The sequence below is a fragment of the Shouchella sp. JSM 1781072 genome (genome assembly GCF_041949915.1).
Taxonomy (GTDB): Bacteria; Bacillota; Bacilli; order Bacillales; family Bacillaceae_D; genus Shouchella.
In genome coordinates, this window is record NZ_JBHFQE010000001.1 from 1551268 (window position 1) to 1732866 (window position 181599).

Consider the following 181599-nt stretch of genomic DNA (forward strand, 5'->3'; position numbering starts at 1 on the left):
GCAGCTTTGTTTGCGTACTTTGTGTCAAGACTTCAAGACACGGCTAACGGTGGGTCAGTCTTAGAGGAAATGGCTTGGGTTCCATCTTTAGACATTAACTTCGATGCATATCTTGATGGGCTGGGCCTGCTGTTTGCCTTGTTAATAACAGGTATAGGTGTTTTGGTTGTCCTTTATTCCATTTTCTACCTTGATAAAACAAAAGAACAGCTTGCTAATTTTTACGTGTATCTTCTCATGTTTATGGGGGCCATGCTTGGTATTGTCTTATCGGACAATCTAATGGTGCTTTATATTTTTTGGGAAATTACGAGTCTTTCTTCAGCGTTACTAATTAGTTATTGGTTTACAAACAAAGGTTCGATTTTTGGTGCTAGAAAGTCTATGCTGATTACCGTATTTGGTGGCTTTGCGATGATGGCCGGCTTTATTCTTCTTTATATGGAGACAGGTACATTTAGTATTCAAGCATTAATTGATCAACGCGATATTATTATGGCAAGTCCATACTTCATCCCCGCTATGATCTTAGTCTTACTAGGTGCATTCACAAAATCAGCACAATTCCCATTTCACTTTTGGTTACCAGATGCAATGGAAGCCCCTACTCCTGTTAGTGCATATCTCCACTCTGCCACAATGGTTAAAGCAGGAATTTACTTAGTTGCACGGATGACACCTATATTTGCAGGTGCACCTGAGTGGTTTTGGATAATTGTCATAACTGGACTGGTGACGTTAACCTGGGGTTCGATCTCCGCGGTTCGACAAAAAGATTTAAAAGGCATTCTTGCGTTTTCAACGATTAGCCAATTAGGACTTCTCATGATTTTATTAGGACTTGGGTCCGCATCTTTTACAGGAGATACAATTGATGAAAACCTCGTGTACTCTGCTGCAATTTTCACCGCAGTTCTTCACTTATTTAATCACGCAACCTTTAAAGGTAGCTTGTTTATGGCTGTTGGGATCATTGACCATGAATCAGGTACGAGAAACATCGAGAAACTTGGTGGTCTAATGACTATCATGCCTGTAACGTTTACGATCTCGCTAGTGGGACTAGCCTCAATGGCAGGAATTCCACCGTTTAATGGCTTTATTAGTAAAGAGATGTTTTTCACTGAGCTTCTACAAATAACGTCGATGAATTTTTCTGGTGTTGAAACGTGGGGATTTGTCATCTTAGTAGTTGCTTGGATTGCAAGTATCTTTACATTTTTATACTGCGCCATTTTATTCTTTAAAACGTTCTTTGGTAAATTTGAGAAAGCAAACTTTTCAAAAGACGTACACGAAGCACCTCTTGGCATGCTTATTAGCCCTGTTATATTAGGTGGCCTTGTGATCGTTCTAGGATTATTTCCAAATTTATTAATTCCTACAGTGATTGAGCCAGCCGTTGCCAGCATTTTGCCACATTTGCCAGCTGATCAGCTAGCTTTAGACTTAAGTCTATGGCATGGAGTGAATACTGAATTGCTTATGTCACTCGGAGTTATTGGGTTTGGTGCAACGCTTTATATGACCTACCCAAAATGGAAAAAACTTTCGATTATGCAACAGGATCGTGATCCGTTTAACAGCGTTTATGACAAAACACTTTCCGGTCTTTCAACTGGATCCGAATGGATAACGAATGTGCAAATGACAGGACGGCTAAAAGATTATTTCACTTACATGCTCCTGTTTATTGTCTCCATTCTCACTTATAGCTTTGTTCGGTCAGATAGTTTCACCTTATCCTTTACACCAACTGAAGAAGCCCCTGTATTCGTATACGGAATTATCTTCTTACTTGTTATCAGTACGCTTTCTCTTTTCTTTATAAAAGAACGAGTGAAACTAATTATTACCGTTGGTGTTGTTGGTTTTTTAATGGCCCTACTCTTTGCGGTATTTAGTGCACAAGATTTGGCTATGACACAGCTACTCATCGAAACCGTGACCGTTGTTTTATTGCTTCTAGCATTCAGACATTTACCAGAAGTCACGCAAGAAACTGGCTCAAGGGTTCGAAAATCATTACATGTGGTGCTTTCAGTTGGGGTTGGCTTACTCGTTTTCTTAATTGGTACAGCATCTTTTGCATTACGAAACGATGCGAATTTCACACCAATAGCTGAATACTTTATCGAGAATTCTTACGATAAAGCAGGCGGAGAAAACATGGTTAACGTTATTCTTGTTGACTTCCGTGGACTTGATACCATTTTAGAAGTACTCGTCCTTGCCATCGTAGCCCTAGCGATTCTTATGATGGTGAAATTACGATTTAAAGGAGGCGAAGACGTGTGAAGTATTCAAAATCCCATGACGTCATGCAACGGATTTTAATTACCATTACCATTTATTTTCTCGTTGCGTTTTCCTTCTATTTGTTTTTTGCTGGACATAACAACCCTGGTGGCGGTTTTATTGGGGGACTAATGACAGCAAGTGCGTTTATTTTAATTTATGTCATTTTTGACAGACGGGTAGCAAACCGAATCATCCGCTTTTCATACCCTGGAATTTTGGCAACAGGCTTGTTCGTTTCCCTTTTTGTTGGTTTAATTGGTCCGGTGTTTGGCGATGCAATGTTCACTCAATACTTTGATTACTTTGACCTCCCCTTCTTTGGGGAAGTTGAGTTAACAACCGCGGTCCCGTTTGATTTTGGCATCTACCTCGTCGTTGTAGGTATGGCAATGGCGGCAACAGTAACAATTGCGGAGGATGAATAACTATGGAACTTTTAATGTTTATTGCCATCGGCGTTCTTTTTGCAGTTGGAACCTACTTTATCCTTTGCAGAAGTTTACTAAAGGTTATTATCGGCATCATGCTTATTTCACATGGCGCTCATATGCTTCTCTTAACAATGGCTGGTTTAAGACAAGGTGTACCACCACTTGTCGATATTTCAGGTAGCGAGGCAACAGATCCTTTGCCACAGGCCATGATTCTGACGGCGATTGTTATTAGTTTTGGTATTACAGCATTTCTTGTTGTTCTTGCCTATCGAACCTATAAAGTCAACAAAACGGAAGATCTTGATAAGTTGAGGGGTTCTGAAGATGAATAATATTGTGATGCTGCCGATTATTGTCCCTTTTATAATGGGAACGTTGTTAATTTTATTAGCGAAGAAACACCTTCTTCAACGAGTGATTAGCTCGATTACAGCTATTTCGCTCGTTGGGATATCTTTGTACATTGCTTGGCTTGTTTATACAGATGGTCCACTTTCCATTGGATTAGGTGGCTGGGAGGCTCCATTTGGAATCGCCATTGTTGCGGACAATTTAGCAGCCTTCATGGTCGTATTAACAAGTATTGTAGGCGCAACCTGCTTATTCTTTGCCTTTACAACCATTGATAAGAGAAGAGAACGCTATTTCTTTTATCCGTTATTCTTTTTCTTACTAACTGGTGTAAATGGCGCGTTCTTAACTGGAGACTTATTTAACCTATTTGTCTTCTTTGAAGTCATGCTACTCGCTTCTTATGCTTTAATGGTAACAGGGAGCACGAAGTTTCAACTTAGAGAAACGTTTAAATATGCCGTTATTAACGCATTTTCATCTATGTTGTTTCTTGTCGCAATTGCTTATGTTTATGGCGTTTTAGGAACGGTAAATTTCGCACATATGGCAGAGCGTGTAGCGGAAGTGGAACAAACTGGCGCACTTCAAGTGATCGCCGTTCTTCTTTTCTTAGTTTTTGCTACAAAAGGAGCCCTATTCCCGCTTTACTTCTGGTTGCCACATTCTTATGTCGGCCCTCCAACAGCCGTTACAGCTTTATTTGGTGGACTGCTTACAAAAGTAGGCGTGTACTGTATTATCCGGATGTATACACTTGTCTTTACATTCGATGTTGGCTTCACCCACCAAACGATTATGTTAGTCCTTGGTGGTTTAACGATGTTGCTCGGCGTATTAGGCGCCGTCGCACAATTTGATTACAAACGAATTTTATCGTTTCATATCATTAGTCAGATTGGCTATATGATTATGGGAATTGGCTTAAATACGGCCCTCGCACTCGCAGGAGCTGTTTACTTCCTGGCCCATAACATGATTGTTAAAACCGGCCTAATCTTAATGTCAGGAGCGACTCAAAAGGTTACAGGAACAACGGATCTTAAGAAGATGGGTGGCTTATTGAAAACACACCCTACCCTTGCGTGGTCGTTTTTAATACTTGGTTTATCCATCGCTGGAATTCCTCCGCTTAGTGGCTTTTTCGGTAAATTCCCGTTAATTGTAGCTGCTGCAGAAGAATCAAGTTATTTCTTAGTCTTTCTTTCACTATTTGTTGGGATGCTGACGCTGTTTTCCATGATTAAGATTTTCATGAATGTCTACTGGGGTGCACCACAGCATACGAAAGAACAAGCGAATACATCGATCGCACCAACATTATTAGCCATTTCACCACTTGTTCTTTTAACGATTATTCTAGGTATTTTTGCAGAACCATTTTTTGCATATACAGAAATAATTGCGAATGAACTTCTTGATCCAGCAGTATATATCGAATCGGTTCTGAAGGAGTAGATACAGTATGGCTTTTCAATTACTAATTAACGTCGTTCTTGCCATTGTTTGGATGCTGTTTCAGAATAGCTTCACCATCGTCGATTTTGTCGTAGGGTATACGATTGGTTTTTTCGTTGTTCTTGTACTGATTCGGTTTAAAGGATACGAATTTTACTTTGCTCGCGTATGGTCACTTATTAAATTAATGTTGATCTTCATGAAAGAGCTAGCCATCGCAAATGTGAGTGTAATGAAAACGGCATTAAGTCCGAAAATGGACGTTGCACCGGGAATCGTCGCGGTCCCTACTCGACTGGAAACAGAAACAGAAAAAACGATGTTCGCTGTCATGATGACATTGACACCAGGAACACTATCGATTGAATTCTCACTAGATTCCAATGTTATTTTTGTTCATGCACTAGATGCGCGTAATAGAGACGAAATCATCCATTCCGTTCAGAATACATTTGAACGTGGAATACTGGAGGTGACACGGAGATAATGTTTGAAACAATCCTCTCCTGGCTCTTATTAATAAAATGTGGAGCAGCTTTATTGTGCATCATCCGTGTTTTTATTGGGCCAACACATTCAGATCGAATCGCCGCTCTTGATACACTAGGTTTAATGTTAATTGGCTTTGTTGGGATTTTAATGATTCTTCAAGATACAATGGCTTATACAGAAGTTGTGCTTGTCGTTGCAATCCTTGCATTTATTGGCTCTGTTGCGCTTGCCAAGTTTCTAGAAAGGGGGAATTTATTTGACCGCGACTGAATGGATCATCATCATTTTGTTATCTGTAGGAACGTTTTTTAGTCTCTCTGCGGGTATAGGTCTCATTCGCTTTCCGGATGTCTATTCTCGCCTTCATGCAACTGGAAAAAATGCAACAGCTAGCGTTATTTTAATCATGACGTCAACATTTGTTTATTTTCTGTATGAACATAATCTGTTTATCGGCAAATTACTCCTCACGATTTTATTCGTCTTTTTAACGACTCCTGTTGCGGCACTACTGATTTCTAGATCCGCTTACCGAATAGGAATCCCTATGTCGAAAAAGTCGGTGAGAGACGAAATGAAGCCCTATTATGATAATGAGAAAGCATCACCTGCAAAAAATGAATAGTACAGCGTAGAGTAACGGACATAAATTATGATTTATGTCCGTTTTTTTATAAACATCGGCTCAGTTCGATAAAAAAAGCTTCATGAATGAAGGAAACTCACTCATAAAGCTTAAAGAACATTTGTTTTTACGAGAGGTTGGCTACTTTTTGCTTGCAAAGTACCAATCTTTTCGCCTACTTTTACATTTTTATCATGCAACGCTAGTGAAAATACATCTTTCTCAAACAATAAAATAACCGTAGAACCAAACGAAAAATAACCGACTTCTTCACCCTTCTCCCATAAACTCCCTGCTTTTGTTCGAACAATCGAGTTAATGTTCATTGCGCCTACTTCAATCATCGCACATTGAATGGTACCTTGATACAAGTCGTTGACAATTCGATAATTGTGCGAAAGAGGTTTTCTTCCATACTTCAATCCAGGCTCATTCACCGGGTAGGAGCGGCTTCCTAACGTTTTAGATGCAGACAGGCGACAATTCAAAGGACTGTGAATTCGATGATAGTCACTTGGGCTTAGGTAGAGAATGACATACGTACCGCCCTCAAATTTCTCCGCTTGATCTTTAGACTGCAGCATATCTTCTAAGCGATAGTGTTGCCCCTTCACAATAAATGTGGCATCTTGTTTAATTTCTCCTGTCTCTTCACATCTTCCATCAACTGGTGAAACAACACTCTTTTCTTCTTGATTAATAGGTCGATTTTTCATTTCAATTTGTCTCGTAAAAAACGAATGTAAACTTCCATGCTCTTTATATGGCAACAATGCTTCTTCATGATTAATCTTATAAGTTTTAATAAACATTGGAATAAACGGCTTACTAAGCTTTGATTTCGTAAATTGTTTTAACAGTTTTGAGCTCCATTGACGATTTGTTAGTTCTATACTCATTTGAAAAAATTTCCTTTTCATCTCATCACCTTTAATGCTTTTTGCATCATTGCCCGCTTTTTTATGGTATACTTTGGTATTATAGCACGTAAATAAACTCGAAAAGAGGTGAAATGTACGTGTTCTTATTAAATCAATTAGTCTCGACTCGAAAAAAAATTAAAGGTCAAATTGCGAATGGATTAACGCTTATTAATTTAGGCCTTGGGATAACCGCAATTATGTTTATTTTACAAGGAAGTATTTGGTACGGATTTTTATTTATCGCTCTTGCAGCTTTATTTGATCGCTTTGATGGAATGGTAGCTAGGCGATTAAAAATTGAGTCAGAACTCGGAAAGCAACTTGATTCCTTAAGTGACCTCGTATCATTTGGTGTGGCCCCTGCTCTACTAGTCCAACAAGCCACATTAATGCCGTTAAGTTTTGTAGGCGGACTTGCCGTTGTTCTCTTTATTTTATGTGGTGCTTTAAGACTTGCACGCTTTAACATTACAGATTCTCCTAATGAATTTATTGGATTACCAATTACAGGCGCAGGGTGTATCTTGGCCTTTTCAACACTTTTTAATGATCAATTACCCGAAACATTTTTTGTTATTTTTATGATTTGTTTATCTGGTTTAATGATTAGCAACATTAGGGTAAAGAAAGTGTAACGCCTCATTTCAACATGAATCGTCAAAAATTGATTCATAAGTCTATTTTTATTGCTTAACTGGCTAAAATTACTGCTTTTAGCTTGACAGTAGCAGGATTCATGAGTAAATTAAGGGCAGGCAGTAACGTCTGCCCGCTTTAAAAGCGGATTTTAAGTATACATATTATTCTCGTGTAAAAGAATAATACGTTATTCTATGTAAAGAAAAGGAGTTTTTACAGATGAACAAAACAGATCTGATTAATGCAGTTTCCGAGCAAGCAGAAATCTCTAAAAAGGACGCGTCAAAAGCAGTTGACGCTGTATTTGAAGGTATTACTGATTCTCTAGTAAACGGAGGGAAAGTTCAACTTGTTGGATTTGGTAGCTTCGAAGTTAGAGAGCGTTCAGCAAGAAAAGGACGCAACCCGCAAACAGGAGAAGAAATCGAAATTCCAGCAACTAAAAACCCTGCGTTCAAGCCTGGTAAGCAATTAAAAGACGCAGTCAACTCATAAGATTTGCACAAACTGTATAAAATAAATTCCACTAGGGGTGCATGAATGCTGAGAAAAGGGAAACCTTTAACTCTTCAACCTGATCTAGGTAAAACTAGCGTAGGGAAGTGGAAAGCAATGACTATTGCTCAAAAAACGGCCGCCTCTTTCTGTGCGGTCGTTTTTTTGTTGAAAGGATGATTATATAATGGAATCAATTCGTCGTGCACTCACAATAGCTGGTACAGACCCAACAGGTGGAGCGGGAATCCAAGCTGATATTAAAACGTTTCAAGAACTAGAGGTTTATGGCATGTCCGTCTTAACATCCATCGTGGCACAAAACACAACGGGTGTCAGAGGCATTCATCACCTTCCAATTGAAATGATTGAATTGCAGTTAGATGCAGTGCTGGACGACATTTATCCTCATGCCATTAAAACAGGCATGATTGCGCAAAAAGACATGATGGCTCTTTTAAGTCATAAACTCGATAAACTTACGAACGTTCCATACATTTGTGATCCAGTCATGATGGCTAAGAATGGCGATGCCCTACTTGAAAAAGATGTACGATCGTTTTTGCGAGATACACTCGTTCCTCTAGCCACTATCGCTACACCAAATATTGCGGAAGCAGAAGACTTAATTGAAATGAAAATCGAATCCGTTGATGATATGAAAAAAGCAGCTAAACGAATTGTTCATGAACTTGGCGCGACGTACACAGTTGTCAAAGGTGGCAGCCTCCAAGGAGATGCTATAGACGTATTCTATAGTGCAGATGATGGCTATCATACTCTTGACGCACCACGAACGGATACAAACCATACACACGGTACAGGATGTACGTTTTCTGCCGCGATTAGCGCAGAATTAGCAAAAGGTGTTCCTGTTTTTGCTGCTGTGCAAAAAGCAAAGCACTATACATCGGCTGCCATCGCACATTCATTAAATATCGGACATGGGTATGGGCCAACAAATCACTGGGCACATCGCCTTCACTCCAATTCAACCCCCCTTTAAAACACCTTTAATAAGTAGAAAAAAGCCTACCACTTGTTTCGGTAAGCCTTTTTCTACCATTATGCGATTCTTACAATTCTTAGTGCTGCACCTTGACCATCTACTAATACAGCAGCGCCTAATAATCCAAATAATTCTAGCTCAATTATATCACCAGCCGCCAAATCTGCTACAACATTTCCTGGAATATTTGTAACAGCTACACCTGGAGATACTTCCGAAGAAGCAAGTGGTGTACCGTTAACAGTAAGTCGTAACCCTAGCAACAGTCCAGCTGTCAGATTCACATTATAAGAAATACTATACGTTCCCGCAGTGTCAATTGTAAATCCATCTCCTGTTGCCGTTATTCCAGCCGCTAACTGATTATCAGGAACTGGAACCGTCGTACCGCCAAGAACAACTGCAATTGTTGATCCGCCATTCGTACCAAATGCATACGTAGACGTTAGCGCTTCTCCTGTAGGGCTTGCTGGACCGGTTGGACCCGTCGGACCTGCTGGGCCAGTTACACCAAGACTAGGAAGGACTAATTCAAAATCAGCTGACTCACCTGGTGTTCCTGTTGGAGCGTCTACTAAGACGCGATAAACAGAACCTTCAAATGATACCAATTCACCTGCAGTTAATGCTGGAGCGGTAGCAGGATCAAAAAGCGTAACACCATCAAGTCCAACACCTGTTACCCCTGTTGGACCTGCTGGGCCAGTTGGACCGGTTGCTCCATCTAATCCTGTTGGACCAATTGGACCGGTTGGGCCCGTGATTCCGTCTAATCCTGTTGGACCTGCTGGGCCAGTTGGACCGGTTGCTCCGTCTAATCCTGTTGGACCTGTTGGGCCAGTTGGACCGGTTGCTCCGTCTAATCCTGTTGGACCTGTTGGGCCAGTTGGACCGGTTGCTCCATCTAATCCTGTTGGACCTGCTGGGCCAGTTGGACCGGTTGCTCCGTCTAATCCTGTTGGACCTGCTGGGCCGGTTGGACCAGTTGCTCCGTCTAATCCTGTTGGACCTGCTGGGCCAGTTGGACCTGTAATTCCTGTAATTCCTGTCGCTCCTCCATCACCAATGATGAGTTCATATTCAGGTGATGTTCCTGGAACACCTGCAGGTGCGTTGACTAGCACTCGATAGACGCTTCCGTTAAATGAGGTAAACTGACCTGCTACTAAACTAGGTCGTACCAGTTCATTAAATGGAATAATATCATCTAGTCCAATACCTGTAGCACCAGGCGATCCTGTTGGACCTGGCGGGCCGGTTGGGCCGGTAATAGCCGTAATCCCTGTTCCTCCACCTGGGGGACCTGTTGGACCCGTCGGACCTGCTGGACCGGTTGGACCGGTTGGACCTGCGTCAGGTAGAAAACTTCCTCCATTACGAGGAGTTCTTGAAAAACGTTGAATGTTATCGCAATTAAAATAATCCATTTTATAGCTCCTCCTATTTTATTGCTGTATATGAACAGCTTATAAATCGTATGCTCGATGCACATACTTTGATTGTGTGGACGACATGCATAGAGCTGAAAGGAGTAACCCAATTTTCGTGGTGCATGATTTTTTTTTTAAGCAAATAACCCTACATGAATCCAACTTCCTTTCACAACGGCTAATTTTACAATCGGCAACGATCTTAAAAATGTTCGTAGTAATATAAAAATTGGTGAGCGAAAATGCGAAGGAGTGAGAATGAGTCTAGTTTCTGTACTTGTAGAAAAATTGTCCGCTATTCTAAATGAATGATCGTCTTTTTTGAAGCCCTTACCAGTGATGACCTTCATTTCTAAGCATGTCGACCACTACAAAACCAACCTGCCATTCACAAAATAATACGTCTTTTCATTTTTTTGTATAGAATCTCTATTAAAATTAGACATACAAGCAATTGATCTTTATAATCTGCTTATGCCCATTTAATACATATTTAGGTAAGGAGACATTTCATTGGAGAATAAACCTGTCGGTAAACTGACAAATGTTTTTTATTGGACACTGGGAATTTTAATCATCTTTGTTGCAATTGGTATTATTTTTCCTTCTCAGCTCGAATCTGTAACCGCAACAGTCCGAAATTTTATCGCTGATGTTTTTGGTTGGTACTATTTGATTGTCGTTACGATCTTTTTATTAGTTTGTTTGTTTTTTGTTGTAAGTCCTTTTGGAAAACTGCGCTTAGGAAAAGAAGATGATCGGCCTGAGTACGGCTATTTAACTTGGTTCGCCTTTTTGTTTAGTGCTGGTCTCGGAGTTGGACTATTGTTTTTCGGTGCAGCGGAACCAATTGCCCATTATGCAATTGAAGCACCTACAGCAGATGAAAACACAGGTCAAGCGGCATTAGAATCGCTAAAATATGTCTTCTTGCATTGGGGATTTCATGGTTGGGCAATTTATGCGATTGTAGCAATCTGCCTCGCTTATTTTAACTTTCGAAAAGATATGCCAGGCTTAATAAGTGCCACTCTTTCTCCGCTCATTAACCCTAAAGGATTTTGGGGACAGATGATTGATGTTATTGCCATCGTTGCGACTTTATCAGGAATTGCAACAACATTAGGCTTTGGTGCTGCACAAATGAACGGCGGGATTTCGTTTTTAACAGAGTTCCCAAACAGTTTTGGTTTGCAGCTCGTCATAATTATCGTTATCACTGTATTGTTTTTAATTTCTGCGAGTACCGGTTTAGATAAGGGAATTCGAATATTAAGTAGCATGAATATGGTTTTAGTTATGCTTATGTTATTATTCTTTATGATTTTCGGTGCTTCCCTTTACTCACTCAATTTGTTTACAAATACGCTCGGGCAGTACATACAATCGTTACCTGAGTTAAGTTTTAATATTGCGCCAAATAGCTCTGAGCATCGTGAATGGATTAACGCCTGGACACTTTTCTATTGGGCATGGTGGATGGCTTGGTCTCCATATGTCGGCACGTTTATTGCTCGTGTATCACGAGGGCGAACGTTAAGAGAGTTTGTGATTGGTGTTTTACTCGTTCCTCCTATCGTAGGCTTTGTCTGGTTCTCATTTTTAGGGGGCACAGCAATCTCGATTGAATCACAAGGATTAGCTGCGATTTCATCCTTAGCAGAGGAAGAAGCCCTTTTCGGTGTTTTAGAAACGATGCCGTTTAGTACCATTTCTTCTTATATAACGATTTTCTTAATTGCTGTCTTTTTTATTACTTCTGCCGATTCGGCAACTCATGTTTTAGGAAGCCAGTCTACTAACGGCTCCCTCAATCCGCCAACGAAAATTAAGATTCTGTGGGGCATTCTGATGTCAACAACGGCAGCAGTATTGCTATACAGTGGCGGTTTACAAGGATTACAAAATACAATGATTGTCGTTGCATTTCCTTTTTCGATTATTATGTTGCTAATGGTCATTTCCCTATTTAAGGCGTTGAGACATGAACATTTGAAAAAGGAAGTCAATCAGAGACGCTTACTACGAGAAATTGCTGAACTACGCCAGTTCAAAAGTAAGCAAGAACGTGCGGAAAAAAAGCGGTTAAAAGAAGAACGGAAACAGAAGAAAAATGAAGAACGCCCAAAGAAATTAAATGAGAAAAAAGCGAGAAAGAAAACATACAAAACAAATAAACCACCAAAAGAAGATTAAAAAAAGCTTGTTGTCTAAATAGACAACAAGCTTTTTATCTATATTGCTCCATATACTTCCCTAAATGAATGATCATAGCCCCCATTCGTTCCTTTTCAGGAAAGACAACTCTTATAACGCCGGACTCGGTTAGTGCTTCTGCGGTTACTTTGCCAACTGCCGTTGCGATAACATCCGTTTCAAAACAGCTCTTTAAATCCTCTTCACGCCCATGTTTCTTCGCATATTTAAACAGCGCTTTCACTTGTAAAGCAGAAGTAAAACAAATTGCATGATAGACTTTCTTAACCATTAGCTCATTTAAAAGATGATCCACTACGCTACCGTCAGGCGCATAATGGTGATACGGCAACCAGGTTGTAAGTATTGCCCCTTTTCTTTCAAAAAATGCTTCCATTTCTGGTGAAGCAATTCCATACAGTTGAACAATCACTTTTTGGTCGTTGAAATCGATAAAATCTAGTTTATGTAGTAAGCCCTTTGTTGTACCATCCTCTGACGCAACCTCATAAGGAATTTGTTCTTTCTTCAAAGCGGCGATGGCTTTATACCCTCTTACAGCTATGCGTGCTTGTCTCAACTTATCTATAAAAGCTTCTTTAACACCTAACTGCTCAGCATGAGTTAAAAAGGTTTGCAGTCCAATTCCAGTAGTGAAGACAAACCAATCATGATGAGTGTGCAAACTGCTAAGTATCATCTCCTTGATAATCGCTTCATCCTCCGTTACTGTTCCTTGCATCGATCGAACCTCGCTCGTCCCCCCTTGTTTTCTTATTAATTCCTGCATTTCCTCTACTTTACGAGAAGCTGTTAAAGCGATATGACAATGAGATAATAACTCCATTGACTTTCCCCCCACCCATTTATTTGTCTAAAAATCATCGCATCATTGTTTCATTGTTCCAAAAAAAGATTCACTCATCCAACCTACCAAATTTAAACGCAGGAAGCAATTGTGACTCTTCCTTATTAGCAGATGCTTCACTTGAGTCGTGTATTTTTTATGTACAGACACAAACATGCCTAAGGCTGCATAGGTATATGGAGGAGGTGAACATATGTCGGGAATTTTAGCCGCCATTTCTTTTTTTATGAAAGAAGTCGTCGTTTTTGTATCTTATGTTAAAAACAATGCTTTTCCTCAACCTTTGAACAAAGATGATGAAAAAAAATACTTACAACTTGCTGCTCAAGGAGATCAAGACGCAAGAAACCTTCTAATCGAGCATAATTTACGACTCGTCGCTCATATCGTCAAGAAATTTGAAAATACACGGGAAGATTCAGAAGACCTTATTTCCATTGGGACGATTGGCTTAATTAAAGCAATTGAAAGCTACTCTGATGGTAAAGGCACAAAATTAGCTACGTACGCGGCGCGATGTATAGAAAACGAGATTCTCATGCACTTAAGAGCTCTTAAGAAAGTGAAAAAAGATGTATCCCTTCACGATCCAATTGGTACCGATAAGGAAGGAAATGAAATTAGTCTTATCGATATTTTACAAGAAGATGCTGACGATATCGTCGACATTTTACAAGCTGAGATGGAAAAAAAGCAGATCTATGAGTACATTCATGTTCTTGATGAGCGTGAAAAGGAAGTGGTCATTGGCCGGTTCGGCTTAAATATGGAAGAAGAGCGGACCCAGCGAGAAATAGCAAAAGAACTAAACATTTCACGAAGTTATGTATCACGGATTGAGAAACGCGCATTAATGAAGCTGTTTCATGAATTTTATAAGCACAGTCGTGGCAAAGGGAATTAAATTTCCTTTGTCTTTTTTGAATTTATTCAGTGAAGCGAGTTGCCACCTAATAACTAAAACCGAATTACTCGATTTACCCTTTTAAAATGAGTATACTAAGAGATGTACAAGTATTGAAAGGAGTTTCTAGAAATGAAGTTTATCGACAATGCCAATATTACCGATCCACGAATTAATTTAGCCATTGAGGAATGGGCCTTAAAAAACCTCGATGCCAATGAAACGTACCTACTGTTTTATATTAATGAACCCTCGATTATTATCGGGAAAAATCAAAATACATTTGAAGAAATCAATCTCGATTATGTGAACGACAACAATCTTCACGTCGTTCGTCGTCTCTCTGGCGGTGGTGCCGTTTATCATGATTTAGGAAATTTGAATTTTAGCTTTATAACAAAAGATGACGGTGATTCCTTTCATAATTTCAAAAAGTTCACAGAGCCTGTTGTACAAGCGTTAAAACAACTTGGTGTTGATGCTGAGCTAAGTGGACGTAATGATCTTCAAGTTGGGGAAAGAAAAATTTCCGGCAATGCTCAATTTACTACAAAAGGGAGAATGTTTTCCCACGGGACCTTAATGCTTCAATCTGAAATTGAAAATGTAGTCTCTGCTCTTCGCGTTAAGGATGAAAAAATAAAATCAAAAGGCATTAAATCCATTCGTAGCCGTGTCGCAAACATAGCTGAATTTCTTGAACATCCTGTTACAATGGACGAGTTCAAAAAGCTGCTAATTCAACATATTTTTGACACAGAAGACGAAGTACCTGAGCATAAGCTAACAGAAGCTGAGTGGAAAGAAATTGATGCTTTATCAGCGGAGCGCTATCGTAATTGGGATTGGAACTATGGAAAGTCTCCTTCTTTCGATATACAGCGATCTAAGCGATTCCCAATCGGCACGATTGATTTACGCTTGAACGTAAAAAAAGGCGTCATTAGCGACTGTAAAATCTTTGGTGATTTCTTTGGGGTTGCGGATGTTAGTAGTTTAGAAGCGAAATTGATCGGAAAACGTTATGATGCTACTGAACTAAGTAACGTTCTTGATGCTGACGATTTAAAAGCGTATTTTGGATCAATTAGTAAAGATGAATTCCTCTCATTAATCTACTAAAAAAATGGCGACCATGATCATCATGGTCGCCCGATTGGGGAGAGAGACAAGAAAGAACAATTAGAAAGCAAGGGTTATATCCTTTCCTTACTTCATACTATAAGGCATGTTCCTTTTCGTTTCAGTAAGATTGTAATATGATCTAACAGTATTTTTAATGGAGGCGTTTATACGTGAATTTAGAGGAAATTAAACAAAAGCTGCACACGCCAAATAGCAGAAAAGTAGCTCGAGATGCGGCGGTTTTACTGCCTCTTGTGTCAATAAATAGCGAGATTCATGTTCTATTTCAAGTTCGTGCCCTTACGTTAAACGCTCAACCTGGTGAAACTTGTTTTCCAGGTGGGAGAATTGACCAGAGTGACGAAAATCCGCAAGAGGCGGCTCTCAGAGAATTCTATGAAGAATTTGGCATACCTGAAAAAGATGTGAACGTCCTTGCTCCTATGAGTAAGATTGAGTCGCCAAGGCGCGGGCTTATTCATCCTTTTATTGCGTACGTACACTCGATTGATCACATCCAGCCAAATAAAGATGAAGTTGAGGACTGGTTTACGATTCCTGTTTCCTATTTGCTTTCCCACGAACCTGAAGTGGGCTATGTCGATGTGACCATCTCGCCTGGCGCAAATTTTCCAATCGATCGAATTGCAAATCCACGTGCTTATCGCGAAAAACAATACAGCACTGCCGAATATTTTTATCGCTATGAGAACCATATGGTTTGGGGTCTAACCGCACGCATTTTGCAGGAGTTTATTAGTCACATGAAACGATAAAAACGACCTTCCTCCAAGTTGGTAAGGCCGTTTTTTTATTACTCATTATTTAATCGTTGCAACTTCACATTGGCTAACCAAGATAAGCCATAACAACAGCTTGAAGAAAGCAAGCATACGCCTAAAATAATCGCAAGAGGAACCGATGTTTCTACACGATGTGGCTCGGGAAGCCATAAACCAATGGTTAAAAAGAAACCAATTCCTAAAAAGACGAGACAAAAGGCATGATAGTCTTTTTGCGCATATTGAAGTTTATCTTTTTGATCCACACCGTTTCCCCCTTTTTGTTTATCATACCAGATAAGCAAAAGAAACGATCGTCAAAATCATTCCCTCCATTGGCAAGAACTGTTAACTTAACGCATCGATCATAAACAGAACTTGTTTAGCAGAGTTCACAGCTGATTTCTCCAAGAAGGTATCGTATGACATTTTTGCATCTTGCCCAGCCACATCGGATAACGCACGAATAATCACAAAAGGCGTTTGATATTGATGGCACACTTGAGCAATGGCAGCCGCTTCCATTTCTGCACAAAAGGCTGTAGGAAATAGCGCTTTAACTGCATTCACTCTTTCTTCGTCATCCATAAAAGAATCGCCTGTTACAACTAATCCCTCTTCCGAATGAAACCCAACTTTTTCAGCTGCTTTTTTAGCCACCGCGATTAGCGCTGGGTCTGGTAAATAAGCGGGCACCATACCTGGAACTTGACCATGTTCATAACCAAAAACAGTTGCATCAACATCATGATGGCGCACTTCTGTTGAAATCACTAAGTCTCCTACAGACATTGAAGCGTTCAATCCGCCAGCAACACCTGTATTAATGACATAATCAGGCTGATAACGATCGTTTAATAGAGACGTCGCTAGAGCCGCATTCACTTTACCAATGCCACATTTTGTTAAAATGACGTTTGTCCCATTTATGATGCCGTCTGTAAATTCACAGTTCGCGACAACGGTTACGGTAGCTTGCATCATTTGTTTACGTAAATGCTCAACCTCTTCTTCCATTGCACCAATAATTCCGATTTTCATTCTGTTCATCCTTTCTACAACAAATAGCTTCCTCAACTAGTATACACATTGCATCAGCGTGTTTCATTAAAAATGTATGCACATAACAAAAAAACCTAGCGACGTCAGTAACGATGCGCCACTAGGCTTTCACAATTATTAGGTTGGATTGTTTTCAAATTGCTCAACCGATTCAATTTGCCACCCTTGTTCTGGTTCTTCTACCCACTGCAATCGAACTTGGTGATAGAGCCCTGTACCCTTATCGAGTAGCGTGACGACAGCACTTGATGTCGAACCACCGTTTCCAATCCAAATTGTGTCGCTGGTACTGCTAGTCAAGCCGGTTGCATTGAAAGCAGCTTGTTCCATTTCATTCCAGTTTTGACCACCGAAGTTATTTGGTGTTGGATTTGTTTGTTCAGTTGGTAATACATCTCCAACATTTTCGGCTTGTTCACTTTCATCTTCTTCAGTTGCCTCATCATCTTCTGTAGCGTCATCTTCCTCTGTGCCCTCTTCTTCATTGGCACTATCTGCTGTTTCATTTTCATCTTCTTCTGGATTTGCTTCTTCGTCGTTGCTTTCATCGCTTGTGTCTGAGTCTGGCTCTACACTTTCACTGCTCTCTTCAGTAGCAGTCTCAGGTTGATTCATCATATTAAACACTAGTGTGCCTCCAAAAAAGAGGATAAGGACGACAACAATGGTAATCGCAACATTCAGTATGCGGTTTTTGCGTTTATCTTTTCGGTTTTCATAACGTTGTCCCATGGCTCTACATTCCTCCTAACTCTAACTCCATTATAGCTCGTTCTTATTAAACCGCAACATGAATCATACATCAAGTGAAAAAAGTCTCCTTCTAGACACAAAAAGGAGACTTTTTTACTATTAGCGAATTTCTAGAATTTCAACTTCCATTTCGCCCGCTGGTGTATTAACCGTGACTTTGTCCTTCACCGTTTTACCAATTAAACTTTGTGCCATAGGTGAGTCGTTCGAGATCCTTCCTTCAATTGGATCTGATTCAGCAGAGCCTACAATCGTATACTCTTCTTCATCGCCATCTGGTAATTCAATCAGGCGAACAGTCTTTCCTAATGAAACGACATTACTATCTGTTTTTTCATTTTCGATCATAACAGCATTACGAATCATTTTTTCTAGTTGTGCAATGCGGCCTTCAACAAATGCTTGATCTTCTTTGGCTGAATCGTACTCAGAGTTCTCGGATAAATCTCCAAAACTACGTGCCACTTTTATACGCTCTACCACTTCTTTTCGGCGTGTTGTAATTAAATGTTGTAGCTCATCTTCTAGTTTCTTTTTTCCCTCTTCTGTCATATAATGCTTTTTCTCTTCTGCCATTGTTTGTTCACTCCTCATAGTTAATAAAAGATAACGTTATTGAATCGGGTCTTGTTTCTGTTGTATGACGGTTCTAATTTTTGTCGCCATTAAATCAATCGCGACTTTGTTTTCCCCACCTTCAGGAATAATGACATCCGCATAACGCTTTGTTGGTTCAATGAACTGCAAATGCATAGGTCGTACAACAGTTGTGTACTGATCAATGACTGATTCAATGGTACGACCTCTCTCTTTTGTATCGCGCAAAAGTCGTCTCATGATTCGAATGTCCGCATCTGTGTCTACGAATACTTTTATATCCATCATGCTACGCAAGCGTTCATCTTCAAGGATCAAAATTCCTTCCAGAATAATAACGTCTTTCGGCTCAATTTTCACTACTTCTTGCGCACGGGTATGCTGAGCATAATCATAAGAAGGTTTAAAAATTGGTGAACGATCCACAAGCTGCATCAAGTGGGCATAAAGCAACTCATTGTCAAACGCAAATGGATGATCATAGTTGGTTTGGAGACGTTCCTCAAACTCTAAATGATCTTGGTTTTTATAGTAAGCGTCTTGTTCGATTAACACAATGGACGATTGGTTAAATTGACTAAAAATTTCTTTGGCAACGGTCGTTTTCCCAGACCCTGTTCCACCAGCTACCCCAATAATAACGGGCCTATTTTGATTGAGTGTCATGTTCTTCCCTCTTTATTCTCGTACTACATGCTATGCCGTCCCCGACTGGTACAATAGACGTATGAAAATTCGGATGATGGCTAAGCCATTCATTGTATCGTTTTATTTTCTCAACTAGCTTTTGAATTCGCTTTGGTTCCTTCGTAATGTCTGCTCTTGCTACGAGACCTCTGAATAAAATATTATCACTAATCATTACCCCATCTTCACTCAAAAAAGGCTCATATTGCTCAAAAAACAATTGATATTTTCCTTTTGCTGCATCAATAAACATGCTATCAAACGAACCATGCTTAGAAACAAGGTCCACTGCATGCTCTGCATCAACTAGATAAGGAATAATTCGCTCTGTTAAATTAGCTCGTTCAATAAACCTTTTTGCCTGTTCATAGCGATACTCATCACGCTCCAGCGTCACAATCGTCGTAGAGGGAAGCGCTTCCGCTAATCGAATAGCAGAATATCCAATCGCGGTGCCGATTTCAAGTATTTGCTTCGGCTGCTTAACACGTAAGATAGCAAGCATTGTATTTAAAGACAGTCCATCCATAATCGGTACGTGCTCACGTATCGCTAGTTGTTCCATTTCTAGTAATAGTGAATGTTTTGGAGGGGCTAATGATTCTACATATGCGCTAATTTCTTCATTTATCATTTAATTTCATAACATCCTTTTATGAAAAAAGCATGGGAGCAAGATACTCCCTATGCTCACTTTATTCAGTATCTTCAACTGCTTCTTGCCATTCATGACGATACGTATCTCTCGCTTCCAAGTGATCATCATAGTCTTCATTATAAATAATCTCGCCGTTATAACGAGCATAGAAATAAAGATAATCTGTACTATTTGGATCCGCTGAAGCAACAAGTGATTCTTCACGAACCGTAGAAATTGGACCTGGCGGCAAACCTGTATGCTGATACGTGTTATAAGGTGAATCTACCTCTAAATCATCATAAGTGGTCATATAAATATGTTCCCCTTGCGCGTAGGCAACCGTAGGATCTACTTGTAGCATCATACCTTCATTTAAGCGATTATGCAAGACTCCAGCAATTGTAAAACGATCTTCTCTTTCTCGAGCTTCACGTTCGACAATGGAACCCATCGTTAAGAGTTCATGAAATGTATAGTCACTCCCATTCACGATCCCTTGTCGTTGATCATACACAACCTGCATTTGATCAAGCATCGTTCGAACAACTTTTTCAATACTGGGCTGTTCTTCTTCAAACTGATAGCTTGCTGGAAAAAGATAGCCTTCTAATGGATGATGAATATCTTCATCCAGTATTTCGTCTGTTAGCATCTCGTACTCATCGATTAACGATTGGACAAACGCTTCATCATCAATAAAGGCAAAAATATCATCTTGGCTTTCTCCGGTAAATTCACTTAACCGTTCCGTAAGTGTGTTTAACGTTAACCCTTCCGGAATCACAATGGTAGAAGCAGCCTCCGCGACAACGTGACCGTCTTTTAATTCCTCAATAATTTCATCTGTATCCATCGCTGTATGTAGCGAATATGTTCCAGCTTGAAACCCTGATTCGTTTTTGTATCTTGTATAGTAGCGGAAGAACGTTGCGTTGCGGATAACCCCTTCATCCTCAAGAATCTCTGCAATTTGTGAAGTCGATGTATTCACTGGTATGTTCACATCAATTTCACGACCTTCATCTTCTGAGTCAACAGGCTTAAGCGCATTCGCAACATACGTATATCCGCCTATTATAACGGCAATCAGAACGACAAAAAAAGCCGATAAGCTAATTAAGACAATTTTCCGAACTGTCTTTGCTTGCGATGCACGTTCTTGATATTCGTCATTTGCGTTATGGTTCTTATCTTTTGCCATTAATTGCCTCCTCACCTGTCCCATTATACAATAAGTGCTTTATTTGTTGTATAAAAAAATGGGCAATGTTCAGCATAACATACATAGTAACCCGTGCAGATCATTGCACGGGTTATCAGCCATTTACTCTTCTTCTTCTTCTTCAGTAAATGTATTTAGCATTTCTTCGATCATTTCCCATTCTTCATCTGTTTCAACTGGGAAAAAAGCAATATCATTTTCTTCGTCTTCACGATCTTCGTAGCGGAAAGCAAAGACTTCAATTTCATCCTCATCTTCCTCTTCTTCTCCGACAGGTACTAATACCATATATGATTTATTTGTTTCATCTACACTAAAACGAAAGAGTTCGTCAAATAAATGCTCTGTACCTTCTTCGTCTGGAATAACAAAACGCTCTTTTTCTTCTTGTGCCATTCTAAATCCCTACCTTTTTAATTTAAATGCGAGCGACGATCCAAATAGCCTTGCAAGATTAAACTTGCAGCCATTTGATCAATCACTTTTTTTCGCTTCTTACGGCTTACGTCAGCATCAACTAAAACACGCTCTGCCGCCATTGTTGTTAAACGTTCATCCCAAAGATCAATCTTTATTGAGACATGTTGTGATAGTTGTTCAACAAACTGTTCGCTTCGTTCTCCACTAGCGCCAATTGTGCCGTCCATATTTTTAGGATAGCCAACAACAACTGTTTCCACCGCATGATCTTCTATTAAAGAAGTAATTTGCTTAAAATCGTCTACTTCGTTCGTCTCGCTTCTTCGTATCGTTTTTAAACCTTGGGCTGTCCAACCAAAGGCATCGCTAATCGCTACGCCTATCGTTTTTGTGCCAACATCGAGTCCAAGTATTTTCATTTGATCGCTTTTCCTTGCTCCTTAAGATAAGACTTTACTAATGTCTCGATTAGCTCATCTCGTTCAAGTTTACGAATTAACGTACGCGCATCTTTGTGTCGCGGAATATATGCTGGATCACCAGATAAGAGGTACCCGACAATTTGGTTAATTGGATTATAGCCTTTTTCCTCTAGTGCATCATAAACAGATAAGAGCACCTCTCGCACATCTTTATCAAAGGAGTCGTCATTAAAGTTAAACTGCATTGTATTATCCATTGAACTCAATTGCTCTCACCCCTTTTAATTATTCATAGAAGGTTTTATTAAAAACGTTAACGCCTTTATTGTACAACAGATTGGTTCAATTAGGAAATTAAATTCACATGTTCCGTTACATATGCAAGAGCTTCGTTCAATTTTGCTGGATCTTTCCCTCCTGCTTGGGCCATATCAGGGCGACCGCCACCACCGCCACCGGTGCGACTCGCCACTTCCTTAATAAGCTTTCCAGCGTGTAACCCTTCGTTCATCGCTAATTTTGTTACGCCCGCTACAAAAGATAGTTTATCTCCTGTTTTTGCACCTAAAACAATCACTGCTTTTTGATCTTCTTTTTTCAGTGAGTCAACCATCGCGCGAAGAGATTCCATATCTTTTGCTTGTACAGCTTCTGCTAGAACTTGAATACCATTTACATCTACAGCCTTATCCATCAGTTGACCAGCTTCTTTTTGCGCTAGTTTAGCTGTTAATGATTCATTTTCTCGATTTGCTTCACGAAGTTCTTGCTGAAGTGTTTCAATTCGTGCAGGCACATCTCGCAGTTGCTTTACTTTTAAATGTTCTTGTGATTGAGATAGAAGCGCAAGTTGATTGTTAATAAACTCATACGCGCCTTTTGACGTTACCGCTTCAATTCGGCGAACGCCGGCACCAATACCAGATTCACTCATAATCTTAAACAGTCCGATTTCGGCTGAATTACTCACATGGATACCACCACATAGCTCAAGACTGTAATCACCAATCTGAACAACACGGACTTCATCACCATATTTTTCACCAAAGAGGGCCATTGCACCCATTTCTTTCGCTTGCGCCAATGATTTTAACGAGATCTCGACAGGAAGTGCTTGCCAAATTTTTTCATTCACAAGCTGCTCAATTTGAACGAGTTCGTTCGGTGTTACTTGTCCAAAGTGTGAGAAATCAAAGCGAAGCCGTTCACGATTTACAAGTGAGCCTGCTTGATTAACGTGTTCTCCTAAAACATCTTTTAACGCTTGGTGAAGAAGGTGCGTTGCTGTATGATTTTTTACGATGTCTAGACGTTCACGCACTTCAATTCTTGCTTGAACTTGATCGCCTACTTGTAACGTCCCTGATTCAATTTCAACCGTATGCAGGTGTTGACCATTAGGAGCTTTTTTCACATCTTGAACACGCCCTTGACCGTTTTCGGTATAAATCACCCCTTGATCGGCAACTTGTCCACCACTTTCAGCGTAGAACGGTGTTTCCGCAAGAATAATGGAAACCGTATCCCCTTCTTTAGCCTGATCAACAGAATCTTTTTCTTTTACAATGACGCTAATGGTTGCACTTGTTTCTGTATGCTCATAGCCAACAAACATACTTGGCGTTTTTAAATCACCGAATATGTCTTCTTGCACACCCATAGAAGCTGTTTCTTGTCTAGCTGCGCGAGCACGATTTCGTTGAGCTTCCATCTCTTTTTCAAATTCTTCCCGGTGGATCGTTAAGCCTTCTTCTTCTACATATTCTTCCGTCAAATCAACCGGAAAGCCATATGTATCATAAAGACGAAACACATCTGAACCAGCGATTACTTGCTCATTGTTTGCTTTTGCTTTTTTCATGATGTCGTTTAAAATCGTTAAGCCTTCATGTAGCGTCTCATGAAAACGTTCTTCTTCTGTGCGAATCACTCGCTGAATAAAGTCTTTTTTCTGGGTAACCTCTGGGTAAAAGTCTTCCATTATCTGACCGACAACAGGAACGAGATTAAACATAAATGGCTTTTCAATCCCAATCGTTTTCGCAAATCGCACTGCTCGTCTTAATAAACGACGTAAGACATATCCTCTTCCTTCATTTGAAGGAAGCGCCCCATCTCCAATGGCAAATGCAACTGTGCGGATATGGTCAACAACGACTTTGAAGGCTGTATCTGCCGCTTCATTTCCCGTATTGTACGTTGCATTAGCAAGTTTTTCCGTTTCTTTTATGATTGGTAAAAAGAGATCTGTATCAAAATTTGTTTTTGCATCTTGAATAACGGATACCATCCGCTCTAAGCCCATTCCTGTATCAATATTTTTCTTTGGAAGGGGCGTATAGGTGTCGTCTGCGTTGTGATTAAATTGAGAGAAAACCAAGTTCCAAATTTCTAAATAACGTTCATTCTCGCCACCTGGATACAATTCAGGGTCCTTAGGATCATTGCCATAATCAGGACCACGATCATAGAAGATTTCAGAGTTTGGACCACTCGGCCCTTCTCCGATGTCCCAGAAATTCCCTTCTAAACGAATAATGCGTTCTTCCGGTACGCCCACTTTTTCAATCCATAAATCGTACGCTTCATGATCCTCTGGATGGACCGTAACAGATAGCTTTTCTTCATCAAAGCCAATCCATTTTTCGCTTGTTAGAAACTCCCAGCTCCATACAATCGCATCTTCTTTAAAATATTCGCCAATTGAAAAATTCCCAAGCATTTCAAAAAATGTGTGGTGACGAGCCGTTTTCCCAACGATTTCAATATCATTTGTCCGAATCGATTTTTGCGCAATGACAATCCGAGGATTATCCGGGATCACACGACCATCAAAGTATTTTTTTAACGTTGCCACGCCACTGTTAATCCATAATAAACTTGGATCTTCAAACGGGACTAGAGATGCACTTGGCTCAACAGAATGGCCTTTCTCTTTAAAGAAATCAATAAACATTTGTCGAACTTCAGCCGATGTTAAGTGCTTCATTAGACTCATCCTCCTTATGTATAGAAAACAAATAAAAAAACCCCTTCCCAATAAAGGGACGAGATTGTCTTTTTCACGCGGTACCACCCTTAATTATAACAAACGTAACTGTTATCACTTAAGCCCCTTAACGCAGGATACGGCGATTAGCTCGCTACTCCAGAATAGCATTCCGCATCTCTTCGTTAATGCTTTTCTCAGCCTAGAAAGCATCTCTCTAAAAACGGGCTTATGCGTACTCGTTCTTTCATTGTATTTCATCATGTACATATACGTTTCTTTATTCACGAAAATTATAGCGCGCAAGCCTTTAAAAGTCAATTCATCTCCACTTCACCTTTAAGGTAATTTCGGATATGAAGGATGGTTACTTTCGCAATCGCTGTAATGGGTACAGCGACTAAAAGTCCTATGACGCCCCCTACTTCAACCCCGACTAATAGAGCTAAAATAATCAAGATCGGATGCAAGTGAACCGTTTTGCCAACAATTAAAGGTGATAACACATTGCCTTCGATTTGTTGAATCACGAAGATACTAATTACGGTAAACAAAGCTAGTTGAGGCGAATCAAGTAAGGCTGAACCTACAGCCGGCACCGCGCCAATGAATGCGCCAAAATATGGGATTAAATCGGTCGCACCAATAAACAATCCTAACAGTAGCGCATAAGGAACACCTAAAATCCAAAGTGCAATGGTCGCTAGTCCACCAACACAAACCGCGACGAGCAACTGCCCTCGCAAATATGAGCCAAATGTTTTATCGACATCTTTAAGGTAAAGCCGCACCTTTTCGCGGCTTTTTTTGGGTGTGATGTAAAAACCGACACGCTGCAAAAGCGCAAAATCTTTTAATAAGTAAAAAACAAGAAACGGTACAACAACCCATAAAATGCTCATTTGAATGACTTTAACAATTACACTTTCTACTTGATCCAAACTTGACTCAACAAACTGTTCCATCTTTGAAGACCAGTCCGTAACATGATCTTGCAACGGATCTGGTAACCGTTCTGTTTGTTCTTGAAATTCAAATACCATCCCTTTTATAGAGGCCAAATGTTCTGGCAACACTTGAACAGCTTCTTGAACTTGTCGTGACATAATCGGGATGCCGATAAATAATAAGGTAGTCATCATAACAAGAAAGACTAAAAACAATAATACCGTAGCCAACGTTCGATTAACGCCCAAGTGAACAGCTTTCTCAACTACAGGGTGTAATAAATAAGCGAGCAATATCGCAACAAGTATGGGCCAAATCAACGGTTGAATGATTTGAAATAGCGGAGCCAGATGACTGAGCGCATACAAAAGCAATAAAACAAACACTAATATGACGAGCCATTTTGACCACTTCACTAAATCCGTTATGTACATCTCTCGCTTCATCTTTTATCACACCCCTTTGAATAGCGTGTGCAAATAATCCGAAATTAACCAAAAAAAACATGGATGTCGTTCATCCATGTTAACGTTGCGCATGTTGGCGTTTTCCACAGCCTTCGAAGGTGAAGATATTAATGAAACATCTTCTTTACTTTTTTCTTTGTTTTTTTCCACGTTTTCGCGTTCATTATTTTTTTATCGGCTTCCATAAGCGGTTCAAAGAAATTGTAGACTTTCTTTTTGGTTTTTTTGTCATTCATTGTTGAGTACCAAGCAGCTCCAAGACCAATCACCATTAATGGTGCAATGGATTTACGCATGATCGATTCACCTCGATTCTTTATAAATCTATTCGTCTTTCTTCTTCTTCAAACAAATCATCAAGTGAGCTTAATGATCCATCTTCCTCTACTTGGTGAAGCATTAATGTTCCTTTAACGAGACTCATTTCAATGAAGCAATTCCAGCAATAATACTGGTTGGTTCCAATTTTTCCTATGTCTTTTAAATTACAATTTGGACAATGCAAGATAGGTGCCTCCTCTACAGAGACAAGATCGCCCTTTCCTTACAAAGAAGAAGATCGTGGCCCTTCACCACTTTGCGTCCTTCTTTAATGTCGGATAACCAGCCATCTGTCACTTCGTACCCTACGATGGTGCCCACTTCCATAGAAAAATATACATCTTCTGCCAAACCAAGCATTTCGCCTTCAGTAGATAACAAAGGTTTACCTCTAAATTTTTTTCGACTTGTCCAAATTGGATCATAGTGTTTGTGTTCTTCTAGAAGCTTCTCTACTTTTGAAATGTCTTGTACCATGATCGCCTGCTCACCGATATGCTGAATCGACTCAAATGGCAGAAATCCATGATGATGTAAAAGTGCGTGGTTTTTTTTCACCATAAACCCAACCATTCGACCGTTCTTCATGTATCCATCACTAATTTGACCGATTTCATAACCAGTCTCTACGGACACAAGCGGGAGTCCAATCATTGCCTGCATCGTTCGCAAAAGCTGCACCACCTCTCCGAACAGTTATAATGTATGTATATCCCACTATCCTATCCGCGGAGATGGTTACCAGCTAGTGCATGCGTTCCTGCAGACGTTCTTTTAACTTCGATTGTCGACCATCATTATGCTTATGAATCGCGTGTTCAAATGTTTTTAAATCCCCACATAAAAGTAAAAACTGCTTTGCTCTTGTAATGCCTGTATAAAGTAAATTTCTTCTTAACATGCGTTGATAATTCCCTACAACTGGCATAACAACGATTGGAAATTCACTACCTTGCGCTTTGTGAATCGATGAACAATATGCATGTGTTAACTGGCCAAAATCTTTTTTCTCATAGACCACTTCTAAACCGTCAAAAGACACAACAAGCTGATCCTTTTTCTCTGTCGTCTCTTTTGCATAAAGGATTGCGACAATCTCTCCTCTGTCCCCATTAAACACATTTTCTTCCGTGTTATTAACGAGCTGAAGCACCATATCTCCTTTTCGAAAAATAACGTCTCCAAATGGAATTTCACGACGTTCTTCTTTTGCAGGATTAAATAACGTCTGAAGCATCGTATTTAGTTCAATAATTCCAGCACCACCACGGTAGATCGGTGCTAAAACCTGTATTTCTCGAGAGCTATATCCTTTGTTTACTGCATTTTCGCAAATTTGCCAAACAGCTTGCTTTACTTGGTTCGTATGACAAGAAAAAAATCGCAAGTCAGGCTTTTTGGCTGTAAGATCGTTAGGAAGATGGCCATCTTTCATGGAATGAGCTAGCTCAATGATGGAGGATCCTTCCGCTTGTCGATAAATTTCATTCAGTTGAACAGTCGGGATGACGTTTGCATCCAGTAAGTCTTTTAACACTTGACCAGGTCCTACAGATGGCAATTGGTTTTCATCTCCAACGAGAATAACTTGCATGCCTTTAGGAATCGCTTTAAACAGCTGATTGGCCACCCACGCGTCCACCATTGACATTTCATCGACTATCAAAAGTTCGCCTTCTAATTGATCGTGGTCGCCTTTTTCAAAACCCGTGGCATTTCCTTTCCAACCAAGCAAACTGTGAATCGTACCAGCAGGTAACTCAGTCGCTTCTGCCATACGCTTAGCGGCGCGACCAGTTGGAGCAGCCAACTTAAGCGGAGCCGTACGCGCATCTTTGTCTGCACCTGTTTGTTGATCGAGATTCACTCCATGCAAGCGGGCATAGGCTCCCACAATTCCTTTTATAACAGTCGTTTTCCCTGTACCCGGACCACCTGTTAACAGCATAATAGGTGAATGTAAAGCGGTCTCAATCGCTTCTTTTTGCAAAACAGAATACGTTACGTTGTGATCTTCTTCCAGCTGTCCTAACGTTTTTTCCATATCAGCTTGTGTGAACTCTGATTTCAGTTCATACGATTTGATCCTCATTATATTTTGCGCAATACCACGCTCTGCATAAAAAAGTGACTTCATATAAACTCGATCTTGTTCTGTAATAACAAAGCCTTCTTCATCCATTTGAATGAGACCCTCGTGAACAGCTTCAGGGCTAACAGGGTCATTTGGAGTTGTTAACAGCTTACTTACTTCTTCAACAAATGGGGCATGATATAAATATAGATGCCCGTCTTGAACACTTAGTTCATTTATAAGATAGAGGATACCCGCTCGTATTCTTTCCGGGTGGTCGCCTTTTAAACCAATGGCTGCTCCTAATTGGTCTGCGCGTCTGAAACCTACACCTTCTACATCTTTAATGAGTAAATATGGATTGGTTCGAATAATATCTAAAGCTTGAAGCTTGTAGGCACGGTAAACATTCATGGATAACTCTGTTCCAAATCCATATTGCGACAATTGGATAATGACTTGTTCTGCACCTTGATGTTCAAGTAAGCGTTGATGCAGAATTTCAGCGTGGTCTTTTTTCAGCTTAGGCACTTGCTCTAAAACGTTACGATCGTTAATAATTAATGAGATTGCCCGCTCCCCTAGTTGATTTACAATTGACTCTGCCGTCTTTACACCAATCCCAGGAAAACGATCACTTGATAAAAATTTAATAATACCATTTTTCGTTTTCGGCATTTCTCTTTTAAATGTTTCCACTTTATATTGTGTGCCAAATCGAGGGTGTTCAGTAACTTGACCGAAGAATGAATACGTTTCTTCTAACTCCAGCTCTGGTAAATGTCCGACAATGGTTGTTTTTTTCGCTTCAATTTGTTCATTTGTCTTCTCAATTTTCACCGTTGCTACGGTATAGTCGTTTTCTTCATTTCGAAACAAGACATGAGTGACTTGTCCTTTCATGTATCTTTCGGTTTCTTCAACATCCATAAACGCACACTCACCCTCTGTTTAATGCATCTTCAATGACTCGTTTTGCATTTCCCGCTAATAAGTGATCTTCTTGATTGTTAAGCGCTAAATCAAAACATTTTAGTGCTTCATCAATCGCTTCATTTGAAACATAAATCACACCTAAATTATAATACGCATCGGCATGTGTAGCATCTTGCTTAATCACGTCAATAAATAATTGTTGTGCCGCCTCTAGTTGCTCTTGTTGCGCCAAACAAAGTCCGTATTGAAAAGCAATCTCAACGTCTTCTTTGTTTAATTCATGGGCATAGCTTAAGTTCGCCTGTGCGTGGGCAAATGATTGAAGCTGATAGTGGCTCATGCCTAGCATATAGAATAGATCTGCATCATGTAACCCCTTTTGTTGAGCCGTTAAAAACCATTCAATTGCTTTTTGAAATTGATCTTCTTGATATGCAAGAACACCTAACCCGTAGTATGGGGCACTTGAATCTGGATCAAGTTCGATTGCACGCTCATTAAATAAAATCGCGCGGTCACGATCTCCCAAAATACTAAGCAAGTTCGCCATATTGATATAGCCTTCTGGCTCTGATGGGTTGCTTTCAATGTAACCAGAGAATACTTTCGCTGCGTCCTCATAATTCGATTCTTTCATTAAGCTAATACCTGTTTTTAAATCCATATTATAACCTCCTAGAAAAAAGGAAAACGCCTTTAGACGTTTTCCCGTATGACTTCATCAATTGTACCCCCACCAAGGCAACGGTCTTGATCATATAAAACGACCGCTTGTCCAGGTGTAACCGCTCGTTGTTTTTCATGAAATTGAATTTCTGCTCGGCCATTTTCTTTTGGCGTAACAGTAACCAACTGATCGTCTTGTCGATAGCGGAATTTTGCTTTACACGTAAACGCAGAATCAAACGGTTGATTAAGTATCCAGTTCATTCCTTCAGCTTTCAAACCTGAAGAATAAAGCCCTTCATGATGAAACCCTTGTCCAACAATAAGCACGTTTCGCTCTAAATCTTTATCAACAACAAACCAAGGCTCTCCTGCACCACCAATGCCAAGACCTTGTCTTTGACCTAGTGTATAATACATTAGCCCATCATGATTTCCTTTCACTTCTCCGTCAACGGTTTCCATTTTTCCCGGTTGAGCTGGAATAAAGGTTTGAAGAAATTCTTTAAAGTCACGTTCCCCGATAAAACAAATGCCCGTACTGTCTTTTTTCTTAGCCGTAGCAAGTCCAGCTTCTTCCGCTTTCTTCCGCACTTCCGCTTTCTGCATATGACCAAGTGGAAACATTACTTTTGACAACTGCTTTTGACTTAACGCATTTAAAAAATACGTTTGGTCTTTGTTTGTATCTACACCTTTTATCAGTTGATATTCATCATCTTTATAAAGGATTTGCGCGTAATGTCCCGTTGCAACATAGTCTGCGCCTAACGAAACAGCATGGTTTAAAAATGCTTTAAACTTAATTTCCTTGTTGCACATTACATCAGGATTTGGTGTTCGACCGGACTTGTACTCATCTAAAAAGTACGTGAACACTTTGTCCCAATATTCTTTTTCAAAATTCACCGAGTAATAAGGGATACCGAGTTGTTCTGCAACACGCTCCACATCCTCATAATCTTCTGTTGCCGAGCAAAAGCCCGAGTCATTCGTATCATCCCAATTTTTCATAAAGATTCCGATGACATCATAGCCCTGCTCTTTTAATACAAGTGCCGTTACAGAAGAATCAACGCCACCTGACATGCCAACGACAACGCGGGTCTCTTCTGGTTTTTTCATACATTTCCCTCACTATCTATTCTATTCAATAAATTGCTCACGTTTTTGCTCTGCTAGAACAATCCGAGCGATTTCTTTAAAAGCTTCAGTAGTCTCTGATTCTACGTTGGTGAAACCAAAGCTAAATCGAATGGCCTCTGACACTCTCCGACTCTCAACACCATACATGGCTTCAATAACATGTGATGGGACGAGGGTTCCAGCTGTGCAAGCTGATCCACCTGAGGCCACAATTCCAATTAAGTCCAGTTTCATTAAAAGCGTCTCTGTCTTTACACCTTTAAAACTAACGTTAAGAATATGTGGTAGACCATCATCTGATCCATTTATAACATACTCTACACCATGCACATCCATGATTTCTATAAAAGTGTCTCGGAAATATTTGTATTTCTTCCGATTTTCCGACCGCTGCTCATTTGCCAGTTCCATTGCTTTGGCAAACCCGACAATTCCTGCGACATTCTCCGTACCAGCACGGCGTTTTCTTTCTTGTTCTCCTCCATAGGTTAAAGGAGCAATCGTCACATTTTTAGATACAAATAAACAACCTACTCCTTTTGGTCCATTTACTTTATGGCTAGCTAACGAAAACAGGTCCACACCTAGGTTCGCGCAATCAATGGTTTCTAACCCTGCAGCTTGGACGGCGTCCGTGTGAAAAGCAGCTTGATGGTTTTGCAGAAGAGCTCCAATTTCTTTAATTGGTTGCAACGTGCCTACCTCATTATTTCCATACATAATGGAAACCAAGATCGTTTCATCCGTTAACGCTGATCGAACCGCTTCCGTCGAAACTTTACCGGCTTGGTCTACATCAAGATAGGTAACAGAAAACCCTTCTGCTTCTAATTGTTTAACGGTATGCAAAACGGCATGGTGCTCTATTTTCGAAGTAATAAGATGCGTGCCCTTAAAACGATTTGCGCGAGCATAGCCCATTAGTGCGAGGTTATTTGCTTCTGTGCCTCCACTCGTAAAAATAAATTCGTCTGCAGACGCATGAAATTGCATAGCTAAGCGCTCTCTAGCACTTCTAAGCGCGGCTTTTGCCCTACGTCCATACCGATGAGTGCTAGAAGGGTTTCCATACACTTCTGTAAAATAAGGAATCATCGCATCAAGCACGTGGGGATGAACTGATGATGTCGCTGCATGGTCAAAATAATGTTCGTTCATTTCCTTCACCTTTTCTTAAATGTAGAACATGTAATAGTCCTGTTCGCCTTCTTCTTTAAAATTCGCTAAATCCGCTAATGTCGTTGTATCCAAAACACCCTTTACAGCGTCTCTAATTTTTATCCAAAGATCACGCTTTGCAGGTTCTTCATCATCTAACACTTCTACTGGACTAATTGGTCCCTCTAAAACACGAATTATATCGCCAGCTGTGATTTCTTCTGGCTGCTTGGCTAATTTATACCCACCATAAGCACCGCGGACACTTTTAACAAGCGTCGCATTCCGAAGTGGCGCAATGAGTTGCTCTAAATAATGTTCAGAAAGATTATATTCCTGCGCAATGGACTTTAACGAAGTCGGACCTTCGCCTTCTTTTTTTGCGAGTGCCATCATAATTGTTAGTCCATAACGCCCTTTTGTCGATATTTTCATAATGAATAGCTCCTTTAATTCGTATCCTATCTCGTTCCTATTTTTTAACCGTTCATATCTACGTCTTCCTTCGTTATTATAGCATGATTTCCTATTTGATTAATAGGACAAGTCCTTTCCTATTTGCTCTGGAAATCACACATACGCTACACTATGAAAAGACAAACATCATTCAGGAGGTTATGTATGAAAAAAAAACCACTAGCTTTTCGAATGAGGCCAACATCCATTGATGAAGTAATCGGTCAAGAGCGTTTACTTGGTCAAGGAAAGCTACTTAGACGGATGGTTGAAGCGGATCAATTGTCTTCCATGGTCTTATATGGTCCTCCCGGAACTGGAAAAACGTCCATTGCTAGCGCAATTGCTGGATCGAGTGGACAACATTATCGCATTCTTAACGCTACAGTTCATAATAAGAAAGATATGGAAACCGTTGTTGCTGAAGCAAAAATGTACGGTTCACTTATCTTAATTCTTGACGAAGTTCATCGCCTCGATAAAGCCAAACAAGACTTCTTACTCCCTCATTTAGAAAGTGGACTGATTCTTTTAATTGGTGCAACGACGGCAAACCCGTATCACTCCATTAATCCTGCCATTCGTAGTCGCTGTCATATTTTTGAATTGGAGCAACTTGCACCAGCTGAAATTGAACAAGCCCTTTACCGTGCGTTAGAAGATAAAGAAAATGGGTTAGGTGAAGAAGAGATCGAGATTGATTCAAAAGCGATTGCACACTTGTCACTTGCATGTGGAGGAGATGTTCGTTCAGGCTTAAACGCCCTCGAACTTGCGGTTCTATCTACCGCTAAAGACGAAAAAGGAATTCGTCATATAAAACTTGAAACTGCAGAACAGAGCATCCAGAAAAAAAGTATTCAACATGATAAAGATGGAGACGGGCATTACGATGTTTTATCGGCGTTTCAAAAATCAATCCGAGGCAGCGACGTTCACGCTAGTCTTCACTACCTTGCACGTTTACTTGAAGCTGGGGACTTAATAAGCATCAACCGGAGACTTCTAGTCATTGCTTATGAAGATATCGGACTTGCCAACCCGCAAGCAGGCTCCAGAACGCTAACTGCTATTGAGGCTGCGGAACGCATCGGCTTACCTGAAGCAAGAATCCCGCTGGCAAATGCAGTAGTCGAACTCGCCCTTTCACCTAAAAGCAACAGTGCGTATAAAGGAATCGACGCGGCTCTGGCTGCTATTCGTGAAGGAGGCAATGCCACCATTCCATTACATCTAAAAGACGCTCATTATCAAGGTGCCAAAAACCTTGGTCGCGGTACAGAATATAAGTATCCGCATGATTATGAAGGTGGATGGGTGAAGCAACAATATTTACCTGATGCTTTTAAAGCTCATTCTTATTATGAACCAAATCGTGACAACAAATTTGAAAATGCCCTTGCTTCTCTTTACGATAAGCGTAAATAACCGTCTGTTGAATCTGCTAGAATCTTTTTCTCTCTTGTTTATTACTAGCCTAGTATAAAAAAAGCCCTGCATGGCTAAAGTAATAGCAAAGACATTAGGCAGGAGTTGAAAAGATGAAAGTGAGACAAGATGCATGGTCGCATGAAGATGACGTTTTATTAGCCGATACCGTGCTTAATCATATAAAAGAAGGCAGCACTCAATTAAAAGCATTCGATGAAGTAGGAGATGCTCTAAATCGAACATCAGCAGCATGCGGCTTTCGGTGGAATGCAGTCGTACGCCAAAAACATTTACGTACAATTGAAGAAGCAAAACGTGAGCGGAAAATGCGCAAACGAATGGTATCGACTCAATTTTTTCCAAGCTATCAAAAGCCTGTTCAATCTAAAGTTGAACCTGTTTTTTCATACGTTGACGAAGATGAAGAAGCTGAACCATCGATTGAAGCGATTATTTCCCAATTAAAAAAATTTGACTCCAACGCTTCTTCTGCATTAAAAGAAGAAAATGCGGCGTTACGTCAACAACTTCAGCTTGCAAAAGCTCAAATAGCAGAGATGGAAAAGCAACTTTCCCGTAATAAACAGGAACATAGTATGATTGAAGAAGACTATCAATCCCTCATTTCCATTATGAATCGCGCACGAAGAATGGCGATTTTAGAAGAAGATGCTGAAGAACACCCTATGTTTCGAATGGAATCAAACGGAAACCTTGAAAAAATTGATTAACACAAAAAACGGATTCGGAAACCTCCGAGATCCGTTTTTTTGTTCACCTACTATTATTTCCAGTCAAGTCCACACTTCTGTATAAAAATCACGATGCACTGCTTTTATCATTTGATTAGACATGTCTAAAAGGGGTCATCTTTTCTCCAAAAATGGGAACGTTCAATTGAATTTTTCGGACTGTCACTTTTCACGCTGGAGTCGCCATCAGCGATAACAAATATGACATGGGAGAAAAATAAGATTTACATACACCTTAATTCCATGCAATATATTTCCTAGTAGAACTAAGCCAGCTTTAACGTTACGCAAATAGGCTTAGTCTTGGCGATTGATTTCAATCCCATCCAGCAGTTTTGTAATCACATGTCCAGCCATAATTAAACCAGACACAGATGGAACAAACGCATTCGAAGATGGTGGAAGCTTTGCTTTACGAATTTTCCCTTGTTCCGCACTTTCTGGAACGATTTCTTGACGAATATCCTCACGAATTTGAATCGGTTTTTCATCAGAAAAGACAACCGTAACACCTTTATGAATTCCATCTTTTCTTAATCGAGTCCGAATCACTTTTGCAATTGGATCGTAGCTTGTTTTAGAGATATCTTCAATACGAAGACGGGTTGGATCTAGTTTATTTGCAACACCCATACTTGAGATTAACGGAATATTTCTATTTCGACACTCTTTAATTAAGTGGATTTTATATGAAATTGTATCACTTGCGTCAATCACAAAATCTAATTTATGAGAAAAGAAATCTTCATATGTCTCTTCTGTATAAAACATTTTAAGCGCAACCACTTCGCATTCTGGATTAATGTCTTTTATTCTCTCCGCCATTAAATCGACTTTAGGCTGGCCAACGGTTGATAGCAACGCGTGGATTTGCCTATTTACATTTGTAATATCAACGTCATCTTTATCAACAAGGACGATTTTACCGACTCCCGAGCGGGCAAGTGCTTCTGCTGAGAATGAGCCTACCCCACCAATACCTAGTACTGCAACTGTACTTCCTTTTAATCGATCTAATCCGTCATGACCAATGGCCAGTTCATTTCTTGAAAACTGGTGTAACACGTTCATCAAACTCCTTTATCCATTGCATTTTGCTGATGTGATCATATCATACTCTCTTCTAAAAGCACACTACAAAAAGCATTTCCTTTTCAGAAAATGCTTCGTGTCATCCCGATCTTGCCGTAGGAAGTCGATGCTTTGAACCTGCCAGGCAGGTGGGTGCTTTGTACCATTTATTTTAAGTCCTCAGCTACCGAGGCATGTAAGCAAAACAGCAACAGCAAGCTCCCTTTTTTAAAGTGTTGGCTCAAAGAATAAAGCCCTTACGAACAGATCAGGATATGTGATTACCGTTATCATATCAGGTTTTTCATTAATAGGCAATCATTTTTCAAAAAATTGCGACTTAAGGCATATACTTGTTGTTTGTCTTTTAAATACCCAACATTTTTTACACGCAAACCTTGCATATTAATCGAGTTTTCACGAAAAATATGGTACATTCTCTTTAAAAGGAGGCAACGATGATGAGCGCCATTGTAATACAGCGATGCATTGAAGTAACGCAGGAAATTGCTATACTAGAAAAAAGAGTCGTTGAAAGTTCCTTCGAATTAGCTTTGTATAGCGATCGCATTGAAACAAGTACGGATCACTTTCCACTTGATAGTGTCTTTGATATCTCGTATCGATTTCCGAGCGATACGCCACATTCATTAGGATTTTTATACTTACACACTAGTAAAGGCGTAACGACGTACAAAATTAAAACGTCTCCAGAGACTTTTATTAAAGAATTCAAAAAACTCGTTCCTGAAACGAAATACCATTTATAATTTGCTTTCCACTGTTGTAAGTTCTTGGTCTACTTCTGTCAGCAGTGGGAATGTAAAGAATGGCGTTACTGATGAAAGCGGAGTCACAATAAACACTTTTCCTCCTTCTATGTCTTTTTCCTTCCACACTTTTGTTTTCTCTAAATAAGGTTCCACTTCACCAAGCTGTTCATTTTTACAAAACCATACTTCTTGCGCTGTTAATTTTTCCGATATGCCTTCCTCGATTTTCGTTAAACGATACGTAAAACGAGGCAATACGTCTCGCTGTTGTTCATGAAAAATAAAATCTTCTACGACGCTGTTTGCTGTTGTTTCTTTTCCGGCACCGGGGCCAGCAAAAATAAGTCGCTCCATATCTTTCCCTTCAAGAGTAACAGCATTTAAAACGCCACGAATTGGTGCTAAAGAATGTTCTTGATCAATTAAAACAGGCTTGACGAACCCTTTTAGGGACGTTGAATCTACTTCTAATTTCGCAATTAATTTAAAGGATAAGCGTAGCGCTTTTGCGGCTTGAATGTGCCATTGATCAATATGACTAATGCCAACACGTTCAATCTCATTTGGCGAAATCCATTGATCATAACATTGTCTTGCCAATAAACAGAGCTTATAAACAGCATCCCACCCTTCAACATCAGAAGTAGGATCCTCTTCTGCATAACCTAATGATTGAGCTTGTTCCAACGCATCTTCATAGGTTCTTCCTTCGCCCATTTTTGTGAGAATATAATTACTTGTCCCGTTGAGGATACCTGCAATCGACTGGATATTCGTTGTAAGTAACACACTTTTGAAAACATTCACGATAGGGATCGCCCCACATACTGCCGCATCCCAACCGTAGTAAGCACCGTGATCATAAGCAAGTTGCTCAAGCTCTTCTCCATGTAGCGCTACAAGCTTTTTGTTAGCCGAAATAACAGAGGTGCCTTGCTTTAATAATGATTCCGTAAATGCTTTCGGAAGATCTGTTCCGTTTATTGCTTCAAATACAAGATCGTATCGCTCCTGTTCAAAAAAAGACTCCCATGATGATGTAAGAAGATTTCGGTGAACGTCCTCATGTTTCTTCACATCTTTGACTAAAATACGAATGATTTCGAATTTTCCTCCGATAATGGTTTCAATCTGTTCTCTTGAACGAATTAACCGTTCATAAACACCACTTCCAACCGTTCCGTATCCAATTAGGCCAATTTTCATCTCTGTCACCCTCTCGTCTATTGAAAGAAGCCCCTATTCTTGGATAAGAAAAGGGGCTTTTTGCCTTTGCTTATCTCTCAGAACCATCGTTCTGCTGAATGTAGCACCTTGACCTTAAATAGGTTGGTTGCCGGGCTTCATCGGGTCAGTCCCTCCGCCACTCTCGATAAGATAGTATGTTTTTTTCATTTGATCGTATCCGTAATTATAGAGGGATGCGTTTCTTCTGTCAACCACGCTTCCCGAGAACAGACAGGTTTAAATCAATTAACTGTTCCACACTGACTGCACCTGGTGCATGTGTCATTAAATCACTAGCACTTGCCGTTTTCGGAAAGGCAATGACTTCTCGTAAATTTGTTTTTTGTGCTAGTAACATGACAATCCTGTCTAAGCCTAGCGCAATTCCACCATGTGGAGGTGTACCATATTCAAATGCTTCAAGCAAAAAGCCAAACTCTTCATTCGCTTGTTCTTTTGTAAATCCAAGCGTCTGGAACATTTTTTCTTGTAGCTCACGCTCATAAATCCGTTGAGAGCCGCCACCAAGCTCATAGCCGTTCAAGACGAGGTCATAAGCTTCTGCTCGCACATCATCAGGATTCGATTCAAGTAGATGTTCATCTTCTTTTTTCGGACGTGTGAATGGGTGGTGTAGGGCTACATAACGTCTTGCCTGCTCATCGTACTCAACGAGTGGAAAGTCAACAACCCAAAGGAAATTGAATTTACTTGTATCAATTAGATCGAAATCTTTTCCGAATTTTAAACGTAGTGCACCTAATGAATCAAAGACAATTTGTTTCTTATCTGCACCAAAGAACAACAAGTCACCTGGTTTTGCTTGCATGCTTTCAAGCAACGCTTCTGTTTGTTCAGGATTGAAGAATTTTGCAATTGGTCCTTTTAACCCTTCTTCTTCAACCTTTAGCCACGCTAAACCTTTTGCACCATATGGCTTAACAAAATCGGTAAGTGCATCAATCTCTTTACGAGAAAGTTTATTTGCACCTCCACTAAGGTTGATTCCTTTTACAATCCCGTTTGAATCAATTGCCTGTCTAAATACTTTAAACTCCGTATCTGCTAAAACCGTTGTCAAATCAACAAGTTCCATTCCAAAACGGGTGTCAGGTTTATCAGAGCCATAGCGATTCATCGCATCTTCATATGTCATCCGCTCAAAGGACCCTTCAAATTCAAGACCGTGGGTTTCAAGCATCAACTTCTTCATTAGAGTTTCCGTCATACCAAGAATATCTTCTGTTTCAAGAAAACTTGCTTCAATATCAATTTGTGTAAACTCAGGCTGGCGGTCTGCTCGTAAATCTTCATCTCTAAAACATCGCACAATCTGAAAATATTTTTCAAAACCAGATACCATCAGCAATTGTTTAAAAATTTGCGGTGATTGCGGAAGGGCATAAAATTCACCATGATGCACACGGCTTGGCACTAAGTAGTCCCTTGCTCCTTCAGGTGTACTTTTTGTTAACATCGGTGTTTCAATTTCTAAAAATCCATCTTCATCAAGAAAGTCACGAACGGTTTTCGTTACTTTATGTCTTAATTTAAATGCTTCTTGCATGTCAGGACGACGCAAGTCTAAGTAACGATATTTCAAGCGAACATCTTCAGAAGCATCCGTATTTGCTTCAATTTGAAACGGAAGTGGTTTTGAAGCATTTAACAGCTCGAATGAATGAACATGAATTTCAATTTCGCCTGTTGTAATTTTCTTATTAACCGCTTTTTCATCACGTTCAACAACAATTCCTTTAACAGAAATCATATATTCATTTCGTACACGGTCCGCTATTTTTAACGCTTCTTCGTTTATGTCTGGACTACATACAACTTGAATAACACCTGAACGGTCCCGGACATCTAAGAAAATGACTTGTCCTAAATCTCTTCTTCGTTGAACCCAGCCAACTAAACTTACCTCTTCCCCTGTCTGATGCTTGGAAAGATCTCCACAATGATGCGTTCGTTTACTCACAATCCTGCTCCTCCTTTAATACTCTCTCTTAATTCGACTGCAACAGAATGAAGGGAGACGGTTTTTTGTTCGCCTGAATCCATATGGCGAATAACCGCCTGTTCATTCGCCAGCTCATCTTCACCAATAATAATTGTGCATGTTGCGCCGTTTCGATCTGCCGTTTTAAATTGAGCTTTCATTTTCTTCCCCATATAATCTTTGTCAACACGATACCCATCTTTACGCAATTCATGCAGAAGCACAGCTGCTCGTTGGTTCGCTTCTTCTCCTAAAGCAACAATATAGGCGTCCAGCTGTGGCCGTTCAGGTAACGCAACACCTTCCGCTTTCATCGCTAAAATAAAACGCTCAATACTGAAGGCAAAGCCAATCCCAGGCGTTTCCGGCCCACCAAATTCTTGGACAAGACCGTTGTAGCGTCCACCTCCACATAACGTTGTGATGGCTCCAAAACCTGGTGCTGTACTCATCAATTCAAACGCCGTATGGTTATAATAATCCAAGCCTCTTACTAACGTCGCATCGACTTCATAAGAAATGCCTAGTTGATCTAACGTTTGTTTCAGATTTTCAAAATATGTCCTAGATTCTTCGTTTAGAAAATCTAAAATGGCAGGAGCTGTCTCCATTAACAGGTGTTCGCGATCTTTTTTGCAATCAAGAATACGTAATGGGTTTTTATCCAGCCGCGTTTGGCAATCAGAGCAGAATTCATTTATTGATGGTGCAAAATGATCAATCAATGCTTGACGGTGACGATCACGACTTTCCTTGTCCCCTAATGAATTAATAACAAGCTTCAAGTTGACTAAGCCAAGTCGATTGCAAATATCAATTAATAGTGCGAGTACTTCTGCATCTAAATGGGGATTCGCACTTCCTAATGCTTCTACCCCGAACTGAACAAATTGCCGCATTCTACCTGCCTGCGGACGTTCATAACGAAACATCGGTCCAGTATAAAATAATTTCGTTAGCGCATTCGCTTCTCCATAAAGCTTATGTTCAACGTAAGAACGCACAACGGATGCGGTCCCCTCAGGTCGTAAAGTTAGACTTCGATCGCCTCGATCTTTAAACGTATACATCTCTTTTTGGACGATATCCGTTGTATCTCCTACACCTCTTGTAAAGACTTCTGTATGTTCAAAAATTGGCGTTCGAATCTCTTCGAAGTGATAGGATTGACATACGTCTTTCGCAACTTTTTCAATATGTTGCCAAACAACTGCATCTTCAGGTAATATGTCTTGCGTTCCTCTTGGTAAACGAATGGACATCAGCTTTCTCTCCTTTTTAAAACAAAAAAACTCTCGCCTCAGATGAATAATCATCTGGGACGAGAGTTGAACCCGTGGTGCCACCCAAATTTGAGACTGCGTCTCCTCTTTGATCTGTTAACGCCAGCTACGTTTCTCCCTACTTTTGTGTTCAGAAGAAAATCCTCAAAGGTGTTCATTCGCTTCGGTAGATGAGGCTACTCCCAGCCAATGGCAGCCTTCTCTTTGCATCTATACTCCTCAACTACTATTCCTCGTCAATGGTTCATTTTGCCGTTTTTAATTAGTTGCTTCTTACTATACGAAATGATTGCACACACGTCAATAGTTAATTTCGCGAGAGCGCTTTCTTAATAAAAATAATATCATTAGGCGCTGTGCCGCATTCTAACCTTGAAAAAATGGTATTCGCATCATTTAATTGGATTCGATCAATTGAGTCCTGTAGCGCTTTTTGGTGCTCTTGTTTCCCATGGACACGCATTGGCAATCGCTCCTATAATCGACTTCTCTATAGGATAGCCAACCTTAACGATTTATAAACCTTTATTTAGCAAAAAGCTTGTTTTTGGGGGAACTTTTATTAGCTCACTTACTCGCTTTGTAAATATGTTCAATAACATCAGTTACTTTTTGCGCTTCTTTCGCTTTCACAAGCGGGTCTTCTTTACCTAAACAAGCTTGAACAAAGTTTTGCGCTTGAGCAAACCCTTCATCGCTTTCCCCTGCTACCCAATCTGCATGAGTGGTTGTCATCATTCCAGCAGATGCTTTATTAACCGATAAAGGAAACACATTTATTCCACCAGCCGTTCCTGAAATGCTTATGGCTTCTTTATCACTTGGAATATTTGCTGCCCAAGAAGTTTCAAAAAGCATCGTTGCCCCATTTTTAAACGTTATATACGCAGTAGCGTGATCCTCGACATTAATTGTTGTAGCATCATAAATGCCCCACTCATTTACTTGATCTTCATGACGACTAATCATTTCGTACGTTTGCCCCGTGACACGTTCAATTTCTGGAAAATCGACGAGCCAAAGTGCCAAATCTAGAAGATGGCAGCCATAATCCATTAAACATCCGCCACCTTGGAGTTCTTTGTTCGTAAACACACCCCAACCAGGAACTTTTCTACGTCGCATGCCTTCTACACGAATGACAAGGGGATCACCAATCTCACCAGCCTGAATCAGCTTTTTAGCAGCAAGGGCTTCTTTTTTAAATCGATAATGGTAGCCAATTTGCAAAATTTTGTTCGCTTTTTTAGCTGCACGCTCCATTTCTTCCGCCTCTGAGCTTGTAATCGCCATTGGTTTCTCACAAAAAACATGCTTTCCTGCATCAAGCGCGCGAACGACCGATTCATGGTGAAATTTATTGGGTGTACAAATAATGACTGCATCTACATTTTCATGTAGCTCGTGCTCAGTATTCGCGATAAACGGAATTGAAAACGTAGCTGCCACTTCAGTTGCTCGTACTTGGTTGACATCAAAAACACCATAAATTTCAACGTCTGTCAGTTTCTGTAGAGCTGGAATATGTCGATTAGTCGCTATTCCACCTACACCTATAATTCCAACTTTCATATGCTTACTCCGACTGCCCTGGAACAGGCTCTAACGATTGAGCATTTCCGTAAGTTGGATAGGAACGCTTTGTAGGAGCTGCCCACTTCACTGCATTTTTTATAACTGTTTGCACATTTTTGTTTTCGTAAGTTGGGAACGTCTCATGTCCTGGTCGGAAATAAAAGATCTTACCGTTGCCTCGACTAAACGTACACCCGCTACGGAATACCTCCCCGCCCTGGAACCAGCTCATAAAGACCACTTCATCAGGATTTGGAATATCAAAATGTTCTCCATACATTTCTTCTTTTTCTAATTCAAAATATTCATCAATACCATCAGCTATCGGATGACTTGGACTAACAACCCATAGTCTTTCTTTTTCGTCCGCTTCACGCCATTTTAAATCGCAGCTCGTTCCCATCAACGTTTTAAAGATTTTGGAAAAGTGACCTGAGTGAAGGACAATTAAACCCATCCCTTCTAACACACGTTTTTGTACGCGAGCCACTACCTCATCACTTACTTCATCATGCGCAATATGTCCCCACCAAAGCAGCACATCTGTTTCGTCAAGTACTTCTTGCGTTAACCCGTGTTCATTTTCATCTAAAGTAGCTGTTTTTACAGAATGATCATCCGATAAGAATGATGCAATCGCTCCATGAATGCCATCAGGATAGAGGTTTGCTACTTTTTCGTTTTGTTTTTCATGGCGAAATTCATTCCAAATCGTTACGTTTGTCATCGTCGTCTCTCCTCTTTTTTATGTAGACTCTCTTATTTGCAAAGGTGCTTGTAAGTAAACAGTATACGCTTGCATTTCAGCTGGATTTGCAAGGACACTCATCATCATTTCCATCGTCGTTTTCCCCATTTCAAATGTAGGTTGATGAATGGTTGTTAATTGCGGCTCCAGTAAAGTGGCTGCAGGTTGGTTATCAAAACCGACGATTGCTAAGTCGCTAGGAATACCAATGTTGAGACGTTTTGCTTCGGCGATCATGCCAGCGGCAATTTCGTCACTACCCGTAATTACTGCATCAGGTCGTTTATCTAGACGAAGGATATCTTGCAAGATTCGTTTTCCATCTTCAACAGAGTGACCTGAAAAACGCCAATCTGAGTGAACCAATTTTCCAGCCTTCTTCATCGTCTCAACATACCCCATATATCGATCCTCGGCTAACGGAGAGTGAATTCCTTCTGGCATCCGACTGACATCATAGACATTGCAGTAAGCAATGGACGAGTAGCCTTTTTCAAGCAAATGTTCTGTGATCGTCACCATGGCCTCTTTTTGGTTAATCGTTACGTTAGGTGCTCCTGTAAGGTATCTGGGGTACTCATTACATAATACAATCGGTCCGAACTGCAAGTAGGGCTGAATGGTCTCCCATTCGTTTACAATTGATGCAAGAATGACACCATCTACTTGTTTTGTACGGAGCAATTCTAAAAAGTGAAGTTCTTGATCTGCTCTTCCTCTCGTATTACATAAAATCATTCGATAAGAATGAGCAGCGGCTACTTCATCCATGGCATCAACAATGGCACTAAAAAAAGGGTTAACGATCCTTGATACAAGGACTGCAATCGTCTTTGTTTCTGTTCCACGCAAACGCTGTGCTGATGAATTAGGGCTATACCCTAGTTCTGTAATTGCCGCTTGTACAGCTTTTCGTTTCTTCTCATCAACATATGGATGATCATTTAAGACACGAGAAACAGTCGACCTTGATACCCCCGCTTTTAATGCCACATCTTTAATTGTTGGCATCATTCGATCTCCTTTTTATGAAATCGATCTCATAAATCTATTTTACCGAAATTCATTTGAAAGTCAACCTATAATTAAAACGGTTTCATTTCCTTGTAATTTCTTACGATTGAGAATCGGAGCTCTATATCAACATCATTAACGCCAAAAAAGACATAAAGGGTAGTCTTTATGTCTTCTCTCCTACTAACATGAATCGAAATAAAGCGAGGCGCAAGCGTACTACTCGTTTCCCTCATTGCACATGCCTACTCATTCATGAAAGTGACTTACTTATGATGGATTTTCAATGATTAACGTGACAGGCCCGTCGTTTAATAGTTGAACATTCATATGTTCCCCGAATTGACCGGTTGCAACGTGCAGCCCAGCGTCTCGTAGCTGTTCATTAAACTGATTGTAGATCGTTTCTGCTTGATCAGGTTTCGCCGCTGCCATAAAGTTCGGCCTACGTCCTTTTTTAGTTTCGCCATAAAGCGTAAATTGAGAAACGGATAAAATCGCTCCGCCCACGTCTTTAACAGAGAGGTTCATTTTCCCTTCCTCATTACTGAAAATACGCAAGTTGGCAATTTTATCAACACAGTAAGAAATATCTTTTTCTTGATCTTCATGCGTCACACCTACAAGCAAAAGAAGACCATGATCAATTGAACCGACCATGTCTTCATTCACAGTAACGGAGGCATGCTTGACTCTTTGTAGCACAATACGCATGTCTCTCACCTCAATCTAATGCGTGACTCTTCGTACAGAGTAAATATCTTTTAATTGTTTAATACGCTCGACAATTTTCTGCAAATGTTGTTTGTTTGTGATGGAGATACTCATTTCAACTGTTGCAATCTTATGCTTATGATCCGATCGACCAGAAACTGAGTTAATTTGCGTTCTTGTTTCGGTCATCGTGTGCAGCACTTCATTTAAAAAGCCATTGCGATCAAATGCTGTAATTTCAATATCGACATTGTACGACTTAGAGGAATGGCGATCCCCTTCCCATTCAACTTCTAACAATCGTGAGCTAGAACTCTCGTCATTAACGACGTTTGGACAGTCGGTGCGATGAATCGAAACCCCTCGGCCTTTTGTAATATAGCCAACAATATCATCGCCAGGAACAGGCGTACAGCAACGAGCTAAACGAATGAGCAAGTTATCGACACCTTTTACAAGCACGCCAATTGAATTTGATTTTTTCTTCATCGTAAACGATTGAATGTCATTTAAAGCATCGTCTAACGATTGATTGTCTTGTTCTTGCTCTTTCGCTTTGCGCTGTTTTTCCGTCATGCGGTTAACGATTTGTTTCGGGCTAATCCCACCGTAGCCAACCGCTGCGTACATGTCTTCGTCACCTGCAAAACTAAATTTCGTTGTCGCTTCTGTTAAATTTTCATGAGTAAGAATAACCTTTGGATCAAAATCCAATGCTTTAATTTCTTTCTCGATTAATTCTTTCCCTTTAGCAACATTTTCTTCACGTTTTTCTTTTTTAAACCATTGCTTAATTTTATTTTTTGCATGGGAAGATTTCGTTAACTTTAGCCAATCTTGACTCGGTCCATAAGAGTGCTTTGAAGTCATCACTTCAACGATGTCGCCTGTTTTCAATTCATGATCAAGCGGAACCATTTTGCTATTTACCTTTGCACCAATACAACGATTTCCGATTTCACTATGAATCCGATATGCAAAATCAAGCGGGACGGACCCTCGAGGTAGCTCCACGACATCGCCTTTTGGTGTGAATACAAAGACCATGTCTGAAAACAAATCCATTTTCATTGATTCCATAAATTCTTGTGCATCATTTGTATCTGTCTGAGATTCAATGACATCTCTTAGCCAGCTAAGCTTGTCCTCAAACGAATATCGCTTGCTTGATAACGTTTTGCCTTCTTTGTAAGCCCAATGAGCCGCTACACCATATTCAGCTACACGATGCATGTCGTCCGTACGAATTTGCACCTCAAGAGGATCTCCATTAGGCCCTACTACTGTTGTATGCAAAGATTGATACATATTTGCTTTTGGCATGGCAATATAATCTTTAAAACGACCTGGCATTGGACGCCAGCACGTATGAATAATACCTAGAACGGCATAGCAATCTTTAATATTTTTAACAATAATTCGAACTGCTAATAAATCATAGATCTCATTAAATTGCTTTTTTTGGATGACCATTTTTCGATAAATGCTATAAATATGTTTTGGTCGACCAGACAATTCTGCGCTCACGTTCACATCTTCAAGCTGATCATTAATTGTTTCAATTACATCAGACAAGTAGTTTTCGCGCTCAGCCCGCTTACGTTTCATTAAATTTACAATGCGATAGTACTGTTGTGGATCTAAGTAGCGCAATGCCGTATCTTCTAGTTCCCATTTAATTGTAGAAATCCCTAGACGATGCGCTAAAGGTGCAAAAATCTCAAGCGTTTCGTTAGAGGTCACTCGCTGCTTATGAGGCGGCATAAATTTAAGTGTCCGCATATTGTGAAGGCGGTCAGCCAATTTTATTAGAAGTACACGAATGTCTTTCGCCATCGCCATTAACATTTTCCGATGATTTTCGGCTTGCTGTTCTTCTTTTGATTTATACTTAAATTTCTTTAGCTTTGTCACACCGTCTACGAGCATCGCTACTTCTTTATTAAAGTGTTCTTGTAACTCTTCCACAGTTGCGTCTGTATCTTCAACAACATCATGAAGAAATGCTGCTGCAATGGTGTTTGGGTCAAGCTCTAATCCGACAATAATATCCGCAACTTGGACAGGATGAAGAATATAGGGCTCACCAGATTTACGATACTGTCCACTGTGGGCTTGCTCAGCGAACGTATATGCTTTCGTCAAAAAATCAATATCATCTGGTTGCAAATAGGCGCTTGCTTTTTCTAGCACCTGATCGATCGTCATGGAATCACCTTACTCATTCGACAAGTTTTCTTTCTATTATCCTTTACTCCAACACTCTTGTAAAGAGGCGTTCACTTTTCGCTTTCGAAAAAAACGGCTGTATCGTGAACAGCCGCTTCCAATCTTCATTATTCGTACGTTGTTAATGAGAAAATATCGTACGTTTCTAACTTTTTTCTTCCATCAATGTAAGCGAGTTCTATAAGAAAAGCAAGGCCAACAACTTCTCCACCAAGTTGCTCCACTAGTTTTGTCGTTGCTTCAATGGTTCCACCAGTTGCGAGCAGATCGTCTGTGATCACAACACGTTGACCTGGTTGGATACTATCTTTGTGAATGGTCAAGCAATCTTTTCCATATTCTAAGCCGTAATCACATTCAATTACTTCTCGAGGAAGCTTTCCTTTTTTTCGAACTGGTACAAAACCAAGCTCTAGCTCTGTAGCAACCGGACAGCCAACTACAAACCCTCTCGCTTCTGGTCCAACAATAACATCTGCTTGTTGTTTTTTCGCATATTCTGTAAGCTCCATAATTGCTTTTTTATAAGCAGGGCCATTCTGCATTAAAGTCGTAATATCTTTAAAGCGAATCCCTTCTTGCGGCCAATCCTCAACAATTGTAATATGCTTTTTATAATCCATGTACCATCGTCTCCTTCTTTTCTGAAGCATCGCTTCCAATTCGTTTTGTAAATAATTCTCTTAGCTGTCCATAGGAAGCATATACAAGTTCGTTTTCTAACCAAGCTTGTTCTTGTTTTGCTTGATAAGCTTCTGATTCATCTAATGCTTTCTTTTCCGGGCTTTTCACAATCGTTATACGCTCGTTATCAATCTCAATAAACCCTAATTCAGCAAACACTTGATTCATGAATGACGTAGTGTCAGATGACCAACCTTTATGTGCCTCTAATTTCTTTAAATCATTAATTGGAAAATGTTCGCGTTTTTTTAGAAACGCATAATACCACTTAAATTGATCTCGATTAGGATTTGTCTTAAAAAATGACTCCTCTTCCTCCGAAAAGACGACATAAATTCTGTTGGGCTTCTCGTTCTCCGAAAACATTCCATAAAGATCTTCGCGATGAGAAGGGACGTCCAGTATAACAATGAATTTTCCTGCAAAAGAAGGTAAAGGATCATGGACATGATGCGCAATGATATTGAGGTCTTTACAGCGTTTAACCGTCTTTTCTTGAAAAGCGACGACAATGGTTTCATCTGCTGGCAGTTCATTTAATCTAGATGCCAACCGATTTAACTGTAAACTCCGCCAATCAAACAATTGCCAGTCTTTAATCGCAACATCATCAACAATTAGCTGCGGCTTCACTCTTCCGTTCCATTCGTTAATCGAAAGTGTCCCAACAGCTGAGACATTTGCTTGCGGAGTAATTTGTTCGTACAAATCCCCTTTTCGAAATGCAATGCCGTCCAACGTCGTTTCTTCCCCTGCAAATTGAAATTTCAAGTGACTGGAATCACTACCGATTCGCTTAATATCTGCAAGTTTCACTTCGTCTATTAACACTTTTGGCTTTGTATTTTCAACTCCAAAAGGAGCGAGTGTTTCAATTTCTTTTAGCACCTTTACCGATACGTCATCAATGGCAACTGCTAAATCAATGGTGGTAACTGGCTTAAACGCTTCAGGCGCCAATCCTGTTTTAGCTTGCTCAATTAAACGTTCTTGTAAAAGCGAAATATTGTCTGCTTCTAGCGTCATACCAGCCGCCATTGGATGCCCGCCAAAGTGCGGCAGAATGTCTCGACTTTTTGAAAGTTCCGCAAACATATCAAACCCTTCAATACTGCGTGCTGATCCTTTAGCTAGACCTGTTTCAGGATCGATAGTCATCACAATCGTTGGCCGATAAAATTTTTCAACGAGTCTTGATGCAACGATTCCAATGACGCCAGCGTTCCAGCCTTCTTTGGCAACGATGAGTGCTTCAGGAATTTGCTCGAGCTGTTGAACCGACTCAATCGCTTCTTTGGACATATCGGTTACAATCTTTTGTCGCTCTTTATTTAAACCGTCAATTTCTAACGCCAGCGCCTTTGCTTCGTCCTCGTCTTTTGCTAATAACAGTTCAACTGCAGGGACTGCAGAATCAAGCCGACCAGCAGCATTCAGTCTAGGTCCAACCGCAAAACCAATGTGGTCTGCCTCTACTTCAGCAGCTGTCATTCCGCACACATCTTTTAATGCTTGGATGCCTTTTTTGTCCGATGTTTGAAACGCACGAAGTCCCTTTTTCGCCAGTAAACGATTCTCCCCAACGAGTGGGACAAGGTCAGCAATGGTGCCAATCACGGCATAATCCAGGAGCTCGTGAGGAACTCGATCTAGTAACGCATGCGCAACTTTAAAGGCAACGCCAACCCCAGCTAATTCTTTGAAAGGATAGTCACAGCCTGGTTGCTTCGGATTGATCGTTGCGTAGCTGTTCGGCAAAACAGGCGGTGGTTCATGGTGATCTGTAATAATAAAATCTAGCCCAATGTTTTTTGCATAATCCGCTTGCTCCACAGCGGAGATTCCTGTATCCACTGTAATGACAAGAGTAAATCCTTGCTCCTTCGCCCACTCAAGCGCTGGATTATTCGGACCATAGCCTTCCGTGAACCGATTTGGAATATAGTAGTCGCAATCCGCTCCTTGTAGTTTTAATGCGGTCAGAAGGACAGAAGTAGAACTCACACCATCCGCATCATAATCTCCAAAGACTAAAATACGTTCGTTTGCTTCTATCGCAACTTTTATTCGTGAAACAGCTGCTTCCATCCCTTTCATTAAAAATGGGTCGATAAACGCAGGCTCTTCTGTCATTAAAAATTCGCTTGCCGTAGTAGAATCGGTAAAGCCTCTATTAACCAAAAGCCTTGCGGCGACTTGGGAAAGGTTTAATTCATTTGCTAATTCATTTACGATCGTTGTATCTTGCTCTAAAATGCGCCACCTTGCATGTGGTTGCAACATATGTAAAACACCCCTCGACCATCCTATTATACAGGACGATGCGAGGGGTAGCAATGATAGGAATTTAGTCTTTTTTATGTTCTTTTTTCATGCGGTTAGGTTGCGTATTGACTTCTTCACTTTCATCTACTTGAGCGTTTTTCTGCTCTTTCAGCTTTTTCATTTCAAGCTTAAGCTGGTGCATTCTAATACCTGAAAGCGCAAATGCAACAATGGCTCCAAGTAAAACCGAGAATAAAATAATTAGAATAAGTGGCCAGTCTGTTTGCACGAATAACAAGTTTACCGGAACACTTTCAACATTTAACACGGAAAAAACCGCAATTAGGATTGCTGCAATGACACCAACTATAAAAAACGTTTGGCCTTTCATTCCATTCACCGACCTATTCTTTTATACGTAGTCTTCTTCAACTTTTTTCGGTTTATTCTTTAAGCGCACCAATCGTTTCCATTCCCACACAAGCCACATTTGCGCACACAAGAACATTGATGAATACGTTCCTGCTGCGAGACCAATGACGAGTGCAAGCGAGAATGAGCGAATTGCTTCTCCGCCGAAGATGAATAAAGCAAGTGCTGCAAACATCACGGTAAGAACCGTGTTAATCGATCGCGTGATTACTTGAAGCAAGCTTTTATTTACTACTTGCGCCAAATGCTGAAAACTTTCGATTTCCTTTTCTTTCTTGACATTTTCCCGCATCCGGTCAAATGTCACAATCGTATCATTGATTGAATAACCGACCACCGTTAAGATAGCGGCAATAAACGGAACGTTAATCTCTACTTGCAACAAGCTGAAAAGCGCAATTACGATAAACGCATCATGCAATAACCCAATAATCGCCGATACGCCATATAAGAAATGAAAGCGAAGTGCAATGTAAATAACAATCCCAACGGAAGCAATGAGGACTGAAATGACTGCATTTCTCGCTAATTCTTCCCCAACTAAAGGCGATACCGTACTAATATTTGGGGTATTGCCGTACTCTTCATTAAAATAGTTTTGAATTGTCGCGATCTCTTGCTGATTGAATTCATCTACAAATCGCGCACTTGCATTTTGATTTTGATCCCCGCCTAGCGTCACGCTTGGCACGTAATCATTATTAAGATCAATCGCTTCAAAATCAGCAAGGATTTGCTCTTCCGTTAAGCTCTCTTCTGTCTGAATTTCTACATTTGAACCACTTTCAAAATCAACACCTAAGTTAAACCCCATTGTAAATAAGAGAATGACGCCAATAATAATCGTTATCCCAGATGCAACAAAAAACTTATTCCGATGTTTCGTTAAGTCAACATTCCAATTTTCAGGACTAAACCTCATCAATCTCACCTCGCTTAACTCCAAACCAACCTGGGCGTTTATTTAAAAACTTACTGTTCACCCATAAACCTAGCAATAAGCGAGACCCCCATACTGCCGTTAAGAAACTCACGAGAATACTAATAATAAGCATGACGGCAAATCCTTGAACAGAACTTGTCCCGAAATAAAACATGACGCCAGCAGCAATAAGAGTCGTGATATTCGCATCAAAGATTGTTGCAAATGACCGTCTCCCCCCTACGCGAAACGCCGACATAATTGATTTACCTGATTTAATTTCTTCTCGCACCCGTTCGTACGTAATAATATTGGCATCAACAGCCATACCAATTCCTAAAATTAACGCCGCAATCCCTGGCAACGTTAAAACAGCATTTAACGCGTTAAACACAATTAATACTAAAAATGTATACACGCTCAATGTAATAATCGCAATGACACCTGGAAAACGATAATACAGCATCATGTAGGCAAAAATAAGCGCCACTCCGATTAAACCAGCGTTGATTGTTTGGTTCATTGATTGCTCACCTAAAGAAGCACCAACCGATGTTGAATAAATTTCATTTAACTCTACAGGTAAAGCGCCAGCATTTAAAATTTCTGCTAAAAAGCGCGTTTCTTCTGTTGTAAACTGCCCTTCAATCTGCACATTTCTTGTTTGCAGCGTTTGGTTGACAGAGGCAGCAGACAAGAATTTAGGATCAGCTTTCATCGCTTCTTCTTCGTAGCTATCGCCTTCTTCAAAGTCAAGCCACATAACAAGCAAGTTCTCACCTTGAGGTTGTTGTGCAAGTTCTCGTGTAATATCGCCAAATTGATCTGCGTCTTCTAACGTTAACGTGACGATTGGCTGATTCGTATCTGCGTTAAGCGTTGCATTTGCGCCATTTTGCGTTAAGTCACTACCGTCTAAAAGAATATTGTCTTCTACATCACGAATCGTTAATTCGCCACCAGTTGACAAAATATCACGGGCAGATTCTTGATCATCAACACCTGCAAGCTGAACACGAATTCGGTTATCCCCTTCAATCTGAATCGTCGGTTCGGACACACCAATTGTATTTACACGTTCATTAATGGCTGTTGTTGTTGACAAAAGGGCCTCTTCATCAATAACGTCCCCTTCATGCATCGCCTCAACTTCATACAGGACTTCAAAACCTCCCTGTAAATCAAGGCCTAAATTCACATCTTGAAGTACAGGTCGCGCAAAATAACTAATCCCTGCTGCTAACACAGCAACAATTGCAAAAAAAAGCGCGATCCGGCCTTTTTTAATTTTCATTAGGTAGTTCCTCCATTCTAGCTGCCTGTCCCTTTTGTATCTGTTGCTGCTTCAAATTCTTTAAACCAATCAATGGGTTCTTTATATGTATTTACCGTGAGCCAAGTCATATAATCTTGAGGTTTAATTGACAATAACGCATCAACAAAGGCGTAAAAAGGCATAAACGTTTTGCGCTTTTTTTGCTTATCAATAACATACATCCACAAATCTTCTTTCGTAACACGGTTATAGCCAAGCTCATGAAACTCATCTTTTTTTATAGACAAAATAGGTGCGATATCCTCTCGCCACACGTCAAATTGCTGTTTTTCCCCCATGCTTTACCCTCATTTCTTAGAAAAAACTGTCGTCATACATATACTAACAAAATTCAAGAATTCCTGCTATTACTATTCATTTCCCAAGTTGGGTTTTATCCTCTTCTATAAGCTTGTCATGTCCTGTCCTTCTCTGCATAGAAATAACAGTAGGAGACGTATAAAAAAGGCAGGAACGCTATGACTAAACAATCATTTCTAAAAGGAACCATTATTTTAATTGTGGCTGGATTTTTCACAAAATTGCTTGGTTTTGTAAATCGAATCGTCATGGCACGGATTCTTGGTCCTGAAGGGGTTGGCCTTTATATGATGGCGATCCCAACCATGTTGCTTCTGTTAACATTAACACAAATGGGCCTACCTGTTGCGATTGCAAAACTAGTAGCCGAAGCAGAAGCACGAAATGAATCTTACCGAATAAAAAAGATTCTCGCTGTTTCGCTCGCAATGACCGCAGTTCTCTCGGTTATCTTCACGGTCTCTCTAGTGCTACTAGCACCTATAATCGCCACAACATTACTAACAGATACACGAGCCATTTATGCACTTTATGCGGTTATCCCAATCGTACCGATTATTGCGGTTTCTTCCGTTTTACGCGGCTATTTTCAAGGGTTGCAAAACATGAAACCAACTGCCTACGGTCAAGTAATCGAGCAAATTGTTCGCATCACCTTAGTTGCCGTTTTAAGCCTTGCTTTCTTACCTCTAGGCATTGAATATGCAGCTGCCGGTGCAATGCTGTCTGCGATTTGTGGTGAATTGGCTTCCTTACTTTATTTAGTTTTTTTGTTTAAATCAAAAAAATCATTCCGCTTTCGTAAAAACTTTTTTTCAACGATTAAAGGAGAAAAGAAGACCTTTTCAGATTTACTTACCATTGCGTTACCAACAACAGGTAGTCGCTTAATTGGCACAACCGCTTTGTTCTTTGAACCGATAGTTGTTGCACAAAGTCTTGCTCTTGCTGGCACGGCTACGGTAATTGCCACCCAGCAATACGGTCTCTTGGTTGGCTATGTTGTGCCTTTACTAACGTTACCAACCTTTATTACGTACTCTTTATCCGTCTCCTTGCTTCCAAATCTAAGTGAAGCAGTGGCTCAGCAAAAACACACACTCGTTCACCATAGGCTTGAACAAGCGATTCGCATTAGCCTCTTATCAGGGGGAATCTGTGTTGTTGTTCTTTATGTATTCGCGAGCGAATTAATGACGATTATGTACCATGCACCAGAAGCAGCTGCTATGCTTAAAATTATGGCACCTTTTGCGCTATTTTTGTATTTACAAGGCCCGTTACAAGCCGCATTACAAGCGTTGAATTATGCCCGAGTTTCTATGATGAATAGTTTAATTGGGGCGATTATCAAAACGGGGGCGATTTTTGCTCTCGCTTCCAATCCTAGCTTCGGTATTATTGGAGCCGCGCTTGCGATTGTGGTTGGTTTTGTACTTGTCACAATGCTTCATTTTGCCTCAATTGCCAAAACAACTGGTTTCTTTTTTCATATACGTCCTATATTTAAACTCTTTTTGCTCATCGTTCTTACGTGTTTGTCAGCTCAATTTTTTAATGATTCCCTCTTCCACTCATTATCGTACACCATTCGCACCGGTTTAAACATTTCTTTATCCGCTTGTGTGTACATTGCTGGCATGTTCGCTTTGCGTTTGTTCACAAAAGAAGAGCTACGCTTATTCATGCGAAAAAAATAAAGAGGTTGCTCAACAGCAACCTCTTCTTATTTACGAACTTGCATTTTACCAGAAAAATAATCCAGCTAATGCAATCCCGGCAATAGCACCAAGAGCGATTGGATATCCAATTCCATATCCCCAGCCATAGCCAAATCCGTAGCCAAATCCTCTATTTCCTAAAGGTTGAATAAAAACGTTGTTTTGATCGACTTTCGTAATTCTGCCGTAGTGACGTTTGCCGCAGCGCTCAGTAATATACACACATTTACCCATGTGATCTTGACACATTCTGTAGTTGTCGTTCAACGGTAACCCTCCTCCCATAGTTATACACCATATCCTATGTAAATAAAGAGGAGCCCGTCTCGTCACTTACCCTCATCCATACACCCAATCTTTAATAAGGGTCAATAAAGAAACGATCTTTTGCTTTAATCGAGCAGTAAGAGATTTGTTTAATATCTTTAAAGCCAAATGAACGCATACGCTGTCGCAACCATAACTCTGTCTTTTCAAGTTGAATTAAACCTTTATCGTAAATTTCACCGTCTACGATCAGTGGGATCGCGACTCTTTGTTTAAACTCCTCGCACTTTTCATGTTTAGAAAGAGCGTCCGGATAAAGGATTCGTCGATTTATCTGCTCGACCACTGTCAATTGTTGAATGATCTCTTTACGACGAGATACACACCTTTTAAAAAAACGACTAACTTTCGTAATCACCCTACACACATAAGCAGTCACACCAATCCCTCCCGTCTTTTTGCTACTATGCCCTGCTAAGAAAGTTTTATCCTTGAGAGCATGTTCTCCTTGTACAAACATATATTTAAAATAAGATCAACAAATTAAGGAAGGTGATGAAATGGCTCATCGTTTTTTTCCAGCCGTTTTTATTGGCTTAAGCTTCGCATTGGGGATTGCGTTAGTAGCAGCGGCCATTATTGCAACGCTTCTTTCCATGACCACGCTTACCGAGCAATCCATTGGCTGGGTCATGATTGCGATTGCATTTTTGGCGCTTTTCATTGGAGGCTTTGTTGCTGGAGGTAAAGCAAAAACAAAAGGCTGGCTAGCAGGTTGTTTATGCGCTGCGATGTTTTGCTTACTCGCTTCCGCTATTAGTTATTTAGGCTATAACGAAGCGTTAACACTTAAGCAAGTAATCCTTTTTGCTTCTTATGGAGGTATTGCAGCATTAGGTGGCGTAATCGGAGTAAACTTATCGAGCGAGACATAAAAAAAGCAAGGAGGGTTACATCGCCTCCTTGCTTTTCCTATTAATCTGATTGAACAACTTCACGAATCGCAGAACGATCGTAAGTTAGTTTACGGTTGTCATTTACTAAAAGTACGACAACAGTTTCATCAATTGAGTCAATTACCCCGTGCAAACCACCGATTGTGATGATTTTATCTCCACGTTGTAAAGCGGCATGCATTTCACGAATTTTCTTCTGTTGCTTTTGCTGTGGACGAATAAGCAAGAAGTAAAATAATACGATAATCCCGATAAACGGTAGCATCGTTAGCAATAAACTAGCGCCTTCATTCATTTAGAACTCCTCCTTCCTTGATAAAGAAAACGATTCATTAAAAGTTCTTAGCATTTTCTTTATTAAATCCATAGCTCTCAAAAAATTCATCACGAAAATCTTGAAGGCGATCTTCCATAATAGCTTGTCTCACTTTTTTCATAAGCTGTAGCAAGAAATAAAGATTGTGATACGTGGTGAGTCGGAAACCAAATGTCTCTTCACATTTTATCAAGTGCCTAATATATGCGCGACTATAGGTGCGACAAACATGGCAATCACAATTCTCATCAAGCGGTCGAAAATCTCGAGCAAACTTTGCGTTACGGACGACTAATCTTCCTTCACTTGTCATACAAGTACCATTTCGTGCAATACGGGTAGGCAAGACACAATCAAACATGTCAATTCCTCTTATAACCCCGTCAATTAGTGAATCAGGTGATCCAACCCCCATTAAATACCGTGGTTTATCTTCAGGCATTAGGGGTGTTGTAAATTCCAGCACACGATTCATGACGTCTTTCGGCTCTCCGACAGACAATCCACCTACAGCATAACCGGGGAAATCCAGTGATGTCAAATCTTTCGCGCTCTGTTTACGAAGTTCTTCATATTCGCCACCTTGAATGATCCCAAACAATCCTTGAAGCGAAGATTTTCCAGAATTATGATGTTCCGTTAAACAACGTTCCGCCCAGCGACTTGTCCGTTCTACCGACTGCCTCATATAGCTATAATCCGCTGGATACGGCGGACATTCATCAAACGCCATCATAATATCTGAACCGAGAGCATGTTGAATTTGCATCGCTTTCTCAGGTGACAAAAAGAGCTTTTCACCACTTAAATGGTTGCGAAAATGAACCCCTTCTTCTTCAATTTTACGCAAATCACTTAAACTAAATACCTGAAATCCACCAGAATCCGTTAAAATTGGCTTATCCCAGTTCATAAACTGGTGCAAACCACCAGCTTCTTGGATAATATCTTCTCCAGGTCGTAGCCATAAATGATACGTGTTGCTCAAAATAATCTGCGCATCCATTGCTTTAAGATCTTCAGGACTCATGGTTTTTACTGTAGCCATCGTTCCTACAGGCATGAACATTGGCGTTTCAAATGTTCCATGCGGTGTATGCACCCTTCCTAACCTAGCTCCGGTTTGCTTACATGTTTTAATGTGTTCATACGTAATCGGCACTGTCAATTTCTAGATTCTCCTTTATTTATGAGGGCGAACAAACATTGCGTCCCCAAAGCTAAAAAACCGATAATGGTTCTTTACAGCGTGCGAGTATGCATGTAGTAAGAACTCTCTGCCTGTCATTGCGCTAACAAGCATGACGAGCGTCGACTTCGGCAAGTGAAAATTCGTCAGCAGTCCATCAATCCCTTTAAACGTGTAGCCGGGATAAATAAAAATCGACGTCCAACCAGTTTCAGCAATGAATTCACCATTCTTTTCCACAATCGTTTCGAGCGTCCGCGCTGACGTCGTTCCTACAGCTATAATGTTGTTCCCATTTGTTTTTGTTTGTTGCAAAATCGTCGCCGCTTCTTCCGACAGCTCATAATATTCCGCATGCATCTTATGATCCAATACATCATCTGCACTTACTGGGCGAAATGTTCCTAATCCAACATGCAAGGTTAAATAAACAATCGAAACCCCTTTAGCTTTGATTGCATCAAGTAACTCCGTTGTAAAGTGAAGCCCTGCAGTCGGTGCAGCAGCTGACCCGAGTTGCTTTGCGTAGACCGTTTGATAACGATCGCGATCTTCCAATCTTTCCTTTATATACGGTGGGAGAGGCATCGATCCTAATTGATCCAGCAGTTCATAGAACACTCCCTCATATGAGAATTCAACAATTCTACCACCGTCTGCTTTTTCTTCAATACACATTGCTTTTAACTGTCCGTCCCCAAAAGTAACGACGGTGCCCACTTTCACTCTTTTCGCGGGTTTTACAAGCGTTTCCCAGCAATCACCAACCGTTTGCTTTAATAGCAGAAACTCAATTACGGCTCCGGTTTCTTGTTTTTCCCCGATTAATCGAGCAGGTAATACCTTTGTATCATTCAGCACCAAACAATCACCAGCAGAAAACTCATTTACGATATCCGCAAAAGTTTGATCGAACAGACGATCATGATCACGATCAAGCACGAGAAGCCTTGATTGACTTCGTGATTCTAGTGGTGTCTGCGCAATAAGCTCTTCAGGTAAATAAAAATCAAATTCGTTTACGTTCAACCCAATCACCTTTTTATTTGTACTCTAACTTTAGTCAAAACTTCTACTAGCATACCGTTGTATGCGTAAAACTGCAACCTTCTTATCTTCGAATCAATGAAAGAATAAGAGAAAGCACAATACTTATTATGATGCATGTCACAATCGGGAAGTAAATGGTCATATTTCCGTTTTTAAAAAGGAAGTCCCCTGGCAATCGTCCAAGCGGTATAAAGCGTCCTGCGACTTCCCAGATTAGCCCAATAACTAAGATAATGCCGCCAACGATCATAAGCGTTCTACCCATCACTCGGCTCCAATCCAAAGTGTGTATAGCTACTTGGTGTCGCAATTCGTCCCCGAGGGGTCCGCTGAATAAATCCAATTTGCAACAAATATGGCTCGTACACTTCTTCGAGCGTGTCAGCTTCTTCACCAATGGAAGCGGCAATCGTTTCGATCCCTACAGGACCACCATTAAAGCGATGGATAATCCCTTTTATTAATTTTTCATCAATATGATCGAGTCCGAGCGGATCAACCTGCAAACGCTCTAGTGCGTGTTGCGCAATATCTAAAGAAATGTTGTCTAATCCTTCTACTTGAGCAAAATCTCTTACTCGCTTTAATAGTCGATTGGCAATTCGAGGCGTGCCTCTTGATCTTCTTGCAATTTCAACTTCAGCCTCTTGCGTTAATTCAACATCAAATACAGTGGCAGACCGATTAATAATCTTTGCTAAATCGTCAGGCTTATAATAATCCAACCTCGAAAGAACACCAAAGCGATCCCGCAAAGGTGCGGAAATCATTCCTGCTTTTGTTGTTGCTCCCACTAATGTAAATGGCGGTAAATCGAGACGTACCGATCTCGCAGTTGGCCCTTTTCCTATAACAATATCAATACAAAAGTCTTCCATTGCAGGATACAAGATCTCTTCAATTACACGATTTAAGCGATGAATTTCATCGATAAATAACACGTCCCCTGGTTCCAAAGACGTAAGAATAGCCGCTAAGTCACCAGCTCTTTCAATAGCTGGTCCTGCCGTCGTTTTGATTTGTCCACCCATTTCATGAGCAATAATGGCAGCAAGCGTTGTTTTTCCAAGCCCAGGCGGTCCATATAAAAGAACATGGTCTAGCGCTTCTTGCCTTAACTTTGCTGCTTTCATAAAGATAGATAGATTGTCTTTCACTTCATCTTGACCAATATACTCTTCTAAAAGAGCTGGCCGAAGCTGTTGCTCTGTTTGTTCTTCTAACTCTGTTGTTTCCGCCGAAACGACTCGCTCATCCATACCCGTTCCCCCAATCTATGTACGAAGCATTAATGCAAGCGCGCGTTTAATGTATTCATCTGTCTCGAGGTCTTCTTCCACAAGCTTTTTCTTCACTTTATTTAGCTCTTTATCCACATAACCAAGTGCTTTTAACGCTTCCAAGGCATCAGCCAGATTGTCGGATTCCTGTTTGACTGCTTTGACATCAACTTCGAACAACGATGTAGACGTAAAATCATCTAACTTTCCTTTTAAGTCTAGAATAATTTGGCGTGCAGTCTTCTTCCCAATTCCAGGAAAACGCGTTAACAGCGCCTCGTCCTCTCGTTCAATTGCCTCAACAATTTGATCGGTTTGACCAGCTGCTAAAACCGCTAACGCCCCTTTTGGCCCAATTCCAGATACACTTAACAATTTTTCAAATAGACTACGCTCTTTTTTATCTTTGAATCCATACAATCGTTCAAAATCTTCACGAACATAATGATGTGTGACAACTTTAATTGTCTGGTCTTTTTCAACTGAAAAACGGTATGGATTTGCACACAGTAATTGATAGCCAATTCCATTTGTTTCTACGACTAAATGTGAAGGTTCAATTTCTACCAACACACCTTTAACATAATCAATCATTTATTCTCCTCCAAAAAAACCGAACATTTATTTCTATAGTAGCACACTCATTTTAAGACATAAAGACGGATATCCCGCAACATTCATTGAACGCCATGTCAATCTTGAACTAAACGTGAGGGAGTGGAAAAAAGCTTATCGTTAAGTCGATAAGCTTTACTACTAAATCTTTATTCCTAATAACGAGTCTGGCTACGAACCAATAACAGCTTGCAGTGCTTCTACAGACGACACTTTCAATCCAGTCGTTAAAGCGGCTCTTTCTGACTCCGTTAATTCATACGTACCCATTTGATTATAGGTTTGCACAATTTCTTTCGCTTCCGGTTGACCTGTATATAAGATTAGCTCATTCTCTTCTGAAATACCTAAGTACCCATTTTGCTTAACTTCAGGAGACAAATCTACAATTTCTTGCTTAAAATGAACAAATCCTTTTTTCTGATCAACCATTTGCCAATCACCATATTCATACCAAAAGTCACTCATTGAATCAACGGTTTCTTTCTTTATTACTTCACGGCTAACACCATCAGCAAAAACCGTCTCGAGTAAAAGTTCAACCTCGTTCTCGATTTGTTCTGATGCCACATTCGGTGGCTGTTGCACAGGTTTACTCTCATTCCAAATAATAAATGTACTATAAAACAAAATGACTGAAAAAGCTCCTAGCGTAAAGGGAATCCAGTGCTTGGTAATGATGTGTTTATACATATGTGTTGTGCTCCTATCTTTTCCTGATGCCATCCATTCTTACCATTCTTCTTTATTTCTATTCGAAGAAAACGACACAAGGTTTTCATATTTCTACCAGAAACTAAGAAAAGAACCATGTAAAATGGAACTATAGAAACGAGGAGTGATAGGATGAAAAAAATCAGTTTGCACTTATTGACTTTATTATTCATTGTTGTACTTGCCGCATGTGGAAGTGACAACACAACAGAACCTGAAAATGAAAGCGCAACAACAGACGAAACATTGACGATCCAAGCGTTAAACTGGCGGTTTGACCAAGAGGAATATGTTGTACCTTCAGGAGAAACGACCATTGAATTAGTAAACGCAAGTGGGAATCACGGAATTATTATTCAGGAGGCAGATAGTGGAGAAGATGTCGTTTTAAATCGAGCTGGCACAACTGTCGCTTCCCTAGAGCCTGGTGAATATCAAATTATTTGTTCCATTCCATGCGGAAGCGGTCATACAGAAATGGTCGCTTCATTAGTTGTAACCTAAAAAAAAGAAGGCAGCTGCCTTCTTCTTTTTTTAACGGCTTTTCTCAAATGGACGTTTTGCCGCGTGACCTAAATCTTTCATCATTGCCGCAAACGTACTTTCCACTTCCTTAAAAGCGGAACCTGTACGTAATTGATCATCCATTTTAGACATAGATTCATGCATGTCATGATCGGCAGTAATGGTTACATGTTTCCCTTTTCCCATCACCTTTTGAACATGACGATTCATTTTACTTTCAACGTCATGAGGTTTCCCATCCGCTTGGTACCCAATAACAACATCGTTATCTTTTACCATAACACGTGGCTCTTTCACACCATCAATTTTTTCAAGCTCAGTCGTCAACATCCCAACGTGCTTTCCATCATAATCTTTATGATAATGAGCTTTTGTTGATTTCGTTTGCATGGATGATTGCTTTGAAGAATGTTTGAATTGCATTCCTCTTCCACTCATCGTGTCGTTCGTACGATTAAGCATACCGTTTTCGTCTACCATCCCAGGTCGTCCGTTCCCAGTCATGCCACGTCCGTGAGACATTTTGCGGTTTTGATTGTAATGCGCTTTCGGATTATTCATGCGATCGTTCTTTTGCGAGAATCGATTGTTTTGATAATATTCTTTACCACCAACACCATTTCCATAATAAGGATAGTTGGCTGTATAATCATCGCCATTGTTATCATAACCCATTTGCGCTTCGCTTCCACGGTACATATTCCCATGTGTCTGAGATTGATCTGCACCATTACAAGCTGTTAATCCAGTGGCAACAATGGTTGCACATAAAAAAGAAGTTACGGTTTTTCTCATATTTAAAATCCCCCTTCTAGTGATAGTGTCCACTAAAAGAGGGATTCTAATCTGTTAGTTGTTGGATGGTAAATTAGCTTTCTTGATCGTCTGTTTCATCATAATTATTGAGTTGTTCTTTTGGCTCATAAGGTGCATATGAAGAAGGCGATGCATGCATCGTCTCCCACTGTGGCGCTTGATTGTGCGGGACTGCTTGTCGGTATCCATTATGATTTTCGTATTGAGGTTGAGGCTGGTACTGTTGCTCCATTTGCGGATAAAACCAACTTGTATTCGCTGTATTCCATTGTCCATCTTTCTTTACAAATGTTGGTTGTTCTTGTTCATTATTCATTCCTTGCATTGGTGCGTGATGATTTCCGTTCATTCCGCCCATTCCTTGCATCGGTGCGTGATGATTTCCGTTCATTCCGCCCATTCCTTGCATGGGCGCATGATGATTTCCATTCATTCCGCCCATTCCTTGCATCGGCGCGTGATGATTTCCATTCATTCCACCCATTCCTTGCATTGGCGCATGCTGGTTCCCGTTCATTCCGCCCATTCCTTGCATCGGCGCATGATGATTTCCATTCATTCCACCCATTCCTTGCATCGGGGCGTGATGATTTCCATTCATTCCACCCATTCCTTGCATCGGCGCATGATGATTTCCATTCATTCCACCCATTCCTTGCATCGGGGCGTGATGATTTCCATTCATTCCACCCATTCCTTGCATTGGCGCATGCTGATTTCCGTTCATTCCGCCCATTCCTTGCATCGGCGCATGATGATTTCCATTCATTCCACCCATTCCTTGCATCGGCATGTGCTGATTGCCATTCATCCCTTGCATCGGTGCGTGATGATTGCCATTCATTCCGCCCATTCCTTGCATTGGTGCGTGATGGTTTCCATTCATTCCGCCCATTTCTTGCATCGGTGCGTGATGGTTTCCATTCATGCTCTCTGTTTGGGGAGCATAAGTATTTTGCATTGAACCTTGAGAAGAGTTCCATTGATTCATCATATGCTCTACGTTATTATTTTGAGGCTGTGTGGACGGATTGCTCTGGTTTTGTGTCGGCATATACTGACTGGATTGATTTCCACATGAAGAACATGGAGGCTTTGGCGGAAGTGGTTTCGGTTCTGATTGGTATTTTTTCTCCGTTTTTGGTGGCGCCTCTAGTGTTTTTGGTACATCAAACGTTTGGATTTCACTCGCGTTTGTTTTAGGATTTTTTAAAGGTTGAATTTTTTCTTTTTTGCTTGTTACAGGTTTTTCCTCTTTTTTCACTGTCTTTTCTTTACGGACAGCAACCGTTGGCGAAGGGATTTTCACTTTCATTCCAGGCATCAACATCTCGGGATTTGTGATCGTATGGTTTGCTTGCTTAATTTGCTTAGCTGATAAATCATATTTATCCGCTAATTTCCCTACAGTTTCTCCCTTTTGTACAATATGAATTCTCATCGGGTCATTCCCCCTGTTATAGGCATTCGTACACTATATGCGTACAATCTCCATAATGTTCTCTTAAAAAAATCATATGAACATGAAGGATCGCATATGCCGAAGAGGTTGTAATTTTTTATTTCACTGAAATTAACATTCGATCTAGCGCAATCATTGCATACTTGGAAATGTCAGGTGGTACACTAATTTGGAATTGATACGTTCCATTTTTTAAAGAATCAAGTGACCAGCAAAGGTGCTCTATATCAATTCGATTCATCGTTAAACAAGGACACATATAAGGATTTAATGACTTGATTGTCTTATCAGTATGCTTCATTGCCAAACGATTTACTAAATTCATTTCCGTTCCTACTGCCCATTTACTTCCTGATTCAGCTTTTTCAATGATCTGAATAATGTGATGGGTACTCCCTGCTTCATCAGCCGCTTGAACGACCTCATGGCTACACTCTGGATGAACGATTATATTGATTTGTGGATCTTTGTTTCGTAATTCTTGTATGTGGTTAACGGTAAATTTTTCATGAACGGAACAATGACCTTTCCAAAGAATGACTTGCACATTCTCTCTATTCGCTTCATCTGTAAACTCCAGTTCATTTTTTATTGGACACCAAACGGCCATCTCCGAAAGCGGAATTCCTAAGTCATATGCAGTATTTCGCCCTAAGTGTTGATCTGGCAAAAATAAAATCCGTTGCTTTTTAGTCAATGCCCATTGAACCATTTCTTTAGCATTTGAAGAAGTTAAACAAGCGCCCTCGTTTTCACCACAAAATGCTTTAATTTCTGCCGTAGAATTTACGTAGGTAAGAGGCACGATTGAATCTCCATACATATCCGTTAGTGTGTTCCAAGCCCTCTTCGTTTGTGAGAGCGTTGCCATATCCGCCATTGAACAGCCTGCTGCTAAATCTGGTAGTAACACTCGTTGCGTGGAATTTGTTAAAATGTCTGCCGTTTCTGCCATAAAATGGACCCCACAAAACACAATAAATTCTGCATTACTTTCGCCACATTTTTTTGCAAGCTGCAGTGAATCTCCTGTAAAATCAGCAAATTGAATCACATCTTCTCTCTGATAATGATGCCCTGGAATGAACAAACGTTCTCCGAAAAATGCTTTCGCAGCTTTGATTCTGTTTATTTTTTCTTCCATCGATAGAGCGCGATACTCATCGGGAAGAGAGACGGTTTTTGTTATCGCCACGTCTTTCATCCTTTCTCAAGTGAGTCACTTTTCCAATGACATACGTTTTTGTGTGATGACATTCATTTAAGTAACAAGCTTAAATCCAATGCTTTTACAGAATGTGTCAAAAACCCTAAAGAAATATAATGAACACCTGTACCAGCAAATGTATGGATATTGTTCAAATCAATATTCCCTGAAGCTTCCGTTATCGTTGTTTCAGGCACCAACTGCTGATAAAGTCTGACTTGATCAGCCGTAGCGTGGTCAAACATGATCACATCTACTCCAGACGCAACGGCCTCTTCTACTTCAGATTGATTTGTTGTTTCAACTTCAATTTTTGCCATTGGTCCTAGAATGCTTTTAACCCGCTGAACAGCTTCTTTAATCGATCCGCATGCAGCAATATGATTTTCTTTTAACATCACCCCGTCATCAAGTCCAAAACGATGGTTGTACCCCCCACCAGCTCGGCACGCAGCTTTATCAAACATTCTCAACCCTGGCAACGTTTTTCTAGTATCACAAATACGAATGCTTGAATCGTTTAAACATTCGTTTGCCCGATAAACAATTGAAGCAATTCCACACATTCGTTGTATGATATTTAATAACACGCGTTCCCCTTGAAGTATGGTTCTTGCATCACCTGTAAATTCTGCGATGACATCGCCCTTTTTAACGATTTCTCCCTCTTTCTTTTTACAACTCGTTTCAATCGACTCGTTTAACTGGTTATAAAAAAGATGAATCACTTCACTTCCAGAAAAAACACCATGATCTTTTGCAATCATCTGAGCTGTTACAATCGGTATAGAATTATCAAATATGGATTCTGCCGTTTTATCACCATAGCCAATATCTTCAACTAAAAAATCCCGAATTGATTGTTGTAGTTTAATAGAATTCACGTTAACCTCCCCGTTTGCAAACCGACATGATTCCACGTTGGAATGTAATAGCTTGATTTCTCCATTTTACTGATTCATTTGGAAAATCTTTTCTCCGATGTGTACCTCTTGACTCTTCTCTTTCTATCGCTGCATATGTGATGATACTTGCTAGTTCAAACATCGCTTTATCCTCTAGTGGAACACTTTGTAAAGTAGGGAACTGGCGATAAGACTCTAACCACGTCTTCATTTCAACTAAACTTTTTGCTGTTCGTTCAATGCCTACATGACTCATCATTCTTTGCTGTAGTTCTTGACGGGAAGGCAGCGCATGGGCTTGACTAGGTTGTTGTTCCAAGTCATATCCATGTTCCTTCTGTTCAACGTTAGACAAAATATCTGTTGCACACTTTTTCGCGAAATAAACAGCTTCAAGTAACGAATTACTCGCTAATCGATTCGATCCGTGAATGCCTGTGCAAGCAACCTCACCGATTGCGTATAATCGCTCAACAGCTGTTTTTCCATGTTTATCTACTTCAACCCCTCCACAAACAAAATGAGCTCCCGGCATTACAGGAAGAGGATCTTTCATTGGATCAAAGCCTTCCTCTTTACACGCTCGATCGATAAACGGAAATCGTTCGCTAAACGTTTTTAGTTTGCGTACGTCTAAGTAAATTTGTTCACCATTTCGTAACGCCTTATGAAGAACAGCTGCCACTACATCTCTTCCTTCTAAGTCCATCTTTGGATAATGACGCAAGACTCTCTCACCTTGGCTATTAATTAACTGTCCTCCCTCGCCTCGAACAGCTTCGCTTATTAATACAGCTCGTGCGCTTTTTAAGATAGTCGGATGGAATTGGATGTATTCCATATCTTTTAAAACAGCACCTGCGCAATAGGCTAAATACATTCCTTCTCCGGTTGCGGTAGGTGCATTTGAATTAAATGCGTACAGCTGCCCAATTCCACCAGTCGCTAAAACAACCGCATCTGCTGCCCATACTCCATAAGGAGTTTGCACCCCTGTTACCTCTTTCCCATTTACACTCAACGCTGTTACATTCGTATGTTCATAGACGTTGACACGATTCTTGACTTGATTCCAGAGAGCCGTCACGATCGCGTTACCTGTTTGATCATTATTTGCAAAAAGAATTCGGTGATGTTGATGGGCACCTTCTTGACCAAGTGCATATTCACCGTTTATTTTCTCAAATGCAACACCTGCATTTTCTAGTTCATGAATAAAATCTGCCGCTTCTTTTGTCACCATTTCAACAAGGGCCTCATCGTTAACGCCTTTCCCTGCTTGCATCGTATCCTCAAAATGGCTTCTTGGATAATCGTGAGAGGCCACGGCAGCGGCTATCCCCCCTTGCGCACGAGCGGAATTGCTATCTCTATAATTCGATTTTGTGAAAATAATCACATTACACTCGTCAGCAAGATGATGAGCTGCCATTAAACCAGCTATACCCGAACCTATAATAATGACTGTTTTCAAACCTTCCCTCCTTTCATGTAATTTACACTTGTCTTGTCACCTATATTTACATAGAATAAAAGAAAACACAACTACATTTTTTTAAGGAGCAGATATGCGTTATTTTGATTACAGTTCTACTTCACCTATGTCAGAAGAAGCACTTATAGCCTATACAACGTGTGCAAAAGAGTACTATGCAAACCCTCTTAGCGTACATAGACTAGGGGTTCAAGCTGATTGGCATTTAAACGATTACCGACATCGTATAGCGTCACAACTGGGTGTAAAAGATGATGAAATTTTTTTTACTGGATCTGGCTCAGAAGCAAACTTTCTAGCAATCGTTTCACTAGCAAATGCTCTTTCTCATAAAGGCACTCACTTATTAACGATTAAAACAGAGCATCCGTCCATTTTGTCCACTTATCAATATTTGAAATCGCAAGGGTTTGAAGTTGATTATGTTGATGTTGACCAACAAGGCTGCGTTTGCCTAACGTCTTTGTTGTCTCAAATTAGAAAAGACACGATAATTTGTTCCATCGGCATGGCTTCCAGTGAAATTGGCACTTTGCAAAACATCGACATTCTTAGTGAGATTTTACATCGACATGGTATACTATTTCATAGCGACTGTGTACAAGCACTAGGAAAAATCCCAATCGATTTAACACAAGTTGACGCAGCTAGTTTTTCTGCCCACAAACTTTATGCACCAAAAGGATTAGGGATTATGTATGTTTCTGGGGAGCATCATTTTAAACCCTTCTTATCTCATGTTCGTCATGAATATGGCATGCGTCCTGGCACCGTTGATACCCCTGCCGTTGCTGCTTTTACCGTCGCTTTAGAGCATGCGATGATCGTCCAAGGGAAATTGATGAATCGACATCAACGCTTTCAGACTCAGCTTCTATCTGAACTGACTGACCGTGTTACTCTTGTAGGATGTGGTGTTCAAGAGCGCTTACCGTTTCACTTAGGATTGTTTATCAATGGCTGGAGTGGTCAGCAATTTATGCTAGAGTGTGATCGAATTGGCGCATGCATTGCAGTCGGTTCTGCTTGTCGAGCTGGACAATCTGGACCGCCCGAATCTTTACGCGCACTAGGGTATTCAAAAGACTTCGCCGAACAATATGTAAGGGTTACTTTTGGTGAGCCCACAACAGAAGAAGACATTTCTTTTTTAATCAATACATTTAAGACTCTCTTAATAAGGTGATAGCATTGAAAAATCAATCAAAAAAACTAATTTCAACAGAAAGACGTTCCGCTATTCTAGATTGGTTAATCGAAGAAGGAAAACCGATAACTGGTAGTGATTTAGCGAGGCGTTCAGGTGTTAGTCGACAAGTTATTGTACAAGACATGTCGATTTTGAAAGCAAAAGGAGAGCCAATTTTTTCTACAGCTCAAGGGTATTTATACTTGCAACAAAAACAAGAAAAACGAATTCAACGATTAGTCCCTGTTCAACATTCTCCTAGCGATACGAAAGAAGAGCTGAATATCTTTGTTGATTGCGGATTAACCGTTGTAGATGTAACGATTGAACACGCGATTTACGGAGAAATTACCGGTACGCTACGGTTATCGAGTCGACAAGACGTTTCTGATTTTTGCGAGCGCTTAGAAACACACAAAGCGAATTTATTATCACAACTGACGAACGGGGTTCATTTACATCTTGTCGAAGCAAAAACGGAGGCACAGATTGAGATTGCCTTAAAACAACTTGAAGAAAAAGGGTTTTTACTTAAAGAAGATTAAGCAGGGGCAAAAAAAGTCTTTCGTTAAAAAACGAAAGACTTTTTGCTATCAACCTTTTCCAGCCTGGACGAGCTGATCGCTATACGCACAATAGCTTCCAAGTACATCAACTTTACAACCTAGCGCACTTAATTCAGCAATAGCTCCAGGTAAGAGAACATCATCCATTAATTGTTCTACATCAATAATAAAGAAATAGTTTCCTAAACCGGTTTTTGTAGGCCTCGATTCAATTTTAGAAAGGTTTAACTTTCGCCAAGCGAATGCGGACAATACTTGATGAAGTGCGCCGGTAAAATCTAACGGCAACGTAATCATTAAAGTTGTTACTTCACCAGTCTGCGCACTTGGAGGTACGATTGGTGTCGCATCGGCATGTGCAGATACAACAAGAAAGCGGGTTTGATTTTCACGGTAATCATGAATATCTTCAGCAGCAATTTTTAATCCGTAAAGATTCGCCGCTTCCCGGTTTGCAATGACACATACATCCTCATCCTGATTTTTGGCGAGAGCTGCGGCTGCTTGGGCAGTTGAATCCGCATGCTCAATTGTCACATCAGGAAAGTGTTGTTGAATAAAACGATGACACTGTGCCAAAGCTTGCGGGTGTGAAATGATCTTCTTAGGCGCTAGTGACGCAAAGTCTTTTCTTGAAGCTGTTAACAAATGATGCGCGATACCAATTGATACAGACGCAACAATAGGCATTGGTTTTTGATGAATTAAATAATCTAAAGTGACATTTACTGTTCCTTCAATGGCATTTTCAATTGGGACAACTGCATAATCTGTTCCTTTGTTAAAAGCGAGATCAATTGTTTTCGGTATCGTTTTTAACGGAATTCTTTCATCTTGCGGAAACATAAATTTTGCCGCCATTTCAGTAAATGTTCCTCTCGGTCCTAAGAAACCAATTTTCTTCATCAAATCTCCACTCCTTTTCTCTCTATGAGCCAGAACCAACCATTTCTACGCGTTCGACTGCTTCAAGCGATTTCATTTTTGCGAATAATTCATGCAGCCCCATTGTGATAGGGGCTGTGTCGACTGATAAGGTAATACTAGCTCGACCTTGAAGCGGAATCGTTTGATTTATGGTTAAAATATTTGCACCTGTACTCGCCACAATTTGCAACAAATCCGATAACGTACCAGATCGATCCTCAAGGTTAATCATTAGCGTAATAATTCTCTCTTTGTTCACGGAATGGAATGGGAAAATACCATCCTTATATTTGTAAAATGCACTCCTACTAAGGCCTACAAGTTGAACGGCTTCGTTGATTTTTGCTGCTTTTCCAGTAGAAAGCAAGGCTTTCGCTTCTAACGTACGCTGCATCGCATCCGTTAACATGTCTTCTCTAACAAGAAAAAACTGGTTCTCACTCACCTTTGGTATCCCCCTATTCACATTCACTGTCTACGTCTATTCAATAAATTCAAATTCAAATTTCATAATTCGGACCATATCTCCGTCTTTTGCTCCTTTTTCTCGTAAAGAAGCATCGACGCCCATTCTTCTCAACTTACGAGCAAAGCGACGGACGGACTCATCTCGAGCGAAGTCTGTCATTTTAAATACTCGTTCTAGCTCGGCACCAGCAACTTCAAACACACCATCATCTGCACGTGTAATAATAAACGGTTCAATAGGTGTTTCGTGGCGATAGACCACTCTCGCCTCTTCATCTGTTTCTTTATCGTGTAGCGGAAACTCCGGCGCATGTTCAAGTTCATCAGCTATCGTTAAAAGAAGTTCTCGGACCCCTTCTCTCGTAATTGCCGACATAGAATGAACTTTAACATCATCACCCATCTCCTGCTTAAATCGTTCTAGGTTTTCAGCTGCACCAGGCATGTCCATTTTATTGGCAACAACAATTTGTGGTCGCTCTGTTAAGCGATAATTGTACTGCTCAAGTTCTGTTGTGATTTTCTTGTAATCATCAATGGGATCTCTCCCCTCTAGGGCTGACATATCAATTAAATGAACAATAACGCGCGTTCGTTCAATATGTCTCAAGAACTGATGACCGAGGCCTACACCTTCATGTGCCCCTTCAATTAATCCTGGTAAATCAGCCATAACAAAACTACGATTGTCCGCTGTATCAACAACACCTAAGTTAGGCGTGATCGTTGTAAAATGATAGTCTGCAATTTTAGGCTTTGCCGCTGAAACAATTGAAAGTAATGTTGATTTTCCTACAGAAGGAAATCCTACGAGACCAACATCTGCAAGCACTTTAAGTTCAAGAATAATATCTCGTTCAATTCCAGGTTCACCATTTTCAGCGTGATCTGGAGCCGGATTAACAGGTGTGGCAAAACGAATATTTCCACGACCGCCACGGCCTCCTTTTGCGACAATAGCCGTTTGACCATGTTCAGTTAAATCCGCAATTAGCGCACCTGTTGCCTCATCTGTCACAGTGGTACCGGGTGGCACAGAAACAATTAAATCCTTTGCATTTTTCCCGTGCATACTTTTAGACATCCCGTGTTCACCACGTTTTGCTTTAAAATGTCGGTTATATCGAAAATCCATTAGTGTCCGTAGGCCTTCATCCACTTTTAAGACCACATTAGCGCCACGGCCGCCATCGCCACCTGCAGGCCCACCATCTGGCACATATTTTTCACGACGATAAGCGGCCATGCCGTTTCCACCGTCGCCACCTTTTGCATATACTTTCACTTTATCTATAAACATATTCTTTTCCACCTCTAAAACGCTCTGGACAGCTACACATTAATAAGTACTGTCACGCCGAACGTATCACTATTTACAGTTTCTATTTTAAACCAATCGTTTAACGGTTCTAAACTCCTATATAACACTTCTTCATTATTAAAATCATGGTCAGAGCTGATTTCAATTAAACAAGAAGAATCAAAAAAAGTGAAGACAATGTGCAGTTGACTTGTGTCATTTTCCAGTAACGTCTCATATGATAAAAAGAACTGCGAAAATGCGTGCGCTAGCTGTTCATCATATTTAGCTAACGAAAAAAGAACACCATCAACTTCAATATCCAAAACGTGGTTCATTTGCGAATATTTTTTCTCTAAGATTGTTACTGCGGTTTTCGGTAGGTCGAGACTACACAACCGACTCTCATTAGCAGTTTGAAAAACAGCGTCAGCGATAATCGTATCCACACGGTCATAATGCCCTAATGCAACATTTCCTTTAATGAGCTGCATGACATTCAACCAATCATGACGGATTGAACTTAGAACTTTGATTATCTCTTTATCGCTTTTCATCGTCAACTCCCCTTTGGATGGACTCAAAATCGGAATCCAGCACATCTTTCCTATTATAGCACAAACAAATTAAGACAAACAGAGACGAAATCATCGGGGAAATTTAAAAATAATTGAAAGATTTCATTAAAAAAATATTTACAAATTTGTGAACATCGTTTATGATTTACTTTATATTAACGAAAAGGAGATGAACAAGATGATGATCACATTAAAACGTCCAACAACAATTCAATATGACTCGTTTTGTTCACGCGATTTACGTTAATTACTATTCTCATTAAATCGGATACGTATGTGAGCAGGTAAACGATGGGCAAAAAATTGCCTTTTCAATGAACCTGTATTTTTTATGCCTATTTAATGGAAAATTCTAGAAAAGGAGTGTCGGAAATGACAATTATGCACTACCCACAGCAAACGTATTTATTAATGATGATCGATGAGGTGCCAGGCTTTACCTAAAGCAGCACCTCCTTTGAAAGGAGGTAAATAAACGTATGACTTTTTCCATTTTGTTCTTTTCCATTCAAATTAAAAAACGAACGTATTCAAAGAAAGAGCTTGAAACCATCGTCTATAACAATAAGGCGATCGAGCGTCTCGAAGAAATTCGTTCCTCTTATTATATGCATTAATTGTTTTCATAAGGTCGTTCCATTTTATAACGATATCATTTCTTTCGACCTTTCATTTATCGACCGAAAAAAGTGACGTGAGAAGCTCACGTCACTTTACGGTTTCAGCTATTTTCTTGGCAACTTCATTTCCTTGTCTGACACAATCAGGAACACCTACACCATCAAATGCCGCACCCGCCAAATACAAACCTTGCATCGTTTCTGCAACATACTGTCGCAACTTTGCAACACGTTCAACGTGACCAAGCTTATATTGCGGCATTGCTTCATTCCAACGAGTAATGTTGACAATCTCTGGATCAGCCTTCACATTCATAATTGTTTTTAAATCAGCAATAACCGTTCGTAGTATGGTTTCGTCATTCTCTTGAACAATCTCTGGTTGGTCAGGCTTTCCGACATATGCTCTCATTAAAGTTTTTCCTTGCTTTCCTGTATGAGGCCACTTAACATCCGTCCATGTACAAGCTGTAATAGACTCTTCCCCATCTCTGGCAACAACAAAGCCTGTTCCTTCATAAGGGTTATCAATTGCTTCCTCAGGAAATGTTAGTGCAACCGTTGCACAACTTGTCGCGTTTAAACCTTCAAGGTGTTGACGTAAATTTGTATCGCGTATAAAAGAGGTCGCTTTTTTGGGAGGAACCGTAACCAAAACAGCTGCATACGGACCTTTTTGCTCACCATCCGCTAGTTGAATCATATGGCTACCATTTTCTAGTTTAACGAGTTCTTCAACTTCTTTTTGAAAATGAACGCTGTCTTCGCGTAATTCTTTTACAGCCGCTTCAAACACCGATTGAAGACCTGTTTTAACGGTTAAAAACATTCCCTGTTTCTTTGTATCCGTATTTGGCTGTTGTTTCTGCGCTAACGCGCGCAACAAACTACCCTCTTCTTCTTCCATTTTAAGAAAATGTGGAAATGTCGCCTTCATGCTAAGTTGATAGATGTTCCCACCGTATATTCCGCCTAATAGAGGCTCGATCAGGGAACGTACCATTTCTTTTCCTAATCGAAATTCGAAAAAATCCCCTAGTGAAATGTCTCCATTTGTTCTTGGCGCTTGCGGTTTTTCATATTCTTTCAGAACTTCTTCCTTTCCCTCAGGTGAAAGCAGATCCGTTTTCATAAACTCTTCAATATCTGTTGGTATACCTAAAACGGTTCTTTTCGGATTAGGATATAACGTACCATTTTTTAAAATGAACGCTTGTCCGACTTCATTGCGAATCAATTCGTCTTGTAAACCAACTCGTTCAATGAGCTTCGTCATCGCCGTTTTTCGTTCCAAATAAGAATCAGCGCCACCTTCCATAATAAATCCATCTTTAATCGAGGTTACGACTTTTCCACCAGCCGCCTGCTTTTGTTCAAAGATGTCATACGTAAGAGAAGTATGGTCTTCCAACCATAGCGCTGCGGATAAACCTGTTGCGCCAGCTCCGATGATGGCTACATCACGACTCATATTGATCCGCCGTAACAAATTGTTTTTCAATCGCATCTGCCATTGCGTCTAAAAACTGTGGATGATCATTTGGCATTGGTGGTCTAAGATACGTAGCACCGAGTTCATCTGTGACAACTTTACATTCATAATCATTATCATAGAGTACTTCTAAATGCTCAGCTACAAACCCTACAGGACAATACATAAATGCTTTGTATCCATGCTCAGCATGCAAATGGCGCGTCAAGTCTTGCACATCTGGACCTAACCATGGATCAGGCGTATTCCCTTCACTCTGCCAACCGATTTCGTAATGAGGAATGTTTGCAGCTTCTGCTAGCAGTGTTGCCGTTTCTTCAAGCTGCTGTGGATACGGGTCTCCTGCTGCAATGATTTTTTCCGGTAAACTATGTGCAGAGAAAATGACACAGAGATCCTCTTTTGATTGAACCTTCTTCATTTCTTCTTGAATTTTTTCCGTCCAATAGGCTAAAAATTTAGGTTCTGTGTACCAGCTTTCAACCGATTTAATCGTCAGTCCGCCTAACGTTTCTGCTTCCTTTTGTGCCCGGCCATTATAGGACTTCACGCTAAATGTAGAAAAATGAGGAGCGAGTACAATAGAAACCGCTTCTTCAATTCCATCTTGATGCATTTGCTGCACAGCATCCTCAATAAATGGTGCGATATGCTTTAATCCTAAATAAGGAATAAATTCAAATTGATCATAGCGCTTGTTAAGTGTGTCCGCTAAGCCATTTGCTTGTTGCTCCGTAATATGCGCAAGTGGACTAATCCCACCAATTGCTTCATAGCGATCGGTTAAATCTTGTAACGCTTCCTCAGAAGGCGGGCGCCCGTGGCGTATATGCGTATAATAAGGCTCAATCTCCTCTTTTTTACGAGGCGTACCGTAAGCCATCACAAGTAAGCCAATTTTCTTCTTCATTCTTACTACCCCTTTTGCTTGAATTCTGCTGAGTATTCATGAATAAATGCAGTCAACCGTCGTAACGTATCTGGAGAAACTTCCGGAAATACACCTTGACCTAAATTAAAAATAAAATGATTGCTTTTTAAGCCTTGATCTAATATTGCTTTTGTTTCTTGTTCAATGACATGCCAAGGCGCAAGTAAAATAGACGGGTCTAAATTTCCTTGAACCGTTTTGTTTATCCCTAGCTCTCTTGCTTCATCAATCGTTGTTCGCCAGTCTAAACCAATAACATCAGCAGGCATATCTTTCCACGTTTTCATTAAATGCGGCGTCCCTACACCGTGTAAAATAAGTGGAATGCCATCCATTTTCACTTCCGTCAAAATTCGATCCATGACTGGTTTAATAAACCGATTATAATCACTCACACTTAAAGCGCCGACCCAAGAATCAAATAACTGAATGGCTTGTGAACCAGCTGCTACTTGGGCTTTCACATAGGCGATCGTCATAGAACCAAGTTTGTCCATTAAAAGATGCCATGCTTTTGGATCAGAATGCATGAACGCTTTTGTTTTATGATAGTTTTTGGAAGGTCCCCCTTCAATCATATAGCTCGCCAAGGTAAAAGGAGCACCTGCAAAACTTATCAAAGGAACGCTCAGTTGTGTTCGCAAAATTTTAATGGTTTCTAGTACGTGAGCGACATCTTTATCAGGGTTTAATTCCCCTAGCTGCTCCACGTCTTTTTCTGATGTAATAGGGTTATAAATCACCGGACCTACGCCAGACTTAATCTCTACATCTACCCCGATAAAAGGTAGCGGTGTCATAATGTCTTTATAAAGAATGGCTGCATCATTGTTATATTGATCAACAGGTAGCTTTGTCACATAAGCACAAAGTTCTGGATCATGTGTAATCTCAAACAAACCATGCGTTTCTTTAATTTTTCTGTATTCAGGCTGCGAACGTCCTGCTTGTCTCATATACCAAACAGGTACATGATCGTGGGCTTCCCCTCTACATGCTTTCAAAAATGTGTCATTAAACGCCATACTCAATGTAATCCACCTCTCTAAAACGAACAAATCTCACAATGTCTATCTTACTTGAAAAAAAACAGAAAATCATCGTTTCTGCTTACTTCGTTCAATCTTTTATCTCCTTAACTATAATAACCTTCTAAAGACTTGTATACACACTCAAATCAATTGTCATGATTTTGATGGATTTTGTCAAAATAAGATGTATAATTTTGAGATTTTAATGGCATTTGATTAATTGACATCGTGGATTCGAATGATTTAGACGGTTTCGTCATGTTAGCTATAATATGTAGTATGCCCATATTGGTAAACTTTAATAATACGATAAAAAAAGAGACTCGTTCCAAAAAGGCGATATCAACAACCTTTGGAACAGTCCCCTTTTATTGACTTAAGGATAAAGAAAATTCGAAGCTTGGTTTTTGAATAGCCGATTCCGACCCTTCTACCTCTGTAATCGGGTCGTACGCAACAACTTGATAGCTTGGAATATTAAACGGGTTGTAGCGCCCCTCGGTGTAAATTGGTTCCTTTAAATTGGAGGCTACTTTGCTTCGTTCATCACCATGGATTTCATAGACGTGATATTCCATTCGATCATCTTGAAAATCATCCCATGATAATTGAACGCTTAAGAGTCCATCCCCTCCAAGCGAATAGCTAGCTTCAAAGCCATTAATCTCTTCCATAGCTATGGGTGGCTCTAAATCTTTTACCCCTTCTGGCTTGGCAAAAGCCGTTGCCTGGCTTGAAGCTGGTAATTCATTCACCATCGCTTGAAATAAACGGGTCGGATGTTGACTTCCACCAGTAAAATACTGCTCGTCCGTTGTTGTATCATACCCCATCCAAACCGAACCAACCACTTCAGGCGTATAGCCAACAAACCACGCATCCTGAACAGCGCCTTCTACATTCGGATAGCCTTGAGTACCAGTTTTACCAGCTATAGGCGAAGTCATTTGCGCACCTGTTGCTCCTGTACCTTCGTTCATTACTTGTTCCAGCATCCGCGTCATCGACCAAGCCGTTTGTTCGGAAATCACTTCCGTCTCCACTTGATTTGCCCCGCCAACACGTTTTCCGTTTCGATCGTATAGATCCTTAATCACATGAGGCTCAATTAACTGCCCTTCATGTGCAAATGGGCGATACGAACGAGTCATTTCATAAGGAGAAACCCCTTCATATAACCCACCAAGAGCAAGCGACAGCTGTCGATCTGGCACTTGTAAGCCAAATTTCCGCAGTTGATTTACAGAATCGCTAACGCCCATTTCATTTAATAACCAAACAGCAGGGGCATTTGCAGACTCTACAAGGGAATCATACAATGTTAATTCCCCCTTGTATTCTCCTGTAACATTCCTCGGTGTGTAGCCATTTTCCGTTTCGTCTTCATAAAGAAGCAGTTCATCTTTTAACATTGAATACGGATGATACACACCACTTTCTAAAGCAGGTGCATAAACAGCTAATGGCTTAAATGTAGAGGCTGGAGACCGATTAACATGCAGACGGTTTAATCCCTTCCGCACATAATCTTTTCCTCCTTGAGCCGCTAAAACGCCACCCGTATTGACATCCATAAACATCATCGCGCCTTGTGCATCTGAACTTCCTTCTGGATAGTATTGTTCATCATGTAAGGCGTCGTACGTTTGATGCTGGAACTCAAGATTAATCGGACTAACAATTCGATAGCCACCTGTTAGTAGCTCATTATTGCTAATATTGTAGCGTTCACTCGCCTCGTCCATCACCATATCAATATACGTAAATAGCGCTTCATCTAGCTCATGGTCTTGACGATCCGTTTCAATCGGCACTTCCTGATATGTCTCCGCCTCTTCACTTGATAGATATGATTGCTGCGCCATTACTGTTAACACTAAATCACGACGTTCTTTGTTACGGTCCGGCTCATTAAAAAGAGAAAACGTACTTGGCGCGTTGACGACTGCTACTAAAGAAGCACCTTCATTTACGGTTAATTCAGAAGCTGGTTTATTAAAATAAAGATTCGATGCTGCCTCGATCCCGTATGCACCATGCCCAAAATAAATTTGATTTAAGTACATTTCTAGAATTTCTTCTTTGCTATATTGACGTTCCAAATTCATTGCAATTAAAACTTCATTCGTTTTTCTTAACCAAGCCTTCTCATTTGACAGAAATAAATTTTTTGCCAGCTGCTGAGTGATCGTACTTCCACCCTCGACTTTTGCGCCTGCCAAAATATCTCGGTATAACGCTCGTCCAATTGCTCTAAAATCAATTCCTTGATGCTCGTAAAACCGTGAATCTTCCATCGCAACAAACCCGTGCTGAACATGCTCAGGTATCTGGTCAATCGTAACGAATTCACGATTTTCCATATATAAATTTGTAATCACATCTCCATTTGTATCAACAAGAACACTGGAGCGATTCATCATTAACTTTTCTTCATCTAGCTGAAAAGAGCCTGCTAGCATAAAGCCAACAAAAATTATAAATGATAGTGCCATCATTCCAATAACAGCACTGACAACAATACTCCATTTTTTTAACACATGCTCGACCCCCCTATAGGTCTTCTGAACAAAAAAACAGACTCACTACAAGTCTATCTTACTTATCATACAAAAAAAAGACAGGATTCGCAGGGATTTCCGCTTAATTTACAAGGTATTTAGGCGTTCTTTGACAATTCTCACGTAATGTTCAAAAAAGCCATACAATCGCATTCGCTTTCATTTGTTTAAACATGTTACACTTAGAAAGGTCATAGACTAGTACATAACATTTTATCTTTGTTTTAAGGGGCTGATTTAAATGGAAGTTACGTTAAGCATTGCTTTCTTCGCAGGCTTAGTTTCTTTCTTTTCACCTTGTATCTTTCCATTAATGCCTGCTTACTTGTCACAATTAACAGGCACGACTGTTACAAACGGAGCAATTGCTGCGCCGAGAAGAGTAATTTTATCAAGAAGTTTTGGCTTTATTGCTGGCTTTACCCTTGTGTTTATGCTCTTTGGCTTAGCTAGTACGATGCTTGGACAACTCTTTATTAGCAACCAATTATTATTAGAACGTCTAGGTGGAATCGTCATTATTTTGTTCGGACTACAGATGACGGGATTGATATCTATACGCGCATTGTTCACAGACAAACGTATGGAACCTTCACAAAATTCTGCGGCGAGTTTCTCTAAATCTCTTTTATTTGGTTTTTTATTTGCAGCTGGCTGGACTCCATGTATTGGCCTTGTTTTGGCAGCCATTTTAACGTTGGCTAGTACCTCGGCAACCATTTGGAACGGCGTTTTTTTACTACTCGTTTATTCAATCGGGTTAGGGATTCCCTTTTTACTCATTGGGCTACTATGGGCGCGTTCGCTACATAAAATCAAACGAATCAATCGCTATTTACCGATTATCCAGAAAACAAGCGGCGTTGTCATGATTATTCTCGGTATTCTACTATTTACTGGGTTTTTCTCAACTTTAGCCGCAATGATGGCGCAATACACGCCAAACTGGATGCAATAAAAAAGAGCGTGCACATTTTATGTACACGCCCCCGCTTATCGACTTTACGTCGTTAAGCTTTTTTTATCCAATCGTTAGGGCCTTTTTATATTCCGTTAACCATCGAAGTCGGCAAATCTGAATCGTATTTTCCTCAAGTTTTGTAAGCAAATAATAATTTGCCGTTCCTCCAAAAAAAGCGCCAACAACAGGAAAAAGCTGTAGTGTTTTAGGTAAATCGATTGTATCTCGGTATTGAAGTTGAAACTTCTCCCAGTCCGTTTGTTGAATATCTTCACCTTGAACATAGGCTTCTATTTGCGCCAACACCTTTAATCGTTCTTCCCGATCTCCATAATTGAATTGGAATAACAATAAAATAAACATGCGATCATGAATTGTCTTAGTTGAAAATCCATAAGCATGGGCACTATCGAATAGCGCTTTTAGCTTTAACGACAACAAGAGCGGAAAGTCCATTGCTCCAGCAATAAAACCACCCGCTCCTGTGCCAATTCCTTCAGCCAAAGCCATTCTTCGATAAAAACGAAAAACGTCAGAGGCTTTTTTGTCTGCTTCTTCTAATGTATAAGAATCTACTTTCTTTTTTAGCAATTGATTGTTTTTATTAATGCCATAAATGATCGCTTCCGCCGTTATTTTTACGCATTGTGTCGCGATTTGATGGTAGACTTTTGGCATTTTCGTATTCCATGTACTTTGCCAGTGACTCACTTTTTTCTTCAAAAATGAGTCAGGTTTAAGTTGCTTTCGCTTCCAGATAATCAGTTCTTCCTCGACACTGTTTACATTCATCACAAAAGCCCCCTTCGCTACATTGTATTAGCGGACTCTGCGATACTTTCCTCTTTTTCGATGGACAAGGGTTTGACTCCCATAAACGCCTAGCAGTGCACTCGCCATTAGCACGATCACTCCATAAAAAATATCGCTTGTCACTAAGGCGATTCCACCATAGATGATCGAAAGCAAGAATAACAGGCGCATGGTTAGATACGTAAGTGCCTGCCTCTTTTCTTCAGGCTTTAAAGGGTATAAATCGAGCCAAATACTTGCCGAATGATGGAAGGATAATGTCGATAGCTGCATCATTGTAATATGCGTAAAAAGCAATGCCATTGCCAGCTTCATCCAGCCGAGTGGCAAGAAATAAATAAATAGACCGCCTACAACAGCCAGACGTACATACGTTCCTAAATAATCATTCGCCCGAATAAATGTACGAGCATAAAGATAATGATAAACGGCATTCTTTTTTCCACCTAAAGCTCCCACAGCCCACTGTAAATACGCACGCTCTCGAACTTTATTGCGTAATTGTGGCACATCCGCAAAGGCATTGGCAATACGGTAAAAGAACATGACCATATGGTTTTCAACTTCAATTAATCGATCCCATTTTAAACTGTGCTTTTTCGCAAATCCTTTCCAATAACTTGCATACAGAACAATCATAAGGATTAACACAGCGAACGTTAACCAAATTGGCGCTTGAGAGAACAGTAAATAAGCGGCTACTCCGTTCACAAGCAAACGCAGAAGCACGTTTGAATATCGTTCTCCTTTAGCGACTAGCCTCTGCTCTTCCCACACGCATAGCAAGTTCCACACTTTAATCAAAAGCAGGAAAATGAGCGTCAACCAAAAGACGATGCCTGTGCCAATTCGCTCTGTAAACATTGGTCCAACAGCCATAAATAAAAGCAAAATATAGCTAGACTGCCATAAAGCGGAGTACTTAATCGCTTGTTTAAAATATGGCGCCAATTTTGATTCATAAGGAAGTAAGAAAACGATGTCTGCTGGCTTAACAAAGGTTCGAATTGAACCAGCTGTTAGTCGCCATGTAAACAATACCGTTAGTAGTGTTACTAGAGGAAAATCTGCTGGCATCTGTTCGACAAACTGCTGGTAATAGACCGTCAGAAAAATAAAAAGAAAATAGACGGAAATGACGAATCCGCTGTTAAGAATTAATTTTAAATACCCTCTCGCTTCTGACCAATATTGATGACGCCTTGATTCCCATAATTGATTGGCCTGTCTCATTCTTGGTCGTCCTTTGTCATTTCGATGTAAATGTCATCTAACGTTGCATCATTCTTTCCAATCGCGTTTCGCATCTCATCAAGGGTTCCATTCAACACGACTTGACCTTGATGTAAAATAACAAAACGATCACAGTACCGTTCTGCAGTGGCAAGAATATGTGTTGACATTAAAATACCAGCACCTTGCTTCTTCATTTCAGAAATCCAATTTAAAAATGACTGTATGCCTACAGGATCGAGTCCAACGATCGGTTCGTCTACAACATATAATTCAGGCTCTGCCAAAAACGCACTCATAATCATAACCTTTTGCCTCATACCTTTGGAGAAATGATTCGGATACCATTTCTTCATTTTCATCATATTAAATTCTTTAAGCAACGTATCGGCACGTTTTTCAAATTCCTTTTTTTCAATTCCGTAAGCAACGCTCGTTAATTCAAGATGTTCCCATAACGTGAGCTCGTCATAAAGCAACGGTGTCTCAGGTATGTATGCAAACGATTTTCGATATTGATCAGCATCATCAGAAAACTTCAGATTATTAATTTTCACTTCACCAGACTGCGGGTCCATTAAACCAAGTACATGTTTAATCGTCGTACTTTTCCCTGCCCCATTCAATCCAATGAGTCCTACAATTTCTTGTTTTTTCACGCCAAACGAAACATTATGTAAAACAGGTTTTTTCGGTGTATAGCCACCTGTTAGCTCTTTAATTTCTAACATATCAGGCATCGTGTCATCACTCCCTCTTGTAGTTTAGCAAAAAAAAAACAGAAAAGCACTTCCTGGAGCTCTTTATCTATTCACCAAAGACATCAGAAATTCCTGTTCTCATCTTGATTGCTTCTTCTAGAAATAATGAGTACACTTTTAGTAGAAGACGAATTAGAGGAGGTTTTTTTATGACAGATTGTATTTTCTGTGCGATAAAAGATGGAAAAATGCCCGCAACAAAACTTTATGAGGATGAACACATTTTAGCGTTTTACAACATTCAACAAGTGACAAAAGGTCACACATTGATTATTCCTAAACACCATCATGAAGCGGTTTACGACTTGCCTTCCAAAACTGCCGCTCACTTGTTCTCCGTTGTTCCTAAGCTTGCCACAGCGTTAAAAGAAGCGTTCTCATGTCAGGGGATTAATGTTTTAAATAATAACGGCCAAGCTGCTGGGCAAAGTGTCTTTCACTACCATTTACACCTTCTTCCCCGCTACGGTGAGGAAGACATCTATAGCGATCTTTGGAAAAAAGATGCAAGTCCAGAAAATCTTAAAGGCTTAGAATCCTTTACAAAGCGCTTTACAGAGCTTCTTAACGACTAATTTTGACAACAGTCGCCTTTAGGCGACTTTTTTTGCCATTTATTATTCTCAAATAAAAATAATTTCATATTTTACCGCCCAAAAAGTCAAAATTATGATATCATTTCTAAAAACACACGTTAAAGGGATAAAGGGAGTCATGTGAAATGAAAAAAATCCATAATTTTAGTGCTGGGCCTGCCGCTTTGCCTCAAGAAGTACTAAAAAAAGCACAAGCAGATTTACTCAATTTTGATGGTTCTAATGTATCTATTATGGAAATGAGTCATCGATCAAAAGCGTATGAAAAGGTTCACTTTAGTGCAGTTTCAAGACTGAAGTCGTTAATGAATTTAGGTGAGGATACACATGTTTTGTTTTTTCAAGGGGGAGCAAATCTTCAATTTTCAATGATCCCGATGAATTTTCTAAATAATCAATCCAGTTACGTTTTAACAGGGGTCTGGTCAGAAAAAGCAGCGAAAGAAGCGCAACGCTTCGGGACTATAGACATACAATCTCAAGCTAAAGAAACGAGCTATTCAACCATTCCTTCACCAGATGAACTATCGTACAATGAGGAAAATTCCTATTTACATATAACATCAAACAATACGATATACGGGACGCAGTGGAAAACGTTTCCATATCAAAAACTTCCGCTTGTTTGTGATATGTCAAGCGACATTCTTTCTCGTTCCATTGACTATCGTGCATTTGATTTAATCTATGCCGGAGCGCAGAAAAACCTTGGGCCAGCAGGTGTAACCATTGCCATTGTTAAAGATTCTTTCTTGAAGCGAGCTCATGGAGACCTTTCGCCTATGTTGTCTTATCAAACTTTTGCCGATAGTCAATCGATGTATAACACACCTCCTGTCTTCTCGATTTATATGCTCAACCTCGTACTTGAATGGATTGAAAACGAAGGTGGATTATCTGTTATTGAAGCACGCAATCAAGCGAAAGCTTCCATCCTTTACGATGCCATTGACCACAGCGACGAATTTTATAGCGGACATGCTCAACCGGAGGCGCGCTCAAACATGAATGTCACGTTTAATCTTGCCAATTCGGAGTTAGAAAAAATCTTTTTACAAGAAGCTGAACAAGCCGGGTTTATCGGTCTGGCTGGTCATCGTTTAGTTGGCGGCATTCGTGCATCCACCTATAATGCAGTACCGCTAGAATCATGCAACGCGCTTGCAGCATTTATGGATTCCTTCAGAAAACAACATATGTAACACCTATTTATACTCTTACACTATTAATCAATGGAGGAATGGATATGAACCCTCATGCTAAACATTCAATGTATTATAGCTACAAGCTTGCAGTATTGAGTAAAGCAATGTGGAAATCAGTTGAAAAAGACTGGCAAAATTGGATTAAACCATTTCATTTAAATTTAAATGAACATCATATCTTATGGATCGCCGATCAGTTTGACGGTGCTTCCATATCAGATATTGCCTCCTACGGTGCGATGCATGTATCAACCGCTTTTAACTTTTCCAAAAAGTTAGAAAAACGGGGCCTCCTCTCGTTTTCTAAAAAACAAGAGGATAAACGCAATACCTATGTTTGTTTAACAAAAGAAGGCCAAGTGTTGTTATATGAAACGATGCGTGCCTTTAATGAACAAACGTTTAATGTCTATCAAGGCTCTTTACCAATTAAAGAGATTTACGGTCGATTCCCAGAATTTTCAGAGCTGGTGTCCATCGTACGCCATTTGTATGATGATGACTTTATTCGTCAATTTCATGAAGAGTCAGGCTACAACAAACAGTTAGAATCGACCAAATGAAAACGAACCCTTATCAATCTAAAAAACCTTTATGAAAGAGGTACCTCTTTCATAAAGGTTTTTATCATTTTCCGTCTTTATTGGCGTACGAGCGAGACATCAATTTCGCCAGCTGTTAAGTTAAGTTCATTAAACCGTAAGCCGAATGGCTCTAACTCTTCAATTTCTCGTAAATCAATGATGACGTGCTCTTCTTCCGGGTAAAGATAAATCCAGTTTGGTAAATCAGCTAATTGATTAAACATCCGTAATGCGTTTTCCGGTGAAACGGAAAGGAATCCGGCTGAAAGACTATTCGCTTCAAGCAAAAGGCTGCCATCCTCTTGCACACTTGGATCAAATCGCATCGATAGATCAATTGTTGAGAGTACAGCATCAACTTCCCCCTCTAAATATACACCGTCTTCAGCAAGATAAAAATCAAATGGCACATCATCATCCGCAAGCATGTCGTTCAGCAACACATTCGCTTGTTCAATATCCATTTGAAAACTGACAATTTCATTGCTTGCGCTGTCTATGCCTGCTCGTTCTGGTGATTGTCTGTCTACATCTCCAAATAGCCTCACCGCACCAAAAATAAGCAATCCAATTAAGGCTAGGAGTAGACCAAGTACAAGAAAGAACCCTATTTTATAAAAACGTCTATTTTTTGTTAAACGACTCATGGAACTCCACCCACTTCTATGTATAAATTTACTCCTCTTTCTATACCCAGTTTCCTATCTTTTCAACTGTTTCTACTTTTATTTTCTCAAAAAAATTTTCCAGATACAAATTGAAAAAGCTTACCGACATAGTCGGCAAGCTAAGGTCCGATGAATCGGACCATTTCTTCACTTGTGATTGGCTGCACCTCTAGTGATTAGCAGATCCAAGAAGCCCCGATAATCACCAATAAAATGAATAAAACCACAATTAATGCAAACCCACTATTGTATCCTCCGCCTGCGTAACTCATGTAACGTTTCCTCCTTTGAAGATTTCACATTTTTTTATAGAAAGCACATCAAGTGTGGCATCCTTCTTATTTCAGGACCTCGAAGTCATACTCACAACTCGCTCAACCCTTACACCCTAAGGCTTCAGAGCTTTCTTTGTGCTTTGTTACCATATCCTATGCAAAAACCAATTATGGGTACTGGGCGGATGACCTAATTTCCTTAGAAATCATGCAATTGTTGTGTGTTTTTTTTTATGATATAGTAAGTTTTGTGCAAGAAAAAACTGGGTAATATAACTGGTTGACCTTGTGTATAAGATATGCTAATGACAATAGATCTCTTCAAGGAGTGTTAAAATGAAAAAATATTTACTCGCTGGGTTTGGAGCTATCGCGCTGACTACACTAGCAGCGTGCAATAACGATGATGGAAATGGAACGACCATTGCATCAATCGAAGGCGGAGAAAACATTACGCAAGAAGAGTTATTTGATGATCTGAAAATGAACCAGCAAGCTTCAGGCGCTTTACAAAACGCGTTCTTCTCAAACTTAACGGAGCAATTATTAGCGATGGCGGGAGAAGACATGGAGTTTTCAGAAGAACAAATTGACACAATGATTGCGACCCTGCAAGATGAATTTGGCGTCAACTCTGAAGAAGAGCTTGTAGAATTAGTAACAACAAACCTTGGTCTTGAGGATCGCGATGATATGGTTGATAATTTAATCATTCCAGAACTCACGCTTATTGAACTTCAATCACAAGATCTTGACTACAACGAAGAAGATCTAGTTGCTTATTTTGAAGACAATCGCGAAACCTACGAGCAAGTAGAAGCACGGCATATCATTGTAGAAGAAGAAGACCTTGCAAATGAGATTATTGATGAATTAAATGATGGCACTGACTTCGCCGAACTAGCTGAAGAACATGGTACAGATGGAACAGCTGCTACAGGTGGTGACCTTGGATTCTTTACACGCGCAGATATGGATGAAGCATTCGCAGAAGCCGCATTTGAATTAGAGGTTGGCGAAACAACGAGTGAGCCTGTTGAATCTGGTTTTGGCTACCATATCATTGAAAAAACGGATGAAGCAATGGAATATGAAGAGCTACCAGAAGCTGCGAACATGGCTGTAGAGCGTGCCTATATCGAAGAAAATGGACGAGACTTCTTAACGGTTATTGTTGATCTTCTTGATGAATATGACATTACGATAGAAGATGAATTCTTCCAAGACTTTATTGAGCAAATTCGAGCTCAAGCCAATCAACCTGCACCAGAAGAACAGCCTGTTGAAGAAGATGGACAAGAGACTGACGAAGAAACAGATGAACCTGCAGATTCAGAAGAAGAAACAACCGACGAAGAAAGCAACGAATAACAAAGAAAAAGACAGCTAACATAACGTTAGCTGTCTTTTTACTTTTAAAAATGAAAATCCAGTCCTTTTGCTCGAAAACGCTCCGTAAATCCTACTTTTTGCGCAAGTTTAATAGAGGCAATATTATCGTTATCTGTTGTCCAACGTGGTTGAACGCCTTTAATTAGGCATTCTCGTAAATGCGCTCTAGTAACAATCGTTGCCAAGTTTTGCTTTCTCTTCTTTTCATCATAAGTAACAACTGAAAGCTCATGCTCGTTTTGCCAAACTGAACAAGAGTAGCAAACACTATAGACTTGGCTTCCTTCAGAAATCGCATAGCCAAAACCACTTATTAGAAAAGAGTCAATTGAACCCCAATATTCTTGGATTTCATCTTTTAAATCCTTATAATGAAACAGAATCGATGTTGTTAGTTTTTCTAGTCTATAATTAGACGGGATTTTGAGTAGATGATCATTATCTCTAGTAAGCTCAAAATAAATTTTTTCTCCTTGGAAAAGTTCTCGCCCTCTATTCTTTTCTACCAGAGTATCTTCCCAATGTGGTTGGAAAAATGTTGAACAAAACCATGTGCCTCCACATAAGTGAAGGCTCTCTTCTTTTAAATGATTCATAAATGACGGTGTTAGTTGTTTTAAGAAAAGTTGATTGTTTGGGTCTCCAACCAGATAATAGCTTAGCCCAACAGCATAGACCAGTGCCGAACGCGGATTTGTTTGGTTTTCAACGTAAACAACACCCCTCGTATTACCTGTCAGAACCGCATTAAGAACAACGTCATAACGTTCGTTTCCTTTTAATAGTTTATACACTTTAGAATAATCTTCTGTTTTTAATGTAAACATACACATTACCCCTATTATGACGTATGCTCGTCATTTTGTTTAAAAAGGACTAAAAAACCCTTCAGAACGTTCCTCGCGCCTCTCTGAAGGGTCTGCCATCACCTTTATTTAGCTATCTTTTTGTTCTTTTAATTTCTTTGCTTCTTGAATGCGTTCCATGTATACATTCCCCTCTTGCTCAATCCACTCTTCATCCATCACTTTATCTTCTCTCATCGTCTTAACCCATTGATAGCCACTAAATACAATCCCAAGCATAAGCAGATACGTCCACCATGGGCTTGCTACAATCAGTTCACCCACAGAGGTTTGTGTTAAAAGAAAGGCAAGGACTAGTACAGCTACGGCTCCAAGTGCAAGATATTGGCTTGTCTCTTTTGATTTCATTAGATAAATTCACCCTTTCTACTTTCTACTAAGCGTTCTTTTTCTAATGATATGCACAGCCAAATCGATGTAGAACATGTTTATAAATCTAACGGCTTTTTATGGAAGCTTGGTTTATAGAAACTTCGATTTTCTAAAGGCATTACCCGTTCAGAAAATTCGCCTGGCTCTACTCGTTCAAGTGCTCGATCCATCATATTAATCTTTGCATCAACATTATCAATCATGTGGAGCACTTCGGCTTCACGAATATAAGGAGGTTTAGGGCTGCCCCATTCGCCTTTTCCATGATGACTAAGCATTAAATGCTGAAGAATAATCAGTTCTTCTCCTTCAATATTTAGCTCATGTGCAGCTTCGTGAATTTCCATTGCGCCAATTGAAATGTGTCCTAGTAGTTTCCCTTCAAGCGTATACGTTGTATCAATGGCACCGGAAAGCTCCTTCACTTTCCCGATATCATGAAGAATCACGCCCGCATAAAGGAGATCTGTATCTAAATTCGTGTATTGTGCAGCAATGTTTTTGGCTAGTCGAAGCATAGATACAACATGAAAAGCTAACCCGCCCATGAATTCGTGATGGTTTTTCGTTGCAGCTGGGGATTCAACAAATGCCGCTTGATGTTTTTTTACAATAAAGCGCGTAATACGTTGGATGTTTGGATTTTGGATGTCAAAAATAAACTGATTCACTTCATCAAGCATATCTTCAGCAGATAATGGCGCTGATCGCACAAAATCGTTAATCTCAACACCATCCATCGGGCTTGTTGGTCGTATGCTCGCAATTTTCAGCTGTGTGCGTCCTCTATAATCAATCACATCACCTTGTATGTGAACAATCGTTTTATTGACAAATGTCCCTTCATCTTCTGGTGAAACGCCCCATAATTTCGCTTCAATTTCCCCTGTATGATCACCTAAAATTAATGTTAAGAAAGGTTTTGAATTACTTGCTATTTGTTTTGTTGCAGTCTTTATTAACAAGTAACGATTTACCGCTTCTCCCACTTGGTGATATTTAATTCCTTTTTCCACAACCGTCACCTCAATCTACTGTTTTATCTATTTTCAGTATAGCACAGACAGCTTCCAACGTATTAGCGCTTATTTCCTATCAATAAAAAAAGCTTAATCCTCTCAACAGGATTAAGCGAAGTGAGGCTCAAAACCATCACTTATGACGACGGTGGGCGTTTCTTGTCTTTTTTCTTTGGCTTCGCATCTAAAGCTTCTGCTTGATGCGGTTTTGGTAAACCAATCGTAAACCGAACACCTTTATCAATGTTTTCTACTTTCGCAAAACCGTGATGCAATTCAGCAATTTGTTTGACAATCGCTAGTCCGAGACCGAATTTACCTTTGTTTCCTTTATAAAATGGACTGAACAATTTACTTAAATCTGCATCGATGGGGTCGCCTTCATTTTCTACAATTACATAGGAGTAACGTTCGTCTTCCTCCGCTTTAATTGTTAATTCACGCTGCGCATACCTTAGTCCATTTTCAACTAAGTTTTCTAGAAGAACCTCACACTGTTCAATATCGGCTTTCATGACTTTTTCGGCACCCTGTACAAGTATGGTCACATCATCTCGTTGATAGCGAAACCGTTCTTCAATTTGATAAGCTAACTTTCCAAAAGGAAACGCTTCTACTTTTAACTGTTCCTTCTGCATTTGATCAAGTTTTGTATAATAAAGCATATCAATCACGCGGCGTTCCATTCGATTGGCTTCTTCTGTTATGACATCCATTGTTTTCCCGAGATTTTCTTTTGGTAAAATGCCGTCTTTCACAGACTGGGCATAGCTTTTTATGACCATAATCGGCGTTTTTAATTCATGAGAAGCGTGTTGAATAAACGTTTTTTGCGCACGATCGTAACTATTTAAATTCTGTCTCATTCGTTCAAATTGATACGATAGCCGCTCAAAATCTTCGTCACCTTCCCACCTGAGTGGTTCTTGCCAGTTGCGATTTGCAATTTGCTCTAAATGATTCTCTAATATCGCCAGTGGTTGACGTAGATAGTGCTTTAACCAAATGGCTGGCAATAAACTTAACGCACTTGTCAACAAGAGCAAATAAAGCAATCGTTCCCATAAATTTTGAACCATTTCATCTCGATATGTATCCCACATATACGTAATCAAGTACAAGTCCGACCCTTCTGCTGGACTGGCCAAATCGTTAATCGTATAAAATAAGGTCTGTCCACCAAATGTTGTTTCATATCTACCTGTCTGATTATCTTGTTCGATGGCATTGTAGCGCATCTCTTCATGTACAGGTGGGTCGGGCACGACATCAATTGGCGTATTATAAATGGCGTATGTCGAACCAGTAATTTCAATTAAAAAAGAAACGGTGGCTCGTTGTTCTTGTCTAGATTGGTAAAATCCAGGTTGTTGACTCAAAAACGTTTCCCAATTAGCATCTTCTTGCATTAACTGGTCGCGAACGCTATTATCAATAATTTGATAGGTTTCTTCTGTTAATGCGCCTCGAATAGAAATAGGATACACGATAATGATTGAAAGCGCCACGAGCACAATTAACGAAACGAATGCAAGCCAAATTCGTCTCGTTAAATTTATTTTTATCATGAGGATAGAATCCGATAGCCGTAGCCATATAGCGTTTCTAGATGGATGCGCGGCATTTTCTTACGTACACGGCGGACCACGTCATCAACTGCTCTCTCTGAGCCAAAATAGTTGTCTCCCCACACATGTTCAATAATTTTCTCTCGTGAAAAGGCTTTTCCAATTTCTGCGGATAATAACAACATTAAATCCATTTCCTTTGTCGTTAAATCGACTGCTTCATTATTTTCTTCAGTGTCAATAATAGTCCGACCAATCGGATCAATAGTATACGCATTTAATTCTACTTTTTGTACATCAGATGTGTTTGAGCCGTATACACGATTTAAGATTTTTTTCACGCGAATAATTAATTCTTGTGGCAAGAACGGCTTTGACAAATAGTCATCACTACCCATTTCCAACCCTAGTACACGATCGAGATCTTGATCTCGTGCAGAAATAAAAATAACTGGCGTATCTTCTTCATTTTTTATCGCTTTTAATACTTGATAGCCATCCGTTCCAGGCAACATAATATCTAATACCCAAAGGTGTGGCTTGTCCGATACCGCTTCAACAGCTGCATCTCCATTATCAAAAACGGTCACATTCCAACCTTCTTTTTGCATATATGCTTTCAAAACTTCTGATAAATTTTCTTCATCTTCAACTAAGTAGATATCATACATTTCCATTATTAACATCCTCTCTTCCGGTTCACGGTTCACTTGTAGTTACATTTTACATAATTTCGAGGGGAAACGCCATTTATGTCCTTAAATTACGTAATCTCACGCATTTTTTCGTTGATTTTTCCACGATTATGTAATAAAAGGCTAACTCAATAGAGTAGCCTAAAGTAACGCAACGGCTGCAAGTGCAGTTAACGGTAACACCCAGCGTCTCCATCCATAAGGTCGAAAACCTCCATATCCGTATGGTGGGTATCCGTATGGTTGGTACCCGTAACCATAGCGGTGTGCTTCATTTTCATTCATTGATTGAAATCCTTCTAATTGCGTAATTTGCATCGGATATTCATTTTGGTCAACTGGATAAAGAACATGAAGATTTTCCTGGTCCACATATTCAATAACTGATTCAAACTCTTCACCGTTCGCTAAGGATACTTTGACAGGATAATTCGTATAGCGCTGACAAAGCGACATCATGTTTTCATTACTCATGTTGTATTCCCCCTTTTGCTTTAGTCTATTCATCTCATAAAAATAGGTGAATACACATGTTATTCATGATAAACTAAATGAAAACGCTAACAGGAGGACATGATGACTTACTTTTTAACGGCTTTTAATAAAGATAGCTCCGTTGTGTTAAATGAACGAATTGAAGCAGACACAGAAGAACACGCCATTTCTGAAGCGAAGACAAAACTGCAAGAGGTCCATGCAGAAGGGTTAACGCACCGTTTAACGTTGAACGGCAAAATGATCTTATTTGCTCGATGAAGCAGTCATATGAATATGGACACAGCCAAAAACCCAGCTGGAATCATACCGGCTGGGTTTCGCTTTATTCTTTCATTTGTATGTTTAATTGTTTTCGAAATACTTCGTGAACCATATATGCTAAACCATCTTGTTCGGTCGTTCTTGTCACCCAATTCGCTTTTTCTTGGACTGTTTGCGGGGCATCGCCCATTGCTACACCGAGACCTGCCATTGCCACCATTTCTGCATCTTCATGCCCGGCTCCAACCACAACAATTTGATCAAGCGACAATTGATCTTTGTTGACTAGCCATTGTAGCGCTCTTTCTTTTTCAGCCCCTGCGCCAACGACAAAACATTCGCCTTTATTCGTATACGTAACAGTCAAGTCAGGGATTTCTTCCTTTAATGTCTCACAAATATAGGCTAAATCTTTTTCTTCTTCACATTTTAAACCTACGTTTAGCGGCCCTTTCCCTTCTTTAAGCACATGTTCATAGAGCGAATCTACGTAGGTAAGTGGATAAAGGATTTGTTCTCCTGGCGAATTGAACGACATTCTCGCTAACAACGTTTGTTTATGTTGCGGACGAATGGAAGCACAGTAGTCTCCGTACTGTAGTTTCACTTCACAATCAAAACGCTCCAGTACATGACATAGATCAAGCGTCGATTCCAAACTCAATGGTCGATTGTACCATTCATTTTGATTCGTATCTGATATAAGAGCGCCGCCATGCGCAATCATCATGCTATCTACCTTTAAATTGCGAGCGATTTTCTTTGCATATGAAAAAGACTGGTTTGTCACTAAGACGACTGATACTTGCTTCTTTGCTAAATAGGACATTGCTGACTTTGTCTTTTTGCTTGCTTTCATATCCCCTTCTAGAAACATTTTATCAATGTTCATAACTAACAAATTATAGGTTTTCAAGCGTGTTCCTCCTCCGAGAAATTCATGTTGTAAAACAAGACCCATCTTGTTTAAGACTTATGCGAATATAGCCGAAGTAGAACTTGAAACCATAGAAAAAACCACCACATTCAATGAAAGTGGTGGTTTGATACTTACTGTTCTTGAGAAGGATCGCCGTAAATCTTCTCTAATGGTTCCGTGATGATTTTGTTTAACTCTGTAATAATCACGCTAAGCTGTTGCTCTGCTTCCATTAGTTTTGAAATAAGCTCATGCTGTTGAACAAGTTCAAATTGCTGTTGCGCTTGTTGCGCTTCTTCTTCAGAAATTTGAATGCCTTGCATTTGCTTTTGTTGAAGATCTAGTTGAAGCTTACGAAAGTTTTCAAGCATTTTTTTTGCAATCTCATCCGCTTCAATTTGTTCATGTAGCTCATGAAGGGACTTGAACTCTTCACTTTGCTCAAGTGCATCCTTTAATTCATGTGCTTTATCATATGTCATACTCATGTTTATCACTCCCTACCAACCGACTATAACACGTCAGTCTATAGAATTCACGTCATATGATGGATCCTAATAAAAAAAGTGGACAATGACCGCTTGGATTAAACCGACAATACCTCCAATTAATCCTCCTAGCAACGTAATTAAACGTAGCTCCTTTCGCGTGATCGTCATGATGAGATCTTCTAAAGTAGCCATTGAAAACGAAGCAACTTGCTGCTCAATCACTTCATTTAAACGTAAGCTTGCCAAAATTGACGCTAAATGTACTTGAATATAGCCTGTAGTTACTTTTACTACTTGCGGTGCCCAATTTTCTACAATACGTTCCATGTAAGGCGTGGTCCATGTATGCAGTGGTGCATCATACCAATTTAGAAGTGGAATTTTATCTTCAATTCCATCTGTAGCTTTATCAATTACATCATCAATATAAGTCTCTGCATTGAATGAAGACAACGGCTTCTCTAACAGCTGGTTCCATTCTCGAGCGAGCAGCCCATGCAGCATATCTTTCGTTTTTTCATCGTTAAGAAACTTAATAATCTCTGGATAAAGCATATCAACAACTTTTTCACTTGATAAAAACATTGATAGCATTCCGCCGAGCTTTCCTTTTGAAGACAAAAAGTTCGAAGCCATAGCGACCATCTTTTCTTGACCATCTGCACTTTCTACATAGGATTTTGCTTTTTCAATCATTTTTTCTGACAGTTTCGGCAGATAAGTTAGTACGGTTGTCTGCACTTCTAACGGAACAAACTGCTTTGCTGAAACATCTTGATTGTTTTCGATATATCGTTTTATTCGTTCTTTTATCCACGATTTCGATTTTACAACAAACGCTTCTTTCCCATCTTCCACCGTTAAGATTGACTTTAATAAGGATTCAACTGTTTGTTCACTCATTAACCATTTCTTTAGGCGTTCACTTACCCAAGTTGTTAATTCGTTCGAGAAAACGTCACTACTAATTTTTTTTCCGAGTCCTTCAGCTGTAAGCAAATGATTTGAGACGATGTTCCCCATTTGCTTTGCGAGTTCTTGTTGCCTTCTTGGTAATAAACCAGGTGTAAATGGCAGTTGCCACTTTCCTAAATGATAAGCGCGATGAGGTCGAAACAACATCCGAATAGCTAACGCATTTGTCGCCGCTCCAACGATCGCACCAACAACTGCGAGAACGAAAACTAATAAAACCCATTGCACATTAAACGCTTACTGCTTATCTGCAGCAAACTGCCTCCCTTGTATCTAAATTCATCTTGTTCATTACAAGTATAGCTTATTTTTCTCCACACAGAAAACGAACATTATGATAGACTAATTCATGTAACCCTTTTCATTATGATAAAGGAGTGATTCTGATGCTTGTTCACTTTCAGTATAAGCCATTACAGCATAAACAACGAAATCAAAGTTGGCTCTTTTCATTTTATTTTCAAGGACAGTTTACATCAGGTACGTATTACTATGATGGGACGATTGAATGGGACAGCCCACCAAAACAATTGGACAAGGAAGAAGAATTGAAACATGCTGTTCATGATTTGATGCTTTATCATGTTTATGAGGATGAACATCAGCCGCAAGAATAAAAGATGAGCAATTTGCCATTCTAAATAGTAGGAGGGATGGCAAATGGATGAACGTAAGGACATTGACAGCCGTAAGGAATATGAACTCGATATTGATCGCTATGTGAATGAAGGATTAAATGGAGGTCGCGTTGACCCGGATTCTGGCGGCAAAATTGAAGAAGACATTCCCCTTTCAAAAGAAAAACAATGAGAAAGGAGCTCAATTTTGAGCTTCTTTTTTGTTATACTACAAACAAGTTCTACATATAGAAAGGTTTGTTCTTTCATGAATGCAATTATAAAAGAAACATTTTCGCATGCTTTATGGCAACCAACAGATGAGTTAGCACACCGTTTAGCCTTTCAATCCCAACAAGAAATGATTTATATGCATCGTCTGAAATTAACTGAACGGGAAAAAACGTTGTTGTCTTTGTTGCTATCAGAGCCGGATGATATCCCAAAACCACTAACCAAACATGAACAAGAATGGTATACCTACATTTATCGAGATGGGCCACAGCCCCAATTGGATCGCTCCCTTACCGGGCTTCATTTTTATGTAGAACAACCGATCGTAGAAATTGAAGCATTTAGAGAAGCCGTTCTTTCTTTCTTTCCATCTCAGACTCTGTTGCTATGGGAAAGTGAACGAACCGGGGTTCTGTTATTTCCTTCCGATTACCACGATTATGATTTAGACGCGATTATTGAACTAATTGAATCTGATTTTTATACAACCATCCGCACGTTTCTAGGCGTTCCTTTAAGAGCGAGTCATATGCGCTCTTCTCTATCGTTTGAAAGAGACTTGTTTACGAAGCGGATTGAACTTAAAAAGGGACCACATACATTCGATGTCGCTACCTCAAGTCTGATTGAGATTAAGAATCATATTGATCCTGATCGTTTTCAGCAACTGCGTTTTCACTTTTTCTCAAATGAACTACTGCAAGATCGCGAATTAATTCATACGGTGACGACTTTTCTTAAACAGAATCTTAATACGTCACAAACCGCAAAGGAACTCCACCTTCATCGCAATAGCCTTCAATACCGACTAGATAAATTTAGCGCACAAACAGGTTTAGATTTAAGATTATTTACACACGCTACACTAACCTTTCTTCTTTTAAAACAGCCACACTAATGTACAGATTGCACAAAGACTCACATTTAATCTTTGTGCAACCTGTACATAGCTTTCTTTTTATGTAAGGGGTTACAATAAAAGCAGTTAATGATTATAAGGGGGAAGAAAAATGGCTTCTATTCAATTAAACAATGTATACAAAGTATATGATGGGGATGTTACAGCGGTTTCCGATTTTAATCTTGATATTCAGGATAAAGAGTTTATCGTATTTGTTGGACCTTCTGGTTGTGGAAAATCAACAACACTACGAATGATTGCAGGTCTTGAAGAGATTTCTAAAGGAGACTTAGTTATCGGTGACAAACGGATGAACGACGTCGCGCCTAAAGATCGTGACATTGCCATGGTTTTCCAAAACTATGCTCTTTATCCGCATATGAATGTTTATGACAATATGGCGTTTGGTTTAAAACTAAGAAAGTTTAAAAAGGAAGAAATAAAAAAACGTGTAGATAATGCTGCGAAAATTTTAGGATTAGAAGAGATGCTTGATCGTAAACCGAAAGCGATGTCAGGCGGTCAGCGTCAGCGTGTTGCACTCGGTCGTGCAATTGTACGTGACCCTCAAGTTTTCTTGATGGATGAACCTCTTTCAAACTTAGATGCGAAACTTCGTGTACAGATGCGTGCAGAAATAACAAAACTTCATAAACGTCTACAAACGACAACGATTTATGTCACACATGACCAAACAGAAGCTATGACAATGGCAACAAGAATTGTCATTATGAAAGATGGTTTAATTCAACAAATTGGTACACCGAAAGATGTGTACGATAACCCAGAGAATGTTTTTGTTGGTGGCTTTATTGGTTCTCCATCAATGAACTTCTTATCTGGTAAGTTAGATGGCAATGAATTCGTTATTAATAATCAGCGCATTCAAGTGCCAGAAGGAAAACTTTCCATTCTGCGTGAACAAGGCTTTGCCAATAAAGAGCTTATTTTAGGCATCCGTCCTGAAGATATCCATGATGAGCCTGTCTTTATTTCTTCATCTGAAGGTTCTAAAATTGATGCATTAATTGATGTTGCCGAGTTAACTGGTGCAGAAACGGTTCTCTACTCTTCAATTGAAGGCCAAGAATTTGTTGCGCGCGTCGACTCTCGTACAACAGCACAAAGTGGCGACACCATTGAACTTGCCCTTAACATGAATAAAGCTCATTTCTTCAATCCAGAAGATGAACAGCGCATCCGCTAATAAAAAAGAGACGAGTCACTCGTCTCTTTTTCTAATTCCATTTTATTTAATTATTTTTGGTAACCGCCACTCATTTGTTGTTCAGCCATTTGAACTAAACGTTTAGTGATTTCCCCACCAACTGAACCGTTTGCACGAGCCGTTGTATCAGGACCAAGGTTAACACCAAATTCTGAAGCAATCTCGTACTTCATTTGATCAAGTGCTTGTTGTACACCTGGTACAACTAGGTTGTTTGAACTTCTGTTATCTGCCATTATTGTTTCACCTCCCTGTGTAACTATAGAATGTCTCCTTGTCTCTTTTTCTATGTATGCTTTTATAAAAAAATTTTTTAGGAAAAGTTATCCAACACGCTACCTCTAAACGACAAAGAGCCTTCCCAAAATGGATCCTCTCCACTTCGGTAGGCTCTTTCCTATCCTCTTCACATGCACATTAAACTGGATAAACTGGGTGTTTTCGATCCGTAAAGACGACATCTTTTGTTTCATAAAGCGCAAATCGTTTTGTTAGCTCATTGCGCAAGTCATTTCCGTTCACAACCCCATCTATTACGAGTTCAGATGCCAAGCGATACACATCAATGTTCTGTTTATATTCATCTCTTTTTTCAGCTATAAACGCATTACGTTCCTCTGGCTCTAGCTCAGCAATTTTATTTGCATAAACGGCATTTACCGCAGCTTCTGGACCCATCACTGCAATTTGCGCTTGTGGTAGCGCTAAACAACAATCCGGATCAAATGCAGGCCCTGCCATTGCATAAAGACCAGCACCGTACGCTTTACGCACGACAACAGAAATCTTTGGTACGGTTGCTTCCGCCATCGCCGAAATCATTTTTGCGCCATGGCGAATAATTCCAGCACGTTCCACTTTTGTTCCAATCATAAAGCCCGGAATATCTGCGAGGAATAATAGCGGAATATGATAGGCATCACATAAGGTGATAAATCGAGCAGCTTTATCAGCCGAATCATGGAACAAGACGCCACCTTTTGCCTTAGGTTGATTGGCAATAATACCGATTGTTCTTCCATTTAATCGCGCAAAACCTGTAATCAATTCTGGCGCAAACAATTTTTTTATTTCAAAAAAACTATTGTCGTCAATGAGTCGATCCAACAAGTCATACATATTAAACGGTGTGTTTTGATTTTCAGGAATAATATCTTCAATGGTTTTCGGTAAATCCTTTGGCAATACCGGCTCAGTCATTGCTACTTTTTCTTTATAACTCCGTGGTACGTACGAGATGTACTCTCTTGCATGGTCGATTGCTTCAAGCTCATCTTTTGCGAGAATGTCACCACAACCCGAAACACTGCAGTGCATGGAAGCCCCACCCATCTCTTCTAGGCTAACATTTTCTCCGATAACCATTTGAGCCATTCGTGGAGAGCCCAAATACATAGAAGCGTTTCCTTCCACCATAATAACGAGATCGCAAAATGCGGGAATATACGCACCACCAGCTGCTGAAGGACCGAATAAAATACATACTTGAGGAATTTTCCCTGACAGCTTAACTTGGTTATGAAAAATTCTCCCAGCTCCTCTTCGACCTGGAAACATTTCGACTTGATCCGTTATACGAGCCCCTGCTGAGTCAACTAAATATAGCATCGGAACAGCTAATTTCTCCGCAGTTTCTTGTATACGAATAATTTTTTCTACCGTTCTTGCTCCCCAAGAACCAGCCTTTACTGTTGAATCGTTCGCCATGACACACACTGTTTTCCCATTTATCTTGCCTGTTCCGCAAACGACACCATCTGCCGGTAACCCTTCCGCCTCTGAATTGGCAAATAACCCATCCTCGGTTTCAAGCCCATCATCTAGTAACAAAGATAAACGCTGTCGTACGAATCGTTTTCCTTTTGCTTCATTTTGGTCATGGTATTTCTCTTGACCACCTTGATAGATGGTATCGATTTTTTCCTTAAATCGCTGTTCAATCGTCATCGTTTCACCTCTAGCGCCCTTGGTAGTCGGGTTTTCTTTTTTCTTTAAAAGCCTTCAAACCTTCCATTCGATCATCTGTGCGTATTGTTTTCTGATAGGCGTCGTTTTCGATTTTTAACCCTTCCTCAATCGAAAGGTGTGTTCCTGAATCAATCGCATGCTTAGCTGCCTGAATCGCAATTGGACCATTATTGGCAATTTGAGCTGCCAGTTCATTTGCTTTATTTTCAACCTCTTCAAATGGTACTGCATATTCACATAAGCCAATGGCTTGCGCTTCTTTCCCAGTAATTCGTTGCGCTGTGAAAATTAACTCTTTCGCTTTTCCTACACCGACAATGCTCGGTAATCGCTGTGTGCCTCCTGCACCAGGAATAATAGCAAGTGATGTTTCGGTTAGCCCATAAAGCGCGTCTTCAGAAAAGACTCGCAAGTCACTTGCTAACGCAAGTTCAAGACCTCCACCTAGTGCTAATCCGTTAGCTGCGCATATAACAGGTTGAGGAAGCTTAGATACTTCATGGATCGTCTCGCCTATTAAAAGAACCGCTTCCTGCACCTCTTCTTCATTCATCGTTATTCGCTCTTTTAAGTCTGCCCCTGCGCAAAAAGCTTTTTCCCCAGCAGAAGTCAAAATAATGACTCTTACATCTTTGTCATTTTGAAGTTTCTCCATATGAGCCTTAAGTTCTTTTAATAGTTGTGTCGACAAAGCATTCGCAGCCTGTGGTCGATTCAGCGTTAGCGTTACAACTTGTGTACCTTCTTTTGAAATCAGTTCACTAGTCAAGTTCAATTAAATGATCCCCTTCGTTTACAAATTCTCCTTCAGGCTTAACGATCGCTTTTACGGTTCCTTCAACTTCAGCTTCAATCGGAATTTCCATCTTCATGGATTCTAAAATCGCAACCTCTTGTCCTTTTTCAATTTTATCGCCTACTGCTACCACTATTTTCCACACATTCCCTGCCATTGATGCTTGAATATAACTCATGATAGAACCTCCTGAATTCGTTTTGTTAACTCGTCGTGATGCTGCTCCATAAAAGCAGTAGTTGCTTCTCCAGCTTGAAAAACTTGGTGACCTACGATCGCTTTAATAGTCGGGATATTCGTTTTAATTCCTGTGAGCGAATACGAATGAATTGCCTCGCCTAGACGACGAATGGCTTCTTCTCGATCACGGCCAACCACAATCAATTTCGCAATCATTGGGTCATAAAAATGACTAACAACACTACCAGCTTCTATTGGGCACTCATGGCGAATATGTTCCGCAGTTGGCAATGACAATTCTTGGATAGTCCCAGGTGATGGAAAAAAGCGAATAGGGTCTTCCGCATAGATTCTTGCTTCGATTGCGTGGCCCGAAAAATGGATATCTTCTTGCTTCCAAGGCAATGCTTCTCCAGATGCGATTCGAATTTGCCACTCAACGAGATCAATGTTGAAGATTTCTTCCGTTACCGGGTGCTCCACTTGAAGTCGCGTATTCATTTCTAAGAAATAGAACATTCCGTCTTCATCAACTAAGCACTCAATTGTACCTGCATTTTTATAATTGATCGCTTTTCCAGCTTGATTTGCCATTTCGACCATCGCTTTTCGAAGAGTTTCAGTTAAAAATGGTGATGGCGCTTCTTCAATAATTTTTTGATGGCGTCGCTGTATGGAGCACTCTCTTTCTCCAAAAACAAGAATATTTCCCGCTTCGTCCGCGAGCAATTGCAGCTCAATATGCCTTGGGTTGGCAATGTACTTCTCCACATAGAGAGAACCGTCTCCAAAAAACATTGAAGCCTGCTTCTTATTTTTTTCAAATGCCTTCTCACAATCTTGATCATTTCGGCAAATCGTTATGCCGATCCCTCCACCTCCGGAAGCCGCCTTCAACATAACTGGATAACCAATTTTGTTTGCCTCTTTAAGTGTATCTTCAATATTTTCGACCGCATCCGTACCTGGAATAACAGGGACTCCAGCAGCAATCATTGTTTTTCGTGCTTGTAATTTATCACCCATTAAAGAAATCGCTTTAGCGTCCGGTCCGATAAAAATAAAGCCATGATCTCGACAATTCGTTGCAAAGGAAGCTTGCTCGGATAATAATCCATAGCCAGGGTGAATCGCGTCCACTTTTGCTTCTGTTGCAATAGTTAAAATACGGTTTTGATTTAAATAACTTTCCTGAACGTTTGATTTACCAACGTAATAGGCTTCGTCCGCTAATTTTGTGTGCTGTGCCTGTTCGTCGGCTTCTGAATAAATTGCAACTGTGCGAATGCCCATCTTTTTACACGTTCGGATAATACGAGATGCAATTTCACCTCGGTTAGCGATTAAAATAGATGTAATCAAACCGCTCTCCCCTCCTTTATTTGCCTAGGCCTAAGTGTCTAGCAATGACGAGGCGTTGGATTTCTGACGTGCCTTCTCCAATTTCAAGTAATTTAGCATCTCGCAACATCCGCTCGACTTCATACTCGCGCATATAGCCATAACCACCATGAATTTGTATCGCTTCATTACATGTGCGTGTAGCCATTTCTGAAGCAAAAAGTTTTGCATAAGCCGCTTCTTTCCCAAACGGCTTACCACTATCTTTTAGCTTTGCCGCTGTATGCACCATATTCCTTGCAAGTTCAATTTCCATCGCCATATCAGCGAGCTTAAATTGAATGGCTTGAAACGAACTAATTGACTTCCCGAACTGCTTTCGTTCTTTAGAATAGGCTAACGCGCGGTCAAATGCTGCTTGTGCAATGCCTACTGCAAGAGCGGCTATCGAAATTCGTCCCCCATCAAGCGTATAAAGAAATTGACTAAAGCCCTTTTCCGGGTCTCCTAATAAGTTCTCTTTTGGCACTCGAACATCCTCTAAAACAAGCTCGCACGTATTCGAAGCGCGCACACCCATCTTGTCGTAATTGGATGAAATTTTAAATCCTGGTGAATCCGTTGGCACAATAAACGCAGAGATCATTTTTTTCCCATTTTCTTTTTGACCGACTACGGCTGTGACAATCACCGTTCGCGAATATTCCGCATTTGTTATCCAGCACTTTTCTCCATTGATGATGTATTCGTCACCTTCTAAGCGTGCTTTCGTTTGTGTTCCTCCTGCATCCGAACCTGCATTAGGCTCTGTTAAACCAAACGCTCCTAGCGATTGCCCAGATGCTAAAGGTGTAAGATGAGCTTTTTTTTGTTCTTCTGTTCCATAATAATAAATCGGGCTTGCCCCAAGAGAAACAGCTGCGGCGTAGCTTAATCCTGTTCCTCCGCACGCATACCCAATTTCTTCAACTGCTAATGCATACGAAACTGTATCACCGCCTGAACCGCCATACTCTTCCGGGAAAGGAATACCTAAAACACCTAATTCACCTAACTTTTTGAAAATATCATTTGCAAAACGTGATTCTTTATCAAGCTGAATAGCTAATGGAGCAATTTCTTTTCGAGCAAATTGTCTTACCATGTCACGAATCATAAGTTGATCTTTTGTTAATGTCATGTGTGTGATCTCCTCTACGTTCTTAATAGTGAGCGGTCGTTCAGAATCTCGGCAATCAGATGCTTTCAAATGTAAGCGCTATCAAAATCCTAACGCACTCTTTTATGGAAGTCAAATCATTTCTCTTTACTCTATGGCAAAATGATTGACTCATGCCTTTTCTTTTTGTTTCCTTAATTTTGTGATAGTATTTTTTTAGAAGTGAAGAAACCTATTCGTATACACTTACGTAAAGGAAGAAACGGATAATAGGAGGTACGAGCGTGACGATCATTATACTTATTGGCATCGTAGCGATAATTGCACTTGTGTGGATCGTTAGTTACAATTCACTTGTGAAACACCGCAATTGGGTTGAAGAGTCCTGGGCTCAAATTGATGTGCAGTTAAAACGCCGCTATGATTTAATTCCAAACTTAGTGGAAACGGTAAAAGGTTATGCAAAACACGAACAAGAAACACTTACGCAAGTTATTGAAAAACGAAACAAAATAGCAGAGCCTAACGCTAGTCGAAATGAACGGATTGAAGAAGATGCAGAATTAAACGGTCTATTACGTCAACTTTTTGCACTTAGTGAATCTTACCCAGAATTAAAAGCGAACGAAAATTTCTTGCATTTACAAGAAGAGTTAAGTGGCACGGAAAACAAAATTGCCTACGCAAGACAGGCATACAATTCTATGGTCATGCGCTATAACACAAAGATTGAATCCTTTCCGCAGAATATCATCGCGTCGATTCACTCCTTTACAAGAAATGACATGCTTGATATCCCTGATGAGGAAAAAGAGCCTGTTCAAGTTCGTTTTTAAAGGGGGAATAAGCGATTGTTTTACTCTCAAATTGCTCGAAACAAACGGAATACAGTATTTTTAGTCGTTTTATTCATTGTTATCGTACTTGGAATTGGCTCGGCAATTACGTACGTTCGTGCAGGTGATTTTATAAGTGGTGCTGTATTTGCTGCTATCATTGCAACGGTATATACCATATTTATGATTTCTACAAGCACGAATGTTGTAATGCGAATGAACCACGCTCGTGAAATCACGTCTTCAAAAGATCAAGCTTTTCTTTGGCACACAGTGGAAGGCCTTTCCATAGCAGCTCGTATTCCAATGCCACGTGTGTTCATCATTGATGACCCAAGTCCTAATGCTTTTGCAACTGGGATCTCTCCAAAGTCCGGAGCTGTCGCAGTAACCACGGGATTAATGAACAGGCTTAATCGAGAGGAAGTAGAAGGCGTTTTAGCACATGAAGTTGCCCATGTACGTAACTATGATATTCGACTTTCCACTATCGCAGTAGCACTCGTTTCTGCCATAGCAATATTAAGTGACTTAGGAATGCGCTTTTTCATTTTTTCTGGAGGCCGAAACAACAATAATAAAAATCCGCTTATTATGATTATTGCGCTTGTCCTTATTTTATTGGCACCAATTATTGCGCTCGTCATGCAGCTTGCTATTTCCCGTAATCGCGAATATTTAGCCGACGCTAGTGCAGTGGAGCTTACTCGAAATCCTGAAGCACTTGCAAAAGCTTTAGAAGCGATTACCGACACCGATACACCAGTGGAAGAAGCTTCAACTTCAACAGCATCCCTATACTTTGCTGACCCACTAAAAAAGAAAGCAGCAAACTTATTTTCCACTCACCCGCCAGCTGAAGAGCGTATTAGTCGGCTGAGACAAATGTAAAGATGCTCCCTTGTGATAGCCTGATTGTTCTTAATCTACCTATCCTAGGGAGCATTTTTTTATAAACTTTTTAATTGTGCACGCTCGACATCCACTTCTTCAAGCATACGAATAAGAATATCCATTCCTATTTTGATCTGATCATCTGTAGCATGTGTAAAATTTAAGCGTAACGTATTTGATTTCGGTGCCTCAGCATAAAAAGGTGCTCCAGGCACATACGCCATCCCTTTTTCCACAGCACGGGGGAGCAGCGCTTCAGCGTTTACTTGTTCTTGTAACTCTAGCCATAAGAACATCCCGCCTTTAGGCTCGACAAACTTTATTAATCCTTCCTGCTGTGCTTTTTGCAAATGATGGACCATTACATCTTTTCGTCCCCCGTATACGCTGCTAATCGTCTTAATATGGGCGTCTAGATCAAAATTCTTACACAGCTCATACAGCGCTTGATGAGCTAGAGAATTTGAGTGTAAATCATTCGCTTGTTTTGCTTGCGCCATCATTCGAATAATTTGATACGGGCCTACAATCCATCCTGTTCGGAGAGCCGGAACTGCTGTCTTTGAAAACGTGCTCGTATAAAGCACGTGCGAACCATTGTCTAAGGCCGCAATCGGTGTATACGATTCATTCGTAAATTGAATATCCCCATAAGGGTCGTCTTCAAATACTAGAACATTCTGTTTTTTAACAATCCGTATAAGTTCTTTTCTTCTCTCTAAGCTCCATACTCTCCCTGAAGGGTTTGAGAACGTCGGCACAACATAAAGCATCTTCGGGTGATATTGTTTAATTTTCTCTTTAAGGTCATCCATAATCATTCCATTTTCATCACATTTAACAGGAATGATTTGTGCTTCATAGGATTGAAAAACTTGAAGGGCAGCCAAATAAGTCGGTTCTTCTGTTAATAAGACATCGCCTGGGCTAATCATGATCCGGGCTAATAAATCAATTGCCTGTTGAGATCCCGTTGTAAGCAAAACATTATCGGCATCGTATCCTTGAATGCCTTTGTGACCCATTCGCTCCAAAATCACCTCTCGAAGCGGCCGATAGCCTTCCGTTTCTCCATACTGGAATGCTTTGTTTCCTTTTTCAAAAGCGCTCGTAAACGCATCCTTAATGGCTTCGGTTGGAAATAAACCGTCATCTGGAAGACCACCTGCAAAAGAGATTACGTTTCCTTGATTAACGATCTTTAAGATATCTCGTACCACTGACGACTGTAAATGTCGAACCCTTTTTGCAAATGCGTATTTCATCTCTACTCCCTCGATTCTATATCTATTTTTTATAAAAGAGTGCTTCTATTTTACCCCATTTAACTAAAAAGTCAATCAATTCAAGTGCAACTTCCGGCTCTTTTCTTATTCATCCACTAAAAGTATTGCCCCTATGTTCTACATAAAGGTCTCTCACGAGAAAAATCTCCATCGATACAGAGTATCATGGAGATTTTATTAACCATCGGATTACTCTTTAATGGCTGCATATTGTGATTTTACAAGATTGTAGTAAATTCCTTTTTCTGTCATTAAATGAGTATGCGTTCCTTGCTCCATTACGTTTCCTTGTTCAAGTACAATGATGTTATCAGAATCGCGAATTGTAGACAATCTGTGTGCAATCATAATTGCTGTACGACCAGCTAGTAACGTCTTTAGTCCGTCTTGAATTTTCAACTCTGTTTCCGTATCAATGCTCGCTGTTGCTTCATCAAGTATTAAAATTTTCGGGTCAGCTAGTAACGCACGGGCAAAAGAGAGTAGCTGCCTTTCTCCAACAGATAATACATTTCCTTGTTCTTCTACCTCTGTCTCATAGCCTTTTTCAAGCTTATCAATAAAGGTATGGGCGCCGATCGCTTTTGCAGCATGGATAACTTGTTCATCCGTCGCTCGAGGGTTTCCGAAGCGAATATTTTCCATAATGGTCCCGGCAAAAATAAACGTATCTTGAAGGACATAGCTTACATGGCTTCGTAAGTCGTCTAACTTAATATCTTTTAAGTTGACATCATCAAGAAACACATTTCCTTTCGTCGGATCATAAAAACGACTCATTAAATTAACGATCGTTGATTTTCCTGAACCAGTATGACCAACAAGCGCCACGGTTGTACCAGCTTCAAATGTTAAGTTAATGCCTTTTAACGCCATTCTTTTATCATCATAAGAGAATTCCACATTCTCAAAAACCATTTTTCCTTTTACATCGGTAAGTGGTTTGGCATCTTCCTTGCTTTCAACATTCGGTTTTTCATCTAAGAATTCAAAAATTCTTTCGCTCGATGCCATTCCTACTAGCAATTGGTTGTAGACTTGACCTAACCTTGAAATAGGTTCCCAAAACATGCCGATATAAAAAGCAAATGAAACAAAGACGCCTAATGTTAAGCTACTAAAGTCACTTTGAATTAAAAATGCTCCATACCATATGAGAATCGCGCCACCAATCGCACTTGCCATCTCTACGAAAGGACGGAACATGGCATTTTGCTTTGTCGCTTCCCGCCAGCTTTCATAATTTTGCGTGTTTACATCATCAAAAAACTCCATATTTTCATGCTCTTGCGCATAGGCTTGGGTTACACGAACACCTTGAATGCTCTCATTCAAATGAGAATTAAGTCTTGATTGCCGTAAGCGAACCGTCTGCCAAGCACGACGAATTTTTCTACGTAGTTTCGTTGAAATAAAGAACATGATTGGTAAAATGATTAAAATGACAACTGCTAGTTCTGGACTTAAATAAAACAAGATCGCCACAATTCCTAATAACATGACGATATCCATCAAAAGGTTAATGACACCATTTGTAAACAAATCTTGTAGAGAGTTTACGTCATTAATGACGCGTACGAGAATCGAACCAGCTGATCGCTTATCAAAAAATCGATGCGATAAATGCTGAATATGATCAAAGAGCTTTTTTCGTATATCAAAAATGACGTACTGACCTAGTTGATTCATCCAGCGAATTCTAAAATAGTTCGCAACGTAGGACACTACATAAAGCCCTAAGACGATGGCTGCGTAAATGAACATATCTTGCGTTGTTGCAACCCCTTGTTCTAACTGACCGACCGCAAAGACACCAATAAAGATTGGAACTGCCAAGCGAACGGCTGTAGCAAAAAGCATCATTAAGATTGTCTTTGGTAGTAGCGTTTTTGCATAAGGTTTTAAGAAATTAAATAACCGCATCATTTGTTTCCAGTTGAACGGCTTTTCAATAATTTGTTCAACAGGGTAATGAAACCTCGTTTTTTTCTTAACTTCTTCCATTTACAATCACTTCCTTAAGCCTGTTGAAGCACGTATTGTTGATCTTGATTTTGGATATCGTAAATTCTTCGATAAATGCCTTTTTCCTGAAGTAGTTCTTCGTGAGTCCCACGTTCAGTAATTTCACCTTCGTCTAAAACAAAAATTTGATCGCAATGTTTTACAGAAGAAATCCTATGGGCAATAATAAATGTTGTTCTCCCTTGCATGATCTCTCGCATAGCTTTTTGTATTTTCACTTCAGTCTGCATATCTACTGCACTTGTTGAATCATCGAGTATAAGAATACTTGGATTCATAATCATTGCCCGGGCAATAGCGATACGCTGTTTTTGTCCACCAGATAAACCAAGACCTCGCTCGCCTAAAATCGTATCGTACCCTTCAGGTAATTGTTCAATAAACTCATGGGCATCCGCACGCTTAGCTGCTGCGATAATCTCTTCCATCGAAGCTTCTGGATTTCCATAAGCTAAATTATCGCGAATGGACGAAGAAAATAAAAAGGTTTGTTGTAAAACTATTCCTACATTTTGCCTTAATTCTTTTACATCATAGTCTTCGATTGGTTTCCCATCGATAAGTAATTCACCTGCTGTCTTTTCATAAAAGCGCATAAGCAATTGAATAATACTCGATTTTCCAGAGCCCGTTGCGCCAACTAAGCCAATCGTTGAACCTTTAGGAGCAGCAAAGGTTAAGTTCGATAGCGCATTTTTCGCTTTATTTTGGTAACGTAAACTTACGTTGTTAAAGCTCACTTCACCTTGTAACTTCGCATAAGGTAACGATTTCTCTGGACCATTGTGTCGCTCTTCTTCATCTAAAATTTCTAGCAATCTTTCGCCTGATGCCTTTGACTGAGAAAATTGGTTAATGACAAATCCAAGATTCATGATTGGACCGATAATAAACCAGACAAGGCTAAAAAATGCCGTTAATTCTCCTGCTGTTAACTGGTTTTGAACAGCTAAATACCCACCGAAACCTAACAATAATACTGCCGAAATATTGCCGATAAACTCCATTAACGGAAAATATGTACTCCATACATTTGAGATCGCAATGTTTTTTGTACGGTAATCGTCATTAGTATCGCCAAAACGATTTTTTTCCGTCGTTTCTTGAGAAAGTGCTTTCACCGTATGCATGCCACTTACATTCTCTTGAACTTTCGTATTTAAACGAGCGAGAGAACGACGCACTTTACGAAAACCAGGATGGACTCGTTTATCAAATTTATATACAGCGACTGCTAGAAATGGGAGCGTAACCATTGTTACTAAAGTAAGAGGAACGGAATAATAAAACATGACAATCATTGCGAAACCAACGAGTAAGACGAAGTTTACTAATTGTGCAAATCCAAATGAGAGGAAAAATCGAAATGCCTCTACATCAGCTGTAAGTCGAGACATTAAATCACCAGTTTTAGCATTGTCATAGTAACGGAAAGGAAGAAATTGCAGTTTCTTGTAGAGATCTTTTCTTAAACGATAAACGGATCGAACGCCGAATAGATCACCAAAATATTGATTAACATAAGTTGCGATCCCTTTGATGGTCATAATCGCAATTAACCCGATTGCTAGATAAGGAATAATCTCATACTGACCCCCTGTTATCCCAACATCAATCGCGACTTGTAAAAAAACTGGATAGATGACCGTTATACCTGTAACAAACACCAGTGCAATAAGGGACCAAATAAAATATTTTTTATCTGGTAAATAAAACTTCGCTAGACGTTTAAATGTCTCCATGACACACCACCTCTTTAAACCTAATTCCTTAGACTACCGAAATATAATTTTAGTCACAAAATTTATCTTACTCTGAAAACATAACTTCGTCAATAAATTTGACGGTTTTTTTTGAAAATTTATTCATTCGAATGAATCCCTTACATTTAGCTCATAATGATTGATTTTCCATTATAGTTAAGAGACATAAGACTTTCTAAGTAAACATGTAAACACGCTTAATTGTCTGTTCAAATGATGACAAATGCTCCAATGTCTTCAGTCACAAGCTGTTCCCTTAGCAGTTGTCGCCATTTAATAAGATGACTATGACAAACGAGATTCCTTTATCATCCATAAAAATGACGACCACATAGCATTATGAAGTTCATTCATCCGTTTAAAAAATGTCCGCAGCTTGTTCAAGCAACCGAGTAAACGGAAAAAGCACTACAGACCGGTGCTCATGAGTCTAAACACCTGCCTATAGTACAAAAATCTGCTCTTTTATACATACTTGCGATGAACTTTATTTCCATCAAAAATAAATGTCACTGCTTTCCCGTTGACATTTGTCTCTAGGTGAACCGTACGGCCCCATAGTTCGTATAGATAGGGGACCACCTTTTCTAAGTAACTGACATCAAGTTCTGTTCCTTCAAACGCATGCTTAATATAAAGCTCACCATTTTTTAAATAATCTCCGTCTGCGACAACGAGATAAGGAAATCCTCCATTCACGCGAGAATGAGTCAATTGATCTCGTACACCTTCCCACGCTTTTTCGGTTATTTTATAATCGCTGCCTTGCTTTTGAAATAAATAAAGGTCTTCCTCTTCAACAAATTCTCTTGTCAAATAGTTTCTAAGAAACGATGTATCGGATTCTATTTCTCGAACTTCAAAGATCTTCTCTCTCCCGCTTCCTTTTTTCACCCCTTGTAAACGGACCATCTCTTCGCTAGGATGATCGTAGCGTCGTTCAATGTCTTCAAATAATTTAATCCCTAAATAATATGGATTAATGGATGTTTGCGACGGCTGCACAACACCTGCATTTAACTTTGCAAATTCAATCACTTCATCACTCGTTAAATCCATCTCTCTTAAAATTTTGGCATGCCAATACGACGCCCATCCTTCATTCATAATTTTCGTTTCTAATTGAGGCCAGAAATAAAGCATCTCTTCTCTCATCATTGTTAGGATGTCTCGTTGCCACGGTTCAAGATGGCGGCTGTTTTCTTCTATGAATAAAAGGATGTCTTTTTCTGGCTGCAAGGGGAATGATCGTTTAATCACATTGTCTACTTGTGGCTCTTTTTCTTCAAGCGCCCATAGATCATCATATTCTGTAACTTTTTGAGCGACTGTTTCAGACGTTTCCTTTTTCCGCGGTTTCACGAGTGTGGGGTCGACATGCTCTTGAATAGCAAGGACCGCATCAAGAAAGCTTTCCACCGCATCTTTCCCGTGTTCATGTTCATATTTTGCAATTCGTTCTGCTGTAGCACTCATGCTCTCAACCATATCTTTTCTCGTGTTTGAGAAACGAATATTGTTTTTAAAGAAATCACAATGGGCTAGAACGTGGGCCACGATCAGTTTGTTTTGAATCAGTGTATTGCTATCTAGCAAAAAAGCGTAACAAGGATCAGAATTAATTACAAGCTCATAAATTTTACTCAATCCAAGATCATATTGTAATTTCATTCGGTGGTATTGTTTCCCGTAAGACCAATGATTATAGCGAGTTGGCATTCCGTACGCGCCAAACGTATAGATAATATCTGCAGGACAAATTTCATAACGCATTTCATAAAAATCTAGTCCAAAGCCGGTGGCAATCTCCGTAATTTCAGCAATCGATCGCTCGAGCTCACTCCAATTAGTTGACACTGTCGTCCCCCCTCTTTTCATTCATTCTATGAAGGGTGGCTTCAGAAAATGAACCAAAAAGACAGGGCGCCATCTTCTCAAAGTTATGAATGACTTAAAGCTGTTCTCTCATTTAATAAGGCATACTCAACGTTGACCGATAAAACCTTTTGGTAAAACAATCGCAAAAAACCTTCATAAATGATGGTTATTCACTCATGAAGGTTTTGATTTATCGTGGTGACGCTGTCTTTCTTTCTTCTCGCTATTCGTTTGTATATTGCTTCATATAAGACATGACCGCCTCTTTTAACTGTCGAAGCGATTCTGCACTATCCGCTGAAGATTCTTCTTTAACACCAAAGTAAAACTTCACTTTTGGCTCCGTTCCAGAAGGTCTTACACAGAACCAAGCCCCGCCTTGCAAGAAATACTTTAAGACATTTGATGACGGAAGATCAATCGCTGTTTCTTTTTGTTCCATTGGAGCTAAACGCTTTCCGGACTGATAGTCTTCAATACTCTCTACCATTCTTCCGGCAATATCAGTTGGCGGATTGTTTCGCAAAGAAGTCATAATCGAAGCGATTTTTTCTACACCTGCTTTTCCTTTAAGCGTTAACGATTCTAAATCTTCTTTGTAATACCCGTATTTTTCAAATACTTGTTGAAGCGCTTCATAAACCGATAGCCCTTTTTGTTTGTAGTGCAACGCGAGTTCTGCTGCAAATAGACAAGCTTGAACGGCATCTTTATCACGGACAAAATCTCCAACTAAATAGCCGTAGCTTTCTTCATAGCCAAACAAAAATTGGTGCTCACCTGTCCGCTCATACTCACCAATTTTTTCGCCAATAAATTTGAAGCCTGTTAACGTATCTAACGATGTTAATTGATAACGTTCTGCGATAGCTCGTCCAATTTCGGAAGTAACAATCGTTTTCAATACAATTCCGTTCTCCGGCAACGTTCCTTGTTCTTGTTTAACAGAAATCAAGTAATCAAGCATTAGTGCCCCTGTTTGGTTCCCTGTTAACACAACATAATCACCAGAATCATCTTTCACAGCAAGACCCACTCGGTCCGCATCTGGATCAGTTGCCAATAAGATATCTGCGTCTTCTTCCTCACCGTAGCGAATAGCTTCTTTAAATGCGGCATGTTCTTCTGGATTTGGTGATTGTACAGTTGAAAAGTTTGGATCAGGTAATTCTTGCTCTTGTACGACTGTTACTTGACTAAAACCTACGTCCTCTAAAACTTTGCGTACTGGAATGTTTGCTGTTCCGTGTAAAGGTGTGAACACAATCTTTAACTGATCGCCAGCTTCTTTAATAAGATCTTGCTGCAACAAAATGCTTTTGAGTTCTTCATTATACGCATCATCTACTTCTGAGGAGATTACTTCATACAATTGTGTCGCCTTCAACTGGCTCTCATCACCAACTTCAATTGTTAGCTCATCTTCTATCTCGTTCACACAGTCTACAAGTTCATCAGCCAGAGCAGGTGGGAACTGGCCACCATCTGAACCGTAAACTTTAAATCCGTTGTATTCTGGCGGATTGTGAGAAGCGGTAATGACGATTCCCGCCTCAGCTTGCAAATAGCGGACTGCATATGAAAGCTCTGGTGTCGGACGCAAATCATGAAAGACATATGCTTTTATTCCTTGTGCACCAAGGGTTAAAGCAGCTTCATGAGCAAACTTTGCAGATTTGTGTCTCGAATCATATGCAATGACAACACCTCTTGACTTTGCCCCTTCTCCTCGCTTCGCAATAAATTCCGCTAAACCTCTCGTAGCTTTTCGAACCGTATACGTGTTCATTCGATTGGGACCAGGACCAATCATCCCCCTCATGCCACCAGTTCCAAATGCTAATGTCGTGTAAAACGCGTCCTCTAAAGCTTTTTCATCATCTCGAATTTCATTCAGCGCTTCTCTTAAATCGGGTTCTAGGGCTGAAAAGCTCTCCCATTTCGTCGCAATCTCTTTATAATTCATACGTTCTCCTCCAAAATACGTCTTTTCTAAACGTTGTATACTTGAGTCATTTCAACCATTAATTTTTCTCGAAATCGTTCTTCTTGTTCTTCCGTCCAATTTAGTCGATCTCGCATATATCGAAAAATTGGTTCTTTCATTGCGCTTACAAAATCTTTATTAACTACAAGGTAACCTGTTCGCTGAATAAAAAAGTCAACTGGGCTAAGAATGCCTTCTTCTTCTATACAATAAACAAGTTCTGCAAAAAGAGCAGGACTCATACCAAACATTTTTGCTTGTTTTCCATTCATGCGGATTCGCGCATAAATCTGACCGATGTTTGATCCATAGCGATCAATTAATTCATTTGCTTGCTCGACCGTTAACCCGTACTGATTTCCTTCTTCGGCACGCTTCTTTTTGTACAATTGAAAATCGTCCATTCCCCCAACATACCCGCCTGAAATCGTGACCGTATCCGTTTCACAAACTTTTTTTACGTTTGGCTGCAGTTTTTTACACACTCGATTCACAATTTGCTCAGCAATTGAACGATAAAATGTATGTTGGCTACAAATTACAGATAAAAGTCCTGATGAGGATTCAATGCATTCAGATCGTTTAAACTCATGATATTTTTTCTTATTATCAATTGGAAAAGGACGTTTAACGACCCAGCTTCCTTCCAACTGCTCTTTTGACATATGAACATTTTCAAACGTACGATTCACTGCATCGATGAGAAAAGGGATAATGGATTGTCGATCCTCTTTTTTTACTGAAGTTCCGATGATTACCGTTCCTCGGTACGGAACAAAACTGATTAATTGGTTTCCGTCTGTTTCAACATAGATCGCGTGATGAATCGGTAAAAAGTCTCGTTTGACGCTAATAAAATGATCTTCGACGTAATCAATTGCGAGATGATTCAATGAACGATCTTGCACGCGAAGTCTGTCAACTGATGAACCTGTTGCATTAACCACTTGCTTTGTTATCACTTTATGTACAACATGTTTATTTTGATCAACAATGAGAGCCCCGCTTATTTTATCATTCTCATAGATAAAACTCTCCACTTTCATATAGTTAAGTGCGAGAAGCCCTCTTTTTACAGCTTCTTTTACGAGGTCAATCGTTAATCGCGACTCATCTAAGAGAAATTCTTTATAAAGTAACGCGTGTTTCCCTTGTTTAAAAGAGAGCATTGGCTCCCGTTTGATTAATTCTTTCTTTGTGAGGTGCTTACGCTTTTCTTTGAATGCCATTTCGGTTAGACGATCCAACATTTTTGTTCGAAACGATTTTGTAAAAAGCCCTGTTTTATATGTAGGTAGAATAAGTTCAGTTTGTTTCACCAAATGAGGGGCGTTTTCTTTTAAAATCGCTCTCTGTTTAAACATATCGTTGTATGCCTTCATGTCTAAATGGTTCATATGTTGGATTTCAGTATGGAAAAGATTTGACCAATTTCTTGATGCGCCTGACGCGAAATCCTCCTGATCAACTAAAAGCGTTTTTAGTCCACGAATAGAGGCATCAAGCGCAATACCCGCTCCTGTAATTCCGCCACCAATAACGAGTAAATCAAACGGCCCTTCCGTCATTTTCATTACATTCTCATGTCTATATTCATTAGAAAAAGTACGAATCATCTGCCCTCTCCATTCGTTGCTACTCCTATGCTTCACTATACCATTCTTCAAAAAATAAATCAGATGAAAAAGGGAATTTCTTTCTGAATTAAAATTTCAGTTGTTGAAATCAACGTGTTTACGGCGACGATCTTCACACCTTCTTCGTGCGCTTTTTCTAATGCGTGGTTAAAAGCAGGATCAATCACTTTCTCGCTCGAGATGGACGTGATAGCCTCTCTTTGTGCAACAAACAAAATTCCTGTTTGATACGTACCTGTTTGAACAAGCTCCGTTAATTCATGAACATGTTTGGTCCCTCGTGAAGTTGGCGCATCAGGAAAAAGCCCTTTCCCATCTCTTGCCAAAGTTACACTCTTCACTTCAAGCAAAAGCTGTTCTTTGGTCGAATTTTCGAGTAAAAAATCAAAGCGCGAGGAACCAACTTGATATTCTCTTCTTACTAGTTCCCATTCACTAAGTGAATCAATCGCTTTCGTTTGAATAGCCGATTCAACGAGCCTATTGGCAACGGTTGTTTGAAGTGAAACGTATAACCCTTCTTCTGATTCACATAAAACAGCTGTCCACTTTGTTTTTCGGGTGCTTTTATCACTATACGTAACCCAAACCGTCGCATCTTTCACGAGAAGTTCCTTTAACCTCCCAGGGTCGGGCAAATGTGCACGAATCAATTCTTTTGTATCTTGACGTTCTAAGACCAAAATAAACCGATTTGGCCGTTCAATAAATTTCGCTTTTATTAATGGGGGAAAAACGACCAATACACTCTCTCCTTATACACTCTCTCTATGGTTTTACGTCTATTATCATATCAATTTTTGCTTCGGTTGAGAATGTTTTTGCTTCAATTTCACCACTCCATTGTCCAGGGATAACAAACAAGCCTTCTCCCTCATACAAGCCGTTATCGATATGGTGAAAAAGGACATCGACTTCTTGTTCCTGTAAAAAATAATGACCGACCACATTCGCTGTTGTGACCGCTTCCCCATTATAATCTTGAACAAATACTTGTAAATCCGCCGTCTTTTCTGCCTGAACTGTGAGAGGAATTTCTTCTATGAACAATTGCTGAACCCCATCATAGGAACGAATGGAGTAAATGAAATAAACAGCAGAGGCAATGAGAATAAGCAAACTAATTTGTTTCATTACAACAGGTGCAAAAGAGGTATTCAATGTGTATCAACTCCTTTTAGCACCTATTGTTGCCATTGTTCCAAATCATAAACGAAGACGCCCATAAGTTTTTGGGCGCCTTCTACTCATTATTGTTTATACACAACGTGATAAATATCATCCCGGCGATCACGCAATTGATTCACACTGCCTGAACGACGATTTCTTCTAAGAATTTCTAAGTCCACATCTCCGACCACAACGGTTTCCACATTCGGACTACATTCTCCGACAATACCATCTCGCGGAAACTCAAAGTCAGATGGTGTGAAGATACCCGATTGCGCGTACTGAATGTCCATGTTCGCTACGTCAGACAAGTTTCCAACGGTCCCGGAAATCACAGTATACACTTGATTTTCAATCGCTCTTGCTTGAGAGCAATAGCGAACACGTAAATACCCTTGACGATCATCTGTACAGAATGGAGAAAAAATAATGTTCGCCCCTTTATCTGTTGCGATGCGCCCAATTTCAGGGAACTCAACGTCGTAGCAAATTTGAATGGCAATTTTTCCACAGTCTGTATCAAATACCTTTACTTCATCGCCACCAGAAATTCCCCAGAATACGCGCTCATTCGGTGTAACATGAAGCTTATATTGCTTTTCAATTGTTCCATCGCGACGGAAGAGGTAGCTAATGTTATAAATTTTCCCTTCTTCTTCTACATAATGGGAACCGCCAATAATATTGACATTGTATTTCACTGCTAAATTCGTAAATAACTCAATATAGTCTTCAGTAAACTCCGTTAGGCGTCTTATCGCGCGACTAGGACTCTTTTCAGGTAGAAATGATAAGAGTTGTAGCGTAAAGATCTCAGGGAATACTGCAAAGTCTGATTTATAACTTGCGGCGACATCTGTGTAGTACTCACATTGAATCGCAAAGTCATCGAAAGAAGAAATTTTCTTCATTTCATATTGAATTGTCGTGATTCGAACAGGAAAGGATGTCTTAAACCTTCTTTTCGGTGTTGAAGGTTGATAATCAATATTATTCCATTCCATCAGCGTCGCATAGCGCATACTCGCTCGATCATCATCAAGATAGTTGGCATTTACACGTTTTAACGAAAAGCCATTAATTACTTGGAATGTTAATACTGGATCGTAAATGTTGTGCATCATCACTTCGTCCACATATTCTCGTGGTGTAAATCGATCCGCATATTTATAGTAATTAGGAATGCGTCCGCCGATGATAATGCTCTTTAGATTCAATTCACGACATAGCTCTTTCCGTGCTTCATATAGACGTCTTCCAATCTTCATTCGACGAAAATCTGGATGAACCATTACTTCAATACCATAAAGGTTAAACCCGTCTGAATCATGGTTCGTGATATAGCCTTCGTCTGTAATTTCATCCCACGTATGTTGATCGTCATACTCATCAAAATTTATAATTAAACTTGAACATGAACCAATAATTTCACCATCATATTCAACACAGAACTGGCCCTCAGGGAAAACGGAAATATGACTCTTTAATTCATCGTAACGCCACGGTTCCATATTTTTAAAACATTGCTTGGATAACTTAATAATGTCATCGAAATCTTTTTCTTCGATGTTACGAATAATAATTTTCTTTTCAAATCTAGAAACATCAATTTCTTTCATATGGCTCTTCACCCCTTTGAAAAACGTCACTCTTCAATCCATTACGTAGTGTACCTTTTTTTCGGTAAGTTGAATAGTACTTTACCCTATTTTACCATTTCCATTCATTTGCTTAAGACAGCGAATACGTAAGGAACGGATCAAGTATACTCTTATCTCTAGAGGAAGAAAAGAAAACCGTTTTAAATGATCGGGTGAACATCAGATAATCTTTAACGACTTACCGTAAATGAACCTTTTTCTTCACCATTGAAGAAAAGGTTAAACTCATCACTCACATTTAACTGACCGACGCCCTTTGGCGTGCCTGTGAAAAGCAAATCACCTTTTTTCAGCCCGAACTCTTGTTGAACTTCAGCAAAAAGGTCACTTAAACTGAAAATCATGTCTTTTGTATATCCTTTTTGCATAACGTCTCCATTTTTTCGTAATTCAAATGGGATCGTTTTACAGCTCTCCTCATCAACGAAAGAAAAGAAAGGAGTGAGAATTGCAGCATTGGGAAACCCTTTTGCTCTAAGCCAAGGATGGCCTTTTTGCTTAAGTTTTGATTGAACGTCCCTTAACGTCAAATCCAAACCTAAAGCCACTTCCTGAACCACATCTTCTAATTGATCTCCACTTGATACATCCTTGCCAATTTTTAAGACAAGCTCAATTTCATAATGAATACTTCCTTTAGTAGTAGGAAAAGAAAGCGCACTTCCATTAGCTAGCGCAAGGGAACTCCTCGGTTTAGTAAATAGTAAAGGTTCTTCGGGCACTTCATTTCCAAGTTCATGTGCATGTTCCGCATAATTTCGGCCTACACAATAAATATCTCCAATGTCCGCAAATCGTGAAGTCATCTCTTAGTCTTCCTCCTTCATCGCCTGTAAAAATCCCTTTTCTTGAAGGAACTCGTCCATATGCGCACGCTTGCGCACACTCGTATAGCTTGCCATTAGTTCCGTCCACGACGAACTTCGTTTCCCCTTTGTGCGCTCTGTATAGTACTCACTCATAAGTTGATCGTAAGCATCAATCGCATTGTTTTGATTTTGGTTATACGTTTCTTGATGAACAACAGCCTCTTCAGGAAGCCGTGGCTTTTGCGCCACCTCTTGGCCAGGTGCACCGATCGCCAAGCCCATTATTGGAACAACGTATGTAGGGAGCTGAAGAAGGGCACTCACTTCACGAGGTTGATTGCGAATTCCGCCAATCATCACGCCACCTAATCCGAGTGATTCAGCTGCAAGTAGCATATTCTGTGCAACTAGCGCTACATCAACAGCACTAACTAACAATTGCTCAGCGCCACCTACGTCAAATGAGGTATTATGCTTCTCACTTGCATACTTTTGCCTTGTGTAGTCTGCACAGACAACAAAAAATACTGGACAAGCTTGTACCCAGCGCTGGCCACCTGTTAATTCAGCTAAGCTTTCCTTTGTTTGTTCGTTTTGAATAGTAATAATTGAATAAGCTTGAACATGATTAGAAGTGGACGCCCATCTAGCTGCGTTAGTAATCGCCGTTAGTTGTTCTTGCGATACATGTTGATCTTCATAAGCACGAACGGAACGGTGCGCGCTCATTTGTTTGATGATTTCATTCATTGTTAACACTCCTCTACGATCTTCTCATCCCTAGTCTACTTTAAAATAACGAAAATACAAATAAATCGAATTCACTTTTCAATTCAGCAGGAACATGGGATAATCAAAACGTTCAATTAATCGTACTTGTACGTAGAATGGAGGAATAATGATTAAGAATAGCGGCTCAATTCAACAAAATGAACGAATACTTTCGCTTGATGTCATTCGAGGCTTTGCATTATTAGGTATTTTGATTGCCAATAGCATCGTTTTTCAATTTGGCATGCTAGGTAGTATCACGACTGTCCAAGGCATGTATCAAAACGGTGCACTCGATGAATGGACCCATTTCTTTATTCGTTTGCTCGTAGACGGAAGTTTTATTACGTTATTTTCATTTTTATTTGGTTATGGAACGGCATTACAACGCTCGAGATTTCTTGCAAAACAAGCATCTTTTACACCTGTTTTCTGGCGCCGCACCGGTTTATTACTTATTTTCGGCTTTTTACATATTATCTTTTTATGGCGCGGAGATATTCTTCTGACATACTCCCTTACAGCAATGCTTTTACTAGCTTTTCTTCCATTAAAAAAACGCGGCTTGTTCATTAGTGCCGTAATCTGGTTTACTCTTATGGCTTCAAGCGCCCTTCTTCCAGATATGGGTGCTACACCTGCGCCTGCGTATTACGAAAACGAGCAAGCAATTATTGCAAACGGCACTTATGCCGATCACGTGCAGTTTCGTGGGAGCACGGATATGATTGGTTTAACATCAGGTGGCAGCCCAATCGCCTTTCTTTTTGGAGAAATCTTCTTTCAACTGTCAGCTGTTTTAACCGTAATGCCGATGTTTTTATTTGGTGCTTTCGTGGCGAAAAGTAAATGGCTAGAGACGTTTCATCTTTATCGAAAAAAAGCCTTTCTATTTTTACCAGTCTTTTTACTTGTCGGTCTAACCGCCAAGCTACCAAATGCTCTGGCAGGTGGAGCCAATACACAGTATGAACTCTTATCCGTCTATGTTGGCGCTCCATTTTTAGCCTTGTTCTACGGAACATCAGTGGCTCTTATCGTGTCGTATCGAGCTAAATGGATGACCCCATTTGCTACAGTCGGAAAGATGGCTTTCACAAATTACATCTTGCAGTCCGTGATTTTCACTTTTCTCTTCTACGGCTACGGACTTGGGCTGTACGGACAGTTAGGCATTTTTTACGGCGTGTTGCTTTGTTTTGTTGTGTACGTACTCCAAGTAATCTTCAGTATCGTCTGGCTGAAATTTTTCAGGATCGGACCATTAGAGTATATTTGGCGTAGCGGTACTTATTTAAGAATGCAAACGTTAACGAGAACGAAAAGAGATACGGATTAGTGCGTCCGTATCTCTTTTCTATGCGCCGTTTGCCTCTATATGTTGAGAATAATCTCCAGCTGCATCTGCATCAACAATCACTGTTACATTTGGATGATCTGTTAAAATAGATGCTGGAAAATCGGGATCTCGGTCCCCTTCCAGTAATGTTGAAAAAGCTCGCTTCTTATCTTCTCCCGAGATCAATAGCAAAATCGTTTTTGCCGCCATAATCGTTGCAAGCCCCATTGTGATCGCTTGTTTCGGAACATCATCCTTTGAGTTGAAATACCGCGCATTTGCAGCTCTTGTTTCGTCGGCTAACTCAATAATGTGCGTTGTTTCTTGAAAATCCGTGCCAGGTTCATTGAAACCAATATGTCCGTTGCTCCCTATTCCGAGTAGTTGAACATCTATTCCACCCTCAGCTGCAATGCGCTTCTCGTATTGGTCAGCTTCCTCTCGTAAAGAGAGTGCTAAACCATTTGGTATAAATGTATGCTCATGCTTAATATCAATAGCATGGAAAAGCTGACTTCTCATATATTCATGGTAGCTATTTTTATTATCATGAGAAAGGCCTACATATTCATCCAGATTAAATGTTTTTACCTGCGCAAATGAAAACTGAGCTTCCTTTGCTTTATGAATGAGCTTGCTATAGGTCCCCTTAGGCGTTCCACCAGTGGCGAGTCCCATGTTCATAGATGGCTTAGCCTGTAAGTGTTCCAGTAAAAAAGATGAGGCCATGTCACTTAGCTCCTCATAATTTCTTACATAAATAATATTCATCGAATCCTTCCTTTCTTATAAACATTCATGCCCTTTACAAAAAGTTTGTATAACCTTTCCGTCTTCCCAAATAACAAAGTCGGCATCTTTCCCAACTTCAATCGAACCTTTGCGCTTTAAAACATTGAGCTTTTTGGCAGGGTTATATGTTGCCATTTGGACCGCTTCTGCAAACGTACAGCCTGAAAAACGCATCATGTTCACAATCGCGTCATTCATCGGCAAAATCGAGCCAGCTAAACTACCATCCGCTAACGTCGCTTGCCCATCTTTTACTTCAACATCTTGACCACCTAAATCATACGTCCCCTCTGCTAGCCCTTTTGCTCGCATTGAATCAGTAATTAATAAGCAACGATTGGTTCCTTTTACTTTCCATGCAAACTGCACCATTTGGGGGTGGATGTGGATCCCATCAGCAATTAATTCAACATCTATGCCGTCCATTAACAATGCCGTACCAACTACACCCGGTTCTCGGTGATGCAATGGGCGCATTCCATTAAATAAGTGCGTTGCTTGACTTAACCCTTTTTCAAGTGCCGCTTCAATTTCTGCAAAAGTGGCGTCTGAATGACCAATTGAAGGGGTGATGTTATGTTTGGATAAGTAATCTGTTAGTGCCAACCCATTAGGTCTTTCTGGCGCATACGTTACTTGCTTAATCGTTCCTTTTGAAAGTCGATTCCAACGCTCCATTTGGTTTACCGAAGGATCTAAAATATAAGTAGCTGGCTGCGCCCCCTTACGTACCTCATTGATAAAGGGACCTTCTATATGCAAGCCGAGAATCTCTGATCCGTTATAATTTGAATAATTTGCTACTTGTGTTATTACTTGTTCAATCGATTCTGTAGACTGCGTAATCGTCGTTGCGAGGAAGGATGTTGTCCCTTCTTTTGGTAAGGACGTTTTTAAATGGTGTAAGCCTTTATCTGAATGGTCCATAACATCTACTCCATACCCACCGTGAATATGGATATCGATAAAGCCAGGAATGAGCTGCTGACTCTTCTCGAGCGTGACAACTTTTGTCTTCCCCGTTTGAAGATGCGATGGAATCGTGTGACCTACTTCTGTTATCTTTCCTTGATTGACCGCTACATAAAACGAGTCATCGCTTGTTTGATTTGGAAGACCTGATAGCATTCGAGTTCCTTTTAAAATGAGTTCAGTCATATTTCTCTTCACTCCCTTTGTCTTTTCATTATATTCTCTAGATGTTTAGTTGTCTATACCAATTTAAAGAAGCTAACTTGTGCTATACTGATTGTTAAGATCACGTAGCGCGGAGGAACGATAATGATTGATAAATATTCTCCAATTCCTATTTATTATCAGATAGAAGAATTGATCCAAAAACAAATTAAAACAGGTGTATTAAAACCAGGCGACGCCCTTCCCTCTGAAAGAGAATTCGCTGACAAATATCAAATTAGTCGAATGACCGTTAGGCAAGGAATGAACAATCTTGTTCAAAAAAGACAACTTATTCGTGAAAAGGGTAAAGGTACGTTCGTTGCATCAACACAAAACATCGAACAGTTTTTAACAAAAACGACAAGCTTTAGCGAAGACATGCTTAATCGAAACATGGTACCCGAGTCAAGACTGCTGTCTTTTAAGCGCGAACAAGTAGATGAAAAAACAGCTCAACTGCTTCAAGTTGAAAATGGAACAGACGTTTTCCATGTAAATCGTGTTCGCTTGGCAAACCAGAGTCCCATCGCTTTAGAACAAGCATTTATTGCTGTTGATTTAGCTCCTGACCTTACCGAAAGCGTCTTGCGCTCCTCTTTGTATACGTACTTTGAAGAAGAACTAGGCCATCGTATCGATCATTCCGAGCAAACCATACGATCTGTATTGGCAAACGAAGAAGATGCCACGTTACTTGAGATTCAAACAGGAGATCCGCTCTTAGCGATACGTCGACAAGCGTTTACAACGGAAAGACGTGTATTAGAACTTGTTTATACTCGTTATCGAGGGGACCGCTATCATTTTGCGACAAGAATGTCGCGCTAACATACGGCTTAAAAAATAAAAAGAATCTTTATGAATGATCGTTTCTCATCCATAAAGATTCTTTTTTTATTAGCGTGCTGATCATTATATTTATGAGCTAATGTAGTCGCCACCATTAATATGAATCGCTTGTCCTGTCATATAAGAAGAATCTTCTGAAGCAAGCAAGACATACGCTCCTACAAGTTCACTCGGTTGACCAGGTCTACCCATTAATGTGTTTTGACCAAACTGTGACACCTTCTCTTCATCAAATGAAGCTGGAATTAACGGTGTCCAAATCGGACCAGGCGCAATGCTGTTTACACGAATTTTCTTCTCGGCAAGAGATTGTGCCATTGAGCGTGTAAACGCAGTAATGGCTCCTTTAGTGCTTGTATAGTCAATTAACGAGATATTACCTCGGTATGCGTTAATGGATGAAGTGTTAATAATCGCACTTCCCTCTTGTAAGTAATCAAGGGCTGCCTTAGTGAAATAGACGTACGAGTAAAAATTCGTCGCAAATGTACGTTTTAGCTGTTCGTCACTGAGCTCACGAAGATCATTAACTGGGTGTTGCTCGGCAGCATTGTTCACGAGTATATCTAAGCCACCTAATTCTGCTACACAACGTTCAACAGAAGAAATGCAAAAGGCTTCATCTGTAATATCGCCTGAAATGGTAATGCAATTTACGCCATAAGCTTCAACTTTTTCTTTTGTAAACTCCGCGTCTTCATGTTCATCTAAATAGACAATTGCAATATGAGCTCCTTCTTTTGCATAACCAACTGCAACAGCTCGTCCTATACCAGAGTCACCTCCAGTAATTAACGCAACTTTGCCTTTTAATTTATCGGAACCTTTATACCCATCACTTTCAAAAATCGGCTCAGGATTCATTTCTGATTCAATCCCAGGTTGCTTTTGCTGCATTTGTTTTGGAATACCATTGGAAAGATCTTGATTCTTGTCCATTGTTATCGCCTCCTCTTTATCTCACTTTCTTTTTTTCCTTAAATGGCGATCAGTAAACATCGTTTAAAGAAGAAACCGTAAATTTTTATTATGTATAATGAAAAGCTCTTGGACAGTATTTGGAAAAGCAGGTATACTAAAAGGCAGATTCGAGGTGGAAATTGTGAAGAAAATCCATGTTTCACGTAAATTGCTATCGAAATATAAAACGATTAGACAGGCGCTGTTAGATGCTCATGATGGCGACACAATTGAAATTGAACCCGGTCTCTATCATGAATCCGTTCAACTATCAAAATCCGTTACATTAATTGGTCTATCGGATGAGCCTGAAGATGTTCGCATAGCCGGAAGATTTAAAGTGACAAATCATGCTTCTGTACACATTAAAAATCTATCTTTTTTTAAAACGGATAAAGGGTTATTGATTGAACAAGGACATGCTAATGTCATTCACTGTCAATTCCATGAAATAAAAAAATATGCCATTCAAATAAAAGAGCAAGGCCATTTATCCTTGACGGATACCACGATTCGCCATAATGCAATTGGAATTCACAATCGTGGTCGCGCAAGAATTGAATATTGTGCGCTTTATGAACAACAAGGAAGCCAAGTGTATACAGGATCAAATGGTCGCTTAATTATGAAGCATTCGCATATCTATAATGGCGATACGACGGCTTTTTATTTTGACCAAGACAGTCGATCATACGTTGAAAATTGCCAAATCTATGGGCATCATTCAGAGCAACGGCAAATAAAAGCGCAAGAACAGAGTGAAGCAGTCATTCAAGATTGTCAGATTTATGAAAGTCAATCCGGCGGCATCCTCCTACAAGATCAAGCAAAACTAACGTTGCGCTCTAGTAAGCTCACAGAAAATGCACCTACACAAATTGAAGCGCAAGGCGGCGAACTCTTCTTAAAAAACAGCTTGGTCGAAAACGGACAATCTGGAATTCACCTAAGCCAAGGGAGTAAAGCGGAGATTGAACAATGTACAATAAAAAACCATTCACTTGATCAACTCTCCATTCAAGAAGCATCGGCTTACATTTTTCATTGTAAAATTCATGCTGGCGAACGCGCAGGTATTACCCAATCGGCAAAGAGCTACGTCTATATTGAAGCAACGGATATTTTTGATCACCACATGCCACAAATCGCGCTTAGTGAAGACGCTCGCTTAAGCATGAACCACAGTTCTGTCTTCGAAGGTTCTCACTATGGCGTCTGGTTAACGGAACGGTCCAGTGCTACCATTGCTCATAGTCGTTTTTTTGACAATGACTTAAATCAACTTATCATAGCTGATTTTAGTGAAGCGACCTTAGATGATGTCGATGTTTTTGATGGTCGTCAAAGTGGTCTTTATATTACTGATCATAGCCATGTTCAATTAACAAATAGCTCATTTTATCATCATCATGACTTATATCCGCAAGTCTATGTGTTAAATCAGTCTAGCGTCACGATGAAAGAAACGCGTATTATTGATAGTTATGAAAGTGGTATTCGCTTTGAAAATCAATCAACTGGACTCATTGAGCACTGTCAGATCAATGGTCATTTTGAGGCTCAGATTGACGTACGAGATAGCCAACCAACGATCCGAGAAACATTCATTCAAGATGGGGGTACTTGTGCAATCCGACTCCTCCACGCCGGTGGTTTAATTGAAAATTGCTTTTTTACTGGGCATGAACATAACATTGCGATTGGCGGTACGTGTGAGACTGATATTATCGGTCAAGAAGCTGATGCGCTCCGTCAATATGAAGAAGCGGTAAGCCAAACAAAAGAAATGGAAACAGGACTTTCGCAGCACGATATCCAACAAGCACTTAAGAAAGCACAAGAAGAAGCTGACCGAGAGGCTCGAACTGCAGAAATCGTAGGTTTAGTTGAACAATTAGAAGAAAGACTAGGAAAGAAGTAGTTGGGGCTAGCTACCACTGCTTCTTTTCATTTGTAGAAAGGAATGATGAATGTTGAGAGACTTTATCTATATGGCGATTGGAACCTTCCTCTTCAGCCTATCGATTACACTGTTTGCGATGCCGAACAACCTTGCTGAAGGCGGCATTGTCGGGTTATCGCTCTTGCTATATTTCCAATTTGATTTATCACCAGCTCTCGTCACGTTTGTGTTTAATGCTGTTCTTTTATTAGTTGGATTTAAATTATTACCGAGACATATGGTTTATAAGTCGATTATTAATGTTCCGCTCTTATCATTATTTATTTTTTTCACTGAACGACTTGGACAACCAATTGAAGATACGTTACTCGCTGCGGTTTTCGCAGGTATTATAACGGGAGTTGGTTTTGGCTTTATCTTTCGTGCAGGTTCCTCCACTGGTGGAACGTCCATTATTGCGAGAATGCTTAACCACCGTTTCGGTTGGGAATTAACCGGTACGAACTTTGTTTTAGATGCCGTTATCGTGATCTCCGGCGTGTTTATCATCGGACCCATTTATACGATGTATACCATTATTGCGCTATATATAGGAAAAAAAGTAACGGATTATGTGCTTGAAGGATTCGATGCGAAAAAAGCAGTCAATATCATTTCACCAGAAGCACAAGCTATTTCTGAGAAAGTGTTAAAACAAATGGCATCGAGCGCGACCATTTTTAACGGGTATGGCGGCTATTCAAAAAAAGAACGCGAAGTCATTTACATTGTTGTTCGTTCTTACCGCCTCTTCTATTTAAAAAAGCTTATCCATGAAGTCGACCCTAACGCATTTATCGTTGTTCATAATGTAAAAGATGTGTCAGGTGGTACCTTTTTCGCTGCTACACACGATCATCCACTTGATCCGACAACTATGCCAGATTTTGAAGAAACCCAGCCACAACCTGAACTTGGAAAATAAAACAAACGTACTTGCTAAACGCTCATATCAGCAAGTACGTTTTTATTTACACGGTCAACGTCGCCTAATTTTTACAAGTGTTTGACAATCCATTGATACTGTTGCGTTAAAACGGCTTTAAACTGTTTTGGTTTTGTAGGTATGTGACCCATGCCATTATAGCGAATAAATTCAACGTCAGCTTGTTTAAATTTCAGACCATAATAAAGTTCATGAGCGTTGGCAATTGGAACACGCTGGTCGTTGCTACCATGTTGAATAAGAATTGGGGCAATTGTTTTGTTCGTATTTAGATACGTTATTGGTGAAGCAATTTGATAAGAAGTCAATTTTTCAAACGGAGATCCGCCAAAATATGCCTCTCCAAAAGAGGGAATATCCGTATTAAAGAAATAAGACTCCCAATTACTAATGCCTGCACCAACACATGCAACCTTAAATCGATCACATGCTAAGGCTGCAAACGCTGCAATAAATCCGCCTTGACTCCATCCAATAATGCCAATACGATTAGAATCAACAATGCCCCTCCCCTCTAGAAAAGCGATTCCCGCTAACACATCCTCCAGGTCACCTGTCCCTAAACTACAATAGTTGGCTTTACGAAAAGACTCTCCATATCCTGAACTACCTCGATAATTCGGTTCAAGTACAAGAAATCCTTTTTCTATAAATGCTTCAACAGGCTCAATTCTTTTCTCATAAGGTACTGGAATTGATGCACTTTGCGGTCCACCGTGTATGACAAGCAAAAGAGGGTATTTCTTATTTGGATTAAATGATGTCGGTTTCGATAAAACCCCTTCAATTGCCATTCCTACCTCATTGGTCCATGTTACAATCTCTTTTTCACTTCTTTGCTTCTTATAATAATAAGGTTCTTTAGAATCTATAATTTGTTCATTCCAATAGAGAGTGGTTGCGTTATCTTTTCTTTGTAAACAATATGCAAGACTGCTTCCCTCTTGATTAGTCGTTGCCAGTGAGATCACTTCATCTTTAGCTCTGTCATATCTATTTACTTCACCTTCCTCGCAAACAAAACCTAAGCGAAAAGCCGTCCGGTCTTGCCATGTAAACAAAATACCTTGTTCTGTCCAACGAATTGGTGTGACCCACTCATCAATTCCAGTGCTGACTAATTTCCTTTTTTTCGTCTCAAGGCTAAAGATTTCCAATGATGTATTTGCAAATCGAGATCGCTCCCCTTGAAAAACGCGATAGCAAATTGATTTTCCATCTGGTGAAAACAAAACATGCCCGTATTGAAGATCAGAAAGCGGAAGCGGGATTGGCTCTTGTTGTTCAACTGTCGTTATAAAAATTTGTTGATTCATTGCATCATTCATATGAGGTGTTTTTGCAGCATTACATACAAGGTGGTTACTAACTGGACTCACATCAAAATCAATTATGTGAATAGGTTCTTTAAAAAGTTTTAGAGGTTTTTCCTTTTCAACTAGCGCCACATAATAAAGTTCCTTGTATGTAAATTCTTTATCTACTTTCTCAAAGCCTTCTCCAGAAGTTTTCCTTGCTTCAATGATACTTTCTGCTTTATTTTTTTTAAGAATATATAATCCATCATCATCAAAACGCCATTTCATATTCTCAATGGAGACATCCTCATCTGTCACTTGAATGGTTTTGTTCGTATCAAAATGATGAACAAATACTTGCTCTGTGTTCTTTCCATTTTTCTGAACAACACTTAAAAAAGCGATTTTAAGCGAATCTTTTGACCACACTGGCTGGCTACTTGTTATCGGCCCAATGGTTAAAGGAAACATTATCGCCCCTTTACTCTTTACAATCCATACCTGACTTACAAATGCATCTCTTTTCCAATCAGTTGATTTTTTCTCATAGGCGAGCATCTGCCCATCTTCACTTACAGACAACTTTTTAAACTCTGGCATCGCAACCATTTCTTCAATAGATAAATACATGATCCGCCTCCTTTGTTTAGTTTAGCATTTATAATCAGAAAATATAAATAATTAGTTGCATGCATGCTTCCTCATTAGCGCCGATGGTGACTCCGACGGGAAAAGCAACAGTCCGAAAATCCAAGAGTGATGTTAATGTATCGTAATTTTACACAGTGATTTGGACTTGACTATCTAAATATCTCTCACCAACCAGTTGAAATTGATTCATCTCTTTTAACAGTCCTTCCACCTCTAACTTCCATACAAAAAAGACAAGTTTCTTCACTTGTCTTCTCGTTTTCACTTGATTTGCCCAGTACCTTTAACGGTATATTTGTAGGTCGTAAGGGCTTGTAACCCCATCGGTCCTCTTGCATGCAATTTTTGCGTACTAATGCCAATTTCTGCGCCAAAACCAAATTCGAACCCATCTGTAAATCGCGTTGAAGCATTATGATAGACGACTGCAGCATCGACAGCCTGGAAGAAGTAATCTCTTTCTGAATCCTTTTCCGTGACAATGGCTTCTGAATGTTTTGTTCCATACTCATTAATGTGGTCAATCGCTTCTTCCAAATTTGCGACACATCGAATGGCGAGGGTTAAATCTAAATACTCGGTGCGCCAGTCTTGTTCATCCGCTTGTAACATATGTGGAAAAATCGCTCGGGCTTTTTCGTCACCTTTTAACGTGACGCCTTCTTCTATTAAGGTTTCCGCAATCTTTTGCAAGTGACGGTCCGCAAACGCTTGATCAATTAGCAACGTTTCGCTTGCGTTGCAAACAGAAGGTCGTTGGGTTTTCGCATTGACGATAATCGATGTAGCTAGCTCTAAATCTGCGTGCTTCGATAAATATACATGACAATTTCCTACGCCAGTTTCAATGACGGGTATCGTGGCTTCGTTCACCACTGTTTGGATGAGCGATGCGCCACCTCTTGGAATCAAAACATCAATATCGCCTTTTAATTTCATAAAACGGTTCGCTTCTTCGCGTGATGGATCGTCAATCAACTGAATACAAGCCGTATTAATCGTGCTATTCGTCAACGCTTGTTTTAATACAGTGACAATGGCTTTATTTGAGTTCATTGCACTGGCACTGCCTCGCAGCACAACTGCATTTCCAGTTTTGATAGCAAGGGCGCAAGCATCAACCGTTACATTTGGGCGTGCCTCATAGATCATGCCAAAAACACCAAATGGAACAACTCGTTTTTCCATAATTAATCCGTTTGGACGTTCAATCGTTTCAAGGGTTTGATTAATTGGATCTGGTAATTGAACAAGCTGTCGCATCCCTTCCGCCATGTCTGCAATTCGCTCTTCTGTTAATAACAATCGATCAATTAATGGTTTTGGTGTTCCCTTTTGTTCCGCCTCGTCAATATCTTTTTGATTTTCCGTAAGCAAAAAGCGTTTTTCATCTAGCAGTGCGTCAGCCATTTTGGTTAACGCTTCATTTCGTGCAGTTATCGTCGCAAGGGCAATACTTGGCGCTGCTTTCTTTGCTTTTTTAGCGATTTGTTCGACCTTTTCCATCCTTCTATCCCCTTTACATTGCCACCCAAAAATTACGATGAATGACAGCTTTTTTCGACCGACTTGTTGCTTTTATTACTTCAGCACTATTTTTGCCTTTTAATAAATCAAGCTCTTCGTTTGTAAAATTCACTTTGCCTTTTCCTATAACCTCGTTATTCTCTCTACGCACATCAACAATTTCACCGATGTTAAATGAGCCGTTCACATCAACAATTCCTGCGGGAAGTAAACTGCGGTGCTGCTTTAACAATGCATTTGCCGCGCCATCATCAATAAAAATCGTTCCCCTCGGGCTACTATGATATAAAATGTATTGTTTGGTCATCGACATTGCATTTTTCGCAAAAGAGCCAAGATACGTGCCATCTCCTTTGCCTACTAACACATCGGCAAACTTCTCTTCCCCTTCTCCGGTTCCAATAAAAACGTTTGCTCCAAGTTCGATGGCTATTTTTGCTGCTGACAGTTTCGAGAACATTCCACCTGTACCAACATCAGATGTGGTTTGATCCATCGCTTCTAAAAGGGTTTCAGGTACTTCTGAGAGATAATGATATTTTTTTGCGTTCGGATAGGAAAATGGATTCTGATCATAAACGCCATTCACATCAGTAAACAAGCAAAGCATATCCGCATGCACAATCCCACTAACAAGAGCAGATAAACGATCGTTGTCCCCAAAGGTTAACTCTTCTATTGATGTCGAGTCATTCTCATTAATAATGGGGATCGCTCCTCGTTTGACTAATTCTCCAATCGTTTGAGAGATATTAGAAAATCGTTGTTGATCAGCAAAATCAGCTCGTGTGATTAACAGCTGTGCTGCAATATAGTCATGCTGTTTAAAGGCATCCATATATGCTTGCATGAGTAAGCTTTGTCCAACTGCTGCTGAGGCTTGTTTTTGCGCAATCCCTTTTGGCTTTCGTTTAAATCCTAAGCTTGAGAACCCTGCTGCTACTGCGCCTGATGTCACAAGCACAATGCGGTACCCTTGTTTCATTAAAAATACCATTGCCTCAACATGACTGTTAAGCTGTTGTTCATCTAACTGTCCCGTAGCGGTTGTTAAGCTACTGCTTCCAATTTTTATGACAATCGTTCCCTGCATTTTTTCTCCCCCTTCACGAAAAAAGAGCCCTTCCATCCTTAAATAAGGACGGAAGAGCTCCGCGGTACCACCTTTGTTAGCATCCTACGATGCCCACTTAACATTGATAACGTCAATGAGACGATTGGTTTTGCCAATTGCTCCTGGAATAGGGTTCAACAAAAGAAGGAATGGTTGGTTCTTTCAGCCGATGAAACCAACTCTCTTTACATATTCTTTCGCCTACTTGTTCCGATCTACGCATTACGAACAAATGAAGTTAGAGGTGATTATACACGAGTCCTCTCACAGAAGTCAATTGTTTTTTTGTGACAATGATCACCGTCCACTTATCAATGTTTTCTGACTAAAAACAAGAGTCAATTATGCGTTTACTTGCTGATCCTCTTTTTGAAAGAAATGCTTAAGGGCATGATAAACGTCCCCTTTTTCTTTAAGAATGTAGTGCATGAACCGTGGATCGTTTACATTTTTGTAAGCGCCCATTAATGTCGAGTTACGAGAGTATTGATTGATTTCGCCATAGCCAAATAAATTGGAGCGGTCCATCAGCTGTTTGACTAATTTTAAACAACGTGCATTATCCGACGTTAAATTATCGCCATCTGAGAAGTGAAACGGATAAATGTTGTAAGCGGATGGATTGTATTTTTCATCAATGAGTTCAAGAGCTTTCCGATAGGCAGAAGAACATATCGTCCCCCCGCTTTCACCTTTTGAGAAGAAGTCTTCTTCGTTTACTACTTTTGCTTCTGTATGATGGGCAATAAATTCAATTTCTACTTTTTCGTATTTGGTTCTTAAAAAGCGAGTCATCCAAAAAAAGAAGCTACGGGCAACATATTTTTCAAACCGTCCCATGGAACCGCTTGTGTCCATCATTGCAATTACAACCGCTTTGGATTCAGGTTTAATCGTTTCATTCCACGTCTTAAAACGAAGATCTTCATTATAAATTGGCATGATTCCTGCTTTTCCAGCGAGTGAGTTCCGCTTGATTGCTGCAAGGATCGTTCGCCTTTTATCTACATTACCCATCAGGCCTTTTTTACGTATATCGTTAAACTCGATATTTTCAATAACGATTTCTTGCTCTTCTTTTTTCTGAAGATGTGGCAATTCCATCTCTGCAAACATCATTTCTTCTAGTTCAGCAATGGAAACTTCTGCTTCATTGTAGTCTTCCCCTGCTTGATCTCCAGCGCCTTGACCTTTACCAGCTCCGGCTTGTTTATCACCATTTGGATCACGAGCAACAACATCGCCAACTTTACTATCGCCTTTTCCTTGGCCAACATGTTTATTCTTATCATAATTATAGCGGATCTTATATTCATCAAGGGAACGGATTGGAATGCGAATTACGTCTTTCCCGTTTGAAAGAACAATATTTTCCTCACTGACTAGGTCAGGTAAATTTTTCTTTATGGCATCTTGAACTTTTTCTTGGTGACGACGTTGGTCCTGAAATCCTTTGCGATGGAGGGACCAGTTTTCCTCAGAGACAATGTACTGGTGCTTATCGTTTTTTTCCATTCTTGCCCTCCTACCATTAACGTTTTTGCACACGATGATACTCTTGCACATAGTATAGGATTGGATTGATTTCTTTGCCTTAACTTATCCTATGTTTCACTTGCACAAGAGTTGCTAATTAATTGTAAGAGGACAAGCTAAACCTTTCAGTCACACACTTAGATTTTCACTTACTTAGCTTGAATTAACTCGACTCGATTCCCAAAAGGATCACGGAATTCAAACCGATCAAATCCCGGAATCGGTATGCCTTCTAAAATTTCAATTCCTGTTTGAGTGAGTTTTCGTCTCCAATCTTGCAGATCCTCTACTTGATAGGCAAGGTGTGCTTTTGTTTGCAAACGATCAACGTCCTTTTCTGTTCCTACATGAACATCAACATCTCCAAGCGTTAGCCAAAACCCTCCTCTACCAGCCAGGCTTGCAGGTTTATCAATTTGTTTTAATCCTAAAAAGGTATGATAGAATGCGAATGCCCTTTTCTCTTCTCCCGTTGGAATGGTTATTTGTACATGATGCAAACCGATGATCATCAGAACGCCTCCTCGCGTGATACGTCTATTATATGGAAAAATCAAAATGATTCATAATACATAAATGCTTTCATGAATGATTCATTTTTCAAATCAATTTTTCGCATTTACTGCTACCAAAACAAAAAAAGCGCTCTATGAGCACTTTTTACTTCCATTTCAATTATTCCATAAAACCGAATTCCGATAGCGGCCAAAAACGCAAGCCTACTCTACCAATGATTTCGTCTTCATGAACTGCACCAAAAACACGACTATCATGACTATTTGGGCGATTGTCGCCTACTACAAACACGTGATCTTCTGGAACAACCTCATCATATTCAAAGTCATTTGTATATTGTTGTCCACTGTAAGCTGCTTGGATTTCGTCTAAGAACGGCTCATCCACCTGCTCGTCGTTAATAAATAGTTGATCCTCTTCAAAACGAATCGTATCCCCAGGTAACCCAATGATACGTTTAATATAGCTATCTTCTTCCGTTGCATGGAACACAATTAAATCAAATCGATCAGGATCACCGAATTGATACGCTAGTCGATTCACAATGAATCGTTCGCCGTCTTCGGCAGTTGGTACCATGGACTCACCACGAACTTCAAAGCTTGTAACAATAAACGTCCGGACTACAAATGCGATAATTAATGCAATTGCAATCGCCTTTACCCATCCCCAAGCCTCTGATTTCACACTATTTTCAGCCAAAAACGCTCCTCACTTTCTTAAATGCCAACATTCTATTCATAAATTACCACTAAATGCAAAAAAGAACAAGAAGACCCTCTTGACATAGTGAGGGCCTTTTTGTTCTATTATCGGTTTAAAAGAGAGCCGACATACCTTAATAATTCGTTTGCCGAAACCGAGTTATAGCCATGTTCATCAATCAGTCGCGCGATTACATCATTCATCTTTTTCAACTGAGATTCGTCTGGTGTTTTCACGGATGTTGTTATTTTTACAATATCTTTTAAATCCGCAAATAGCTTTTTCTGAATCGCTTCACGAAGGCGTTCATGAGAATTATATTCAAAACGTTTTCCTTTACGCGCATAAGCAGAGATGCGAATTAAAATTTCCTCTCGAAATGCTTTTTTCGCATTTTCAGAAATGCCAATTTGTTCTTCAATCGAGCGCATTAATTTTTCGTCAGGTGACATTTCATCACCAGTAAGCGGATCTCTTAACTTATTTTTATTGCAAAACGCTTCTACATTATCCAAATAATTATCCATCAGCGTTTTCGCCGATTCTTCATACGAATACACAAACGCTTTTTGAACTTCTTCTTTGGCAATGAGATCATACTCTTTACGTGCAATGGTAATGTAATCGGTGTAACGTTCTTTGTCTTCTTTTGAAATGGACGCATGTTGATCCAATCCTTCTTTGATTGAACGCAAGACGTCCAGTGCTGAAATGGACGTTAGCTGTTTCCGAATAATCGCTGAAGAGATGCGGTTGATAACATACCTCGGATCAATCCCGCTCATGCCCTCGTCATTAAATTCCGACTGTAGTTCTTTTACATCTTGTTGATTAAATCCTTCTACTGATTCTCCGTCATAAAGCTTCATCTTTTTAACGAGGTCAATCCCCGCTTTATGCGACGCTTTTAAACGAGTCAAAATCGTAAAAATAGACGCAACTTTGAGTGCATGCGGCGCAATATGGACATGTGAAAGATCACTATCCGCAATCATTTTTTTGTATATTCTTTCTTCTTCAGACACTTTTAAGTTATATGGAATTTTCATGACAATGATTCGGGAATGGAGCGCCTCATTTTTCTTATTCGAAATAAACGATTTGTACTCTGATTCGTTCGTGTGGGCCAATATGAGTTCATCGGCTGAAATGAGCGCAAATCTTCCTGCTTTAAAGTTCCCCTCTTGCGTCAAGGATAGTAGATGCCATAGGAATTTTTCATCACATTTGAGCATCTCTTGAAACTCCATCATGCCACGGTTTGCTTTATTTAGTTCGCCGTCAAATCGATAGGCGCGGGGGTCGGATTCAGATCCATATTCTGCAATCGTCGAAAAGTCAATGCTACCTGTTAAATCGGCAATGTCTTGGGATTTTGGATCGGATGGTGAGAACGTTCCAATGCCCGTTCGTTTATCTTCGGAAAAGAAGACACGTTCAACGACTACATCTTCAATCCGTCCCTCATACTCTTGTTCCAATCGCATCATATTTAAAGGAGACAGATTCCCTTCAATTTTAATGCCAAATTCTTTTTGGAAGTCTTCTCGTAGATGGAGCGGAATAAGGTGGAGCGGATCTTCATTCATCGGGCACCCTTTTATCGCATATACAGCACCATTTTCTGTTCGGGAATAGTCTTCCAATCCTCTTTTTAAGAGCGTAACGAGGGTAGATTTCCCTCCACTCACAGGACCCATAAGTAATAAAATTCGCTTTCGTACATCCAATCGTTTCGCAGCAGAATGAAAGTATTCTTCTACTAACTTTTCTAACGATTCTTCTAGTCCATAAATGGAGTCTTTAAAAAATGAGTATTCTTTTTTTCCATCTTTCTCTTCCACGCCAGCGTCTTTTATCATATTGTACACACGAGAGTGAGCGGTCTGTGCAACCCACGGCTTTTCTTTGATTAGGTCTAAGTATTCAGCAAACGTTCCTTCCCAGCGTAAGCGTTCCTCATTGTCACGGTACTGTTCAATTTTGTTTAAGATATTCAACTCGTATACCTCCATCCTCGTGTAAGCGAGATTAATTAACGATATGCATTGAATCAAATGAACATGCTTCTTTTTCTGAAAAGGCGAGACTGTCCGCGCCACGAAAAGAATGATATACTTACTTATACGTTGGATAGAAAGTGAGTATGGCAATGAAAACTTTTTTTGGCTGGTTTTTTATTGGATTGTTTGCTCTAAGTAGTGTATTTTTTTTCCGCTCCACTTCTGCAGAGGTAGGCAGCGTCCAAACGATTGGTCAAGTTGTTGGCACACATATTGATGATGAGATTCTTTATCTTTCTTCAAATAGCTCCATCGTTGCAAGCAACGGACAAATTGTCGCAGAAATGGCTTCAGAAGGCGGTGTTAACCGAAACTATTTACCTTATGAACACATGCCTGAGTTTGCACTTCAATCTTTTGTAGCGACAGAAGATCGACGCTTTTTTCAGCATCCGGGATTTGATGCGTCTGGTATTGCTCGTGCAGTTATTACCAATGTAAGCAGTGGTGAAATTGATCAAGGGGCTAGCACGATTACCCAGCAAATGGTTCGCAATATTTTCTTAGATCATTCGCAAACGTACGAACGAAAAGTAAGTGAAATCCTCTATGCCCATGAACTTGAGCAACGCTATTCAAAAGAAGAAATATTAGAATTATATTTGAATTCTATTTATTTCGGTAACCACGCTTACGGCATTGAAGCTGCAAGTCAACTATACTTCAGCGAAAACGCTGAACAACTTTCTTTAGCACAAATAGCATTCTTAACGGCGATTCCTAATAATCCGACGATCTATGACCCTTTTAACGCGATTGATAATACGAACAAGCGAAAAGAATGGGTCTTGCTTAAAATGAAAGAGGAACAATTTATTAGCGATGAGGAGTATGAGGAAGCAAAAGCGGAGACAATCGAACTTCGACGTTCAAATCTACGAAACTTGTATCCCGATTATACCGATTATGTTGAGAAAGAACTTGTCGCTTTAATTCAAGCTGTAGATGGCTTAGGCGAAGAGGAAGCGAAAGACCGACGAGCTGACTTGCTTAAACAAGGCATAAAAATTGAAACAGCACTTGAACCTGATCGACAAACTACATTAAAAGAGAGTTTCTATCATGAACTTCCGTCTGATGTAGAAGGTGCTGGCATGGTGATTCGAAACGATGATCAGTCGATCGTCGCCATGAGCCACGGTCGTGATTATGAAAAAGGCAATTTTATGCTTGCGCTAGATTCCTATCGCTCACACGGTTCCGCATTCAAACCTTTAATCGTCTTTGCTCCCTACTTTGAAGAAACGCATGATTCCATTGATAAAGTCGTCAACGGAAACCCTAGAGAAAATTGTACGGAACAAGAAAAAACAAACCGCTCGTTAGGCTGTATTTCAAATTACAATGATGTAAAGCCAGGCAACGTCACGTTACGAGAAGCATTTAAACATTCCTACAACATCCCTGCACAATACTTATTAGATTCAATTGGGATTCAAACAGGTATAAGTTATCTTGAACCGTTTCAATTTAAACAATTAAATGCAGAAGAACGAGACATTTCGATTGCGCTAGGAACTGTTGATGTGTCTGTATATGAAATGGTCCAAGCATACCAAACCTTTGCTCACGACGGCGCATTCACTCCTGCAAAGGCGATAAAAGGGGTGTATGACGAGCATAATGACATCATCTATGAATGGCCAACGCAAGAGCCACAACAAATTTGGAGCAATGAAACAAATGATAAGCTTCGCACGTTAATGAGCGAAGTGGTGCAGTCTGGAACAGGTCGAGATATCACGCTTGCAACGAATGGCTATGTGGGTGGGAAGACAGGAACATCCAATGAGTATCGAGATTTAACTTTCTCTGGGCTCACAGATGCTTATACAGCTTCTGTTTGGGTTGGTAGAGATCGTGGTCATGTAGAGGATTTGTCGCCAAATCGACCAGCAATGAAGATATGGGAAGCAGCAGTTCGGTAAAATTAAAAAAACCGGTTTCCCGGTTTTCTTGGTCTTTATCGTTTGTGAGGGTTTTCCTCATAACCTCCAGCAAAAATGGAGACTAAAAAGACGACACAGACACTCATCATTAGAAACGTTCTCATAAAAAGTCCTCCTTGCAAGGGGCGTAAACGCTCTCTTTTATTATAGCCAAGTTCTATCAGATTGAAAAGTCATTCTCTTACAAAAAACACGAAATCTTGATAAAAAAAGGAGCAAATCAAACATGTACATCGTTATGAACGAACTCAACGTTACACCTGAAAAGAAAAAAATGCTGCAGGAGCGCTTTGGAAAGGCATCCGACAATATGGCAAAAGTAGACGGTTGCTTAGAATTTATGTTTTTATCAAATCAAGACGATGAAAAAAAAGAAGTCGTTTTCACAAAATGGGCTTCAAAGCAAGACTATGAAAATTGGCTAGCAAGTGAATCTTTTGCAAAAGCCCACAAAAATACCGACAAATCTACTGATCAAAAGCCAGCTGCCAGCGCAAATGAACTTCACGCCTATGAAGTGATCCACCATTATAAAGGTGAATAAACAAGTTAGCGCTTGTCCTATTGTTTTGGACAAGCGCTTCAATGATTTGTTATTCGTACATATAGGAGATTAATATGAACCGATACTTAACTGGACATCTACCTTTAATAAGCATTTTTTTATTTAGTTTGTCGTTTGCCTTATACGGCCAACGACTTGCAATCGATTGGCTTGAACAAAATGGAATTTTAGACGGCATGGCAGATCTTCTCTCCATAAACGAAATTCGAATCGGCCTTATTCTCATGCTGATGTTGCTGTTTTTCATGATCTTTTCAGCACTAAAATTAATTGCGGATACCGTCAATTCTCTTTCGTTTTTATTCTTTTCCAGCAAAGCTGACGAAAGCAATAGTGGGAGCAAGACAGAAGGAGGCCAATGGATTTATTTTATCGGCAGCATCGTTGCTCTCGTTCTACATCCCTTCATCATCGTCGTTCTATTAGCATTTCTAGTTGCTTCGTTTGCCTACATTGTGTTTGTTGTTTATCGTATTGCTGAATCGTTAACAATCCCAGGCTTAATTGGATTTATTTGCTTTCATTTATTTTTTTGGGCGGCATTTTTGTTTACGATTTTATTTGTGGTATTTCGGTTATACAATACATTTATTGCAAGTCTACCTCTTTAAAAAAATTACTTCAGCGTCGGGAAACCTTGTTGTCTTAACGCTTCATAAATGACAATTGCAGCTGTATTTGATAAATTGAGCGAGCGGATCACATCAGTTTGCGGAATGCGAAAGCACCGCTCTTTCCGCTCTTCTACTAATTTTTGCGGCAATCCTGTCGTTTCTTTACCGAATACAAAAAAGTACTCCGCCTCTGTGTTGGTATAATCGAAATCACTATAATGATGTTGCCCTATCGTTTCAATAAAAAAGAACTCTCCTTGACGATAGCGTTGGAACAATTCGTCAATTGAATCATAGTAATGAATCTTTACATTTGGCCAGTAATCACAACCTGCACGTTTTAACATCTTGTCATCTGTTGAAAAGCCCAGTGGTCGAATCAAGTGTAGCGTTGTGTTTGTGCCAGCACATGTGCGTGCAATATTTCCCGTGTTCGCAGGTATTTCTGGTTGATAAAGTACAATATGCAATCCCATTTTTCGTGCACCTCTATTTATTTTTTGCTTTTTATATAAAAAATTGTGGAACCTAATACGCAGGCAATAATTCCTATTAGGAACATACCATTTCGATCGACAAAAACTGCAGCAAAAGCTAAAAATAGCGCGATTATCCATAGAGCTTGTGCGTACATTCTCCATTTCACATGCGTTCACCCTTTATGAATGGCTTACGTTCCCTCTCTATATTACACATGAAACGGGATGCTGACAAACATTGAAAAAACAGAATCGTCAGACCCTGTTTAAACGGTGATATGAAAAAATTTATACTGAATTTGTTCTGTATAAGCGGGTGAATTTTGATACGTCCAATAGCGATAGCGACTGTTGATCGTTTGGGCATTAACAAGCGGTTCATTATTCGCATCTTTCGCAATCACAATCGCACAATGGTTCCATTTTCCATTTCCATTAAAGTCGTAGCAAATTACATCACCTGGAAGAAGATCGCGGGCCATCTTTTTTTCTTCGCCTCTTAACCCTGTTGTTGCCCCGCTTAAATGCCATCTAAACGAATGTGCAACAGACCAGCTTAAACTCATTCTTTTTTCATTTTCGTACCACCAGCCTCGTTGTTTTGCCGTTTTACTAGTCATCGGCGCACCACCTGCATATAAGCATTGTGAAACGTAGTTTGTGCAGTTGTCTTCAAAGCGCACGAAAGCAGGATTGTAATCATCCCACCATTGCTCTGCATAACGAACTGCATTTCTACGATTGTAGCTAGACTGTTCATCTCGAACAATGTTGCCGGTCCGTCGCTCGCCACGTTCTTGCAAAGATAATGGATAAATCGTTTGACATTGATCCTCTACAAGAACGCTTCCTTCGAAAAAGGCGCGCCTTCGCATTGTTCGTTCTTCCATATACGTCCGCTCTCCTTGTTTAATTAAACGGTCAAGCACGATAAAATAATCGACTTGGGTTAATGAATCAAAGGTCACAGCATTTAAGACGTCACCTTTTATTTTTGCACTAACGACTTCCGCGCCTCGTTCATTTAATTCTTCTGCATCTTTTACAAACGCAACTCGGTCTTTTTCGGGCAAATCTTTTCCTTGGTTTCCATTTAAATAAGCGGTATTTAGTTGTTTTACTCTAGCATGTAGAGGGACTAGCCATTTTTTCTTCATTTTAACAATCACCTCAAAAAAGATTTGAATAAAAATTAATACAGATGTATAATTATGATTACCTTATATTGAAATGGAGCGAATGATCTTGATACGCAAAGCCGTTATGACTGATTGTCAACCAATTCATCACTTAATTCAAACGTCTTTTCAAATCTACAGACATGATCCTGTTACTGCATCTGCGTTGCATGAAACGAGACTTTCCATCGCTTTACGTCTTTCAAGGCATGAAGAAGCATTTGTCTGTATGAAAGACAATCGAATTGTTGGGTGCATCTTTTACGCGCAAAATCAGCATGTTTGTACGTTTTTTCGCTTAAGCGTTGATCCTGCGTATCAAGGTCAAGGTATTAGTAAGCTTCTGCTAAAAACAGTGGAGCAAGAAGCATTAAATCGTTCATGTCACGAACTTATGTGTGAAACAAGAGCTACAAACATTCCGTTTTATGCAAAGCAAGGCTATGAGGAAGTGTCCTTTAATACTAGCTCTTCCTTATATGTATTTAAAAAGTCTTTGAACATGTCAAAAAAAACATGGCAGTGCGCGTGACTGCCATGTTTTTTTATGAAATTTTCATCTTTGATTCTAATGATAACAACCGTTCTTTATTTGTTAAACCCCCACCATAGCCAACCATGGCTCCGTTTGAACCAATTACTCTATGACATGGAATGATAATTGGAAGGGGATTTTGATTGTTCGCACCGCCTACTGCGCGAACAGCTTTTGGGGCTCCAATCATCTCCGCAATCTCTTTATAGCTTTTTGTTTCACCATAAGTAATTGTATTTAATGCAGACCACACTTTTTTCTGAAAAGGGGTCCCAATTAAGTCGATTGATACATCAAATTCCTGTCGCTCGCCGTTAAAGTATTCCATTAATTGTTCAGCTGCTAGCAACGATTCATTTTCTCCTAATTCTAACCATTCGGGCTTCATTCCAAATCGAGCTAATCGAGCTGCCAAATTCGCTTTATTTAAAGGACCAAAACTAAGATGCGTTAATCCTTTATCTGAGGAAACAATCGTCAAAAGCCCTATCGGAGTATGAACCTCTTTCACATAAAACCTTGTCATGACGTGCATGTCACTCCCCCGTTTCTCTATTCGCCTTTCTGCTTTAAAAACGCAAGACCCTTTTCGATTTCATTTTTCACATCTTCATCCTGTTCATTCAATTTCGCATCCTCTAATGCCTTCTTCTCGTGTTCACTTTCACTTATTTTTCCAATTGCCCATGCAGACGTTCCCCGAATGACAGGTCTTGGATCTTCAGTTAATAGGTGAAGCAACGTAGGAAGCGCGGATTTTTCTTTATAGTGTGCTAAAGCAATAATTGCATTCCGCTGGATGGGTTTCTTTCCTCGCCAAGACCCTGCCATATGACCGAATTCTTTTTTAAATGCCTTATTACTCATCGTCAGTAGAGGAATAAGCAAAGGCTTTATCTTCTCTGGATCGGGTTCCATTTCAACGTGCTGATGATGGTCCTGATCTCTATTATATGGGCATACAAGCTGACAGGTGTCCCATCCATACAAGTAATTTCCGATTTTTGAACGATACTCGTCAGGCATAAACCCTTTTGTCTGAGTTTGATAAGATAAACAGGCTTGAGCATTTAAAACACCAGGCTCTACAAGTGCACCAGTTGGACAAGCATCAATGCATTTTTGACAGGAACCACATAAATCTTCTATCGGTTCATCAACAGGAAAAGGGATTGTCGTTAGTAAGTTCCCTAGAAAAACATAGCTGCCTAGCTCTGGCGCAATAATAAATGTATTTTTTGCACTCCAGCCGATACCAGCTCTTTCTGCGACTGCTCGATCAGATAAAGCGCCTGTATCAACCATTCGGACCGTTTCAATTGATCCGCACTCTTGCATTAGAAAATCTTCAATTTTTTTTAGTCGATCATTCAAAACATCATGATAGTCTATACCCCAAGACGAGCGGGAGAAAAACCCCCTTCTTTCACCTTTTACACTTTTTGGTGAATGTGAAAGTTTGGACGGATATGCTACGGCAATTGAAATAATCGTTCGAACTTCTTTTAAACTTAGGCTAGGGTCTATCCGTTCTTCAAGATGAGGGTGTTCAAATCCCGATGCATAGCCTTTTTCTTGATGGGTGATGAGGCGATCTTTTAACGACAAAAAAGGATCTGCTGTCGTGATCCTTACTTTATCAATACCGATCGTTTTACTGTATTCGAGTAATTTATGCTTTAGTAACTCAACATTCATTTGATTTCTTCCTTTTTCACCAAAACGTTTGATTTCTTCTAGCATACAGAATCATAATAGGAAAGTAAATGTCAATGGAGAATTTGGAGGAACAACCGTGGAAATAGGAATTATTCATTATCATCAGATACAAATAAGTGAGTCATCAACGATGTTAAAAGGAAGACTGCAATTCCATCAAGAGCTTCTTCATATGGAGCTCGTCGATAAAGAATTAACGAAAAACCCTCCCTTTTCCCATCACGAAAAAATTTTTCAAGCCGTAAAAGAAGCTAAATTTTTCACACCAGAACAGTCGGGCATTGATTTAAATCGCTTTTTTATGATGGAGTATCAATTACCTATTACGTTGCACGATACACATTCATTAACTAAACCAATTTATAAACAAGGACATTCGCTTTATGATCAAAATAAAGAAGTCGCTTCACCTTTCTATGTTGATGCGACCACAACTACACATACACATACAACAGAAGCTGTTCAGTGTTTTTACTTCTCCCACTCATCCATTGCACATAACGCAGAGGAACTTCTACAAGCTGCAGGGACAATGTTTACCCACATACATGGCGGGACATTTCGTTATGAATTGCTTTAGCGTTTGTTTAGAAATTTGTACAGGGGGAATAGTATCTGTACACAACGTTAGTAGGAGGATTTTATAATGGCACAAGAGAAAATTCAATCTGTTTTAAACAAACAAGTAGCAAACTGGAGTGTTCTTTATGTGAAACTCCACAATTATCATTGGTATGTGAAAGGCCCTCACTTTTTCACACTACATGAGAAATTTGAAGAGCTTTACAATGAAGCAGGCGCTACGGTTGATGAGTTAGCTGAGCGATTACTCGCTATTAAAGGCTACCCTGTTGCAACAATGGAAGAATACTTAAAGCTGTCGTCTATTGACGAAGGAAATAAAAACTTACATGCAGATGATATGGTCGCAGACTTAGTTAGTGACTATGAGAAGCTAGCAGATGAGTTGAAATCAGGAATCGATGTATGTGGTTCTTTAGATGATGATGCTACAGAAGATATGTTAATTGGATTAAAAGAAACTATTGAAAAACATGCTTGGATGTTACGTGCATATACAAAACAAACATCGGATGTTCGTTCATAAGAAAAGCTGCCCAAGTGGGCAGCTTTTTTAATGATTCATTGAAGTTGTCATGTACGCATATAAAAGATTGAACGTCGCTTCAAGTGATTGTTCGTGGGTTCGCTCCATTGAATGAGAGCCTTCAATACCTGGTCCAATGAGTCCATGAACAATATCATGACCCGAACGAATGGCAGCCGATGCATCTGACCCATAATAAGGATAAATGTCTAACTTGTACGGGATCTCATTATCCTTACATAGCTGTACAAAGTGATTTCTTAAGCCATAATGGTAAGGACCACTCGAATCTTTCACGCATATAGAAACGGTATACTCATCAGACTGCTGACCATCACCAATTGCGCCCATATCCACCGCTACATACTCTACAACTTCAGGTGGAATTGACGCATTTCCCCCGTAGCCAATTTCCTCATTATTTGAAATGAGGACATGCGTTGTATAAGGTAGCTTCATTTGACTTGCTTTTAACTCTTTCATCAGCATTAATACTAAGCTTACACTTGCTTTATCATCCAAATGCCTTGATTTAATAAACCCTGTTTCAGTTTGTTCAAATCGCGGTGCAAAACTAACAAAATCTCCGACGTCAACGCCAAGCTGACGTAAACCTTCTATATCCTCCACTTTCGCATCGACGCGAATTTCCATATTTTTTTGCGTTCGCTCAATCGTTCGCGCATCTTTATAAACGTGAACAGAGGACTGGTGCACAACAACCGTTCCAGAAACCGTCGTTCCGTCGCTTTTATGAATCGTCACATATTCGCCTTCGATAGACTGATACGCAAATCCACCAACTAAATCTAACCTTAAACGTCCATTCGGCTTTAACTCTTTAACGATCGCTCCTAACGTATCAACATGAGCCGTTAGCATTCGGTGAGAAGTCGTGTCTTCTCCTTCGATCGTCGCAATTAAAGCACCTTTGTTTGATTTCCGATAAGAGATTTCGTGCGTTTTTAAAAACGCTTCAACAAACGCTATCGCATCTTCAGTGTAGCCAGACGGACTTGGAATGTGAACTAACTCTTCTAATAGCTTAATCGTTTCTGCTTTCTTAAACTTCATTACACATACACTTCACTTTCAACGTTAGATCCTTTTATTCTATCGGTATGACTGCATCATTTCAATCTTTTACAGCTCTATTTTCTTTTTAAGGAACAATACAATAAGTGCATAGAGAAGAATGAGCAAGCCAAGGTCCCACACCATTTGTGCAGAAGATACAGATTCAAAAGCAGCCATAGTAAGAGATACTGATTCGTCTACCGTTTCACTCAGTTTAAATGTTAGATAGGGATAGAGCAGGATAGCCATTAATCCATATGGAATAAGGACGATATATTTCGCCCAAGTCTTCACACCAAAAAAAATAAATGCTGGAAAAAGCACCGAAACGAGCGAAAGAAACTGAACGATAAAAGCCATCCAAAATGCTTGTAGTGGATACTTTACGATCGATCCAAAATCTTGAAAGAATTCTCCAATCATGCCATCTGTTGCCGCAAATTGAATAAACGTTAGTAATACAATTGCCACAAACAAAAACTGAACGTTCAACCAAACATAAGTGGATAGCATTTTGGAAAATAATTTCACATGAACAGATCCAGGTGCAAGATACCACTGTATTTGCGTCCCTTTCCGCCATTCTCTCCAGACAGACTCAGCAATAATTAATATTGAGGCTAAGAAAAAATAATAAACTAAAAGGACAAACACTAACGTCATATCTACTGCATCAAACGGTTGTCCAAAACGCACACGAATGACACTCGCTGCTACCATCATGACAAAAAAAATGATCGCTGCTATTACATTAACTGGCAAAAGCAAGCGCAAATCTCTTTTTAGAAAAAAAACAAATGCCTTCATTCTCTCCCCACCCTTGCAAATAAATCTCGGAGTGAAGCGCTGTACTCAGTCCGCCACTCCTCTAGATCTGGAATGGTTCTAACACCGTTCCCCTCTATAAAAATGGCTCCATCAGCAAGCATCTCCACATCTTCATACGCATGCGTAGCCATCACAATGGTACGACCGCCTTCAAGCAAGAAATCTGTTAACATTTGTTGCATCGCTTCTTTTTTGGTGGTGTCTAGATTCGCAAGCAGCTCATCAATAAATAAAAACGGCTTTTGTGTTGAAATGGCTATAATTAAAGATAGAAGATGACGTTGCCCCGTAGAAAGTGAAGCCCAGTTGGTTTGAATTGGAACATTCATGTCTTCACAATAACGTAGCGCTTGATCTTTATTGAAATCAGAATACAGCTTTTGTTGTTGATCAATGATCACTTCCGCCGATTGATGGATCGGGAAACCTGCTTGTTCTGCTACATAACTAGCTTGTTGCGCTCGATCGATCCGTTCCTTTTGATCATTTAATTGAATCGTTCCTTTTGAAAATGGCGCTAATCCTGCACACATCTTAAGCAATGTTGATTTACCGGAGCCGTTTGCGCCTAACAAAACGATAAAATGATTATGATCAAAACGAAAAGATAAATCATTAAATACCTGTTTACGTCCATAGTTTTTATGTACATTTTTGACTTCAACTCTCATCAACTTCTCACCTCCTTTACTGTTTTCGTAAGAGCCTCTATCATGGTTTCATCGTCATAGCCCAGTTTGCGCATATACTTCACAAGCTCATTTAATTGTTTTTGCGCAAGCGCTTCTTTTAATGATCGGATTCTTGCTAAATCTTCTGTTACAAATGTCCCTTGTCCACGTTTTGAAAATGTTACTTCTTCCCGATCCATCTCTTGATAAGCTCGAGACACCGTATTAGGATTTACTTTTAAATTTTGTGCTGTTTCGCGGACAGAAGGTAGTTTATTACCAGGCGCTAGCTCAGCGCTACAAATCTGTTGGTAAAAGGAATCAACAATCTGGGCATAAATGGCTTTGTTCGGATCAAACTGTATTGACAAACGCCATCGCCCCCTTTCTAAAGCAATAAGCCAGGCGTCTAAAAACGCCTGACTCTTCCATTAAAGCACATCTCGTTTTTTAAATACAAGATGAGCTACCAGTAAAATGATTACGATGTGTGCAAATAAGAATGCTAGCGAAGCCCACATACTTTCAAAAGGTGGTGTCCCAAACGCCATGTCCGCTGAATAATAATTCCCGAAAAATTCAACATGCGATACGATGATCCACTTTGACCAGTCATACTGCGAGATAAATAGCTGGACTAAACTGCTAAAGAACATCGGAGCGAACGTAATAATGATGGTTAACGCGGTACTTTTTGTCAGAACAGCAATGAGTGTCGCTAGCGCAATATAAAATACAACAGTCGGCAACTGATAAAGCGCCATTTCAAAAACGTTAGAAAACATCTCTGTAATCGATAACCCTTCGGTACTGAAAATAAATAAGCCTGTCACAACGGAAACGATGACAATCGCAAAAAACATAAAGAGAGAGAAAAGTAAGTTCCCAAACCATTTGCCAAACAGTAAGGCATGCCGTGAAGTCGGTCTAATTAGCAATTGTTTAATTGTGCCATTTGCAAATTCTCCTGCAATTGCACCTGCAATCAAGACGACACCGAACAACATGACAAACATAGGAAACAAAGACACGCTTATTTCTGCAAATACTCCGGCATTCATGGGTTCTCCCATGTTAGCCTGTGTTAAAAGGGAAAGCCCCACAGCACCTGCAAGAAATACGCCCATGACGATGATAAATACCCAGACTTTTCGTCCGTACCAAGACTTCAGCCATTCATTGTATAAAATGCCTATCATGATACTTCCTCCTCTCGCTCTTCGGTGAGCGTAAAGTACGCATCCTCTAAACGATTTTGATACGTTACGCCGTAAACGTGAACCTGTTCATTAATAAGTGCTGCTACAATGTTTGGGATCTCTTCATACGATTGTTTTTCTAATTCAACCGCCGTTCCATTTTGTTTAACCGCCCCATACGTTGATAAAATTTCAAACGCTTTTGTGGCTGGTTTTGCTTCAATTTTCACCGTTAAGGTTTGCTCGGTGCGTTCATCGTCACTCATTGAAATCTCGTCTACTACTTCACCTTTTTTAATAACAATCGCACGGTCACATAGCGTTTCAATTTCACTTAGTTGATGACTAGAAACGAGTAGTGTCACCCCGTCTTCCTTGGCTAACCGTTGTAAATACGACCTGAGATCTCGAATGCCTTTCGGATCTAAACCATTGGTTGGTTCATCCAAGATCAACACAGAAGGACGATGCAAAAGCGACACCGCAATTCCTAACCGTTGCTTCATTCCCAATGAGTAAGACTTTACTTTCTTCTTCATTGCCCCTTCAAGCTCGACTAAAGAAACCACTTCTTTTATACGCTCTTTTGAAATGACCTGGTTACTCAATCGAGCGAAGTGCTCAAGGTTTTGCTGCCCTGTTAAATAACCATATAAGTCTGGGTCTTCAACAATTGCACCGATTTTCGACAATGCTTGTTTTCGATTTGTCCGAATATTGTTCCCCTCAATAATGACATCCCCTGAATCTGGGGCGATAAGCGACACAATCATTCGAATCGTCGTTGTCTTTCCAGAGCCATTCGGACCTAAAAAACCATAAATTTGCCCTCGTTTTAACTGAAAACTCATGTCCTTAATAATATGATTTTTTCCGAATGACTTATTAAGACCTTTAATTTGTAACGGAAAATCTGTCATGTTTGTTTGTTCCCCCTATCCCTGCATTAGTGTTCTACTTAAATAGTACACTAATACTTTTTAATGCACAACCTTAATTTCATAAAAAACACACCTAGGATTTAATTCCCTAGGTGTGTGTTTGCTACATCTTAAACGATACGTATTTGGTTTCTAGGTACTCATCCATACCTTGTCGACCACCTTCACGTCCAATTCCACTTTGCTTAAAGCCACCAAACGGCGCTTGTGCAGCCGATGGACCACCATCGTTAAGTCCAACAATTCCATATTCTAGCGCTTCTGTAACACGAATCGCTTGATTGATATCTTTCGTGAATACATAAGCGGCTAAGCCGAAAATGGTATCATTTGCTCGCTCAATTGCTTCCTCTTCTTGTTTAAATGTCGTAATTGGCGCGACTGGGCCGAATGTTTCCTCAATCATACACGCCATGTCATCTGTCACATTTGCGAGCACGGTAGGCTCCATGAAAAGCCCCTCCGTATTCGTGCCGCCTGTAACGACGGTAGCGCCTTTTTCTTTCGCATCTGCTATATGAGACAAGACTTTATCAACAGCATCTTGATCAACAAGTGGACCTATATCAGTATGTTCATCTAATCCGTCTCCTACTGTTAATTTCTCCACTTCTGCCTTCGTTTTGTTCGTAAACTCATCAGCAATGGACTCTTCGACATAGATACGATTTGCACACACGCACGTTTGTCCACCGTTACGAAATTTAGATGCAATCGTATCTTCAACTGCTCGATCAAGGTCGGCATCCTTAAAAACAATCACCGGTGCGTGGCCACCTAACTCTAATGAAATTTTCTTCATCGTTTCTGCTGAATCTTTCATCAGTGTTTTTCCTACTTCGGTTGAGCCTGTAAACGTAAGCTTTCGAACACGTTGATCTTCTTGCCATACTTTCGAAATATCACTTGATGAACCTACAACAACATTCACTACGCCAGCAGGGATTCCTGCTTTTTCAGCAAGCTCTGCTAGCTTTAATGCCGTTAACGGGGTTTGCGAAGCAGGCTTGATTACAGCTGTACAGCCCACTGCTAATGCAGGTGCAATTTTTCTCGTAATCATTGCTGCTGGAAAATTCCACGGGGTAATGGCTGCTACGACACCGACTGGCTGCTTAATCGCAAACAATCGCTTATCGTCTGTGGAAGCAGGAATCGTTTCTCCATAGTTTCGCTTTCCTTCTTCTGCATACCATTTAATAAAAGAATTCGCATAACCAATCTCACCACGAGACTCTTTAATGGCTTTCCCCTGCTCTTTTGTCATTAATGTTGCTAACTCTTCGGTGTGTTCTTCAATGTATTGGTGCCACAATTCTAATTTCTCACTACGTTCATACGTGGAAAGCTTTGACCATGTTTTAAATGCTTCAGCAGCTGCATCTGCCGCCGACTTCGCTTCCTCTGTGCCACCTTTTGGTACTTGGTCAACCACTTCTCCATTAGCTGGGTTTGTAATATCAACTTGCTCTAAGTTTTCGCCAACCCATTCACCATTAATATATAATTTCATTAGAATTCCCCTTTCATAAATCATTTTCTAGTTCTGTTCCCTACTAACTTTTTTTAAAACTTTTGCAATGTTAATCGATGACGTGAATTATTCAGCATTAAATTAACAGAAAGTATTGAACTTTTAATAGATCGTCCTTATAATAAGAATCATTCACTTATAATCAAGTTTTAGTAGGAGGTGTTAATTACGAAGGCGGAACGGTTTATAAATCAACTAGAAAATACGCTAAAACATCAATTTGACGTTTATGCAAATGACAAGCTAGAAAACCTTCCACTGCGGTTTAGCGCTCATTATTACCGAAGAGACGATCGGTATATGTTTACAAAAAACGTAACCGTATGGAGTGTTGAAAACAATCAACACATTTTTTTATATGAAGCAAACGAAGGTACCATCGAAGAATTCGAACAATTCAAACAAGAATTAGATTGTTATATCCACCAACATAAAAGCGACCGTACGAGTCATATGTCTTCCATTTATATTGGCATCTTCTTGTTGAAAACAACGCCAAGTATGACGTTAGAGAAAAAAGCAAAGAGAACGAGAAAAGTTTCGTTTATTCAATGGGGAAAATCAGGCTGGTATGAACGTTATCTTGGCGTCCTCTCCATACCTGAACAGAGATTAATTATAAACAAGAAAGGCAATCCGTTTATTCAGCCATTTATTGAGGCAATATCGGAATAATGAGAAGGCGAGGGTAACAATATGAATTTTGTCACGCTTATGTTAATTTGTGGTGCTATCTTAATAGTCGCTTATTTTACATACGGAAAATATTTAGAAAAACGATTAAAAATAGACAGTAGTCGTAAAACACCTGCGCATATGTTATACGACGGGAAAGAATACATCCCAACTAAAACTCCTGTATTAATCGGTCACCATTTTACCACGATTGCTGGGGGAGGGCCTATTACTGGTCCAATTGCCGCGATCGTGTTTGGTTGGTTACCTGCTGTAATCTGGATTATGATTGGAAGTATTTTCGTTGGTGGAACTCATGATTATGCATCGCTCCAAGCGTCTGTTCGTCATAAAGCAAAATCAATCGGGGAAGTCATTAAAGAATACATGGGACGACGAGGACAACTCATGTTTCTCTCTTTCGCCATCGCGACACTGATTTTAATTGTGGGCGTGTTTGTCATATTAGTTGCCAATACCTTTGTTTCATTTCCAGGTGCTGCAACGGCTTCATTACTCTTTATCGCGGTTGCTATGGTGTTTGGTGTGCTTGTTAACCAGGTAAGAATGAATCTCATAACAGCAACGATTCTTGGGACGATTGCCATGGTTGGAGCCATTTGGGTGGGTCTTACCTTCCCACTTGAATTAAGCGCAACAGCATGGTCTTTTATTTTAATTATCTATGCGTATTTCGCATCTGTTTTACCTGTTTGGCTCTTGCTTCAGCCACGTGATTATTTGAATTCTTACATGCTATATTTCTTAATTGGTGGTGCTTTTTTAGGACTATTAATCGCTAGACCGACGATTCAAATGCCTGCATTTACTGGGTTTTATAACGACCAACTTGGATTTTTATTTCCAATTTTATTTATTACCATTGCTTGCGGGGCCATCTCGGGCTTCCACTCCCTCGTTTCTTCTGGGACGACTTCTAAACAATTGGACAATGAGAAAAATGGACGCTTTGTTACGTATGGTTCGATGCTTTTAGAGGCGTTCGTGGCTATTATTGCCATTGGTTCGGTTGCTTACTTAACGATGGGGGAATTCTCAGCGCTTATGGCTCAATACAATGATCCAATTAGTGTGTTTTCTTTAGGAATTGGTGAGTTTATGAGCACATGGGGCTTGCCTGTTCAAGCTGGTATTACGTTTACTGCACTAGCAGCGTCCGCATTTCTAATGACCACACTTGACTCTGCTACACGGCTAATGCGGTACACGGTTTCTGAATTAGGCGATAGCATCAATGTTAAACTTTTATCGAATAAGCATTTTGCGACAATTACTGGTTTAATCGGGGCAACCGCCCTTGCATTATCTGGAACATGGCAAACGGTTTGGCCGTTATTCGGAGCCGCAAACCAGATGCTTGGAGCTTTAGCTCTTTTAGCTGTCACGATGTGGCTTGTTAAAACAAAGTCAAAAGCCTTGTTCGTCATCATTCCCATGATTTTCATGTTTATCGTTACAACGAGCGCTCTTCTCGTTATGCTTTACTCGAACTTCATGGCGCAAAACTACTTGCTTTCTGTGATCTGTTTTATCCTTTTCGTAATGTGTGTGTTTCTCGGAATTGAAGGGGCAAGAAGCGCTGGTAAGAAAGATAAGCCAACTGATTCAACAAACTTAAATGCATAAAAAAGATGTACGCTTGCGATCAAGAAGACCTCGAGCGTACATCTCACGCTTATCATTAAATTGATAAGCTTTTTCTTTGTGCGTTACTGAACGAGTTGAGACCGTTTCGCTTTCGCTGCTTTCACCATCGCTTTAAGTGCTTCCACGGTTTCAGCTTCTTTTCTTGTTTTTAAGCCACAGTCTGGATTAACCCAGAAAATGCGTTGATCAAGAACTTGCAGGGCGCGATTAATACTTGTTTCCATTTCTTCTTCTGTTGGTACACGTGGACTATGAATATCATAGACCCCTAGCCCAATCCCTTTGCTATACGTATAGTCTTCAAACGCTGTAATGAGCTCTCCATGACTTCGTGACATCTCGATTGAAATAACGTCTGCATCAAGTCCGTCTATCGCTTGAATAATATCTTGAAAGTCGGAGTAGCACATATGCGTATGAATTTGCGTTTGCGGCTCAACCGATTTTACAGAGAGCTGAAATGCTTTAACAGATTGATTTAAATAGGCTTTCCACTTCTCTCTCTTTAAAGGTAACCCTTCTCTTAATGCAGGTTCATCTACTTGAATGACCGTAATTCCTGCTCTCTCTAAAGCGAGCACTTCTTTTTCCAATGCAAGGGCAATTTGATTCACCACATCTTCTGCTTGTAGGTCAGTCCGTGGAAACGACCAGTTGTAAATCGTGACAGGACCTGTTAACATCCCTTTGACCGGTTTCGATGTTTTCGATTGTGCGACTAATGTTTCTTTGACAGTCATATCGTTTTGGAAAAAGACGTCCCCGAATATAACAGGCGGTTTCACGCATCTTGAACCGTATGATTGAACCCATCCATTTGATGTAAATTCAAAACCACCTAGCTTCTCGCCAAAAAATTCGACCATATCGGTACGCTCAAACTCTCCGTGCACAAGGACATCTAAACCAATCTCTTCTTGAATCTCAATCCAACGCTCAATTTCAGCATTAATAAAGGACTCATAGGCTTCATTCGTAATTTCCCCTTTTCGCCATTGCAACCTCGTTTTTCGAACGTCTGCTGATTGCGGAAAACTACCAATTGTTGTAGTCGGTAATGGCGGGAGTTGAAAGACTTCTTGTTGAAGTTCCATACGTTTATCCGCAGGAACCGCTCTTTTAGAATCTTCCGTTTTGCTGAGATCTAAAGCGGTACGGACTTCTTGGTTTGTGCGACTTGCCGATTGGTTTAACGTATCAATCGCCCGCTTTCCAACTTGTAGCTGTTTCACGTCTTGCTGCTGATTTAAGACTGCTTTAAGTTCATTCAACTCTGCTAATTTTTCTTCAGCAAATGATAAGGCAGCTTTTAAATCTTCAGGCAGCTTTTGTTCATGTTTTAGTGACACTGGCACATGAAGCAAACTACAAGAAGGTTGAAGAATTAATTGTTCTTGCCCAACTATTTTTGAAAGTTCTTCTACCATGGCGTGTGTCTTCGTTAAGTCTGTACGCCAGATGTTTCGACCATCAATTAGCCCAACTGCTAATGTTTTTTCTTTCGGGAATCCATGTTGCTTTAGTTTTTGTAAACTATCACTATAAACAAAATCTAATCCTATACCAGCAACAGGTAGCTTCGTCAAACGACTAAAATCATCAACTCCTTCAAAGTAGGTTTGTAGTAGAAGGTTCGCTTTTGGTGCTGACTCTGAGAACCATGTATAGACTTCTTCAGTAATCGACCATTCTTCCTCACTCATATCCCCAACTAAAATAGGCTCATCTACTTGAATCCACGCTACCCCAGCCTCTGCCAGCTGATTTAAAACGGTTGTATATAAAGGCAATAAGCTTCGAACATGATCAACAAATGAACGACTGCCGTATTGTTTTGATAGCTTAACAAATGTTACAGGGCCCAAGATTACTGGCTTTCCGGTTACCCCTAGTTCTTGCTTCGCTTCTTCAATTAAATCTAACCAGCGATTGTTTACGAGCTCCGGCTCTCTACCATCAAGTTCAGGTACGATATAGTGATAATTTGTGTCGAACCATTTTGTCATTTCAGCAGCAACCGCATGCTCACTGCCTCTAGCAATCGCAAAATACGTATCTAAATCAACGCTTCCACCTTCATAGTCAAAGCGATCAGGTACTAAGCCAAATGCTGTTGCTGTATCAAGTACCTGGTCATAGTGAGAAAAATCGCCGACAGGTATATAGTCAAGCCCTGCATCCTTTTGTTTTTGTAAATGATTCAAACGTAACTCTTTCTGTTTTTTTACGTAGTCGTCTTGCGCTAGTTTTTGATTCCAATAGGCTTCTAAATTTTTTTTCCACTCACGTTGCTCCCCAATTCTTGGAAAACCTAAGCTTGAACTTCTAACTCCACTCATTTTTTCTGCCTCCTCAAATAGTTGTACTCACCATAAAAAAATCCCTTTCAAGAGAAAGGGATAGGAAATATACCAAAAGATCACTAGCGAAAAAATGACAACTAGTTTAAAAGGCATGATTTCCACTCTTCTCTAGATCCGCGTAGAGCTAAGCAGAACGATTCGGCAGGCAATCTGACTTCGCACATACGTGCGTCACAGTGGCGGGACCGTCTTGGATTTTCACCAAGTTCCCCTATTAAGTAGTTGGACACTACACCGTTTCGTTTCACATATGAAATTAAAAAACCCTTTTCAATGAAAAGGGTTTATGCGATCGTATCGCATCCCCCTTATCTGCCAAAGTTCCCTTTGCTGGAATTAGCACCTTTTCCAATCGGAAAGGTTGCTGAAGCTTCGTCGGGCCAGTCCCTCCACTTCTCAATATAAAGAGTGTTTTCTTATGTATGAGTATTCAATTAATTTAGCATAAAGACTGAAAACTGTCAAAACATAATTCATACAAAAGATCCATTTTCATTTACTTAACGACTCAACAACAAAATTAACGGCTGTAAACCCTGCTTTTATGGCGCAAATCTGTTAAACTAAGAAAGTTGACGTAAGGAGGAACATCTATGATAAAGAGAAACGATCCTTGTCTATGTGGCAGTGGGAAAAAATATAAAAAATGTTGCATGCAAAAAGCAGAATCAAAAGCAATTGTCTCTCAAGAGCTTCATCAGTTAGAAACGGAAATGCTTTATACTGCATTTACCCGCTACCAAAAGGAATTAACAAACTGGGTGCAAAGTTACCACCATGTTTACCCAGACGTTGAAGAAAGTGTTACCGAGACCCTTTCAAGTATGCTGCTTGTATGGCTTATTTTCCACAAGCCTATTGAAGCAGACGGGCAAACCATATACGATACATTTCTTGAAAGCAAGTTAAGAAAAATTAAACGTCCACAAACAGCTACTATTATAGAAAGCTGGAAAGGAACAAAACCTGCTGTTCTTGAAGTAGTATCCGTAAATGAAGATCAATGTGAAAGCCTCCATTTATTCACGAATGAACGCTTAACTCACATCATTCCTGACGAACATAAAGACACAGTCGAGCCTGGCTCAACAATTATTGGTTTTCCGGCCAATGGGGAACATGCTATGAGCTTTGTCGGCCCAGTCATTAGCCATGTGCCTGCTAAAACAACGGACATTAAAAACAAAATTGATGCATTCCGTTCAGCTTCTGAAGGAGACAGCTTTACCTCTAAATGGCCCCAGCTTCTTTCGTCGTTACTTGCGGAGAATACGCCTGTCGTGAAAGTTGCCGACGATTTTGAATGGTCATCTGAACAAGTAAAAGAAACGGCCGATATTCTTTTAAGTGGCTTGAAAAAAGACCAACATCCACCGGAAATTGAACAACTCGCTTTAGAAAAATGGCATGCGTTTACTTCAGCTAAAAAAGTAAATATTCGTAAGCCTGAAGCATTTGCAGCTGCAATGGAATATGCGCTACAAGAATTTGCACCGCTTTCCGTTACACAAAAAGCATTAGCTGAAAAATATAACGTTAGTGCGTCAACCATTTCGAGTCGTTCGATTGAAATTACGAACGAATTGCGTCTAGCAGAATAATCTTTGAACAAAAGAAGGTCTGATTTATGCGGAAACCATCCCTTCAAACAGTGATAGGAATTGCTTTGCTCCTAATTGTTGTACTCGGATTTATATTTGTCCTGTACTATTTTGGCATGATTAGTCTGTTTTACCTTTTGGGAATAGAATATCGGTCGCTTTGGTCTTTAGCCTGGTTCGTCATTCTATTTCTTGTAAGTGGTGTAATCATCGAAATGATAACGAAGAGCCTCATTTATACCGTTGTGCCTAAGGTAAAACGCTATTCGCTACAAAAAGTATGCGAAATTACAATCCAGTTTGTGTTTATTTTTCCGCTTATTCATTTCCTTGAACGATTGTTTACATCGATAACGATTCCCGTTGTTACACAAGCGGCACTGGCATTTCTTATTGTTACGATTGAAACACTCATAGAAAATAAAGATTATACAAAACGAAATAAACCCATTTGAGTATCCTCAAATGGGTTTTTCGTTACGCAACGTTTTCTATTTTTTGATCGACCTCTACAGTTACCTTCTTTGATTCTCGATATCCAATGTAAACAAAGAAAAGACCGATTAACAGATAGCCGATTGTATAATCAAACGCAGCATTTACTGCTAACGAAGGGGCGTGCATAAAACCAAAGAAGGAGAGAAGCGCACCAATCGCTGAAAAGATCCCTGCTTTATAGAAGTCTTTGTCAATTAAAAAGACGGTGATAGCGCCTAAAATAATCGCTGTAAACATGGCACCTTGTCCAAGTGGGACAATTCCTTCAGAAATGCCTGCGACAACATCAGGTGCTTGATTGTTAAAGCGTGTCATCATATAGTTCGCAATATAAGGAAGCATCGCTAAAGCAATGGCTGGATAGTAACGCTTTGCATTGTTTGCAAACGTACTTCCGATCATTGACATCCCTACAAAGACTAGAATTGGGGCAACCGCAGCCATTGGAATTAATGCCGAAAAGGCACCAATCAAACCAGTAATGGAAGCAAGGGCGAAAACCCCAGCATTTAAAAGACTATAGCCACGACCAGCACCTAGCTGTTTGGCTCCCACAGTTGCAATATAAACCGTTGTCGGGAACATGCCGCCAAAACAAGCACCAAGCATAGCACCTATTCCATCTACTGCTTGACACTCTCGAACATCATAAGAATCCCCAGCAGCTGACATCGCATCCACATTATTCATTGTTTCAATCGCATTATAAATCGTAATCGGAATTAAAATCCCTAATAACCCGATCAGTGCACCAAAGAGATACGTCATCCCTTCAAAAGCGGCAAGGGTTGGTAAAAATGGATAAAAGCCGACGTTGCTTAACGCTTCTGTTACATCACTACTAGTTTGGTAACCAAGGACAAAGGCCAAAGCGACACCAACAATAATGGCAAATAAAGAGGCTGGAATGTTAAACGGCAACGCAACTTTCGCCACAAACCCTAGTAAAATTACCGCCATGGCTACAAGACCAATAATCGGAATTTCAAAAACAGAAAACAACATTTCTCCAGCAACAAAGGTAAACGCAACACCGGCCAAAGCTCCTAATAGCGCAGGTCTTGGCGTATGTTTTCGAACCCAGTTTCCAAAGAATGCGACAAGTGCCTCTACAAGACCTGATAAAAATGCAGCAGCGACCGCAATTTTCCATGCTAATTCATGATCGTTTGTTAACGCTAAAGCTGGCGCTGTCACACCAAACAAAAAGACAAACATAACAGGTGTGGATACACCATAGGATAAGGCTGTCACATCTGTACGATTTTCCTTCTGCGCTAACCGCTTTGCCATATGGGCGTAATAGACATTTCCTGCAATGACAGCGACTGCAACACCAGGTATGATTCGACCGAAGACAAGATCGGTTGAAAAGCCCATCGCTAAAAGCGACACGGTGATGACAACAAAATTTGCTAAATTGTTCTGAAAGAGTGCAAAAAACGCATCGATATCTTGTCTTTTAAATAATGGATAATGTACTTGATTCACGTTGTCTCTCACCCTTCGTTAGTTGTTTTGTGCAACTGGCTCTTCTACGAACGTCACAGTAGACTGTTCAAGTGAAGCAATACGTGCGAGAGATTCAATCCGTAGTCCTCTTTCTTCAAGCTTTTTTCGTCCATTTTGGAACGATTTTTCTATCACAATACCGACACCTACGACTGAAGCACCAGCTTGTTCAACAATATTGATTAGGCCTGACGCCGCTTCTCCATTTGCGAGAAAATCGTCAATCAGTAAAACCCGATCCCCTTCTTCAATTAAATCTTTAGAAACCGTCACCTCGGAATATTCCTGTTTGGTAAAGGAATAGACGCGACTGGAATAGACATTGGCTTGATTCATTGTGACCGATTTTTTCTTACGTGCGAAAATTAACGGCGTTTGTAATTGATGCGCACACATAAAACTAGGCGCAATTCCGGAAGACTCAATCGTAATAACCTTTGTTACCTGTTCATCTTGAAATAAACGAGCAAATTCTAACCCAATTTCAGTCATTAACTGAGTGTCGACTTGATGATTAAGAAATTGATCTACTTTAAGGACTCCTGTAGATAGTACGGTTCCTCGTTCAATAATGGCATCTTGTAATTGTTTCATGTTTCACCCTCCTAAAATATAAAAAAGCCGAAAGATAAACGGTTTAACCGAGTGATCTTTCGGCTTCTCAACATTAAAAAAAGCGCGCAAAAAATGATCACCCGTAGTCAGACCGTTAAATGGCAGTCTGGTAGAGACTCGCGGACCGTATTACCGCTATTATACGAGTAGCATATATTATTCGTATTTCCTAATTCCTAATGGGTACATTATAAAGAAGAACTCCGTAAATAGAAAGGCTTTTTTTGCAGAAAATGTTTCTAAAAAAAGAAAAACCGGTTACATACACCGATTTTTCATTTCTTCCATTTAATTGCAGTTGGTTTTAAACAACGGCGACACTCAAAATCGATTGTTAATGTATGGATCGTTGACGTCGCTTCACAATGTGGACAAGTAACCGTTTGAACACGTAATAAGGAAATTCCTAAGCTCAATATTGAGACCATTAAGATTAAGAACGCTTGTACCATACTTCCAGATTGTGTGGCTGCAACCATAATTCCAATAACAACACCAGTTAAACCGAGGAGGGCCATCACTATTTTTCCTAACCGTAGAAAAACAGGCAATTTTTTTCGTTGGATAACCATATCTGTATGTTCCATGTTTTCTCCTACTTTCTAAAAAATAAAGCGATTTCTTCTACTACTAGCATAGCACAACAGTAAGTTTTTCCAAACCACTAATCTGCAAGCGTATTTCATTGTGAAATGAATCGCTAAAGTGTATAGTCTACATTGGACTGCTTGTCGGTCTGTTCGTTGGAGGTGAACACTATACAAACCCTTAAGTTTTGGTTAAAAGCTGCTAGAGCACGCGTACTACCTGTTATGATTTTACCTGTCGTAATTGGTTCTGTTGCGGCATTCGCTTGGGAGCAAACCTTTTATCCTTTCTATTTTATCCTTACATTAGTCGGCGCACTCGCTGCGCATTTATTTTCAAATATGATTAATGACCTTTGGGATTTCCGTAATGGCGTTGATGAGAAAGCAGAGCAATCAGAAGAGTCCATCTCTACAAATTCTCGCTTGCTCGCAAACAAGAAAGTTTCTATTTCGACATTCGCATTTGTCACATGGAGCTTGTTCGCAATCGCTTTTGCTGCTGGTATCCTTTTAGCCCTATTTCGTGGGTGGGAGTTGCTTTTATTTGCCTTAGCTGGCGGATTAATTGCCTATTTCTATGTTGCTCCTCCTTTAAAATTTGGTTATCGCGGAAAAGGCTACAGCGAAATCGCCATTTTTCTCGCTTTTGGTGTGTTACCCATAACAGGAAGTTATTTTGTTATGACGCAATCTTTACCCATTGATGCGTTTCTACTCTCCATTCCAATTGGGCTATTAACAACACTTATTTTATTTAACCATCATTTTCTACACTGGCGCGCAGATCAAGCGGCTGGTAAGAAAACGTTAGTCGTCGTATGGGGAGAGCAAGGCGGACTTCGCTTTTCAAAAACGTTGGCCGTTCTCGCATTTACATCAATTCCGATTTTGAGTCTTATTGGTGTACTGCCTTGGTATGCAAACCTTGCCTTAATCGCAGCCATTCCATTCGCAAAAACGTATCAATCGTTAGCAGAAACAAACCCTAGTCCTGTGTACGGTCAATTAATGGGTGCTTCCTTGAAAGCAACGATTCGTACTGGCTTAATCATTATTGTATCTCTATTACTTAACGGATTTATTTAACGATATAGGAGTGTGACACGAAATGAAAAAAATATTAGGTAACTTCGACACCATTTTATCAAGCGAAGAAACATGGAAAATTGGCGGGTTCCCACTTCCGGACGGCTCATTTTGGAGCTATAGAGAACCTGAAGCAGTCGTCATTGTTCGCAACGGAATTCTTTACGTGCGTGCACCTTTATCAAACCAGCATGACTCAATTCAAATTTTAGATAATGCCAAGCATATGTATTACTCTGCTGAACCTGTTGTAGTCCCAGAGGAAGGTCAAATTGAAATAGAGCTCGACATTAAAGCTCGTACAAAGGACACAACGCCAGGAGATCTTTATGATGGCTATGTTTCGTTTAATCTTCTTGATTTCACAACTGGAGCTGCACTAGATTTCTTTGCTACAGACGATCAATATTCATCTGTTTATGGAATTCTACCTTTCCCAGGCGTTAATGTTCCAGATACCGGTAAAACGAAATACTTTTGCTTATTTAAAGAAGCGCAGGAACACTTTAAACCACAGGACTTCAATCGTTATAAAATTATCTATGACCGAAAAAATGATGAAGCGATTTTCTATGTAAATGGCCATGAAGTGAGAAGAGAAACACAAATCCCTGTTAAATTAAATCAGTTTACCATTGCATTAGGAATTATGACGGAAAAAGACCTTACGAATGAAGGAAGTGTTTCCGTTCATGGTCAAACCGTTATTGGCGAATACTCTCCAGTAACTGTCACGTACCACGATGGAAATTCATCACAAAGCGAATCATAATTCGAAACAAACGTTGAGATTGCTTTAGTCCCCTGCTTATTAAAAAAGACGATTGATCTTTTATAGAATCAATCGTCTTTTCCTATTAGTATCGAGCTCTACATATCATCTGTTTCATCAATGTTAAAGTCACCAAATTCTTCCCCAAGATCAACGGAATTCTCGATAACTTCATCAGGAATATCAATGGAATCAATTTCATTATACATGGAATAGGTCCCGTCTATATCCATTGTGAAACTCATCGATTCGCCATCTTCCTCCATCATCATGTCTACATTCATAACTACTGATTGTTGACGGAAAGTCTCTTGGTCGATAACAAGAGAATAACTCATATTTTCAATCTCCATGTTTTCCATCATCATCTCAAGCTCTTCTTGAGGGAGAGCCATTTCATTTTGACCTCCCATATCCATATACCAATAAATAAGCTCTTGAACCTCTTCGTTATTTCCTTCCATTGAAATCACGTAGGTGTTGTCTTCTTCCGTCATCTCAATTTGGTCCATCATGTCGCGCAACATTTGTAGTTGCTCTTGCTCATCAACTTGAAGCTCCTCTTCCATTTCCATTTCGTCGCTAATGTCCATACTCATCCATTCTCCACCTAATGGACTTTGCATATAAAAGTTTCCATCGACAAAATACTGATCCATTCCTATATCAACGCCAAGCTCTGAGGCAGATATCGTTGTACTCATTTCAAATGCAAGGGGATCGGCGATTGCATCAATCATCGTATTTAATCCAACCTGCATCGATTCATTTCCATCTTCACCGTCAGCCTCTACATCGTAGGTCATGTCCATTTCAGTTCTAAAACTATTAACGTCATTCATTGCATCCTCAGTCCGTTGCAACACTTCTTCAATTGAAAGGGATTCGTTTTCTTGAACCTCTTCATTCGTATTCGCGTCTTCCGTTCCAGCTTCTCCACCAGTTTCGTCTCCGCCACATGCCACAAGCATCAGTGTGCTAGCTGGCGCAACGAGTAACCACGTCATTTTTTTCAATGTATAGCCCTCCACAACATACTTTTGTCTATAGTACTTCCTACCCGGACTTTGGTTGTTTTAAACGAACGCCCCTCCTTTATCAAGCGCTTTAATTGTGACTGAAACGTGCTCATAACGTAAACATCTTTTTATTTGTCTAGTTTTTGTTAAATGATACACAACTAATCGCACACCTTCTTGGGCACATCTTTTTGCAAAACGATTGGTAAAAAAGCGATAATTTATCGTAAGCACCCCAACTTGATTTTGCTTCATTCTTGAAAAAATTGCATGTGTCGGTCGACGTTGTATATAGCCTAATTGAACGTCTGAACACAATTCTCGTACGAAATCAATTTTCTCCAGATCAAACGAAATGAGTTGTGCTTCTTTCATCATGCCTACTTTATTTAAGCTCTCTAGAACTTTTTTTTCTAAATGTTGATTAGTCGATAGGCCTTTTAATTCAATAATTGGCTTGGCTCTTCCCTTTAAGAACAAGAGCGTCTCGTGCAACGTTGGAATTTTTCCAGTTTCAAACACGCTTAATTCTTTTAATGCTTTTACACTTAAATCCTTTACATAACCAGACCCATTCGTTACTCGATTGACTTTTTCATCATGTATAACAACCGGGATATTGTCAGAACTTAAGTGCACATCGAATTCAATCGTTCGACACCCACATTTTATCGCTTCTTCAAAAGCCTTCAGCGTATTTTCAGGATAAAGGCTAGAAAACCCGCGATGTGCAATGACTCTTTCCAACTATTACACCTCCCATGCAAATCATTCGAGCTTACCCCTTCACAAATAAGAACGATTACGATATAATGCAGTGGATTACACAAAACGTAATTCTTACGGTTAGGAGCGCAAGATGAAGAAAACATTATTACTAACAGTTAGTCTATCTGTTACAGCAATGCTTGCTGCATGTGGCAACGACCAAGGAACTGATGACCATACAGAACAATTACTTATAAAAACATCTATTTTTCCTTATCAAGATTGGACGACTGCGATTGGAGGAGATTATGTTGATGTTGAAAACATCGTCCCTGCAGGAGCAGACGCTCACACATATGAACCGACCCCTCAAGAAATGATTGAAGTCGCTGATGCCGACATCTTTATTTATAACGGCGCAGAACTTGAACCTTTTGCTGATAGCATTTTATCTGCTATTGAAAACCAAGATGTTCACATTTTAGAAGGTAGTGCACAAACCCACTTAATCCCTAGTGATCATGACCACGAGCATGGCGATGAGCATGACATTTCTCCACTTGTTAATGAAGGAGATGTGCAAATAAACGGAATTCAAGACCATTACCATAGTGACGATAGTGCTACATTAACTGTCGATGATGAAGGGGATTGGTATTGGTACACAAGTACGGATAACGAAAATTGGGATCGAGTGACAGAAGAGCCTACTAATGAGTATTCTTTCACAACCAATCATAATGGTCTACATGTTCAAGCGGTCCAATATGACGAAAACGAAGAAGTGAGTGCAACAAGTGATACTGTTCAAATTATCATTGACGATCATGATGACCATGACCATAATCATGGAGATTATGATCCCCATGTCTGGTTAGACCCGATTCGTTCCATTGAAATCGCCCAAAGTATAAGAGACACACTCACTGAACTAATGCCTGAACAAGAAGACTATTTTAATGAAAATTTTCAAGCACTTGAAGCGCAATTCCATGAATTAGATGAAGCATTCGTTAATACAGTTGAAACAGCTACACACGATACATTTATTGTCTCACATGCCGGCTATGGGTATTGGGAGCAGCGCTATGGATTAAACCAAATCGGTATTGCTGGAATTTCACCAACAAGTGAACCATCGCAAACAGAGCTTATTCAAACGGTTGAAAAAGCGCAAGAACTGGGCTTACATTACGTTTTATTTGAACCAAACATTACGCCACGGGTATCTGAAATTGTTCAAGATCATTTAGACGCTGAAGCACTGCAAATCCATCCACTTGAATCGCTAACAGAAATAGATAAAGAGAACGATGAAGACTATTTCTCCTTAATGAGAAGCAATGTCGAGACATTAGAACAAGCTCTGAATGAGTAATATTTCCTAATCACAAGTACAACAACGATATTCGTTGTTGTACTTTTTTCATTTCCCTAATTCACTTATTTTTAACAAAACTTTTCCTGTATGGTGTCGACTTTTTACATACGCATACGCTTCTTGAGCATCTGCTAATAAAAAGGTTTTATCTGTCGCTAGTACTAACTCTCTCTTTTCTAGTAAATTTAGTACATCAGCGGCGATTTCTTCTACTACATTTGGTCGGTACTTACGGGTCGTTCCGAAGCTAAATCCTTTTATTGTTCGACAGCTTTTATGTACATCCACATTTGTAAATACACTTCGTTGGCCGCTCGCATTGTCAAATTGAATCAGTGTTCCAAAACGAGCGAGGACATCTAAACTATCTTGCGTAACTTGACCAGCAACACTATCAAAAACAACTGAAACACCAACATTATTTGTCACATGTAGCGTCTCTTCTTTAAACGCATTATACGTAAATACATGAGTCGCTCCTGCGTTATAAACAGCAGCTGCTTTGCTGAGATTCCCTACCGTACCAATAATCGTTTGTACGCCTAAATTTTTTGCTAATTGAATGATCGTTGTCCCTACCCCGCCTGAAGCAGCATGAACAATCATTGTATCTTCCGGGAGAAGCTTATGAATTTTTTGCGTTAAAAAATAACTAAGAAAGGTTACAATCGGTGCCGCGGCAGCCTGTTCCCACCCAATCTCAGCTGAAATCGGAAACACAAGAGCCTCCGTCGCAATCGCAAACTCTGCATGTCCACTTGTAAAAGGAAATGCCATGACGCGATCGCCTGTCTTCACTTTAGATACCTTGTCGCCAACTTTCTCAACGATCCCTACACAATCCAACCCTAATACAGCTTTCGAACCTGACCTGATTTGTTTTAAGTCAGCAAAATTCAAGCTCGACATTACGACTCTTATTCTTACTTCCCTCGCTCCAGGCTCAGGTTTTACATTCTCTGAAACAATGACTTCACCTTTCTTATCTAACGTAACAGCACGCAATCTGATCGCCTCCTATGAACTAAGTATAGCGAAAGATACGTCATAGGTAACGCTCAAAAAAATGAGTGCAATTGATTTGTTTTACTTATCATCTAAGGAATTTAGTTGTTATTTTTATTTTGGTGATGAACCATATCGAGAACAATCATTAGCGCAATACTAATCGTTTCATGCTTAGGATCTTGAACATGAAGATGATACGTATCCCCCCAACTTAACCATTGCTTCTCAACCGACATAATTTCGTTGTTTCCATCTTTGACAGCATAATGATGATCAAACAAACTTCCTTCAATCGACCAATTAAGTGGTTCAATTTGATAACGAGCTCGAAAAAAACTCATTTTTTTCGCCACCACACATAATTCTTTTTCTTCGTTCAAAATTGCATAACGAGGCATAAACGACATCACCTGTTGTTTAATCTGCAAGACTGGCGTTCCTTCTGTTGTTGTGATCGCCAATTGATTACCAATTGAAAAAAACTTCCCGTCCACTTTATAGACCGGGCTCTTTTCACCATTGAAAACCGTAAACTGATCCCGAAAAGAAAAGATTCGTTGTTTAATATAAAAGTCCATTTCAACCCCTCCGTATGTTCTATTTTACGAAACGGCTTAAAAAAAGATTCAAAAAAAACCCCAGATCAAGCAGGCGCTCGTCTGGGGAAGCAAGAATGTTCACGTATGGCTCAATCGCTTTGGCGAATGTGTTGTTTGTAAAATGCGAATGCTTTTATGAACGCCATCCACCATAAACGTTTCCGTTAGCAGTTGATCACCTTGCGCTGGACTAACGCCATTTACAAGTAACCCATCTGTGACCCCTGTTGCCACGAAGAAACAATCATCTGAAGCGACTAAATCATCAAGCTGTAAAAGTTGCGTCGGATTTTCAAGCCCCATTCGTTTACAACGAGCAAACTCCTCGTTATTCTCCGGTAGTAAACGCCCTTGAAAGTCTCCTTCTAAAGAGCGAATGGCAGCTGCCGCAACGACGCCTTCGGGTGCACCACCTGTACCAATAAACAAGTCTACATGTAATCGCGGTAAACATGGCGCTAAAGCAGCCGTCACATCGACTTCTTGAAACAATTTGACTTTTGCACCTATTGCTCGTGCTCGCTCAACCAAGTCAGTATGCCGATGTCGATCCTGTACAATAACGGTTACATCATGGAGTGACTTCTGTTTGGCTTTGGCAACGGCTCTAATGTTGTCTTCAATTGGAGCATCTAAATGAATTTGTCCTTTTGCTTCAGGACCAACGGCAATTTTTTTCATGTACATATCAGGCGCATGAAGCAGTTTTCCGCTTGGGGCTCCAGCCAGTACCGCTATACAGTCGCCTTGCCCTTTTGAAAAAGGAGTCGTGCCATCTAATGGATCAACAGCAAGATCAATGCATTCCCCTTGACCGGTTCCTACTTTTTCGCCAATAAATAACATCGGCGCTTGATCCATTTCCCCTTCTCCGATCGCGATACGCCCATTAAAGGAGATTTTGTTCAACGCTTGACGCATTGCTTCCGTGCTGGCTCGATCAGCCTCTATCTTATTCCCTTTCCCAATCCAAGGATACGACGATACAGCAGCCACTTCTGTTACATTGGCCATCGAAAAAACAAGGTCTCTCATTTCATCACACCTTTATACTTTTTCTAGTGCACGAATTGACTCACAGAACGTCTCGAATAAAAAGAATGCAGAAGCAGCACCAGGATCAATTGCCCCAACTGAACGATCACCTAAACGGCTAGAACGACCTACGTTTGAATGCATCTGCTTCGTCAACTCCATTCCTTCTCTTGCCGCAGCAAGCGCACCATCCATATCAAAGTCTTTCTCCGAATCCCGTAAAAATGCTGCTAGGGGTGCTAACGTATCCACCATCGTTTTATCGCCAATTTTTGCACCACCACGATATTCAATCCCTTCTGAGAAAGCAATCCAGAACGATTTTACATCTGTTAGGGAGAGCTCCTCTACTCCCTTCAACCCTTTTCCAGCCTGTAAGAATCCCGTTGCGTACAAAGGTCCAACAGATGAACCAACTGCATTAAGGAATGTCATCGCCACTTCTTTACAAATAACGCTAATGTCAGTCTCATTAGTTAGTTCCACCACTTGCTTTCCAATCGCCTTCCAACCAATGACCATTGTGACACCGTGGTCACCATCGCCTAATTGACGGTCAAGTTCACATAGATAATCGCGTTCTTGTACCATTCGTTCTTGCATGGCGATGAGCGCATTTTTAAAATCAATCGCTTTCATTTTTCATCACTCCTCTAGTTAAACTTGAGCATACATTGGGCAATTTGCTGGTGCCTGCATACATTCTTTTAACTCTTCATCTACTTTCATAATCGTAATGGAACTTCCACCCATTTCAAGTGACGTACTATAATTCCCGACATAACTTTTAAAGATGTGAATCCCACGTTCACTTAAACGTTGCTCCACACGACGGAACATAATATACAATTCCATATGCGTCGTTGAACCTAACCCGTTTATTAAGACCGCTACTTCGTCGTTTTTCTTTAATTCCACATCCGCTAAAATATCGTTGACAAGACGGTCAGTCACTTCATCAGCTGTCGCTAAAGGCCCTTTTTCAATCCCCGGTTCACCGTGATGACCTAAGCCAATCTCCATCTCATTGTCTTCTAAATGAAAACTAGGTTGCCCAGTCTGTGGCAATGAACATGGAGATAAACCAACGCCCATACTTCGAACCCATTCATTTGCTTTTGTTGTTTTGCGAACGACTTCTTCTACAGAGTCTCCCTTTGCAGAAGCAGCGCCAGCTACTTTTGTAATAAAAAATTCACCCGCAATTCCTCTGCGCTTATGCTTTTCACTTGCTGGAGCGGAGGCCACATCGTCGCGCACAACAATAGAGTGTACATGAATATCATGCTCAAGGTCGGCTAAATCAGATGCCATTCCAAAGTTCATAATATCTCCAGCATAATTCCCATAGATGTAAATCATTCCAGCATCTTTATTTATCGCTTCTGTTGCTTCCAAAATTGGTTGTGGCGGCGGAGAAGCAAAAATATTCCCAACGGCTACACCGTCAGCCATCCCTTCACCAATATAGCCCATAAAAGCAGGCTCATGACCTGAACCCCCTCCTATAACGACGCCAACTTTCCCTTCCGTATCTAACGCTGCTTTTGATACGAGCGCTCTGCCGCTTTTTCCTACACGGGCAATCTGCTGTGGGAATGCTTTTACATAGCCTTCTATCATTTCGTCGACAACATAATCTGGATCGTTTACGAGTTTTTTCATATCTATGACCTGCTTTCTTGCTGAATATAGATGTCTTCTTGATCGGTAATCTGTTGAATTTTTCGAGCTGACGCGCCACCTTCAAACTGAACGTTTAAATATACCTCTAACACTTTTTTTGCTACCTCAGGTCCAATAATTTTTGCGCCCATGGTAATAATTTGCGCATTATTACTTAATTGTGCTCTTTCTGCAGAGTAAGTATCATGGCACAAAGCAGCTCGAATTCCTGGGACTTTTCCTGCTGCGATTGCGACACCAATCCCTGTACCACATACAAGCACACCTCTATCGACCTTCCCGCTTTTAATATCATCAGCAACTCGAAAAGAAACATCTGGATAATCAACCGCTTCACATGAATAACAGCCATAATCCTCAACATTAAACCCGTTATTTATCATAAATTGTTTTAATTCTTCTTTTAATTCGAACGCATTGTGGTCTGAGCCAATTGCAATCTTCATACATTGTAACCCCTTTCAAATTCTTGGGTTCATTTTCACACAATTGCGTTCAGTTTGTCAATCGTTTACTTTTGTTTATTATCGTTTATGATCATTTAACATTGATAATGTCTACCTTTTCGCGTTCTAAAACCGTTTTTAATTCACCTGTAATGTCTTTATTTGTGATGATTGAAGAGATATTCCTTATCTCTGCAAACGTTGAGATGGATGTTTTCCCTATTTTTGTTGCATCGATAAGCGCAACGACTTTGTGAACTTTTTCGACCATTTTCTTTTTCAGCTCTACTTCATACACATTAAAGTCCGTTAATCCAGCATGTAGTGAGAATCCATTTGCTGATGTGAAAAAGTAATCCACATTGATTTGGTCCAAGATAGATATACCAAGAACGCCTTCTAATGAACTTGAATTTTTTCTTAGAACACCGCCTAATAAGATTACCGTTATGGAATCATGATCTCGAAGTTCTAAAGCCGTGTAAATACCGCTCGTAACAACCGTTAATCGTAACGACATGTTGTTTAAGATCTTTGCAAGTTCTAGTGCGGTTGAGCTTGCGTCTAGCAAAATACAGTCGCCATCGCTTAAAAATTTGCTCGCTTCTTGTGCAAGGAGCGTTTTTTCTACTGTGTTTTGTGCTTGACGATACGTAAAGCTTGTCTCCACTTCACTTACTGGAGGTAGATCTTCTAATAAGATTGCCCCTCCATGCGTACGCTCTAACTTCCCTAGCTTTTCTAATTCATTCAAATCCGCTCGTAACGTTGCTTCAGATACTTTTAGTTCGGTAGATAATTCTTTCACTGTGATTCGTTTTTTATCTTTTAATGCAGTCATTATTGAATCTCTTCGTTCCGTCATAAACATTTTATTCATCATGTGACCCACCTTTATCTACATTGCACGCCTTACATTAGTTTACTATATTTGCGAAACCTATGCTTATTGTATATGAAAAAGTCATAATATGAAAATAATCAAAAGTAAACAATAAAAATTATTGACATCCATTGTAATGGTGTTATGATTTAAGGAACAAATGAATGAAAACGCTTACTGTATTTTTTGCTTTACTTTCATTTGTTATTATTCTGAGTTTTTAACAAAATGCGATTTACATATACATGCTTTTTGTTATAAAGACATTCTCACTTAAAATGGAGGAATGCAATTATGTGTAACCAAATTGCAGAAAAAATGAAAGCCGTTGTTGCTTACGGTCCAAAAGACTATCGCTTAGAAGAAGTCGATGTTCCGACCTTAGAAAACGATAAAGAAATTATTGTGAAAGTCGAAGCAACCGGAATTTGTGCAGGTGATATTAAAGCATTTGAAGGAGCTCCAAGTTTTTGGGGAGATGAGACGCAGCCTGCTTATATAAAAGCACCGATGATACCCGGACATGAGTTTATTGGACATGTTGTAGCCAAAGGAGACGCTGTCACAGATTACGAAATTGGTGATCGAATTATCTCTGAGCAAATTGTTCCTTGTTGGGCATGTCGGTTCTGCAATCGCGGACAATACTGGATGTGCGAAAAACACGATTTATATGGCTTCCAAAACAATGTAAACGGTTCAATGGCTGAATATATGAAGTTTACAAAAGAAGCGATCAACTACAAAGTACCTGATAAACTTCCTATTGAAAAAGCAATCTTAATTGAGCCTTATGCATGCAGTATGCACGCTGTTAACCGCGGTAGAATTGAGCTTGGTGACACCGTTGTCCTTTCAGGAGCAGGAACATTAGGCCTTGGAATGATTGGTGCAGCTAAAAAATCTGGTGCAAAAACACTAGTAGTTCTTGACTTGATCGACGAGAGGCTTGAACTGGCGAAGAAATTTGGGGCTGATATCGTTCTTAACCCTGCCAAAGATGATGTGGTTAGCATTATTAAAGAGATGACAGAAGGATATGGATGTGACGTTTACATTGAAGCAACCGGGCATCCTAAGTCTGTTGAACAAGGATTGAGTATGATTCGTAAACTCGGTCGCTTTGTGGAATTCAGCGTGTTTAAAGACCCCGTAACCGTTGATTGGAGTATTATTAGTGATCGTAAAGAACTGGATGTTCTTGGTTCGCACTTGGGACCGTATTGTTACCCACTAGTCATTGACGGTATTTCAAATGGAGATTTGCCTACAGAAGGCGTAGTGACGCATCAACTAGCTTTGGATGATTTTGCAGAAGGCTTTGAACTTATGAAGAACGGTTCTAAATCTTTAAAGATTATTTTAAAACCTTAACGCACAAATCCACTCCAAAGGAGGAGCACACATGTCAAATTTCGTAAACAAAATCGGCTTACCTTCCCACCTTGTGTGGGGGTATGTCGGTGTTATGTTATTTATGGTTGGAGACGGATTAGAAATTGGCTGGCTTAGTCCCTATCTTGTTGAACAAGGATTGACTGTCCAACAATCAGCCTACCTCTTTACAGCCTATGGAGTGACCATTGCCATCTCCTCATGGTTTTCTGGCACCCTTTTTGAAGCACTAGGTGCAAAGAAGACGATGTTTCTCGGTGTATTATTATATGTCATCGGTACAATTGGCTTTGTAGGATTCGCAATCGAAAATTTAAACTATCCGTTAATGCTCATTACATACGCCCTGCGCGGTTTTGGTTATCCATTATTCGCATATGGATTTCTCGTCTGGATTGCTTACCGGACACCACAAAAACAACTTGGTGCAGCTGTAGGCTGGTTTTGGTTTGTCTTTACAGGCGGACTAAATGTCATTGGCGCATATTACTCCATTTGGGCGATTGAAAACCTCGGTCACATTAATACACTATGGAGTGCATTACTCTTTATTGCACTAGGTGCTTTCTTTGCTCTTGTCATTAACCGAGACAAGATTATACGTCCTGAGAAAAAAGAAAATGAGTCAAAGTTAAAGGAACTTTTGAAAGGGATTACAATTATAAAGAAAGAACCGAAAGTGGGGATTGCTGGGATTGTTCGTATTATCAATCAAACAGGTCAATATGCCTTTCCAGTCTTTATTCCTACATACTTTGCGATCGAATATGGCATTAGTACGTCTGCATGGCTTAGTCTATGGGGAACAATTTTTCTTTCAAACATTGCTGTAAACTTATTATCTGGAATGATCGGAGACCGGTTTGGCTGGCGGAACACCGTCATCTGGTTCGGTGGAGTCGGTTGTGCTGTGTTTACCGTCTTATTCTTTTATACACCTGCTCTAACTGGCGGTAATTTAGTCGCCATGCAAATCGTTGGGATCTTATGGGGCGCTTGTATCGCAGGCTATGTCCCACTTTCTGCCCTAGTCCCATCACTCGTAAAAGAAGACAAAGGCGCAGCTATGGCGATCCTAAACTTAGGAGCAGGACTATGTGTGTTCGTTGGTCCCCTTCTTGTTGGCATCTTTTTCGATGTAATAGGCGTTGCTGGTTTAATTTGGTTAATCGCTGGACTTCACTTAGTAGGAGCATTCTTGACCAAATTTATCACCTTGCCAAATAATGCAAAGACATCGACAGTCGATGAAGATGTTGCTGCATCATAAAACAAAGCATAATCTGACTAGCGCAGATTATGCTTTTTCTCTTAAAAGTGTTCTTCGTTATACGCTTCTACTTCTGAGGGGGTTAATAAGCGAGTCGCTTCACCAACTGTTCCTCCCCATAACTTCCAAATAAAATTATGGTCTTCTACCGCATGGCTAAAGTCGCCTTCGTTCCACCTACTTAATAGTTCTACGTACCGATCTCCGTGCGTGAATTCAGACTCTCTCTCTCTGTTGCTAGATTATATAACCATTCAATTCGTTCTTCCGTCAGCTGAACCTTCCCCCACTTTTTCTCGGCTTCCACAAGTCCATGGGTCATAAAATGAATCGCTTCCTGCATATCACGCTCTGACATCGTTTCGGGAAACAAATCATGTAATTCCTCATCAACGGAAGCTGTCAGCACAATTTCATCGGAATCATCGTCTTCACCGTTCATTTCAGACAACGCCGATGTACTTGCTTCCTCTCCTCCAGCTTCATCCGTTCCCGAAAAACGTTCTAGAGCACTTTGTCCAAAATAAAATTCTGCAACACCTACGATACCTATTATTACAAAGATAGATAGAATAATCATACCTTTTCTCACTAAATATCCCCCTAAACAGCTTGCTTTACTAACGTGTATAATTTCCTACAATTAGCAGTCTATCATAGTTCATTCGTCATATGTAAGCGGATTGTTTAAATTTTTCGTTATATTTGAACAAAATTTCTTTTTTAACGTTTGAAAGCTCTTCTGTCGGGTAGGTATTCTTAGAGGTGAAGACATGAAAATGAAAAACCCATTTGTTTACGGACTCCTTTACGCCCTTGGACCAACATGTGCACTTATTCTTCTCTTTTTAATTTTTGACGACATAACAACAGGCTGTCCATTAGTCGTGGCGATTGCAGCTGCTACCTTCCTAGCGGCAACGATGCGTGCTATTTACAAGCGTGATAAAAGCAAAGAAGATTCATCCTAACGAGCCCACTTTGTTGGCTGCACTCGATAAACCCCCCTGCAAAATTCAGAACCCCTAGGCTTTAGCGCAATCAATACAGAATTAAAAAGATCAGACGCCGACACGATTGCATTAAACCAGCTTATAAATAGAAAAATTCCCCTCAGATCTGAAGGTACAAAAAAAGATAAAATAAGAGGTAAGACCGTTAACAGAATAAAAGGCAACGTCATGAACCACCAAAACCTAGACTTTGAAAGTGTAGCATTCGTATGCAGCCAGAAAAAGAATTGACTAAATGTAAGACTAATATCACCTTTCTTATACACAACAAGGATATGAATGATTTCATGGACAATAAAAACGCTGATAGCAATCAATACGAGGTAAACAGTTGGAATGGAAAGACTAAGGAAATAGCTACTAAGCAAAAAAAGAACCTGAAGCGTATAAACAAACTTCATAAAATGTGTACGAAACCAACTATTTGTTATAACTGGTTTCCACTCAGCGGTATCCATGCTTATTTCAGGCAAATGTTTGAACCAAACGATCATCTTGTTCCCTACTTTCTATGTAGCGATCAGTTATCTTAACGACTTAATAATTCGAAAGGACTTACTTTCCACGTTTCATACGGTACAAAATTTGTAGCATTCATACAGTCAATGGTCCGAGACCGCATATGTGGTCGCGTTATAAATTGATGAATTGTATCATTCGTGAGCGTAACAAACGCTGCTTCCTTAATTTCCTCTGGCTGAATACGTATATCGCCGCTAACAAAACGAGCTTTAAACACGACTGATAAAAGCGCATCCGTTGCATTATAATAAATCCCTGTAATTCCAATTGGCGCAATAATAATCCCAGTCTCCTCTAGCACTTCTCTACACAAAACCTCATCTAACGGTTCGCCAATTTCTACTTGACCACCTGGCGCTTCCCAAGTAGTGGAATTATCTTGATCTCTGAAGCCTCTGCTTTTTTCATTTTTAATCAAATAATAGTTCCTACACATAAATAGAGCGTGGTTTTAACCACCCTCTTGTTTCTTATTATGTGTCAAGATATCTTTGCACTTTAAAAACGTAACGAACACTGGAACCACTAATAAAATTGATACGTAGACCAATAGTATAGTAGGAACGAACTGAACGAATGAGCTGTTTACGACATATAAACCTATAGTCAAAACGTAAAAAGTAAGATGTATGAAATCCAAAGCTTTATTCTTAAAGAGAGAAACTCCCTTTTCTTTAATAGAAATTATTAAAAATACACCAATCATGAGGATAAGAAACGCCACACCGGACACTCCCTTTTTAATAGTTTTATGTGAAATACATCTGTTGAGACGCCGGCTACATACGTTAGACTAGTAAACCTTAACGTGACCAAATTTCTTCTATTACTGAGTCACCAAACGTCTGTAAACTTTTATAAAGCATTTAGCTTTTATCTACTCTGAAGTAGAAATCGTAATCCTCTCTGTATCTAACAACGCTACTTTCATTAAATGTCTAGCCGATCCCGTACTCTTTTACTGAACAACGCTCTTCTATTGTTATTCAAGCCTAACACATTAATTTTCTTTTAATCAACAATTTTCCGAGTTCTCGTAAAATTCGTTGCTTGAAAAAATGTCCATGAATACAAAAAAACTGCTTCTCCATAAAGGAAAAACAGCTTTAAGTACTACAATATCAACATTTCACGATACCGGTGGCCGGGGTCGAACCGGCACTCCAGAGGAACACGATTTTGAGTCGTGCGCGTCTGCCAATTCCGCCACACCGGCATAAACAACTTATCGACAAATAATAATATACCATTCATAGTTCACTTCGTCAATAGCTTTTCAAAAGTTTTGTGTTTATAAAGTAAGGGTATTGCAAAAGAAATTACCTTAATTTTACCATTACATAGAAAGGGTGGCTTTTATGAAAAGATTTATTTTTACATGTTCATTAACGTTAAGTTTTTTATTTATATCTGGATGCAGTAATCATGTACAAGATGACCTTATTCAATACCTTAATTCTGATGAGATGGATGCGCTTTACCAAACTGAATTAGACATTATGGCAAACTTTGACGAGGTTCAAGGGGGTTTAGAGGATACCGAAGCAATAAACTTTTTAAACGAGAATATTATTGCACCTTATCGCGATTTTATAACGGACCTGGAAGCTGTTGACCCAGATACCACTGAGGTAACAAATTTGCATAATCAATATATTGAGGGTGCTATGATTCGATTAGACGGTTATGAACAGACAGCTCAATTTATAGAGTCAGGAGAATTTGCTGATATGGAACAAGCAAATAAACTATTAGATGAGGCTAGCTCAATCGTTCTTCAGTATAGAGAAGAACTGGGTTTATTAGCTGAGGAACATAATGTTGAAATTGAATAAACCATTTACCAAAAAGGAGATGCTTCTCGGCCTGTTCTTCTAATTTTTATCTATATTTTGTAAAGTCCACTATAGGCTCATATCTTTAACTGTTTCAGTAAGGCTTAGTAATTTTCATCACAGTTAGTGTAACAAAACTAGATCCATCAGCATGATTACCCCCGTCTTTGCTAGTTCATTTATTATCTAACTAAATCTCTTCATTAATTCTTATATGTGCTTGTCCTGTTAAACAAAGACATTCTTTTCTTGCTGTAGGGTTTTCTATCGATAGTAACAGCACTTCTTCTTTATAGCTTGGTAATGAGGATCATAGAACTATGCGCCAAAACCCTTTTTCAAGTAACGTCCTCTTCATTAGAATGAAGCTTCTCCTAATAATGTTTTTATCCCTTTTAAGATGCAATATTATAGAGAAGCAATAATTAAAAAAACAAAAAACCAGCTTAATGTAAGCTGGTTTTTAAAAGCGCGCCCGAGAGGAGTCGAACCCCTAACCTTCTGATCCGTAGTCAGACGCTCTATCCAATTGAGCTACGGGCGCTTGTACAAAGAAATGGTGCCGAGGGCCGGACTTGAACCGGCACGATTGTCACCAATCGCAGGATTTTAAGTCCTGTGTGTCTGCCAATTCCACCACCCCGGCATGTATGTAAGGACCATCTCATTCTATGAAACTATTGGAGGCGGTAACCGGATTTGAACCGGTGATAAGGGTTTTGCAGACCCCTGCCTTACCACTTGGCTATACCGCCTTGGCAAAATAAAGAGCGGAAGACGAGATTCGAACTCGCGACCCCCACCTTGGCAAGGTGGTGTTCTACCACTGAACTACTTCCGCATATAAATGGCTGGGCTACCTGGGATCGAACCAGGGAATGACGGAATCAAAATCCGTTGCCTTACCGCTTGGCTATAGCCCAATAATGGGGCGACCGATGGGAATCGAACCCACGAATGCCGGAACCACAATCCGGTGCGTTAACCACTTCGCCACGATCGCCATATTTTTAAAAATTGGCAGGGGTAGTAGGAATCGAACCCACATCAAAGGTTTTGGAGACCTTCGTTTTACCATTAAACTATACCCCTTAAAAATGGTGGAGGGGGACGGATTCGAACCGCCGAACCCGGAGGGAGCGGATTTACAGTCCGCCGCGTTTAGCCACTTCGCTACCCCTCCACTTTGAAAAGACAATACTTATCTTACCTAAAACCGTTGGTTTTGTCAACAACTTTTTCAGTGGTGCCGGCCAGAGGACTTGAACCCCCAACCTACTGATTACAAGTCAGTTGCTCTACCAATTGAGCTAGACCGGCAAAAGTAAGTGGTGGCTCAGGACGGAATCGAACCGCCGACACACGGATTTTCAGTCCGTTGCTCTACCAACTGAGCTACTGAGCCATAAACATATGTATGGCTTTTTAAAAAAATGGCGGTCCGGACGGGACTCGAACCCGCGACCTCCTGCGTGACAGGCAGGCATTCTAACCAACTGAACTACCGGACCATTTTTTGGTTGCGGGGGGCGGATTTGAACCACCGACCTTCGGGTTATGAGCCCGACGAGCTACCAGACTGCTCCACCCCGCGTCGTTACAAAGGATTTAGATAATGTACATTAGTAATGAAACACATCTTCCTGATTGGAAAAACTTAATGGTGGAGGATGACGGGATCGAACCGCCGACCCCCTGCTTGTAAGGCAGGTGCTCTCCCAGCTGAGCTAATCCTCCAATATAATATGCAAGTTCATTAAAGATGGTGACCCGTACGGGATTCGAACCCGTGTTACCGCCGTGAAAGGGCGGTGTCTTAACCGCTTGACCAACGGGCCAGTGAAAATGTAGTACGTGTATGTATTCATAAGAATAAGATCTGGCGGAGAGCGAGGGATTCGAACCCTCGAGACGGTTTTACACCGCCTACACGATTTCCAATCGTGCTCCTTCGGCCAGCTCGGACAGCTCTCCAGCTATGGCTCCACAGGCAGGATTCGAACCTGCGACCGATCGGTTAACAGCCGATAGCTCTACCACTGAGCTACTGTGGAAAATTTAGTTAAGTAAGCCTGGCAACGTCCTACTCTCACAGGGGGAAGCCCCCAACTACCATCGGCGCAAAAGAGCTTAACGACCGTGTTCGGCATGGGAACGGGTGTGACCTCTTTGCTATTGCCACCAGACTATGAAAAGAATCATCGATTCTTTCAAAACTAAATCTAGAAATCAAACTCACGTCAAGAAAAATTAGGATAAGCCCTCGACCGATTAGTATCAGTCCGCTCCATGTGTCGCCACACTTCCACTTCTGACCTATCAACCTCATCATCTCTAAGGGGTCTTACTGGCTTACGCCATGGGAAATCTCATCTTG

Annotated in this window: 186 protein-coding genes, 17 tRNA genes, 2 rRNA genes, 1 other RNA gene, 1 pseudogene, 5 riboswitches and 3 other annotated features (1 of these 215 only partly in view); of the genes and pseudogenes, 56 read left to right on the forward strand and 151 right to left on the reverse strand. The window is 40.1% G+C overall.

Features of this window, described 5'->3' with window-relative positions:
* The 7 genes in view from ACE1TH_RS08280 to mnhG are tightly spaced (at most 7 nt apart) and all read left to right on the forward strand, a layout consistent with a single transcriptional unit that may run on beyond the window.
* Nucleotides 1-2298 carry the 3' portion of a Na+/H+ antiporter subunit A gene (locus ACE1TH_RS08280; protein ID WP_375078712.1) on the forward strand. Its footprint begins 114 nt before the window's first position, so the window shows 2298 of its 2412 coding nt (coding positions 115-2412); the start codon falls outside the window, past its left edge; the stop codon is at nucleotides 2296-2298.
* A complete protein-coding gene (locus ACE1TH_RS08285; RefSeq protein WP_099300365.1) occupies nucleotides 2295-2726 on the forward strand; it encodes an MnhB domain-containing protein in 432 nt (143 codons plus the stop codon). The genes ACE1TH_RS08280 and ACE1TH_RS08285 overlap by 4 nt, the downstream gene beginning before the upstream one ends.
* Before the next feature lie 2 nt (nucleotides 2727-2728).
* On the forward strand, nucleotides 2729-3067 hold the full coding sequence (locus tag ACE1TH_RS08290; protein WP_099300364.1) for a Na(+)/H(+) antiporter subunit C: 339 nt from the start codon (nucleotides 2729-2731) through the stop codon (nucleotides 3065-3067).
* Nucleotides 3060-4544 (forward strand): Na+/H+ antiporter subunit D, encoded by a 1485-nt coding sequence (locus ACE1TH_RS08295; RefSeq protein WP_099300363.1) that lies wholly within the window; start codon nucleotides 3060-3062, stop codon nucleotides 4542-4544. Before ACE1TH_RS08290 ends, ACE1TH_RS08295 begins: the two co-directional genes overlap by 8 nt.
* A 7-nt stretch (nucleotides 4545-4551) precedes the next feature.
* Nucleotides 4552-5031: a Na+/H+ antiporter subunit E gene (locus ACE1TH_RS08300; protein WP_099300362.1), complete on the forward strand. Its 480-nt coding sequence runs from the start codon at nucleotides 4552-4554 to the stop codon at nucleotides 5029-5031.
* On the forward strand, nucleotides 5031-5306 hold the full coding sequence (locus tag ACE1TH_RS08305) for a Na(+)/H(+) antiporter subunit F1 (protein ID WP_099300361.1): 276 nt from the start codon (nucleotides 5031-5033) through the stop codon (nucleotides 5304-5306). Before ACE1TH_RS08300 ends, ACE1TH_RS08305 begins: the two co-directional genes overlap by 1 nt.
* Nucleotides 5293-5661, forward strand: coding sequence for a monovalent cation/H(+) antiporter subunit G (gene mnhG, locus ACE1TH_RS08310; protein WP_099300360.1), 369 nt, complete (start codon nucleotides 5293-5295; stop codon nucleotides 5659-5661). Before ACE1TH_RS08305 ends, mnhG begins: the two co-directional genes overlap by 14 nt.
* A gap of 110 nt (nucleotides 5662-5771) precedes the next feature.
* On the opposite strand, the gene ACE1TH_RS08315 is transcribed toward mnhG, so the two are convergent.
* On the reverse strand, nucleotides 5772-6581 hold the full coding sequence (locus tag ACE1TH_RS08315; protein ID WP_375078713.1) for a phosphatidylserine decarboxylase: 810 nt from the start codon (nucleotides 6579-6581) through the stop codon (nucleotides 5772-5774).
* Between the two features lie 92 nt (nucleotides 6582-6673).
* Between ACE1TH_RS08315 and pssA the strand changes: the two genes are divergently transcribed.
* The 3 genes from pssA (at nucleotide 6674) to thiD (ending at nucleotide 8724) form a co-directional block, all read left to right on the forward strand.
* Nucleotides 6674-7219 carry a CDP-diacylglycerol--serine O-phosphatidyltransferase gene (gene pssA / locus ACE1TH_RS08320; RefSeq protein WP_306345932.1) on the forward strand — a complete coding sequence of 182 codons (546 nt, stop codon included), beginning with the start codon at nucleotides 6674-6676 and terminating at the stop codon, nucleotides 7217-7219.
* 223 nt (nucleotides 7220-7442) lie between these two features.
* Nucleotides 7443-7718, forward strand: coding sequence for an HU family DNA-binding protein (locus ACE1TH_RS08325; RefSeq protein ID WP_035398747.1), 276 nt, complete (start codon nucleotides 7443-7445; stop codon nucleotides 7716-7718).
* A 23-nt stretch (nucleotides 7719-7741) separates the two neighbouring features.
* Nucleotides 7742-7841, forward strand: a riboswitch (TPP riboswitch).
* Between the two features lie 64 nt (nucleotides 7842-7905).
* Entirely contained in the window at nucleotides 7906-8724 is an 819-nt protein-coding gene (gene thiD / locus ACE1TH_RS08330; RefSeq protein ID WP_099300358.1) for a bifunctional hydroxymethylpyrimidine kinase/phosphomethylpyrimidine kinase, read from the forward strand.
* Between the two features lie 59 nt (nucleotides 8725-8783).
* Here the strand turns inward: thiD and ACE1TH_RS08335 are convergent, their stop codons facing one another.
* A complete protein-coding gene (locus ACE1TH_RS08335; RefSeq protein ID WP_375078714.1) occupies nucleotides 8784-10154 on the reverse strand; it encodes a BclA C-terminal domain-containing protein in 1371 nt (456 codons plus the stop codon).
* 516 nt (nucleotides 10155-10670) lie between these two features.
* Between ACE1TH_RS08335 and ACE1TH_RS08340 the strand changes: the two genes are divergently transcribed.
* Nucleotides 10671-12353: a BCCT family transporter gene (locus ACE1TH_RS08340; RefSeq protein WP_099300356.1), complete on the forward strand. Its 1683-nt coding sequence runs from the start codon at nucleotides 10671-10673 to the stop codon at nucleotides 12351-12353.
* Nucleotides 12354-12387: 34 nt separating this feature from the next.
* Here the strand turns inward: ACE1TH_RS08340 and ACE1TH_RS08345 are convergent, their stop codons facing one another.
* Nucleotides 12388-13200, reverse strand: coding sequence for a uroporphyrinogen-III synthase (locus ACE1TH_RS08345; RefSeq protein WP_375078715.1), 813 nt, complete (start codon nucleotides 13198-13200; stop codon nucleotides 12388-12390).
* Nucleotides 13201-13414: 214 nt separating this feature from the next.
* Here ACE1TH_RS08345 and sigK point away from each other — a divergent pair, with 214 nt between their 5' ends.
* The 3 genes from sigK (at nucleotide 13415) to ACE1TH_RS08360 (ending at nucleotide 16026) form a co-directional block, all read left to right on the forward strand.
* Nucleotides 13415-14125, forward strand: a complete 711-nt coding sequence (gene sigK / locus ACE1TH_RS08350) for an RNA polymerase sporulation sigma factor SigK (protein ID WP_099300354.1) — start codon at nucleotides 13415-13417, stop codon at nucleotides 14123-14125.
* A gap of 132 nt (nucleotides 14126-14257) precedes the next feature.
* Nucleotides 14258-15247: a lipoate--protein ligase gene (lplA, locus tag ACE1TH_RS08355; protein WP_375078716.1), complete on the forward strand. Its 990-nt coding sequence runs from the start codon at nucleotides 14258-14260 to the stop codon at nucleotides 15245-15247.
* Between the two features lie 173 nt (nucleotides 15248-15420).
* Nucleotides 15421-16026: an NUDIX hydrolase gene (locus tag ACE1TH_RS08360; protein WP_375078717.1), complete on the forward strand. Its 606-nt coding sequence runs from the start codon at nucleotides 15421-15423 to the stop codon at nucleotides 16024-16026.
* A gap of 38 nt (nucleotides 16027-16064) precedes the next feature.
* Here the strand turns inward: ACE1TH_RS08360 and ACE1TH_RS08365 are convergent, their stop codons facing one another.
* From ACE1TH_RS08365 to cymR, 20 genes are all read right to left on the reverse strand, one after another.
* Nucleotides 16065-16298: a hypothetical protein gene (locus ACE1TH_RS08365; protein WP_099300351.1), complete on the reverse strand. Its 234-nt coding sequence runs from the start codon at nucleotides 16296-16298 to the stop codon at nucleotides 16065-16067.
* 82 nt (nucleotides 16299-16380) lie between these two features.
* On the reverse strand, nucleotides 16381-17073 hold the full coding sequence (gene mtnN / locus ACE1TH_RS08370; RefSeq protein WP_255225054.1) for a 5'-methylthioadenosine/S-adenosylhomocysteine nucleosidase: 693 nt from the start codon (nucleotides 17071-17073) through the stop codon (nucleotides 16381-16383).
* A gap of 138 nt (nucleotides 17074-17211) precedes the next feature.
* Nucleotides 17212-17826: a DUF1510 family protein gene (locus ACE1TH_RS08375; protein WP_099300349.1), complete on the reverse strand. Its 615-nt coding sequence runs from the start codon at nucleotides 17824-17826 to the stop codon at nucleotides 17212-17214.
* Nucleotides 17827-17946: 120 nt separating this feature from the next.
* Complete coding sequence (greA, locus tag ACE1TH_RS08380; RefSeq protein WP_375078718.1) at nucleotides 17947-18423, reverse strand: transcription elongation factor GreA; 477 nt, start codon at nucleotides 18421-18423, stop codon at nucleotides 17947-17949.
* A 36-nt stretch (nucleotides 18424-18459) separates the two neighbouring features.
* Nucleotides 18460-19110: a uridine kinase gene (gene udk / locus ACE1TH_RS08385; protein WP_375078719.1), complete on the reverse strand. Its 651-nt coding sequence runs from the start codon at nucleotides 19108-19110 to the stop codon at nucleotides 18460-18462.
* Nucleotides 19091-19765, reverse strand: coding sequence for an O-methyltransferase (locus ACE1TH_RS08390; protein WP_375078720.1), 675 nt, complete (start codon nucleotides 19763-19765; stop codon nucleotides 19091-19093). The genes udk and ACE1TH_RS08390 overlap by 20 nt, the downstream gene beginning before the upstream one ends.
* A 61-nt stretch (nucleotides 19766-19826) precedes the next feature.
* Nucleotides 19827-20972 carry an endolytic transglycosylase MltG gene (mltG, locus tag ACE1TH_RS08395; protein WP_099300345.1) on the reverse strand — a complete coding sequence of 382 codons (1146 nt, stop codon included), beginning with the start codon at nucleotides 20970-20972 and terminating at the stop codon, nucleotides 19827-19829.
* A gap of 123 nt (nucleotides 20973-21095) precedes the next feature.
* A complete protein-coding gene (locus ACE1TH_RS08400; protein ID WP_099300344.1) occupies nucleotides 21096-21389 on the reverse strand; it encodes a DUF1292 domain-containing protein in 294 nt (97 codons plus the stop codon).
* A gap of 17 nt (nucleotides 21390-21406) precedes the next feature.
* Nucleotides 21407-21832 carry a Holliday junction resolvase RuvX gene (ruvX, locus tag ACE1TH_RS08405; protein ID WP_099300343.1) on the reverse strand — a complete coding sequence of 142 codons (426 nt, stop codon included), beginning with the start codon at nucleotides 21830-21832 and terminating at the stop codon, nucleotides 21407-21409.
* Nucleotides 21829-22101 carry an IreB family regulatory phosphoprotein gene (locus tag ACE1TH_RS08410; protein WP_099300342.1) on the reverse strand — a complete coding sequence of 91 codons (273 nt, stop codon included), beginning with the start codon at nucleotides 22099-22101 and terminating at the stop codon, nucleotides 21829-21831. The genes ruvX and ACE1TH_RS08410 overlap by 4 nt, the downstream gene beginning before the upstream one ends.
* Nucleotides 22102-22181: 80 nt before the next feature.
* The gene (gene alaS, locus ACE1TH_RS08415) at nucleotides 22182-24824 is read right to left on the reverse strand and encodes an alanine--tRNA ligase (protein ID WP_099300341.1); all 2643 of its coding nucleotides are present in this window, start codon (nucleotides 24822-24824) and stop codon (nucleotides 22182-22184) included.
* 51 nt (nucleotides 24825-24875) lie between these two features.
* Nucleotides 24876-25084: a binding site (T-box leader), on the reverse strand.
* A 57-nt stretch (nucleotides 25085-25141) separates the two neighbouring features.
* Complete coding sequence (locus ACE1TH_RS08420) at nucleotides 25142-26218, reverse strand: AI-2E family transporter (protein ID WP_099300339.1); 1077 nt, start codon at nucleotides 26216-26218, stop codon at nucleotides 25142-25144.
* A 128-nt stretch (nucleotides 26219-26346) separates the two neighbouring features.
* Nucleotides 26347-26535, reverse strand: a complete 189-nt coding sequence (locus tag ACE1TH_RS08425; RefSeq protein ID WP_375078721.1) for a DUF3918 domain-containing protein — start codon at nucleotides 26533-26535, stop codon at nucleotides 26347-26349.
* Nucleotides 26536-26555: 20 nt separating this feature from the next.
* Nucleotides 26556-26747: a hypothetical protein gene (locus ACE1TH_RS08430; RefSeq protein WP_099300337.1), complete on the reverse strand. Its 192-nt coding sequence runs from the start codon at nucleotides 26745-26747 to the stop codon at nucleotides 26556-26558.
* Nucleotides 26748-26758: 11 nt separating this feature from the next.
* A complete protein-coding gene (locus ACE1TH_RS08435) occupies nucleotides 26759-27223 on the reverse strand; it encodes a PRC-barrel domain-containing protein (RefSeq protein ID WP_375078803.1) in 465 nt (154 codons plus the stop codon).
* An 82-nt stretch (nucleotides 27224-27305) separates the two neighbouring features.
* On the reverse strand, nucleotides 27306-29564 hold the full coding sequence (recD2, locus tag ACE1TH_RS08440) for an SF1B family DNA helicase RecD2 (protein ID WP_375078722.1): 2259 nt from the start codon (nucleotides 29562-29564) through the stop codon (nucleotides 27306-27308).
* Between the two features lie 10 nt (nucleotides 29565-29574).
* Nucleotides 29575-30234 (reverse strand): tetratricopeptide repeat protein, encoded by a 660-nt coding sequence (locus tag ACE1TH_RS08445; RefSeq protein WP_375078723.1) that lies wholly within the window; start codon nucleotides 30232-30234, stop codon nucleotides 29575-29577.
* Nucleotides 30235-30266: 32 nt separating this feature from the next.
* Complete coding sequence (mnmA, locus tag ACE1TH_RS08450) at nucleotides 30267-31361, reverse strand: tRNA 2-thiouridine(34) synthase MnmA (RefSeq protein WP_099300333.1); 1095 nt, start codon at nucleotides 31359-31361, stop codon at nucleotides 30267-30269.
* A gap of 21 nt (nucleotides 31362-31382) precedes the next feature.
* Nucleotides 31383-32540: a cysteine desulfurase family protein gene (locus ACE1TH_RS08455; RefSeq protein WP_375078724.1), complete on the reverse strand. Its 1158-nt coding sequence runs from the start codon at nucleotides 32538-32540 to the stop codon at nucleotides 31383-31385.
* Nucleotides 32541-32555: 15 nt separating this feature from the next.
* Nucleotides 32556-32975 (reverse strand): cysteine metabolism transcriptional regulator CymR, encoded by a 420-nt coding sequence (gene cymR, locus ACE1TH_RS08460; RefSeq protein WP_099300331.1) that lies wholly within the window; start codon nucleotides 32973-32975, stop codon nucleotides 32556-32558.
* A 186-nt stretch (nucleotides 32976-33161) separates the two neighbouring features.
* Here cymR and ACE1TH_RS08465 point away from each other — a divergent pair, with 186 nt between their 5' ends.
* A complete protein-coding gene (locus ACE1TH_RS08465; protein ID WP_255225050.1) occupies nucleotides 33162-34424 on the forward strand; it encodes a replication-associated recombination protein A in 1263 nt (420 codons plus the stop codon).
* A 113-nt stretch (nucleotides 34425-34537) separates the two neighbouring features.
* A complete protein-coding gene (locus tag ACE1TH_RS08470; protein ID WP_099300329.1) occupies nucleotides 34538-35158 on the forward strand; it encodes an RsfA family transcriptional regulator in 621 nt (206 codons plus the stop codon).
* A gap of 318 nt (nucleotides 35159-35476) precedes the next feature.
* Here the strand turns inward: ACE1TH_RS08470 and ACE1TH_RS08475 are convergent, their stop codons facing one another.
* A complete protein-coding gene (locus ACE1TH_RS08475; protein WP_375078725.1) occupies nucleotides 35477-36244 on the reverse strand; it encodes a tRNA threonylcarbamoyladenosine dehydratase in 768 nt (255 codons plus the stop codon).
* Nucleotides 36245-36348: 104 nt separating this feature from the next.
* A non-coding RNA gene (gene ssrS / locus ACE1TH_RS08480) (6S RNA) lies at nucleotides 36349-36528 on the reverse strand.
* Between the two features lie 180 nt (nucleotides 36529-36708).
* On the opposite strand from ssrS, the gene ACE1TH_RS08485 reads away from it, so the two are divergent.
* Nucleotides 36709-37020 (forward strand): hypothetical protein, encoded by a 312-nt coding sequence (locus tag ACE1TH_RS08485; protein WP_255301107.1) that lies wholly within the window; start codon nucleotides 36709-36711, stop codon nucleotides 37018-37020.
* Here ACE1TH_RS08485 and ACE1TH_RS08490 read toward each other — a convergent pair.
* From ACE1TH_RS08490 to ACE1TH_RS08560, 15 genes are all read right to left on the reverse strand, one after another.
* Nucleotides 37015-38229, reverse strand: coding sequence for a homoserine dehydrogenase (locus ACE1TH_RS08490; protein WP_099300326.1), 1215 nt, complete (start codon nucleotides 38227-38229; stop codon nucleotides 37015-37017). The genes ACE1TH_RS08485 and ACE1TH_RS08490 overlap by 6 nt on opposite strands.
* 67 nt (nucleotides 38230-38296) lie before the next feature.
* A riboswitch (SAM riboswitch) is annotated at nucleotides 38297-38402 on the reverse strand.
* A gap of 56 nt (nucleotides 38403-38458) precedes the next feature.
* A complete protein-coding gene (gene aspS, locus ACE1TH_RS08495) occupies nucleotides 38459-40231 on the reverse strand; it encodes an aspartate--tRNA ligase (protein ID WP_099300325.1) in 1773 nt (590 codons plus the stop codon).
* On the reverse strand, nucleotides 40228-41514 hold the full coding sequence (hisS, locus tag ACE1TH_RS08500) for a histidine--tRNA ligase (RefSeq protein ID WP_375078726.1): 1287 nt from the start codon (nucleotides 41512-41514) through the stop codon (nucleotides 40228-40230). Before hisS ends, aspS begins: the two co-directional genes overlap by 4 nt.
* 52 nt (nucleotides 41515-41566) lie before the next feature.
* Nucleotides 41567-41784, reverse strand: a binding site (T-box leader).
* A 58-nt stretch (nucleotides 41785-41842) separates the two neighbouring features.
* Nucleotides 41843-41998: a hypothetical protein gene (locus ACE1TH_RS08505; protein ID WP_176554190.1), complete on the reverse strand. Its 156-nt coding sequence runs from the start codon at nucleotides 41996-41998 to the stop codon at nucleotides 41843-41845.
* Nucleotides 41999-42102: 104 nt separating this feature from the next.
* On the reverse strand, nucleotides 42103-43107 hold the full coding sequence (locus ACE1TH_RS08510; protein WP_255225046.1) for a Gfo/Idh/MocA family protein: 1005 nt from the start codon (nucleotides 43105-43107) through the stop codon (nucleotides 42103-42105).
* 4 nt (nucleotides 43108-43111) lie between these two features.
* Complete coding sequence (locus ACE1TH_RS08515; protein ID WP_099300322.1) at nucleotides 43112-43837, reverse strand: ThuA domain-containing protein; 726 nt, start codon at nucleotides 43835-43837, stop codon at nucleotides 43112-43114.
* An 18-nt stretch (nucleotides 43838-43855) separates the two neighbouring features.
* Complete coding sequence (locus tag ACE1TH_RS08520) at nucleotides 43856-44872, reverse strand: LacI family DNA-binding transcriptional regulator (RefSeq protein WP_375078727.1); 1017 nt, start codon at nucleotides 44870-44872, stop codon at nucleotides 43856-43858.
* Between the two features lie 270 nt (nucleotides 44873-45142).
* Nucleotides 45143-45586 (reverse strand): D-aminoacyl-tRNA deacylase, encoded by a 444-nt coding sequence (gene dtd / locus ACE1TH_RS08525; RefSeq protein ID WP_099300320.1) that lies wholly within the window; start codon nucleotides 45584-45586, stop codon nucleotides 45143-45145.
* A 15-nt stretch (nucleotides 45587-45601) separates the two neighbouring features.
* Complete coding sequence (locus ACE1TH_RS08530; protein ID WP_099300319.1) at nucleotides 45602-47794, reverse strand: RelA/SpoT family protein; 2193 nt, start codon at nucleotides 47792-47794, stop codon at nucleotides 45602-45604.
* Nucleotides 47795-47922: 128 nt separating this feature from the next.
* Nucleotides 47923-48438 carry an adenine phosphoribosyltransferase gene (locus tag ACE1TH_RS08535; protein WP_099300318.1) on the reverse strand — a complete coding sequence of 172 codons (516 nt, stop codon included), beginning with the start codon at nucleotides 48436-48438 and terminating at the stop codon, nucleotides 47923-47925.
* Complete coding sequence (recJ, locus tag ACE1TH_RS08540; protein ID WP_255225043.1) at nucleotides 48428-50782, reverse strand: single-stranded-DNA-specific exonuclease RecJ; 2355 nt, start codon at nucleotides 50780-50782, stop codon at nucleotides 48428-48430. The genes ACE1TH_RS08535 and recJ overlap by 11 nt, the downstream gene beginning before the upstream one ends.
* A 64-nt stretch (nucleotides 50783-50846) precedes the next feature.
* Entirely contained in the window at nucleotides 50847-51155 is a 309-nt protein-coding gene (locus ACE1TH_RS08545; protein WP_099300316.1) for a LapA family protein, read from the reverse strand.
* A 21-nt stretch (nucleotides 51156-51176) separates the two neighbouring features.
* Nucleotides 51177-52118, reverse strand: a complete 942-nt coding sequence (gene secF, locus ACE1TH_RS08550) for a protein translocase subunit SecF (RefSeq protein WP_176554189.1) — start codon at nucleotides 52116-52118, stop codon at nucleotides 51177-51179.
* Nucleotides 52108-53412, reverse strand: coding sequence for a protein translocase subunit SecD (secD, locus tag ACE1TH_RS08555; RefSeq protein ID WP_176554188.1), 1305 nt, complete (start codon nucleotides 53410-53412; stop codon nucleotides 52108-52110). The genes secF and secD overlap by 11 nt, the downstream gene beginning before the upstream one ends.
* 17 nt (nucleotides 53413-53429) lie before the next feature.
* Nucleotides 53430-53732 (reverse strand): post-transcriptional regulator, encoded by a 303-nt coding sequence (locus tag ACE1TH_RS08560; RefSeq protein WP_099300315.1) that lies wholly within the window; start codon nucleotides 53730-53732, stop codon nucleotides 53430-53432.
* Nucleotides 53733-53912: 180 nt separating this feature from the next.
* Here ACE1TH_RS08560 and spoVB point away from each other — a divergent pair, with 180 nt between their 5' ends.
* Complete coding sequence (gene spoVB, locus ACE1TH_RS08565) at nucleotides 53913-55454, forward strand: stage V sporulation protein B (RefSeq protein ID WP_255225042.1); 1542 nt, start codon at nucleotides 53913-53915, stop codon at nucleotides 55452-55454.
* 45 nt (nucleotides 55455-55499) lie between these two features.
* Here the strand turns inward: spoVB and ACE1TH_RS08570 are convergent, their stop codons facing one another.
* Nucleotides 55500-55724 (reverse strand): hypothetical protein, encoded by a 225-nt coding sequence (locus tag ACE1TH_RS08570; RefSeq protein ID WP_375078804.1) that lies wholly within the window; start codon nucleotides 55722-55724, stop codon nucleotides 55500-55502.
* A 109-nt stretch (nucleotides 55725-55833) separates the two neighbouring features.
* On the reverse strand, nucleotides 55834-56181 hold the full coding sequence (locus ACE1TH_RS08575) for a YetF domain-containing protein (protein ID WP_099300312.1): 348 nt from the start codon (nucleotides 56179-56181) through the stop codon (nucleotides 55834-55836).
* A gap of 121 nt (nucleotides 56182-56302) precedes the next feature.
* Between ACE1TH_RS08575 and ACE1TH_RS08580 the strand changes: the two genes are divergently transcribed.
* On the forward strand, nucleotides 56303-56677 hold the full coding sequence (locus ACE1TH_RS08580) for a TIGR04086 family membrane protein (protein WP_375078728.1): 375 nt from the start codon (nucleotides 56303-56305) through the stop codon (nucleotides 56675-56677).
* A gap of 40 nt (nucleotides 56678-56717) precedes the next feature.
* Here ACE1TH_RS08580 and yajC read toward each other — a convergent pair whose 3' ends face one another.
* The 7 genes from yajC to ACE1TH_RS08615 form a co-directional block, all read right to left on the reverse strand.
* Nucleotides 56718-56993: a preprotein translocase subunit YajC gene (yajC, locus tag ACE1TH_RS08585; protein ID WP_099300310.1), complete on the reverse strand. Its 276-nt coding sequence runs from the start codon at nucleotides 56991-56993 to the stop codon at nucleotides 56718-56720.
* A gap of 37 nt (nucleotides 56994-57030) precedes the next feature.
* Nucleotides 57031-58176: a tRNA guanosine(34) transglycosylase Tgt gene (gene tgt / locus ACE1TH_RS08590; protein WP_099302072.1), complete on the reverse strand. Its 1146-nt coding sequence runs from the start codon at nucleotides 58174-58176 to the stop codon at nucleotides 57031-57033.
* A gap of 21 nt (nucleotides 58177-58197) precedes the next feature.
* Complete coding sequence (gene queA / locus ACE1TH_RS08595) at nucleotides 58198-59232, reverse strand: tRNA preQ1(34) S-adenosylmethionine ribosyltransferase-isomerase QueA (RefSeq protein ID WP_375078729.1); 1035 nt, start codon at nucleotides 59230-59232, stop codon at nucleotides 58198-58200.
* An 82-nt stretch (nucleotides 59233-59314) separates the two neighbouring features.
* Nucleotides 59315-59518, reverse strand: a complete 204-nt coding sequence (locus ACE1TH_RS08600; protein WP_099300308.1) for a DUF2905 domain-containing protein — start codon at nucleotides 59516-59518, stop codon at nucleotides 59315-59317.
* Nucleotides 59511-60512 (reverse strand): Holliday junction branch migration DNA helicase RuvB, encoded by a 1002-nt coding sequence (gene ruvB, locus ACE1TH_RS08605; RefSeq protein ID WP_099300307.1) that lies wholly within the window; start codon nucleotides 60510-60512, stop codon nucleotides 59511-59513. The genes ACE1TH_RS08600 and ruvB overlap by 8 nt, the downstream gene beginning before the upstream one ends.
* Before the next feature lie 15 nt (nucleotides 60513-60527).
* A complete protein-coding gene (gene ruvA, locus ACE1TH_RS08610; protein ID WP_375078730.1) occupies nucleotides 60528-61127 on the reverse strand; it encodes a Holliday junction branch migration protein RuvA in 600 nt (199 codons plus the stop codon).
* Nucleotides 61128-61319: 192 nt separating this feature from the next.
* Nucleotides 61320-61841 (reverse strand): BofC C-terminal domain-containing protein, encoded by a 522-nt coding sequence (locus tag ACE1TH_RS08615; protein WP_375078731.1) that lies wholly within the window; start codon nucleotides 61839-61841, stop codon nucleotides 61320-61322.
* A gap of 153 nt (nucleotides 61842-61994) precedes the next feature.
* On the opposite strand from ACE1TH_RS08615, the gene ACE1TH_RS08620 reads away from it, so the two are divergent.
* The gene (locus ACE1TH_RS08620; RefSeq protein ID WP_375078732.1) at nucleotides 61995-62366 is read left to right on the forward strand and encodes a cupredoxin domain-containing protein; all 372 of its coding nucleotides are present in this window, start codon (nucleotides 61995-61997) and stop codon (nucleotides 62364-62366) included.
* A 30-nt stretch (nucleotides 62367-62396) separates the two neighbouring features.
* Here the strand turns inward: ACE1TH_RS08620 and ACE1TH_RS08625 are convergent, their stop codons facing one another.
* The 5 genes from ACE1TH_RS08625 to nadB all read right to left on the reverse strand — a co-directional run bounded on the left by ACE1TH_RS08625 (nucleotide 62397) and on the right by nadB (nucleotide 68251).
* Nucleotides 62397-63182, reverse strand: a complete 786-nt coding sequence (locus ACE1TH_RS08625) for a YhcN/YlaJ family sporulation lipoprotein (RefSeq protein WP_099300303.1) — start codon at nucleotides 63180-63182, stop codon at nucleotides 62397-62399.
* 73 nt (nucleotides 63183-63255) lie between these two features.
* Nucleotides 63256-64644 carry a LysM peptidoglycan-binding domain-containing protein gene (locus ACE1TH_RS08630; protein WP_375078733.1) on the reverse strand — a complete coding sequence of 463 codons (1389 nt, stop codon included), beginning with the start codon at nucleotides 64642-64644 and terminating at the stop codon, nucleotides 63256-63258.
* 118 nt (nucleotides 64645-64762) lie between these two features.
* Nucleotides 64763-65860: a quinolinate synthase NadA gene (gene nadA, locus ACE1TH_RS08635; RefSeq protein ID WP_375078734.1), complete on the reverse strand. Its 1098-nt coding sequence runs from the start codon at nucleotides 65858-65860 to the stop codon at nucleotides 64763-64765.
* A 62-nt stretch (nucleotides 65861-65922) separates the two neighbouring features.
* Nucleotides 65923-66756: a carboxylating nicotinate-nucleotide diphosphorylase gene (nadC, locus tag ACE1TH_RS08640; protein WP_375078735.1), complete on the reverse strand. Its 834-nt coding sequence runs from the start codon at nucleotides 66754-66756 to the stop codon at nucleotides 65923-65925.
* Between the two features lies 1 nt (nucleotide 66757).
* The gene (gene nadB / locus ACE1TH_RS08645; protein ID WP_375078736.1) at nucleotides 66758-68251 is read right to left on the reverse strand and encodes an L-aspartate oxidase; all 1494 of its coding nucleotides are present in this window, start codon (nucleotides 68249-68251) and stop codon (nucleotides 66758-66760) included.
* Between the two features lie 94 nt (nucleotides 68252-68345).
* Between nadB and ACE1TH_RS08650 the strand changes: the two genes are divergently transcribed.
* Entirely contained in the window at nucleotides 68346-69458 is a 1113-nt protein-coding gene (locus ACE1TH_RS08650) for a cysteine desulfurase family protein (protein ID WP_375078737.1), read from the forward strand.
* 5 nt (nucleotides 69459-69463) lie between these two features.
* Complete coding sequence (locus ACE1TH_RS08655; RefSeq protein ID WP_099300297.1) at nucleotides 69464-70006, forward strand: transcription repressor NadR; 543 nt, start codon at nucleotides 69464-69466, stop codon at nucleotides 70004-70006.
* 48 nt (nucleotides 70007-70054) lie between these two features.
* Here ACE1TH_RS08655 and pheA read toward each other — a convergent pair whose 3' ends face one another.
* From pheA to ACE1TH_RS08675, 4 genes are read right to left on the reverse strand one after another with little or no spacing between them, the layout of a single operon-like run.
* Nucleotides 70055-70933 (reverse strand): prephenate dehydratase, encoded by an 879-nt coding sequence (pheA, locus tag ACE1TH_RS08660; RefSeq protein WP_375078738.1) that lies wholly within the window; start codon nucleotides 70931-70933, stop codon nucleotides 70055-70057.
* 22 nt (nucleotides 70934-70955) lie between these two features.
* A complete protein-coding gene (locus ACE1TH_RS08665; RefSeq protein WP_099300295.1) occupies nucleotides 70956-71399 on the reverse strand; it encodes an ACT domain-containing protein in 444 nt (147 codons plus the stop codon).
* Between the two features lie 36 nt (nucleotides 71400-71435).
* On the reverse strand, nucleotides 71436-72722 hold the full coding sequence (gene obgE, locus ACE1TH_RS08670) for a GTPase ObgE (RefSeq protein WP_099300294.1): 1287 nt from the start codon (nucleotides 72720-72722) through the stop codon (nucleotides 71436-71438).
* Between the two features lie 32 nt (nucleotides 72723-72754).
* Complete coding sequence (locus ACE1TH_RS08675; RefSeq protein ID WP_176554185.1) at nucleotides 72755-73279, reverse strand: Spo0B domain-containing protein; 525 nt, start codon at nucleotides 73277-73279, stop codon at nucleotides 72755-72757.
* 500 nt (nucleotides 73280-73779) lie between these two features.
* Between ACE1TH_RS08675 and ACE1TH_RS08680 the strand changes: the two genes are divergently transcribed.
* Entirely contained in the window at nucleotides 73780-73917 is a 138-nt protein-coding gene (locus ACE1TH_RS08680) for a YrzI family small protein (RefSeq protein WP_099300292.1), read from the forward strand.
* Between the two features lie 91 nt (nucleotides 73918-74008).
* Here ACE1TH_RS08680 and hemG read toward each other — a convergent pair whose 3' ends face one another.
* The 4 genes from hemG to ACE1TH_RS08700 all read right to left on the reverse strand — a co-directional run bounded on the left by hemG (nucleotide 74009) and on the right by ACE1TH_RS08700 (nucleotide 79914).
* Entirely contained in the window at nucleotides 74009-75391 is a 1383-nt protein-coding gene (gene hemG / locus ACE1TH_RS08685) for a protoporphyrinogen oxidase (protein ID WP_375078739.1), read from the reverse strand.
* Nucleotides 75381-76322, reverse strand: coding sequence for a ferrochelatase (hemH, locus tag ACE1TH_RS08690; protein ID WP_099300290.1), 942 nt, complete (start codon nucleotides 76320-76322; stop codon nucleotides 75381-75383). The genes hemG and hemH overlap by 11 nt, the downstream gene beginning before the upstream one ends.
* Before the next feature lie 5 nt (nucleotides 76323-76327).
* Nucleotides 76328-77368, reverse strand: coding sequence for a uroporphyrinogen decarboxylase (gene hemE / locus ACE1TH_RS08695; RefSeq protein ID WP_373454096.1), 1041 nt, complete (start codon nucleotides 77366-77368; stop codon nucleotides 76328-76330).
* A gap of 374 nt (nucleotides 77369-77742) precedes the next feature.
* Complete coding sequence (locus ACE1TH_RS08700) at nucleotides 77743-79914, reverse strand: transglycosylase domain-containing protein (RefSeq protein WP_255301103.1); 2172 nt, start codon at nucleotides 79912-79914, stop codon at nucleotides 77743-77745.
* A 262-nt stretch (nucleotides 79915-80176) separates the two neighbouring features.
* Between ACE1TH_RS08700 and ACE1TH_RS08705 the strand changes: the two genes are divergently transcribed.
* The gene (locus ACE1TH_RS08705; protein WP_176554183.1) at nucleotides 80177-80893 is read left to right on the forward strand and encodes a cytochrome c biogenesis CcdA family protein; all 717 of its coding nucleotides are present in this window, start codon (nucleotides 80177-80179) and stop codon (nucleotides 80891-80893) included.
* Between the two features lie 63 nt (nucleotides 80894-80956).
* Here ACE1TH_RS08705 and ACE1TH_RS08710 read toward each other — a convergent pair whose 3' ends face one another.
* Genes ACE1TH_RS08710 through ACE1TH_RS08720 form a run of 3 tightly spaced genes read right to left on the reverse strand, consistent with a single transcriptional unit; the run spans nucleotide 80957 to nucleotide 83682 of the window.
* Entirely contained in the window at nucleotides 80957-81688 is a 732-nt protein-coding gene (locus ACE1TH_RS08710; RefSeq protein WP_375078740.1) for an EcsC family protein, read from the reverse strand.
* A gap of 27 nt (nucleotides 81689-81715) precedes the next feature.
* Entirely contained in the window at nucleotides 81716-82942 is a 1227-nt protein-coding gene (locus ACE1TH_RS08715) for an ABC transporter permease (RefSeq protein WP_375078741.1), read from the reverse strand.
* Entirely contained in the window at nucleotides 82939-83682 is a 744-nt protein-coding gene (locus ACE1TH_RS08720; protein ID WP_375078742.1) for an ABC transporter ATP-binding protein, read from the reverse strand. The genes ACE1TH_RS08715 and ACE1TH_RS08720 overlap by 4 nt, the downstream gene beginning before the upstream one ends.
* A 170-nt stretch (nucleotides 83683-83852) precedes the next feature.
* On the opposite strand from ACE1TH_RS08720, the gene ACE1TH_RS08725 reads away from it, so the two are divergent.
* From ACE1TH_RS08725 to ACE1TH_RS08735, 3 genes are all read left to right on the forward strand, one after another.
* A complete protein-coding gene (locus ACE1TH_RS08725; RefSeq protein WP_375078743.1) occupies nucleotides 83853-84278 on the forward strand; it encodes an HIT family protein in 426 nt (141 codons plus the stop codon).
* A 146-nt stretch (nucleotides 84279-84424) separates the two neighbouring features.
* Complete coding sequence (gene serC, locus ACE1TH_RS08730) at nucleotides 84425-85501, forward strand: 3-phosphoserine/phosphohydroxythreonine transaminase (protein ID WP_099300284.1); 1077 nt, start codon at nucleotides 84425-84427, stop codon at nucleotides 85499-85501.
* Nucleotides 85502-85545: 44 nt separating this feature from the next.
* The gene (locus ACE1TH_RS08735) at nucleotides 85546-86067 is read left to right on the forward strand and encodes an HTH-type transcriptional regulator Hpr (protein WP_373454080.1); all 522 of its coding nucleotides are present in this window, start codon (nucleotides 85546-85548) and stop codon (nucleotides 86065-86067) included.
* A 77-nt stretch (nucleotides 86068-86144) separates the two neighbouring features.
* Here ACE1TH_RS08735 and ACE1TH_RS08740 read toward each other — a convergent pair whose 3' ends face one another.
* Complete coding sequence (locus ACE1TH_RS08740) at nucleotides 86145-86735, reverse strand: YpmS family protein (RefSeq protein ID WP_099300282.1); 591 nt, start codon at nucleotides 86733-86735, stop codon at nucleotides 86145-86147.
* 197 nt (nucleotides 86736-86932) lie between these two features.
* Complete coding sequence (locus tag ACE1TH_RS08745; RefSeq protein WP_078390824.1) at nucleotides 86933-87028, reverse strand: YjcZ family sporulation protein; 96 nt, start codon at nucleotides 87026-87028, stop codon at nucleotides 86933-86935.
* Between the two features lie 339 nt (nucleotides 87029-87367).
* On the opposite strand from ACE1TH_RS08745, the gene ACE1TH_RS08750 reads away from it, so the two are divergent.
* Nucleotides 87368-88402 carry a peptidylprolyl isomerase gene (locus tag ACE1TH_RS08750; RefSeq protein ID WP_099300281.1) on the forward strand — a complete coding sequence of 345 codons (1035 nt, stop codon included), beginning with the start codon at nucleotides 87368-87370 and terminating at the stop codon, nucleotides 88400-88402.
* Between the two features lie 44 nt (nucleotides 88403-88446).
* On the opposite strand, the gene ACE1TH_RS08755 is transcribed toward ACE1TH_RS08750, so the two are convergent.
* The 6 genes from ACE1TH_RS08755 to ACE1TH_RS08780 all read right to left on the reverse strand — a co-directional run bounded on the left by ACE1TH_RS08755 (nucleotide 88447) and on the right by ACE1TH_RS08780 (nucleotide 93417).
* A complete protein-coding gene (locus ACE1TH_RS08755) occupies nucleotides 88447-89250 on the reverse strand; it encodes a GNAT family N-acetyltransferase (protein WP_375078744.1) in 804 nt (267 codons plus the stop codon).
* Between the two features lie 108 nt (nucleotides 89251-89358).
* A complete protein-coding gene (locus ACE1TH_RS08760; RefSeq protein ID WP_099300280.1) occupies nucleotides 89359-89637 on the reverse strand; it encodes a sporulation YhaL family protein in 279 nt (92 codons plus the stop codon).
* Nucleotides 89638-89717: 80 nt separating this feature from the next.
* Nucleotides 89718-90677, reverse strand: a complete 960-nt coding sequence (yhaM, locus tag ACE1TH_RS08765) for a 3'-5' exoribonuclease YhaM (RefSeq protein WP_099300279.1) — start codon at nucleotides 90675-90677, stop codon at nucleotides 89718-89720.
* A 140-nt stretch (nucleotides 90678-90817) separates the two neighbouring features.
* Nucleotides 90818-92248: a sensor histidine kinase gene (locus ACE1TH_RS08770; RefSeq protein ID WP_375078745.1), complete on the reverse strand. Its 1431-nt coding sequence runs from the start codon at nucleotides 92246-92248 to the stop codon at nucleotides 90818-90820.
* The gene (locus ACE1TH_RS08775; protein ID WP_099300277.1) at nucleotides 92245-92925 is read right to left on the reverse strand and encodes a response regulator transcription factor; all 681 of its coding nucleotides are present in this window, start codon (nucleotides 92923-92925) and stop codon (nucleotides 92245-92247) included. Before ACE1TH_RS08775 ends, ACE1TH_RS08770 begins: the two co-directional genes overlap by 4 nt.
* Before the next feature lie 159 nt (nucleotides 92926-93084).
* Nucleotides 93085-93417: a hypothetical protein gene (locus ACE1TH_RS08780; RefSeq protein ID WP_099300276.1), complete on the reverse strand. Its 333-nt coding sequence runs from the start codon at nucleotides 93415-93417 to the stop codon at nucleotides 93085-93087.
* A 99-nt stretch (nucleotides 93418-93516) separates the two neighbouring features.
* Here ACE1TH_RS08780 and ACE1TH_RS08785 point away from each other — a divergent pair, with 99 nt between their 5' ends.
* On the forward strand, nucleotides 93517-93699 hold the full coding sequence (locus ACE1TH_RS08785; RefSeq protein ID WP_099300275.1) for a YhzD family protein: 183 nt from the start codon (nucleotides 93517-93519) through the stop codon (nucleotides 93697-93699).
* 64 nt (nucleotides 93700-93763) lie between these two features.
* Here ACE1TH_RS08785 and ACE1TH_RS08790 read toward each other — a convergent pair whose 3' ends face one another.
* The 3 genes from ACE1TH_RS08790 to ACE1TH_RS08800 form a co-directional block, all read right to left on the reverse strand.
* Nucleotides 93764-94618 (reverse strand): HAD-IIB family hydrolase, encoded by an 855-nt coding sequence (locus tag ACE1TH_RS08790; protein ID WP_176554181.1) that lies wholly within the window; start codon nucleotides 94616-94618, stop codon nucleotides 93764-93766.
* A gap of 134 nt (nucleotides 94619-94752) precedes the next feature.
* Complete coding sequence (locus tag ACE1TH_RS08795; protein WP_099300273.1) at nucleotides 94753-95109, reverse strand: YlbF/YmcA family competence regulator; 357 nt, start codon at nucleotides 95107-95109, stop codon at nucleotides 94753-94755.
* A gap of 66 nt (nucleotides 95110-95175) precedes the next feature.
* Complete coding sequence (locus ACE1TH_RS08800) at nucleotides 95176-96315, reverse strand: DUF445 domain-containing protein (RefSeq protein ID WP_255225033.1); 1140 nt, start codon at nucleotides 96313-96315, stop codon at nucleotides 95176-95178.
* A gap of 158 nt (nucleotides 96316-96473) precedes the next feature.
* Between ACE1TH_RS08800 and ACE1TH_RS08805 the strand changes: the two genes are divergently transcribed.
* The 4 genes from ACE1TH_RS08805 to ACE1TH_RS08820 all read left to right on the forward strand — a co-directional run bounded on the left by ACE1TH_RS08805 (nucleotide 96474) and on the right by ACE1TH_RS08820 (nucleotide 99046).
* Nucleotides 96474-96704, forward strand: coding sequence for a DUF5342 family protein (locus ACE1TH_RS08805; RefSeq protein WP_375078746.1), 231 nt, complete (start codon nucleotides 96474-96476; stop codon nucleotides 96702-96704).
* Nucleotides 96705-96747: 43 nt separating this feature from the next.
* Complete coding sequence (locus ACE1TH_RS08810; RefSeq protein WP_176554180.1) at nucleotides 96748-96897, forward strand: hypothetical protein; 150 nt, start codon at nucleotides 96748-96750, stop codon at nucleotides 96895-96897.
* Between the two features lie 75 nt (nucleotides 96898-96972).
* Entirely contained in the window at nucleotides 96973-97836 is an 864-nt protein-coding gene (locus ACE1TH_RS08815) for a helix-turn-helix domain-containing protein (protein ID WP_255225032.1), read from the forward strand.
* A gap of 112 nt (nucleotides 97837-97948) precedes the next feature.
* Complete coding sequence (locus ACE1TH_RS08820) at nucleotides 97949-99046, forward strand: ABC transporter ATP-binding protein (RefSeq protein ID WP_255225031.1); 1098 nt, start codon at nucleotides 97949-97951, stop codon at nucleotides 99044-99046.
* A 50-nt stretch (nucleotides 99047-99096) separates the two neighbouring features.
* Here the strand turns inward: ACE1TH_RS08820 and ACE1TH_RS08825 are convergent, their stop codons facing one another.
* From ACE1TH_RS08825 to ACE1TH_RS08850, 6 genes are all read right to left on the reverse strand, one after another.
* The gene (locus ACE1TH_RS08825) at nucleotides 99097-99303 is read right to left on the reverse strand and encodes an alpha/beta-type small acid-soluble spore protein (RefSeq protein ID WP_099300268.1); all 207 of its coding nucleotides are present in this window, start codon (nucleotides 99301-99303) and stop codon (nucleotides 99097-99099) included.
* A gap of 181 nt (nucleotides 99304-99484) precedes the next feature.
* Nucleotides 99485-101014, reverse strand: coding sequence for an acyl-CoA carboxylase subunit beta (locus tag ACE1TH_RS08830; RefSeq protein ID WP_099300267.1), 1530 nt, complete (start codon nucleotides 101012-101014; stop codon nucleotides 99485-99487).
* A 10-nt stretch (nucleotides 101015-101024) separates the two neighbouring features.
* Entirely contained in the window at nucleotides 101025-101804 is a 780-nt protein-coding gene (locus ACE1TH_RS08835; protein ID WP_375078805.1) for an enoyl-CoA hydratase, read from the reverse strand.
* Nucleotides 101797-102009 (reverse strand): acetyl-CoA carboxylase biotin carboxyl carrier protein subunit, encoded by a 213-nt coding sequence (locus ACE1TH_RS08840; protein WP_099300266.1) that lies wholly within the window; start codon nucleotides 102007-102009, stop codon nucleotides 101797-101799. Before ACE1TH_RS08840 ends, ACE1TH_RS08835 begins: the two co-directional genes overlap by 8 nt.
* Entirely contained in the window at nucleotides 102006-103373 is a 1368-nt protein-coding gene (locus ACE1TH_RS08845) for an acetyl-CoA carboxylase biotin carboxylase subunit (protein ID WP_375078747.1), read from the reverse strand. The genes ACE1TH_RS08840 and ACE1TH_RS08845 overlap by 4 nt, the downstream gene beginning before the upstream one ends.
* Nucleotides 103374-103389: 16 nt before the next feature.
* Complete coding sequence (locus tag ACE1TH_RS08850) at nucleotides 103390-104532, reverse strand: acyl-CoA dehydrogenase family protein (protein ID WP_099300264.1); 1143 nt, start codon at nucleotides 104530-104532, stop codon at nucleotides 103390-103392.
* Nucleotides 104533-104795: 263 nt separating this feature from the next.
* Between ACE1TH_RS08850 and ACE1TH_RS08855 the strand changes: the two genes are divergently transcribed.
* Nucleotides 104796-105347: a LemA family protein gene (locus ACE1TH_RS08855; RefSeq protein ID WP_099300263.1), complete on the forward strand. Its 552-nt coding sequence runs from the start codon at nucleotides 104796-104798 to the stop codon at nucleotides 105345-105347.
* Nucleotides 105348-105362: 15 nt separating this feature from the next.
* Complete coding sequence (gene htpX / locus ACE1TH_RS08860) at nucleotides 105363-106238, forward strand: zinc metalloprotease HtpX (protein WP_099300262.1); 876 nt, start codon at nucleotides 105363-105365, stop codon at nucleotides 106236-106238.
* A 59-nt stretch (nucleotides 106239-106297) separates the two neighbouring features.
* Here htpX and ACE1TH_RS08865 read toward each other — a convergent pair whose 3' ends face one another.
* From ACE1TH_RS08865 to nfsA, 11 genes are all read right to left on the reverse strand, one after another.
* Nucleotides 106298-107506 carry an aminotransferase-like domain-containing protein gene (locus ACE1TH_RS08865; protein WP_099300261.1) on the reverse strand — a complete coding sequence of 403 codons (1209 nt, stop codon included), beginning with the start codon at nucleotides 107504-107506 and terminating at the stop codon, nucleotides 106298-106300.
* Nucleotides 107507-107716: 210 nt separating this feature from the next.
* Nucleotides 107717-109531 (reverse strand): ABC transporter ATP-binding protein, encoded by a 1815-nt coding sequence (locus ACE1TH_RS08870; protein ID WP_375078748.1) that lies wholly within the window; start codon nucleotides 109529-109531, stop codon nucleotides 107717-107719.
* Between the two features lie 14 nt (nucleotides 109532-109545).
* Nucleotides 109546-111294 (reverse strand): ABC transporter ATP-binding protein, encoded by a 1749-nt coding sequence (locus ACE1TH_RS08875; protein ID WP_375078749.1) that lies wholly within the window; start codon nucleotides 111292-111294, stop codon nucleotides 109546-109548.
* Between the two features lie 486 nt (nucleotides 111295-111780).
* Entirely contained in the window at nucleotides 111781-113193 is a 1413-nt protein-coding gene (locus ACE1TH_RS08880) for a SpoVR family protein (protein WP_099300258.1), read from the reverse strand.
* A 223-nt stretch (nucleotides 113194-113416) separates the two neighbouring features.
* Nucleotides 113417-115159, reverse strand: coding sequence for a phospho-sugar mutase (locus ACE1TH_RS08885; RefSeq protein WP_099300257.1), 1743 nt, complete (start codon nucleotides 115157-115159; stop codon nucleotides 113417-113419).
* A gap of 26 nt (nucleotides 115160-115185) precedes the next feature.
* Complete coding sequence (locus tag ACE1TH_RS08890; protein WP_099300256.1) at nucleotides 115186-116796, reverse strand: FAD-dependent oxidoreductase; 1611 nt, start codon at nucleotides 116794-116796, stop codon at nucleotides 115186-115188.
* A 59-nt stretch (nucleotides 116797-116855) separates the two neighbouring features.
* Entirely contained in the window at nucleotides 116856-117560 is a 705-nt protein-coding gene (sfsA, locus tag ACE1TH_RS08895; protein WP_375078750.1) for a DNA/RNA nuclease SfsA, read from the reverse strand.
* Nucleotides 117561-117585: 25 nt separating this feature from the next.
* The gene (locus ACE1TH_RS08900; RefSeq protein ID WP_099300254.1) at nucleotides 117586-117978 is read right to left on the reverse strand and encodes a hypothetical protein; all 393 of its coding nucleotides are present in this window, start codon (nucleotides 117976-117978) and stop codon (nucleotides 117586-117588) included.
* Nucleotides 117979-118067: 89 nt separating this feature from the next.
* Nucleotides 118068-119606 carry a bifunctional GNAT family N-acetyltransferase/carbon-nitrogen hydrolase family protein gene (locus ACE1TH_RS08905; protein WP_099300253.1) on the reverse strand — a complete coding sequence of 513 codons (1539 nt, stop codon included), beginning with the start codon at nucleotides 119604-119606 and terminating at the stop codon, nucleotides 118068-118070.
* A 212-nt stretch (nucleotides 119607-119818) separates the two neighbouring features.
* Nucleotides 119819-120454, reverse strand: coding sequence for a fumarylacetoacetate hydrolase family protein (locus ACE1TH_RS08910; RefSeq protein WP_375078751.1), 636 nt, complete (start codon nucleotides 120452-120454; stop codon nucleotides 119819-119821).
* A gap of 3 nt (nucleotides 120455-120457) precedes the next feature.
* On the reverse strand, nucleotides 120458-121207 hold the full coding sequence (nfsA, locus tag ACE1TH_RS08915; protein WP_099300251.1) for an oxygen-insensitive NADPH nitroreductase: 750 nt from the start codon (nucleotides 121205-121207) through the stop codon (nucleotides 120458-120460).
* A 148-nt stretch (nucleotides 121208-121355) separates the two neighbouring features.
* Between nfsA and ACE1TH_RS08920 the strand changes: the two genes are divergently transcribed.
* A complete protein-coding gene (locus tag ACE1TH_RS08920) occupies nucleotides 121356-122567 on the forward strand; it encodes a DUF418 domain-containing protein (protein WP_375078752.1) in 1212 nt (403 codons plus the stop codon).
* Between the two features lie 18 nt (nucleotides 122568-122585).
* On the opposite strand, the gene nagB is transcribed toward ACE1TH_RS08920, so the two are convergent.
* The gene (gene nagB, locus ACE1TH_RS08925) at nucleotides 122586-123338 is read right to left on the reverse strand and encodes a glucosamine-6-phosphate deaminase (protein ID WP_099300249.1); all 753 of its coding nucleotides are present in this window, start codon (nucleotides 123336-123338) and stop codon (nucleotides 122586-122588) included.
* Between the two features lie 15 nt (nucleotides 123339-123353).
* A complete protein-coding gene (gene nagA / locus ACE1TH_RS08930) occupies nucleotides 123354-124517 on the reverse strand; it encodes an N-acetylglucosamine-6-phosphate deacetylase (protein WP_375078753.1) in 1164 nt (387 codons plus the stop codon).
* A 123-nt stretch (nucleotides 124518-124640) separates the two neighbouring features.
* Between nagA and ACE1TH_RS08935 the strand changes: the two genes are divergently transcribed.
* Nucleotides 124641-125366, forward strand: a complete 726-nt coding sequence (locus ACE1TH_RS08935) for a GntR family transcriptional regulator (RefSeq protein WP_099300247.1) — start codon at nucleotides 124641-124643, stop codon at nucleotides 125364-125366.
* 90 nt (nucleotides 125367-125456) lie between these two features.
* Here ACE1TH_RS08935 and ACE1TH_RS08940 read toward each other — a convergent pair whose 3' ends face one another.
* Nucleotides 125457-126326, reverse strand: coding sequence for an SDR family oxidoreductase (locus ACE1TH_RS08940; protein ID WP_255225019.1), 870 nt, complete (start codon nucleotides 126324-126326; stop codon nucleotides 125457-125459).
* Between the two features lie 163 nt (nucleotides 126327-126489).
* On the opposite strand from ACE1TH_RS08940, the gene ACE1TH_RS08945 reads away from it, so the two are divergent.
* Both ACE1TH_RS08945 and ACE1TH_RS08950 read left to right on the forward strand, forming a co-directional pair.
* Nucleotides 126490-128268, forward strand: coding sequence for a right-handed parallel beta-helix repeat-containing protein (locus ACE1TH_RS08945; RefSeq protein WP_176554179.1), 1779 nt, complete (start codon nucleotides 126490-126492; stop codon nucleotides 128266-128268).
* A 49-nt stretch (nucleotides 128269-128317) separates the two neighbouring features.
* Nucleotides 128318-129214 (forward strand): YitT family protein, encoded by an 897-nt coding sequence (locus ACE1TH_RS08950; RefSeq protein WP_255225018.1) that lies wholly within the window; start codon nucleotides 128318-128320, stop codon nucleotides 129212-129214.
* A gap of 71 nt (nucleotides 129215-129285) precedes the next feature.
* Here ACE1TH_RS08950 and ACE1TH_RS08955 read toward each other — a convergent pair whose 3' ends face one another.
* The 8 genes from ACE1TH_RS08955 to ACE1TH_RS08990 form a co-directional block, all read right to left on the reverse strand.
* Entirely contained in the window at nucleotides 129286-131163 is a 1878-nt protein-coding gene (locus ACE1TH_RS08955; protein WP_375078754.1) for a S9 family peptidase, read from the reverse strand.
* A 148-nt stretch (nucleotides 131164-131311) separates the two neighbouring features.
* Nucleotides 131312-131449, reverse strand: a complete 138-nt coding sequence (locus tag ACE1TH_RS08960; protein WP_375078755.1) for a hypothetical protein — start codon at nucleotides 131447-131449, stop codon at nucleotides 131312-131314.
* On the reverse strand, nucleotides 131446-132690 hold the full coding sequence (locus tag ACE1TH_RS08965; RefSeq protein WP_375078756.1) for a glutamate-5-semialdehyde dehydrogenase: 1245 nt from the start codon (nucleotides 132688-132690) through the stop codon (nucleotides 131446-131448). The genes ACE1TH_RS08960 and ACE1TH_RS08965 overlap by 4 nt, the downstream gene beginning before the upstream one ends.
* A gap of 13 nt (nucleotides 132691-132703) precedes the next feature.
* Entirely contained in the window at nucleotides 132704-133804 is a 1101-nt protein-coding gene (gene proB, locus ACE1TH_RS08970; protein ID WP_099302069.1) for a glutamate 5-kinase, read from the reverse strand.
* 41 nt (nucleotides 133805-133845) lie between these two features.
* Nucleotides 133846-134052, reverse strand: a binding site (T-box leader).
* 115 nt (nucleotides 134053-134167) lie between these two features.
* Nucleotides 134168-135340: a sporulation protein YhbH gene (gene yhbH, locus ACE1TH_RS08975; RefSeq protein ID WP_099300242.1), complete on the reverse strand. Its 1173-nt coding sequence runs from the start codon at nucleotides 135338-135340 to the stop codon at nucleotides 134168-134170.
* 170 nt (nucleotides 135341-135510) lie between these two features.
* Complete coding sequence (locus ACE1TH_RS08980; RefSeq protein ID WP_255225014.1) at nucleotides 135511-135873, reverse strand: VOC family protein; 363 nt, start codon at nucleotides 135871-135873, stop codon at nucleotides 135511-135513.
* A gap of 163 nt (nucleotides 135874-136036) precedes the next feature.
* Nucleotides 136037-136579, reverse strand: coding sequence for a signal peptidase I (gene lepB, locus ACE1TH_RS08985; protein ID WP_099300240.1), 543 nt, complete (start codon nucleotides 136577-136579; stop codon nucleotides 136037-136039).
* A 107-nt stretch (nucleotides 136580-136686) separates the two neighbouring features.
* On the reverse strand, nucleotides 136687-138582 hold the full coding sequence (locus ACE1TH_RS08990) for a PrkA family serine protein kinase (RefSeq protein ID WP_375078757.1): 1896 nt from the start codon (nucleotides 138580-138582) through the stop codon (nucleotides 136687-136689).
* 152 nt (nucleotides 138583-138734) lie between these two features.
* On the opposite strand from ACE1TH_RS08990, the gene ACE1TH_RS08995 reads away from it, so the two are divergent.
* The 3 genes from ACE1TH_RS08995 (at nucleotide 138735) to ACE1TH_RS09005 (ending at nucleotide 141770) form a co-directional block, all read left to right on the forward strand.
* The gene (locus ACE1TH_RS08995) at nucleotides 138735-140573 is read left to right on the forward strand and encodes a transglycosylase domain-containing protein (protein ID WP_375078758.1); all 1839 of its coding nucleotides are present in this window, start codon (nucleotides 138735-138737) and stop codon (nucleotides 140571-140573) included.
* A gap of 247 nt (nucleotides 140574-140820) precedes the next feature.
* Nucleotides 140821-141138 (forward strand): antibiotic biosynthesis monooxygenase family protein, encoded by a 318-nt coding sequence (locus tag ACE1TH_RS09000; protein ID WP_099300237.1) that lies wholly within the window; start codon nucleotides 140821-140823, stop codon nucleotides 141136-141138.
* A 74-nt stretch (nucleotides 141139-141212) separates the two neighbouring features.
* Nucleotides 141213-141770, forward strand: a complete 558-nt coding sequence (locus tag ACE1TH_RS09005) for a DUF5366 family protein (RefSeq protein ID WP_255225010.1) — start codon at nucleotides 141213-141215, stop codon at nucleotides 141768-141770.
* A gap of 5 nt (nucleotides 141771-141775) precedes the next feature.
* Here ACE1TH_RS09005 and trmL read toward each other — a convergent pair whose 3' ends face one another.
* The gene (trmL, locus tag ACE1TH_RS09010) at nucleotides 141776-142249 is read right to left on the reverse strand and encodes a tRNA (uridine(34)/cytosine(34)/5-carboxymethylaminomethyluridine(34)-2'-O)-methyltransferase TrmL (RefSeq protein WP_099300235.1); all 474 of its coding nucleotides are present in this window, start codon (nucleotides 142247-142249) and stop codon (nucleotides 141776-141778) included.
* A 269-nt stretch (nucleotides 142250-142518) separates the two neighbouring features.
* Nucleotides 142519-143409, reverse strand: coding sequence for an amidase domain-containing protein (locus ACE1TH_RS09015; protein ID WP_255225009.1), 891 nt, complete (start codon nucleotides 143407-143409; stop codon nucleotides 142519-142521).
* Nucleotides 143410-143482: 73 nt separating this feature from the next.
* Here ACE1TH_RS09015 and ACE1TH_RS09020 point away from each other — a divergent pair, with 73 nt between their 5' ends.
* Nucleotides 143483-143962, forward strand: a complete 480-nt coding sequence (locus ACE1TH_RS09020; protein WP_375078759.1) for a GNAT family N-acetyltransferase — start codon at nucleotides 143483-143485, stop codon at nucleotides 143960-143962.
* 13 nt (nucleotides 143963-143975) lie between these two features.
* On the opposite strand, the gene ACE1TH_RS09025 is transcribed toward ACE1TH_RS09020, so the two are convergent.
* Nucleotides 143976-144500, reverse strand: coding sequence for a methylated-DNA--[protein]-cysteine S-methyltransferase (locus ACE1TH_RS09025; protein WP_099300233.1), 525 nt, complete (start codon nucleotides 144498-144500; stop codon nucleotides 143976-143978).
* Between the two features lie 17 nt (nucleotides 144501-144517).
* Nucleotides 144518-145663 (reverse strand): tRNA epoxyqueuosine(34) reductase QueG, encoded by a 1146-nt coding sequence (queG, locus tag ACE1TH_RS09030; RefSeq protein ID WP_099300232.1) that lies wholly within the window; start codon nucleotides 145661-145663, stop codon nucleotides 144518-144520.
* A gap of 97 nt (nucleotides 145664-145760) precedes the next feature.
* Between queG and ACE1TH_RS09035 the strand changes: the two genes are divergently transcribed.
* Both ACE1TH_RS09035 and ACE1TH_RS09040 read left to right on the forward strand, forming a co-directional pair.
* On the forward strand, nucleotides 145761-146264 hold the full coding sequence (locus ACE1TH_RS09035) for a hypothetical protein (RefSeq protein WP_099300231.1): 504 nt from the start codon (nucleotides 145761-145763) through the stop codon (nucleotides 146262-146264).
* Between the two features lie 66 nt (nucleotides 146265-146330).
* Nucleotides 146331-146792, forward strand: a complete 462-nt coding sequence (locus ACE1TH_RS09040) for a Dps family protein (protein ID WP_099300230.1) — start codon at nucleotides 146331-146333, stop codon at nucleotides 146790-146792.
* A gap of 27 nt (nucleotides 146793-146819) precedes the next feature.
* On the opposite strand, the gene ACE1TH_RS09045 is transcribed toward ACE1TH_RS09040, so the two are convergent.
* The 7 genes from ACE1TH_RS09045 to ACE1TH_RS09075 form a co-directional block, all read right to left on the reverse strand.
* On the reverse strand, nucleotides 146820-147866 hold the full coding sequence (locus ACE1TH_RS09045; protein WP_099300229.1) for a M42 family metallopeptidase: 1047 nt from the start codon (nucleotides 147864-147866) through the stop codon (nucleotides 146820-146822).
* 69 nt (nucleotides 147867-147935) lie between these two features.
* Nucleotides 147936-148676, reverse strand: a complete 741-nt coding sequence (locus tag ACE1TH_RS09050) for a hypothetical protein (RefSeq protein WP_255225006.1) — start codon at nucleotides 148674-148676, stop codon at nucleotides 147936-147938.
* Nucleotides 148673-149368: an ATP-binding cassette domain-containing protein gene (locus ACE1TH_RS09055; RefSeq protein WP_099300227.1), complete on the reverse strand. Its 696-nt coding sequence runs from the start codon at nucleotides 149366-149368 to the stop codon at nucleotides 148673-148675. The genes ACE1TH_RS09050 and ACE1TH_RS09055 overlap by 4 nt, the downstream gene beginning before the upstream one ends.
* The gene (locus tag ACE1TH_RS09060; protein ID WP_255225005.1) at nucleotides 149368-149739 is read right to left on the reverse strand and encodes a GntR family transcriptional regulator; all 372 of its coding nucleotides are present in this window, start codon (nucleotides 149737-149739) and stop codon (nucleotides 149368-149370) included. The genes ACE1TH_RS09055 and ACE1TH_RS09060 overlap by 1 nt, the downstream gene beginning before the upstream one ends.
* 60 nt (nucleotides 149740-149799) lie before the next feature.
* Nucleotides 149800-150567, reverse strand: coding sequence for an ABC transporter permease (locus tag ACE1TH_RS09065; protein ID WP_375078760.1), 768 nt, complete (start codon nucleotides 150565-150567; stop codon nucleotides 149800-149802).
* A complete protein-coding gene (locus ACE1TH_RS09070) occupies nucleotides 150564-151487 on the reverse strand; it encodes an ABC transporter ATP-binding protein (protein WP_099300225.1) in 924 nt (307 codons plus the stop codon). Before ACE1TH_RS09070 ends, ACE1TH_RS09065 begins: the two co-directional genes overlap by 4 nt.
* Nucleotides 151488-151611: 124 nt before the next feature.
* The gene (locus ACE1TH_RS09075) at nucleotides 151612-153021 is read right to left on the reverse strand and encodes an NAD-dependent succinate-semialdehyde dehydrogenase (RefSeq protein WP_375078761.1); all 1410 of its coding nucleotides are present in this window, start codon (nucleotides 153019-153021) and stop codon (nucleotides 151612-151614) included.
* A 180-nt stretch (nucleotides 153022-153201) separates the two neighbouring features.
* On the opposite strand from ACE1TH_RS09075, the gene ACE1TH_RS09080 reads away from it, so the two are divergent.
* Nucleotides 153202-153717 (forward strand): DUF8052 family protein, encoded by a 516-nt coding sequence (locus ACE1TH_RS09080; RefSeq protein ID WP_099300223.1) that lies wholly within the window; start codon nucleotides 153202-153204, stop codon nucleotides 153715-153717.
* Nucleotides 153718-153738: 21 nt separating this feature from the next.
* Complete coding sequence (locus tag ACE1TH_RS09085; protein WP_375078762.1) at nucleotides 153739-155364, forward strand: carbon starvation CstA family protein; 1626 nt, start codon at nucleotides 153739-153741, stop codon at nucleotides 155362-155364.
* A gap of 83 nt (nucleotides 155365-155447) precedes the next feature.
* Here ACE1TH_RS09085 and metE read toward each other — a convergent pair whose 3' ends face one another.
* Nucleotides 155448-157724: a 5-methyltetrahydropteroyltriglutamate--homocysteine S-methyltransferase gene (gene metE, locus ACE1TH_RS09090; protein WP_375078763.1), complete on the reverse strand. Its 2277-nt coding sequence runs from the start codon at nucleotides 157722-157724 to the stop codon at nucleotides 155448-155450.
* A gap of 147 nt (nucleotides 157725-157871) precedes the next feature.
* A riboswitch (cobalamin riboswitch) is annotated at nucleotides 157872-158002 on the reverse strand.
* Between the two features lie 51 nt (nucleotides 158003-158053).
* A riboswitch (SAM riboswitch) is annotated at nucleotides 158054-158156 on the reverse strand.
* A 185-nt stretch (nucleotides 158157-158341) separates the two neighbouring features.
* Here metE and ACE1TH_RS09095 point away from each other — a divergent pair.
* Nucleotides 158342-159349 (forward strand): SEC-C domain-containing protein, encoded by a 1008-nt coding sequence (locus ACE1TH_RS09095; protein WP_375078764.1) that lies wholly within the window; start codon nucleotides 158342-158344, stop codon nucleotides 159347-159349.
* A 26-nt stretch (nucleotides 159350-159375) separates the two neighbouring features.
* A complete protein-coding gene (locus ACE1TH_RS09100) occupies nucleotides 159376-159804 on the forward strand; it encodes a YrvL family regulatory protein (protein WP_375078765.1) in 429 nt (142 codons plus the stop codon).
* Between the two features lie 22 nt (nucleotides 159805-159826).
* On the opposite strand, the gene ACE1TH_RS09105 is transcribed toward ACE1TH_RS09100, so the two are convergent.
* From ACE1TH_RS09105 to ACE1TH_RS09115, 3 genes are all read right to left on the reverse strand, one after another.
* Nucleotides 159827-161338, reverse strand: coding sequence for a uracil permease (locus tag ACE1TH_RS09105; RefSeq protein ID WP_099300218.1), 1512 nt, complete (start codon nucleotides 161336-161338; stop codon nucleotides 159827-159829).
* 18 nt (nucleotides 161339-161356) lie between these two features.
* Nucleotides 161357-161953: a xanthine phosphoribosyltransferase gene (locus ACE1TH_RS09110; protein ID WP_099300217.1), complete on the reverse strand. Its 597-nt coding sequence runs from the start codon at nucleotides 161951-161953 to the stop codon at nucleotides 161357-161359.
* An 84-nt stretch (nucleotides 161954-162037) separates the two neighbouring features.
* Nucleotides 162038-162140: riboswitch (purine riboswitch) on the reverse strand.
* Nucleotides 162141-162249: 109 nt separating this feature from the next.
* Nucleotides 162250-162561, reverse strand: a complete 312-nt coding sequence (locus tag ACE1TH_RS09115) for a hypothetical protein (RefSeq protein WP_375078766.1) — start codon at nucleotides 162559-162561, stop codon at nucleotides 162250-162252.
* 162 nt (nucleotides 162562-162723) lie between these two features.
* Here ACE1TH_RS09115 and ACE1TH_RS09120 point away from each other — a divergent pair, with 162 nt between their 5' ends.
* Nucleotides 162724-163650 (forward strand): prenyltransferase, encoded by a 927-nt coding sequence (locus ACE1TH_RS09120; RefSeq protein WP_375078767.1) that lies wholly within the window; start codon nucleotides 162724-162726, stop codon nucleotides 163648-163650.
* Nucleotides 163651-163672: 22 nt separating this feature from the next.
* Nucleotides 163673-164422 carry a DUF6081 family protein gene (locus ACE1TH_RS09125; RefSeq protein WP_375078768.1) on the forward strand — a complete coding sequence of 250 codons (750 nt, stop codon included), beginning with the start codon at nucleotides 163673-163675 and terminating at the stop codon, nucleotides 164420-164422.
* A 98-nt stretch (nucleotides 164423-164520) separates the two neighbouring features.
* On the opposite strand, the gene ACE1TH_RS09130 is transcribed toward ACE1TH_RS09125, so the two are convergent.
* Nucleotides 164521-165429 carry a DUF6612 family protein gene (locus ACE1TH_RS09130; RefSeq protein WP_375078806.1) on the reverse strand — a complete coding sequence of 303 codons (909 nt, stop codon included), beginning with the start codon at nucleotides 165427-165429 and terminating at the stop codon, nucleotides 164521-164523.
* A 69-nt stretch (nucleotides 165430-165498) separates the two neighbouring features.
* A complete protein-coding gene (locus ACE1TH_RS09135; RefSeq protein WP_375078769.1) occupies nucleotides 165499-166188 on the reverse strand; it encodes a glycerophosphodiester phosphodiesterase in 690 nt (229 codons plus the stop codon).
* A gap of 112 nt (nucleotides 166189-166300) precedes the next feature.
* On the opposite strand from ACE1TH_RS09135, the gene ACE1TH_RS09140 reads away from it, so the two are divergent.
* Nucleotides 166301-167527 (forward strand): metal ABC transporter solute-binding protein, Zn/Mn family, encoded by a 1227-nt coding sequence (locus ACE1TH_RS09140; RefSeq protein ID WP_141556738.1) that lies wholly within the window; start codon nucleotides 166301-166303, stop codon nucleotides 167525-167527.
* Nucleotides 167528-167575: 48 nt separating this feature from the next.
* On the opposite strand, the gene ACE1TH_RS09145 is transcribed toward ACE1TH_RS09140, so the two are convergent.
* From ACE1TH_RS09145 to ACE1TH_RS09175, 7 genes are all read right to left on the reverse strand, one after another.
* Nucleotides 167576-168535, reverse strand: a complete 960-nt coding sequence (locus ACE1TH_RS09145) for a quinone oxidoreductase family protein (protein ID WP_375078770.1) — start codon at nucleotides 168533-168535, stop codon at nucleotides 167576-167578.
* A 101-nt stretch (nucleotides 168536-168636) separates the two neighbouring features.
* Nucleotides 168637-169116 carry an LURP-one-related/scramblase family protein gene (locus ACE1TH_RS09150; protein ID WP_099300209.1) on the reverse strand — a complete coding sequence of 160 codons (480 nt, stop codon included), beginning with the start codon at nucleotides 169114-169116 and terminating at the stop codon, nucleotides 168637-168639.
* A gap of 99 nt (nucleotides 169117-169215) precedes the next feature.
* A complete protein-coding gene (gene glpX, locus ACE1TH_RS09155; protein WP_375078771.1) occupies nucleotides 169216-170172 on the reverse strand; it encodes a class II fructose-bisphosphatase in 957 nt (318 codons plus the stop codon).
* Nucleotides 170173-170184: 12 nt separating this feature from the next.
* Entirely contained in the window at nucleotides 170185-170811 is a 627-nt protein-coding gene (dhaL, locus tag ACE1TH_RS09160; protein ID WP_375078772.1) for a dihydroxyacetone kinase subunit DhaL, read from the reverse strand.
* Between the two features lie 18 nt (nucleotides 170812-170829).
* Nucleotides 170830-171837 (reverse strand): dihydroxyacetone kinase subunit DhaK, encoded by a 1008-nt coding sequence (locus ACE1TH_RS09165; protein WP_099300206.1) that lies wholly within the window; start codon nucleotides 171835-171837, stop codon nucleotides 170830-170832.
* Between the two features lie 2 nt (nucleotides 171838-171839).
* Nucleotides 171840-172304 carry a ribose 5-phosphate isomerase B gene (rpiB, locus tag ACE1TH_RS09170; protein ID WP_375078773.1) on the reverse strand — a complete coding sequence of 155 codons (465 nt, stop codon included), beginning with the start codon at nucleotides 172302-172304 and terminating at the stop codon, nucleotides 171840-171842.
* Nucleotides 172305-172395: 91 nt separating this feature from the next.
* Nucleotides 172396-173187 (reverse strand): DeoR/GlpR family DNA-binding transcription regulator, encoded by a 792-nt coding sequence (locus ACE1TH_RS09175; RefSeq protein ID WP_306345931.1) that lies wholly within the window; start codon nucleotides 173185-173187, stop codon nucleotides 172396-172398.
* 294 nt (nucleotides 173188-173481) lie between these two features.
* Between ACE1TH_RS09175 and ACE1TH_RS09180 the strand changes: the two genes are divergently transcribed.
* Together ACE1TH_RS09180 and ACE1TH_RS09185 are read left to right on the forward strand one after the other, a co-directional pair.
* On the forward strand, nucleotides 173482-174561 hold the full coding sequence (locus ACE1TH_RS09180) for an MDR/zinc-dependent alcohol dehydrogenase-like family protein (protein WP_375078774.1): 1080 nt from the start codon (nucleotides 173482-173484) through the stop codon (nucleotides 174559-174561).
* A 31-nt stretch (nucleotides 174562-174592) separates the two neighbouring features.
* The gene (locus tag ACE1TH_RS09185; RefSeq protein ID WP_099300203.1) at nucleotides 174593-175852 is read left to right on the forward strand and encodes an MFS transporter; all 1260 of its coding nucleotides are present in this window, start codon (nucleotides 174593-174595) and stop codon (nucleotides 175850-175852) included.
* A 41-nt stretch (nucleotides 175853-175893) separates the two neighbouring features.
* Here the strand turns inward: ACE1TH_RS09185 and ACE1TH_RS09190 are convergent.
* Nucleotides 175894-176004: pseudogene (locus ACE1TH_RS09190) on the reverse strand (DUF6241 domain-containing protein); the annotation flags it as partial.
* 38 nt (nucleotides 176005-176042) lie between these two features.
* Nucleotides 176043-176444, reverse strand: a complete 402-nt coding sequence (locus tag ACE1TH_RS09195; RefSeq protein WP_375078775.1) for a DUF6241 domain-containing protein — start codon at nucleotides 176442-176444, stop codon at nucleotides 176043-176045.
* A gap of 181 nt (nucleotides 176445-176625) precedes the next feature.
* On the opposite strand from ACE1TH_RS09195, the gene ACE1TH_RS09200 reads away from it, so the two are divergent.
* Nucleotides 176626-176823 (forward strand): hypothetical protein, encoded by a 198-nt coding sequence (locus ACE1TH_RS09200; RefSeq protein WP_375078776.1) that lies wholly within the window; start codon nucleotides 176626-176628, stop codon nucleotides 176821-176823.
* Here the strand turns inward: ACE1TH_RS09200 and ACE1TH_RS09205 are convergent.
* The 3 genes from ACE1TH_RS09205 to ACE1TH_RS09215 form a co-directional block, all read right to left on the reverse strand.
* The gene (locus tag ACE1TH_RS09205; RefSeq protein ID WP_375078777.1) at nucleotides 176820-177359 is read right to left on the reverse strand and encodes a DUF3267 domain-containing protein; all 540 of its coding nucleotides are present in this window, start codon (nucleotides 177357-177359) and stop codon (nucleotides 176820-176822) included. The genes ACE1TH_RS09200 and ACE1TH_RS09205 overlap by 4 nt on opposite strands.
* 35 nt (nucleotides 177360-177394) lie before the next feature.
* Nucleotides 177395-177805 carry an NUDIX domain-containing protein gene (locus tag ACE1TH_RS09210; RefSeq protein WP_375078778.1) on the reverse strand — a complete coding sequence of 137 codons (411 nt, stop codon included), beginning with the start codon at nucleotides 177803-177805 and terminating at the stop codon, nucleotides 177395-177397.
* A 717-nt stretch (nucleotides 177806-178522) separates the two neighbouring features.
* Nucleotides 178523-178603 (reverse strand) — tRNA-Leu (locus ACE1TH_RS09215).
* A 142-nt stretch (nucleotides 178604-178745) separates the two neighbouring features.
* On the opposite strand from ACE1TH_RS09215, the gene ACE1TH_RS09220 reads away from it, so the two are divergent.
* Nucleotides 178746-179222, forward strand: coding sequence for a hypothetical protein (locus tag ACE1TH_RS09220; RefSeq protein WP_099300193.1), 477 nt, complete (start codon nucleotides 178746-178748; stop codon nucleotides 179220-179222).
* A 470-nt stretch (nucleotides 179223-179692) separates the two neighbouring features.
* Here ACE1TH_RS09220 and ACE1TH_RS09225 read toward each other — a convergent pair.
* The 18 genes from ACE1TH_RS09225 to ACE1TH_RS09310 all read right to left on the reverse strand — a co-directional run.
* Nucleotides 179693-179766 (reverse strand) — tRNA-Arg (locus ACE1TH_RS09225).
* Nucleotides 179767-179779: 13 nt separating this feature from the next.
* Nucleotides 179780-179868: transfer RNA gene (locus tag ACE1TH_RS09230), tRNA-Leu, on the reverse strand.
* 35 nt (nucleotides 179869-179903) lie between these two features.
* Nucleotides 179904-179977 (reverse strand) — tRNA-Cys (locus tag ACE1TH_RS09235).
* A 14-nt stretch (nucleotides 179978-179991) separates the two neighbouring features.
* Nucleotides 179992-180063, reverse strand: a tRNA-Gly gene (locus ACE1TH_RS09240).
* A 7-nt stretch (nucleotides 180064-180070) separates the two neighbouring features.
* Nucleotides 180071-180145 (reverse strand) — tRNA-Gln (locus ACE1TH_RS09245).
* Nucleotides 180146-180149: 4 nt separating this feature from the next.
* A tRNA-His gene (locus tag ACE1TH_RS09250) sits at nucleotides 180150-180225 on the reverse strand.
* A 15-nt stretch (nucleotides 180226-180240) separates the two neighbouring features.
* A tRNA-Trp gene (locus ACE1TH_RS09255) sits at nucleotides 180241-180314 on the reverse strand.
* A 6-nt stretch (nucleotides 180315-180320) separates the two neighbouring features.
* Nucleotides 180321-180405 (reverse strand) — tRNA-Tyr (locus ACE1TH_RS09260).
* A gap of 61 nt (nucleotides 180406-180466) precedes the next feature.
* Nucleotides 180467-180542 (reverse strand) — tRNA-Thr (locus tag ACE1TH_RS09265).
* 9 nt (nucleotides 180543-180551) lie between these two features.
* Nucleotides 180552-180627: transfer RNA gene (locus ACE1TH_RS09270), tRNA-Phe, on the reverse strand.
* Nucleotides 180628-180656: 29 nt separating this feature from the next.
* A tRNA-Asp gene (locus ACE1TH_RS09275) sits at nucleotides 180657-180733 on the reverse strand.
* Between the two features lie 6 nt (nucleotides 180734-180739).
* Nucleotides 180740-180816 (reverse strand) — tRNA-Met (locus tag ACE1TH_RS09280).
* A gap of 67 nt (nucleotides 180817-180883) precedes the next feature.
* A tRNA-Val gene (locus ACE1TH_RS09285) sits at nucleotides 180884-180959 on the reverse strand.
* Nucleotides 180960-180985: 26 nt separating this feature from the next.
* Nucleotides 180986-181060: transfer RNA gene (locus tag ACE1TH_RS09290), tRNA-Glu, on the reverse strand.
* Nucleotides 181061-181102: 42 nt separating this feature from the next.
* A tRNA-Ser gene (locus ACE1TH_RS09295) sits at nucleotides 181103-181196 on the reverse strand.
* A 5-nt stretch (nucleotides 181197-181201) separates the two neighbouring features.
* Nucleotides 181202-181276: transfer RNA gene (locus tag ACE1TH_RS09300), tRNA-Asn, on the reverse strand.
* 16 nt (nucleotides 181277-181292) lie between these two features.
* Nucleotides 181293-181408, reverse strand: a 5S ribosomal RNA gene (rrf, locus tag ACE1TH_RS09305).
* Nucleotides 181409-181473: 65 nt separating this feature from the next.
* Nucleotides 181474-181599, reverse strand: a 23S ribosomal RNA gene (locus tag ACE1TH_RS09310); the annotation flags it as partial.

Excerpts from the sequence above, each read along its gene's own strand:
- ACE1TH_RS08805 (WP_375078746.1), top strand. The coding sequence starts at position 96,474 with ATGCTTGTTCACTTTCAGTATAAGCCATTACAGCATAAACAACGAAAT.
- ACE1TH_RS08580 (WP_375078728.1), top strand. The coding sequence starts at position 56,303 with ATGGCTCATCGTTTTTTTCCAGCCGTTTTTATTGGCTTAAGCTTCGCA.
- ACE1TH_RS08675 (WP_176554185.1), bottom strand. The coding sequence starts at position 73,279 with ATGAAAAGCGATAAAGAGATAATCAAAGTTCTAAGTTCAATCCGTCAT.
- ACE1TH_RS09200 (WP_375078776.1), top strand. The coding sequence starts at position 176,626 with ATGAAAATGAAAAACCCATTTGTTTACGGACTCCTTTACGCCCTTGGA.
- ACE1TH_RS08345 (WP_375078715.1), bottom strand. The coding sequence starts at position 13,200 with ATGGAGTTATTATCTCATTGTCATATCGCTTTAACAGCTTCTCGTAAA.
- ACE1TH_RS08315 (WP_375078713.1), bottom strand. The coding sequence starts at position 6,581 with ATGAAAAGGAAATTTTTTCAAATGAGTATAGAACTAACAAATCGTCAA.
- ACE1TH_RS08600 (WP_099300308.1), bottom strand. The coding sequence starts at position 59,518 with ATGGGTAGAACGCTTATGATCGTTGGCGGCATTATCTTAGTTATTGGG.
- dhaL (WP_375078772.1), bottom strand. The coding sequence starts at position 170,811 with ATGAAAGCGATTGATTTTAAAAATGCGCTCATCGCCATGCAAGAACGA.
- ACE1TH_RS09020 (WP_375078759.1), top strand. The coding sequence starts at position 143,483 with ATGGAGCGAATGATCTTGATACGCAAAGCCGTTATGACTGATTGTCAA.
- yhbH (WP_099300242.1), bottom strand. The coding sequence starts at position 135,340 with ATGGAAAAAAACGATAAGCACCAGTACATTGTCTCTGAGGAAAACTGG.
- ruvA (WP_375078730.1), bottom strand. The coding sequence starts at position 61,127 with ATGATTGATTATGTTAAAGGTGTGTTGGTAGAAATTGAACCTTCACAT.
- obgE (WP_099300294.1), bottom strand. The coding sequence starts at position 72,722 with ATGTTTATAGATAAAGTGAAAGTATATGCAAAAGGTGGCGACGGTGGA.
- ACE1TH_RS08290 (WP_099300364.1), top strand. The coding sequence starts at position 2,729 with ATGGAACTTTTAATGTTTATTGCCATCGGCGTTCTTTTTGCAGTTGGA.
- glpX (WP_375078771.1), bottom strand. The coding sequence starts at position 170,172 with ATGAGAGACCTTGTTTTTTCGATGGCCAATGTAACAGAAGTGGCTGCT.
- hemH (WP_099300290.1), bottom strand. The coding sequence starts at position 76,322 with ATGAAGAAGAAAATTGGCTTACTTGTGATGGCTTACGGTACGCCTCGT.
- ACE1TH_RS08865 (WP_099300261.1), bottom strand. The coding sequence starts at position 107,506 with ATGAAATACGCATTTGCAAAAAGGGTTCGACATTTACAGTCGTCAGTG.
- ACE1TH_RS09015 (WP_255225009.1), bottom strand. The coding sequence starts at position 143,409 with ATGAAGAAAAAATGGCTAGTCCCTCTACATGCTAGAGTAAAACAACTA.
- rpiB (WP_375078773.1), bottom strand. The coding sequence starts at position 172,304 with ATGAAGATTGCAATTGGCTCAGACCACAATGCGTTCGAATTAAAAGAA.
- alaS (WP_099300341.1), bottom strand. The coding sequence starts at position 24,824 with ATGAAGCACTTAACATCGGCTGAAGTTCGACAAATGTTTATTGATTTC.
- ACE1TH_RS08510 (WP_255225046.1), bottom strand. The coding sequence starts at position 43,107 with ATGAAAGTTGGAATTATAGGTGTAGGTGGAATAGCGACTAATCGACAT.
- ACE1TH_RS08785 (WP_099300275.1), top strand. The coding sequence starts at position 93,517 with ATGATGACTTACTTTTTAACGGCTTTTAATAAAGATAGCTCCGTTGTG.
- queG (WP_099300232.1), bottom strand. The coding sequence starts at position 145,663 with ATGAATGTTGAGTTACTAAAGCATAAATTACTCGAATACAGTAAAACG.
- ACE1TH_RS09005 (WP_255225010.1), top strand. The coding sequence starts at position 141,213 with ATGAACCGATACTTAACTGGACATCTACCTTTAATAAGCATTTTTTTA.
- dtd (WP_099300320.1), bottom strand. The coding sequence starts at position 45,586 with ATGCGTATTGTGCTACAAAGAGTCAAGCATGCCTCCGTTACTGTGAAT.
- ACE1TH_RS09075 (WP_375078761.1), bottom strand. The coding sequence starts at position 153,021 with ATGAAATTATATATTAATGGTGAATGGGTTGGCGAAAACTTAGAGCAA.
- udk (WP_375078719.1), bottom strand. The coding sequence starts at position 19,110 with ATGACACTCAATCAAAATAGGCCCGTTATTATTGGGGTAGCTGGTGGA.
- ACE1TH_RS09110 (WP_099300217.1), bottom strand. The coding sequence starts at position 161,953 with ATGAAACAATTACAAGATGCCATTATTGAACGAGGAACCGTACTATCT.
- mtnN (WP_255225054.1), bottom strand. The coding sequence starts at position 17,073 with ATGAAAATCGGAATTATTGGTGCAATGGAAGAAGAGGTTGAGCATTTA.
- ACE1TH_RS09025 (WP_099300233.1), bottom strand. The coding sequence starts at position 144,500 with ATGCACGTCATGACAAGGTTTTATGTGAAAGAGGTTCATACTCCGATA.
- recJ (WP_255225043.1), bottom strand. The coding sequence starts at position 50,782 with ATGTTGCAACCACATGCAAGGTGGCGCATTTTAGAGCAAGATACAACG.
- ACE1TH_RS09165 (WP_099300206.1), bottom strand. The coding sequence starts at position 171,837 with ATGAAAAAACTCGTAAACGATCCAGATTATGTTGTCGACGAAATGATA.
- ACE1TH_RS08840 (WP_099300266.1), bottom strand. The coding sequence starts at position 102,009 with ATGAGTTATATTCAAGCATCAATGGCAGGGAATGTGTGGAAAATAGTG.
- pssA (WP_306345932.1), top strand. The coding sequence starts at position 6,674 with ATGTACGTGTTCTTATTAAATCAATTAGTCTCGACTCGAAAAAAAATT.
- ACE1TH_RS08775 (WP_099300277.1), bottom strand. The coding sequence starts at position 92,925 with ATGGAAATGTATGATATCTACTTAGTTGAAGATGAAGAAAATTTATCA.
- greA (WP_375078718.1), bottom strand. The coding sequence starts at position 18,423 with ATGGCAGAAGAGAAAAAGCATTATATGACAGAAGAGGGAAAAAAGAAA.
- ACE1TH_RS09115 (WP_375078766.1), bottom strand. The coding sequence starts at position 162,561 with ATGGAACATACAGATATGGTTATCCAACGAAAAAAATTGCCTGTTTTT.
- ACE1TH_RS08950 (WP_255225018.1), top strand. The coding sequence starts at position 128,318 with ATGTTGAGAGACTTTATCTATATGGCGATTGGAACCTTCCTCTTCAGC.
- ACE1TH_RS08560 (WP_099300315.1), bottom strand. The coding sequence starts at position 53,732 with ATGGGGGAAAAACAGCAATTTGACGTGTGGCGAGAGGATATCGCACCT.
- trmL (WP_099300235.1), bottom strand. The coding sequence starts at position 142,249 with ATGGGATTGCATATTGTACTTTATCAACCAGAAATACCTGCGAACACG.
- ACE1TH_RS08325 (WP_035398747.1), top strand. The coding sequence starts at position 7,443 with ATGAACAAAACAGATCTGATTAATGCAGTTTCCGAGCAAGCAGAAATC.
- ACE1TH_RS08935 (WP_099300247.1), top strand. The coding sequence starts at position 124,641 with ATGATTGATAAATATTCTCCAATTCCTATTTATTATCAGATAGAAGAA.
- hemE (WP_373454096.1), bottom strand. The coding sequence starts at position 77,368 with ATGGCGTTTAATGACACATTTTTGAAAGCATGTAGAGGGGAAGCCCAC.
- ACE1TH_RS09185 (WP_099300203.1), top strand. The coding sequence starts at position 174,593 with ATGTCAAATTTCGTAAACAAAATCGGCTTACCTTCCCACCTTGTGTGG.
- ACE1TH_RS08875 (WP_375078749.1), bottom strand. The coding sequence starts at position 111,294 with ATGGAGACATTTAAACGTCTAGCGAAGTTTTATTTACCAGATAAAAAA.
- ACE1TH_RS08375 (WP_099300349.1), bottom strand. The coding sequence starts at position 17,826 with ATGGGACAACGTTATGAAAACCGAAAAGATAAACGCAAAAACCGCATA.
- ACE1TH_RS08995 (WP_375078758.1), top strand. The coding sequence starts at position 138,735 with ATGAAAACTTTTTTTGGCTGGTTTTTTATTGGATTGTTTGCTCTAAGT.
- ACE1TH_RS09150 (WP_099300209.1), bottom strand. The coding sequence starts at position 169,116 with ATGGACTTTTATATTAAACAACGAATCTTTTCTTTTCGGGATCAGTTT.
- ACE1TH_RS08400 (WP_099300344.1), bottom strand. The coding sequence starts at position 21,389 with ATGGCACAAGAAGAAAAAGAGCGTTTTGTTATTCCAGACGAAGAAGGT.
- ACE1TH_RS08300 (WP_099300362.1), top strand. The coding sequence starts at position 4,552 with ATGGCTTTTCAATTACTAATTAACGTCGTTCTTGCCATTGTTTGGATG.
- ACE1TH_RS08780 (WP_099300276.1), bottom strand. The coding sequence starts at position 93,417 with ATGAGTAATGAAAACATGATGTCGCTTTGTCAGCGCTATACGAATTAT.
- ACE1TH_RS08825 (WP_099300268.1), bottom strand. The coding sequence starts at position 99,303 with ATGGCAGATAACAGAAGTTCAAACAACCTAGTTGTACCAGGTGTACAA.
- ACE1TH_RS09125 (WP_375078768.1), top strand. The coding sequence starts at position 163,673 with ATGAAAAAAATATTAGGTAACTTCGACACCATTTTATCAAGCGAAGAA.
- ACE1TH_RS08880 (WP_099300258.1), bottom strand. The coding sequence starts at position 113,193 with ATGAAAAGAGGGGGGACGACAGTGTCAACTAATTGGAGTGAGCTCGAG.
- ACE1TH_RS08885 (WP_099300257.1), bottom strand. The coding sequence starts at position 115,159 with ATGAATTATAAAGAGATTGCGACGAAATGGGAGAGCTTTTCAGCCCTA.
- ACE1TH_RS08465 (WP_255225050.1), top strand. The coding sequence starts at position 33,162 with ATGAAAAAAAAACCACTAGCTTTTCGAATGAGGCCAACATCCATTGAT.
- ACE1TH_RS08870 (WP_375078748.1), bottom strand. The coding sequence starts at position 109,531 with ATGGAAGAAGTTAAGAAAAAAACGAGGTTTCATTACCCTGTTGAACAA.
- ACE1TH_RS08620 (WP_375078732.1), top strand. The coding sequence starts at position 61,995 with ATGAAAAAAATCAGTTTGCACTTATTGACTTTATTATTCATTGTTGTA.
- ACE1TH_RS08705 (WP_176554183.1), top strand. The coding sequence starts at position 80,177 with ATGGAAGTTACGTTAAGCATTGCTTTCTTCGCAGGCTTAGTTTCTTTC.
- mnmA (WP_099300333.1), bottom strand. The coding sequence starts at position 31,361 with ATGAAAAAACCAGAAGAGACCCGCGTTGTCGTTGGCATGTCAGGTGGC.
- ACE1TH_RS08295 (WP_099300363.1), top strand. The coding sequence starts at position 3,060 with ATGAATAATATTGTGATGCTGCCGATTATTGTCCCTTTTATAATGGGA.
- ACE1TH_RS09175 (WP_306345931.1), bottom strand. The coding sequence starts at position 173,187 with ATGATGAATAAAATGTTTATGACGGAACGAAGAGATTCAATAATGACT.
- pheA (WP_375078738.1), bottom strand. The coding sequence starts at position 70,933 with ATGAAGAAAATTGGTTTCTTAGGACCGAGAGGAACATTTACTGAAATG.
- ACE1TH_RS08305 (WP_099300361.1), top strand. The coding sequence starts at position 5,031 with ATGTTTGAAACAATCCTCTCCTGGCTCTTATTAATAAAATGTGGAGCA.
- ACE1TH_RS08485 (WP_255301107.1), top strand. The coding sequence starts at position 36,709 with ATGATGAGCGCCATTGTAATACAGCGATGCATTGAAGTAACGCAGGAA.
- ACE1TH_RS08910 (WP_375078751.1), bottom strand. The coding sequence starts at position 120,454 with ATGACTTCACGATTTGCGGACATTGGAGATATTTATTGTGTAGGCCGA.
- ACE1TH_RS09065 (WP_375078760.1), bottom strand. The coding sequence starts at position 150,567 with ATGATAGGCATTTTATACAATGAATGGCTGAAGTCTTGGTACGGACGA.
- ACE1TH_RS08745 (WP_078390824.1), bottom strand. The coding sequence starts at position 87,028 with ATGAGTTACGCAGGCGGAGGATACAATAGTGGGTTTGCATTAATTGTG.
- spoVB (WP_255225042.1), top strand. The coding sequence starts at position 53,913 with ATGACTAAACAATCATTTCTAAAAGGAACCATTATTTTAATTGTGGCT.
- ruvB (WP_099300307.1), bottom strand. The coding sequence starts at position 60,512 with ATGGATGAGCGAGTCGTTTCGGCGGAAACAACAGAGTTAGAAGAACAA.
- ACE1TH_RS08630 (WP_375078733.1), bottom strand. The coding sequence starts at position 64,644 with ATGAGAATTCATATTGTACAAAAGGGAGAAACTGTAGGGAAATTAGCG.
- ACE1TH_RS08920 (WP_375078752.1), top strand. The coding sequence starts at position 121,356 with ATGATTAAGAATAGCGGCTCAATTCAACAAAATGAACGAATACTTTCG.
- ACE1TH_RS08505 (WP_176554190.1), bottom strand. The coding sequence starts at position 41,998 with ATGCGTGTCCATGGGAAACAAGAGCACCAAAAAGCGCTACAGGACTCA.
- ACE1TH_RS08490 (WP_099300326.1), bottom strand. The coding sequence starts at position 38,229 with ATGAAAATTGGCCTAATTGGATACGGAACGGTTGGAAGTGGTGTTTAT.
- ACE1TH_RS08335 (WP_375078714.1), bottom strand. The coding sequence starts at position 10,154 with ATGGATTATTTTAATTGCGATAACATTCAACGTTTTTCAAGAACTCCT.
- mltG (WP_099300345.1), bottom strand. The coding sequence starts at position 20,972 with ATGGCAAAAGATAAGAACCATAACGCAAATGACGAATATCAAGAACGT.
- ACE1TH_RS09070 (WP_099300225.1), bottom strand. The coding sequence starts at position 151,487 with ATGACAGATTTTCCGTTACAAATTAAAGGTCTTAATAAGTCATTCGGA.
- ACE1TH_RS09140 (WP_141556738.1), top strand. The coding sequence starts at position 166,301 with ATGAAGAAAACATTATTACTAACAGTTAGTCTATCTGTTACAGCAATG.
- ACE1TH_RS09205 (WP_375078777.1), bottom strand. The coding sequence starts at position 177,359 with ATGATCGTTTGGTTCAAACATTTGCCTGAAATAAGCATGGATACCGCT.
- nagB (WP_099300249.1), bottom strand. The coding sequence starts at position 123,338 with ATGAATATTATTTATGTAAGAAATTATGAGGAGCTAAGTGACATGGCC.
- ACE1TH_RS09045 (WP_099300229.1), bottom strand. The coding sequence starts at position 147,866 with ATGAAGTTTAAGAAAGCAGAAACGATTAAGCTATTAGAAGAGTTAGTT.
- ACE1TH_RS08570 (WP_375078804.1), bottom strand. The coding sequence starts at position 55,724 with ATGTGTCAAGATCACATGGGTAAATGTGTGTATATTACTGAGCGCTGC.
- ACE1TH_RS08735 (WP_373454080.1), top strand. The coding sequence starts at position 85,546 with ATGAACCCTCATGCTAAACATTCAATGTATTATAGCTACAAGCTTGCA.
- ACE1TH_RS08710 (WP_375078740.1), bottom strand. The coding sequence starts at position 81,688 with ATGAATGTAAACAGTGTCGAGGAAGAACTGATTATCTGGAAGCGAAAG.
- ACE1TH_RS08980 (WP_255225014.1), bottom strand. The coding sequence starts at position 135,873 with ATGATCATCGGTTTGCATCATGTACAAATAACCATTCCAACGGGAGAA.
- ACE1TH_RS09000 (WP_099300237.1), top strand. The coding sequence starts at position 140,821 with ATGTACATCGTTATGAACGAACTCAACGTTACACCTGAAAAGAAAAAA.
- ACE1TH_RS08890 (WP_099300256.1), bottom strand. The coding sequence starts at position 116,796 with ATGATTCGTACTTTTTCTAATGAATATAGACATGAGAATGTAATGAAA.
- ACE1TH_RS08515 (WP_099300322.1), bottom strand. The coding sequence starts at position 43,837 with ATGACAAACGTAACGATTTGGAATGAATTTCGCCATGAAAAACAAAAC.
- ACE1TH_RS08830 (WP_099300267.1), bottom strand. The coding sequence starts at position 101,014 with ATGACGATTGAACAGCGATTTAAGGAAAAAATCGATACCATCTATCAA.
- ACE1TH_RS09050 (WP_255225006.1), bottom strand. The coding sequence starts at position 148,676 with ATGAAGGCATTTGTTTTTTTTCTAAAAAGAGATTTGCGCTTGCTTTTG.
- ACE1TH_RS09085 (WP_375078762.1), top strand. The coding sequence starts at position 153,739 with ATGAATTTTGTCACGCTTATGTTAATTTGTGGTGCTATCTTAATAGTC.
- thiD (WP_099300358.1), top strand. The coding sequence starts at position 7,906 with ATGGAATCAATTCGTCGTGCACTCACAATAGCTGGTACAGACCCAACA.
- ACE1TH_RS08530 (WP_099300319.1), bottom strand. The coding sequence starts at position 47,794 with ATGACGATCGATCAGGTGCTAGAAAAAGCAAGCGCCTATTTGCAACCA.
- hemG (WP_375078739.1), bottom strand. The coding sequence starts at position 75,391 with ATGAGTCGTGATGTAGCCATCATCGGAGCTGGCGCAACAGGTTTATCC.
- ACE1TH_RS08760 (WP_099300280.1), bottom strand. The coding sequence starts at position 89,637 with ATGAAATCAAAAGAGACAAGCCAATATCTTGCACTTGGAGCCGTAGCT.
- ACE1TH_RS09095 (WP_375078764.1), top strand. The coding sequence starts at position 158,342 with ATGATAAAGAGAAACGATCCTTGTCTATGTGGCAGTGGGAAAAAATAT.
- ACE1TH_RS08750 (WP_099300281.1), top strand. The coding sequence starts at position 87,368 with ATGAAAAAATATTTACTCGCTGGGTTTGGAGCTATCGCGCTGACTACA.
- ACE1TH_RS09180 (WP_375078774.1), top strand. The coding sequence starts at position 173,482 with ATGTGTAACCAAATTGCAGAAAAAATGAAAGCCGTTGTTGCTTACGGT.
- ACE1TH_RS08420 (WP_099300339.1), bottom strand. The coding sequence starts at position 26,218 with ATGAAGCGAGAGATGTACATAACGGATTTAGTGAAGTGGTCAAAATGG.
- ACE1TH_RS09220 (WP_099300193.1), top strand. The coding sequence starts at position 178,746 with ATGAAAAGATTTATTTTTACATGTTCATTAACGTTAAGTTTTTTATTT.
- yajC (WP_099300310.1), bottom strand. The coding sequence starts at position 56,993 with ATGAATGAAGGCGCTAGTTTATTGCTAACGATGCTACCGTTTATCGGG.
- ACE1TH_RS08810 (WP_176554180.1), top strand. The coding sequence starts at position 96,748 with ATGGATGAACGTAAGGACATTGACAGCCGTAAGGAATATGAACTCGAT.
- ACE1TH_RS08445 (WP_375078723.1), bottom strand. The coding sequence starts at position 30,234 with ATGGATTTAAAAACAGGTATTAGCTTAATGAAAGAATCGAATTATGAG.
- ACE1TH_RS08725 (WP_375078743.1), top strand. The coding sequence starts at position 83,853 with ATGACAGATTGTATTTTCTGTGCGATAAAAGATGGAAAAATGCCCGCA.
- ACE1TH_RS08940 (WP_255225019.1), bottom strand. The coding sequence starts at position 126,326 with ATGGACAAGAATCAAGATCTTTCCAATGGTATTCCAAAACAAATGCAG.
- ACE1TH_RS08680 (WP_099300292.1), top strand. The coding sequence starts at position 73,780 with ATGACTTTTTCCATTTTGTTCTTTTCCATTCAAATTAAAAAACGAACG.
- secF (WP_176554189.1), bottom strand. The coding sequence starts at position 52,118 with ATGAGGTTTAGTCCTGAAAATTGGAATGTTGACTTAACGAAACATCGG.
- ACE1TH_RS09130 (WP_375078806.1), bottom strand. The coding sequence starts at position 165,429 with ATGACGTGGTTACTCGTTGCGCCAGCTAGCACACTGATGCTTGTGGCA.
- ACE1TH_RS08905 (WP_099300253.1), bottom strand. The coding sequence starts at position 119,606 with ATGAAAGAAATTGATGTTTCTAGATTTGAAAAGAAAATTATTATTCGT.
- ACE1TH_RS08740 (WP_099300282.1), bottom strand. The coding sequence starts at position 86,735 with ATGAGTCGTTTAACAAAAAATAGACGTTTTTATAAAATAGGGTTCTTT.
- ACE1TH_RS08425 (WP_375078721.1), bottom strand. The coding sequence starts at position 26,535 with ATGCGTAAATCCATTGCACCATTAATGGTGATTGGTCTTGGAGCTGCT.
- ACE1TH_RS08715 (WP_375078741.1), bottom strand. The coding sequence starts at position 82,942 with ATGAGACAGGCCAATCAATTATGGGAATCAAGGCGTCATCAATATTGG.
- recD2 (WP_375078722.1), bottom strand. The coding sequence starts at position 29,564 with ATGGATGTTGAAGAAACCGAAAGATACATGAAAGGACAAGTCACTCAT.
- ACE1TH_RS08470 (WP_099300329.1), top strand. The coding sequence starts at position 34,538 with ATGAAAGTGAGACAAGATGCATGGTCGCATGAAGATGACGTTTTATTA.
- serC (WP_099300284.1), top strand. The coding sequence starts at position 84,425 with ATGAAAAAAATCCATAATTTTAGTGCTGGGCCTGCCGCTTTGCCTCAA.
- ACE1TH_RS09040 (WP_099300230.1), top strand. The coding sequence starts at position 146,331 with ATGGCACAAGAGAAAATTCAATCTGTTTTAAACAAACAAGTAGCAAAC.
- hisS (WP_375078726.1), bottom strand. The coding sequence starts at position 41,514 with ATGTCCATTCGTTTACCAAGAGGAACGCAAGACATATTACCTGAAGAT.
- ACE1TH_RS08965 (WP_375078756.1), bottom strand. The coding sequence starts at position 132,690 with ATGGAAAAGGTCGAACAAATCGCTAAAAAAGCAAAGAAAGCAGCGCCA.
- proB (WP_099302069.1), bottom strand. The coding sequence starts at position 133,804 with ATGCAGGGAACGATTGTCATAAAAATTGGAAGCAGTAGCTTAACAACC.
- ACE1TH_RS08535 (WP_099300318.1), bottom strand. The coding sequence starts at position 48,438 with ATGGATTATAAAAAGCATATTACAATTGTTGAGGATTGGCCGCAAGAA.
- nfsA (WP_099300251.1), bottom strand. The coding sequence starts at position 121,207 with ATGAATGAAATCATCAAACAAATGAGCGCGCACCGTTCCGTTCGTGCT.
- lplA (WP_375078716.1), top strand. The coding sequence starts at position 14,258 with ATGAAGTTTATCGACAATGCCAATATTACCGATCCACGAATTAATTTA.
- ACE1TH_RS08625 (WP_099300303.1), bottom strand. The coding sequence starts at position 63,182 with ATGAGAAAAACCGTAACTTCTTTTTTATGTGCAACCATTGTTGCCACT.
- sigK (WP_099300354.1), top strand. The coding sequence starts at position 13,415 with ATGTCGGGAATTTTAGCCGCCATTTCTTTTTTTATGAAAGAAGTCGTC.
- ACE1TH_RS08545 (WP_099300316.1), bottom strand. The coding sequence starts at position 51,155 with ATGAAAGGCCAAACGTTTTTTATAGTTGGTGTCATTGCAGCAATCCTA.
- secD (WP_176554188.1), bottom strand. The coding sequence starts at position 53,412 with ATGAAAATTAAAAAAGGCCGGATCGCGCTTTTTTTTGCAATTGTTGCT.
- ACE1TH_RS08455 (WP_375078724.1), bottom strand. The coding sequence starts at position 32,540 with ATGAACGAACATTATTTTGACCATGCAGCGACATCATCAGTTCATCCC.
- ACE1TH_RS08955 (WP_375078754.1), bottom strand. The coding sequence starts at position 131,163 with ATGTATTTATCTATTGAAGAAATGGTTGCGATGCCAGAGTTTAAAAAG.
- ACE1TH_RS08850 (WP_099300264.1), bottom strand. The coding sequence starts at position 104,532 with ATGACATTAACAAAAGATCAACTTATGATTCGTGACATGGTAAGACAA.
- ACE1TH_RS08770 (WP_375078745.1), bottom strand. The coding sequence starts at position 92,248 with ATGATAAAAATAAATTTAACGAGACGAATTTGGCTTGCATTCGTTTCG.
- ACE1TH_RS09100 (WP_375078765.1), top strand. The coding sequence starts at position 159,376 with ATGCGGAAACCATCCCTTCAAACAGTGATAGGAATTGCTTTGCTCCTA.
- ACE1TH_RS08390 (WP_375078720.1), bottom strand. The coding sequence starts at position 19,765 with ATGATAAATGAAGAAATTAGCGCATATGTAGAATCATTAGCCCCTCCA.
- ACE1TH_RS08615 (WP_375078731.1), bottom strand. The coding sequence starts at position 61,841 with ATGTATAAACACATCATTACCAAGCACTGGATTCCCTTTACGCTAGGA.
- ACE1TH_RS08795 (WP_099300273.1), bottom strand. The coding sequence starts at position 95,109 with ATGAGTATGACATATGATAAAGCACATGAATTAAAGGATGCACTTGAG.
- ACE1TH_RS08755 (WP_375078744.1), bottom strand. The coding sequence starts at position 89,250 with ATGTTTACATTAAAAACAGAAGATTATTCTAAAGTGTATAAACTATTA.
- metE (WP_375078763.1), bottom strand. The coding sequence starts at position 157,724 with ATGAGTGGAGTTAGAAGTTCAAGCTTAGGTTTTCCAAGAATTGGGGAG.
- cymR (WP_099300331.1), bottom strand. The coding sequence starts at position 32,975 with ATGAAAATATCGACAAAAGGGCGTTATGGACTAACAATTATGATGGCA.
- ACE1TH_RS08820 (WP_255225031.1), top strand. The coding sequence starts at position 97,949 with ATGGCTTCTATTCAATTAAACAATGTATACAAAGTATATGATGGGGAT.
- ACE1TH_RS09055 (WP_099300227.1), bottom strand. The coding sequence starts at position 149,368 with ATGAGAGTTGAAGTCAAAAATGTACATAAAAACTATGGACGTAAACAG.
- ACE1TH_RS08815 (WP_255225032.1), top strand. The coding sequence starts at position 96,973 with ATGAATGCAATTATAAAAGAAACATTTTCGCATGCTTTATGGCAACCA.
- ACE1TH_RS08520 (WP_375078727.1), bottom strand. The coding sequence starts at position 44,872 with ATGATGCCAACAATTAAAGATGTGGCATTAAAAGCGGGGGTATCAAGG.
- nagA (WP_375078753.1), bottom strand. The coding sequence starts at position 124,517 with ATGACTGAACTCATTTTAAAAGGAACTCGAATGCTATCAGGTCTTCCA.
- ACE1TH_RS08435 (WP_375078803.1), bottom strand. The coding sequence starts at position 27,223 with ATGCAGGCAATGATTGGACTCCCGCTTGTGTCCGTAGAGACTGGTTAT.
- ACE1TH_RS08720 (WP_375078742.1), bottom strand. The coding sequence starts at position 83,682 with ATGCCTGATATGTTAGAAATTAAAGAGCTAACAGGTGGCTATACACCG.
- ruvX (WP_099300343.1), bottom strand. The coding sequence starts at position 21,832 with ATGAAAATACTTGGACTCGATGTTGGCACAAAAACGATAGGCGTAGCG.
- ACE1TH_RS08650 (WP_375078737.1), top strand. The coding sequence starts at position 68,346 with ATGCGTTATTTTGATTACAGTTCTACTTCACCTATGTCAGAAGAAGCA.